General features: G+C 33.2%; 217 protein-coding genes, 3 riboswitches and 2 other annotated features (2 of these 222 only partly in view). Of the genes, 43 read left to right on the forward strand and 174 right to left on the reverse strand.

The features are described from left to right. Together R9X47_RS09100 and R9X47_RS09105 are read right to left on the reverse strand one after the other, a co-directional pair. On the reverse strand, nucleotides 1-466 hold the start of the coding sequence (locus R9X47_RS09100) for an acyltransferase family protein (protein ID WP_432666487.1). The gene continues 548 nt to the left of window position 1, outside the view; the window shows 466 of its 1014 coding nt (coding positions 1-466); the start codon lies at nucleotides 464-466; its stop codon lies off the left edge, out of view. A 316-nt stretch (nucleotides 467-782) separates the two neighbouring features. Next, nucleotides 783-1031 carry a hypothetical protein gene (locus tag R9X47_RS09105; RefSeq protein WP_432666488.1) on the reverse strand — a complete coding sequence of 83 codons (249 nt, stop codon included), beginning with the start codon at nucleotides 1029-1031 and terminating at the stop codon, nucleotides 783-785. Nucleotides 1032-1699: 668 nt separating this feature from the next. Between R9X47_RS09105 and R9X47_RS09110 the strand changes: the two genes are divergently transcribed. Further along, complete coding sequence (locus R9X47_RS09110) at nucleotides 1700-3322, forward strand: vanadium-dependent haloperoxidase (protein WP_432667612.1); 1623 nt, start codon at nucleotides 1700-1702, stop codon at nucleotides 3320-3322. Nucleotides 3323-3518: 196 nt separating this feature from the next. Here R9X47_RS09110 and R9X47_RS09115 read toward each other — a convergent pair whose 3' ends face one another. From R9X47_RS09115 to R9X47_RS09125, 3 genes are all read right to left on the reverse strand, one after another. Continuing rightward, the gene (locus R9X47_RS09115; protein WP_432666489.1) at nucleotides 3519-4550 is read right to left on the reverse strand and encodes a TRM11 family SAM-dependent methyltransferase; all 1032 of its coding nucleotides are present in this window, start codon (nucleotides 4548-4550) and stop codon (nucleotides 3519-3521) included. A gap of 321 nt (nucleotides 4551-4871) precedes the next feature. Further along, on the reverse strand, nucleotides 4872-5537 hold the full coding sequence (locus R9X47_RS09120; RefSeq protein WP_432666490.1) for a CatA-like O-acetyltransferase: 666 nt from the start codon (nucleotides 5535-5537) through the stop codon (nucleotides 4872-4874). Continuing rightward, nucleotides 5534-6118: a helix-turn-helix domain-containing protein gene (locus R9X47_RS09125; protein WP_432666491.1), complete on the reverse strand. Its 585-nt coding sequence runs from the start codon at nucleotides 6116-6118 to the stop codon at nucleotides 5534-5536. Before R9X47_RS09125 ends, R9X47_RS09120 begins: the two co-directional genes overlap by 4 nt. Before the next feature lie 403 nt (nucleotides 6119-6521). On the opposite strand from R9X47_RS09125, the gene R9X47_RS09130 reads away from it, so the two are divergent. Next, nucleotides 6522-7169: a DUF4386 domain-containing protein gene (locus tag R9X47_RS09130; protein ID WP_432667613.1), complete on the forward strand. Its 648-nt coding sequence runs from the start codon at nucleotides 6522-6524 to the stop codon at nucleotides 7167-7169. Nucleotides 7170-7171: 2 nt separating this feature from the next. On the opposite strand, the gene R9X47_RS09135 is transcribed toward R9X47_RS09130, so the two are convergent. From R9X47_RS09135 to R9X47_RS09160, 6 genes are all read right to left on the reverse strand, one after another. Next, complete coding sequence (locus R9X47_RS09135) at nucleotides 7172-7762, reverse strand: Crp/Fnr family transcriptional regulator (protein ID WP_432666492.1); 591 nt, start codon at nucleotides 7760-7762, stop codon at nucleotides 7172-7174. Between the two features lie 246 nt (nucleotides 7763-8008). Next, on the reverse strand, nucleotides 8009-9706 hold the full coding sequence (locus tag R9X47_RS09140; RefSeq protein ID WP_432666493.1) for a M3 family oligoendopeptidase: 1698 nt from the start codon (nucleotides 9704-9706) through the stop codon (nucleotides 8009-8011). A gap of 178 nt (nucleotides 9707-9884) precedes the next feature. Then, entirely contained in the window at nucleotides 9885-10865 is a 981-nt protein-coding gene (locus R9X47_RS09145) for a GNAT family N-acetyltransferase (protein ID WP_432666494.1), read from the reverse strand. Nucleotides 10866-10975: 110 nt separating this feature from the next. Next, on the reverse strand, nucleotides 10976-11506 hold the full coding sequence (locus R9X47_RS09150) for a CDP-alcohol phosphatidyltransferase family protein (protein ID WP_432666495.1): 531 nt from the start codon (nucleotides 11504-11506) through the stop codon (nucleotides 10976-10978). Nucleotides 11507-11828: 322 nt separating this feature from the next. Continuing rightward, on the reverse strand, nucleotides 11829-12995 hold the full coding sequence (locus R9X47_RS09155) for a GGDEF domain-containing protein (protein WP_432666496.1): 1167 nt from the start codon (nucleotides 12993-12995) through the stop codon (nucleotides 11829-11831). A 221-nt stretch (nucleotides 12996-13216) separates the two neighbouring features. Further along, nucleotides 13217-13459, reverse strand: coding sequence for a helix-turn-helix domain-containing protein (locus R9X47_RS09160; protein ID WP_432666497.1), 243 nt, complete (start codon nucleotides 13457-13459; stop codon nucleotides 13217-13219). A 131-nt stretch (nucleotides 13460-13590) separates the two neighbouring features. Here R9X47_RS09160 and R9X47_RS09165 point away from each other — a divergent pair, with 131 nt between their 5' ends. Beyond that, complete coding sequence (locus tag R9X47_RS09165) at nucleotides 13591-13782, forward strand: Spo0E family sporulation regulatory protein-aspartic acid phosphatase (RefSeq protein ID WP_432666498.1); 192 nt, start codon at nucleotides 13591-13593, stop codon at nucleotides 13780-13782. Nucleotides 13783-13925: 143 nt separating this feature from the next. On the opposite strand, the gene R9X47_RS09170 is transcribed toward R9X47_RS09165, so the two are convergent. The 25 genes from R9X47_RS09170 to R9X47_RS09290 all read right to left on the reverse strand — a co-directional run bounded on the left by R9X47_RS09170 (nucleotide 13926) and on the right by R9X47_RS09290 (nucleotide 36484). Beyond that, nucleotides 13926-14594, reverse strand: a complete 669-nt coding sequence (locus R9X47_RS09170) for a copper amine oxidase N-terminal domain-containing protein (protein ID WP_432666499.1) — start codon at nucleotides 14592-14594, stop codon at nucleotides 13926-13928. Between the two features lie 264 nt (nucleotides 14595-14858). Continuing rightward, the gene (locus tag R9X47_RS09175) at nucleotides 14859-16205 is read right to left on the reverse strand and encodes a sensor histidine kinase (protein ID WP_432666500.1); all 1347 of its coding nucleotides are present in this window, start codon (nucleotides 16203-16205) and stop codon (nucleotides 14859-14861) included. Then, nucleotides 16198-16875, reverse strand: a complete 678-nt coding sequence (locus tag R9X47_RS09180; RefSeq protein WP_432666501.1) for a response regulator transcription factor — start codon at nucleotides 16873-16875, stop codon at nucleotides 16198-16200. Before R9X47_RS09180 ends, R9X47_RS09175 begins: the two co-directional genes overlap by 8 nt. Before the next feature lie 169 nt (nucleotides 16876-17044). Further along, nucleotides 17045-17395 carry a RidA family protein gene (locus R9X47_RS09185; RefSeq protein WP_432666502.1) on the reverse strand — a complete coding sequence of 117 codons (351 nt, stop codon included), beginning with the start codon at nucleotides 17393-17395 and terminating at the stop codon, nucleotides 17045-17047. 111 nt (nucleotides 17396-17506) lie between these two features. Further along, on the reverse strand, nucleotides 17507-18598 hold the full coding sequence (locus tag R9X47_RS09190) for a glycerol dehydrogenase (RefSeq protein WP_432666503.1): 1092 nt from the start codon (nucleotides 18596-18598) through the stop codon (nucleotides 17507-17509). 160 nt (nucleotides 18599-18758) lie between these two features. Next, nucleotides 18759-19307, reverse strand: a complete 549-nt coding sequence (locus tag R9X47_RS09195; protein ID WP_432666504.1) for a BMC domain-containing protein — start codon at nucleotides 19305-19307, stop codon at nucleotides 18759-18761. A gap of 30 nt (nucleotides 19308-19337) precedes the next feature. Next, nucleotides 19338-20210 (reverse strand): hypothetical protein, encoded by an 873-nt coding sequence (locus tag R9X47_RS09200; RefSeq protein ID WP_432666505.1) that lies wholly within the window; start codon nucleotides 20208-20210, stop codon nucleotides 19338-19340. Nucleotides 20211-20238: 28 nt separating this feature from the next. Next, complete coding sequence (locus R9X47_RS09205; protein WP_432666506.1) at nucleotides 20239-21573, reverse strand: 4Fe-4S dicluster domain-containing protein; 1335 nt, start codon at nucleotides 21571-21573, stop codon at nucleotides 20239-20241. 16 nt (nucleotides 21574-21589) lie between these two features. Beyond that, nucleotides 21590-22996 (reverse strand): aldehyde dehydrogenase family protein, encoded by a 1407-nt coding sequence (locus R9X47_RS09210; protein ID WP_432666507.1) that lies wholly within the window; start codon nucleotides 22994-22996, stop codon nucleotides 21590-21592. A 1-nt stretch (nucleotide 22997) separates the two neighbouring features. Beyond that, entirely contained in the window at nucleotides 22998-23987 is a 990-nt protein-coding gene (locus R9X47_RS09215; RefSeq protein ID WP_432666508.1) for a cob(I)yrinic acid a,c-diamide adenosyltransferase, read from the reverse strand. A 13-nt stretch (nucleotides 23988-24000) separates the two neighbouring features. Beyond that, on the reverse strand, nucleotides 24001-24270 hold the full coding sequence (locus R9X47_RS09220; RefSeq protein WP_432666509.1) for a EutN/CcmL family microcompartment protein: 270 nt from the start codon (nucleotides 24268-24270) through the stop codon (nucleotides 24001-24003). 15 nt (nucleotides 24271-24285) lie between these two features. Next, nucleotides 24286-25059: a flavoprotein gene (locus R9X47_RS09225; protein ID WP_432666510.1), complete on the reverse strand. Its 774-nt coding sequence runs from the start codon at nucleotides 25057-25059 to the stop codon at nucleotides 24286-24288. A 10-nt stretch (nucleotides 25060-25069) separates the two neighbouring features. Then, nucleotides 25070-25891, reverse strand: coding sequence for an ethanolamine utilization protein EutJ (eutJ, locus tag R9X47_RS09230; protein ID WP_432666511.1), 822 nt, complete (start codon nucleotides 25889-25891; stop codon nucleotides 25070-25072). Between the two features lie 13 nt (nucleotides 25892-25904). Continuing rightward, on the reverse strand, nucleotides 25905-26552 hold the full coding sequence (gene pduL, locus R9X47_RS09235; RefSeq protein ID WP_432666512.1) for a phosphate propanoyltransferase: 648 nt from the start codon (nucleotides 26550-26552) through the stop codon (nucleotides 25905-25907). 24 nt (nucleotides 26553-26576) lie between these two features. After that, on the reverse strand, nucleotides 26577-26858 hold the full coding sequence (gene pduA / locus R9X47_RS09240) for a propanediol utilization microcompartment protein PduA (RefSeq protein ID WP_432403193.1): 282 nt from the start codon (nucleotides 26856-26858) through the stop codon (nucleotides 26577-26579). After that, entirely contained in the window at nucleotides 26855-27529 is a 675-nt protein-coding gene (locus tag R9X47_RS09245; RefSeq protein ID WP_432666513.1) for a BMC domain-containing protein, read from the reverse strand. Before R9X47_RS09245 ends, pduA begins: the two co-directional genes overlap by 4 nt. Nucleotides 27530-27544: 15 nt before the next feature. Then, nucleotides 27545-27997: a glycerol dehydratase reactivase beta/small subunit family protein gene (locus R9X47_RS09250; RefSeq protein WP_432666514.1), complete on the reverse strand. Its 453-nt coding sequence runs from the start codon at nucleotides 27995-27997 to the stop codon at nucleotides 27545-27547. Then, nucleotides 27994-29823, reverse strand: coding sequence for a diol dehydratase reactivase subunit alpha (locus tag R9X47_RS09255; RefSeq protein ID WP_432666515.1), 1830 nt, complete (start codon nucleotides 29821-29823; stop codon nucleotides 27994-27996). Before R9X47_RS09255 ends, R9X47_RS09250 begins: the two co-directional genes overlap by 4 nt. Before the next feature lie 92 nt (nucleotides 29824-29915). Next, nucleotides 29916-30428, reverse strand: a complete 513-nt coding sequence (locus tag R9X47_RS09260; RefSeq protein WP_432666516.1) for a diol dehydratase small subunit — start codon at nucleotides 30426-30428, stop codon at nucleotides 29916-29918. Nucleotides 30429-30443: 15 nt separating this feature from the next. Beyond that, the gene (locus R9X47_RS09265; protein ID WP_432666517.1) at nucleotides 30444-31115 is read right to left on the reverse strand and encodes a propanediol/glycerol family dehydratase medium subunit; all 672 of its coding nucleotides are present in this window, start codon (nucleotides 31113-31115) and stop codon (nucleotides 30444-30446) included. Between the two features lie 28 nt (nucleotides 31116-31143). Continuing rightward, nucleotides 31144-32808, reverse strand: coding sequence for a propanediol/glycerol family dehydratase large subunit (locus R9X47_RS09270; protein WP_432666518.1), 1665 nt, complete (start codon nucleotides 32806-32808; stop codon nucleotides 31144-31146). Nucleotides 32809-32838: 30 nt separating this feature from the next. Next, on the reverse strand, nucleotides 32839-33639 hold the full coding sequence (gene pduB / locus R9X47_RS09275; protein WP_432666519.1) for a propanediol utilization microcompartment protein PduB: 801 nt from the start codon (nucleotides 33637-33639) through the stop codon (nucleotides 32839-32841). A gap of 46 nt (nucleotides 33640-33685) precedes the next feature. After that, nucleotides 33686-33961: a propanediol utilization microcompartment protein PduA gene (gene eutM, locus R9X47_RS09280; protein WP_432403208.1), complete on the reverse strand. Its 276-nt coding sequence runs from the start codon at nucleotides 33959-33961 to the stop codon at nucleotides 33686-33688. A gap of 335 nt (nucleotides 33962-34296) precedes the next feature. Then, a complete protein-coding gene (locus tag R9X47_RS09285; protein WP_432666520.1) occupies nucleotides 34297-35400 on the reverse strand; it encodes a response regulator transcription factor in 1104 nt (367 codons plus the stop codon). A gap of 178 nt (nucleotides 35401-35578) precedes the next feature. After that, nucleotides 35579-36484 (reverse strand): SMR family transporter, encoded by a 906-nt coding sequence (locus R9X47_RS09290; RefSeq protein WP_432666521.1) that lies wholly within the window; start codon nucleotides 36482-36484, stop codon nucleotides 35579-35581. Between the two features lie 273 nt (nucleotides 36485-36757). Here R9X47_RS09290 and R9X47_RS09295 point away from each other — a divergent pair, with 273 nt between their 5' ends. Beyond that, on the forward strand, nucleotides 36758-37000 hold the full coding sequence (locus tag R9X47_RS09295) for an SHOCT domain-containing protein (RefSeq protein WP_432666522.1): 243 nt from the start codon (nucleotides 36758-36760) through the stop codon (nucleotides 36998-37000). Nucleotides 37001-37102: 102 nt separating this feature from the next. On the opposite strand, the gene R9X47_RS09300 is transcribed toward R9X47_RS09295, so the two are convergent. From R9X47_RS09300 to R9X47_RS09320, 5 genes are all read right to left on the reverse strand, one after another. Further along, nucleotides 37103-38176: an anti sigma factor C-terminal domain-containing protein gene (locus tag R9X47_RS09300; RefSeq protein ID WP_432666523.1), complete on the reverse strand. Its 1074-nt coding sequence runs from the start codon at nucleotides 38174-38176 to the stop codon at nucleotides 37103-37105. Between the two features lie 30 nt (nucleotides 38177-38206). Further along, nucleotides 38207-38899: an HD domain-containing protein gene (locus R9X47_RS09305; protein WP_432666524.1), complete on the reverse strand. Its 693-nt coding sequence runs from the start codon at nucleotides 38897-38899 to the stop codon at nucleotides 38207-38209. 250 nt (nucleotides 38900-39149) lie between these two features. Continuing rightward, the gene (locus R9X47_RS09310) at nucleotides 39150-40166 is read right to left on the reverse strand and encodes a C45 family autoproteolytic acyltransferase/hydolase (RefSeq protein ID WP_432666525.1); all 1017 of its coding nucleotides are present in this window, start codon (nucleotides 40164-40166) and stop codon (nucleotides 39150-39152) included. A gap of 65 nt (nucleotides 40167-40231) precedes the next feature. Further along, nucleotides 40232-41110 (reverse strand): AraC family transcriptional regulator, encoded by an 879-nt coding sequence (locus R9X47_RS09315; protein WP_432666526.1) that lies wholly within the window; start codon nucleotides 41108-41110, stop codon nucleotides 40232-40234. Between the two features lie 64 nt (nucleotides 41111-41174). Beyond that, nucleotides 41175-41861 carry a flavin reductase family protein gene (locus R9X47_RS09320; RefSeq protein WP_432666527.1) on the reverse strand — a complete coding sequence of 229 codons (687 nt, stop codon included), beginning with the start codon at nucleotides 41859-41861 and terminating at the stop codon, nucleotides 41175-41177. Between the two features lie 196 nt (nucleotides 41862-42057). Here R9X47_RS09320 and R9X47_RS09325 point away from each other — a divergent pair, with 196 nt between their 5' ends. The 7 genes from R9X47_RS09325 (at nucleotide 42058) to R9X47_RS09355 (ending at nucleotide 48269) form a co-directional block, all read left to right on the forward strand. After that, nucleotides 42058-42579 carry a DUF4178 domain-containing protein gene (locus R9X47_RS09325; RefSeq protein ID WP_432666528.1) on the forward strand — a complete coding sequence of 174 codons (522 nt, stop codon included), beginning with the start codon at nucleotides 42058-42060 and terminating at the stop codon, nucleotides 42577-42579. A 43-nt stretch (nucleotides 42580-42622) separates the two neighbouring features. Then, on the forward strand, nucleotides 42623-43327 hold the full coding sequence (locus tag R9X47_RS09330; RefSeq protein WP_432666529.1) for a hypothetical protein: 705 nt from the start codon (nucleotides 42623-42625) through the stop codon (nucleotides 43325-43327). Nucleotides 43328-43394: 67 nt separating this feature from the next. Continuing rightward, complete coding sequence (locus R9X47_RS09335; protein ID WP_432666530.1) at nucleotides 43395-43601, forward strand: DUF350 domain-containing protein; 207 nt, start codon at nucleotides 43395-43397, stop codon at nucleotides 43599-43601. Nucleotides 43602-43650: 49 nt separating this feature from the next. Then, nucleotides 43651-43845: a DUF350 domain-containing protein gene (locus R9X47_RS09340; RefSeq protein ID WP_432666531.1), complete on the forward strand. Its 195-nt coding sequence runs from the start codon at nucleotides 43651-43653 to the stop codon at nucleotides 43843-43845. Between the two features lie 92 nt (nucleotides 43846-43937). Beyond that, nucleotides 43938-45503: a polyamine aminopropyltransferase gene (locus tag R9X47_RS09345; RefSeq protein ID WP_432666532.1), complete on the forward strand. Its 1566-nt coding sequence runs from the start codon at nucleotides 43938-43940 to the stop codon at nucleotides 45501-45503. Nucleotides 45504-45773: 270 nt separating this feature from the next. Next, complete coding sequence (locus tag R9X47_RS09350; RefSeq protein ID WP_432666533.1) at nucleotides 45774-47087, forward strand: PocR ligand-binding domain-containing protein; 1314 nt, start codon at nucleotides 45774-45776, stop codon at nucleotides 47085-47087. 144 nt (nucleotides 47088-47231) lie between these two features. Continuing rightward, nucleotides 47232-48269, forward strand: a complete 1038-nt coding sequence (locus R9X47_RS09355; RefSeq protein WP_432666534.1) for a uroporphyrinogen decarboxylase family protein — start codon at nucleotides 47232-47234, stop codon at nucleotides 48267-48269. Between the two features lie 128 nt (nucleotides 48270-48397). Here R9X47_RS09355 and R9X47_RS09360 read toward each other — a convergent pair whose 3' ends face one another. From R9X47_RS09360 to msrB (R9X47_RS09400), 9 genes are all read right to left on the reverse strand, one after another. Next, the gene (locus R9X47_RS09360) at nucleotides 48398-49072 is read right to left on the reverse strand and encodes a PspA/IM30 family protein (protein WP_432666535.1); all 675 of its coding nucleotides are present in this window, start codon (nucleotides 49070-49072) and stop codon (nucleotides 48398-48400) included. A gap of 38 nt (nucleotides 49073-49110) precedes the next feature. Next, nucleotides 49111-49494, reverse strand: a complete 384-nt coding sequence (locus tag R9X47_RS09365) for a YbjN domain-containing protein (protein WP_432666536.1) — start codon at nucleotides 49492-49494, stop codon at nucleotides 49111-49113. Between the two features lie 201 nt (nucleotides 49495-49695). Next, nucleotides 49696-50139, reverse strand: a complete 444-nt coding sequence (locus tag R9X47_RS09370) for a hypothetical protein (protein WP_432666537.1) — start codon at nucleotides 50137-50139, stop codon at nucleotides 49696-49698. A 211-nt stretch (nucleotides 50140-50350) separates the two neighbouring features. Beyond that, nucleotides 50351-51430, reverse strand: coding sequence for an ornithine cyclodeaminase family protein (locus tag R9X47_RS09375; protein WP_432666538.1), 1080 nt, complete (start codon nucleotides 51428-51430; stop codon nucleotides 50351-50353). A 516-nt stretch (nucleotides 51431-51946) separates the two neighbouring features. Continuing rightward, nucleotides 51947-53713, reverse strand: coding sequence for a sigma-54 interaction domain-containing protein (locus R9X47_RS09380; RefSeq protein ID WP_432666539.1), 1767 nt, complete (start codon nucleotides 53711-53713; stop codon nucleotides 51947-51949). A 208-nt stretch (nucleotides 53714-53921) separates the two neighbouring features. Then, nucleotides 53922-54935 (reverse strand): formimidoylglutamase, encoded by a 1014-nt coding sequence (gene hutG / locus R9X47_RS09385; protein ID WP_432666540.1) that lies wholly within the window; start codon nucleotides 54933-54935, stop codon nucleotides 53922-53924. 286 nt (nucleotides 54936-55221) lie between these two features. Beyond that, complete coding sequence (mnmA, locus tag R9X47_RS09390; protein ID WP_432666541.1) at nucleotides 55222-56316, reverse strand: tRNA 2-thiouridine(34) synthase MnmA; 1095 nt, start codon at nucleotides 56314-56316, stop codon at nucleotides 55222-55224. A 52-nt stretch (nucleotides 56317-56368) separates the two neighbouring features. Further along, nucleotides 56369-56554 (reverse strand): hypothetical protein, encoded by a 186-nt coding sequence (locus R9X47_RS09395; RefSeq protein WP_432666542.1) that lies wholly within the window; start codon nucleotides 56552-56554, stop codon nucleotides 56369-56371. Nucleotides 56555-56565: 11 nt separating this feature from the next. Beyond that, complete coding sequence (gene msrB / locus R9X47_RS09400; RefSeq protein WP_432666543.1) at nucleotides 56566-57009, reverse strand: peptide-methionine (R)-S-oxide reductase MsrB; 444 nt, start codon at nucleotides 57007-57009, stop codon at nucleotides 56566-56568. Nucleotides 57010-57254: 245 nt separating this feature from the next. Here msrB (R9X47_RS09400) and R9X47_RS09405 point away from each other — a divergent pair, with 245 nt between their 5' ends. Further along, nucleotides 57255-58481, forward strand: a complete 1227-nt coding sequence (locus R9X47_RS09405; protein WP_432666544.1) for an aminopeptidase — start codon at nucleotides 57255-57257, stop codon at nucleotides 58479-58481. A gap of 186 nt (nucleotides 58482-58667) precedes the next feature. On the opposite strand, the gene R9X47_RS09410 is transcribed toward R9X47_RS09405, so the two are convergent. The 6 genes from R9X47_RS09410 to recQ all read right to left on the reverse strand — a co-directional run bounded on the left by R9X47_RS09410 (nucleotide 58668) and on the right by recQ (nucleotide 65459). Next, complete coding sequence (locus tag R9X47_RS09410; protein ID WP_432666545.1) at nucleotides 58668-60089, reverse strand: His/Gly/Thr/Pro-type tRNA ligase C-terminal domain-containing protein; 1422 nt, start codon at nucleotides 60087-60089, stop codon at nucleotides 58668-58670. A 286-nt stretch (nucleotides 60090-60375) separates the two neighbouring features. After that, nucleotides 60376-60613: a binding site (T-box leader), on the reverse strand. A 126-nt stretch (nucleotides 60614-60739) separates the two neighbouring features. Then, nucleotides 60740-61264 (reverse strand): hypothetical protein, encoded by a 525-nt coding sequence (locus R9X47_RS09415; RefSeq protein WP_432666546.1) that lies wholly within the window; start codon nucleotides 61262-61264, stop codon nucleotides 60740-60742. 99 nt (nucleotides 61265-61363) lie between these two features. After that, on the reverse strand, nucleotides 61364-61900 hold the full coding sequence (locus R9X47_RS09420) for a hypothetical protein (protein ID WP_432666547.1): 537 nt from the start codon (nucleotides 61898-61900) through the stop codon (nucleotides 61364-61366). 14 nt (nucleotides 61901-61914) lie between these two features. Further along, the gene (locus tag R9X47_RS09425; RefSeq protein ID WP_432666548.1) at nucleotides 61915-62295 is read right to left on the reverse strand and encodes a hypothetical protein; all 381 of its coding nucleotides are present in this window, start codon (nucleotides 62293-62295) and stop codon (nucleotides 61915-61917) included. Nucleotides 62296-62563: 268 nt separating this feature from the next. After that, nucleotides 62564-63286, reverse strand: a complete 723-nt coding sequence (locus R9X47_RS09430; protein ID WP_432666549.1) for a DUF429 domain-containing protein — start codon at nucleotides 63284-63286, stop codon at nucleotides 62564-62566. Nucleotides 63287-63311: 25 nt separating this feature from the next. After that, nucleotides 63312-65459 (reverse strand): DNA helicase RecQ, encoded by a 2148-nt coding sequence (gene recQ, locus R9X47_RS09435; protein WP_432666550.1) that lies wholly within the window; start codon nucleotides 65457-65459, stop codon nucleotides 63312-63314. 228 nt (nucleotides 65460-65687) lie between these two features. On the opposite strand from recQ, the gene R9X47_RS09440 reads away from it, so the two are divergent. After that, nucleotides 65688-67151, forward strand: a complete 1464-nt coding sequence (locus tag R9X47_RS09440; protein WP_432666551.1) for an FAD-binding oxidoreductase — start codon at nucleotides 65688-65690, stop codon at nucleotides 67149-67151. A 75-nt stretch (nucleotides 67152-67226) separates the two neighbouring features. Here the strand turns inward: R9X47_RS09440 and R9X47_RS09445 are convergent, their stop codons facing one another. Genes R9X47_RS09445 through R9X47_RS09455 form a run of 3 tightly spaced genes read right to left on the reverse strand, consistent with a single transcriptional unit; the run spans nucleotide 67227 to nucleotide 70624 of the window. Continuing rightward, the gene (locus R9X47_RS09445; protein ID WP_432666552.1) at nucleotides 67227-68552 is read right to left on the reverse strand and encodes a DUF4932 domain-containing protein; all 1326 of its coding nucleotides are present in this window, start codon (nucleotides 68550-68552) and stop codon (nucleotides 67227-67229) included. Between the two features lie 51 nt (nucleotides 68553-68603). Further along, complete coding sequence (locus tag R9X47_RS09450) at nucleotides 68604-69368, reverse strand: MerR family transcriptional regulator (protein WP_432667614.1); 765 nt, start codon at nucleotides 69366-69368, stop codon at nucleotides 68604-68606. Between the two features lie 35 nt (nucleotides 69369-69403). Continuing rightward, nucleotides 69404-70624 (reverse strand): M28 family peptidase, encoded by a 1221-nt coding sequence (locus R9X47_RS09455; protein ID WP_432666553.1) that lies wholly within the window; start codon nucleotides 70622-70624, stop codon nucleotides 69404-69406. A 411-nt stretch (nucleotides 70625-71035) separates the two neighbouring features. Between R9X47_RS09455 and R9X47_RS09460 the strand changes: the two genes are divergently transcribed. Next, nucleotides 71036-72673, forward strand: coding sequence for a PucR family transcriptional regulator (locus R9X47_RS09460; RefSeq protein ID WP_432666554.1), 1638 nt, complete (start codon nucleotides 71036-71038; stop codon nucleotides 72671-72673). Between the two features lie 89 nt (nucleotides 72674-72762). Here the strand turns inward: R9X47_RS09460 and allC are convergent, their stop codons facing one another. The 6 genes from allC to allE form a co-directional block, all read right to left on the reverse strand. Further along, complete coding sequence (gene allC / locus R9X47_RS09465) at nucleotides 72763-73995, reverse strand: allantoate deiminase (RefSeq protein WP_432666555.1); 1233 nt, start codon at nucleotides 73993-73995, stop codon at nucleotides 72763-72765. 485 nt (nucleotides 73996-74480) lie between these two features. Then, complete coding sequence (locus R9X47_RS09470; protein ID WP_432666556.1) at nucleotides 74481-75839, reverse strand: NCS1 family transporter; 1359 nt, start codon at nucleotides 75837-75839, stop codon at nucleotides 74481-74483. Nucleotides 75840-75860: 21 nt separating this feature from the next. Beyond that, nucleotides 75861-77219: an allantoinase AllB gene (gene allB, locus R9X47_RS09475; RefSeq protein ID WP_432666557.1), complete on the reverse strand. Its 1359-nt coding sequence runs from the start codon at nucleotides 77217-77219 to the stop codon at nucleotides 75861-75863. Nucleotides 77220-77870: 651 nt separating this feature from the next. Then, on the reverse strand, nucleotides 77871-78857 hold the full coding sequence (gene ilvC, locus R9X47_RS09480) for a ketol-acid reductoisomerase (protein WP_432666558.1): 987 nt from the start codon (nucleotides 78855-78857) through the stop codon (nucleotides 77871-77873). 51 nt (nucleotides 78858-78908) lie between these two features. Next, entirely contained in the window at nucleotides 78909-80147 is a 1239-nt protein-coding gene (locus R9X47_RS09485) for a M20 family metallo-hydrolase (protein WP_432666559.1), read from the reverse strand. A gap of 16 nt (nucleotides 80148-80163) precedes the next feature. Beyond that, nucleotides 80164-80931: a (S)-ureidoglycine aminohydrolase gene (gene allE, locus R9X47_RS09490; protein WP_432666560.1), complete on the reverse strand. Its 768-nt coding sequence runs from the start codon at nucleotides 80929-80931 to the stop codon at nucleotides 80164-80166. Between the two features lie 264 nt (nucleotides 80932-81195). Between allE and R9X47_RS09495 the strand changes: the two genes are divergently transcribed. Continuing rightward, nucleotides 81196-82479, forward strand: coding sequence for an ATP-binding protein (locus R9X47_RS09495; RefSeq protein WP_432666561.1), 1284 nt, complete (start codon nucleotides 81196-81198; stop codon nucleotides 82477-82479). Nucleotides 82480-83148: 669 nt separating this feature from the next. Here the strand turns inward: R9X47_RS09495 and R9X47_RS09500 are convergent. Continuing rightward, nucleotides 83149-83502 carry a winged helix-turn-helix transcriptional regulator gene (locus R9X47_RS09500; RefSeq protein WP_432666562.1) on the reverse strand — a complete coding sequence of 118 codons (354 nt, stop codon included), beginning with the start codon at nucleotides 83500-83502 and terminating at the stop codon, nucleotides 83149-83151. Between the two features lie 430 nt (nucleotides 83503-83932). On the opposite strand from R9X47_RS09500, the gene R9X47_RS09505 reads away from it, so the two are divergent. From R9X47_RS09505 to R9X47_RS09515, 3 genes are all read left to right on the forward strand, one after another. After that, nucleotides 83933-84901 carry a haloalkane dehalogenase gene (locus R9X47_RS09505; protein WP_432666563.1) on the forward strand — a complete coding sequence of 323 codons (969 nt, stop codon included), beginning with the start codon at nucleotides 83933-83935 and terminating at the stop codon, nucleotides 84899-84901. Between the two features lie 44 nt (nucleotides 84902-84945). Next, on the forward strand, nucleotides 84946-85557 hold the full coding sequence (locus tag R9X47_RS09510; protein WP_432666564.1) for a short chain dehydrogenase: 612 nt from the start codon (nucleotides 84946-84948) through the stop codon (nucleotides 85555-85557). A 298-nt stretch (nucleotides 85558-85855) separates the two neighbouring features. Beyond that, a complete protein-coding gene (locus tag R9X47_RS09515) occupies nucleotides 85856-87595 on the forward strand; it encodes an ABC-F family ATP-binding cassette domain-containing protein (protein ID WP_432666565.1) in 1740 nt (579 codons plus the stop codon). Between the two features lie 273 nt (nucleotides 87596-87868). Here the strand turns inward: R9X47_RS09515 and R9X47_RS09520 are convergent, their stop codons facing one another. Together R9X47_RS09520 and R9X47_RS09525 are read right to left on the reverse strand one after the other, a co-directional pair. After that, nucleotides 87869-88711 (reverse strand): hypothetical protein, encoded by an 843-nt coding sequence (locus R9X47_RS09520; RefSeq protein WP_432666566.1) that lies wholly within the window; start codon nucleotides 88709-88711, stop codon nucleotides 87869-87871. A gap of 126 nt (nucleotides 88712-88837) precedes the next feature. Further along, nucleotides 88838-89512 carry a hypothetical protein gene (locus R9X47_RS09525; protein ID WP_432666567.1) on the reverse strand — a complete coding sequence of 225 codons (675 nt, stop codon included), beginning with the start codon at nucleotides 89510-89512 and terminating at the stop codon, nucleotides 88838-88840. A 545-nt stretch (nucleotides 89513-90057) separates the two neighbouring features. Here R9X47_RS09525 and R9X47_RS09530 point away from each other — a divergent pair. Then, entirely contained in the window at nucleotides 90058-90576 is a 519-nt protein-coding gene (locus tag R9X47_RS09530) for a hypothetical protein (protein ID WP_432666568.1), read from the forward strand. Between the two features lie 282 nt (nucleotides 90577-90858). On the opposite strand, the gene R9X47_RS09535 is transcribed toward R9X47_RS09530, so the two are convergent. The 13 genes from R9X47_RS09535 to R9X47_RS09595 form a co-directional block, all read right to left on the reverse strand. Beyond that, nucleotides 90859-92550, reverse strand: coding sequence for a hypothetical protein (locus R9X47_RS09535; RefSeq protein ID WP_432666569.1), 1692 nt, complete (start codon nucleotides 92548-92550; stop codon nucleotides 90859-90861). A gap of 449 nt (nucleotides 92551-92999) precedes the next feature. Next, complete coding sequence (locus R9X47_RS09540; protein WP_432666570.1) at nucleotides 93000-93737, reverse strand: nucleoside phosphorylase; 738 nt, start codon at nucleotides 93735-93737, stop codon at nucleotides 93000-93002. A 2-nt stretch (nucleotides 93738-93739) separates the two neighbouring features. Beyond that, nucleotides 93740-95077 (reverse strand): dihydrolipoyl dehydrogenase family protein, encoded by a 1338-nt coding sequence (locus tag R9X47_RS09545; protein WP_432666571.1) that lies wholly within the window; start codon nucleotides 95075-95077, stop codon nucleotides 93740-93742. A 1-nt stretch (nucleotide 95078) separates the two neighbouring features. Further along, entirely contained in the window at nucleotides 95079-95984 is a 906-nt protein-coding gene (locus R9X47_RS09550) for an ABC transporter permease (protein ID WP_432666572.1), read from the reverse strand. Beyond that, a complete protein-coding gene (locus R9X47_RS09555) occupies nucleotides 95984-97045 on the reverse strand; it encodes an ABC transporter permease (RefSeq protein ID WP_432666573.1) in 1062 nt (353 codons plus the stop codon). The genes R9X47_RS09550 and R9X47_RS09555 overlap by 1 nt, the downstream gene beginning before the upstream one ends. Beyond that, on the reverse strand, nucleotides 97045-98574 hold the full coding sequence (locus R9X47_RS09560) for an ABC transporter ATP-binding protein (RefSeq protein ID WP_432666574.1): 1530 nt from the start codon (nucleotides 98572-98574) through the stop codon (nucleotides 97045-97047). Before R9X47_RS09560 ends, R9X47_RS09555 begins: the two co-directional genes overlap by 1 nt. Nucleotides 98575-98694: 120 nt before the next feature. After that, entirely contained in the window at nucleotides 98695-99765 is a 1071-nt protein-coding gene (locus R9X47_RS09565; protein WP_432666575.1) for a BMP family lipoprotein, read from the reverse strand. 30 nt (nucleotides 99766-99795) lie between these two features. Next, nucleotides 99796-100479 carry a Crp/Fnr family transcriptional regulator gene (locus tag R9X47_RS09570; protein ID WP_432666576.1) on the reverse strand — a complete coding sequence of 228 codons (684 nt, stop codon included), beginning with the start codon at nucleotides 100477-100479 and terminating at the stop codon, nucleotides 99796-99798. 179 nt (nucleotides 100480-100658) lie between these two features. Further along, nucleotides 100659-101354 carry a hypothetical protein gene (locus R9X47_RS09575; protein ID WP_432666577.1) on the reverse strand — a complete coding sequence of 232 codons (696 nt, stop codon included), beginning with the start codon at nucleotides 101352-101354 and terminating at the stop codon, nucleotides 100659-100661. Beyond that, nucleotides 101351-102160 carry a hypothetical protein gene (locus R9X47_RS09580; RefSeq protein ID WP_432666578.1) on the reverse strand — a complete coding sequence of 270 codons (810 nt, stop codon included), beginning with the start codon at nucleotides 102158-102160 and terminating at the stop codon, nucleotides 101351-101353. The genes R9X47_RS09575 and R9X47_RS09580 overlap by 4 nt, the downstream gene beginning before the upstream one ends. Nucleotides 102161-102410: 250 nt before the next feature. Beyond that, the gene (locus tag R9X47_RS09585; protein WP_432666579.1) at nucleotides 102411-102977 is read right to left on the reverse strand and encodes a GDYXXLXY domain-containing protein; all 567 of its coding nucleotides are present in this window, start codon (nucleotides 102975-102977) and stop codon (nucleotides 102411-102413) included. Continuing rightward, a complete protein-coding gene (locus tag R9X47_RS09590; protein WP_432666580.1) occupies nucleotides 102961-104049 on the reverse strand; it encodes a DUF2157 domain-containing protein in 1089 nt (362 codons plus the stop codon). The genes R9X47_RS09585 and R9X47_RS09590 overlap by 17 nt, the downstream gene beginning before the upstream one ends. A gap of 276 nt (nucleotides 104050-104325) precedes the next feature. Then, nucleotides 104326-104460, reverse strand: coding sequence for a hypothetical protein (locus tag R9X47_RS09595; RefSeq protein WP_432666581.1), 135 nt, complete (start codon nucleotides 104458-104460; stop codon nucleotides 104326-104328). Nucleotides 104461-104530: 70 nt separating this feature from the next. Next, nucleotides 104531-104624, reverse strand: a riboswitch (glycine riboswitch). A gap of 321 nt (nucleotides 104625-104945) precedes the next feature. On the opposite strand from R9X47_RS09595, the gene ppk2 reads away from it, so the two are divergent. Then, entirely contained in the window at nucleotides 104946-105740 is a 795-nt protein-coding gene (gene ppk2 / locus R9X47_RS09600) for a polyphosphate kinase 2 (protein ID WP_432666582.1), read from the forward strand. A 160-nt stretch (nucleotides 105741-105900) separates the two neighbouring features. On the opposite strand, the gene R9X47_RS09605 is transcribed toward ppk2, so the two are convergent. The 10 genes from R9X47_RS09605 to R9X47_RS09650 form a co-directional block, all read right to left on the reverse strand. Beyond that, nucleotides 105901-107367: a UDP-N-acetylmuramoyl-L-alanyl-D-glutamate--2,6-diaminopimelate ligase gene (locus R9X47_RS09605; protein WP_432666583.1), complete on the reverse strand. Its 1467-nt coding sequence runs from the start codon at nucleotides 107365-107367 to the stop codon at nucleotides 105901-105903. Between the two features lie 64 nt (nucleotides 107368-107431). Beyond that, nucleotides 107432-110071: an ABC transporter permease gene (locus R9X47_RS09610; protein WP_432666584.1), complete on the reverse strand. Its 2640-nt coding sequence runs from the start codon at nucleotides 110069-110071 to the stop codon at nucleotides 107432-107434. Then, nucleotides 110068-110742, reverse strand: a complete 675-nt coding sequence (locus tag R9X47_RS09615) for an ABC transporter ATP-binding protein (protein ID WP_432666585.1) — start codon at nucleotides 110740-110742, stop codon at nucleotides 110068-110070. The genes R9X47_RS09610 and R9X47_RS09615 overlap by 4 nt, the downstream gene beginning before the upstream one ends. A gap of 69 nt (nucleotides 110743-110811) precedes the next feature. Next, nucleotides 110812-112038 carry a sensor histidine kinase gene (locus R9X47_RS09620; RefSeq protein ID WP_432666586.1) on the reverse strand — a complete coding sequence of 409 codons (1227 nt, stop codon included), beginning with the start codon at nucleotides 112036-112038 and terminating at the stop codon, nucleotides 110812-110814. Between the two features lie 4 nt (nucleotides 112039-112042). Next, nucleotides 112043-112711 carry a response regulator transcription factor gene (locus tag R9X47_RS09625; protein ID WP_432666587.1) on the reverse strand — a complete coding sequence of 223 codons (669 nt, stop codon included), beginning with the start codon at nucleotides 112709-112711 and terminating at the stop codon, nucleotides 112043-112045. A gap of 309 nt (nucleotides 112712-113020) precedes the next feature. Then, nucleotides 113021-113569 carry a gamma carbonic anhydrase family protein gene (locus R9X47_RS09630; RefSeq protein WP_432666588.1) on the reverse strand — a complete coding sequence of 183 codons (549 nt, stop codon included), beginning with the start codon at nucleotides 113567-113569 and terminating at the stop codon, nucleotides 113021-113023. A 125-nt stretch (nucleotides 113570-113694) separates the two neighbouring features. Beyond that, complete coding sequence (locus R9X47_RS09635; RefSeq protein ID WP_432666589.1) at nucleotides 113695-114699, reverse strand: metal ABC transporter substrate-binding protein; 1005 nt, start codon at nucleotides 114697-114699, stop codon at nucleotides 113695-113697. A gap of 44 nt (nucleotides 114700-114743) precedes the next feature. Next, nucleotides 114744-116045 (reverse strand): HAMP domain-containing sensor histidine kinase, encoded by a 1302-nt coding sequence (locus tag R9X47_RS09640; RefSeq protein ID WP_432666590.1) that lies wholly within the window; start codon nucleotides 116043-116045, stop codon nucleotides 114744-114746. Nucleotides 116046-116173: 128 nt separating this feature from the next. Continuing rightward, the gene (locus R9X47_RS09645) at nucleotides 116174-116854 is read right to left on the reverse strand and encodes a response regulator transcription factor (protein ID WP_432666591.1); all 681 of its coding nucleotides are present in this window, start codon (nucleotides 116852-116854) and stop codon (nucleotides 116174-116176) included. 116 nt (nucleotides 116855-116970) lie between these two features. After that, nucleotides 116971-117606: a hypothetical protein gene (locus R9X47_RS09650; protein WP_432666592.1), complete on the reverse strand. Its 636-nt coding sequence runs from the start codon at nucleotides 117604-117606 to the stop codon at nucleotides 116971-116973. A 309-nt stretch (nucleotides 117607-117915) separates the two neighbouring features. Here R9X47_RS09650 and msrB (R9X47_RS09655) point away from each other — a divergent pair, with 309 nt between their 5' ends. Continuing rightward, a complete protein-coding gene (gene msrB, locus R9X47_RS09655; RefSeq protein ID WP_432667615.1) occupies nucleotides 117916-118935 on the forward strand; it encodes a peptide-methionine (R)-S-oxide reductase MsrB in 1020 nt (339 codons plus the stop codon). Nucleotides 118936-119046: 111 nt separating this feature from the next. Here msrB (R9X47_RS09655) and R9X47_RS09660 read toward each other — a convergent pair whose 3' ends face one another. From R9X47_RS09660 to R9X47_RS09670, 3 genes are all read right to left on the reverse strand, one after another. Next, the gene (locus R9X47_RS09660; protein WP_432666593.1) at nucleotides 119047-119568 is read right to left on the reverse strand and encodes a ferritin family protein; all 522 of its coding nucleotides are present in this window, start codon (nucleotides 119566-119568) and stop codon (nucleotides 119047-119049) included. A 215-nt stretch (nucleotides 119569-119783) separates the two neighbouring features. Then, on the reverse strand, nucleotides 119784-120335 hold the full coding sequence (locus R9X47_RS09665) for a DUF421 domain-containing protein (protein ID WP_432666594.1): 552 nt from the start codon (nucleotides 120333-120335) through the stop codon (nucleotides 119784-119786). Between the two features lie 189 nt (nucleotides 120336-120524). Further along, nucleotides 120525-121199, reverse strand: a complete 675-nt coding sequence (locus R9X47_RS09670; protein WP_432666595.1) for a cell wall hydrolase — start codon at nucleotides 121197-121199, stop codon at nucleotides 120525-120527. Nucleotides 121200-121207: 8 nt separating this feature from the next. Beyond that, nucleotides 121208-121342, reverse strand: a riboswitch (cyclic di-AMP (ydaO/yuaA leader). Nucleotides 121343-121809: 467 nt separating this feature from the next. Here R9X47_RS09670 and R9X47_RS09675 point away from each other — a divergent pair. The 3 genes from R9X47_RS09675 to R9X47_RS09685 all read left to right on the forward strand — a co-directional run bounded on the left by R9X47_RS09675 (nucleotide 121810) and on the right by R9X47_RS09685 (nucleotide 124434). Continuing rightward, nucleotides 121810-122628, forward strand: a complete 819-nt coding sequence (locus R9X47_RS09675; RefSeq protein ID WP_432666596.1) for a motility protein A — start codon at nucleotides 121810-121812, stop codon at nucleotides 122626-122628. Continuing rightward, nucleotides 122612-123340, forward strand: a complete 729-nt coding sequence (locus R9X47_RS09680) for an OmpA/MotB family protein (protein WP_432666597.1) — start codon at nucleotides 122612-122614, stop codon at nucleotides 123338-123340. The genes R9X47_RS09675 and R9X47_RS09680 overlap by 17 nt, the downstream gene beginning before the upstream one ends. 170 nt (nucleotides 123341-123510) lie before the next feature. After that, entirely contained in the window at nucleotides 123511-124434 is a 924-nt protein-coding gene (locus R9X47_RS09685) for a hypothetical protein (protein WP_432666598.1), read from the forward strand. Nucleotides 124435-124581: 147 nt separating this feature from the next. On the opposite strand, the gene R9X47_RS09690 is transcribed toward R9X47_RS09685, so the two are convergent. Then, entirely contained in the window at nucleotides 124582-126393 is a 1812-nt protein-coding gene (locus R9X47_RS09690; protein WP_432666599.1) for an HD domain-containing phosphohydrolase, read from the reverse strand. Between the two features lie 225 nt (nucleotides 126394-126618). Here R9X47_RS09690 and R9X47_RS09695 point away from each other — a divergent pair, with 225 nt between their 5' ends. After that, nucleotides 126619-127644, forward strand: a complete 1026-nt coding sequence (locus R9X47_RS09695) for a patatin-like phospholipase family protein (RefSeq protein WP_432666600.1) — start codon at nucleotides 126619-126621, stop codon at nucleotides 127642-127644. A gap of 86 nt (nucleotides 127645-127730) precedes the next feature. Here the strand turns inward: R9X47_RS09695 and R9X47_RS09700 are convergent, their stop codons facing one another. Together R9X47_RS09700 and R9X47_RS09705 are read right to left on the reverse strand one after the other, a co-directional pair. Beyond that, the gene (locus R9X47_RS09700) at nucleotides 127731-128540 is read right to left on the reverse strand and encodes a hypothetical protein (RefSeq protein ID WP_432666601.1); all 810 of its coding nucleotides are present in this window, start codon (nucleotides 128538-128540) and stop codon (nucleotides 127731-127733) included. 9 nt (nucleotides 128541-128549) lie between these two features. Further along, a complete protein-coding gene (locus R9X47_RS09705) occupies nucleotides 128550-129683 on the reverse strand; it encodes a hypothetical protein (RefSeq protein WP_432666602.1) in 1134 nt (377 codons plus the stop codon). A 291-nt stretch (nucleotides 129684-129974) separates the two neighbouring features. Between R9X47_RS09705 and R9X47_RS09710 the strand changes: the two genes are divergently transcribed. Next, nucleotides 129975-131366: a hypothetical protein gene (locus R9X47_RS09710; RefSeq protein ID WP_432666603.1), complete on the forward strand. Its 1392-nt coding sequence runs from the start codon at nucleotides 129975-129977 to the stop codon at nucleotides 131364-131366. Between the two features lie 100 nt (nucleotides 131367-131466). Here R9X47_RS09710 and R9X47_RS09715 read toward each other — a convergent pair whose 3' ends face one another. The 7 genes from R9X47_RS09715 to R9X47_RS09745 form a co-directional block, all read right to left on the reverse strand. Next, on the reverse strand, nucleotides 131467-133266 hold the full coding sequence (locus R9X47_RS09715) for a BlaR1 family beta-lactam sensor/signal transducer (protein ID WP_432666604.1): 1800 nt from the start codon (nucleotides 133264-133266) through the stop codon (nucleotides 131467-131469). A gap of 17 nt (nucleotides 133267-133283) precedes the next feature. Then, on the reverse strand, nucleotides 133284-133667 hold the full coding sequence (locus tag R9X47_RS09720; protein WP_432666605.1) for a BlaI/MecI/CopY family transcriptional regulator: 384 nt from the start codon (nucleotides 133665-133667) through the stop codon (nucleotides 133284-133286). Between the two features lie 130 nt (nucleotides 133668-133797). Continuing rightward, nucleotides 133798-134607, reverse strand: coding sequence for a class D beta-lactamase (gene blaOXA, locus R9X47_RS09725; RefSeq protein WP_432666606.1), 810 nt, complete (start codon nucleotides 134605-134607; stop codon nucleotides 133798-133800). Nucleotides 134608-134877: 270 nt separating this feature from the next. Further along, complete coding sequence (locus tag R9X47_RS09730) at nucleotides 134878-137076, reverse strand: leucine-rich repeat domain-containing protein (protein ID WP_432666607.1); 2199 nt, start codon at nucleotides 137074-137076, stop codon at nucleotides 134878-134880. Between the two features lie 15 nt (nucleotides 137077-137091). After that, on the reverse strand, nucleotides 137092-137655 hold the full coding sequence (locus R9X47_RS09735; RefSeq protein WP_432666608.1) for a hypothetical protein: 564 nt from the start codon (nucleotides 137653-137655) through the stop codon (nucleotides 137092-137094). A 42-nt stretch (nucleotides 137656-137697) separates the two neighbouring features. Next, the gene (locus R9X47_RS09740) at nucleotides 137698-138408 is read right to left on the reverse strand and encodes a GDSL-type esterase/lipase family protein (protein ID WP_432666609.1); all 711 of its coding nucleotides are present in this window, start codon (nucleotides 138406-138408) and stop codon (nucleotides 137698-137700) included. A 298-nt stretch (nucleotides 138409-138706) separates the two neighbouring features. After that, complete coding sequence (locus R9X47_RS09745) at nucleotides 138707-139363, reverse strand: pentapeptide repeat-containing protein (RefSeq protein WP_432666610.1); 657 nt, start codon at nucleotides 139361-139363, stop codon at nucleotides 138707-138709. A gap of 371 nt (nucleotides 139364-139734) precedes the next feature. Here R9X47_RS09745 and R9X47_RS09750 point away from each other — a divergent pair, with 371 nt between their 5' ends. Both R9X47_RS09750 and R9X47_RS09755 read left to right on the forward strand, forming a co-directional pair. Continuing rightward, the gene (locus tag R9X47_RS09750) at nucleotides 139735-139977 is read left to right on the forward strand and encodes a hypothetical protein (protein WP_432666611.1); all 243 of its coding nucleotides are present in this window, start codon (nucleotides 139735-139737) and stop codon (nucleotides 139975-139977) included. A 660-nt stretch (nucleotides 139978-140637) separates the two neighbouring features. Next, nucleotides 140638-141159 carry a MarR family winged helix-turn-helix transcriptional regulator gene (locus R9X47_RS09755; protein WP_432666612.1) on the forward strand — a complete coding sequence of 174 codons (522 nt, stop codon included), beginning with the start codon at nucleotides 140638-140640 and terminating at the stop codon, nucleotides 141157-141159. A gap of 313 nt (nucleotides 141160-141472) precedes the next feature. Here the strand turns inward: R9X47_RS09755 and R9X47_RS09760 are convergent, their stop codons facing one another. The 3 genes from R9X47_RS09760 to R9X47_RS09770 form a co-directional block, all read right to left on the reverse strand. Then, nucleotides 141473-142687 (reverse strand): GGDEF domain-containing protein, encoded by a 1215-nt coding sequence (locus R9X47_RS09760; protein WP_432666613.1) that lies wholly within the window; start codon nucleotides 142685-142687, stop codon nucleotides 141473-141475. 352 nt (nucleotides 142688-143039) lie between these two features. Then, on the reverse strand, nucleotides 143040-144047 hold the full coding sequence (locus tag R9X47_RS09765) for a lysylphosphatidylglycerol synthase transmembrane domain-containing protein (protein WP_432666614.1): 1008 nt from the start codon (nucleotides 144045-144047) through the stop codon (nucleotides 143040-143042). Continuing rightward, the gene (locus R9X47_RS09770) at nucleotides 144034-145257 is read right to left on the reverse strand and encodes a glycosyltransferase (protein ID WP_432666615.1); all 1224 of its coding nucleotides are present in this window, start codon (nucleotides 145255-145257) and stop codon (nucleotides 144034-144036) included. Before R9X47_RS09770 ends, R9X47_RS09765 begins: the two co-directional genes overlap by 14 nt. A 442-nt stretch (nucleotides 145258-145699) precedes the next feature. Between R9X47_RS09770 and R9X47_RS09775 the strand changes: the two genes are divergently transcribed. Both R9X47_RS09775 and R9X47_RS09780 read left to right on the forward strand, forming a co-directional pair. After that, nucleotides 145700-147115 (forward strand): DEAD/DEAH box helicase, encoded by a 1416-nt coding sequence (locus tag R9X47_RS09775; RefSeq protein ID WP_432666616.1) that lies wholly within the window; start codon nucleotides 145700-145702, stop codon nucleotides 147113-147115. A 168-nt stretch (nucleotides 147116-147283) separates the two neighbouring features. Further along, a complete protein-coding gene (locus tag R9X47_RS09780; RefSeq protein ID WP_432666617.1) occupies nucleotides 147284-148537 on the forward strand; it encodes a GNAT family N-acetyltransferase in 1254 nt (417 codons plus the stop codon). Between the two features lie 300 nt (nucleotides 148538-148837). Here the strand turns inward: R9X47_RS09780 and R9X47_RS09785 are convergent, their stop codons facing one another. From R9X47_RS09785 to R9X47_RS09830, 10 genes are all read right to left on the reverse strand, one after another. Next, the gene (locus tag R9X47_RS09785) at nucleotides 148838-153001 is read right to left on the reverse strand and encodes an Ig-like domain-containing protein (protein WP_432666618.1); all 4164 of its coding nucleotides are present in this window, start codon (nucleotides 152999-153001) and stop codon (nucleotides 148838-148840) included. A 366-nt stretch (nucleotides 153002-153367) separates the two neighbouring features. Further along, complete coding sequence (locus R9X47_RS09790) at nucleotides 153368-154165, reverse strand: MerR family DNA-binding transcriptional regulator (RefSeq protein ID WP_432666619.1); 798 nt, start codon at nucleotides 154163-154165, stop codon at nucleotides 153368-153370. 252 nt (nucleotides 154166-154417) lie between these two features. After that, nucleotides 154418-155527 (reverse strand): helix-turn-helix domain-containing protein, encoded by a 1110-nt coding sequence (locus tag R9X47_RS09795; protein WP_432666620.1) that lies wholly within the window; start codon nucleotides 155525-155527, stop codon nucleotides 154418-154420. A gap of 285 nt (nucleotides 155528-155812) precedes the next feature. After that, entirely contained in the window at nucleotides 155813-158527 is a 2715-nt protein-coding gene (locus R9X47_RS09800) for a hypothetical protein (RefSeq protein ID WP_432666621.1), read from the reverse strand. Nucleotides 158528-158885: 358 nt separating this feature from the next. Next, complete coding sequence (locus R9X47_RS09805) at nucleotides 158886-159443, reverse strand: TetR/AcrR family transcriptional regulator (protein ID WP_432666622.1); 558 nt, start codon at nucleotides 159441-159443, stop codon at nucleotides 158886-158888. Nucleotides 159444-159768: 325 nt separating this feature from the next. Beyond that, nucleotides 159769-161082 carry a serpin family protein gene (locus R9X47_RS09810; protein ID WP_432666623.1) on the reverse strand — a complete coding sequence of 438 codons (1314 nt, stop codon included), beginning with the start codon at nucleotides 161080-161082 and terminating at the stop codon, nucleotides 159769-159771. A gap of 273 nt (nucleotides 161083-161355) precedes the next feature. Further along, nucleotides 161356-162045: an HD domain-containing protein gene (locus tag R9X47_RS09815; RefSeq protein WP_432666624.1), complete on the reverse strand. Its 690-nt coding sequence runs from the start codon at nucleotides 162043-162045 to the stop codon at nucleotides 161356-161358. A gap of 24 nt (nucleotides 162046-162069) precedes the next feature. Then, nucleotides 162070-163848 (reverse strand): M3 family oligoendopeptidase, encoded by a 1779-nt coding sequence (locus tag R9X47_RS09820; RefSeq protein WP_432666625.1) that lies wholly within the window; start codon nucleotides 163846-163848, stop codon nucleotides 162070-162072. A gap of 177 nt (nucleotides 163849-164025) precedes the next feature. Beyond that, a complete protein-coding gene (locus R9X47_RS09825) occupies nucleotides 164026-166587 on the reverse strand; it encodes a PEP/pyruvate-binding domain-containing protein (protein ID WP_432666626.1) in 2562 nt (853 codons plus the stop codon). Beyond that, on the reverse strand, nucleotides 166584-167267 hold the full coding sequence (locus R9X47_RS09830) for a TetR/AcrR family transcriptional regulator (protein WP_432666627.1): 684 nt from the start codon (nucleotides 167265-167267) through the stop codon (nucleotides 166584-166586). The genes R9X47_RS09825 and R9X47_RS09830 overlap by 4 nt, the downstream gene beginning before the upstream one ends. 496 nt (nucleotides 167268-167763) lie before the next feature. Between R9X47_RS09830 and R9X47_RS09835 the strand changes: the two genes are divergently transcribed. Beyond that, nucleotides 167764-168933, forward strand: coding sequence for a stalk domain-containing protein (locus R9X47_RS09835; protein WP_432666628.1), 1170 nt, complete (start codon nucleotides 167764-167766; stop codon nucleotides 168931-168933). 185 nt (nucleotides 168934-169118) lie between these two features. On the opposite strand, the gene R9X47_RS09840 is transcribed toward R9X47_RS09835, so the two are convergent. The 23 genes from R9X47_RS09840 to R9X47_RS09950 form a co-directional block, all read right to left on the reverse strand. Further along, a complete protein-coding gene (locus tag R9X47_RS09840) occupies nucleotides 169119-169538 on the reverse strand; it encodes a PAS domain-containing protein (RefSeq protein WP_432666629.1) in 420 nt (139 codons plus the stop codon). Between the two features lie 23 nt (nucleotides 169539-169561). Continuing rightward, complete coding sequence (locus tag R9X47_RS09845; RefSeq protein ID WP_432666630.1) at nucleotides 169562-169915, reverse strand: response regulator; 354 nt, start codon at nucleotides 169913-169915, stop codon at nucleotides 169562-169564. A 23-nt stretch (nucleotides 169916-169938) separates the two neighbouring features. Continuing rightward, a complete protein-coding gene (locus R9X47_RS09850) occupies nucleotides 169939-171249 on the reverse strand; it encodes a SpoIIE family protein phosphatase (RefSeq protein ID WP_432666631.1) in 1311 nt (436 codons plus the stop codon). Next, nucleotides 171249-171602: an STAS domain-containing protein gene (locus tag R9X47_RS09855; RefSeq protein ID WP_432666632.1), complete on the reverse strand. Its 354-nt coding sequence runs from the start codon at nucleotides 171600-171602 to the stop codon at nucleotides 171249-171251. Before R9X47_RS09855 ends, R9X47_RS09850 begins: the two co-directional genes overlap by 1 nt. A gap of 2 nt (nucleotides 171603-171604) precedes the next feature. Beyond that, complete coding sequence (locus R9X47_RS09860) at nucleotides 171605-172045, reverse strand: ATP-binding protein (protein ID WP_432666633.1); 441 nt, start codon at nucleotides 172043-172045, stop codon at nucleotides 171605-171607. Between the two features lie 13 nt (nucleotides 172046-172058). Beyond that, a complete protein-coding gene (locus tag R9X47_RS09865; protein WP_432666634.1) occupies nucleotides 172059-174125 on the reverse strand; it encodes a chemotaxis protein CheW in 2067 nt (688 codons plus the stop codon). 1 nt (nucleotide 174126) lies between these two features. Beyond that, complete coding sequence (locus R9X47_RS09870; RefSeq protein WP_432666635.1) at nucleotides 174127-174576, reverse strand: chemotaxis protein CheW; 450 nt, start codon at nucleotides 174574-174576, stop codon at nucleotides 174127-174129. Between the two features lie 37 nt (nucleotides 174577-174613). Next, nucleotides 174614-176893: a methyl-accepting chemotaxis protein gene (locus tag R9X47_RS09875; protein ID WP_432666636.1), complete on the reverse strand. Its 2280-nt coding sequence runs from the start codon at nucleotides 176891-176893 to the stop codon at nucleotides 174614-174616. A 15-nt stretch (nucleotides 176894-176908) separates the two neighbouring features. Then, nucleotides 176909-177358, reverse strand: a complete 450-nt coding sequence (locus R9X47_RS09880) for a PAS domain S-box protein (protein ID WP_432666637.1) — start codon at nucleotides 177356-177358, stop codon at nucleotides 176909-176911. Nucleotides 177359-177557: 199 nt separating this feature from the next. Beyond that, the gene (locus R9X47_RS09885) at nucleotides 177558-177920 is read right to left on the reverse strand and encodes a Na-translocating system protein MpsC family protein (RefSeq protein ID WP_432666638.1); all 363 of its coding nucleotides are present in this window, start codon (nucleotides 177918-177920) and stop codon (nucleotides 177558-177560) included. 172 nt (nucleotides 177921-178092) lie between these two features. Further along, nucleotides 178093-178178, reverse strand: a riboswitch (cyclic di-GMP riboswitch). A gap of 214 nt (nucleotides 178179-178392) precedes the next feature. Continuing rightward, complete coding sequence (locus R9X47_RS09890; protein WP_432666639.1) at nucleotides 178393-179553, reverse strand: iron-containing alcohol dehydrogenase; 1161 nt, start codon at nucleotides 179551-179553, stop codon at nucleotides 178393-178395. 23 nt (nucleotides 179554-179576) lie between these two features. Beyond that, on the reverse strand, nucleotides 179577-179978 hold the full coding sequence (locus tag R9X47_RS09895; protein ID WP_432666640.1) for a MerR family transcriptional regulator: 402 nt from the start codon (nucleotides 179976-179978) through the stop codon (nucleotides 179577-179579). A 235-nt stretch (nucleotides 179979-180213) separates the two neighbouring features. Next, nucleotides 180214-180435: a NifU family protein gene (locus tag R9X47_RS09900; protein ID WP_432667616.1), complete on the reverse strand. Its 222-nt coding sequence runs from the start codon at nucleotides 180433-180435 to the stop codon at nucleotides 180214-180216. 44 nt (nucleotides 180436-180479) lie between these two features. Next, complete coding sequence (locus R9X47_RS09905) at nucleotides 180480-181043, reverse strand: nitroreductase family protein (RefSeq protein WP_432666641.1); 564 nt, start codon at nucleotides 181041-181043, stop codon at nucleotides 180480-180482. Nucleotides 181044-181196: 153 nt separating this feature from the next. Continuing rightward, complete coding sequence (locus R9X47_RS09910; protein ID WP_432666642.1) at nucleotides 181197-181625, reverse strand: MarR family winged helix-turn-helix transcriptional regulator; 429 nt, start codon at nucleotides 181623-181625, stop codon at nucleotides 181197-181199. Nucleotides 181626-181868: 243 nt separating this feature from the next. Continuing rightward, the gene (locus R9X47_RS09915) at nucleotides 181869-182198 is read right to left on the reverse strand and encodes a tRNA-binding protein (protein WP_432666643.1); all 330 of its coding nucleotides are present in this window, start codon (nucleotides 182196-182198) and stop codon (nucleotides 181869-181871) included. Nucleotides 182199-182315: 117 nt separating this feature from the next. Continuing rightward, nucleotides 182316-183110, reverse strand: a complete 795-nt coding sequence (locus tag R9X47_RS09920) for a hypothetical protein (protein WP_432666644.1) — start codon at nucleotides 183108-183110, stop codon at nucleotides 182316-182318. A gap of 67 nt (nucleotides 183111-183177) precedes the next feature. Then, nucleotides 183178-184296: an NADase-type glycan-binding domain-containing protein gene (locus tag R9X47_RS09925; protein ID WP_432666645.1), complete on the reverse strand. Its 1119-nt coding sequence runs from the start codon at nucleotides 184294-184296 to the stop codon at nucleotides 183178-183180. A gap of 80 nt (nucleotides 184297-184376) precedes the next feature. Then, nucleotides 184377-185255: a hypothetical protein gene (locus tag R9X47_RS09930; RefSeq protein WP_432666646.1), complete on the reverse strand. Its 879-nt coding sequence runs from the start codon at nucleotides 185253-185255 to the stop codon at nucleotides 184377-184379. A 13-nt stretch (nucleotides 185256-185268) separates the two neighbouring features. After that, nucleotides 185269-185487 carry a zinc ribbon domain-containing protein gene (locus tag R9X47_RS09935; protein WP_432666647.1) on the reverse strand — a complete coding sequence of 73 codons (219 nt, stop codon included), beginning with the start codon at nucleotides 185485-185487 and terminating at the stop codon, nucleotides 185269-185271. Nucleotides 185488-185627: 140 nt separating this feature from the next. Beyond that, nucleotides 185628-186158, reverse strand: coding sequence for a permease (locus R9X47_RS09940; RefSeq protein WP_432666648.1), 531 nt, complete (start codon nucleotides 186156-186158; stop codon nucleotides 185628-185630). After that, nucleotides 186155-186640, reverse strand: a complete 486-nt coding sequence (locus R9X47_RS09945; RefSeq protein WP_432666649.1) for a permease — start codon at nucleotides 186638-186640, stop codon at nucleotides 186155-186157. Before R9X47_RS09945 ends, R9X47_RS09940 begins: the two co-directional genes overlap by 4 nt. A 32-nt stretch (nucleotides 186641-186672) precedes the next feature. Further along, complete coding sequence (locus R9X47_RS09950) at nucleotides 186673-187038, reverse strand: ArsR/SmtB family transcription factor (protein ID WP_432666650.1); 366 nt, start codon at nucleotides 187036-187038, stop codon at nucleotides 186673-186675. Nucleotides 187039-187322: 284 nt separating this feature from the next. Between R9X47_RS09950 and R9X47_RS09955 the strand changes: the two genes are divergently transcribed. Next, on the forward strand, nucleotides 187323-187880 hold the full coding sequence (locus R9X47_RS09955) for a DUF3795 domain-containing protein (RefSeq protein ID WP_432666651.1): 558 nt from the start codon (nucleotides 187323-187325) through the stop codon (nucleotides 187878-187880). Between the two features lie 70 nt (nucleotides 187881-187950). Here R9X47_RS09955 and R9X47_RS09960 read toward each other — a convergent pair whose 3' ends face one another. The 6 genes from R9X47_RS09960 to R9X47_RS09985 form a co-directional block, all read right to left on the reverse strand. Beyond that, nucleotides 187951-189897, reverse strand: a complete 1947-nt coding sequence (locus tag R9X47_RS09960) for a GTP-binding protein (protein WP_432666652.1) — start codon at nucleotides 189895-189897, stop codon at nucleotides 187951-187953. A gap of 115 nt (nucleotides 189898-190012) precedes the next feature. After that, nucleotides 190013-190231, reverse strand: a complete 219-nt coding sequence (locus tag R9X47_RS09965; RefSeq protein ID WP_432666653.1) for a hypothetical protein — start codon at nucleotides 190229-190231, stop codon at nucleotides 190013-190015. Further along, on the reverse strand, nucleotides 190224-191399 hold the full coding sequence (locus R9X47_RS09970; protein WP_432666654.1) for an ArsA family ATPase: 1176 nt from the start codon (nucleotides 191397-191399) through the stop codon (nucleotides 190224-190226). Before R9X47_RS09970 ends, R9X47_RS09965 begins: the two co-directional genes overlap by 8 nt. 84 nt (nucleotides 191400-191483) lie before the next feature. Next, entirely contained in the window at nucleotides 191484-191966 is a 483-nt protein-coding gene (locus R9X47_RS09975) for a MarR family winged helix-turn-helix transcriptional regulator (protein ID WP_432666655.1), read from the reverse strand. A 233-nt stretch (nucleotides 191967-192199) separates the two neighbouring features. Then, nucleotides 192200-193114: a DMT family transporter gene (locus R9X47_RS09980; RefSeq protein ID WP_432666656.1), complete on the reverse strand. Its 915-nt coding sequence runs from the start codon at nucleotides 193112-193114 to the stop codon at nucleotides 192200-192202. 265 nt (nucleotides 193115-193379) lie between these two features. Then, entirely contained in the window at nucleotides 193380-194021 is a 642-nt protein-coding gene (locus R9X47_RS09985; protein WP_432666657.1) for an alpha/beta fold hydrolase, read from the reverse strand. Nucleotides 194022-194217: 196 nt separating this feature from the next. On the opposite strand from R9X47_RS09985, the gene R9X47_RS09990 reads away from it, so the two are divergent. Then, on the forward strand, nucleotides 194218-195498 hold the full coding sequence (locus tag R9X47_RS09990; RefSeq protein ID WP_432666658.1) for a DEAD/DEAH box helicase: 1281 nt from the start codon (nucleotides 194218-194220) through the stop codon (nucleotides 195496-195498). An 86-nt stretch (nucleotides 195499-195584) separates the two neighbouring features. Here the strand turns inward: R9X47_RS09990 and R9X47_RS09995 are convergent, their stop codons facing one another. Both R9X47_RS09995 and R9X47_RS10000 read right to left on the reverse strand, forming a co-directional pair. Next, a complete protein-coding gene (locus R9X47_RS09995; RefSeq protein ID WP_432666659.1) occupies nucleotides 195585-196436 on the reverse strand; it encodes a pentapeptide repeat-containing protein in 852 nt (283 codons plus the stop codon). Between the two features lie 325 nt (nucleotides 196437-196761). Continuing rightward, nucleotides 196762-197451, reverse strand: coding sequence for a YjjG family noncanonical pyrimidine nucleotidase (locus R9X47_RS10000; RefSeq protein ID WP_432666660.1), 690 nt, complete (start codon nucleotides 197449-197451; stop codon nucleotides 196762-196764). A 203-nt stretch (nucleotides 197452-197654) separates the two neighbouring features. Here R9X47_RS10000 and R9X47_RS10005 point away from each other — a divergent pair, with 203 nt between their 5' ends. Beyond that, entirely contained in the window at nucleotides 197655-198335 is a 681-nt protein-coding gene (locus R9X47_RS10005; protein WP_432666661.1) for a Crp/Fnr family transcriptional regulator, read from the forward strand. 120 nt (nucleotides 198336-198455) lie between these two features. Here the strand turns inward: R9X47_RS10005 and R9X47_RS10010 are convergent, their stop codons facing one another. From R9X47_RS10010 to R9X47_RS10020, 3 genes are all read right to left on the reverse strand, one after another. Beyond that, nucleotides 198456-199556: an FMN-binding protein gene (locus tag R9X47_RS10010; protein ID WP_432666662.1), complete on the reverse strand. Its 1101-nt coding sequence runs from the start codon at nucleotides 199554-199556 to the stop codon at nucleotides 198456-198458. A 118-nt stretch (nucleotides 199557-199674) separates the two neighbouring features. After that, entirely contained in the window at nucleotides 199675-200901 is a 1227-nt protein-coding gene (locus R9X47_RS10015) for an FMN-binding protein (protein ID WP_432666663.1), read from the reverse strand. A 297-nt stretch (nucleotides 200902-201198) separates the two neighbouring features. Beyond that, nucleotides 201199-202227, reverse strand: a complete 1029-nt coding sequence (locus R9X47_RS10020; RefSeq protein ID WP_432666664.1) for a DUF2785 domain-containing protein — start codon at nucleotides 202225-202227, stop codon at nucleotides 201199-201201. Between the two features lie 295 nt (nucleotides 202228-202522). Here R9X47_RS10020 and R9X47_RS10025 point away from each other — a divergent pair, with 295 nt between their 5' ends. Together R9X47_RS10025 and R9X47_RS10030 are read left to right on the forward strand one after the other, a co-directional pair. Further along, nucleotides 202523-203056, forward strand: a complete 534-nt coding sequence (locus R9X47_RS10025; protein WP_432666665.1) for a GNAT family N-acetyltransferase — start codon at nucleotides 202523-202525, stop codon at nucleotides 203054-203056. A 79-nt stretch (nucleotides 203057-203135) separates the two neighbouring features. Then, the gene (locus R9X47_RS10030; RefSeq protein ID WP_432666666.1) at nucleotides 203136-203798 is read left to right on the forward strand and encodes a DNA alkylation repair protein; all 663 of its coding nucleotides are present in this window, start codon (nucleotides 203136-203138) and stop codon (nucleotides 203796-203798) included. 141 nt (nucleotides 203799-203939) lie between these two features. Here R9X47_RS10030 and R9X47_RS10035 read toward each other — a convergent pair whose 3' ends face one another. The 5 genes from R9X47_RS10035 to R9X47_RS10055 all read right to left on the reverse strand — a co-directional run bounded on the left by R9X47_RS10035 (nucleotide 203940) and on the right by R9X47_RS10055 (nucleotide 206562). Next, nucleotides 203940-204137, reverse strand: a complete 198-nt coding sequence (locus tag R9X47_RS10035; RefSeq protein ID WP_432666667.1) for a hypothetical protein — start codon at nucleotides 204135-204137, stop codon at nucleotides 203940-203942. Between the two features lie 138 nt (nucleotides 204138-204275). Beyond that, complete coding sequence (locus tag R9X47_RS10040) at nucleotides 204276-204524, reverse strand: hypothetical protein (protein WP_432666668.1); 249 nt, start codon at nucleotides 204522-204524, stop codon at nucleotides 204276-204278. 225 nt (nucleotides 204525-204749) lie between these two features. Beyond that, nucleotides 204750-205187: an L-2-amino-thiazoline-4-carboxylic acid hydrolase gene (locus R9X47_RS10045; RefSeq protein ID WP_432666669.1), complete on the reverse strand. Its 438-nt coding sequence runs from the start codon at nucleotides 205185-205187 to the stop codon at nucleotides 204750-204752. Nucleotides 205188-205301: 114 nt separating this feature from the next. Continuing rightward, entirely contained in the window at nucleotides 205302-206024 is a 723-nt protein-coding gene (locus R9X47_RS10050) for an RNA polymerase sigma factor (RefSeq protein ID WP_432666670.1), read from the reverse strand. A 127-nt stretch (nucleotides 206025-206151) separates the two neighbouring features. Continuing rightward, a complete protein-coding gene (locus R9X47_RS10055; RefSeq protein WP_432666671.1) occupies nucleotides 206152-206562 on the reverse strand; it encodes a CGGC domain-containing protein in 411 nt (136 codons plus the stop codon). A gap of 179 nt (nucleotides 206563-206741) precedes the next feature. Here R9X47_RS10055 and R9X47_RS10060 point away from each other — a divergent pair, with 179 nt between their 5' ends. Next, complete coding sequence (locus R9X47_RS10060) at nucleotides 206742-208148, forward strand: PLP-dependent aminotransferase family protein (protein ID WP_432666672.1); 1407 nt, start codon at nucleotides 206742-206744, stop codon at nucleotides 208146-208148. Nucleotides 208149-208172: 24 nt separating this feature from the next. After that, nucleotides 208173-208925, forward strand: coding sequence for an EFR1 family ferrodoxin (locus R9X47_RS10065; protein WP_432666673.1), 753 nt, complete (start codon nucleotides 208173-208175; stop codon nucleotides 208923-208925). 162 nt (nucleotides 208926-209087) lie between these two features. Here R9X47_RS10065 and R9X47_RS10070 read toward each other — a convergent pair whose 3' ends face one another. Beyond that, nucleotides 209088-209519, reverse strand: coding sequence for a winged helix-turn-helix transcriptional regulator (locus tag R9X47_RS10070; RefSeq protein ID WP_432666674.1), 432 nt, complete (start codon nucleotides 209517-209519; stop codon nucleotides 209088-209090). 60 nt (nucleotides 209520-209579) lie between these two features. On the opposite strand from R9X47_RS10070, the gene R9X47_RS10075 reads away from it, so the two are divergent. The 3 genes from R9X47_RS10075 to R9X47_RS10085 all read left to right on the forward strand — a co-directional run bounded on the left by R9X47_RS10075 (nucleotide 209580) and on the right by R9X47_RS10085 (nucleotide 211548). Next, entirely contained in the window at nucleotides 209580-210107 is a 528-nt protein-coding gene (locus tag R9X47_RS10075; RefSeq protein ID WP_432666675.1) for a GNAT family N-acetyltransferase, read from the forward strand. 124 nt (nucleotides 210108-210231) lie between these two features. Then, nucleotides 210232-210789: a hypothetical protein gene (locus R9X47_RS10080; protein ID WP_432666676.1), complete on the forward strand. Its 558-nt coding sequence runs from the start codon at nucleotides 210232-210234 to the stop codon at nucleotides 210787-210789. 237 nt (nucleotides 210790-211026) lie between these two features. Beyond that, nucleotides 211027-211548 (forward strand): NUDIX hydrolase, encoded by a 522-nt coding sequence (locus R9X47_RS10085; protein WP_432666677.1) that lies wholly within the window; start codon nucleotides 211027-211029, stop codon nucleotides 211546-211548. 67 nt (nucleotides 211549-211615) lie between these two features. On the opposite strand, the gene R9X47_RS10090 is transcribed toward R9X47_RS10085, so the two are convergent. From R9X47_RS10090 to R9X47_RS10125, 8 genes are all read right to left on the reverse strand, one after another. Next, nucleotides 211616-212182: a nitroreductase family protein gene (locus R9X47_RS10090; RefSeq protein WP_432666678.1), complete on the reverse strand. Its 567-nt coding sequence runs from the start codon at nucleotides 212180-212182 to the stop codon at nucleotides 211616-211618. Between the two features lie 278 nt (nucleotides 212183-212460). Further along, on the reverse strand, nucleotides 212461-213261 hold the full coding sequence (locus R9X47_RS10095) for a helix-turn-helix domain-containing protein (RefSeq protein WP_432666679.1): 801 nt from the start codon (nucleotides 213259-213261) through the stop codon (nucleotides 212461-212463). A gap of 405 nt (nucleotides 213262-213666) precedes the next feature. Next, nucleotides 213667-214005 carry a hypothetical protein gene (locus R9X47_RS10100; RefSeq protein WP_432666680.1) on the reverse strand — a complete coding sequence of 113 codons (339 nt, stop codon included), beginning with the start codon at nucleotides 214003-214005 and terminating at the stop codon, nucleotides 213667-213669. A 267-nt stretch (nucleotides 214006-214272) separates the two neighbouring features. Continuing rightward, the gene (locus R9X47_RS10105; protein ID WP_432666681.1) at nucleotides 214273-214680 is read right to left on the reverse strand and encodes a DUF2000 domain-containing protein; all 408 of its coding nucleotides are present in this window, start codon (nucleotides 214678-214680) and stop codon (nucleotides 214273-214275) included. Between the two features lie 80 nt (nucleotides 214681-214760). Next, complete coding sequence (locus tag R9X47_RS10110) at nucleotides 214761-215546, reverse strand: AraC family transcriptional regulator (protein WP_432666682.1); 786 nt, start codon at nucleotides 215544-215546, stop codon at nucleotides 214761-214763. 36 nt (nucleotides 215547-215582) lie between these two features. Continuing rightward, the gene (locus R9X47_RS10115; RefSeq protein ID WP_432666683.1) at nucleotides 215583-217349 is read right to left on the reverse strand and encodes a glycerophosphoryl diester phosphodiesterase membrane domain-containing protein; all 1767 of its coding nucleotides are present in this window, start codon (nucleotides 217347-217349) and stop codon (nucleotides 215583-215585) included. 245 nt (nucleotides 217350-217594) lie between these two features. Further along, nucleotides 217595-219196, reverse strand: a complete 1602-nt coding sequence (locus tag R9X47_RS10120) for an amidase family protein (protein ID WP_432666684.1) — start codon at nucleotides 219194-219196, stop codon at nucleotides 217595-217597. A gap of 18 nt (nucleotides 219197-219214) precedes the next feature. Beyond that, nucleotides 219215-220120: a CPBP family intramembrane glutamic endopeptidase gene (locus tag R9X47_RS10125; RefSeq protein ID WP_432666685.1), complete on the reverse strand. Its 906-nt coding sequence runs from the start codon at nucleotides 220118-220120 to the stop codon at nucleotides 219215-219217. 521 nt (nucleotides 220121-220641) lie between these two features. Between R9X47_RS10125 and R9X47_RS10130 the strand changes: the two genes are divergently transcribed. After that, nucleotides 220642-221349 carry a TVP38/TMEM64 family protein gene (locus R9X47_RS10130; protein WP_432666686.1) on the forward strand — a complete coding sequence of 236 codons (708 nt, stop codon included), beginning with the start codon at nucleotides 220642-220644 and terminating at the stop codon, nucleotides 221347-221349. A 159-nt stretch (nucleotides 221350-221508) separates the two neighbouring features. Here the strand turns inward: R9X47_RS10130 and thiD are convergent, their stop codons facing one another. The 9 genes from thiD to R9X47_RS10175 form a co-directional block, all read right to left on the reverse strand. Further along, nucleotides 221509-222303 carry a bifunctional hydroxymethylpyrimidine kinase/phosphomethylpyrimidine kinase gene (gene thiD / locus R9X47_RS10135; RefSeq protein WP_432666687.1) on the reverse strand — a complete coding sequence of 265 codons (795 nt, stop codon included), beginning with the start codon at nucleotides 222301-222303 and terminating at the stop codon, nucleotides 221509-221511. Next, nucleotides 222300-222956, reverse strand: coding sequence for a thiamine phosphate synthase (gene thiE / locus R9X47_RS10140; protein ID WP_432666688.1), 657 nt, complete (start codon nucleotides 222954-222956; stop codon nucleotides 222300-222302). Before thiE ends, thiD begins: the two co-directional genes overlap by 4 nt. Next, entirely contained in the window at nucleotides 222937-223767 is an 831-nt protein-coding gene (gene thiM, locus R9X47_RS10145; RefSeq protein ID WP_432666689.1) for a hydroxyethylthiazole kinase, read from the reverse strand. Before thiM ends, thiE begins: the two co-directional genes overlap by 20 nt. Before the next feature lie 11 nt (nucleotides 223768-223778). Then, nucleotides 223779-224444, reverse strand: coding sequence for a thiaminase II (gene tenA, locus R9X47_RS10150; protein WP_432666690.1), 666 nt, complete (start codon nucleotides 224442-224444; stop codon nucleotides 223779-223781). After that, nucleotides 224445-225053, reverse strand: a complete 609-nt coding sequence (locus tag R9X47_RS10155) for an energy-coupled thiamine transporter ThiT (protein ID WP_432666691.1) — start codon at nucleotides 225051-225053, stop codon at nucleotides 224445-224447. Nucleotides 225054-225404: 351 nt separating this feature from the next. Continuing rightward, nucleotides 225405-227069, reverse strand: a complete 1665-nt coding sequence (locus R9X47_RS10160; RefSeq protein ID WP_432666692.1) for a S8 family peptidase — start codon at nucleotides 227067-227069, stop codon at nucleotides 225405-225407. 229 nt (nucleotides 227070-227298) lie between these two features. Next, on the reverse strand, nucleotides 227299-228648 hold the full coding sequence (locus tag R9X47_RS10165) for a sensor histidine kinase (protein ID WP_432666693.1): 1350 nt from the start codon (nucleotides 228646-228648) through the stop codon (nucleotides 227299-227301). Next, the gene (locus R9X47_RS10170; protein ID WP_432666694.1) at nucleotides 228648-229316 is read right to left on the reverse strand and encodes a response regulator transcription factor; all 669 of its coding nucleotides are present in this window, start codon (nucleotides 229314-229316) and stop codon (nucleotides 228648-228650) included. Before R9X47_RS10170 ends, R9X47_RS10165 begins: the two co-directional genes overlap by 1 nt. Before the next feature lie 87 nt (nucleotides 229317-229403). Then, on the reverse strand, nucleotides 229404-229883 hold the full coding sequence (locus R9X47_RS10175) for a hypothetical protein (RefSeq protein WP_432666695.1): 480 nt from the start codon (nucleotides 229881-229883) through the stop codon (nucleotides 229404-229406). Nucleotides 229884-230210: 327 nt separating this feature from the next. Continuing rightward, nucleotides 230211-230431: a binding site (T-box leader), on the forward strand. A 91-nt stretch (nucleotides 230432-230522) separates the two neighbouring features. Between R9X47_RS10175 and leuS the strand changes: the two genes are divergently transcribed. Next, nucleotides 230523-230686: the 5' end (the start) of a leucine--tRNA ligase gene (gene leuS, locus R9X47_RS10180; protein ID WP_432666696.1), read on the forward strand. Its footprint extends 2248 nt past the window's final position; the window shows 164 of its 2412 coding nt (coding positions 1-164); it begins with the start codon at nucleotides 230523-230525; its stop codon lies beyond the right edge, outside the window.

Genomic DNA, 230686 nt, shown 5'->3' on the forward strand with positions numbered 1-230686 from the left:
ATGGAGAAACCAATAATGTTACAACGATTAATATCGGGAAAACAAATTTATTCTTTGCATATTTTCTTAAAAATGCTGCCATCATAAATGAAAGACCTGCAAGTTGTAAAATATCCACACCGAAAAACATGGAAATAGCCCCAGGTTCTCCTGCTATTAGCATAGGTAGTGAAAAACGCAGTAAATTTAATGCATATCCCAATCCAAAAAGCTTAACCCCTCTTATAAAGACGTCTCTAGAACTTTTTTTCGATTTCATTATGAAAAGCCCCATAATGAACATAAAAACTGGAGCTGCTGGTGCAGTTCCTAAAAGAATAAAAATATTTCCAATAATCGTCTTACCTTCTCCACCGGTTTTTTCATGTACAATCATGGCATGTTGCATGATCATGAAAAATATCGCTAATCCTCGCATAAAGTCTAAGTAATAGATACGACTAGATTCCTTAACATCCTTTTTCATGATAGATCCCTCCTAAAACTTTTTTAGATTTTGAATACCCTAATAAATCTAAATTTCCTATGCTTTGTCCTTCTCACATTGTGTATTTTCTTTTCAAATCTTTATCACTTATGTCTTTTGTAATATATTTCAAACTGATTATACACCTTAGGTCTGACCTAAGGTCAATACTTAAAATGAAAATTATATAAAGAAAATTTCTTCTCCTTATAAATAAAAGAGGCGCAAAAAAATACAATTCGATATATGAACATTATCGAATTGCTTCTTAAGCTTTTTTATTATATTGTAAGTCTTAAATACATTATTAACTTTTTTAAAAAGTATCCATTAGTGCATTAACAATTTCACCAGTATTATATCCAGCATAACTCAGCACATAGTAACTTATCAGATACGCTATAACTTCATCGGATTTATTATAGGCTCTCTTTATGCCTTTCGCCACATCTTCAGCTGTGTGCTCTTCAGCCTTAACTACCTTTGCTACACCCTCGGCAGTTGCTCCAAAGATAGATTTGAGTTCTTCTGCTACTTCTTCTAAAGCTTTTTCTAAATAAACCATTCCTTTTGTTTACCCCCTTTATCGATGTCCCATCATATTATAGTTCTTTTCATACCATTTCTATCCACATGTCAGTTTTATTTACAGGGAATTTTTACTATTATTTTACCATTACAATGTGATGATACTGTGATAAAAGTTTATTATTTTCTATTTAAGATTTTTATATTCCATTTTTGTATATGAGCTTTTGTTACAAAAAAAGAAACATACGTACCCCTGTTTTAGTAACCATTTATAAAAAGATCGACGCTTCTCTCAATTATCTCGTTTATCATAAAATCCTATATCATTTGTAACCTTTCCAACCTACATACATATATAAGTACTGAAAAAAGCATTAAGCAGAAACTTAAGGACATTGAAGCTCTTCGTTTTACTCAGATTTTTCTCTAAGAGATTACCTCAAAAGAACTTTTTTAATGAAATATATAAAAGAAAGGAGGTGGTTAGGAGGTTTATGGGATAACCAAGTATTTTCTTTGACTTGAAAAACCCTTCATAATAGTAATTTTTTACAGGCAAAGAAATAAGATATATTGTATGGTTTCTCAAGAAGGTATTATATAAAATTTAGTGAGGTGAATAAATGTATGGTAGAAAAAAATGATCAAAAGAAGAAACTCGAAAAGAAAGAAATTCTTAAAAAAAAGATAGATACATGTATGATAGAAAAGAGTGAGCAAAAAGAAATAAAGAAAACAAATAGACCTACTAAAAAGAAAGTGTCTGAAAAAGAAGTTACAAACATGAACTCGAATTTAGGAAAATGCTGTGCAATTGGACCATTGACTCCACTACAACGTCGTGAAGAGGCTTATGAAATTCGTGAGGATGCAGCGGAGTTTCAAAGAGATATTCCTCTTCCAGGCCATCCATGTAATGGAGATGAAGATTTATATGCAACTAAAATCGGTAACTTCACTAAGGCTTTGCCACACAATGAACTAGGAGAAGTTAATCTCAATGCATATAACGCCTTTATTAGAGCTTTAACTACCGGTAATCCAGATATGTTCGAAAATATTCCTTTAGGAGGCCCTACAAAACTTGCCAACCCTCAGGCTTCTTATGCATATGATTTGATGGGACCTGATTCTCATCATCTAACAATGATAGTACCTCCGGCCTTTAGCAGCGCTTGGCGTGCTGGAGAAATGGTTGAAGACTATTGGGCGGCCCTAACTCGAGATATAGCCTTTACAGATTATGATACTAATCCACTTACTATTGAGGCTGCTGCTGATCTATCAAAGCTTTCGGACTTTAGAGGACCAAAGCAAGATGGAGTTGTTACTACAAAGACATTATTTAGAGGAGATACTCCTGGTGATTTAGTAGGTCCTTATGTTTCACAATTCTTTTATAAAAATATTCCATTTGGCAATAAAACTGTAGTCCAACGATATGACAGTCCAATAGCCGGTGATGATTTTATGGTCACTTATGATGAATGGTTAAATATTCAAAATGGAGGTTTACCAAATAATTCAATAACCTTTGATCCTCCTAGGCGTTATATTCGAAATGGTCGAGATCTAGGACAGTGGGTTCATATTGATTTCACTTATCAAGGTATGCTAGCTGCTTGCTTGATTCTGTTAGGCTTTGGACCAGAAGCATTAGACCCGCAAAATCCTTATCTAGATTCTAGAACTCAAAATGGTTTTGTAACCTTTGGGGCAGCCCAGTTTTTAGACTTCGTTGCTAAAGCATCACGAGTAGCTCTAGAAGCTGCTTGGTACCAGAAGTTTTTAGTACAGCGTGTGCTTCGTCCTGAAGCCTTTGGAGGATGTGTTCAGAACAACTTAACAGGAGCAACCAATTATCCTATTAATCAAGAGTTATTTGACTCTACAGCTCTTCCTAAGATATTTGCTAAGTATGGTACTTATTTGTTACCTATGGCTTATCCGGAAGGAAGTCCTACGCATCCATCCTATCCAGCTGGCCATGCTACTAGTGCTGGAGCTTGCGCAACTATGTTGAAAGCATTCTTTAACGAATCCTTTGTTATCCCTGATCCAGTTGTAGCCAGTGCGGATGGGCTATCCTTATTGCCTTACTCAGGACCACCTTTGACAGTTGGAGGAGAATTAAACAAACTTGCTAATAATATATCTCTTGGTAGAGATCTAGCAGGTGTCCATTGGCGCTCAGATTCCAGTGAAGGTCTGAAATTAGGCGAAGCAGTAGCTATCCAAATCCTTCTAGACTACAAAAATACCTACAATGAAGACTTTAGTGGATTTACCTTAACAAAATTTGATGGAACAAAAATAATAATTTAATATAAAAACCCCCTTAGTGAAAGTAAAATTCTCTAAGGGGGTTATAATTAATGTGAAAGATAATTAGCCATTAATATTCCTACTTATTAGTCTTATATTAATCACTTTTAGAGATCAATTGTGAAACATCCTATACCTTTTCAACATTAGAAGGGGCTGTCTCATAAAGAAATCTTATGAGCACAACTCCATATCTCTAAGCCTTGACAGCCACTATTAAGTTTCTGTTGATTGATTGATCAACTCTATGTAGGTAATCATTATATGGCGATTCGTCAAGCACTTTGAATCCATTTTCTTCTAATACCGCTGCTACATCCCCATACTTCATTGTAAATTCATTGTATGATAAAACAATGCTTCCCTTTGTCTTTAAAACATTATACCAAGAAGGTATTGCTTCCCTTAAAAGTCCCAGCGGACTTCTTGACATGTTTGAATCCCTATCGTTCTTACTTCCGTGTTGAACCCCATAAGGTAAGTCAGATATTATGATATCACATGATTTTTTCTTGATAAGAGGACTTGCATTCCTAGTATCGGCATTAAACAGTTGAAATGTTTGAACTTTTCCTGCTTTAAAATCAGCTTTTTCTGCTGCCGCTTCTAAATTAAATACATCCGCTATCTTCTTTCGCTTTGAATCAAAATGCTTTGACTTTTCAGCCTTATGTTTATATTTACCTTCTTTTAAGTATCTAATAACATATGTTTGAATCTCTTGATTCCATTTCCCATTAATTTCTATACCCTTAACATCAAACCCTCTAATAAAGCCCTCGTATAAAGTAGTTCCCTTTCCACACATTGGATCGCATAGGGTAATTCTATCACTACCTGTCTTACATGCACTAAGAGCTAAATTTACCATAAGCCTTGTAAATTGTTCATTTGTTTTTCCGTTATACTTTAAAATCTGAACCATACTTTCAGGGAATATATAAAAGTCGGGAATACTAATAGGCCTTAAAAGTCCACCTTCTACTATTTCAAATACAGCATAATAAATCGATGAAAAGCCTAAGGCTCTAAAGTCTTCTTCATTAAGTTCTCTTTTTGTACTGAAACATATTGAAGCAGGAAGACCTATATTACACTGATCAATTTCATCAATCTCCATGTCATAGGCATTCGCAATAGCTTTAAGCTCCGATATACCAATCTTAAGTGCTGTATCAAAATAAATTCGATTATGTCCTGGATTTGCAAGTATTGCATATCTATTCATATTAGAATATCCTCATTTCTAACTAAACTAATTTTTTTCCTTAATATTATATCACCGATAATAATCTTTTCATATACTTAGAACACTATGTAGTATAAAAAAATAGAACTTTTACTTCAGCATAAAATGTACATGCTTATAGTATAGTTCTATCAAAATAATAATATAAATAGTTAGAATAAAAACTAACTTATGAGGCTTCTCACTACTTTATCACTAATCTCTGCCCTGGATTTATATCCTTTTCAGCTTCAACACATATATAGATAGTTAATAAGCATTAAAAAGTTTTTCTAATCGAAAATAAAAACGCTTATAATATTACAGCCATTCTTTAGGATGATTCATAGCATGTTGTAAATCATCTAAAAACTTCTTAACATGCCATCCATCCGTTGTGGCGTGGTTCAAAGTCATAGAGAGCGGAAGCATTAGTCTTTCATTTTTTTCAAAAATACGACCCGCCTCAACTGTTGGAAAATAGTAAGACTTATTTTCAAAGCTTTGTAAGGAAAAATGCTTAAACTCAATCCATGGAATGCATGATATAGTATAGCTGTTTTCGGGAGGCATTCTATCTGACTGTGATAGAACGCCATGTTGATGCCCGTACTTTTGCTGGTTTTCTAAATACCTCTCATAAAACACAGAAAATTTATCATCATATTCTGTCCACATTAATGATATCGTTTGATCATCTTCATGAAAAACAGCATACATAGGTGTTAGTGTATCCCAATATCCAAGCACCTCATCTTTTACAGCTACTTTAAATTCAATTTGTCTGTTGATAATTGTCGTTGCTAACCATAGATATACTGGAAAAAACTTGAGTTTACGCTCCTTCAAAGCTGCTTTTAGCACAGTAATATCCAGTTCAACCGTCAATGAGTATCCTGTAGGTGCCATTTTAGAAAAATAGTAAAACATCTGGCCACGAGGCCAAGCCTGTAAGTCTATAGGATGAAAATTTGCTTCCATCATCATTTTTCTTTCACCCACAATCCATCTTGACTACAATAGCAATATAGCTTGCCGCCATACATTTTAGGGAAACATAATTCTGCTCCTTGCTCTGGATAAAGCTTCACTAGAAGCACTCTGTCATACGCAACATAAGCAACAAATGAAATATAATGTGATTTACTCATTTCATGTTGGACTGTAATATAGTAATCTTCTCCGATTTCATCTATTTTTGTCTTGTGTTCATCATCCTCTGGTTTTGCAATTAACGGCTCTAACTTTCTACCACAGCATGAAATTTCTGCTTCTCCTGTACTGTTTACTACATTTCCACAGTTTGAACATACATAAAATTTAATTTTCTTCATATTTCCTCCATCAGTCTCATTGAGATTCAAATCTCCAAGTAGAATTTTTTCAATGTTTACCCCTAATATATGAGAAAGCCCACTGAGCAAAGATACATCTGGGCAACCTAAGCCACGCTCCCATTTTGAAATCGTTTTGTCACTAATGTTCATAGCCTCTGCAATTTCTTTTTGTGTCATATTCTTCTCTTTTCGCAGGCTTAAAATCAGTTTCCCAATTTTATTGCAATCCATAGCATTCACCTCCACATATCAAGAGTAACTGATGACAGATTATTTTTCAATAAACGCTCCGTAGAGTTATATATAAATCCCCCTACTTCACACTTTTCTACAGTTGTGTATAAAATGGTAACATTAATTTTTTCAGTCATTTCTATTTTTCGAACACCATTTAGGAAAAAAGAAATGCTCCTCTATAATCAGATATCATGAATATTTAACTGGGTAACATTAAAAAATATTAGTAATTAAATTGGTCTCCTAGTTTGAGTTATTGACTTAAGTCAATGCGTCATACTTATTTTTCAGCTACAATAAAATCAAAAGATTAGGAGGGAATAAGATGAGAACATTACAACAAAACAACAATCAGCTTCGTCAGTCAGCAGTGATTGCAGGAATATCCTTGCTAATCATGACAATAGCCGCCTTCTTCTCATACGGCTATGTTCATAGTTCATTAATCATCAGTGGTGACTCGGTTGCAACCTTAAATAAAATCCAAGCATCTACAGGTTTATTCAACGCAGAAGTGCTTGGATGGCTCATAATTTTAATAACGGATATTTTAGTTTCGTGGGCGTTTTATATCTATCTAAGATCCATACATCAAGAGTATTCATTGCTAGCTGCATGGCTTCGACTGATTTATACTGCTATACTGGCTATTGCAGTATCAAATCTTATCCAAGTAAGTAGTCTGGTCAATCATAGCGGCCAACTATTCAATAGTTCCGTCAATAGCCTTGCTTCTCAGGTTATGATGTCTATAATAACCTTTGAATCAGTTTGGTCATTAGGATTAATCGTTTTTGGCCTGCATCTCTTGGTAGTAGGTCTTGTGGTGTTAAAAACCAAAACTGTTCCAAAGGCTATAAGTATTATGCTTTGTATAGCTGGTATAAGTTATATATTGATCCATCTATTACATGGATTTTTCCCAATGCTAGAAAGCGTAACATCGACATTAGAAATGATTCTAAGTATTCCAATGATTGTTGGGGAACTAGGCTTTGGCATCTGGCTCTTGATTAAAGGCGGTAAAGCACCTCTTACAAATTAATACTACACTTTCAGGTTCGAACGCTCTAACCGCCGCTTTATACGACTAAGTGACTCAGGTGTTATACCTAAAAAACTGGCCAACTGATGTTGAGGTACACGGTCAATCAGATCAGGCCGCTTCTCAAGAAGCGACTTGTAACGTTCTTCTGGCCGAGATGCAATAAAAGCTGTAAAGTCATCGTGCATCTCACCCATGTCCGCCTCAATCATCTTACGTGTCATGGTTTCAAGCACTGAGTGCTTATCATACATCTCCTGCCTTATGGATAAGTCTCCTACGACAAGTACACAGTCTTCCAAACAGCTTAAGGAATATTTTGACGCCTTATCTGGAGTATGCTGATTGAATATGGTCACCCCTTGTTCTTCTGTGAAAAAATTAAAAGTAGTTTCTTTCCCATCTACATCGACTGCAAACTGCCTTACACATCCCTGTAATACAAAGTAACACTTCTTTGGAACCTCTCCTTGATGCAGAAGGATGGTTCCCTTTTTAAATTCTTCAATTGGTACATCTACAGCGATGGTCTTTAGTTCTGCTTCGCTAAGGTCAGTGAAGCGTTTCATATATCGAATAAGGATCTCTCTCATTTGAATCAAGCCTCCATATATGTTATATCTTAAATCAATTATAACATGGCAGTGAAGCTGTTTTTTTTTACACCCCAAACTATTTTAATCTAGAAAAATATATGTCTCTATTTTAGATATTATTGACTCAAATCAATATAAAAAACTAGTTAATGTGAGATTCAGTCTAACCGACATTTTCACAATTTATTCAATAAAAAAATGACTGAATTCTTTATTACAAAGTTTCAGTCATTTTTTATTGATTTATAAGTTTTTATCATCTACATTATCTAACCATTCTTCAACCGGTTCAATGACAAACTTGATACATCCGTCTTCAAAAGGACTCGTAAGGCCTGCCAGCTCTACTAATTCTAAGAATGATTTACTTCCGCCTGCTTTACATAGTCTTATATAGTCTTCCCAAGCTTCTTTCTGATTTTCCCTAGATTTTTTCCAAAACTCCAGGGCACAAATCTGTGCTAAAGTATAATCTATATAGTAGAATGGCGTTTCAAAGATATGGCTTTGTTTAAACCAGAAGCCTCCTCTATTTAAGAAATCATTGTCTTCATAGTCTCTATGGGGCAAATATTTTTTCTCCATTTCTCTCCAAGCGCTCTTTCTCTGCTCAGGAGTAGCTTCAGGATTCTCATAAACAAAGTGCTGGAATTCATCAACCAAAACCCCATATGGTATAAATAATAAAGCCCCACTTAAATGAGAGAACTTATATTTCTTTTCATCCTCTTTAAAGAATAAGTTCATCCATGGCCAAGCAAAAAATTCCATACTCATTGAATGTATCTCACTAGCTTCATATGTTGCCCAGTGGTATTCAGGGTTTTCATATTCTCTACTTAAATATACTTGAAAAGCATGACCTGCTTCATGGGTGAGAACGTCGACATCATCAGAGGTTCCATTAAAGTTTGAAAATATAAATGGAGATGTATAGTTACTTATATAATTACAGTACCCTCCCCCAGCTTTTCCTTTTTTACTCACAAGATCTAAAAGCTCATGCTGAGTCATATATGTAAAAAACTCATCTGTCTCAGAAGATAACTCTCTATACATTTTACTAGCATTTTCAATAATCCAGTCAGGTTCTCCCTTCGGAGTTGCATTGCCACTTAGAAATTCTAAGTCTTCATCATAATATTTAAGACTATCTAAACCAAGCCTCTTCAATTGTCTCTCTCTAAGCTTTGTAGCAATTGGAACAAGCTCCTCAAATATTTGTCTTCTATAATTTGAAACCATCGCAGCATCATAATCGGATCTCAGCATACGTATATAGCCTAGCTCGACAAAGCTATTGTATCCTAGTTTTTTTGCTATTCTATCCCTTACCTTAACTAACTCATCATATATTTCATCAAATTTTTCTTCGTTTTCTTCATAAAAGCTTGTCATAGCTTCATATGCATTCTTTCTAGTATCTCTATTTTGTGATTTCATAAAAGGTACTAACTGAGATAGATTTCTTTCTTCACCTTCGAACATTATTTTTGCCGAAGCCTTTAGCTTAACATATTGACTAGCCAGTTTATTCTCTTCCTGTAAATCAGAAATTATTTCTGGAGAAAATGTCTTTAATGTCAATTCTGCCAATACTAACAATTGCCTACCATGTTTTTCTTCAAGCTCTTTTCTAAATTTAGAGTTTACTAATGCATTAGCATACTTTGACAACACTCCATCATATATAGGCATGGCTTCATCTATAAAATCATTTTCCTTTTCATAAAATTCATCGGTTGTATCTATTGTATGCCTTATCTCTACTATACTGGCCATTGTCTCAAAATCATTTCTAAGTAAGTTTATTTCCTGCATTGTCTTATCTTGAGCTTCAAAAGACTCTGTAGCCTCAAATTTTTTAAGTAGCTCATCGATTTTTTCCTCAAACTTCTTCATATCTGGTCTTTCATATTTGTAATCTCTGAATTTCAACATAAATAACGCCCCCCATATTTTACAGATTTCACTTTATGAAATAGCCTATAATAATTATTATATATCAAATAAAATTTTTTCCCAAGTTTTATAAATATTAGCTAATTATGATTTTATATCCTATACTATAAAAATCACGTTCCTTGAAAATTATTTATCAAGGAACGTAATTTCTTTTTTAGACTTTCATTTCATAATAATCCATCGTCGATGTTTCTACGAAGCCACAAGACTTATAAAGACCCAGAGCGTTATTGTTTTCAGCAGCCACTTGAAGCATAATCTCCCTTGCCTTTGCTTCTCTTAACTTTTCTATAGCCATTATTAGAATTGCACGTCCAAATCCTTTTCCTCTGTACTCAGGTAATACACCTAGTCCATAGATGCCGCCAATTCCAGAGGTTAATTGAATATGAACTTTACCAATGATTTGCTCATCCTTTTCCGCAAGATAGATGGTCATACCCCTCTTTTCTTCCTCTTCAGGTAGTATCATGCCTTCAGTTTGTATAGTCGTTTCTTCATCTGCCGAGATACTATCTGACTTATTGTCATTCAGGTCACTTTTAGAATCTTCAACTTCGTGGTTAAAATAGATCCTATTTTGTCTGGCAACCTCACCAGCATCTACATTGGTCGCTTTTTTTAAAGTTATTCCATATAGCGGCCTTTGAAGTAATTCCAAATTATCTTCTTTTAAATACATATCGTATTCCGAGTTTTTGTATTTTGCTCCAGTTCCTTGGATAAATTTCTGTCCTGACTTTGACTTTCTGTCACTTAATAGAAGCATACTACATGAATTCCTTCGCTTCCATTCCTCTATGACCAGTTCACTTAATGTCTTAAAAACACCTTGCCGTCTGTACTCAGGATGAACCATGCCATTTACTTCTATGGGGGCATTAGCGTCTCCGAAACTACCGATTCCAATATACCCAATAATCTCTTGTCCATCAAAATACATAAATTCATTTATCTGCTTGATACTAGAGCCCCTATTATTTTCAGATGAGGCTCCGCGTTTATAGTCAAGCTCAAGTTTTAGTGTCGTTTGATCTACTTCAATACATTTCTGTTGAAGCGTATTGATTAACTCATAGTCTTCATCATCAATCGTTTCCTTGAGTTTTATCCAAGGCTTTTTTATAATTTTCATGGAAATACCTCCTCATATTAATAAATCCCGTATAATTATCTATACATTTTATCTTTAACCTATCCTCTCATTATTGAGAAAATTTCATTATTTATTATATCCATCTTTCCCTATTTTCCAATAATACTTCTCTTGTTTATTTCAAACTCAGTAGAAGTTAAATTAATAAGTAACTCCTCAATTGAAGCTACAGATGCAATCACACAAACTATATATATCAACGCATATAATTGATCAAACACTAGTATCAGTGGGAGTATAAATAGAGCAATTCCAGTTATTTTATTTCCATAAGTATGAAGCACTCCAAATGTTTTGTATTTCATAAATACAATCATTATTGACACCAATCTAATTGCTGAAATAATCACTATCCATATGATTATTCCTAATGACAATGTAATGATGGGATATACTATAATTATTAGTACGCCAAAAAATATTAAATCAGCTATAGAGTCAATTTTTCCTCCTATTTCGCTTACTGTACCTGTTCTTCTAGCTATATATCCATCAACAATATCACTAATTCCACAAGCAAGATAAATTATAATAAATTCTCTACTTAAAGGTTCTATCCAAATCAAAGTCAAGGCAAGGAATATCCTAATTGTTGAAATATAATTCGCAATCTGCTTCACTATCTACCTCCTTAAAATACTGTTTACTATGTCTATGCAGTATGATTTTGTTACCTGTTCCCTCCTCCTTCACTTACTATAATTAATTATACAATTTTTGTAAAATCCCTCTATCTATCTTCAGCAATATTCTATAAATTTTGTAAAACATAATTTCTTTTGCAAGAATTACTTATTTTTTACTATAGATAAACAACATTAAGATTTAAAATAAATTGACAACGTCTGCCCCTCTCGCCTCCTACGTGCATCCTAAGTCAAAAAAATACTTAACCACCTTACAAAAAGCAAAGTGGCTACTATTATTATCTATTTAATTTATTTAAGCAATTATAACACAATTCCTACCATTTTCCTTAGCTTGGTATAGTGCCCCGTCAGCAATTTTTATCATTTCTTCTGCTGATTCATTTTCATAGTTTTTCACTCCGCCACTGACAGTAACCCCAGAAGCTATACCAAAATCCGTTTTCTCAACTTCTTTTCGGAACCTCTCGCTAAATTCTTTTGCGCCATCACTATTAGTATCCGTAAGAACTATGAGAAACTCCTCGCCGCCATAACGGCCAACATAATCGGTTTCTCGGCAAATATCAGTCAACAGCTTTGCAATTTTAATTATCACCTGATCTCCTACTTGGTGACCGTAGGTATCGTTGATTTTCTTAAAATGGTCAATATCCGTCATGAGTATGCTAACTGGCTCTAAGGTTCTCTTTGACCTTGTGATTTCCTTCTTTAGTGAATTGCATATAGTTTTATGATTAAGGAGATTTGTCATTGAATCTTTCAATGCTAGTTCCTCCAAAGCCCTCTTTTCAAGAAACACTTTTAAACGTAACCTATATACAATGATTGCTAAAACACAACAGATCACCGTTATTAAAAACACATCTGCTATATAAAGATTAATATCCATAAACATAGAATTAATCATACTTGCTGAAGGCAAGTTTCTAAGTTGCATCATAATGTGATGCTCAAGCAAGGATTTTATATTAAGAGCGAAGTAAATAAAAAGTCCAAAGTTCGTAATTAAAGTTACTAATGTACGTCTATAAAAAAATGCCGAAGTCCCCATCAGTGTAAGTATAAACATTGTAATTGAAATGTTGTCATCTATATGTCCAAGGCTAGTATCGATAGACCAATATACAAGGACAAAACAATATAAATATATAATACCCTGTGTTATCATTCCATTGATGTGCTTCTTTTTAAATCTTAACCAATAGGAAATTAGAATAAACACAACATGAAAAATTACTATAAATATCGATAACTTATCTTCATGTACTGAATATATCGTGTCGACATCTATAAAAATGATCATTATTTCAAACAATAAATAAATTATGCTTATAATCATGACTCTTACTAAATTTTCTTTTGCGATCCTGCTGTAAAATTCATCTTTTAAGTCTTTAGGAATTGGAATAGTTAAACTCTTAAGCTTTTGAAAAATATTATCGTGACCTGTTCCTTCCATCCTTGCCTCCTCTTATTGCTTCATCTGGAATACTTCTTTTTTATGATACTATAGTCATACTACTAGTTCAATAAAAATTAATTCGTAAGCTATGAGTTGGAAGGAAGCCTAAAAAGACTAAAGGTCAGAAAGCAGCTAATAAAAATCAATAGTTTTTACTAGCTGCTCTCTGACTCTTTTTTCCTTTTCCACACAAAATCAATTTATCGAAAAACTAGTCTTCAAATTTCTTCATCTTCAAACTCTAATAGCTTATGTACCGGAATATGTAAAGTTTCAGCTAATAAAAATAGAGTTTCTACTGAAAAAGACTTCTCACAATTTGGCGCTTCTATCTTACTTAAATAACTTCTGCTTATACTCATTTTATTAGCTAGTTCTTCCTGCGATAGACCTAATTGCTTCCTATACTTTTTTATGTTCTTCCCTAATTTCATATACTTATCAGCATACCTATTTTGCATATCTTCACCTCTAAGTAAATTCTAATGCTAATGACATTGAATTATTGTTCACTTATAGGGAGCAAATTATGTTATAATACTTATATGTACAAGAAATATTTGACTGTCAAAGTTCTAAATGGGGTGGAGAAATGCAAAACAATAGCCTTTCACAACAAGATATTAATAAGAAAATACTTGAACTTCGATTAAAACTAAATAAGGCATATGCCAAGCAGGGCCATACTGATGATGTTATAAAATTAAGTCAAGAATTGGATAAATATATCGTTCTTATCCAAGAACAACTCTTAAAAAATACAAAAAGTCCTGAAAGCATATAATCTTCCAAGACTTTATAATTCTGAAATCATTCAAGTATAAGATTGACTATTTTCTATATTACTTGCACACTTATTAAATATGATTTAGTAAATTACACTTAAAAATGAACAGTCTAAAAAATGTTCTTTTATGCATCCTTTTGCTAATTGATAATTTCGATTGTCTGGTTTTCGCTATCCCACTTAACATTTAACCCCATATTTTCAATAACAAATCGTAGTGGTACGACAGTTCTATCGTTCATTATTTCAGCCGGCACATCAATTTCTGTATTAACATCATTAATATATGCAATATTACTTCCTATTGCAATCATTATTTTAGTCTCACCCTTTATAATTGATACTAGTCTTTCTTCACCGTTCCATTCAACCTTGGCATCAAACCCTTCTGATATAGCTCTAATAGGAATTAATGTTCTTCCTTCTTTTATTACTGGTGGAACATCAAATTTAAATTTCGTATTATTTGTCAATATATTTTCAACTGGAAGAATTTTTATACCTTTATATTTGTCTTCTAACTTACTTTTAACCTGTTCTAAATTCTTCAATTCCTTTTCAGTGTACATACTTTTTATAATTTCTTTTTGTTTTTCAATCTTTGTCTTTTTAGTTTCAACAGCAATCTCTTCCTTTTTCTCTGTCTCTTTCTTTTTCTCTTTACTCTTTGGCTTTGATTTTGATTTTGTAGCTGAAGCTATTACATCAACTTGTTCACTATTATTTAGAAAACTATCATATGTATATGCCAATACATTTTGTGACAAACCTAATGTTACAATTAACACCACTATTAATATTTTTTTCATTACTTGCTCTCCCTTTCCATGCTTTATATTCATTAATAATTTACTTTATAAAATATAGTATAAAAGAGAAAACTGACAAACAGCTGACAGACTACTTATAAAGGTAATAGTTTTGAAAAATTTTTTCTTGCTTATTCCATATCTATAAAACCAAATGACACAAAACACCTATGAGTTCCGATGAGGCATTGAACTTTTCTAACCTCTCATAAATTAGTAAATCCACTAAAAAAAGTACATCCGATACAGATGCACTTTTAATTTCTATTCAACTGCTATGGTAAATGTAAATGTAGACCCTACATTTTCCTCACTATCAACCTTGATTGTTCCACCATGGCTTTTTACAATAGTCTCAGCAATTGATAATCCTAATCCGTACCCTTGAATTCTTTTTGATCTGGATATATCCTGTCTATGAAATCTTTCAAAAATCTTGTCAATATGGGAAGATTTTATTCCAATTCCGTTATCCTTCACAGATACTTCGACGAAGTGTTTTTTTCCTATAGCGACGGATTTTGCTTCAACCTCAACATACCCGTTAGGATTGTTATACTTAATCGCATTGTCGATAAGTATTGAAACAACTGAATCTAATAGCTTCTTATCCCCATATAGCTTCAAATCATCTTGAACCTTACTTTTCAAAGTAATACCCTTGTCCATGCATAGCTGCTCGTATTTCCTTATGTTCCCATCAATGATTGTAGTCATGTCCACAACATTGCTTTTGATCAGAACTGATCCAGAGTCGCTCCTAGCTAGAAACAATAGTTTCTTTACAAGCTCCTTCATGTTGTTTGCTTCTTCAACAACATCATCAACAATCTCATTAAGCTCTTCATTATCCTCTGCGAAGAATCTCTTGATAGTTTCCATGGAAAGTAATATGACACTAATAGGTGTCCTTAGCTCATGGGCGGCATCTCCGACAAATCTCTGCTTTACAAGATAAGCACTTTTTATAGGTCTCATAGTAATTCCAGCTAGTACATAGCCGATCAGCAAGGAAACCACACTTCCAACAATCATTACATTAATCATTACAAGTCTAAGATTTGATAGTGTATCGAATGCTATGGATACATTTTCCACTATAGTGTAGTGCCCTAATGTTTCACCCTCAACCATTATAGGAAACTTGGCAATTATATAATTTCCGTAACCATAATCACCTAAGTCAAAGGCTAAAGGTTCTTCCCCTATTCCAATCTGTTCACTCTTTTGAAACATGTGACTAAGCAGTGAGTCATTGGAGCTTTTAACCCTAAGAATCTCACCATTATTGTCATATATGAAGAAATAGCTGAAGCTGTTTAGAATTTCCGGTATAAACAAGTCGACACCGTTTGGAAAATCCAACTCATAAGAGTCAGACACCACTTTCTTATTCTCATCTTCCTCATGGGTTTCCTCATGGTCTTCATCGTCTTCCTGAATCCATTCAGTACCTTGTATATTCCGTATTATCCGCTCCATGTCATTAGATAATTCCGCATTGTTGTAAGAAAGCAATCCAAAATAGATGAATACATTGGTTGCCAAAAGAATTCCTATCAATATCAAAGTGTAAACTATAGTTAGTTTTAATTGTGCCTTTTTAAACATCTTTAATCTCCATTTTATAACCAACTCCTCTTACATTGACTATATACCTTTCCTGAGAATTTTCAATTTTCTTTCTGAGTCTACGTATATAGGTTTCAAGATTGTTCGGGGTCACATCTACGTCCAATCCCCATACCCTGTCAATCAACACATTTTTAGGGATTACTTGTCCAATATTCTCAAATAATATTATAAACAGTTGATACTCCCTATTTGTAAGATTGATCGTATGCTCGTTCCTACTTACAGTTTTAGAAGTTCTGTTAACCTGTAAATGACCTACCGTAACTACATCCTGATTAAGCACTCTATCTCCTCTTCTCGCCAAGGCCTTGATTCTAGCAGTCAACTCCCTGTACTCGAAAGGTTTGATGAGATAGTCATCTGCTCCTGAATCCAGACCTGTAATCTTGTCATCAAGATCATCCTTGGCGGTCAGCATCAGTATTGGCGATGAATATTTCATTTCTCTCAATCTTTTGATTGTCTCTATCCCATCCATGACAGGCATCATCCAATCTATAATTATTACATCATACCTATTCTGTTGACAATAAATCAAGGCTTCTTCACCATCAAAGGCATGATCCACCTGATATCCGTCCTTTGTCAATAGCTTTATCAATAATTTCGTGATTTTATCATCATCTTCCACTAATAATACCAGCATTTTTTATTCTCCTAATAGTCATTTTATTACATTTCCAAACCTTATGATATCATCATTATAATATAGAAGAAGCGTTCTTTAAATATAAAAAATCCTGAAAGTATATAACCCTCTTCCAGGACTTTATCAATCTACAATCATTCTAATATTAAGTTAACTATGTACAATGTTACTTAACCGCTGCTACAACAGATAATTCAACTAAGATTTCTTCTCTTGCCATCTTAGCTTCTACACAAGCTCTAGCAGGTTCAAATCCATCTTCTACCCATGCGTCCCAAACTTCGTTCATATCTTGGAATAATGATATTTCCTTTAGGTAGATTGTAGTTGAAAGTATATGATTCTTGTCTGAACCATACTTGTTTAGTAAGTCTTCGATTTTCTCAAGAACTACCTTTGTTTGTTCTTTTACGTCCTTATCTCCGTCTCCACAAGTTTGTCCACATAAATAGATTGTTCCATTATGTACTACTGCACGGCTCATTCTTCCTGTGCCTTCGTATCTTTTTATTTCCATAATCAACTGACTCCTTTATCCTTAAGTTTTTTTCTCCCTATTAATTATAATAAATTCCAAGGCTTAATTCAAACCTTGGAATTTGTTATAATTAATATTCTATCTAAACTTCTATTTATATTCTCTACCTAAAGCATCAGTAGTAAGTATTGCAGCGTAAACATCCTTGGCAGTTACTTTGAATGGCATATTATGAATAGTCTCTCCCTCTACACATGCTGCCTCAGCTACCTTCATAATATCTTGATGATTAACTTCCTCGATTCCCAGTTCTTTTAAGGTAACAGGAAGACCTACTTCAATACAAAAGTCTATAACCTCACCTATCTCTTCTAGTGGACTATTTTCGAGGACTAATTGAACTATGGTCCCAAAAGCTACTTTTTCACCATGATATAAATGATGGCACTCCTCTAATACAGTAAATCCATTATGAATTGCATGGGCTGCCGCAAGACCTCCACTTTCAAAGCCTATACCACTGAGATAAGTATTAGCTTCAATTATATTTTCTACGGCCTTTGTTGATACCTTGTTTTCTACAGCCAGTTTAGCCTTTAGACCATCCTCTAAAAGAGTATCATAACAAAGCTTAGCTAGAGCCAATGCCGCCTTTGTTGAGCTTCCCCCAGGCATGTTGTTTGCATTTGCTGACGATGCAGCTCTTGCTTCAAAGTAAGTAGCTAGGGCATCTCCCATACCTGCTACAAGTAGTCTTACAGGAGCCTTTGCTACAATATCGGTGTCAACTAATACGAGATCAGGGTTCTTTGGTAGCACTAAGTATTCACTAAATACACCCTCATCGGTATATATAACAGACAGTGCACTACAAGGTGCATCGGTAGAAGCTATGGTAGAAGCTATAACTACTGGGATTTCTTCGTAGTAAGCTACAGCCTTAGCTGTATCCAATATTTTTCCTCCACCTATTCCAACAACTACACCACATTTATTTGATCTACATAACTCTCTTAATCTATCGATCTCGTTTCTTGAGCATTCTCCATTGAATACTGCAAATTCTAACCTCATATCACTTCCTTCAAAGCTTTTCTGGATTAAGCTTCCAACCCTCTTAAATCCAGATTCACTTATAATAACGAAGAATGACTTTCCCAAAAACTCAACATGGCTAGATATATTTCCTAGTTCTCCATTTCCCTGAATATATTTATTTGGTGAAATAATAATATTTGTCATTTTATCCACCTCTTCCATGATAATTTTTTTTGTACATCTATAAATTAATCCTTATGCAAATTAAGGAGCTAATAGACTCTTAGTCAAACCTAGGAAATATCACAACTCCCCGCACCAGAACTCAATACGATGGGTTTGATTATTTCATCTCTATCGCTTTCTAAATTATCTTTGACACCAACTCTTTATTAGGTGAAGCTATAACAGATGTACATACAATCTCCCCTGTATCCTGTAGCTTATTTAAGCAAGTCTTTACTGCCGACTTAACAGATGAAATCTCTCCTGTAATAAGCACAAAGCCCTTTCCTCCTAGACCCCGCGCTACTCTTATTTCTAATAATTGAATATTGGCAGACTTAACAGCTATGTCTCCTACTACAACAGCCGTAACTGCAGACATAGTTTCAACAACTCCAAGGGAAGTTATTTTATCTATCTCCGTGGTTGCTGTAAGTGCTGGAAACACATCCCTATGTACATTTGGTATTACATAATCATCGATTGTAAATATACCACCTACATTCTTACCAACTTTAACTGCATTCTTTATAGCCCCAACATCTCCACATATTAATGATATATATTTCCCAGGACATAAAGGCGTTGATAGTAAAAGTTCAACATTTGCTGATTTCATCATCTCATCTGTTGCCTCTATTCCCTTTGCTATACTTTTAAATTCTACTAGTCCAATAGCATTCTTCATTTTTATCGCCTCTTTTCATAAAAGACAGATTTAAGTAAACATAAATATTATAAAGGTTACTATGAATATTGCAGTTGCCGGTGGATCAATATGGGTATCATTATAGCTGTTAAAGGTCAATCCAACTATGTCACACAGAACCCCAGATATTATTGCAAATATAGCTCCGACAAAAATATTTCCCGTAGCTATAGTAGCTACCCCTGCAATTAATGTAATATGGTGAGTCGTTGGAATAGAAAAGCCCGTTTGGGCAAAGATTAATGATGCAGCACTAATACAAAAACCCAATGCTCCTATTTGAGTTATATCTACAACATATGAAATTACAAGTCCAAGTCCCAAGGACAATACTATGGTGGTAGATAGGGACTTAGAGTCAGGAATAAATCTTCTCTTTGCCACTACTGATTCGCCATTGGCTCCACCATCTATCTTTTCCGCCTCGTATTTCCCAAAGATTCCTGTCGATCCAAATACAAGTCTTGCAATTAACCCCGATGTAAATACTGTCATAGCAACGGTATCGGTTTGCAGTGCTAATACTCCAGAATAGAGATAGTTAATTACATAGCCTAGCATACCAAATACCCCACCTACGATTAAAATCATAGCATCATTCGTCTTCATTAGTGGTGAAAGTATGTCGGTTCCTGATCCTAGAGCTTTCTTCTTATTTGCCGCATATCCAGCTGCAGCTACTCCGCCAGCAAAGGCTATATGTGGTCCAAGTAATGTTCCAAATGCAACTTGTCCTAATATATCTACCGTTCCTCCACTGCCGATTATTGCAACTCCAATTAATCCTACAAATCCGGTAAAAATAAATGCGGGTAAGGCTCCTAACGCCGCACCAAATAATCCACCACCAAATGCAGCTAATAAAGCTTCTATAGTTAACATTACACTACCCCCTTAATTATTTATCTACTTATTGATAATTACTGATTACGACATAGTCGTCTTGAATTTCTTCAATCCATCCATCGATACTCGAATGTATCTTAGCTCCTAATCTATCACCTGGAACTTCTAGTATCAGTTGACCTCTAGTAACCTTATCTCCTACCTTAACAATAGGTTCAGCACTGGCTCCAATATGCTGTCTTCTATTTACTTTAACTGTTTTAAATTCCTTTGTAATCTCTTCTTGTAGTGGAGCCTCAACATCATACTTTTCAAGTCCTAAACGAGCCACTAGCTTTTTCACTGGAAACTTTCTATATTCTCTAAATGGGTTCGTCTCCACAGGCTTCCTATTATTATCATTCTTTATACCCTGTTGACTCATTTGAGACTTGAGAAGTTTGTTCAGTTTCCAAGGCTGTAATCCCATAATACATGCCTGCTCACAAAGTCCACATTCACAGCATAGAAAGGCTTCGGTTATAGAAGTATTTGGATCGCAGGTACTTCCATAGCTTGCTGTTCTCATTATTTTGTCGGGATGTAGCTTATGTCCTAGAAGATTCCTTGGGCAAACCTCTGCACATAGTGAGCAATGACAGCAGGCAGTCCTGGCCTCCTTTAGCATACGCTTTATACTTTTATACTTTGACTTAATTAGAGGGTGTTCCTCAGGCAATACTATTAAACCCTTTGTTGTTTTTGTAACTGGATTCTCTATGTCATCTATAACCTTGCCCATCATAGGACCACCATCAATAACTTGAAAATCTTCTACCAAAGCTCCACCAGCTAAATCTATGGCCTGAGCTATGGTTATTCCGATTGGAACCCTTACAGTTACAGGCTTTTTTACTGCTCCAGTTACAGTTAGATACTTTTCTGTAACAGGAACACCTTTTAAAGCATTATATACATTTAGTAGAGTTTCAACATTTATGACGATTACATCTACTCCAAGGGGGATTCCTCCCTCGGGTACTATCCTCTTTAGTACTTCGTAAACTGTAACCTGCTCGTCTCCTGCAGGATAAAAATTCCCTAGCTTAAATATATCTAGGCTCTCATACTGATGAATGTATTTATCTAGGCTTTCTAATGCATCCTTGTATTTCCCCTTAAGGGCTACTATTCCTTTCTTAGCCCCTGTTTCCTTAACTATTCTATTTAAAACCTCTAATATTTCCCTTGTTTTAAGGGCCATAAGCTGTTGGTCAACCCTAAGCAAAGGTTCACATTCAGCACCGTTAACAACGATATACTCTGCTTTGGCATTTAATTTTACATGGGTTGGAAACCCAGCTCCTCCAGCCCCTACAATTCCTGCACTTTTCACAGCTTCTAGTAATTTATTTTCCATATTGTCACCCTCAACTCTATTTAATTGAGAATCCTTCCACTAAAACACATCTTCTCTTTCTCGTAAAGGTCTTTGCAGATGTTAAGCCTTCACCAGTAGGCCCTGCAATTGTAAAGGTTGTATATCCCTCTGCTCCATATCCTATACCTGCATAGGACGGTCCATTCTTAACAAATATAGTTGTTTGAATTGCCCTAGCAAGCCTAGTTAGGTTATCTATATTCTTTGAGTGCATGATTGCTGTATGTCTATTTCTGTGTTCTACTTTAACAGCTAATTCTATTGCTTCGTCAATATTCTTAACCCTTACTATTGGAAGCACTGGCATCATTAGTTCTTCTACTACAAATGGATGGTCTCTATTAACCTCAACTATTATTGCCTTTACACTTTCATCAGAGTCTACACCTATACGTTTTAGGATATAATCTGCATTTTTCCCAATAAAATCTCTATCAGGGCCACCCTTTTCATCTAAAACTAATTTTTCAAGCTTTTTAAGCAGCCCATCATCCTTGATTTCATAGGCATTATTCTTTTTCATACAAAATATTAGGTAGTCTGCTATTCTATCCTCTGCAATTACTTCCTTCTCTGCAATACAGGGTAAATTGTTATCAAAGCTACATCCATTAATAATATCCCTAGCAGCCTTTTCAATATCTGCCGTCGAATCTACAACTACCGGTGGATTACCTGCTCCAGCGCCAATTGCTTTCTTACCAGTTGACATGGCAGCTTTTACAACTCCCGGTCCACCAGTGGCACATATCATATTTATTTTTTCATGGTTCATAAGTATCTGTGCCTTTTCTATAGTAGGCTTTCTTATGGTAGTGATTAAGTTTTTAGGACCCTTTGCCTTTTCTATGGCTTCATTAATAATCTCAACGGTTTTAACCGATACATCCTTAGCACCTGGATGTGATCCAAACACTACAGAGTTACCTGCAGCTATCATACCTATTGAATTACAAATAATAGTTTCAGTAGGATTAGTTGACGGTGCTATAGCTCCTATTACGCCAAAGGGAGATAGTTCTATTAGTGTCAATCCTCCGTCACCGGAAAATACCTCGGATTTTAAATCTTCAACCCCTGGAGTTTTCTCAATAACTAGTTTATTTTTTAGCACCTTATGTTCATATCTTCCCATGCCTGTTTCTTCTGCGGCCATTTTAGATATGACTTCTATGTTTTTGTCTATTTCTTGTTTAATACTTTCAATAATCTTAGCTCTATCCTCTAGACTGTATTTTGTAAACTCCTGCTTTGCTATCCACGCTGCTTCAATAGCATCATTCATGTCATCAAAAATTCCTAGCCTATTTTGAGATGCAGGGTTTTTAGTTTTGGATTCTTCACTAATCTCAATCATTACTTTTTTTATTATTTCTTCTATTTGACTCATTCCTATGCTCATCCTAGATTCCCCTTTCCAGCTCAAATACTCTTAAGGAATGTAATGCGATCTCCATATCCTGCTCTACTGTTCCTCCGCTCACACCTATTCCACCTATAATTTTGTCGCTTGCCTTTAATGGATATCCTCCACCAAAGGTCACTATCCTGTTATTATTAGTCCACTGTATTCCATATAGTTCTGAGCCTGGCTGCACTAGGTCAGCCACCTTATCCGTTGGCATTTTCAGTGCTACTGATGTATATGCCTTATTTATTGATATATCTGTACTTGCCAAAAGTGCATCCTCCATTTTATGTAAAAGGATTAGATTACCACCTAAATCGGCAATAGAGTATACAATGGAAACACCAATAGAGTTTGCCTTTTCTTCCGCTGCCCTCGCCATCTTTTTTGCAAGACCAAGTGTTAATATATTCTTGTTTGAAATCATTTTCAATCGCTCCATAACTCTACCCTTTACCTCATCCATAAATGTTTTTTCCTCTTCTACCCTTGCAAGAATAAATAAAACATCAGACAACCTATTGATATACTTTATAAGTGAATTACTAATACTAGCTTCCTTAGCTAATTTAGTAATCTTTCTTTCGGCTCTTCTTACTGTAGTCCTAGCAACATGCAATGTGGCCGACGTCGTTGTCTTACCTGGAATAATAAAGCTTTTTTGAGGTCCCACTTTTTCTAAATACTTATCAATTAAATTTTCTAGATAAGTTACGTCTTCCTCGGCTACTTTATCTTTTAAAAGCCCATACCCCTTTTCATCGCTGGCTAGCTCTGCCCCTATAGAAAATAACTTTTTTTGAATATACCTTAATATCTCTTTGATTTCCATATTATCTATAATCGAATATGCAACACCAATGATCGATATCACCTCATCGACGGTTCCATAGCAATCTACTCTAAGATCATCCTTTGAAATTCTACTTCCTCCAAACAAGCCGGTTTCTCCTTTATCTCCGGTCTTAGTATAAACCTTACCCATATCTTCACTTCCTTTAAGGGCTTACTTGTATGTTGTCTATTATTGCAACAATAGCTCTGTCTATAGGTGATTTTGAATTTTCAAAGACATTTCTAGCAGAACTACCTGTCGTCACAAGTACATATTCTCCAGCACCTGCCCCAACGCAATCAACTGCTACTTCTGTGTTCCCAGATGGTTCATACTTTGTATTTACAGGCTGAACTATCAATATCTTTTTACCTACAAGATTTTCGTCCTTACTTGTAGAAATAACCATCCCTACTATCTTTGCTATATACATACTCTAAATCACCCTCTACGGATTTCTTATTATCTTGACTCCTGTTTCCCCAGCCGCTTCATTGGCAAGTGCAGTAATAACAGCTTTTTTCCCAACAATAATACTTCGATTCTTTTGACTGGCATTGATTACATCTTCTCTAGTAATAACCCTTTTATCTAAAGATAACTGAGACTTAGTAGAAGGACTTCCATAGTCCTTCTTGGCAGTGCTTTCCTTCCCCATTATGAAATCAAATAGCTCCTGGGATCTAACTATTTCTATTCCATATTCTTTCATTATCTTTATATAATCCTTCATTCTGCCAATGTATGGGAGAGGTGCTCTGTTATAGCCTAAACTAAGTCTTATGGGATTTTCCAAGTCGCAGGCATCTTTGACTGCAACAATCCGGATTCCCTTCATTATTGCACTTGATACAATATTTGTGGCTAGAGTGTCTGATATACCAAGTGCTATTTTAACTGCAGAGTTTAAGGTCAAGGTAGGTAATATCAATAAATCTACGTCATTGTAGAGCTTATTTATATCACCTTCCTCAGTTTCTAGATAAACCTCGCCTATTCCTAAACTATCCTTAATTAATCCCTGAGTTAATACTATCTCAGCACTCCTTGATAAGACCACCGTTAGCTTCCAATTATTATCAAGTAGCCTCTTCAACTGTAGGATCGATTCATTAAATCCTATTGATTCCCCTGTAAATACTACTAATGCCTTCTTTGATGGACTTTTTAACCTCTTAAGGACTTCTTCTACTACCAGATTGATCATTTGATCAAAGTTCAATTCTTCCACCTCACTTTGTACAGTTCAGTGCTATACCTAAGGGCGTAACCAAAAGAGGTCTTGCAGGCTTTAGGGTTTCTATCCCAATCTCCTTATAAAATACCTTCTCAAATTCTGAAAAGCTGCAAGCCCCCCCTACAACATATATCTTTTCTACATCATATCCGCTTACATGCCTTTTAACGATAGATGCCATTTTTTCAACAACTGGTCTAACAATGGGGAATATCTCTCTTTCTCTCTTAGAATCTTTCTTTATTTTCTCTGCTTCTTCAAAGGTGGTCTTATAATTACCGGCTAATACCAAACTCATATGGGTTCCTCCCGTTGGCTCATCCGCTGTATATATTACTTCTCCATCTTTTAAGATACTTATTCCTGTGGTACCACCGCCAACATCTACCACTGCACCATCTGTTATCCCTAATACAGATGCCGCTGCTGTTGGCTCATCTATAACCTTTATAACATCCATATCTGCTGATTCTACGACATTTGCTATTGCCTTTACGTTACCGCCTACTGTCCCCGGTGGGATTGCAGTTGCTGCATATCTTAGGGTAATATCTAATGTATCTTCAACCTGCTTTTTAAGGTTTCTCACAATCTGAACAGCCCCTACATAGTCAACAACTAACCCATCCTTAACAACGGAAGCCGGATATGATGCTCCAGCAACAGGATTTCCTTTTTGATCTACAACTGAAAGTACAATATTAGCCGTTCCCAGATCTACTCCAACCTTTAAATCATTTTCATATTTATTAGATTTCTTTTCTGCTATAAGCCTATTAAAGCTTTCGATATATTCATTTACATTTCCAAGATTCATATGAGATTCCCCTTTAATCTCTGATTATTTTTACTTTATCACCGTTTGATAGTCCAGCTGCATTTGCCTCATCTGTATCTATGTGCATCTCTAAGGCATACTTCTCCGATATCCTTATAAGGACATTATAGAAAGCTACTTTTCTAACTCCATCAGCCACAACATTAACCATAGAATTATCTTCAAGCCCATATTTTTCTGCGTATTCCTTAGGCATATGTATATGTCTTAGAGCTGCAATCACGCCTCTATATTTTTGTATTGATCCTTTAGGTCCTTTTATTGTTATACCAGGAGTATCTTCTATCTTCCCCGACTCTCTCACCGGCGGCTTTATTCCTAGCTTAAAGCCATCAGTTAAAGATATTTCTATTTGTGTCTTAGCTCTAGTAGGGCCAAGAATCCTTACATTTTCAAACTTACCTTTTGGCCCAATTACTGTTACCTTTTCCTCAGCAGCAAATTGTCCTGGCTGCTTTAAATCCTTTAACTTTGTAAGCTTATAACCTTGACCAAATAGTATTTCAAGATCCTCTTGGCTGAGATGTATATGTCTATTTGAAACCCCAATGGGTATAGATTCTTCATCATTTCCCTCAGCTAATCTCTTTAAAACCTCAATCGTTATTTTCCTTATTATTTCTTGATTAATTTCACCCATAGGAATATCTCCTTTTTATAGATACTACTCAGCATCTACCTTTGGTAATATTTTCTCTGTATCCATATGTGGTCTAGCTATAACGTGAACAGAAACTAATTCTCCAACCTTATCAGCGGCTGTAGCTCCTGCATCGGTTGCTGCTTTAACGGCTCCAACATCTCCTCTTACCATTACAGTCACTAAACCAGAACCTATCTTCTCATATCCCAATAGTGTTACGTTAGCTGACTTAACCATAGCATCGGCCGCTTCGATTGCACCTACTAACCCTTTAGTTTCTATCATTCCTAATGCATCACTCATTGACTAGTCCTCCTTTTTTCTTGTTCATAATTAATACACAGCTTTCTAGGTTCACCCTTCTTTCTAGGGCATTTTGGATCTCCACATAAATTGCATATCTCTGTAGGCTTTTTATGTTCTTTCTCTATACTCTCGTTTTCCAGCTTTATAACAACGGCTTCAGAAACTGCCTTCTCTTTACTTTGTTCTTCTAGAATAGGCTTCTTTATAGCTTCAGAATCATCTGTGGCTTCTATAGCTTCATCTTTTACTATTTCCTTAGACTCCGATTCTTCTTGTATCTGAGTCTCTTCTATATTTTCAGCTTTCTCTGCTTCCTGCTGCTTTTCTATTGAATTAGCCTCTTTAGATTCTTCTTCCTTTTCTTTTAATAACCCAACGGTTTCCTCAGTTATTATCATCTTCTCTAAATCACTATGTGGTCTTGGTATAACCTGTTTACTCCATACCTTACTAACCTTCTCAGCTGCCATTACCCCTGCTTCAACAGCGGCTTTAACAGCACCTACATATCCCTCAATCTTAACCGTTACCATACCTCCACCCTTACTTAATTCATATCCAATGAGATTAACATTGGCGGATTTTACTGCTGTATCTCCAGCTTCTACGGCAGCGGCAAGACCTATGGTCTCGATAATTCCTAGAGCAAGTTTTGACAAGGAGAGCACCTCCCTTCATGGGTTTTATCTGATTCCCATCTTTCTAATGATCTCTTCTATAATAGTTTTGATTTCTAAATTTTCTTCCCTTCTTGTTATTTCTCCATTGCTAATGTCATGGACATTATCCTCCAGATTTTTAAGGGGCATTCCCTTTACAAGCCTAGCAGTATTTGAACCCAATGCCCTCAGCTTAGTTCCTTCAAGCTTTGTATTTATTTTAAATAAGGGTCTGTCTTTATTAAGCTTTACATAGTGTAATGAGACAAAACCTTCGTAGCTAATTCCAAGTCCTACATCTAATCTTGAATCCTGGGCAGCTTTATAACTTAAATCTATATCCGAATCCCCATCCATCATCTCTAACTCATAGGGAATTCCTTCTTCTTCGATTCCCCATAATAAATTAGAAAAATATCTAATATCCTTGATATTTGAAGAGTAATAAATTTTTATTGTAGGCTTATTTTCCTTCATATCTTATCTACCTCTTCTTTATATCCCAATACTAATCCCGTTGCCACAGCATTTCTAGGACCTTCACTACCTCTGATATTAGCTCTACCTGCCACAACACCATATTGCGATAGTGAATCTGTAACTAGTTGTGGAATCTCAAAATCTAAGGCTGAACCTCCTACTAACACGACATATTCTATATCCCTTATGTTTCCAGTAGGACACACCATAGTTAATGCTCTGATGGCATTAGTTACAAATACCTTTTCCTTAGCAGTTCTTCTAATAAACTTAATTTTCTCAAGGGAATTTTGCCCTGGGATAGGAACCATAGTTTCTTCCTTTAATATGATCACCCTTGCAAATACCTTTGGATCAAGGGGACTTTCAAAGAACTGCACTGAGCCATCTTCATGCCTTATGTGGAAAAGACTCTCAACCTTTGCAAGTGGATACTTCTTTATATCTTCAGCTAGATCAAAGTCTTCAAGTCCTAGCTCCGAATTGATAAGCATAGTAACCATATTTCCAGCTCCTGCTAAATGTATGGAGCTTATTTTTCTATCTCTGCTTATAAAGGACGCATCTGTAGATCCAGCACCCATATCAATTATTGCAAGAGGTGTATTACTACCAGGAGTTGTAAGGGCACCCCTTATGGCCATATCTGCCTCCACTCCCCCTACCTCTACTGCTACTTCCATCTCTTTTTTCAGCTCATCGGCTATCATCTGCATTTGCAGCTTATCTGCCTTAACCATAGCTGCAATACCTACTGCGTTTTCCATAGAAAACTCTCCAGCAAGACCTCCCTTTACTACCTGAGGTACAAATGTGTCTACAGCAAGAAGGTCCTGTATTTTTATAGATGAAGGATTCTGCTTTGTCAGGTCCGACATGACCTGTCTAACTCTTTCAAGCATCCCGCCTGCATTGGTTCCTGCTTCACCCTTTATATCCGCTATGGGTGCGCAGGTGCTTAATACCTTCATTATGGTCTGTGAGCCATCGTCTATATCTACAACTTTTTTTCTTTTTTCTCCCATAATATGAATCTTTCCAGCCGGTATCCTTCTCTCCTTAACATCACCCTTTGGTGTCTTTATAACAACCGCCGATCTGTTTCCGATCAAGGCCCTGGCAATGGGAACTATCATCTTTGTCTCCTCTGGACTTAGTTCAAATACTGTCGCTATACCATATGGGTTCGATAGTATTTCTACAACTCCACCAACGTGAGCTACCTCTATGGCAGCTCTCATACCCAAGGGCACTTTGTCTAGTAAGGTTACTTCATCGACAATTGGTATTGGCTTATCCAGCCTGTTGTTTATTAACACTCCGTCATCCTTTTGGACTATTGCCCCCTGAATATTTACTCCACTTTCTACAGCTTTATTTATTATTGATGCAGCATCACTAAAGTCTATTTCCTTTGATATCAGAACAATTATCGGCTTATCTTTCGGCACATTGCCAAGATGATTTATTGAAGTTGTGTATCCCACACCAAGGCCAATCCCACCAGGAGTCGAAGGATTATGGCCGATCATAGTGGATTCTGTAATGATGGTTTCTGTAATTGTTTCCATGGCTACATCTCCAATAACTGGAGCCGCCTCATTTATTCTTATCAGGTCCAGATCCTTTGTCTGATAACCTGCTTTATCTAAGGCCCTCTTCAACGATGAAAACACTCCATGAATATTTTCCCTTGTTCCCTTTATACCTGATGTTTTAACTATGCCACTGGATAGGAATTCAATTTCATTCTTTTCGTTCAGTCTAGCCAATGCTGTTTCTGTAGTGGCATTACCTATATCTATTCCAGCAATTAATCTCATAGCTTTACCTCCTGGCTAGCCTTATGTTCCAGTCTAAATTACATGTGCCCCCTGACAAACGACATAATATTGAAATTTGCCAGGGGTGTGGATTAATCTCTTTTCAACCTATTTCTTTCATCATAAACCTGAGCAGCTTCTCTAACAAATGCACCGTTTATTCTTGCATCATATTTGCTTTCAAGTTCCTCAGCTATATCTAAAAGTTCTTGCTTAGTAGAACGATATGGTCTTAAGGCATTGTATATTTCAAGAATCCTATCATCGGGCACTGCTATAAGCTCAGCTGCCCTTCTTAGATTTCTTGCAAAGGCGTCCTTTCCAACTGATTCAGATATTTGTGCCTGAAGTTCTAGGGTTTCAGGTGCTATTCTCACATCATTAGCCGTTATGCTTCCACTAAGAACTGCCTCAAGGGTTATATCCTCTAACTTTCTGTTTGTCGGAGTCTTAACTAGCTCCGGTCTTTTTTCAGCTAATGGATAATCCTTCTTTGCATCCATCGTGGAGTTACATTGTACTAACTTCTCACTTTTAACCTCGCTGTTTCCCATTGATATCATAACTTCTCTTATTATTTTTTCTATCATTTCATTTTGATTCATACTTTTCACCTCCGATTAATAAAAGCTTACCTCTAAGGTTACAGGTTTCTTATCTTGAACCACATGCTCAGTTTCCTTTATGTGTAAAAGTGCAGCTAATGCCTGATACTTTGGCCTAGCCATCTGATCATTTTTTGTTGGAACTGGATTTGGTGATTGCCCCTTAGCATATTTAGCAGCATTTTTACCGATTGCTCTGTAATCTTCCAAGGTTATTACCGGTGCCTGTGGGAAAAGCTCTAAATTACTTAACGGGAATAGGTCTTTCTGATGAATTACTGTTGTACCCTTAGATTGAATACCTATACCGATGCCAGAACCACTTATTTTTGCTGCATCATGGGCGATAAAGGAAACATCCGATGTTCTGTATACCTTTACAATTCTAGCCTCTACACCTTCTTCTTCAATACCAGCAATAAGCTCTCTTAGTACCTTTGAATGATCTATATCAGTAATAGTTTTCGTTTGATATTTACCAAAGGCTGGGGCAACTCCTATAACAACTTCATTCGATTTAGTTCCTACATTTGCATTTCCTTGTTCCTTTATATCTAGACCCTCACATTGGGTGTTTACCTTTTTTTCAAATGAATTGTTTTCGAACTTCATTTCATTTTCTTCTAAATCAAAACCCTTAAGGACTTCTTCAATAATTCCACGTAACATTTTTTCATCAAAATTCATTTAGCTAGCCTCCTCTCTACATCACCTTTTATTCAAAATCAGAAACTTTTCTAGCGTTTGGAATATTCTTTATTTCTTCCCATCTCTCGTCACTCATAACGTATCCAGTACCTGGTCCTGCATAGTCATTAGGATAGTTTACTGCACTTATTACATTAAAGTCCTTATCTAGGATTGCTGAAGTGTGAAGGTAATCCCCTGCAACCCTCTGCTTTAATAATGAAAGTACACTATCGGCAACGTCTTCAAAGCCCTTCTTGTAAAGTGCTTTAACTACATCGATTCCAGTTACTCCCCTTGCCATCATATCCTCTGCCGCCTTAAGATCTTCAACTACATTTCTATCTGGCATATCCTTACTTCCATGGGCGTAGGTTGCTGCCTCTACTTCTTCATCTGTAACCTGTGGAAGTCCTAGCTCATCAAATAAGGCTTGAATAACTCTTGCCGCCTTATTTCTTACCTTAATAACCTCATCCTCTGTAACAGGTCTAAGTCCACCATCTATCTTTAAATCCCTTTGAATTATATTCCAATCATCATAATCTTCAGCATCCCAGTTAGAGCCTGCAAACATGTTGTCGTAGTTTGGAACTGAGCTGTAACCGGAGCAAATAAAGTCAGTTCCAGGAGCCATCTGCATTAGGGATCTAGCTACTCTTCTTAAATCAGAGTGAGTAAAGGTCTGGTCATTACTTGATGCACACTCTAAGTCAAGCATCATACCAATTAGATTCTCAGCTAAAACGGCTCTTATACCGCCAGGAACCCCTGCTGGTACCCCAATACAGCTTACTGATCCATTTTGAGTTCCTTGAACACCGGCACCTCTAGTTACGTATAAACATCTTGCCTCTAGATAGAGCATAGATTTACCTTCTGCATAACCCATTTGAACCTCCGAGCCAGTTCCAGAAGTGAATCTCATTTTTAATCCTCTTGATGCATAGGCAGAAGCTAGGAATGATTTAGACCAAGGTGTGTCATCACCATCTACAAATACCGATTCAGTTCCATATACGGAAACTGTTTCCGCATATGCAGTAAGTCCTCTCATTCCAAGAATCAACTCAGTAGCCTCCTCAACAGCACATTGAGTCAGGATTCCTGGTCTACCAACCTGTGATCCTACCATTAAAGATAGAGCATTAAATGGTGCATAACGTACGATACCAACTGTAGTTTCTTGCTCATCAAATCCTCTGATAGATGCTTCAGCAGCATCGGCAGCTATTTGAACGGGGTGATCTTTTAGGTTAGTTACGTGACACTGATTTGAAGGTATCTTTCTAGCCCTCATTTTTTGAAGGGCCATCATCATTTCTACAACGTTCATATATCCTACAACCTCAACTATCTTGGCTGGGGTCATAGCAGTACTAAGTTTAACGATATCTACTCTAGGAACGTTTACATCGCAAAGCATCTTTGCAAGCTCCTGTGAGTTCATCTTCATAACCTTCTCAGCATTTTCTAAATTGATTGCATAATCTGCAACAAATCTATCTATCATATCAAAATCTTGTCGTTTCTTACCATCTAATTCGACAACTTTTCCATTTTCAATTTTTATACTAGGTTTTGGGTCATTAGGACTGTTCATTGCAATCAAACCAACTTCTGACCATTCTTCTACAAAACCATCTTGATTTACCGGACGCTCAGCTAAAACCTGGAAACGTTTAGATTTCATTAAAATTCCCTCCCTTTGTCTATTTATTTCCTATATGTATGGAGTAGTTACTGAAGGTGCTTCTCCAGCCATAGCTTCTAATAGTTGTAGTCCAACTTCTTTTGCAGCTATAAGGGACTGTCTAACAGCACCTGAGTCTCCACTGATTGTTAAGATTGCTTCATTTGAAAAACTAGTTCCTTTGGCAGGAGATGAATATCCTACAACATCTACATTTGCTGCCTTTACTGCTGTATCAGCCATAAGAACACCTATTGCCGCTGGAGCTCCAACTATCAGTCCAAAGGACTTTCCAAGGGGAGTGTTAAATGCTTGATTACATGCATAGCTTGCCCTAGCTGTGTATTGGAACTCTAAATGTCCTGCATCGTTGGCATATACATCGCCAAAGGTTCTATCTAATTCTTTTAATGTAACTTCCACAGCTCTTCTAGCATCGGATACATCTTCAGCTCCAAACAGGATTAGACATCCATGTCCAGCTCCTCCCTTTGTATCCCTAGCCAACTCAATACCTATGATTTCAGTATTAGTTGCCTTTACGGCTTCATCGGCAGCCATGATATGAGGACCTGCACCTGTACGAGCTCCAACTATACCTACTGAACGATATTTTTTATCTAAACCCATAGCATCATGTAGGTTGTAGTCTACATTTGCTATAACCATCCCTATACTATCTCCGATTGCAGTTCCTACAAATTCTGTAAGTCCGCAAGCTTTTGGTTCATTATTCTCTTCTACAGGATCACATTTGTTTTCTTCAACCTTTGACTCTCCAACCTTCTTCATTACCTCTTCCATAATTTTTTCCATTAAATTTTCTTGCATTTATTTACACCTCCATAAATATTTAAATTCTTAAGCCGTATTCTTCCTACTTACTCGGTAATATTTTCTCTACATCCGTATGTGGTCTAGGAATTACATGTACAGATACAACTTCACCAACTTTTTGTGCCGCAGCAGCACCTGCATCGGTAGCGGCCTTTACTGCTCCAACATCGCCTCTTACCATTACAGTTACAAGTCCTGATCCGATTTTCTCGTAACCAATCAACTGTACATTCGCTGCCTTAACCATTGCGTCAGCTGCCTCAATTGAACCTACCAATCCTTTCGTTTCCACCATACCTAATGCTTCATTACCCATACTAAAGCCCTCCTTTTTCTAATTGTTTTAATTTGATAAATGAATGCTTAAATAAAATTGACTATACATAGAAACCTTTTCCTGTGATTCTCTTTTGTTAATTCCTATTCAATTAATTCTTTTATCATGTCGAAAAACCTCGATACTAATTTGACCTCATACCGTAAAAATCCGACAATAGAAAAAGCACTTTATGTCACTTTTTTATCTACTTTTTTTAGTTAGAGATATTTTTTTGTTCTTGATGTGTAATTTTTTGTTCTGACTGTTTACAAAATAAAAAAAGTACACTAAGAATTTGATCTTAGTGTACTTTTTTGTTCAATTTTTATTTTTTAAATTTGCCACTTTCCATTGCTCATGGGTACATGCTTAGTCATTAAATTGCTTTTTAATTCCTTTTGCTTTTCTATTCTTTTTCTATTTCTATAATCAGAAGGAGTCATCCCCACTACCCTCTTAAAAACCTTGCTAAAATAATTGGACTCATTGTAGGATAAATCTACGGCTATATTTAGCACCGGCATATCTGTATTTTCCAATAGTTCCTTTGCTCTTTCAATCCTTCTACCCGTAATATATTTACTGATGTTAATATTTAGCTCCTTTTTGAATAGCTTACTTAGATAACTTGTACTTAGATTAACATAGTCAGCTACCTCCTCCAGAGTAATGCCCTTATGATAATTTTTCTCTATGTAGTTTAACGCAAGGAATAAATAGTTATCGGAATAACATATCTTCTTCTCCATTATCTCTTCAAATATTTCATCGAGTATTTTAAATAACCATTTTTTAATATCATAAATATCGGTCATAGAAGAAACATTAGAATCCAATTCATTATCGGAAATCGATCTCTTTTTTAGACCCATCCTATTCGACACATCTAACATGTTGTCAATTATCTTTCTTATACTTGATCTCAATCCTACATTATCAATAGAATTATTTCCACCTAAACTATAGAGCAATTCCTTTAATTTTTCCTTGGCTCCTTTGAAATCTCCGCATCTTATCTTGTTTGTAAAGTTTTGAATTTCCTGGGCTGAGAGACTTTCTCTTCTTTTGATGCTCTTTATGTGTCTCTTCATTGTTTCTACTATTACTTCTGGTCTAGCTGGCTTTAGTATGTAATCATCTGCTTTGGCTTTTATGGCTCTTTGTGCAAGGATAAATTCATCATAGGCCGTCAGTATTATCACTATTTTATCCTCGTCCCTACCCTTGATTATCTCCGTGGCTTCTATCCCATTCATTCCGGGCATTTTTATATCCATAAATATAATATCGGGATCAGTTTCTTCGCATAATTCTACTGCTTTTCTCCCGGAGCCCGCTTCTCCTACAACCCTTGCGCCTTCAATTCCTTCGTTTATGATAATTTTTAGTGCATGTCTTTCCAAATGTTCATCATCAACCAACAGCACTTTACACATTAGGCGCTCCCCCTTAGCCTATTTTTTTGTATTACAGTTTTTTACTCCCCATGCCGATTCCTTTAGTTCCTGTAATTTTATTAATTATTATTATATCATGATTAAAGATTATGGAATTGTAAATCCCACTATCAACTTGAAAATGTATGATAGTGGGATAATATAGTTTGGGTTTAAATCAAATATTTAAAAATATCAACGAGAGCATAATGACTCCTATGGCTACGTTCTGACTCTTACTCAGTTTCTCTTTAAATAATGTAATATTGATAATGTTTACAAGTAATATAGTTCCCGTACTAAAAATAGGAAATGCAATAGATGCTTTTAGTGAATTTAATGATCTTACTAGAAAGTAAGCCGTCAACTGATTAGGTATACCTACTAGGAGACCTATAATAATATCATTCCTTGTAATTTTCTTATTTTTTATGAATAGGATAATTGTACTTATAATCAGTGCAGTAATAAATAGAGAGAATATATAAAGTTCTTTATATTCAACCTGACCAAAACTTTGGTACATTTTAGAGTTAAAATCTCCCAAACCTCCTAAAATAAACAAGAATAGCAAGTCTATCTTCAGATTTTGTACAATATTCTTTTCTACAGACAAATTTATAATTAATATTCCAGCCACTGCCATCAATATCCCAAGTAATTGAAGCGCCGTCGGTATTTCTTTAAAGAAAAAGATGGAGAGAATTGTTGGGACTAGAACTCCTAGTTTCATGAATGTAGCAGAAAGCGCAGCACCATTCTTATTTACGCTATATTGGTATAACCAAAAACTCGAAAAATATATGCAGCCTGTAATACTTCCTATTATAATGGCCCAAGCTGCTGAGGCTTCATTTGAAAACATACTACCATTTGCAAATACTTCCTTGGCCTCACTTCCAAAAGAATAAAATAGCATTGTGCTGAAAATCTTCTTCTGGGGCAGCAGTAAATAGCTTATCATACAGGCAATAATATAGTTAAATGTTGTAATTGCCACTCTATTAGATTGCTTCTTCTCTGAAAACTTAAATATAACTGCTATCATACTGCTACAAAAAATTGCTGAAAATAGAGATATCATTTTCTTCACCCTTACTGACATTAAGTTTATATCATTTCTTAAATTTTATAACTACTTGTTTCCACAATTACTATAATATATGTATTCCGATAATTATGTCAAATAAACGTATAATAATTCATCTATATCTTTTATCGCTTCTTCATATTTCCTTCATAAGCTTATTTTATAATATACATATCAACTATAGAGATTCCAATCAAAGCTTAGAACTCTATATACATAGTTGTTATAAAACTATTAACATAACTTTATAGATAGGAGGTATGCATTATGTGTGGATTTTGGGGTTATGGCGTAGGCGGAAGCAGTTGGATGTGGATGGTTGGATTTGGTCTGGTCAGATTACTAATCATAGCTGCAGTTATCCTTTGGATCACTAAATTTGTTGTAAAAAACAACAGAAGACATAGTAATTTTTCAAATAATGCATTGAATATTTTACATGAGAGATACATTAATGGAGAGATTGATGAAGAGGAATATCTTCGCAAAAAGAAAGTATTAGATATTTAGCAAATGATTTGGACATAGATATATTTCAAGGTACTACCAAGTTTGAGGTAGTACCTTATTTTAGTATCGTACTAGGTATTCATAAGCCATAAATAACTTCAATTATTCCCAATTCCACAATCTAACTTCTCCAATACTTATTCCTCTAACCCATTCTTCATTTTTCAATTTTAGTATTTTCTTTGATGGTCCTGTAATTACTATACCGTATAGCTTTACACCATTTTCATCAATGTAATCTATTTTTTCTTGCAGATTTCGTACTTTGAAGGTCATCTTCTTAGCTATTAATTCATGCTCATTAACTAATTTTAGCGTCTTTATAAAGTTCTCATTTCGTAAATCAGCACTTCCATATGCCTCTAATACTGGTGAATGCCTACTTTCACTTATAATGCTAGTAAAAAACTTACCTTTCTCTACAGTTCTTTCTCCTAATATCATATCATCATGATGCCATATAGGGGAGTAGGGAAATCCTATTGTATTATGTATATGTCTTTTATACATTCCTGTATCAACAGCAAACCATAATAGGTCTAAATCTCTATCAACAAATTTTTTAAGAACTTCGTCCGTTTCGTAAAGTTTATCAAAGGATATATATGCTTCTGCTACAGTACCCTCAGGAAGCTTTTCGAGTCTCTCCCAATTGGTAAATTCATCAGATAAATATTGTTCTTTAGGATGGCAAAACCTATCCCAATTATCTTCGAATAGTTCTATACCATTGTCGCTTGGGAGTCCAAAAAGAAACTTAACATCTACATCACCTGCTCTCACTTCATCTTTCCCAACTTGCTTTATCAATTTTGCCTTCATTTTCATAGTAAAAAATTGTCCTATTTTAGTACCTCTTGATCTGAATTTTAAATTCGGTTCAGTAATGTAAAGAGTTGATTCTACAACGTCTTCGTATATTTCCATCCTATGTGGCTCACCTTGGGTATAGAAGGCATTGCTTAAAATAGTAGTAATCAGATTAAGCAAAATCATTATTATTATAGCTGTTAATACACCATTAAATCTAGTTTTCCATTTACTAACCTTTTGCTTCCTTTTGTCTTTTTTGTTATTTGGAAGTGGTTCTTTAGTTTTTTTATCCTTATCTATATTCAATTCTTCATCTAAAATTTCTTGGTGATTTTTAAATTCTTTATTAAAGTCATCTGACAAAACTCTCATCCCCCTCTATCTCTTCCCTGATTATCTTAATCCTTTTACTTCTTCCCCTAATCTCTCAAAAAAACTTTCCATATATTTTCTTCTTTCTTCTGCAATCTCTTTAGCTTTTTTGGTGTACAAACTCTCTGGGATTTTCTTGAATTTTATTTCAAATTCTATATTAGGTGGATGTTTTAATCTATTTTTAGGTTCATTTGATTCTGCTAAATTACTCTCCATTCCTTTATATTGAGACATATCATCATATAATTTGCTCCCATACTGAGCCGACATCATAAAAGTTCTCGCAATTCCTATGGCGCCCATACCATCTACCTTATCTGCATCAAACAGTATTTTAGCCTCTATTGTCTTTGGTTTACTATTACTTCTGTACCTATGGGATATAATGCAATGTTTTATTTCTTTAATAGTACTTTCTTCATATCCTAATCCTCTAAGTATGGAACCTGCCATCTCACTCCCTAATACTGCATGATTTGTACTACCGGTAGCATCTCTGTCTTCCTTCACTCTTGCTATATCATGGAGTAATATAGCTGGTACCAATACATCCATATCTACTTGTTTCTCACTCTTAGCAATTGACATTCCTAGATTACAAACCCTAAAAATATGGTCAATGTCATGGGCTGAACATGATAGTTCTTGCTTAACAATTTCTAATATCTTCTCATATTTCTTATCTATACTTAGATTAATATCTTTATTCATAGCCTACTCCTTAAATGATCTATTCTTTCATGGCTCATAATTAACCATTTGTTTCCACAATTACTATAATATATGTACTTTTATAATTCTGTCAAACGAGCAATTTATTTACAAACATCTTTACAACTATTTGTTTATATGAAATATTAGATATATATTATTTTGAGGTGTTGGAGTTTATGAAAACATATAATGATATGATAAAAAAATAGAACTACTTTTGTAGCTCTATTTTCTCCTATTTCATTGTTTAATTTTTTTTACTTAATGCCCATGCAAGCCTTGTATCCTTTTTAAACCTTGCTCTTCTTGGATTGCCTTCTGCTCGGTATATATCTAGGCTTTCTAATTCATAGGATACAGACCAAAGTGTATCAAAACTCATTTTTTTATCATACTGACAGAGGAATCCCTTCTTGCCTGAAGCAATCTCTATGCCCAATGTACGATCAAAATGTTCTGCCTCACTAAGACTCTTTACCACGGTCTCATAACGGTCTTTTGTTCTATACCAATTTTCTTCAGGTCTATTATCATAGTTTATCATCTTATGATCATTAAAATGATTTGTTGCAACGATAAAATTTTGACCCTCGACAGGTCTTCTTATAATCATTTTCTCTGAACACATCTCTACTACAGCCAGCTCACCAGATGGGTCAGCTAGAACGATACACTGGCTAGTAATCGTGGGAATCTTGTTGAGTAGAGCTATTGCTTCTTGGACATCCTTACATTTCTCAAGAATCATACGCACAATCATCAAAAAGTTTAAACCCGGTTTAATTGTCTTGGGAGCGACAAAGGTCATCCCTACAGCAAGCCCATGTTCATTTATTCCATCTTCTTTACCAATTAAGCTATCCCCTTGACCTAAGAAGTAATATCCTTTTTCAGGTCTATATACGGCGCTCTCAGTAGTTTTTTTCAATTGTATGAACATATCATGGTTTCTTACGAAGTAGATTGAACCATTCTCTTTATAACAAAATGTGGAGCAACCCACATCAAATGAGAATGCACCTGCCGTTATCAAAAATGTTCCAAATGCTAAGAATTGCAGTTCAAGCCCATCGGCCATACCTTTGATCTCGTCAATAATCTCTGGATAAATCTCTTTACATATCTTTAAGCATTCTTGTCCTAAATCTAATTTCTTTTTATCAAATTTTAGTAGAGGTGATAGATCAACACCATTCTTTTTTAGCATGTAACCATAATGAAATCCCATATCATAATGCGATCCCTTAAATCTTGGTTTATACATATTATCAGCTCCTTAATAGGTTTATAAGTCAATATTAGCACTCCTACCTATTAATTTCTTGATAATCATTGCTCTTTTTGAATGGGTATCAATATAGACATCTCACCTGTGTTATCCATGATAGAAAAATCTTTACTATATATCTCAATCACATAACCATTACCAAGCTTATACCCTGATTCTTTTAGCCATACAAAGTATATGTAGTTATATGTTTTATAGATATAGCTAAAATCATTTTTCAAGCTAAAAATTGCATATAAGCCTTTATTAATCTCTAGAACTTCAAGATTATTCTTTCTTATGTTCATACACTCTTTCGGAAATCCTATAAATAGATTATAGCTATGTTGATCCTCAAGTGTTTTAGTATCTTGATCCGTCTCTAACCAGATTGTATATGCATATTCTCCACTCACTCGTATATCATTTGCTGTACAGTCAATTAAAAATTCTTTCCAAATCTTATCCAGCTGTATATTTTTTAGGCTTGTAGTAGCTCTTTTCCCCATTAGTGATAATTCTTCGCATATTTTGATAGTTGGCGTAAGCTTCAATCCACTCTGCGCAAATTCTAAAAACCCTCTATCAATTCTATCTATTTTTAAAAGAGGATTCTCTTTGCTACTCGCACGATACCGGCTTGGTGATATAGAAAAATATTTTTTAAAAGCTCTTGTAAATGCTTCGTGACTCTCGTACTGACAGTCATATGCCACTTCAATTATCTTATCATCTGTTTGACGTAATCGTTCAGCGATTATAGTAAACCTTCGTTTTTTTATATAATTTCCTATGGTTTCATGGGTTCCTGCTAAAAAAATCCTATGGAAATGATACTTAGAAATATTAACCTGTCTGAAGACTTTCTCATATAAATCTTCTTCAAAGATATGATCTTCAATATAATTAATTGCTTTAAGTATAACGTCAACATAATTCATACAGTTCTCCCGAAACAATTATTTATGTTCTTTTAATATATAGTCATTCCTCTATTCTACGAGATTATTCTTTCCAAAGCTTAGTAAACCCATCATCTGACGTTATTCTTATAACCTCATTTATCATGCCTAGTGTGTTAGGTCCATATTGAGATCCATCTTGAGGATTTATTGTACTTCTTACGTTGTACATAAGCCCTAGCCTCTTTATTCGTTCTTCTGGTACTGAAACCATTGCTTCCTCTATCATTGCAACATTCACTACTTCGCCACATAGAATTGACCAGTTACTATTAGGGAATAAATCTTTTTCCCAACTGAATTTACACTCAAGATTGATATTACTTTCTTGTATACGAGGAGTTTTTATTACTTGAGATTGCTCTATATGAAAGCCCGCATCTGTAATCTCATCATTATCCAACCCATTATGCTCTATGGTATCAAAGCTTTGTGGATAGTCTTTTTGATTAGGATAATTGATACACCATTCTTTTTCTCTCTTGATGTTCTTATATGTATGACCATGTTTCATTACTGCTAATAAGGACATAAATTTGTTATCTTCACCTACTAACATTCCCCACGAGTGTAAACAAGCATTAGATTTACCATTCTCTTTAAGTGTGGTAATCAGAAAAATTGGATTTGGTATGGTTACAACATACTCTAACCAAGAAAAAAATTTATATTTTCCTGGCCAATCCTCAGTCAAATGTTGTGGCTTAATAATTCCCAGTTCTTTCTTCATAATAAAATATCCTCCTTCTATCAATTAGACATACTTTAATTTTATCGAACATTTGTTCCCAAATCAATAGAAATGGATATTTTTTTCATATAGATAAAACGAAATCTTAAAAAACCCTTAAATCTATTTCACGTAAATTACCTATATGGTAAAATGTAAAAGACTGGATAGTTCAAATTTTAAGGAGGTGACTTACATGGGTATTTTCGACAGAATAAAAAACCTTATCAAAGCAAACCAGAATGCTAATACAGAACCTAAGGAAGAAAAAAACTTATTGAATATGCTTGTTGGCGACATTGTAAGTATTGAAGATGTTGACTATGAGGTTCAGGCCGTTTTGAAGTTTAATGATCACGGCTGGAGATGGACTGAATACAAGTTAAAGGACAGCAGAAAAACTTACTGGTTAAGTGTAGAGCAAGATGATGATATTGAGATAAGTCTATATCAAGAAGTTGTTGCTATCACTACCGAGCCAACTAAAGTATATGAATATAAAGGTATTAAATATTATATGCAAGAAGGCAGCGACGCTATCGTAGAGGATTTTAGCGGTAATGTCAGTGTTGTAAAGGGAGAACAAGTAGATTATTATGAGTACACCGATGAAGACGATGAACATCTTCTATCCATTGAAATATGGGATGGAGAGGTAGAAATGAGTGTAGGTAGATGGATTGAAGATTACAACATAGAGATATATCCTGGCAGATAAAGAGCTTAAACTATACCTGTAATCTAGAAAGGAGGTAAAGCCAATGAATAAGAAGATAGTAACAACTGTTTTTCTTGTTTTCCTAGTCCTATTGGTTATATTCGTGCTTTTACCTAAGCCTTCAGTAGCTAAAAATATCGAAAGCGACAATGTATTTCAATACTCAACTAGTATAACAGGAAACTATAATTCCACAGATAGAGCAAATGTCTATACAACTGATATGAGTGTTCCTGATACAGCTAGATATATAATTTCCAAGAATCGTCCAGAATCCTATACGGATTTAAATAATGAGGAGAGTATACAGCTTGCATATGATGACTATCAAGTTTTAATCTATAAAGGTGAAGGATCAATTACTTATGTACAGATTTCTTCTAGAAAATTTATTCATCGTAATGGCTACTCAAGATTGTATAGACCTTATCGAAGAAATATCATAGTTTTTTATGATAGATCCTATAGATCAGGAGGCTATTATAGGAAGGATAGCAAGCGATATGGTGGTGGATATTCAAGTAATACTTCTGCTCCTCAATCGACTACTTCAAAAGACAGTAATAAAATTCAAACCGATAAAAATTCTTCATCAAAAATTAAGACCGACAGCAATTCATCCAGTAAGATAAAGACAAACAGTAGTCCTTCTACTACTAAAAAGTCAATATTTGGTACAAAATCAATCCGTAATGGAAGTAGTGGTACAAGAACAAGCTTTGGTGGAGGCACAAGTTTTGGAAAGTAGCCCACACACTAAATTGATAAATATAAATTGTGATTTATCGTATTATATATAGAAAGGAGTTTATCTTATGAATCTATTTGCAAATGAGTTCGTATCAACGATAGTTTATGCGGCTTTATCTTTAATATTAATGTTCATAGGTTACAAATTCTTCGATCTAATAACACCTTATAATTTTGCCGAAGAAATCAAAGAAAAGAATCCAGCTATTGGAGCAGTTATCGCTGGGATCTTTATCGCTACTGCTATTATAATAAAAGCAGCTATTTCGTAGTAAATCAATATACTAAGAATAAAATTTTGTATAGGAGGTTAAATATATTATGAATCCTATTATTTCAAGCATAATCTATTTTGCTATAGGTATGATTTTTTGTGCTATAGGCTATAAGTTATTTGATGTTATTACACCCTTTGATTTAGATAAAGAAATTGATGACCATAATGTTGCAGCTGGATTAGCAGTTGCTGGTATATTTGTTGGTGTAGCTATCGTAGTTAGTGCCGCAATTATCTAGTTTTCAAAGATTTTAGTTGAATACTTTTCTCGCCTCTTTTCTAATAATATACTTCTTAAAGAGTGGCGAGATTTTTACTTTTGGAGGTTTTTATGACAAAGGATAATAACGACAAAAATAATCTCAAAGAAAATTTAGGTTCTCAGAGTATAAATGCCACCCCATTACTCTTCGCTGTATTCATTATAGCTATATGCGGGATAATTTATGAGCTGATTATCGGTGCTATTAGTTCATATTTACTGGGTGATAGCGTTAAGCAGTATTCCATAACCATCGGTCTATTTATGAGTGCCATGGGAGTTGGCTCATATGCTACAAAGCATTTTCGACGTAATCTTTTTGATGTGTTTGTTACCATCGAGCTTTTGATTGGAGTTTTTGGAGGCTTGTCTGCTATTTTTCTTTTTGCAGCCTATGGTTTTACAAATGTATATTATCTTGTAATGTATCTTACTATCATTATTATTGGTATTATGGTCGGTTTAGAGATACCAATCATTACTAGAATTATTGAGGAAAATGAAAATAATCTCCGTATAACAATTGCCAATGTACTAAGCTTTGACTATATTGGTGCCTTATTGGGCTCACTAGCCTTTCCCCTTATTTTACTTCCTCATCTAGGGGAAATTAGAACTGCTTTCTTAGTAGGCTTTATAAATATTGCCGTGGCAATACTTATTATTTTTAAATATAAACAGTTCATAAAGAATCTTTATTTAATGAAGGTCCTTGCTTTCTTATTTGCCCTGTTGATAGCTATAGGGTTTATTACAGGAGATTATACGGCTAATTTTATTGAAGATAGCTTTTATAGAGACAAGATCATCTACCGTCAACAGACAAAATATCAGAAGATTGTAGTGACAAAACATCGTGACGATCTACGATTGTTTCTGAATGGAAATATTCAATTCAGTTCACTAGATGAATATAGGTATCATGAAGCATTAGTTCATCCTGCTATGACTCTTTCTAATCAACGTGAGAATGTATTAATATTGGGTGGCGGGGATGGATTAGCTGCAAGGGAAATACTTAAATATGGTGATGATGTAAAGAATGTTGTTCTTGTAGATTTAGACCCCGAAGTTAATTCCTTTTGCAGCACAAATCCTCTTGTAAAGGACCTAAATAATGGTTCCCTTGAGAATAAGAAAGTTAAAATTATCAATACCGACGCCTATAAATACCTTGAGGACACTAATGAAAAATTTGATGTTATAATTGTTGATCTTCCAGATCCCAATAACGAAGCTTTAAATAAACTATATACAAATCTATTTTATAGGTTAGTATACCAGCACCTAAATGCTGGAGGCTTTGTGGCTATTCAATCCACTAGTCCCTATTATGCTAATGAGGCCTATTGGTGTATCAGAAAAACCGTTGAGTCTGAAGGCTTTTTTACAAGTGGATATCATCTTAATGTTCCCTCCTTTGGTGACTGGGGATTTACACTTGCATCAAATAAAGATTTTTCAACAAATAATATGGAGATTACAGTCCCTACACGTTATCTAAATAGTGAAATAGTAGAATCACTATTTTATTTTGCTAAGGATGAGAAGAGGTCAAAGGATATAGTTGAAATTAACAGCTTAACTAATCCGGTCTTACTTAGATACTATCAAAGGGCTTGGAGCAGTTATTAACAATAACTTGGATAGAAGGGATATTATTATTTACATTTCAAGGGATAAATTATAAGACTATGGATGTGAAAACACATCTATGGTCTTATTTTCTATTTTAAAGACCTCAAAATCTTTACGGAGATTGGCAGTGAATATTGGTATATGTAAATTGTCTGTATTCAACGTTATTGAGGGAATTAGTATTCTATGCTACACTAAAATAAATATCTGATTATTTTTAGGAAGTTATGACAATGTTAAGTAATTTTGTATTGAGGATGTGGAAAAATGTCATCTCATAGAAATCAATCTAGTACTAAATTTGATCTTGAAAAAGCCATTGAAACTGCTTTGCATTATAGTAAATCTACTGGAGCAAATTGCAGAATTATCGATATGGAAGGTAGTATTCTTTTTGAAACAAATACAACTAACGCTTGTAAAGTCTGCAAAACAGTCCAGGAAATTTATGCAGATAACTCCTTTTGTAAGAATTCCCGTTTATACGGTGCTCATCAGTCAAAAAGATTTGGTGGAAAGTACATTTTCTTATGTCCAATCGGACTTATCAACTGGGCTTCTCCTATTACAGTAGACGGTATAATGGTAGGAGCATTTTTATGTGGTTCATATGTAATGGTAGAGCCTGATACGAAGTTGATTGAAGGTGCTTTAAGAAAACTCAATATAAATATGAACGAAATAGATCTTTTGATAAATTATCTAAATACGGCTCCCAGTATAAAGCCTGATAAAGTAACCAGCTTGTCTGAATTACTTTTCGTCATTTCTTGTTATATTTCTGATATTGAACATCTGAAATATTTAGAGGAACAGAATAATCAAAATAACCTATCTTCTATTGCGGAGTACATTCAGCATTTAAAAAACTTGGAAGATGATAAAGAAAAAGAGGTACTTTACCCACTTGAAAAGGAGAAAGATTTGCTAAATGCTATTAAACAAGGCGATCGATTAGAAGCTCAAAAAAATCTAAATGAGATAATTGGACATATTTTTTTTAAAGCAGGTGCAAATTTAAAGCTTATTAAAACAAGGATATTAGAACTTTTAGTTATGTTATCAAGGATTGTATTGGATAGTAGTATAGATCATGACCTTATTTTACAACTCAACCATAAATATATCTGGGAAATAAATAGAATTAAAAGTATAGATGAGCTCACGTCCTATGTCAATAAAATTTTCACTCAGTTTTTTGAATATCTTTTTAGCTATAACGATATTAAGCATGTAGATGCTATTTATAAATCAATAGATTATATTAGGAACAATTATATGAAGAAGATTACCTTAGAAGAAGTCGCTAAATATGTTCATTTAAGTCCTACGTATTTTTCAAAAATCTTTAAGGCAGAAATGAAAACCAATTTCAAAGACTATCTTAACAAGATTAGAATTGATAAAAGTAAAAGCCTACTTTTAGATAAAAGCATATCTATAACTGATATTTCTCAGCTTGTTGGTTTTACCGACCAAAGTTACTATTCAAAGGTGTTCAAAAAAGTTTCAGGTGTTACTCCAGGTAAGTATAGAAAGTGTCAAGGAAAGATTATACTGGTTTCAGAGCTCAAAAAATAAGTTCTAAATTATATAACATACTACTGACAATATTGATAAATTAAATAGAAAAATACAAAAAATTGCAATTTTTTTCTATAATAGCCTCCTTAGAAATTATATTATTAGATATGAAATAACAAATTTATCAAGGGGGAAGTTATAGTGAATTCTTTAGAGAGAGTTAACTTAATTTTGCAGCATAAAGAAGCAGATAGAGTTCCAGTATATCCAATCGTAAACAGTGTATCAAGAAAGACGCTAGGTATAACCTACGAGGAGTGGACAAGGGACGTAAATCTTTGTGCAGAATCAATCATAAAAATTACTGATGAATTAGATTTGGATGTTATTTGTACTTTGGTAGATCTTTCAGTCGAAGCAGCAGATTGGGGACAGGAATTAATATATTTTGACGATAAGGCTGCTTGCCCAGATCATAATAACAAAGTAATCAACTCTCCAGAGGACTATTCCAAAATAAAAAGGATCAATCCTAGAGAAACTCCAAGAATGAGTGAGCACATTGAATTATGCAAAAAACTTGTAGAAGCAAGGGGTAAGGAAAAACCTATAGTAGCTTTTGTTTTTGGTCCTTTGGGAATAGCTGGAATGCTAAGAGGTCAGGATAAAATGTTTATGGATCTTATAATGACTCCAGATGAGATACATTCTTGTCTAAGGGAAATTACTGAAACTTTAAAAGAGTTTTGTACTGCTGTTATAGAAACTGGAGTCCATGCTATTATGTTTGATACGCTTTTCGCTTCAAAAACTATTATGAGTAAAACTATGTGGGATGAATTTGAAGGCGTTTATATGGAAGAAATAGCAAAGCATGTTCGTGATCAAGGATGTATGGTTATGATTCATAACTGTGGTGGTGGAGTATATTTCGATATACAAATTGAAAGAATGCAACCCGATGCCATTTCTTTCTTACATATACCTGATGATTGCTCATCATTTGAAGAGGTTAAAGAAAAATATGGCGATAAAACTACGTTAATCGGTCATATAGATCCGGGTTGGTTAATGACGGCTACCATTGAAGATGTTGAAGAAGAGTCTAAGAAACAAATTGATATTTTTAAGAAAGATGGAGGTTTCATCTTATCTACTGGATGTGAGTATCCTGCTCCACTTGATTTTGACAAGGCTAAAACCATGGTTAGAGTAGCAAAAGAATATGGTAAATACTAAATATAGTTTTCATAATTGATAGAACTGATTTATCATATTTAAGAGAATATATAAAGACTATAGATATATAATAGGCACATGGTATATCTATAGTCTTTCATTTTATATTTTTAATAACTTATAATACATTACTTTCCTAGCTTAGCCTTTAAAGCAGCTAATTCATCCATTACAGCACTATCTTCTTGTTCTAGTTCCTTAAACTGCTTTTCTAAATCATCTCCAGACATAAGCTCATTTAGCTCTGCCTCAGCCATTGCTTGATTTTCAATGGCATCTACCTTTTCACTCATACGATCAAAGGTATCAAAAACACTGTTGTCATTTAAACCTGACATTGTTTTTTGAATCGACTTTTGAGCCTCTGCTCTTTTCGTTCTAGCTATTAATAAGCCCTTCTTGCGCTTTGCTTCTTCAATTTTATTATTTAACTCTCTCAAACTACTCTTAAGCTTATCTGTAGCAGCTTTTTGAGCCTCCCACTGAACTCTATATTGATCGGCTAGGCCTTCATATTCCTTTTTTCTGTTTAGAGCAGCAATAGCTAGATTGTCATCAGCATTTGCCACAGCTAATTCCGCTTTTTTTGTCCATTCTAAAACCTTAGCTTCTTCTTCATCTAAAGATCTTTTTAGCTTTTTCTCATCGGCAATTGCTGCTGCAACCTCTACCTTGGCCTTGTTATATTGCTCACTCATATCGATAATCATCTGATTTAACATTTTTTCTGGATCTTCGGCCTTTGAAATCATATCGTTGATATTTGACTTGAAAACAGTACTTATACGATTAAAAATTCCCATAATCTACACCTCCATAAAGTCTCATATGTATTATATTTTTAAATAGTAAATTCAGACAATACATTGTAATGCTCAATAAGTGCTAACCCAATACTCTCGATTGTGGATTGAAACTCATTCATATCTAAATTTTCTGCCTGTAGAGTATCAACAATTACTACATTATCACCTTCAATGGCATAGGCTCCATGTATGAGATCTCTTGCATTTAATTCTAACAGCTTTTTATAAAAACCCTCTTTGTTTTTTAGAGGTATTTGCATTATCTTAACTCTAAATAAAACGATAGGGTCTGATAGTTTAACAATAATATTGTTCATTTGTGAAAGGTCATCTTCGATTCTCCATGTGTTGTCATCAATCTCTTCGAAACTTAGATTCATATCAATCATAAAGCTCTCGATTTTCTGTTTAGTTTCCATAGGACCTCCATCTTTTTTTGATTTTTTTACCATAAATAAATGTATATGGTTAATTTTCCATATACATTATATACGTTATCATATATTAGTTTGAAAGTAAAGCTGTTGCAGTAAAACAATTATATGTTTTACAAAGGTTTACCCAGATTATCCATAGAAAATTTAAAACTACTTGCAGCCTTTTCAAGTTCACTTTGCATACTAATCTTCAAGATGCCAAAACTCCTTCCAAGTATTTGGAATCATAAGGTGATTAGCATATAGATACCTTATTAGTTGTCCCTGGTGTAGGTACTCATGACTAAGCAAATCTAGGATTAATGATGCTTGATTGTCAGACAATTTTTCTGAGCTATTCATAAAGTCAATAATATTTTTCTCATATTCTCTGAGATATGCTTCAACCTCTCCTTTATCATTTGCCTTTTCACCATCTAGAGAACATGTCCATCTAAACCCTTCATCTTCTAAAATACTCTTATAATAGCTCTCCCTCGCACCACCTACACAGTGTAGTTGTTGGCCCATTGTATTTGATCTCAATCCCTTTAATTTATATTCGTAATTTTCTTCTTCTAGGCAAGTTAGTAAATCATTATACATATTAAATATAAATTCTAGTTTTCCTCTTAAAATTCTCAACATATTATAGCGCCTCCCTATCCTTTTGTAACTATTATTATACTAAACTAACTATGACACCTATATGTCGTATTTGAAAATTTTTTAAATAAAAACTTTTGGGCATCAAATCTTTTTATTTTGACCAGATAAATCTCCTCAAAAAAATAACCCTAATACATATGTATCAGAGTTATTAACATTATTGTCATTTAGTTTTTTATATTATTTACATTTATCCTAAAAATGGGTTTTCCCATAATGGAAGCTTTCTACCTATACCCATCTTCGCTGCGTTTTGGAATACCCTATGGGCTTCCGATAAGTCATGGATTCCCATTCCAATCGGGTTAAAGAATATTTTTTCTTTTCTATCCTTTCTTCCCGGTTTATCGCCTACTATTATTTGCCCTAGATTTCCACGTATTTTTTCCTCTGGTATTACTCCATCCCTCACGGCTCTACAGCTAACATCTACTCCATGATGCTTAACCTGATACCAGTCATCTACAACTATAAAATCCATAACCTTTAAAGCTTCCGTTGGAGTATCCCAGAATGAAATTTCACAATGAAGTGCTCCATCCTTATACCAATCTCCGTTTACGTATGGCTTTTTAGCCATAGTTGCTGTACTGATGATATCAGAATCTCTAAAGACTTCTTCAGCACTATCTACTATAACAAATTCTATATCGACTTCTTTTTTCATTTTTGCAACAAATTCCTCACTTGTCTTACGGTTTAAATCAAAAACCTTACATACTTCTAAAGACGGCATACCTGCTTTTATTGCATGGGTCTGAGTTATTCCCTGTACACTTGCTCCTACAAGACCCATTACCTTTGAATCAGGGTTTGCAAGATATTTAGCAGCAACTCCTGATGCTGCTCCTGTTCTCATTGCACTTACCAATGTTCCATCCATTATACAGGCTGGCATCAAAGTTTCTGGATCAAGAATTATTATAACTCCATTAGCTCTAGGTAAATTATACTTTGCTGGATTATGTGGTTTACTTGGAATGAACTTAATTCCGCTAGTATTAACTGGACCGATTAATCCTCTTTCGATTAATTCCTCAGCATAATCATTACCACCAAGGAATGAAGGCATTGACATTGCCCTACCTATAGTTTCTTCAGTCTCAGGCCCACCCCATCTGATAACCGGCTTTCCAGGCTGAATAAAGTCGTTTTTCCCATGAAGGAAAAATGATCTTTCAGTAGCCTGCATAGTTCCCTTCATATCGTATCCACCAGCTTTTACACAATCCTCTTGTTGTAAATATAAAAACTCCACTTTTCTACTCATTTTATAAATTGCCCCCTCATTATTTGTAATTTTGTTTTCATCCTTATATATAGCAATAGGCGTGCCAAAATAATAAAGGGGATAAAATGATTCCATCTTGAAATTGAAAGTGAGTTTATATTTTCTTAAAATGTCAGTTTCTTTACTTGAGTTTGGAAAATATGACATGGGAATAGACACCCAGATACACTGAAAAGAGCGTATGTCAGATGTGTCAGTCCCCATGTCATATTTTCATCCTTTTTAGCAATGCATACGTTTTAGTAATCTTTATTTTTCTTATTCTTCCTCTTTTTATATCTCAATTTGATACATGAACATTTGTAGTTTTGCTTTTTAAACTAACAGTTGAGCAGGTAGCTTTTTAGTATATAGTCATATCTCACTTTGAGATGTCATATCTCATTTTGATAGGTAGAATTCGTGAAGTAGCATTTTATAAGTTACTTTCTTCTATAATTTTAACTTATAGACAAAAAAATCATACTGAGATTCTAAATCTCAATATGATCTTTCCTAAGCTAAATTATACTTCTTTATCTTTCTATATATTGTAGCTCTACTTATACCAAGCTTCTTCGCAGCTTCAATTCTACCATTTTCTGTCCAGCCACATTTATCTAAAGCCATTTTTATATGCTGCTTTTCTAATTCTTCTAGGGTAATGAATTCACTACTCTTTAGTGCAGTTGTAATCTCCTTGAACTGAAAGGGTAAGTTTTCTTTGGTTATATAATTACTTGATTCCATATTAATAGCATATTCAATCGTATTTTGTAGTTCTCTTACATTACCTTTCCAATCATAATTTAAAAATATATCCTTTACTTCCTCCGACAATCCAAGAATATATTTATTAAATTTTGATGCATACTTACTGATAAAATGATTTGCTAAAACCAGTATATCTTCTCCTCTTTCCCTTAAGGACGGTATAAAAAGCGTGACAACATTTAATCTATGGTAAAGATCTTCTCTAAACTCTCCTTTTTCCACCATTTCATTTAATGGCTCGTTAGTGGCTGCTATTATCCTTACGTCTATAGGTATACTCTTTGCTCCTCCTACCCTCTCAATTTCCCTTCTTTCGATGGCCCGGAGTAGTTTAATCTGCAAATATATCGGCATAGTCCCTACTTCATCTAGAAATAGAGTCCCCTTATCTGCTAAATAGAACTTTCCATGTTTACCCATCTTATTTGCCCCGGTAAAAGCACCCTTCTCATATCCAAAAAGCTCACTTTCTATTAAGGCTTCGGGTATGGCTCCACAGTTTATTGCAATAAATGGTTTATTGCTCCTCTTACTTGATTCATGAATTGCTCTAGCAAAAAGTTCCTTTCCAGTTCCTGTCTCTCCTGTAAGAAGTACAGTGGAATCATTTTGAGCCACCTGCTTCACCTTTTCTTTAAAGTCGGAAAAACTTCTATTTTCTCCAATTATTTGATCAAATGATATAGTGCTTTGTTTTTGAGAAATGGTATAGGCTAATTGCTTTGTATCTTTATAGTCTTCAAATAAACAGATAGTACCCTCTGATTGCTCATTAACCACTATAGGCTTAGCTATATACAACAGATCAATATGTTTACCCTTTACTGTTCTACTAATCTCCCTATACTGCATAGGCTTATTTTCGTCATTGTTATTATCTATATTTATTTTAGGCAGTATTTTTTTAATATGCTTATCCTTTATTTCTTCCTTGTTTATTTGCAATTTTTCTTCAATAAATCTATTAACATCCATTATCTTGTCATCTCTATTGAGTATAATGATGCCCTTGTTGATATTATCAATAACGGTGTTCATAAGCTGTGCATAGGTCTTGACCTGCTTTAACATCTCATATTCTTTTACTTTTGCACTTATGAGGTTCCCTATCTTATCTATAAAATCAAGCATGGCATGGGCATTGGAGTCTATTAGCTTCTCTTGCTCCTTGCTTTCTGCTGAAAAGCCTATAACACCAATAGTTTCTTCTTCATTTTTGATTATTGAATATACTGCTTTTTTATATCTACACTTACCATAGTTCGGACAGAACTTACAGCTCTCTTCTTCACCAGGCCTATCTACTATTACATTTTTCCTGCCCTTTAATAATAGTTTGCTAATTATTCCTTGCTCAATAATTTTTGTACCTATTAAATTTTTTATCCTGCCACTCCCCGCTACCCAGCAGAAGTTTTCATCTACCACTTCCACATCCAGTTTCAAAGCAGCACTTGCAGTTTCTGCAAACTGTTGTACTACATCTTTAATCTGTCTCAAACTGCTCATATAAAAAACCTCACTTGACAACTAGTTTTAAAAAATTATCTTTTCTTTTATATTACCTATAATTATAATACTATCTCCTTAACTCTTGTATACTTTTCGACATTATTTTGATTTTTTTATAGTCTTTAAAGAAAATCTATGTCACAAATATGAAAGTGGGGCTATCTCACAAAAATACTTCATGAGTTCAGCCCCACTTACTAAAGCGTTAAAAATCTAAATTATGAATTTGAGCTAGTGTATTGACTACAGAAAAAATCAATACAGCTGCAAGATTTGCTGTAGTCTTATCTTGGTCAAATCTTGGAGATACCTCAGCTATATCAAAGCTTATTACTTTATTAGATTTCAATATATATTTAATAAATTTCAGCACTCTTTCTGGATCTAACCCTAGAGCTTGTGTAGCACTTACCCCTGGAGCAAATGCTGAAGAAAATACATCTGAACATATTGTCACATAGATATGATCATTCAACTTCATAAAATCATATAGCCTTTCAAGTACACTCCAGTTATCACCGTTTGTAATGTCCTTGGCTAGGATATACTCAGCGCCAAGTTTCTCTGCTGTCTTAAATAAATCTCTTGTATTACTATGTTTTTGCACACCAAGGCAAAAATATGAGTATTTTAGATCTTTCTCCTTACAGTTATCAGCAATTTGTCTAAACATAGTTCCTGAGCTACCACCATTTGGATAAGGTCTGATATCAAAATGTGCATCAAAATTTATTATCCCAATATTGGGTTTATCATTATTTTTAGTTAAATGTTCTAATATACCATTATAATGTCCAAAAGCAATCTCATGACCGCCCCCTAAAACAATAGGAAAAAGGTTTAAGCTTAGGATCTTATCTACAGCCTTCGAAAGCAAATTCTGACTCTCTTCTAGTGTAGCATTTTCACAAAATATATTTCCTGCATCAAATAATTTAACATCCTCCGAAAAGCAGCAAGGTAGATTGGCTAGTTCCCTCCTAATACTCCTAGGACCCTTAGCAGCTCCAGCTCTCCCTCTATTACGCTTAACTCCCTCATCACAACAGAAACCTATAAAGGCAAATCCTAATTTACCGTCATACGGAATTAAATCACCTCTTCTCAAATCGATATTTTCAACCCATTGGTGCCATCTAAAGGCATCAAAGTTAGTATCACTATCAATTCTTCCTTGCCAAACTTCTTCATCTATAGTTCTATAGTTTACATCAAACATTTTTTCCTCCTAATTTATAGAGTTCACATAGTAAAACCCAATTTGTCCATAGCCAAATAGCTAATAACTCTGAAAGTTTTGGTATGTATAAATTAATAGGCTTTCTTCAATCTCTATACTTTGTATTCTACAATATTAGTTTAAAGTACTATGGTTGTCAATGATATTTTTTGTTAATTATACCCCATTAATTTCCATGTATTGGTGAAGTTCAAAAAAATTAATCTCTGAGATTTCCTTAGAATTCTCAGAGACTATTACTGGAAAACATCTATATGTTTTATCCTTACTTTATTATCTTGTCAATAACGCCTCCACCTAAGCATACTTCTTCATCATAAAAAACTACAAACTGACCTTCGGTTATTGCTTTCTCAGGTTTATCAAAGACTACTTCACATCTATTGTCTATTCTAATATTCACAGTAACTCCTCTATCCGGCTGTCTATATCTGAACTTAGCTGTGCATTTAAAAGAGCCTGTAGGTTTTTTATTGCTAATCCAATTTACATCCGATGCTATCAGCGACCTTGAGAAAAGATTTGGATTATTTGCTCCTTGTACAACATATAGTATATTGTTTTCTATATCCTTTTCTGCTACAAACCAAGGTTCTCCCGTCCCTACTCCACCTATTCCCAGTCCCTTTCTTTGGCCTTTAGTATAATGCATGAGTCCATTATGTTTACCTAGAACTTTACCATCCATGCTTCTCATCTCTCCAGGTTTCGCCGGTAAATACTTATCTATAAACTCGTCAAAATCTCTTTCTCCTATAAAGCATATTCCTGTACTATCCTTCTTCTTTGCTGTTTCTAGCCCTGCCTCTAATGCAATTTCCCTTACTCTCTTTTTAGGTAGGTGTCCTATAGGAAACATTGCTTTGGAAAGCTGGTACTGGTTTAAAGCGCATAAAAAATAGGTCTGATCCTTATTTGAATCTGCACCTCGGAGCAATCGGTATTCTCCATCCTTGAAATCTACCTTAGCGTAATGGCCCATTGCCAAATAATCCGAATCGGCTTTTTGAGCATGGTCAAGAAATGCTTTGAATTTTATCTCTTTATTGCATAAAACATCTGGATTTGGAGTTCTACCCTTTTTATACTCCTCTAAAAAGTATGTAAATACTCTGTCCCAATATTCCTTTACAAAATTAACCGTATAATATGGGATTCCGATCTGATCACAAACCCTTCTTACATCTTCGTAATCCTCGGTAGCTGTACAAACTCCATCTTCATCCTTCTCATCCCAATTCTTCATGAAGATTCCGATTACATCATATCCTTGTTCCTTTAAAAGCAGTGCTGCCACAGAAGAATCAACACCTCCAGACATACCTATAACAACCTTTGTATCCTTAGGAGACTTGCTCATATATATCAACTCCTTATGAAAAGTTTACTCAATAGTATCTTTATTTTTCTCCTTAAACATCTTTTTTACCCAGTATCGATAGAATTTGATCTAATAAAAATTCAAGAACATCCAGTCTTTCGTTTTGGTCAGATTTTTCTTCGGAAAACCGCATCAAAAAATTAATAACACCTATGCATTTATTATTACAAAAGGTGTTATTTATGATTACTTCTTCATAAGTGAATATCTCTGCCATTTTAAAACATCCTAATCAAATAGCTCCTTATACTCACCATATCCCTCTTTTTCAAGTTCATCCTTTGGGATAAATCTAAGAGCTGCACTATTTATACAATATCTAAGTCCCCCCTCCTCTATCGGACCGTCATTAAACACATGTCCTAAATGGGAATCAGCATCTTTGCTTCGTACCTCTATTCTATGCATATTATGGGAAAAGTCAGCCTTTTCTTTTATTTGTTTTCTCTCAATAGGTTTTGTAAAGCTAGGCCATCCACATCCAGAATCGTATTTATCCTTTGAGCTAAAAAGTGGTTCTCCACTGACTATATCTATATATATTCCTTCTTCCTTATGATCCCAGTACTCCCCTGTAAAAGGTCGTTCTGTACCACTTTCTTGGGTAACATGATACTGTATATCTGATAATTTCTCTCTTAAATCTTTTTTGCTTACTTTCTTTTCACTCATTACAATCACTCCATTCATCATTTTAAATTATACCCAGCTCAAATATAAATATTTAAAAATTGTAAAAATTGTATAATTTGATTTATAGAAGTGTTAAAATAGTATTATCATAAAAATTTTTTAATATATAGAGTTCATATAGTAAAACTTAATTTATACATATCAAAATACTCAATGTTTCTGAGAGTTTTTGATGTGTATAAATTAATAGCTTTACTTGAATCTCTATGGAAAGGCGGTTACATATGTATAAAGAGAATTTATCAAAGTACGCTGATTTAGCAGTTCAAATTGGTGTTGGTGTAAAGAAAGGTCAAACTGTAATTGTTAAAGCTCCTATTAACACAGTTGATTTAGCTAGAGAAATCACAAAAAAATGCTATGAAGCTGGTGCTAAGGACGTTATAGTTGAGTATAGCGACGAGGAAATTGTTCATCAAAGATTATTAAATTCACCGGATGAGGTTATTGAGGACTATCCAAAGTGGAGAATCGATGGTTTAATGAACTACATAAAGGAAGGCGCTGCTATTATAAATATAATATCTTCAAACCCTGATTTATTATCGGATGTTAGTCCTGAAAGATTGGGAGTTAGAAATAAAGTAGCGGCCGAGGCTTCTAAAGAATATAAAGAATACGTATTAAGTGGTAAATCTTGTTGGACAATAGTCGCTTATCCTAATGATTTTTGGGCAAGCAAAGTTTTCCCAGGTTTATCTGTGGATGAAGCTATCGAAAAATTATGGGACAATATTTTTAAGGCAACAAGGGTAGATACAAAAGATCCAGTTAAGGCTTGGGAAGATCATGTAAGCAACTTAACAGAAAAACTAAAGTTCTTGAATGAGAAATCCTTTGAAAAGTTAGTATTTACTGCCCCAGGAACTGATCTAGAGGTAGAGCTTCCTGACGGTCATATATGGATTGGTGGTGGTCAAACTAGTACAGAGGGCGATCATTTCTTACCAAACTTACCTACTGAAGAGGTTTTCACAGTACCTAAAAAGACAGGTGTAAATGGTACCCTAAGAAGTACTAAGCCTTTAAATTACTCAAGTAATCTAATCGATAACTTTGAGTTAACCTTTAAGGATGGTAAAATAGTAGATTTCAAAGCAGAAACTGGCTATGAAACTCTTAAAAATTTGATCGAAACCGACGAGGGTTCCCATTTCTTAGGGGAAGTTGCATTAGTACCACATGATTCACCTATATCTAATACAAATCTTCTATTCTATAATACTCTATATGATGAAAATGCATCATGTCACTTTGCTGTTGGTTCTGCATATCTACTTTGCGTAGAAGATGGACCTACACTAACTAAAGAAGATAAAGAAAGAATAGGAATAAATGATAGCTTAACCCATGTAGATTTCATGGTTGGTTCTCCTGATATGAATATCCTAGGTATCACAAAATCGGGAGAAGAAATTCAGGTATTCAAGGATGGTAACTGGGCATTTTAATAGTCCAAGTAAATATTTATATACATAACATAAATCAAGGGGCTGTCTCGTAAAATTATCTTCCGAGTTCAGCCCCTATGTGTTTCAGAGTAAGGGAAGTTCAAGGTTTTGGAATTCCCCATTGTCCTTATGATTATTGATTTAAAGGTTAAACTTCTCAATCATAAATCTTTCTTCCTACTATGTCTATCCCCTAAACACAGGCTGTCTTGACAGCTTCATGTTTAGATTTATTTTTCTAAAAGGCATACCATTTTGTTCTTTCATAAGAGATTTAATTATACTTCTAAGATTTATATTTTTCATTTCTTCGCCACTCCTTGCCTTAAGAGAATACATATCATTTTGGACTTCATTTTCTCCTATGACCATAACAAATGGCACCCAGCTTTTTTGTGCGTCTCTTATTTTTCGTCCCAGTCTTTCGTCCCTATCATCGATTTCCACCCTTACATTATGGCTTTTCAATTTTGATGCAATATTTTCCGCATGCTCTTGAAACTTATCGTTTATAGGTAACAGCCTAACCTGAACAGGACTAAGCCAATATGGAAGCTCTGGTTTTTCCTTCATAAGGCTAGCTTCTAATATTGCATACATCCATCTTTCAATAGAACCAATAGATGAGTGACATATTATACACCCCTTTTTTATACCTTCAGAATTTACATATCTAATACCATATATATCTGCATCCTTCACATCAAGTTGAACTGTAGAAAGCTGTAGGAAGCCATCGTTACAATCAATAGTTTGAAATTCACTTTTAATGGCCCAGTAATGCTTCATATCTGATAAAAGTTCTATAAAAACTGGTACTCCTCCGTAGGAAACAAGTTCTTGTATTTCCTCTTTATGCTTGTAATAGAAATCCTCAACCGCTCTGAATACTACAACGAAGTTAATATCCATTGCCTTTGCAAGATCATAGTAATTTTTGTAGAGCTCCTTATACTCATGGAAACCTTCTTCAATATCCTTTGCTAGGCTGTGGATATCTGGCATAGAAAAGGCTCTTAACCTTTTTAACCCTGCCAGTTCTCCACTCTTTTCATATCTAAAGCTCTTTGAGTATTCATAAACTCTAAAGGGAAGATTCTTATAGCTAAGTTTAGCGTCCTTGAGCATTCTAAAGAGTCCAAAATCTCCTGCAAATCTTAAGATAAATTCTCTATCCTTCCCTGGTGCATTTACAACATAATGTCTTTCGTGGAATGATTTCACCTGCTCCTTAATGTCAGGCTCATTATAATCGTATATTAAAGGAGTTTCTATCTTTAAAGAGTCTAGCCTGTTTAATGCTATTTCATCTGCCCAATCCTTTATTAGATCAAATATCAGATTTCCCTTTGGATAGAATCTAAAATGGCCTGAATCACTTGCGGATTCATAGTCTACTAGCTCTAATCTTTGCATTGCACTAATTGATTTTGGCATTTCTTCGGATCTCTTTAGCCCCTTTTCATCCATTAAAAATTTATTTAGAACATCATATTTCTTTAAAACATTTTTAGCCTCTATCTTATCAACATCATACTCTTTACCATTAACATCTAATATTATCTGTCTTTTAGCTATTTTTGAATTTATCATTTCTCTATTCATCATCTTTATAACCTCCCAGTATATTAACCTCTGATTTTTTGTAAAACAAAAAGACACCGGTTGCTCCCAGTGCCTTAAAAGAGTAGTCAAAAAATTGTATATAAATAAACACCACGAGCAACTCCAGCTTGCTCGTGCATATATAAACTACTGACAGGTTATATATCCTGAGCAATCTGAAAAATATATTAAGTTATCATCAAATGTTATGGTGGTGGTTATGAACATTAACTTTCTCAAATTACTCACTTCCTTTCTTAAAAATAAATACAAAAAACCCTCTCAATCCTTATGGGACGAGAGGGATACATCACGCGGTTCCACCCAAATTACAGCCTAAATTTCTTTAGACAGTCACTTTAGAACGATTATAACGTAATCACCGGTAATACCTACTTATGCAGGGCATGTTCAGCATACAGCTCAGAGGTGGTTTTCAACTATTCGTGTTTAGAGGTACTTCCAGCCAATAGTACCTCCTCTCTATAAACCGTAATAAGTCTACTCGTCCTCGTCATTGCAATTTATATTATTAGTATTATATGTGACTCATAATATAATGTCAACTATTTTTTGTTATATTTATTATATACAATACTCATTATTTTTATATAAAAAACTTACATAATTAATTTTGAAACTCTTCATATATTCTATGAAATCGCCATAGATAGAAGCTCTAAATTCCATTTCCCATTTTTATAAATAGCTTTATATTTAGGAAAAACTGCACCTAAATTACCAAACCAAGAAGTTGCTTCTATTGTAGCTTTATTCTTACTCATCTTTTCTACCCTCACACTTAATAATGTTCCATTTAAAGACCTTCTCAAGTTCCCATCTTTATCTTTTTCAAATTTAGTACTATCATCTTTCACTTCTTCAAATGGATATACATTCTTAGCAATACTCTTAAGCTTATTAAGTACCTCTTCTTTTCCTTTATCGCTGAGTCCTTCTAATGATTTCATTTCTACGGCTATAAAGCCATTTCCTCCATTCTCCTCATTAAAGGCCGCCGTCATTACCAAAACATATAAGTCAATTTTTTTCATTTCTTCTAAGCTTATGCTTTCTGAAGGCTCCACTTCTTTTTCTACCTCTTTACTCTTTACACCACTGCATCCATTAGCAATCAAAGTAACCATCAATAATATTACTAAGGTTATTTTTTTCATTTATACTCCCTCCTATTTTCATAATTTACTAAGTTAGACGTTGGAATTTCTCAATTTGTTCCAAAGAAAAAACTTAAGTCCATTAGACTTAAGCTTAATTTATATCTTTGTAATCTTATCCAAATCCTCTATAACCTTGTTTAGATTCTCAATTCTTGAATTCTGTATTTCAATGATTTTTTCATAGCTTGCCTTTATCATTTTATAGTTTCTTTTCTCCTTTGCATCACGTAATTTTTTAGTGACCTTTCCTATATCGCCCCTTGAACCTACAATCTTTTTGTTCCAATTCTTTAAGGTTTCCAATGACACCTTAAGTTCCTCTACTTGTTCATCTGTTAATGAGTCCTTCTCTTCAATTAATTTTCTGACATGATTTTTAGCGCCTTTATAGGATTCCTTTGACTGCAGAGTCAACTGACGTAACTTTTCTCTATTTTCACCCACTGCCTTTATTAGTGGAGATATCTGACTTTTTAATTCTTTTCTTTTATCTACTTTACCTTTGTCATTAATTTCTTCCCTGTTCTGTTCAGGTTTTTGCCTCGCTTTATGTGTATTTTTATCTTCGGCAAATGAAGTTGTAATTCCTATAAGTAAACATATAGTTATCAGTATTAACATAAATTTTCTCATACTTTCTCCACCTCCTAATCTTCAATAGTTAAATCTTCATCTTCAAGCTCATCCATTAGATTTATATTATCAAAGACATCATCAAGCATCTGGTCAATTTCATTTAATATTTCTTCTTTTTCTTTACTAGTTACATCATTGTTTGATTTTGCAATTACTTCAGGATTGTCATTTTCTGTTTCTTCATCATCATTTTTCTCTATGTACTCATTATGTTCCGTATCTTTATCTTCATTTTTATCACTAATTTGATTATCCATTGAAGTCCCTTGGCTAGTATTATCTTTAATTGATTCCATAGGATTATTATTTTCCTTTACTTGTGGATTTCCACTACAACCACTTAATAAAAATATCAAAGTTGTTATTATAACAACTGAAACAACACCTCTCATAAGCAACCCCTTTCAAAAAGGTCTGTTGAAAACTCTTAATATATTTATATAATACAATAATTCTGTGGAATAATTGTGTGAAACTTAACAGAAAATTCATATGAAATATATGGAAAAACCATCAAATCTACAAACAAAGAAAGAATATGACATAAGGATTAGATGTCTATTAATCCATATCATACTCTTTATGTTTAACTTAAGCCATTAACTATATTAGTCTCTACTAGGCTTTAGATAGCATTGAAAGTAAAGCTACTTATAAATCCTAAATCTTTTCTCCATAGTTATACTTGTCCTTTAAGTTAGTAATAGGGACTACTATCTGTCCTTCCCTAATATCACCAAGAAATGTCGACTGTCCTTTATAAGTAGTTAATGCCGCATATGCTGCTATAATTGAATCCAATTTATCGGATTTAACTTGTTTTGATCCTATAATACCAGTTAAATCCCTAAATCCTACACTTTTCAGTAGATTTATCCTCTCTTCTAACCCTTCATCGGTTGTTTTCTTAGTTGGGATGTGTCCTATAAGCGTTATAAAGCAACCATGTGGAAAAACTTCTATTGTCCCCCTTTTAAAATCCTTTATATTGGATTCATTTAGATGCTCATAGCCTATAACTCCTAGCTTTCTATATAATTCCATTCCAACCTTCATCCATGATTTCCACCCGGTAACATCGTCCAAGGACTTAGGTGTATTGTAAAGACTAATCCTTCTTCTAGACAGTTCATATTCTCCAACCTTTTTGTTGTAATGTCCCTTTAATTTGGGGTCAAGTTTACTTCTATAGTCAGGATCATCCATATATCCTTTATTTAAGTCATAGGGAGCATCTATTCCGATTACTTTAGGATCAGCTTCCTTTATATATTCAAACAGTCTTGTTTCCGTCATATCTTCTATATTTTTTATGTTTAACTCACTATCAATACATGCAATAGTAAAGGAGTTTAAATGTACATCTATTCCTATAAAGTTCATATTATCATCCTTTTAAAATTTTACTTTAAGAAACACTGCTTTTATATTTACAAATTACTGCTTGAATAGCTAAATAATCTACTTCTTCCGGCAGTTCATCCTTTATTGGCCTTAATCTTTCAGCCCCTATTCTTTCAATAGTCTCAACAATAAGCGATTCATACTCAGAAGGAATAAATTCATCTAAATCTACATCTAATCCTTCCACAGCGCATCTAATAATATGTTTATCTATAGTCATCTGTTTAATATCCCTTTCCTGGGAGATTTCTTTGAGTGACATCCCTTCCTTATACATGTTGAAGGTTACAACATGACTTGCAACCTTTTCTTCTTTAGCTTTCTGCTCTTTAGAATTTTCCTTTGGCATTTCTATATCTAGTTCATCCATCTTAACACCGTTCTCTATTACATAGTTCTTAATAGCAGCTAAGAATTCTTCTCCATATCTTTCAAGCTTCATCTCTCCTACCCCTTTAATGTTTAACATTGAATCGTAATCCTGGGGATAGTATTTACTCATTTCACGTAGGGTACTATCTGAAAATACAATATATGGCGGCACCTTTTCTCTAGTTGAAATATCCTTTCTAAGACTTCTAAGCACTTCGAATAAAGAATTATCTTCAATAACCTTTTCCTTTTTCTTTTGAACCTTCTGAAATACTTCTTCCTTACCCTTCAATACTGGTATAGCCTTTTGTCTAAGCTTTACAACTGGATATTGATCATCGGTAAGTCCAATATAGCCTTCGGCTGCCAATATATTTATTAAGTCCTTTATCTCCTTCTCGGTATATTCCTTCATGATACCATAGGTTGATAAACTATTAAATCCAAGCTCTCTAATTCTTTTATTTTTAGAGCCCCTAAGGACCTGAGCAATCACGGTTGTCCCAAAACGTTCCTTTACACGGTAGATACAGGAGAATATTTTTTGTGCCTCTATCGTAATATCAGTAAGCTCCCTGTCATCCATACAGGTACTGCAATTTCCACATTCTTCTTCGATATCCTCTTCTCCAAAATACTCTAAAATATACTTACGTATACACTTAGATGTATGGCAATAATCCACTACATGTTGCAATCTTTTATACTCATTTTTTTGCCTTTCAGGAGAGAATATGCTTTGCTCAATCATAAACTTTTGAAGTAAGGTATCTTGAGGGGCATATAGTAAAATACACTCACTTGGTTCTCCATCCCTGCCGGCACGACCAGCTTCTTGATAATATGCCTCCATATTTTTAGGAATATTCTGGTGAATTACATACCTCACATTAGATTTATCTATTCCCATACCAAAGGCATTGGTAGCAACAATAATATTTACGTCGTCATATATAAAGCTATCCTGACTTTCTTTTCTTTCCACTACACCCATGCCCGCATGATACTTTCCTACCCTATGTCCTTTCTTCTTGAGGACTTCATACAAACTATCTACTTCTTTTCTAGTAGCAGCATAAACTATACCTACTTCATCACTATTATTTTCAATATATTTCAATATATAGTCTTTTTTGTTTACTCCTCTTTCCACGGCAAAATATAGATTTTCCCGATTAAAGCCCGTAACGTAAACATTGCCATCCCTTAGGCCTAGAAGTTTTACAACATCCTCTTTTACTCCCTCAGTAGCTGTAGCCGTAAATGCAGAAACGATAGGTCTAGTAGGTAATTCCCTTATTAAATGTGCAATACTTCTATAGCTTGGCCTAAAATCATGGCCCCATTGAGATACACAGTGGGCCTCATCCACCGCAACTAGAGATATCTCAAGGTCTCTAATCATTTCTCTGAACCCCTCGGCCTCTAATCTCTCGGGAGCAATATATAAAAGTTTTATTTCTCCATTTCTAGCTTTATTAATTCTATCTTGAACCTCTCTATATCCAATTGAACTATTTATAAAGGTTGCCGGCACTCCGATATTTTGGAGACCATCAACCTGATCCTTCATAAGTGAAATAAGTGGAGAAATTATAAGGGTCAATCCATTAAGTAAAAGCCCTGGTATTTGATAGCATATGGACTTTCCTGCACCGGTAGGCATTATAGCAAAGGTATCTCTCCCTTGTAAAATGCTTTCTATGATTTTCTCCTGTCCCTTTCTGAAGCTATCATAACCATAGTACTTTTTTAATAACATTCTCGCGTTTTTTAGCATTGATTCATACTCCTTCTGTAAATTTCTATTAATCCTAGTATATCATTTGTAGGTAGATTAATGAATGGATGAATTTTCGACAATGGGACTATACCCCTACTCTATGGATAAAATATTTTTCAAAAAAATTTCCAAATTATTTTGACAATAATCAATATATTGAATATAATAAAAATATACACCCCTAGGGTATAGGGTGTAATCATGTAATTAGGAGGAGAGTTTTTTATGGCAAGTTCTTATTATATTAAAACTAATCGGGCCTTTACGGCAATAAGAAAGTATGGATGGATTTTTACTCTATTAGTTGCCTTTGGAGGTCTGTTTTATCCGAAGCTAGGTTTATTAGTTATTCCTGTAATGATTGGCTTAACTACTATTTCTTTCTTTAAAGGCAGATATTGGTGTGGCAATTTTTGTGCCCATGGAAGTTTGTTTGATTCACTTATAATGCCAATAAGTAGAAACAGAAAGATTCCAAAATTATTTAGAACAAAGATAACCGCATTTCTCTTCTTTGGTTTCTTTATGTATAAGTTAACAACAAAATTCATAAGGGTCTCTACTATTTGGGGAACTATATCGTTTTGGGATAAATTGGGCTTCATTTTTGTAGGAAGTTATTTAATGGTAACTATTTTAGGTGGTGGGTTTAGTATCTTTTTTGCTCCAAGAACCTGGTGTAATATTTGTCCTATGGGTGTAATGCAGACTTTTTCTTATAAACTTGGAAAGTTATTAGGTACAACTAAAAAGGCTGATGAGAAAATTTCAATAGCAAGCAAGGAAATGTGTCATAAATGTGGTAAATGCTCACGTGTCTGTCCTATGCAGCTAAATCCTCATTTGGAGTTCTCTGACAATAATCAGTTTGATCACGAAGCTTGTATACGATGTTCAACGTGTGTAGTAAATTGTCCAGCTGGAATCCTTTCCTTAGAGACTAAAGCTGAAGCAATTTCCACTAAGGATGCAACTAATATTGAAGGCTATGATGAAAGACAGGAAATCAAAGCTAAGATTCATAAGATCAATAAACTAGCTGAAGATATAAATGAGTATGTGTTTACCTTCGAAGATCCTAAATATGTAGACTATAAGCCGGGGCAATTCTTCGTTATAAAGATAAAGGATAATCCAAATATGTATAGAGCTTACTCTATAGCCTCCTATAATGAAGATAGTTCTAGCTTAAGTGTTATTATAAAAAGAGTTTCCGATGGATACGGTACAAATATCATCTTTGATCAATTCAAAGAGGGTGATACTGTTACCCTAGAAGGTCCATTGGGTAATGAACTATTGGTTGATAAAAATGCTAAAAAGGTCCTCTTTGTAGCGAACGGTATTGGTATTACCCCTTTTATACCAATGGCTAGGGATGTATTAGAAAACAACTTAAATCAAGATGTAACATTAGTTTGTGGTATGAGATACGAAAATGAGTTCATCTACGATGATTATTTTAAAAACCTAGAATACAAGTATGATAATTTTAAATATATAAAGGTCGTATCTAGACCAACCGATGAAAGGTCTATTAGGGGCTATGTCACAAATATCATTGAGGAAATGGATTTAGATGGGTATAAGGTTTATATCTGCGGCTCTAAAGCAATGATAGACAGTACCTTAAAATCACTAGATAGTAAGGGCGTTGTAGAAGAAAATATTTTCTATGAGAGTGCTTAGACTTAAAAAAATGGGGCTGTACTCATAAGAGATCTTTATGAGCCAGCCCCATTTTTCTTTTCTTACTATGGTAAACTATTTAAATAACTCCTTGATAAGCTTAGGAATAAAATCGTCAATCATGGGATATCTCTCCCTATCTTTCTCATATTCATCAAGCTTATCATATATGGATTTTAAATTCTTAAATCCACCATACTTTATTTGTATATCTATAATTTCATTCATTGCCCGTTCTTCACCTAGCACATTTTTATATATTCTCCCTTGTATAGCTCTAACAAAGTTTTCATCTACAATCCTGTTCCATGGCATCGATTGATACATCTGATGGGCATAATCTTGTTTTTCCTTAAACACAGTAAGCTCTGAAATTAAGCTTTCATTGCTTGCCACTGTGGGATTTATATAGCTATGTAGGGTTTCATGTAATGTATTACTTACAGTATTATTTATATCAAACTTTTCAGGATTTCTCGAAAAATCATTTGGAGATTGGAAACTAATAATCAAAGCTCCTTTATCGGTTCTAATACTATAAAATGATGCCATAGATGGTCTAAAAAGTGTAATAAGAGTTTTATATTCTATGTTATCCCCAGAATAATACTTGCTTTTATTCCCTAGGTATTTCTCAGTTTCCTTAAATAAGTTTATCACTTCAGTGTTTTCAATATTGTCTTTAATATAATTAGAAGCAGCTGCATATAAATCGCTATTTTGCTTAAAGAATTCCTCAGCATTTGTATCTATATAAAAGCTTCTTAACTGGCTTAAAAATTTTTCTATTTCTTTTTCATCTCTAAAAATCCAGTTTCTATATTGAGGTTGAAATTCATGTGTAGGCTTTAAATCTGGAGAATTCGAACAGCTAAGTAGAATTCCTATTGCATCTCCGTTTATGTCATTGTAAAAGACATAATTATTAAAGTTCTTTATAAAGTCATGATCTTTGTAGGGTAAAAAATACTCCTTTGCCCTTCTATATAACTCATGTTGATCAGTACTTGGCATTATAATTTGACTATCAAAATCAAGATATAAAGCACTTGCTATAAGGTACGTATCGATGATTTTGCTAGTATAAATACTATATTTTAGCTCCTTATTGTATTCATAAATAAGATTAGAATCAATAGTATTTAAAGATTCTATATTTTTATCATCCTTTTGTGACTCTATAGAATCTATTCTAATATTACTATCTAAATCCAGCCCAAGACTTCTTGCAATGAATCTTATTGGAATTATCGATCTTCCATGTATTGCAGTTGGTTCGAAAATTAAATCTACTTCATTTCCATCTATCAACACCTTAGTAGGCCCCTCTGCAAAGGCTAAGGAAGAAAATGCTACTAGAAATAGAATAAACCCTAAAATTATATGCTTCGTCTTAAACATTTTTTATTACCCCCTGTTTTCCCCATATCGTTTTGTGCAAATATAATTATTCTACTTATTTTTGTATTTTCCTTCATAATAAGGATATTTTTGTATGATTAATTCAATGATTTTCTTAGCACGATCTCTATGTTCGTCTAAATACTTAAGAAACATATCGGTATCATAATTAATATCTGAGTCATTATCAGGCAATGATAATATCTTAGAGGGCTTTTCTTCTAGCTTTCCCTCCTTACCAAATACCCTTAATAATGATGCTATACTATATCCACAATTTCGTAGCAATCTAATAACCATGATTTTCTCTATATCCCACTCAGAAAATATCAAAATACCTCTACTATCTTTTTCTATACTAAACAAACCGTTTCTTTCCCAGGTCCTTAATGAATCTATAGATACACCTATATAGTTTGCTGCTTTTTTTCTCGTCCTTATTATTATATTATTCCTATCTCCTAAATTATCTTCAAACCAGTTATCAAGGACTCTTAAAGCAGCTTTAGCCCTTTCAGTCTCTACATCTACTTTTTCTAAGTACTCCTTTGCTGACTTCAGTGCTCCTTCAACATCATCGGCTGCAAATTTCTTTACTAACCCATGTACTATTTTCCCATCAATGGGATAGGGCCCGGGTAAAGATACCCTGGCCAGCCTCATCTGATATAGGTGCTTTTCATTAAACATTCTATAGTTATTCTTCATTCTCTCTGTCTTTGAAATATATCCCCATTTTTCATATAGCCTCACGGTATTTGGGTGTACATTTGTAATGTCGGCAATTTGTTTTGTAGTATAGGTTTTTTCCCTCATTATTATCACATCACTTCTATCCCATTTTGTTACTATTATATACTATCATCTAATCCTTTTATAATGTCCTTCATTGCCTGGGCAATTTCTAGTATTTTATTACTATCAACTTTATCTATTTTATCATCAGCAGTATGGGCAATTTCTGTCATAACCTCGATAACGTTCTCGGAGGTTATAGCAACTGCCGATATTCCATTCATCACAAATATCATGTGATCGCTTTGATACCATGGATCGATTTCTATGAACTTCTCATTATCTTCAAAAGCTTTGTGCACTGATTGTTGCATTCCTTCTTTACAGTCAAAGCAACTAAAGGTTGTCTTATAGCCTCTATGCCCTGCTCCATCGCTATTTACTGCCAGTAAAATATCATTGAATCTATCCTTGTTATCTGATAAATAAAGCATTTGCCCTGAAGCAGCGTAATAGTCTTCTCCATTTACCACTAAGATTTCTATGCAGTATCGCCCCTTATAATCCTTTAGTAAATCTGCCAATGCAAGCAAAGATGTAACTCCTGTTCCATTATCTAAAGCACCAGGAGTTCCCTTTTTAGTATCAATATGAGCACAGAAAACTATCCTCTGGTTACTCGACCCCTCTTTAGTTCCAATCACATTATATCCCTTTGATGGTATTCTCTTTGACTCAATCTTCAGATACATTTTATCTTCTACACTGCTTAAAATTTTCCTTCCCTCTTCCTCAGTTAAAAATACAGATGGAATATCAAAATCTCCGTCTTCAAATAAAGGGAAAGGATACCAAGCTCCGGCAAGCTCTGGATTTCGACTTGTTATTGCTACAACAGCAATAGGAGCCTTCTCTTCAATCGTGCTAACAATCTTTTTATGACTTTCTGGATTATAAAACACAAAGTTTTTAGGCATTAACTGCTCTTTACATAGTTCTCCATACAGCACAGCAATCTTATCTGTAAAATCCTTGTTAGATAGCTCCTCAAGGGTACATGCTGTCTCAAAGCTCTTCTCAATGTCACAAAAAAGTGAATAGGGACTAGGAAAGGCTTCAACACTCTCATTTCCAACCTTAAGAGTTACTTCTCCATATTCCCAGTCAATACATTTAAATTCCGGCATTTCAACTTTAAAGCCATTAGACTCAAGCCTCTTAGATACATAATCTGTTGCCTTTTGGTTCCCTAGGCTCCCAACATGTCTATCGCCAATATTAATACATAGCTCTGTTAGATCCCTTTCAATTTGCTCTGGTTTTAGTTTGCACTCCATGTAAAAACACCTCCATATATAGTTGACCCCTATGGGTTTAAACTAATTTTAACTATCTAAGAAGGTGTGGTGTATTAGTGTAGGGTTTAGTTTTTAAATTATCATTTATATTACTATTCATTTATTAAAAGCAGCTTGTCCTAAATTTGCATATTTTATTAGTTTTTAAGGGAAGCTTCTTTGTCAAAAAATCACTTAGCTTCCTATGATATCTCCCCCCCTTATCTATGATATAATACTGATAGACATCTTTTATAATTCTTAACATATTTCTTCAACCAGAAGTAATCAGCTGAAAAAATTTATAGCTAGCATCGTGAAAATATGTAATCACAGCGGATAAGTTTCTACAAATGTTTGGATACAGATCGCCGTGGAATCGATAGCGTTACATTATTTAGGAGGTGTTTTATGGCTTTAAAGTTAACTAAAGCATTGCAGCTTAAATGTTTTGAACGCATTGAAGTTGTCGCTGGCAAAGAAACGGTCAAGAAAAAAAATGTCACAGGTATTACTATAGTCGAAGCGCCTGATATCGCCAATTGGATTAAAGGCGGGGAGCTTTTGCTAACTAGTCTGTATAACTTCCACTCAGATTTCGAAAAACAACGTGAAATGGTAGCTAAACTTGCGGAAAAGGGTGCCAGTGGGCTGATTGTAAAGATTTCCAGAGTAACAAAGGAAATTCCTCAAGTCATTATTGAGGAAGGTAATCGTAATGGCCTACCAATCTTGCAACTTCCTGAAGATGTCAAATATATCGATATCATGTATCCCGTCATGAGCGAACTGTTTAATCGCCAGCTGACTATTTTAGAACATTATAAAAATTGTCATAATCAGTTTATCGATCTGGCTCTGAATGATGGTAATCTTAAGGCCATAGCCCTTAAACTCGCCGGAATTATCAAACATCCGGTCATTATTTTCAATCAAGAATTGAAGATGCTTGCCTCATCAGATGAAAAGTATAATAAGATTATCCGTACTCCTAAGAACCTATCGGAACTGCAAGCAGATACAAATCTTAAGCTCTATCGTCAGCTTATCAGATTTGAACGAGAAGAACTTGAATTTGAAGAGACCTTTGTCACTACACCTGTGACAGTTTTGAATTACATAAAGGCTTACATTGCTGTGGCAGAGATGGATCGGTCACTAAATGAACTGGATTTCGTCGCCTTAGAAACTAGTGTTTCAAACCTTTCTCTAGTCCTCGTCAAAGAACGGGCGATTAAAGAAATCAAATATCGATTCAGAAATGATATTATCGATGACATCATCAACGCCAGATATTCTTCTGAAGATGACATTACCCAGAGGGCCAAAACCGTCGGCTGGGATCTTAACAAACCTCATGTTATGATTCTTGTCCAGTTACAGAACCCTTTGGAAGATAATAATGTCCTCAGGATAAAGGAATCCATCAGTCGTATTTTGATGGTCATAGACAGTACTGCTTACCATTATTCACAGTCAATGATCATTATCAGTAAGGCTGATCGCTTTCTAATCTTATTTCCCTCCCATGGTGTTCTGCCAGAAAGTATAAAGAGATTTGCAGATGAACTTTACCAGAACATCAAAATGCAGATTAAAAATATTGCCGTCACCATTGGCATAGGTACAGAAGCCAACCATATTGCCGATATCAGTAGAAGCTACCGAGAAGCCTGTGATGCAATCTCTTTCGGTCAAATGGTTTATGGTGATGGATCAGTCATTCAGTACAATGATCTTGGTGTTAATAGACTGCTTTGCCAATACAAGGACCTCGAAGATCTTAAGAAGTTTATTCCTCCTACATTGATGAAACTCAGCAAATATGATATTGAAAAGAATAATGATCTTATAAAAACACTTATGGTTTACTTAAATAACAATGCCAACGCTAAAAGAACAGCAGATGAGCTCTATATTCACTACAAAACGGTACAATACAGGATCAACAGAATCAAAGAAATTATGGGTATCAATTTTGAAGATAGGGAATTTAGGTTGGATATTGAAATGGGACTCCGAATTCTAACCTTACTTGAAAAGAAATAATATCACAGAAGAACCCTGCGCTACCAAGTATTTAGCAAGCGTGGGGTTCTCTTTTACTTTTTTTGACAACTTACTATTACTGTACTTATTTAATAGGCCAATTTTTTCAGAATATGTATTAAGGCTTCAACTCCGACAGCGAGGTCTTCTAAAGATGTATACTCTAACGGGTTATGGCTGATCCCATCGACGCTTGGGACAAATAACATAGCTGTAGGTACATATTGTGCCATTAACTGAGAATCATGGCCTGCTCCGCTATGCATCACTTTATACTTTAATTCTCTTTCCTTACAAATATTTTTGATGCTTGAAACAAGTTCCTTACACATTTGAACAGGCTTTTCGTCCATATACATCTCTACATTTAATTGAACTGCATGTTCCTTAGCTAACTTTGCTAGTTCATTTTCAACAAGCTCCGTAAACTTACATAGTGTGTTCTGATCTGTATGCCGAATATCAATTGTGAATTTAACCTTACCTGCTATAACATTGACGATATTAGGAGAAACCTCAATATTTCCAACAGTTGCTACCAGTGGATCGCCATAGGATTTTGCAGCATCTATTATTTTGCTTATCATCTTGCTGGTAACATAGACGGCATCCTTTCGATAACTCATGGGTGTGGAGCCTGCATGATTCGATTGCCCTGTAACCTCTACATTATACCGCCTCTGTCCCACTATAGCCGTTACAACACCAATTGACTTCCCTTCTTTTTCTAGCACACTGCCCTGTTCAATATGTATTTCAATAAATTGCCTAATATCTTTCCGAAGTTTCTTACCTTTTTGTGAAAAGTCAAAGCCGGCAGCTCTCATTGCATCTACAAATTTGGTGCCTTGAGAATCCTCTATATCTTGGACATCCCCTCTTGCTGCTAAACCTAGAATATTCTTTACCCCCCAGAAGGTATAAGGAAATCGGCTACCCTCCTCTTCTGCAATAGACACCACTTCAATGCTTCGTCTCGGGCTACCCTCAGTTTGTTTCAGATACTCAGCAGCAATAATACCTGCAACGATTCCAAACTGACCATCATATTTACCACCGTTCTTAACTGTATCTATATGCGAGCCGATCAGAATTGTTTCCTCCGGCACCATTTCCCCTTCAAAGCGACCAAAGAGATTGCCCACTTCATCGTAATCTGCCTCCATGCCGATACCTTTCATGATTGTTAGCACTTCTTCCTGAGTGGCTTTCCATTCAGGTGTGTATAGCAATCTCGTTATGCCACCCTCGTCGTTGGCTCCAATGCATGACAATGCATCAATGTATGTTGTGATTTTTTCTTTTATATCGTACTGAGTCATAAAAGTCCCTCCTTACTGCTAGATTTAAACTCAATTTCCAAATGCTAAAATCATTTAAAACACAAGTTTATACCCAGATTATTTATGGAACATTTAAAATGGTGCAAGTAGTTTTGAGTTTTCTGTGAATAATCTGTGTTAAATTAATACAAATCAATAGCTCATTGCTCTTTTATTTAATACTAACAATTATCTACGTCTATTTCTTCGATTATGTTGATAATTTTTTTCTTTAGATTTATCTATTTTGTATAACGTCCATTAGCTATTTTTTCTTTCTGAGCTTTTTTCTTATTATCCTTTACTTGTACAGTATTTAGGAAAAACATTTTTATTCTTTAATTTAATTTATACCACACCTCTAAAAATTAGTCTACTTAGCCCAATTGCATCATGTTTCAATGGCAAAATGATAAAAGTGCTGGCATTGTAATCCTGCACTTTTATCTTTGATAATATTAATTTGTGTTGATTTCGAGTAAATCTTATTCTTCGAATATAGTTCCTTTGCGGAAGCCAGATAAGCCCTTCATATTTTTCAAAAGAGCATAGTACAGAAGACCTGTTGGAATCAAGCTTGCATACCATGAAATTTTGATAAAGAACAGTGATACAATAGATCCGCCAATTATTGCTAGAATGCCTGCCCAATTAATTCCCTTGAATGGACCTTCTAAATCATAGTAATGATCAAGGTTCAACTTTTTATTTCTCAATAGGAAATAGTCAACAACTAAAACTGCAAATATTGGACCTAAGAAAGCTGAGTAAGTTTGTACAAATAGTGACAAGCCGACAGCGGACTCAGGTCTTACCAACAACCATGGGCAGGAAAGTATCGACAAAGCTCCAACTAAGACTACACTTTTCTTATATGACATATTGAAAGTATTCATCAATACATATACAGGAGGAACGATATTGTTTAATACATTTGTTGATACCTGTGCAAATGCAACAAAGGACAAAGTAATAAGCATCATTAGCTTATTATCCATCGCAGTAGAGAATACTGCTACAGGATCATTATTACCAGTTCCTCCGCTTACCATTAAGCCTATTAAGCCCATAAATATAGTAGCCGGAAGAATAGATAGCCAATATAGGCTTCCTGTGGTCATTGGCCTAGTTTTACGTTTCAGCTCTCTTGAATAATCTGAACCATTAAGTATCATTGTAGAATATATCCCAAGAAATGCAGTTGTACCACCCCAGAAAGGTAAGCCCCAAGTACCTTTTATGTTCGTGATCTTTTGAGCTACTTCGAGTCCATACTTCGTAGACACTGAATAGAACATATAGGCTAATGCCCCTAATATGAATACTACGGCTATATTTTCAAGCCACTTGATACCATGAAATCCATTTATAGCCAAGCCTATTTGAAGAATTGTAAATGCAACGAATACTATTGGTAAATTATCGAAACCCCATAATGTTTTAAAACAGACATTAAGTGCTCCCGCTCCAACCCAACTTTGGAAACCGAACCATATAATAGCTGGAATTCCTCTTAAAAATCCCGGGATTTTCACACCGCTTATACCAAATGTACTTCTAGCTTGTATAGTAAATGGAATTCCGTATTTATGTCCTGCTGCTCCTGAGAGAACAAGTGCAATAGCTATTACCGTACAGCCTATTGCCATAGCTACGATCGCCTGAGTCAAGTTCAATATTCCAATCAGACTTGCCCCCATTGAAAATGTACCAATTGATACACAACCACCGAGGAAAGCTGCTAGGTACGAAATATTATCCATAATCCTATGTTTTGTAGGCAATAATTCTTTCTTTGTACTTTGACAGAATTTTTCCGATACATCTATTTTTTCTATTTCCAATCTAAGTACCTCCTTATAAAATTACTTTAATTTTTTTACAAGTTCACCGAATCCTTTCTCGCCTATTAATTTACCCTCTTTTGCTATTACCTGACCTCTAACAACTGTACATACCGGTAACCCTGTACCCTTTAATCCTACAAAAGCCGATATCGGGTTAACATAGTATAAAGATTCTGGAGTAATCTCCCATTCTATCTCCGGGTCTAAAATAACAATGTCTGCATCAAATCCAACTTCAATTGCACCCTTCTTGCCGTAGATCCCAAAAGTCTTTGCGGGACCTTCACTTAATGATCTTGCTAGTAAAGTTGGAGAATACCCTCTTTTTACCACACCTTCACTGAATACAACCTGCATTACATTCTGAATACCGCTTATGCCTCCCCATGCACCGAAGATACCATGTTTTTCTACACTTTTTTCACTTAGCTCGCAAGGGGAGTGGTCAGAACATATACAGCTCAATGTACCGTCATTAACATATTCCCACAATTCTTCAACGGCTGAGGCTTCTCTTAATGGTGGTGCACACTTAAACAAGCTCCCATTCTTTATAACATCTTCATCAGTAAATGTAAGATAGTGACCACATGTCTCTCCAGTTACATCAACACCTTCTAATTGTGCCTGTCTGATTACGTCCGCAACACTGGGGTGACTGACATGGCAAATATGTACTTTTGCACCGAGTTCTTTTGCTACAGCTATAATATTTTGAGTTGCCACCAGTTCTGCTATAACCGGCCTAGTGTCAAGAAAATCTCTCCAATCGTTCTTGTCTTTTTTCTTCGCTCTTGATTCTTCCCACTTAATAATAGAATAATCTTCACAATGGAAACCTGCCCTGGCATCACAACTTTTTAATATCTCCATAGCTTCTTTTGCCTGACCGATCGTTAATGATACGTAGTCTGGTGAAACCGGACCGATAAAAGATTTAAATGCTACACACCCCTTATCATCTAATTCCTTTAATGAACCCAAGTTATAATCTACTAAACCACCCCAGCAACAATAATCTACATAAGCATTTTGGGAAACACTTTCTTGTTTCTTGTCAAAAATATTTCCATCTGTTAGTGCCGGTTCATTCTGCATAGGCATATCAATAATAGTTGTGAATCCACCAACGCCTGCAGCTGCAGTACCATGTGTATAATCTTCTCTCCAGTTGTATCCAGGATCATTTAGATGTGCATGAGTATCGATTGCACCTGGGAATATATAGTTTCCCTGAACATCTAGCACTTCTTTTGATTCCACTTCCCTTTGAGATTCTACTATCGCAGCGATTTTTCCGTCCTTTACACAAATATTTGCTTCGTAAATCCTATCCACTGTTACAATTTTGCCATTCATAATAACCAAATCATACACTCTATATCCCTACTTTCAATAGTTTTAAGTAACCTCTAGCTATAGAATTAATGAATCCTTGTTTGATATGAAATGTCAATATTTTGTTAGTCTGACAGGAAATCGTTTTCAATACGGGCCCTCTCATTTACTACTAAAATCATGAGATTATTTTAACAATTTTCCTTCTTGGATTAATTTTATAATAATTTAGTAAAGACTTCTTTGTCCCATAGGGATAAAAATTTATTATTGTTTTTCCAGATGAGTACAAATGCTTGTATTATATGATTAAAAGATCTCTCCATCCGTATAGATGCGTAAACTTTAAGCACTCAATCTTACAACTTTAAGGTATCAAATTATTTTGACTACATCGATTTAGAATTTTATCCATTATTCAACTAGAAGAGTGTAAGGTATAACCTCAACTCTATATTTTTTAATCTTTATAGCTTTTGTGTGGTAACCTGTATCTGCAATTGCTAAAAATAATATTTAACTGATAGGCTATTATCTAAAAAAAGAGTAGTTATGCTTCAAATGCAGAATACTTTCAAAAAAAACTCGTTACACTAGTTAAATATACGTTTAACTGGTGTAACGAGTTAGTCTCTTCATTTCTCCTGTCTTATCTATGTTAATATAACTAAATTCAGAAATTGTTAAAGATTAATCAAATTTTTCTCTCCATTCTCTTCCTACTTCTTCCATATCTGAATCTTTCCAAGTTCTTCTCATTCTATTTAATGTAGGCATTCCATGATTAAACTCAATAAGCCATCGCTTAGCAAATTCTCCTTTTTCCGTCTCTTCAAAGATCCTATCAATTTCCTCATAATTAATTACTCTAGGTCCAGAAGTTCTTACTGCAAATTCACAAGTTCTACTTGCCCTTCTAGTTAAGTACTCTTCTATACCTACTTCATCAATATCATCGATAATTGAACGAATAGATCTTATAGCCTTTGCATATGCAAAGGATTTTGGATATCCATGATCAGTCATTACCTTATATATGGCTCTCATTAAATGAATGGTTCCACCATACAATACTTGTTCTTCAAAGTTATCTCCCTCGGTCTCATGTTGGAATGATAAATATATGGTTCCAACACGTGTACTTCCCACACCTTTTGCAATGGCTAAAGCCGTTTCCTTTGCATGACCTGAACAATCTTGATCTACAGCTACAGCTCCATATATACCAGAACCATCTAGATATTTCTGTCTTACTACAGGACCTGGTCCATTAGGTACAAATAGTACTACATCAATATTTTGGGGTGGCTTAATCGTACCATAAAGAACTGCAAATCCATGAGCAAAGCTCAATGTCTGTCCTTCTCTTAAATGTTCATGGATAGATTCATAATAAGCTCCTGGTTGTGCGGGATCTTGAAGTAAAATATGTACAATATCAGCTTTTTTTACCGCATCTGATATAGCCATTACTTCAAACCCGTCATTTTCAGCCCTCTCCCAATCTGTAAATCTCCACTTTGGACCTGCTCCAATAATTACTTTTACGCCGCTTTCCCTTAAGTTGTTTGCCTGTGCATTCCCTTGGCTTCCATAACCAATAATGGCAATAGTTTTACCTTCTAAAACATCTAAACTCACATCTTCATCTCTATAAATTTTTTCTAAAAAACTCATTGTTACCCCTCCCAAAATTTTTATATTTATTGTCTAGGATTTATATGTAAACTACATTTTATCTAACCTAAGAATAGTTTTTAATAGTACATCACAGCCTTGTTGAATGTCTTCATATGACGTATATTCTTCTGGAACATGACTTCTTCCATCTTTACTTGGGATAAAAATCATCCCTACGTCTACAAGCTTTGCTAATAATGCTGCATCATGTACTGCTCCACTGTTCATCTTACAATAGAAAATATTATTCTCATTTACAACTTCCTCGATTGTGTTTACAATATCTTCTGAAAGTAATATACCATTTGACTCCCCGATACATTCTATATGATAATCAACTTTGCTTTCATCAGCTACATTTCTCACCAAGCTCTTCAATCCATTTAATACATGATCCATCGCGTCATTTTCCACATCTCGAATATCTACTGTAAATCTGACCCTATGAGCTATTATATTGGATACATTCGGCTGACAATCTATTTTTCCTACAGTTGCTACGGTAGTATCTAATCCATTTTCTTTCACTACCTGATTAATACTTGATATAATCTTTCCCGCTACTACCATAGGGTCTTTCCTTAAGTTCATTGGTGTAGCTCCAGCATGATTAGACTCCCCTGTTAACTCAATACTATATGCACGTCTACCTGCTATCCCTTTGACTATGCCTATTGATTTTCTTTTCTTTTCCAGCACTACACTTTGCTCTATGTGTAGCTCTATCATAGCCTTAATATCGCTACTCTTTAATTTTGTGTCATCAATTGTGTCTGGATCCAAACCAAAATCTTTAAGTATCTCATAATAGCTTATACCCTTACTATTCTTTATATTTTTGATATCCCCTAAGCAATATTCTCCTACTAAAGCCTTACTTCCAGCTGTTGTAATCCCAAAATTAGCCCCTTCTTCTTCTGAAAAGATCACCAATTCTATAGGATGATTCAGCTTCAAAGCATTTTCCTTTATGGTACGAATAACTTCTAATCCCCCTACTACACCGACAATACCATCATACTTTCCTCCTTTTAAAACGGTATCAATATGAGATCCTGTCATAATAGCCGGAAAATCTGGATTTTTTCCTTCAAGTTTTCCTCGAATATTCCCAATACCATCAATCGTTATTTTCAGACCTTGACGCTTCATTTCTCTAAGTAAATAATCTCTTGCTTTTCTGTCTTCTTTACTATACGAAGGTCTGGTACAGCCTAACTCTGGGGTCTGATTGTACATACTTAAGTTCTCAATGTCTCTTTTAATTCTTTCAAAAGAAGTGTTCATGAACTCATCCCTTTTGTTATAAAATTACATCTCTATTAAAATCTTTTGAGTATATATAACTTAATCTTTCACGTCCTGTGCAATAGGTACCTTGTTGCGTAAATGCTCCAAACCAAATAAAATCTTCTTTCTTTACTTGCACCCAGTCTTCACCTATTAAATATATTCCTTGACCCGATAACAAGTATGCTCCATGCTCTTGTACATGGGTTTCAATGAAAGGATGAGATCCATCTGGTTCAAAGCTTAAAATATGCATATTCACATCAAACCCTAAGTCTGATGGTAATAAATCCTGTATAAAAACATTTTCCATATCTTCATAAATTCTCTCTTCAATATCATTTATATTGCCACATACAGTCCATGCTTTGAATCCTTCTACTGGGATATACACTTGTTTATATAGTAAGATACGCATAGTACTATTAGAATCATTTCTCATATTCATTCCAACATCGGCTGGGGCATATACATATCCCCCCCTCTTAATTACATGTTCTTCATCACCAACTGTAACAGTTAATTCTCCTTCTCCGTCCATCAAGAATACAAAGGTTTCAATTCCATCTCCTCCAAAAGCTTTTGTTGTTTTTGCGCCTGGAGATACCTCTGCAATATACTGTGCAAAACTTGCTCCTAGTTTAGGAGAAGCTAGGATTGTCATTTTAAAACCTTCAAACCCAGGAATGACATTTATAACTCTTCCTTCAGGTGAAATCAATGCATATTTACCATGCTTAATTATTGAGCGTGTTGTCAAATGGTCTTTTGGATAAGCCATTTTTATTCCTCCTTTATTTCTCAAATTTGATCACTTATAATTTTTATTATCTATGAAGCATGTTTGACATCTCTATCTTATCATTTTTTTTCACTCATTCCATTGTCCACTTTTACTATAAGTCACCCCTTAAATTTAGCCTTATTTGCTAAAATCACTCTAATACTCTGAAATTTGTAGACACGTTCTTTTCATCACTCTATAATAGAACATAATCATCAGATATTTTAAAAATTCAAATAATAATTTGGGGTGAGTGAAAACATGCAGAATACAACTATACCTTACAATAAATTGATCCTATATCATCAAATATTAGAGGACCCTATAGTAAAGAATGTTCAATATTTATTAGATATTTACTATGATGATATAAATAGATCCAAAGGAAGTTTTAAAGACTGTTATTATAGAACTTATTACAAATTACTTGAAAAAGCTCAGCAAGAAAGAGTGTGCGGTTATTTATGGAAAAACTACCTCCTCATGCTTTTACTAGATGATGAAAATGTCTTTAGTTTAGCATGCGAAAAAGAAAGCTTTGAAATAAGTAAAACCTTATATACCACTGCTGTTCATGATATGGATATTCTCAAAGCCCTTTATGAAATAAATTGGAAGGAAATCGAAAACACCATAGGCATTGAAACTATTAGTTTTTGTGATTTCTTTGAAATAAATGAAAAAGAAGATTATTTTTCAATACAATACACCAAAAAAGTAAAAAATCTATATAAAGCTTTTTCAGAACCCCTATCATGTGAGGAGCTAGTGGAATATTTCATTAGGCATTATCATGTTGTAGGTACTGGAAAATTTGGTAAATATGCTGCTTTTCGATGGGATAATGGCCTTAAAGAAATAGAAAACCCAGATCCAATAAAGTTTGAAGATCTAATCGGATATCATTATCAAAAAGAAATATTAATTAAAAACACAGAAGCCTTTGTAAATGGTAAGAAAGCAAACAATGTTTTATTATTTGGAGATAGAGGGACGGGAAAATCTTCTTCAGTTAAGGCATTATTAAACACATATGCCCATCATGGTTTGCGTATGATAGAACTTTCCAAGAATCAATTGGTTCATTTTTATGATATTGTTAAAGCAATAAAAAATAGAGGGCTTCGATTTATTATTTTTATGGATGATTTATCCTTTGAAGATTTTGAAACAGATTCTAAGTATATGAAAGCAATGATCGAAGGGGGACTAGAAATAAAGCCAGACAATGTGTTAATTTATGTTACTTCTAATCGTAGACATTTGATCAAAGAATCTTTAGCAGATGACCTTCATGAAAAAGACTCTAGAGAAGAAAGGCTTTCTCTTTCTGATCGTTTTGGCATAACCATTACCTACTTGTCCCCTAATCAAGAAGAATATTTTAAAATTATCGAAGAAGTTGCTCTAAAAAAGGGTATTAACATGCCTACAGATATTTTAAAAGAAAAGGCCTTTCACTGGGGAATGCGTTATAATGGTCGTTCTGGAAGAACTGCTCACCAGTTTATTGATTATTTAGTAGGAGAAGCATGTAATAACTAATTATATATTAACTTCTAAAAAGGATCGCTAAGTCTATGAATGTAACTAAAACATCAATCAGAGGATGGATTAAGCAGTACAACGATCACGGAGATGATGCATACCTGTAAAGAGGAAGGCTTAGACTAAAAGATGAGGAGCTTAGAAAGCTAAAAAAATTAGCAGATATTATGGGTTTAAGCTATTTTAACTATATAGGAAGGTATGATGTATTCGTATATGGTTTGGTTTTTTAACTATCATTTATATTACAAAATATCACTATTCATTCATCAAAATATTTATCCTAATTTTAAATATTCTTTAAAAAAATACATAATATGGTTAGAATAATAAGCTATATCAATATGCAAAAGGGGATGAAATTGTGAATATCAATAAAACAATACTTTTTAGTATAGTAGCTCTCCTTTTTATATCCACCTATTCGATTATATATAAGTATATCCTAATGAAATGCTTCTAACTATAAGAAGAATATTAAAAATGGATATCTACTCCAAATCATTATTTTGGTTTAAGTAAATATCCATTTTTTATTAGTCTAATATATATTATAGTTCAACGTCGTATATCATGAATTTATTACAACAAAAACCACAATTATGATACGGTTCATCTAACCTATCTTAACTGTGGTTTTTGCATTTCCCATTATTATAAGAAGCATTACTTATCTTCAGCTTCAACTGTCTCTTGTAGCAATTTAATATACTTTTTCCCCCATTCGTCCATGGCTTCTGTCACTGACAAAAACTCACGACCGATTTCAGTAAGTGAATATTCAACTTTAGGAGGAACTTGTTTATATACTTCACGATGTACAATTCCGTCTTTCTCAAGCTCTCGTAATTGCTGTGTTAAATATCCTTGTCGAATATTCGGCAAAGCTCTGTGGATTTCTCCAAATCTCATTGTACCTTTTGAGAGAAAATGAATTATAGCAAATTTCCATTTCCCCTGCATAACCACATTGGCAATGCCTACACTACAACCCATTTTAAGTAAATCCTTATTCATCATTACCAACTCCTTTATTTTCAGCATTTCTACGAAATAGCATAGTATCTTATAAATATTATAGTACTACTTATTAGGCATACATTTAACTATAATATATTTGAAAGTATAACCGCTGTCAATAAAGCCTCCATAACTTAAGTAAAATTTATGATTTTGCAGTCAAATCAGTTGGAGCATTTTTCTTATAGCAACTTAATATATGGCAAATTTGACACTACGATTTGAGATGTATAAAATATTTTAATAATTTAAACCCAGTTATATCAACTTTACTCCTTTTTTACGTAGTATATACGAAAAATTATAGTACTATACATTTTCAATCTATAATATTATACTAAAATCAATAAGAACAATAAGCAAACTTGATTGTGGATAATATTTAGCAGACATAAAATTGCAAGATATTATTGAAAGAAAGGAGTATGAAATGACTAAAAGGATATTAACTACACCGGAAAAATATTTTTCTAACTTAAAGGACTACCCGTTCAAACCAAATTATATGGATCTGGATGGAATAAAGATGCACTATCTCGATGAAGGAGATAAAAATAATAAAGCCATCTTTCTGTTTCACGGCCAACCTTCATGGAGCTACCTTTACCGTCATATGATACCTGAATTAGTAAAAGAGGGGTATCGTGTAATTGCACCTGACTTAATTGGTTTTGGTAAATCTGACAAACCAGTTGATTCAAATGATCACTCATACAGTGCTCATGTTAAATGGATGTCAACATTCGTTGAAAAACTAGGTATCACTCACGCAGCAGCCTTTATGCAAGATTGGGGTGGCATGATTGGATTACGAGTATTAGCTAATAATCCCAAGTGGTTGGACCGTTTAATTGTGGCAAACACGGCCCTTTCAGAATCTAAAGGTCTAGAAAGATTTATTATGCCTAAAATGCTCAAACTGATTAGATTAAAAAGTGGTAAACCTACGCTTCATAATCTTGAGCAAAAGATGGATTATGGTAATTGGGCTGGTTATTTCAGTCACTCAAAGGTACTTGAAATCGGAAAAATAATGCAGTTATTAACTACAAAAAAACTAACTAAAGCAGAGATGGATGCTTACGATGCACCCTTCCCAAATCCAGATTATTATGCAGGTCCACGCAAAATGCCCGAGATTGTTGCTTCAGATTTAGACAAAGCTTATGCGGACTGGCAAAAGCTTAAAAAGTGGACTAATCCGGTTCTCACTCTCTTTAGTGACAAAGATCCATTCCTTGCCGATCAGGGATATGACAAACTATTTCAAACTAATTTCCCTGGTTCTACAGGACAGCCACATATTACAATAACAGATGCTTCACACTTTTTACAAGAAGATCAATCTAAAGCATTAGTAGATAGAATCGTAAAATGGCTTGATCAAACCAAATTTTAGTATAATGTATCAACAAAAAAATTATAAGAAAAGGATGATATAGAATGAAAATTTTAGTAATTGGCGGAACAGGAACACTTGGAAGTGAAGTCGTTTCATTATTAAGAAAAGAGCATGAGGTTATTGCAGTTGGTCGGTCAAGAGGTGATTATCAAGTAGATATAGAAAATAAAGATTCAATAAAAAAAATGTTTGAAGATATTGGTCCAGTTGATGGTATTATTTCAACAGCTGGTGATGGTAAAATGGCACCTTTCCAAATTCAAAGCGATGAAGACCTTGATCTTGCTATCAATAGTAAATTAAGAGGTCAAATTGATCTCATAAGATATGGTGTACATTCTGTTAAAGAAAATGGTTTTATTATTGTTACTACAGGTACTGCAAGTCACACTTATATGCCAGGTGCATCTTCAATCACCATGGCAAACGTTGGCCTTGAAGGCTACATTCACGCAATTAACGTTGAACAGTTCAATGGTGTGAGAGTGAACGCTGTAAGTCCATTCTTTATCAAAGAAACAGTTGAAATGATGGGATTTGATATTCCAAATGCAATTCCAGCAGCTGATACTGCAACTGTTTATAAAGCGGTAATGGAATCAAAAGAATCTGGTATTGTCGCTGATGTAGCTGAGTATTTAAATCGTGAATAGTAAATTTAAAGAATTGTGAATTCTATATGTGCAAATGAAAAGTCCACTTTCAAGTGGTCTTTTCTTATTATTATAATGAATATTAGTCCTATATATGTGGCGGATGATGCTCAATTTCTTAAGAATTCTATATTAAATGATTGAAATTCGTGAAAAAAAGTGTTATGCTATCAACTGAAAACTAAATAATAATATCATTGCTACATAATAATGAATTGCAAAATTTCGATTGGAAATATTATATAATGATGAGCTTATTTTTATAGGCTCTTTTTAAATGATAAAGAGAGGTAATAATATGATAAAAGTTGAAAACTTGTCTTACTCGTTCCCGCAAAAAGATATATATAATAATATTTCATTTTCATTAGAAGATGATCAACATTGCGCTTTTATAGGAACAAATGGCAGTGGAAAAAGTACATTAATAGATATAATTATGGATCCAGAAAGATATATGTTCGATGGTAAGTTGGAGATGGATCCTAATTGTAGAATTGGGTATGTAAGTCAGTTCTCACAATTAGAGAAAATAAAAGATACTACTGTTTACGAATATATAGGAAAAGAATTTATTAAATTACAAAATGAAATAACATCCATTTGCACTGAGATGGAAACCTCTTCGGATATTGATACTCTACTAGAAAAATACCAGCAAGCTTTAGACGCATTTAATGCAATTGGTGGGGACGATTTCGAAAGCATCATAAATAAAAAACTGAATCTAGCGGACCTAGCTAGGCATAAAGATCTAATGGTATCTGAACTTAGTGGTGGAGAATTCAAACTCATACAAGTAATTAAGGAAATGCTCAATAATCCAGACTTAGTAATTATGGATGAACCCGATGTATTCTTAGACTTCGAAAACCTTAATTCTCTTAGAAACCTAATTAATTCACATAAAGGAACACTATTAATTATAACCCATAACAGATATCTATTGAATCATTGTTTTAATAAAATTCTGCACCTTGAAAACATGGAACTTCAAGAGTTTGATGGAAGATATATTGATTATAAATTCTCATTACTTCAAACTAAAATTGAGTTACAAGAACTGGCTATAGCCGATAGTGAAGAAATTGAGAGAAACGCTATGTTGATCAATAAGCTAAGATATATTGCAACTTATAATTCTGAAGCTTCTAAAGGAAGATCTCTAAAGGCTAGAGTCAAAATTCAAGAAAGATTAGAAGCAAGACGTATTAAAGAACCATTTGTAGATATTAAGCAGCCAAATATCAGTTTTGATACGGATAATGAGATCGAAGAAACTATCGCTTTAAAAGTTAATGATTACAGCGTTGCCTATGATGAGATACTTTTAAAAGATGTTAATTTCGAGATTAAATCTACTGATAAAGTTGCTCTTATCGGTTCAAATGGTACTGGAAAAACCACTTTACTCCGAGACATTTTTAAAAATAATAGTGATTCCATTGAGATTAATCCTGATATTAAAGTGGCTTACTTATCTCAACATCAAGGTGAGACACTAAATGAATCTAATACCATACTTGAAGAGTTCTTCGATGCAGGTTTTAAAATCTATTCGGATATTAGATCATATATATATAAGTACGGTTTTGATGAAGAAATAATGACTCAAAAAATTGGATCTTTATCTGGTGGAGAAAAAAATATACTTCAATTAGCAAAAGTTTCTTCTAGTAATGCAAACATGTTGCTCCTCGATGAACCCACAAGTCATTTAGATACATATTCACAAATAGCATTTGAAAAAGCCGTAGATAACTATAACGGTGCGATTCTAATGATATCTCATGATTACTATACTATATCTAATTGTATGGATTATGTTCTACTCATTGAAGATAATACACTCAGAAAAATGAGTATGAAAAAATTCAGAAGGAAGATCTATGCTAATCATTTTGATAGAAACTATTTAGAAATTGAGCAAAAGAAAAAATCGGTTGAAACGAAAATAGAACTGGCTTTAAAAGACACAGATTTTGAGCTTGCAAAAGCTTTATCTGAAGAGTTAGAAGACCTGATTAAGTTGCTTTAAATTGTATTCTCTATAACAGTAATTAATATCCTCTCATAGCATTCAGATTATATAACAAAATCCGAATGCTCAGAGGGGATTTATTTATGTTCAAATGAGTATCATCTGATTTTAAGGCAGTTTATATGGAAATATGTGAATCCATGTTAAATACTCCTCATTTGTATTAAACTACTGTCAGATATAAGATTTATGATGTAGTTCACCGTACATCACAAACTACGATTTTATGTATCACCTTTACCAACGGTGCTGCTAAACAATGTAAGCTTTTCATTGTATAGTTTTAATATATCGCGTTATTTCTGAATGTAGAAATCTTTCTATGTGTAGAATAAAATCTTCGTTTAGCTCAACTTTAAAGTAATCAGCTTTTTGTTTACACAAAGTTATTAATAATACTATGCATAATTCATAACTTTCTGCGATATTCACAATACCAGAAGAGGGAAAGATTTTATTTAATATTTCATTTTCATCATTACTCATTACTTTATTCAGTTTAGATAATTCTTTTACGTCCACTTCCTGTTTTGAAGTTTTTTCTTCCCAGCCAAAATACTTTTCGTACAGTAATATCATAGTATAATTACTTATGTGCTTCCATCGTCTATACATATCATAATCTTTTCTAAAAAGACATTTTGTGAATCGAGGTACAGTAAACAGAAAATTATCAAGTTGATTTTTTACACTATCTTGTTTGATTATATCTAGTTTTGAATTGACTTTAGTAGTAAGTGAATTATCTTTGTAGATGGAGATAAATGGACCAAAACCAGCTGATATTTTGGTCTCAATACTATCAGTAATAGATAAATCTATTTTTTGGTATGGTGAAAAATCTTTTAACATCACCATTTGAGAAAAATCACTTTCTGTACTGTTAAGAAGATATGAACCGATAATTGGTGAAATGTCATTGAGTATTTTCAAATATTTTGCCTGTGTTTTTGCCAAATCATTCGAACATATAATCATATCAATATCGGAGTACTCATCTGTTTTATTATCTATCTCTTTCCCGAAGAAATATATTGAATATATCTCAGATTCTTTTGAAAAGGATTCTATAAGACAATTTCTTAATTCATTACGTGTTTTATATTTTTGCATTTGTTACCGTCCCCCCTAAGCATCCTAACTATGCTCCTCTATTTCATTACATGCACATTTTTACTTATTTATGATACTGATCATTCTACATGTTGCAATACAGTTCATCATTATAAAATTTTGCTATTAGTACAGCTTTTTAACAACCTTTCCATTCTCAAAAACAACATGATACGCTATATCACCTTTTGAATCATAACGAATAAATTCACCGTTTTTTGCATCCGCTTTAAAGTGACCGATCTGCCATAATTGGCCGCCCTTTCTGTTGAATACCCACTTACCCTCCATTTTTTCATTCTTGATCATACCCTGAGCTTTTACTGATCCATCTTCAAAGTAGTTAATAAGCTGATCTCCTTTGATTTCAGATTTTAATTGACCGTTCTTGTATTGTTTACCTACTTCATGAGTAACTTTTTTATTAGATTTTGTTGAACTTTTGGGTTTCTTCTTTGTTGCTTTGGCCTTCAAGGTTTTAGTATATTCAAAGCTTCTTTTTAAATAATCCACCATAACTTCTTTGTCCATCAGTACCTTCTCAGGAACCTCAACATACTCCCTAATCATTGAACCATAGTTTTCGAATTCCCTCGCACCATATTTCTCCATAAACAGCTCTCTGTCTTCCTTGGATAATCGAATACCGAGGACACCATCTTTCCTCATCATTGTGAACATGTTCCCGTTTATGGAAGTATAGGGCGATCCTTTACCCTTACGTTCTACTCCATCAATTTCAGAAACAATCAAATCGTATTGTTCTAGTGATTTCTCTGGTATTCCAGTGCTCTTAGCCATAATCAACATCCTTTCTTCATCAGTACTTGTTATTAATACTCTGTAATCAATTCATCTAGATTTAAGGAAATAGCTCCTAAGTATCGGACTTTATAAATCCTATTAAGCAATTATTATATTTGTAATTTCCTCATTTTGATTTTCAACTTCAACACCATCTCCAAATTCGAAATGCATTTATGCAATTACTGATTTAAATATACTTGATGTTAACATTTTTTTCTGACATAACTTATCTATATTATACAGGTGTTAAATGACATAATGGGCCATGAACTCTATGATTATTATACCAATATAATAATCAAATATTGTATATCTAAATTAGTTTTGTTATTTAAATCAACTTTTCTAGTCTAACAACTTTCTTTTGTTAGTGCAAAATATAATAACATAGTATATAATTCCATAGTCCTAAAGTAATTTTATAATAAAAAAATACTTTACATCACAAAACCATCACATTGTACGAATATAATTGGCTCATGAAATCAAAACTCTTTCCCTTAAGGAAAGTAAAAAAAATTGTGAAGGAGAGAAATGTTATGAAAAACTTAAATCATGAAAGACTAATCGAAAAAAGTAGAAAAAGATCTACAACGCGTAGGATGTATCTATTAATTGCTATTATTATGATAGCGAATTTTGCACTAGTGACAACATCCTTTGCATCAAACGATCAAGGAGTGTTAAATAGCGTAGCAATTGAAATGAAAAATAGTGCTGCAACAGCTAATGAGGTTGCAACAGCATTAAATAATGCCTACAATGCTACTGAAGAAGAAGCAGTAAAAGCATTAAAAGCCGCAGAATATGAAGTAGAAGAGGTGGCTGCTGTAATAAAAGATGCTTATAATGAATCAACAAAAGGAGCAGCAAAATTATTGAAAAAAGCTGGATATGGTGCTAAATCAATTGCGAAAGCTCTTGACTCTGCATATAAAGCCTCAGCAAAAAGTATAGCAAAGGCATTGAAAAGTGCAGGTTATGGATTCAGTAAAGTAATAAGTGCACTTAACAGTATAGGAAAAAGTATAGGCAGTTGGATTAATAAAATATTTTAATAATTGATATCTATTAATATTTTATATTGTTTACCTAAAAATCTCATTTGGACGAATTGCAGGTAACAGCAGTTCAGGTTTTCATAGCAAGAAATACATGAAGAGTCCTCAGATAATGAGGACTCTTCATGTATTTTTAAAATAACTCAAAATTTATCCTTTAGTTATGGTACGGCTCAACTTACATATATCAGTAATTTTTAGATGCATTGAAATAAACCTTAGTCCCATATAATACGTCACTTTAAATACTATTATATTTAGGTACACCTTTTTATATATTTAAGAACTATATTTTTCTAAAAGCATTAATTCCGAAGTTTCAAAAGAACTCAGAGTAATTGAGCTTAAATCGATGGATACAGGTTCAAAGGTAACTTTATCTTTTATATTAAATGAGTTTAAAACAATTTTTTCTTCTGATATTTCATTAATTTTTCCCCTATAGTTTTCATTTAGAGTTTTTATTTCTACAAAATGATTTTTTACCTGATAACTATTAAAAATCGTCTCCCAATTTTTTAGGTCAATATAATGTGCTGTATTTAATTTAAAATAATATTCTTTTTGAAGTAGCTCATTGTAAAAATCAGGACAATAGGATAAGGTTTTGATTTGATTTTTCAAGAAAATACAATAGCCGTCTAATCTCAACCCTTCTACCCTTACTGCTAAACAATACTTGCCTTCTTCCTTTAAAAGAATCATTTGATTAAAGGAGCACTGTGATTTAAATTGAATTTTTACAAGTTTTCGAAGCTCTAAATTACATTCTGGTTCTAGACTTTGTAAATGGTCTGCAGTAGCTTCATTTTCAGATAGAACTTCCTTTTTTTCATCTGTTATATTTATGATAGTATTATCTTTTATTTCTTCTAACTTTGTACTCTGTTTATCTTCTATTTCATTATTTAAATCCTTTTCAGGATAAATAAGCTTATAGCTTTCTTCCCGCTTATTATGCTTTTGAGTATCTTCTTTTTGAATAGTTACTTGACCATATTTATCTATATATCTTTGAAATTCTTCTCTTAAAGCATCTTCTCCTATTGCTGTTTCTGAACATTTCACTTTGAACCTTCCAGTTTTTAATAATTTACCTATATCATAATCTAATACATCATCGATTCTTGAGAAAAAATTAGGATTTTCGTTCATAAAAGATTTAATATCGTTAAACCAAATTATTAACGCACCTGAAGTATCCCTTGTTCCCCTTTGTACTTCTACTAATTTAATCACATTCCAATCAAGCTTAAAATTTGCCTGAGGAAATTCAAATCCTTTTTTTGTTAAAATCAGATATGGAGTATGTTTCATTTTCTTAAAAAAATAGAACATAATAGGTATACTTATAAGACAAGTTACCAAGAAAACAGTGGCATTTTCTGCAAATATATTAATAAAAAACAGACTACCTAACCCAATCCATAATATTTTAGATGTACTTTTATTAATTTCTAATCTATCTTGTGATATTTCGCGGTAATATGTAGAATACTCTTTTAAAAACATCTCAATTTTTGATTTTAAATCATCGGTTGAACTTTCTATAAAATTGTAAGGATATTCTATTATTTTATCCTCTTCAAGGGTTTCATTTAAAATATTTGATTGTTGTAATTTTTCATAAAACAATCTTTTCTCTTCTGTCATCACTATATCTTTTCTTAGTTTTATACAAAGGTAATATCTGAAATAATTAAATTTAATATAATATGTATCAATATCATTCCAAGGGATCTCCTTATCAAAAGAATATACTTTGATTCCCTTTTTCTGAAGATCAAAAACAATTAAAGGCTTTTTAATCCAATCAAACTTAATAGGATTTTTATAAAACAATATGAAATATGCTGCACCCAAAACGAAGACTGTTGTAATAATACCCAAAGATAACCAGCTAATAACTAAAGTACTTAAAATAATACCAAAAACTAATTTCCTATTGTAAACTATTTTAATATCCTCCATAATTTATCTCCCTCTTTTTGTGCTTATTCTATTTTGAAATCATATTCTATATTCTAACGTCTGTATCACACCCTAAACTTTAATAAACTTACTCGCTAATAGCAATCCAACTTCTGTATTTAACTTTTCACTACAGATATTAATTCTATAAATATTGTAATTATTCACAATTTAGTTCTTGGAAAAATTATACACTGTTGTCTAATATATTTCAAATAATATAATTCATGCTATTTATTCCCATTTAAATCTATTACATTTGATATTTAAATTTCATTAAAATAACCGATAAAGCATTATCTGCCCTATCGGTTATATATAACCACATTCTCATATGACACGAGGACAGGTAGCCAGCAACCCTAAAAAGGTAGCGTATCAGATGTGTCTGTCCCCGAGTCATATTTTCAACTTTAATAGTTATATTTGATTTTTTTAGTAATCTTTATTTATAGGTTCCTACTTATCTCATACAAAGTCTCAAGAGCTAAAATTATTTCTCTTCTTTCTCCTTCTTCAGCCATATTATCATTATCTACATAGTTGTTTATCCCGTCCTTTACATCCCCCTTGAACAGTACAACGTTATTTAGTATTGATCCTACCTTTACACCCCTTAGTCTTCCAAGGGTCATCAAGGTGGCTGTCTCCATATCACCGCCAAGTACCCCTTTTGAACTCCAGTACTGTACAACCTCATCTTCGTTATCTATATAGAAAGAATCATGGCTTCTTACTAGACCTAGATGATGGGGATAATTTAACTCCTCAGCCTTTTTCTTAAGTGCTTCGATTATTTCTATATTTGACACGGCTGGATAAATATCTCCTATATACATCTTGGAAGCTCCTTCTTCCCTTACTGCTCCCTCGGCTATAATTAAATCCCCTATGGCAATATTGCTTTGATATGCTCCTAAGCTTCCTATTCTTATGAAGTATTCTCCTCCACAGGCTATTAACTCCTCTAGAGCAATACAGCTAGACGCTCCACCAATTCCAGTTGATACAATGCTGACTTCCATACCTTTATATTTACCCTTAAGGGTCTTAAACTCTCTATTGTTGGCAATCTCCTCATATTCATCCAAGTACTTTGCAACCCGATCTACCCTTGCAGGATCTCCTGGTAGTATTACCATTCTTGCAACATCTTCTTTACTACACTGTATATGTGGCTGTTTCATCTTTAGTCCATGCCCCCTTGAAATTTTAGTGCTGTGTCTAATATTGCTTCTCCTAGTGTAGGATTGATAAATAGTCTATTTTTAATCTCATCTACTCTCAATCCTTCATCTATCCAAATCCCAATATCCCCTATCAAGTCAGAAGCATTTTCGCTGCTTATCCAAAGGCCAATTATTTTGTTATCTCTGTCCGCTAGGATTTTTAAGAATCCCTTATCTATCCCCTTACTAAAACCTCTAAATATATCTCTGAAGTATACCTTTTCTACTCTATACTCTTCTTTTTGAAGCTCGTTTTCCTGGCAACCTGCTCCTGCTATCTCGTAAATTGTATATATTGATCTAGGAAGCGCTTTATAGTTCCTTTTAGGTACTTTATTATTTATAAAATAATCTACCAGCTCTATTCCTTGATTTATCCCTATATGTGCCATTCCAAGCATCCCATTTATATCACCTATAGCATATATGCCATCCATATTTGTCATAAAACGGTCATCAACAGGAATGTTTGAGTCCTTGGTAACTATACCTAGTTCTTTCAAGCCCTTAGGTATATTAGGTTTTCTAATCCCCGTAACCAATACCTTACTTGAGTAGATTTCCCTATCACTAAGGGATATTTTAGCTCTATTGTTTACTATATCTATTTCATTAACTTCTCTTTCCAATATGAATTCTACATTGTTTTCCCTAAGGTAATTTATGCTAAGTTCCTTTAGATCTTCATCATTTCCCCTTAGTATCTCTCTATCCATATCGATAACCGTAACCTTTACTCCTAGGGATGAAAACATAGAAGCAAATTCTATCCCTTCCACATTAGCACCAATAATACATATATCCACTGGAAGTTCTTCCAGATTTATGGCTCCTATATGACTTAAAATTATATCCTCATCTATAGTTATATCTCCAAATCCACTAGGATTCGTTCCTGTAGCTATAACACATTTCTCGAACTCTAAAACTTTATCATTTATTTTAAATTCATTTCTGCTTAAAAAATTGCCATTGCCGAAGTATATATCTACATTTAAGTCCTTTAACTCTTTTTCTATCATGTTTTCAACTTTGTATAGCCCATCTCTTACTGACGTATAAAGATTTTCTAAGGATATCTCACCTTTTAATATTTTGTTCATATTAAGCTTTCTACTTATATTTACATCCCTTATGGTATCTAAGTATTTTTTTACAGGAAGACAGCCTGTCCTAAAGCCCACTCCTCCCAATTTATCCTTTTCAATAACTGCTACACGCTTGTTATGTCTAGCATAGCTTCTAGCGAAATAGTATCCTGCTGGACCACACCCTAATACAATTACATCATATTTCATATTAAATACCCTTTCTCTTTAGTTTTCCTCTAGCCACTAGAAATAGGACAAATACTGTAGCTAGATAAGGTATCATTTGAGTAAATTGTGATGCGATTCCTACTCCTTGAAGTCTGATTCCTAATGCATCAAAGAATCCGAATAAAAGGGCTGCTCCAAAGGTTTTGATTGGATTTGATGCTCCAAATATTATTGCCGCAAGTGCTATAAATCCCTTTCCTGCACTCATGTTTTCTGTAAACAATGTTAAATATCCAAGAGACAAGTGTGCTCCAGCTATACCACAAAATACGCCACATAATAAAGAACTTATATATTTCATTTTCTTCGGGCTTACCCCTACTGTCTCTAATGACTCTGGATGCTCTCCTGCACCTCTAAGCCAATATCCATATGGAGTCTTATACAGGAATATATATACACATATAACTAATATCCAACTGATATATACAAACACAGAATGATTATTAAATATTACATTTAAGAATCCTACTTTATCTATTATCGGGAAATGTATATCGGGCAGTGGAATTATTTTAGGTGATGAGAATGCTCCCTTTACACCGAATATACTTCTTAATAAAAATACAGTAAGTCCTCCTGCAAAAATGTTTATTGCAATTCCTATTATAAACTCATCTGATTCTAGTTCTATTGTAAAAACTCCAAATATAAGCCCTATTACTAATCCCGACAGTACAGCCAATAGAACCCCCGCTAGGGCACTACCGAAGTAGTAGCTTCCTAACACACCAAAGAAGGCTCCTATTAATATCATGCCTTCCATTCCTATATTTAAAATCCCAGCATGCATCGTTAGAAGTCCACCAAGGGCTGCTAGTATTAATGGAGTAGCTGTTCTTATTGTGTTTTGGATGAGTGTTAAATTAAATACGTCCTTTAGCATTATCTCACCAACTTTCCACTTTTTAATCTAAACTTTTTAATTATCTTCTTAAATCCATTCTCTCCCGCAATAAATAGTATAATTATGGATTGGATAACCAAGATAAGCTCTGAAGGTATTCCTGTAGCTAATTCCATAGAATTGGAACCTGTCTTAAGCATGGCAAAGAATATAGACATAAATATAATTCCAATTGGATTATTTCTAACTATAAGTGCTACAAGCATTCCATCAAAGGCATATCCCTTAGAAATGTTTTGTAAAAATCTATAGTGAACTCCATATACCTCAAATGCTCCAGCTATACCTGCAAGTGCTCCCGATATAACCATAGCTAAAATCATATATCTCTTTGTGTTTAATCCTGCATATTTAGCAAATATTCCATTTTCTCCTACAATCCTAAAGTTGTATCCAAAGGATGTCTTCTTTATTAGATAGTACATAATAATAGCTATAATTGCTGTATAGAATATGCTAGTATTCAGCTTTGACAGTCTAACAAGTTTTTGGAACTTAAATGTCTCTGCTATCATCTCTGTTCCACCCATTTTACCTTCTGTTGCTTGGAATGGATAGTTAACTAGATAATTTGTAAAAAGTATCGCTACACTATTGAGCATTATTGTTGTTATAACTTCATCGATTTCATACCTTACTCTTAATACTGCTGGGAAATAGGCATATAGCCCTCCTACTAAAGCCGATGCCATTACTGCAAGAATTACAGCTATAAAAACTGGAAGGTTAGTAAATGTAAACCCTACATAGGCAGCAGCAAATGCTCCTAGGTATAACTGCCCTTCTCCACCAATATTGTATATTCCACTCATAAATGATATGGCTGTAGCAAAACCAGTTAAGATTAAGGGTACTGTCTTTGCAAAGGTTGTAGCAACCTTATACTTTGATCCAAAAGCTCCTAAAACTAGCTCTTTGTATCCGATTAAAGGATTTTGTCCATTTACAAGCATAATCACAGCGCCAATAAGTAATGCCGCGAATATGGATAAGAAAAGAGATATTAAGTACTCCATATTCTCTTTTGTGTTCTTAAACATTAGTCCTGCTCCTTTCTATTGCCTGTCATATAGTATCCTATCTCATTTTTGCTTATTTCACCGTTTTTAAATTCTCCTGTTACTTCTCCTTCATAAAGGGTTATTATTCTATCTGATAATCTAAAAATCTCATCTAACTCCGCAGAGACCAACAATATTGCACAGCCTTCATTTCGCTTTTTCATTATTTGATCGTGTATAAACTCTATGGCCCCAATATCTACTCCCCTTGTCGGTTGAGATATTAGTAGTATTTCTGTATCAAAGGAAAACTCCCTAGCAATAACTACCTTCTGCATATTCCCTCCTGACAGAGAGCCGACCTTTACATCCTCTGAAGCCGTTCTTACATCAAACTTTTCAACTAGTTTCTTGGCATAGTTCCTTATATTATCCCTTTTTAAGTGTATTTTATTTTTACTAAATTCTTCTTTAAATTGATTTCCCATTAATATATTATCGGTTATGCTGGAAACCTTGCTAAGACCAGTTACTAGTCTGTCCTCTGGTATATGGGCTACTCCTAATCCCCTTATCTTTTTGGGGCTAAAGCCTGTGGCATCGACCGTCTTTATAAAGAGTTTTCCCGACTCTATTTTTCTCATTCCAGCCATTGCCTCAACTAGTTCACTTTGTCCATTTCCTTCTATACCTGCTATACCAAGAATCTCTCCAGATTTTATTTTAAAGCTTACTCCATTTAAGGCTTCAAAGCCTCTATTATTCTTCAAACTAAGACCTTCTACACTTATAAATTCTTCTCCCAACATTTCCGGTCTATCTATCTCCTCTAGAAGTACCTCTCTACCTACCATGAGCTCCGCCAGTATTCTTTCATTTACATCCTTTGTATTTACTACGTCTACCAACTTTCCCTGTCTCATTACTGCAACTCTATCGGATATTGCCAATACCTCATTTAATTTATGGGTTATTATTATTACAGTCTTATTCAATTCATTTACGAGCCTTCTAATAACCTTAAAAAGCTCATCAGTTTCTTGTGGAGTAAGAACTGCTGTCGGTTCGTCCAATATTAGTATATCCGCACCTTTATACAGAGTCTTTAATATTTCAACCCTTTGCTGGATCCCAACAGATACGTCTCTGATTTTGGCATTTGGATCTACTTCTAGACCATAGGTTTCGCTTAACTCTTTAACAATATCTACTGCTTTCTTTTTATCTGAAAATATCTTTTTACTTCTTGGTTCACTTCCAAGTACAATATTCTCCGCTATGGTAAAGGATGGAACTAACATGAAATGCTGATGAACCATTCCTATACCCTTCTTAATTGAAGTACTCGGTGAAAATCTTTTTATCTGATCTCCCTTGACATATACTTCACCTGAGGTTGGAGCATGAAGTCCATACATTGTTTTCATAAGGGTAGATTTTCCCGCTCCGTTTTCACCAACTATTGCATATATTTCTCCCTTATTTACATGAAGGCTTATATTGTCATTAGCTAAAACACCTGGAAACTGTTTCGATACATTTTTAAACTCTATAATTTTTTCAGACATATTTCCTTCTTCCTTTCTAAAGCTTTGTTTAGTGCGAAGTGCGATACTGCCTATAAGACTAGCTTTGCACCCAATATGTATTATAAAAAAGAAGAAGCCTGAGCTTCTTCTTTAGTCTAACTATTTCGCTTCTGGTACAGTGATTTCTCCATTTTTAATCTTTTCTTTAAGTTCGTTTACTTTCTTTATCATATCATCAGTTACTATTTGCTTCATATCTTCTGTTCCAAATGCAACATCAACACCATTTTCGTTGATACCATATTGATATACAGAACCAGCTTTAAATTCGCCTTTTTCAATTCTTTCTAAAGATTCATATATAGATAATCCTACTCCCTTAACCATACTAGCTATTATATTGTCAGGGTTTATGTATCTTTGGTCTGAATCTACTCCAATTGCATATTGACCTGAGTCTTTAGCTGCTTCAAATACACCTTCTCCAGTCTTTCCAGCGACTTGGAATACTATGTCTACACCTTTAGCATATAGAGCTAATGCACTTTCCTTACCCTTTGCTGGATCTTCAAAATCTCCTGCAAATATAGTTTCTACCACAACATCAGGATTGATGTGCTTTGCACCTGCTTCATAACCTACTTGGAAGTTTCTGATTACCGGAATATCCATTCCGCCAACCATACCTATCTTAGCTTCTGCATTCATTCCTTCAATGTTTTCATCGGTAGTAGCCATTGCAGCCAATGCACCTGCTAAGAATGAACCTTCATTCTCCATGTAATCTATACACGTAATGTTTGGTACACCTTCAATTACATTATCGATATATATGTAGTTCTTATCTGGGAATTCCTTTGCTACCTCTTGGATAACATCATAGAACTCAAAACCAACAACTACTATTACTTCACTTCTCTCAGACGCTGCTATTAGCTGATCACTGAAAAGAGATGGGTCATTTTTACACTCTAATACAGTAGTCTTAGCACCTAATTTTTCCTTTGCCATTTCAATACCTTCATTACTTGAATCATAGAAGGATCTGTCACCTAAACCACCTGCAACAACTAAGGATACACTAATTCCTTCCTTTGCTTCTTCTGCAGCCTTAGGAGCCTCTTCCTTTTGTCCCTCTTCGGCCTTAGGAGTTTCCTTTGCTCCACATCCCGCAAATACTAGCGATACCATTAGTATCAAGCTTAAAAATAATACTAGCTTTTTCTTCATTAATAATTCCTCCCCATTTTCCTCACACACCTATAGAAATCTTGCTGCTTCCTTTTCTTCTATAAGCCTTTGTAAATTTTTTATTTTAATATAATCATCATCAAGTATGATTATATCATCATCGGCTAATTCTCTTAAGGTCCTATTTATACTTCGTGTAGTTACTACAAACTTCTCACTTAGATACTTTTTATTCAAGAATATCTTGTAATGCTTATGATAATTCTCATTTTTCATGCATTCAACTAGGTATTCACATACCCTAAATTTTAGACAGTATAGGGTATCATAGCTAGCTTTTTGCGATAGTTCGTAGGTACTGCTGGCTAAGGTTTTTGTAAGATAATATAATATACTATTATCTGTCTTTACCCACTTTAAAAATACATCTTTTTTAAGCCTTATTACTTCTGTATCAGTCATAGCCTCTACTCCGCATATAAAGGGCTTATCTGTAAAAAGCTCCAATTCTCCTATGTATGAACCCTTTTCGTATATAGATTGTGAATAGGTTTTCCCCTTTTCCGAGGTATGATATATATTTACAAAACCCTTAACCACTATGTAAAAATATTTACATGGGTCTCCAAACTCACACATGGTCTCATTGGCATTGTAAGTTACATATTCCCATTTACTTTTTATTTCTTCCTTAGACCCTAGTATAATCTTAAATATTTCTAGATCTTTATCTAATATCTTTTCTAAACTCATAGGCTCACCTTAATTATATTAATTTTAGATTAATTATTTAAGGACATATGTCTCGCAACATAATTTTGTATAGCAAGACAATTTCATTTCCTCATGATCTAATATTCAGCATAACATATTTTATCAAATAAATTGCTTATTTAAAAGCCTTTATAATTACTAAGTCTAGTTAGAATTAACTACTTTAATCTCTCTATAAGCCTAAAAATATCCTCAGATTCTTTGTCAATTTCTTCTTCCTGTAAACGCAACACATAAACCTTACTATCCATTTCTAGAACAAAGTCTATTGAATGGAAATCCACATTATTGTTTTTTAATATTTGAATTACTCTATATGATATTTCAGCAAATTCTATATTATTCTTAATAGAATTATCATAATACTCAACATATACAGTCTCAATAATTTTGTTATAATCTACATTTTTATCAGTATCAAGAGCCTCACTTTTCTCTGCGTCGGCACTTATATCCCGAATATATTTAAAGACCTCTTCCTTTTCAAAGTATGAGTTAATTATATTATTCATTTCTTTCCTGTTTTTTATTTCTAGATATTTTTCTGATATGGAGTTGTTATATTTATATTTAAGAATGCCAAATTCAGTGCCGTCATTTTTGCAATATACCTTTGCATAGTATTTATCATATAGAATATCGTATTTAACCCAATGTACCTTAAAAGATTTTTCTGGATATTTTCCTTTTAAATGGCCTTTAAATTCATTATAAATCATATATTTATTAATGTTAAAAGCAATTATAAAGATCATTATCACAATAATAATTGCTAATCCAATTTTCTTTAAAATTTTAAACACCACCCAGTCTATAGATGTATGGCTGAAAAACTTAATATTCTCAATTATCATTCAAGATACTTTTTTGATATATACTCATACCAACCTTTTTCTAATTCATTAGGCGTGATACCTACAACCTTTTCAACGTTTCCATTATTTTTAATAAGATTTCTCACAGTTTCCATATTCCATTCATATTTTATATATTCAATTATTGTATATCCTATTTCATATATTTCTGGCCTTTGAATTGAATCTCTTATCTCTGTAAATTTTTGATACTTGTCTGTTTTTAAATCTTTAATTTCCTTAGGATTTTTAAATTGGTTTGCTTCATATAGTGCTATACTCTCCCAAAGCCAAGTATTCTTATAAGCAAATGATGAGATATTATTGGTCACAACATGAGTAAACTCATGTACTGCGACTTGTAAAATAGCATCATAGCTGTGGGCAGGACCTGGATTGTTTGGAGATACTATTCTAACCTCATCTACTCCGTAGGCTGTTCCCACAGCCCAGTCAGGATAGTTAGACCATCCCATTCCTTTATGGAATGTCTTAAGACCTGGATATATTCTTATTTTAATTTTAGGTAAGTTATCTGGTTTCAGATCATTGACTACTTTCTTATAATTATTTTCAAGAGTTTTATCTATCTCTGTAATGGAATCCTTATCTTGCAATGTAAAATAATAAATAAAATGCTCCTTTTCTTCCATAATAAAATCATTTTGACCATCTGAATTAGTGCTAGAGGTGTCTTCTACTATTCTTTTCTCCTCGTTAGAGGTTATTTTATTATTTGTGCACCCTGAAAAGATCAAAGTACAAATAAGTAAGTTAATGATAACTTTAATAACTAAATTTTTCAACTTAATCCCCCCGTATCATTTCATATAAAATTTCAAGCCAACCTCCTTCAATATTATATATCCATTATATCCCAAAATTCAGGTGTATGCCCTCAAATTACAATTAAGCAAATATGACCTAGATTATAGGGTTGTCACTAACACCTTAATCTGAAAGTAATATAGAACTTCATATAAAGTAGAATTAGGGCCTATCTCATTAAATCATATTATGAGTTCAGCCCCAGTCTCTTTTAATAGCTTCGTTATACTATTTCAAAATAATTTCCTTTAACAATGGATATCCTCTGTATACTTTAATCTTCGCATAGGCCTCTCCCGCTCTTACTTTTTCTTCTAATTCTTTTCCTGTATTTTCAGGAACAAAATACTTATCTAGAGCATAATCTACTCTGATTCCCTTTATTTCTCTCTCTTTACTATAATCCCAAATATTATATTCGTATTTGCCTTCTATATATATTCCTTCCTTTGGTTCTTCCAGGGTTACTCTGTCTACTTCATAATCCCCATCCTTTTCAGTTAAATGTACATAAAGCTTTTTATTCCCTAAGTCAATATATGAAGGCGCTCCATCAATTCTATCTAATATTTCTTTATCTAGCTTGCTAATATCTATTTCATTAATCTCATAGTTTAGTCTTATATAGTCACCTCTGAACAAGTCTCTAGGGTCATATGCCTTTGTTTTAATGAGTATTTCTTCTCCTAGTAGATTTGTTACTAAGGGTTGTATGGACATGGAAATCAGTAGAATAAACATTATTAAAAAGGATAATAGATATTTAAATCCTCTTCCTCTAATTAGTTTTTTCATCTAGGTCACCTCCACGATTTTTTCTAATTCTTTCAAAGTAATGACCAAAGCCTAAAAGAATTAGTCCTCCAATGATAAAGAATAGTGATTTTGGCATAAAATCGTATAGAGTATCAAAATAATATCTTAGTATCAAAATACAAGTAAATAACAACGGTGTTAAAAGACGCTTTCTAACTAAGCTTAGTAGGTATATGATTAATAATATACCAAAGGCAATAGCAACATAATTCCCGTCACCTATACCTATAAAGGATAGTTCTTCCCAAAGACTGTCAAAGGTTAATGCTAACCCACTTATTCCTAGTACAATCATTCCTTGTAGCTTAAATATATCTAGATTCAAGTCATGCTTAATATAGTACATTCCAAGACCAATTAGAAAAAATACTATTGCTATATATATACCTTCTATATCAAAGTAATTTAAAAAGTATAGGATAGAGTTAAGAGCCACCGCTGTATTTAAGAAAGTTATTAGTTTTGAAAAATTGAAGTACTTATTTCCTATATAGAAAATAGAAACTAGCAGTATTGCATAAATCATTATGTTTTGATTAAAGCTTCCATTGATATATATTAAAGCTAGTATATGGGAAAAGATGAATAACATTTTCTCTTTTAGTATAAGACCTACTGATAGTACACCTATTGTCCATAGTAGAAACGATTGTGTAAATTCTCCACCAAAGTTAAATATCTGTCCCATTAGGAATATACCTGCACCGTATATTAAAGCACTTAAATATAATAAGGCCTTTGATGTCTTTGGATAGTTTATCTCTAGTTTAAAGGATGTAAATATAGATGTTCCCAATGTAGCTATTATAATAGCTATCTTTAAGAATTTGCCCATATAGGCCCAATTACTAGCTATAAAGCTTAAAATCCCAAGTCCAATTAGAACTGCACCTATAGTTACAAGTATCTTTATAAAGTTTATACCTGAATCCTCTTCATAAGAAGTCATAATATCATTTAACTGACTCTCTGTAATAACGCCCCTATCTTTATGTCCCCTCAATTCATTTAAAAGAAATTTATAATTTGATTTGCTGAGTCGCTTTTTCATTATCCTTCACCTCACTTATAAGTTTTTTAAAAGGATTTTTATATCCATAGTGTAATTTTACACTATTTTTGTCATTGTTACAAGTTTCATTATCTTCGCTTACTAACTTATATCCATTTCACAAGCACCTTAACCTCTCATCAACAAAGTATGTATTATAACAAAAAAGAGTGCCTCAGAATGGCGAATTTCTATGTTATTTGAAATTTATCATTCTGAGACACCCTTGTTTCTGAACTCATAGGCTGCTTTTATGAGACAGCCCCTTGATCTGGACTATAACTTCCATTCAATTAATCCACCAATTTCAGCAGCTTCTTTATTCTTTGCCTTATCTCTTGATACCTGTAGTGTGAAATCTACAAATAGTACCAATGTCATTACTAAAGCTACGCCCTTTAAAATTTCCATGTTTTATTCCTCCTTAAATTTTTATATACAAAAAGGACAGGGAGTAAAATAGCATTACAAAATAAATGCTACTTTACTCCCTGTCCTTTTATCTGAAAGTTTCCTTATATTCATAAGTTGCTTCGTCGATGCGCTCACTTGAGCGTCTCTCCAGGGGTGTGTCTGATTATTGTATCGAACCTGAAAGTTTCAAAGCAAATCTATAGCTTAGTTTGCTTTTTGCTCCTACGGTTATCCAAATTGGATATCTCCAATAATCTTCATCCACAAATATTCAGTTTCTATCCTCATAATAACTCACAATCTAAAGATAGTCAAACATTTTTTTCTATGATACATTAGGGAATTATTAGTAATCAAAATGCTTGCTTACAGTAAAAGGACAAGAGCTGTTATTTTTCTGAAATTTGTTTAAAAAGCTCTATTTTAGGTAGAATATGTAATATAGAGTCTTGTTAAGTACTAAGGATAGGGGGCGGATTTTATTGGCTAAAATTAAGAAGAAAATCTATGAAGAAGAGCTCGAAAAACTTCATCTCGAATTAGTTAAGCTTCAAGCATGGGTGAAGGAACAGGGAAAAAAGGTCATAGTCGTTTTTGAAGGTCGCGATGCAGCTGGTAAGGGTGGAATAATAAAGAGAATAATCGAACCCTTAAACCCAAGATTTTATAGGATAGTAGCCCTTGGGGTTCCAACGGAAAAGGAAAAATCACAGTGGTATTATCAAAGATATGTTCAGCATTTTCCATCGGCAGGAGAGATAGTGATATTCGATAGAAGCTGGTATAATCGAGCTGGAGTTGAAAGAGTAATGGGTTTTTGCAGTGATGATGAATATTGGTATTTTATGAAGTCATGTGCTGAATTCGAAAAAATGCTTATAAACTCAGGTATTATTTTAATAAAATACTGGTTATCTGTATCCGATGAAGAACAGGAAAAAAGATTTAAAGAAAGAATAAAAAATCCTCTAAAGCAATGGAAGATTAGTCCTATGGATTTAGAATCTAGAACAAGATGGAGTAAATATGCTAGAGCTAAGGATGTAATGTTTCAATATACTGATACTGAAACGTCTCCATGGTACGTAATAAATGCAGATAATAAAAAGCTTGCCCGATTAAATTGTATTCATCATTTTTTAAGTTTGATCCCATATGAGGAAGTAACGCAAGAAAAAATAGAATTACCGCCTAAGCATAAGGACAAAGATTATATAAGGCCACCTATCGATTCTCAACGATGGATTCCTGAAATATATAACAGACTCACTAAATAATTTAAACTCCTGTGTTAGATCCTAAGTCTAGAAGTTATGAGATTTCCTATATATTAGAAAAAATCTGTGTACACTCTACATTCGCTTACTTAAGCCATCCCTAGAGTTTACACAGATTTTTTAGTTTATATTTTTCTTCTATTTATCCGGTTTAGAGTTACTAATTCCTGCTGAGTTCTTCTAAGGCACGGGCTATTATTTCCTTTTCATTAAAATACATAACATGCTCTCCAATTATTTGCTTCCTTTCATGACCTTTTCCTGTAATTAGTATGGTATCATTTTCTTTACTGTTTAGAATTGCATATCGGATAGCCTCTTCTCTATTCAAAATTTCTATATATCTTCCATTAGTTTCTCTAAGTCCTTTTTTGATCTCGTTTATAATTTTTTGAGGATTTTCTGATCGACAGTTATCCGTTGTTAAAACTGCTAAATCGCAATATTGTGCTGCAATATTTCCCATTTTACTCCTTTTTGTCTGATCCCTTTCTCCAACACAGCCAAAGACCATAACTATTCTTCCTTTGGCAGATTTACTAATTGTTTCTAGGATTTTATGAAATCCGTCGGGCGTATGGGCATAGTCTATGATGACATTGAAGTTCTTGTTTGTAGGAACAATTTCAAATCTGCCTGGGATACTTCTAAGGGATTCTAATCCTTTTTTTATACATTCCAACTCCAGGCCTAAAATATAACCAAATGCTGCAGCTGCTAAGCTATTATATATATTGAACATTCCTGGGATATTTATCTTAATATCTATTTTTCCTCGGGGAGTATTAAGAGAAAATTTGCTATGATAATCAAAGAGAGAAATTTCCGTAGCAAAGATGTCTGCTCTATCTTCTATCCCATATGTCAGTAAAGGAGTTCCAATATCTACTACCTCACCAGTCAGTCTTTTGCCAAATCTATCATCTATATTTATAATGTTCAAGCTGTTTGCCTTAAGGAATAATTGTTTTTTAACATTGTAATAGTTCTCCATATCCTTGTGGAAATCTAAGTGTTCATGTGTTAAGTTCGTGAATATTCCTATATCGAAATCGCAATCCCTTATCCGATCTAACTGTATGGAATGAGATGAAACCTCCACAATACAAGTCTCAACATTTTCATCAATCATCAATTTAAATATTCGTTGTAGCTCTAGAGATTCCGGCGTTGTATGGGTAGAGCAAAAACATTTTCCTTTGATTATTGTTCCTAGAGTTCCTATTAACCCAACTTCTCTATCCGGTGTATCCAAAATTGATTTTAGAAAATGGGCCGTTGTTGTTTTTCCATTTGTCCCGGTTACGCCAATTAACTTTATTTTTTCTGATGGGTTTCCATAAAAGTAGGCTGCCAGACAACTCAATGTCTTTCTTGTATCTTTTACTCTAATGATTGTAGCATCTGGTAAGGCCTCGATGTCTTTGCTTACTATAATTACCTTTGCACCTTTTGAAATAGCGTCATCAATATACCGGTGACCGTCTAACTTTAACCCTTCTATTGCTACGAAAATATAATCTTCCTTTACACAATTTGAGTTATAAGCTATACCCTTTACCAATATATCAATACTTCCCTTTACTTCAACATTATTTAGTTGTTTTATTAATTCTTCAAGTTTCACATTAGTTCTTCTCCTTTATTTATCCTTCGTGAAAGTACCTAGTTTCAAATAAATATCGCTTTACTTAATCTGCTTCTCTAAGGGCATCGGCTAAGTTTGATTTTAACATTCTATTTATAGGCAACGTTCCTGCTATTACTGCAATAATAGTTGAAAATACTAATGATAATAATAAGTATATTAGTGGGCTTTGATAATCGATAGCTAAAAATCTATTCATTATATTTATTATTAAATATTGAAAAGCTAGACCTGTTATGCCGCCATATATAGTTCCCTTAATAGCATATATAAGGCATTCAAGAAATAAATTTTTCCACAATTGTTGGATACTCATACCAACAGCCCTTAACATAGCTACTTCACGCTTTCTATTAGAAAGGTTTGTTGCAATAGTGTTAAATATATTCAGGCTGCAAATTATTACAATAACTGTTATAAACCCATATATAAAGATGTTCATAACTAATATTATATCTTTAAGTTTTTTGCTTTTTTCATATGGACTATTTAGCAGAAATCCATTATATGCTCCGAAGGAACTTTTAGTAGCCTTTTCTAGCTTTTTACTTAATCCTTCAGGTGTATTTTTCTTTGCTTTAATTGCAACATTTCCCTTTGTGTATAAACTATTTTCAATATCTTCAGCAGGTGATAAATACATTGAGATATTTTCTTCTGGTACAACAATATATCCCTGGCTACGACGTTTTACATACCAAGGAGGCTCACTTAGCTCCCCAGCAACTCTAACTTTTTTGAGTTCAGTCAATTCATCATTATAAACTCGTCCAATGGAAAGTTCATCACCTGTTTTGAAATCACTAAACTCTATAACACTCATACTACCATTCTTTCGAAATGTTTCAGTCTGACTAAACAATACTTCTTTGCTCTTAATCAAATAATCATAATCAGGTGTAGATCCTTTAAATCTCAAAGTTTCATAATTTTTTCTACTAACAGGAATAATATCAATCTCCTTTAGGTTATTTCCTAATTTCATGTATTTATCATCGTACACATATGGCGTATCTATGGAGTAGTACTTTCTAAATGTTTCTTCGTAGTCATTAGGAACTCTATTTTTAGGTACATTTATCATAAATCTTAATGGATATACCGATTGAGTGTATTCAATTTCATCATATTGATCTAACACCCTTACAATATCCAAATAGTTTTTTTCAGTTTTAGGGAAGTGGTGATTCGAGTTCAAGAAAAACTCAGCACTATTTCCTCCACCATAATTTTGCAGGGAATAGTTTAGACCCATCGATAATCCTACCACCGATATAAATAGTACTACACTTACTATTACTGATATTACTGTTGCTCTATAACGGCTTTTGTGTCTTTTTATGTTTCTAGATGCTAGAGACCAAGAAAATCCAAATATTGGCTCACTTATTTTGCTAATTATACCAATCCTGTTATTATTACCATCAACTATCATATTGCCTCTTACGGCTTCGACAGGAGATATCTTGCTTGCTTTTTTTGCTGGTAACCATGCTGAAATAAGTATTGTTATTAAACTTGAAAACATAGCAGCTCCAATTGGCCAATAGGATGTAACCCATCTAAGGTTATTTAACATATCAAGTTCAATACCGCTTACAACTAAAATAACTAAACGCATTGATAGAAGTGCTACTAATATACCAAGGGGCTGAGCTATAGCCCAAATAACAATTCCTTCTGCCAAAACAATATTTCTAATCTGCTTCTTTGTTGCACCAATACAGCGTAAAATACCTAATTGAGTAATTTTTTCTGAATAGGATAAAGCAAAGGAATTTTTAATTACCATTGTCATTGCAACTAGAATAATTGCACACAAAATAGCAAATACGACTAAAAACATAAATCGTATCTTATCATTTCCCTGACCTATCCATCTTAAAAAGCCATCGTTAGAATCATAATAGGCATAGGTATTGAATTTTAAATCCTTCATAACTTGATCTATACTCTTCTTGTAGTTCAGTACAGACTTTACCTTAACATAGGTACTAAAGGCATGATCCCCTGATGGATTAATCGTAAGAGCTTCCGATATATTAAACATCCTACTAAATCTAAATCGTTCATATATTCCCACGATTTTAAAGGTTCTTGTTCCTGTTTTGTTGAACTCAAAATTAGTGTACTCATCATCTACATATTCTAGCCCTGTTCCTATATCAAAGGTAACTTCACTTCCTAGGGGCTTGCTGCCCTTCCAAAATGATGCGGAACCGTTAGATATAATTAATTCATTTTCATTCTCTGGCATTCTGCCTTCAATAATCCTATTTGCGTATGGAAACATGGAAAGTACTGCACTATCATACTCTTTTAGGTTATAAAAATTATAGTCGTTTGAAGTCGCTTCATTTTCATTCTTTCCTTCTATTAATCCTATCTTTAAGTAATTATCCTCTGCTGCAACTCCAGCTTCTTCTACAAGCATGTTATCTGGAACTTTTAAAGCTGATTCTAAAGAAATCTTCTCATTACTTTCAGCAGGCGTATATATTTTATAATGCCAGTCGCCTCTTGTTTGTATATGTGTTTCCTTAACCATGTTCTGAAAACTTGTTATTAGTATCCCTGTTGAGGCAAATAGGGCTACTGCCATTACTACACTAAAAACCGTTAATAAATTTCGCCTTTTCTGAGATTTTAAATACCTAAGAGCAAGGTTTAGTGAAGTATTCACCTGTCATCACCCCTTACTTTTCCATCCTCCATGAATATGGTTCGGTCCGCTTGAGCTGCAATTGATGGATCATGGGTAATTAAAATCAATGTTTGTCCATATTTTTTGACTGCAAGCTTTAAAAGGGATATGATTTCTCTTGAATTTTTAGTATCAAGACTGCCAGTTGGTTCATCAGCTAGAATTATAGCAGGCCTATTTATAAGTGCTCGTCCAATTGCAATACGCTGCTGCTGACCTCCAGAAAGTTGATTTGGAAAGTGCTTTCTTCTATCACCTAATCCAAGGGTTTCAATTATCTCTTCTAAATATTCTTTCTCTACATCTCTACCATCAAGCTTTATGGGTATAGTTATGTTTTCTTCGGCATTTAGGACAGGTATCAAATTATAAAACTGAAATACGAATCCTATTTTTCGCCTACGAAATATGGCCAACTCCCTTTCCTTGGCGTTAAAAACGTCTATTCCATCTATAATAACTTTTCCACTTGTAGGTTTATCCACAGCACCTAGCATATGCAATAGGGTTGACTTCCCACTTCCAGAAGGTCCAGTTATAGCTACAAATTCGCCTTTATCTATTTTTATACTTACATTCTTTAGTGCATCTACTTCCGTTTCATCTTTACCATAAATTTTGCATAGGTCCTGGGTTTCAATAAAGCTCATCTTTGTTCCTCCTTAGATATTATGTTAATAATTATCTAATACCTATCTGTATTTTCAGTGAATATAATCTTAAGATTTCTTAAGAAAGGTTATAACAAATTCAGTACCTATGCCAACCTCGCTATTTACATATATATCTGCATCATTTTTCACTAAAATTTCCCTAGCTAATTCCAGCCCTATTCCTACACTTCCTGTCTTTTGTCCCTCTACTTGGAAAAAGCGCTTGAAAATATGGGCTAAATCCTTTTTTCTTATTCCCTCGCCATTATCTTGAATTCTAACTTCTACAGTCATTGGAGTTTCATCGGAAATGACTTTTATAATTCCACCTTCTTTAGTATGTTCTATGGCATTTTTTATAATATTCCCAAAGGCTTCTGCTACCCATTGACAGTCATGTACTAAGATTATTTCCCCAGTAGCTTCCACAATAAGTTTTATGCTTTTCTTCTTTGCAATAGCATAAAATGGAGCAATAGCCGTATCAATTGTGTCAGCTAAATAATATGGCTTTTTAATCATTTCAATGGAATTTGCCTCAATCCTTGCCATCTTCAACAGTCCCTGTACTAGCCAGTCAATTCGATCTATCTGCTCTTTACTTTGGTTCAAAAACTCAGTTCTCACTTTGGGCTCTATTTCTGATTTATTAAGCATAATTTCGTTGTACATTCTAATTGCAGAGAGTGGTGTTTTGAGTTGATGGGATATATCTGTAAGCATTTTGTTAAGCAGCTTTTTATCTTTATTTAGAGCTTCGACTTGATATCCAGATCTCTTTGCTAATGAATTTATTGTACTTTTTAAAATTGCGATTTCACCATCATTAATATCAGAGAATACATTCATATCTGTTAAGTCACCCACCTGCATCTTAGAACTGATTTGCCTAATTTCTTTGAAAACCCTATTGAGTGAATTACTCAATATCATAACTGCAGATACAAAAAAAATAGAAATAACAATAATCACAATAGAAGTATTTCTAAAAAAAATCATCTTATAATGGGCAAAGATTGAAGACATATTGGTTCCGTAGCTATACTCTGATAGGATATCTTTCCCTGTTTGATGGTCTTCTTTATTTATCTCTCCAGTTATAATTGATAGCTCACCTATATCCTTATTCTGATGCATTGCGCCTACCAAGGACATATCATATTCTACTAATTCTCGAATTGTAATAACACTGAAAATAAAACTACTGATACTTCCCAGTATTATTAAAAAAACAAAAACTATTACTAAATGTAAAGCACTTTTCTTTACTATTTTATTTGAAAAGATATTCATACTTTTATATCTCCATTCTGTAGCCTATTCCTCGAATCGTCACAATTGAAGCTTCTGAGTTTAAACTGCGCAGTTTTTCACGAATATGCCTTATATGCACTGAAACTGTATTGTCATCAATATACTTCCCTCGATTATCCCAAATTCTATCTAAAATCACACTTCTTGTAAGTGTTTTATTCACATTAGTAATAAAGAAGGTTAGCAATCTCATTTCAGTTGCAGTAAGCTCAAGCTTTACCCCCTCTACATATGCAGTACATAATTCTATATTTACCTGCAAATCTCCAGCCCTAACAATGTTGCCTCTAGCTGGGTTTCTACGACGAATATTCGCCTTTATTCTAGACATTAATACTTTAAGCTGAAATGGCTTAGTTACATAGTCGTCACCACCAATGTCTAAACCCATGACAATATTTACTTCGTCATCATAGGAAGTGAGGAAAATAATTGGAACATCGGATTTATTACGAATCTCTCTACAAAGTTCATACCCGTTACCATCTGGCAATTCTACATCCATAACAACAATGTCAAAACTGCTATCGAAAAGTTCTCGAGCCTCTTTAGCTGTTGGTGCATGCAAACACTCAAACCCCTCATCCTTAAATGTATACATTATACCTATTGCAAGTGATTTATCATCCTCAACCAAAAGAATTTTTGCCATATTTCATACCTCCATACATGATTAGCTTTGTAATCTCATACTTAGTTTAAGTTTTAATTTTTATTAGAAAGTGTATTTCCTCATAAATATCGATATCCCCACCCCAGGGATATTGATATTATATTCTTTCTTTAGGTCAAATACAACCATAATAAAGGAGCCATTAATATCCAAATAGCCAAAGAAGTATTTTATCTTTTAAGTTCTAGTAAAATAGAAAGACTCAAAATCTAGTAATTTACTAAATTTCGAGTCTATTAGTATTATTAAATCGAACCTACTTCACGGTTCTAGTCGTTGTGATATAACTTACACAATTTTTTCTCCATTGTATATTTCTCCACCTGCATCGGGCATTATTTTGTAACGTTTCGTCCATAGGGTTTTATACTTTACAGCTTGAGCATGAATCTTATCTATATTTTCGCTTAGGGTTTTAACAACCTTACCAGGTACACCAACCACAAGGGAATATGGCGGAATAATCTGTTTTTCTTTTACTAAGGCTCCTGCTGCAATAATACTTCCCTTGCCAATAACTGCTCCATTTAGTATAGTAGCACTCATACCAATAAGACAATGATCCTCTATAGTACATCCATGTATAACAGCATTGTGCCCTACTGTAACAAAGTCACCTATGATAGTCGGACAATCATCAGCTACATGTACAACACTATTGTCCTGAATATTAGAATATCGTCCTATCTCAATACGATTCACATCGCCTCTAGCAACTGTGTTAAACCAAAGGCTTCCAAATTCCTTTATAGTAACATCACCAATTACCTTTGCACCATCAGCAATAAATACCTTACCATCAAGTTTAGGGATTATGCCTTCAAATTCTTTAATCATAGCCGTCCTTGTCTCCTCTCGTCCTAATGTATTCTCCTCATACTCCATATTTATTATAACAATTTTAACTAGATATTCATTAGAAAAGCTCAAATTCCTTATTGGAATTTGAGCTTTTAGCGATCTTAATATAGAGCTTTTTTAAGGCTTTCTAAGTTTTCTTCCATTATAGATATATAATCCTTACCAGCCTCAATATCTTCCTTAGGCAATCCTCCAATTGGATTGAGCACCGCAGTCTGTGCTCCTGTCTCCTTAGCTAACACCTGAGAAAGCTTTGGACTAGTTAATGATTCATAAAATATATACTTTACTCCATGCTCTTTAACTAGTTCAGTTATTTCTGCCATCTTGAAGGCGCTAGGCTCTTCCTGTGGTGTTAATCCTGAAATAGCCACCTGCTTTAATCCATATCTATCAGCAAGATATCCAAATGCCGCGTGGGCTACTACAATCTCATCCATCTTTCTATCCTTTAATTCATCCCTAATTCTGTCATCTAATCCTTTAAGTTTATCGCTCAACTGATTAAAATTTGCTTCATAAAATTCTCTGTTCTCTCCATCTGCTTTTACAAGAGCATCTTTTATATTTTTAGCTTGTTCTATTGCTCTAATAGGATCTAGCCATACATGTGGATCATATTCTCCATGCCCATGATCATCTTCGTGCTCTTCTCCCTCATGTTTTTCGTCTTCATGCTCGTCTTTATGTTCTTCGCCATTCTCTTCATGCTCACCTGAGTGCTCTTCAAGCTTTAATAAATCTATTCCCTCAGATGCTTCTACAACAATCAGTTCCTTATTACTTAAAGCTCCAATCACCCTATCAGCCCACATCTCCATCTGTACTCCATTATAAATAAAAATGTCTGCCTTCTCCATTTTAGCCATAAGCTTTGCTGTTGGTTCCCAATCATGGGGTTCTGCTCCTGGTGGAACCATTAGCTCTAGATCAATCTTATCTTTACCAATTTCCTTTGCCAAATAATACATTGGGTAAATACTAGCATATACCTCTACTCTACTAATCTCTTTTGCAGTACTTTCTGATTGAGGCTTAGCATTATTGCTGCAAGCCGATATAAAAATTAGCAAGGATACTAATAATATACTAAGAACTTTTTTCATTTCTAATACTCCTTTCCTTAGTAAATCAGATGTGTCAGTAATATTTATATATCTATTGTATTATACCCATTCAAAATAAAATAAAACTCTATACCTATAGGAGTATTACGAACACCAAATTCACTATCATGGGATTTCAAAATATTACGTACGATTGATAATCCCAATCCCGTACCTCCCGTTTCCTTACTCCTTGACTTGTCTAGTCTATAAAATCTATCCCATATTTTTCCCATTTGCTCTTTACTCATATGTTGACTAGTATTTTCTACAGCTATAAATACCCTATCACTATCTAGTTTTATTTTTACATTTATTCTCCCATTTTCCTCTGTATATCTTACTGCATTGCTCAATAGATTTTCAACAACTACCTCAATCTTCTTTTTATCTGCATCAACCAGTATTTCTTTTTCATCAAACTCTTTTTTAAAGTCAATATTCTTCTTATCAATACTGGTTTCAAACCTTGTAATGATATCTAAGGTTAACTTATGTATATTAAACTTTTCCTTATTGAATGAAAAGCCTTCACTCTCCGTTTTAAATATTTCTAGCATATCCACCACTAACTTATTCATCTTACTTATTTCAATCTGTATTAAATCTAAATATTCGTCCCTTTCTTCACTGTAAATTCCATCCTTAATTCCTTCAATATATCCACCAATAATAGCCAACGGAGTCTTTAATTCATGGGATGCATTTGCCGTAAATTCCTTAAGTCTTTGATTATTTAATCTCAGCTTTTCAAGACTATCCTCAAGATTTGTTGATAATGTATTTAAGCTTCTTGCTAAGCTTCCGATTTCATCATCACTGTCTTCTTTTAGACTTTGTGAAAAATCTAAAGCCGCCATCTTCTTAGCTACCTTATCCATTTCTATTAAAGGTTTTGAAATTATTCTAGAGTAGAGATAGGAGAAAATAAATATGGCAATTATTATTATAAAAAATATAAGTAAGAAAAAATATTGAACAGTATTCCTAATATCTTTAGGAAGCCTTACTTCATCCATAACAAATATGAACTCTCTATTCCCATTATGCTTCAGTATCGGTGCTAAAAATATTACTACCCTTGTACCTAATATATCATCCCAATGATCGTATTTGCTTATTTGGGTGATATCTTTAATATCATAGTTTTCTAAAAAACATTCCTTAGCATCTTCATATATAGATTTGTTCTCCTTAGCTATTGTGTTCTCTAAAACTTCTTTTCCATCTTCATCGAGTATAGCTATAATATAGCTTTCTTCTTGCTCTATATTATCTATGTATGACTTAATCTCCAATTTCTCTTTACTATACACTTCTTGAATATGTTCTATGCTCCTTCTCATTTCATTGTTCCTTCTATAAAAGTAGAATTTATCAAATAATGATGTTTGTAAAACCATAGCTATATTCAGAAAAAGTATGCATAGCAAAATAGTCCCGATGAATAGCTTAAAAACTATGCTATTGGTTTTCATTTCTCCACCTCAAATTTGTATCCTACCCCTGTCATAGTTTTGATATATTGGGCTTTATCCATGAGTTTTTTCCTAAGCTTCTTTATGTATGTATCCACTGCTCTACTATCACCTACATAATCATATCCCCAAACATGGTCTAGTATCTTATCTCTTTCAAGGACTATGCCCTTATTCTTTATTAGATACAACAACAGTGAGTATTCTTTGGGAGATAAGTCGATATATTTATCATAGATTTTCACATTATGGGCTAATTGATCTATTTCAATCCCCCGGACACTTATCACATCTTCACCGCTTGAGTCTTTATTGTCAACTCGACTAAGTAATGCCTTGGCTCTAGCAACTAAAACCTTATAGCTAAAGGGTTTTGTTACATATTCATCGGCTCCAAGGTTGAATCCCATGAGTTGATCTTCCTCATCACTTCTAGCTGTTAGCATAATAATGGGAACATTGGATTTTTCTCTAATTCTATTACAAACCGACCAGCCGTCCATCTTTGGAAGCATAATGTCTAAAACTATTAGATTTATCTCATATAAATCAAAAACATCAACGGCTTCCATTCCATCTCGAGCCTCATAAACTTTAAATTCATTGGCCTTAAAATAATCTCTCATAATCTTTCTGATTTGATTATCATCTTCTACTAATAATATATTTTTGTTCACTAAGCTATCACCTCATGGATTTGACTTTATGAAAAGTAGAAATAGGGTGTTTCAGAATAAATGAAATTTCACCAAACAGAGAAATTTGTCATTCTGAGACACCCTTCTTCTTAAGTTTACGAAGTTAGTCCTAATATATATAATAATAAAATGTTTATCAAGGGTAGACCAATTATAATTTTAGCAATTCGATACTTTTGCTTAAAATATACTACCCAAGACCCTATTAGTGAAGCTCCTATCACTATTGGTAGTGTTTGGGCTGCTAGCTTTATTAACCCTATAGAAGCTGGAGCTCCTTCCATATTCCATGGAGAAAAATATCCCATCATCACAGAAGGATAAAATACAATTCCCCATATAATAGAGAGTACAATCAAGGTCAACTTGCTATTCTCAGTAACACCATATCCTAAGGTTGTTCCTATTAAAAGCGGAATAGTACCAACTACTGATGTGGCAACAATTGGAGGAACTATAAGTCCACTAACAATTGATACCAATAGCGCTATTGGAACAGAGATAAGATATCCAATAATTATTCCCTTTTTACGTTTACCATCTATATCTTTTCTTAAAAGGTATATCAATAAAGCTCCTGATATCAGACCCATTGGAGCAAATATAAGACTTTGTAAGAATAATTCTGCTGGTAAATTGGCAAACCTTATAAAAAATATGATATTTTGTATCATAGGAAATATTAGTGCAATAGGTATTATCCATATATAAGATAATTTTTTATCTTTCATTTTTATTCCTCCTCATAATTATATTATTTATATCACTCTTATCTTATGGCTTCATTATACCTTATGGATGTGTAAATAATGTGTACATCAAATAGAAATTTTATGTATTTAAAATACACACTATTTTGGTAGAGTTTTTTTATTTATATAGTTCTCCTTAGGGTATATATAATGCAAAAGGAGGATTGCCCTATGAGATTAAAAAAAGGTATATGGATTCTAATATCTATATCACTGGTTTTGTTTATATATGGTTCTGTACTTAAGTCCAATCATAACAATACTGGTGAACCAATAGTCTATTCGGAGATGTTAGAAGAAAATCAAAGTAAAAACTATTCCTTAGCTACTTTTTCCGGTGGGTGCTTTTGGTGTATGGAAGAACCCTTTGAAAAACTTGATGGAGTTATTAGTGTAGTGTCTGGATATACCGGTGGACACAAAGAGAATCCCACCTATAAAGAGGTTTCAAAGGGAACTACGGGTCATATAGAGTCTATACAAATAACCTATGATCCAAGTAAGCTCAGCTACCAAAAGCTTCTAGAGGTATTCTTTATGCAAATAAACCCAACAGATTCCGGTGGTCAATTTGTTGATAGAGGACAGCAATATACAACAGCCATATTTTTTCATAATGAAGATCAAAAATCCTTAGCCGAGGATTACATTAAGGATCTTGATGCCTTAGAAATTTTCGAAAAACCTATCGTAACTCCAGTTATTAAAGCCTCTATCTTCTACCCTGCAGAAGAATATCATCAGGATTACTATAAAAAGAGCAAGTTCAAATATAAGTTCTATAGATCAAACTCTGGTAGAGATCAGTATTTAGAAAAAATATGGAACGACGAAGAAAATAGAACTAAACTATCAAAACTATCGACAATAGAATATACTAAGCCATCTCCAGAAGAATTAAAAAAAATTCTAACCAAAATTCAATATAAGATAACACAGGAAAATGGTACTGAACCACCTTTTGATAATGAATACTGGGATAGTAAAGCAGAGGGGATATATGTGGATATAGTGTCAGGTGAGCCTCTATTTAGCTCAACTCATAAATACGATTCCGGAACAGGTTGGCCTAGCTTCTATGAACCTCTTGCATCAGAAAATATTGTTGAGAAGATAGACAAAAGCTTATTCTCTGTAAGAACAGAGGTTAGAAGTAAATATGGTGATTCCCATTTAGGCCATGTATTTGATGATGGTCCAAAGCCTACTGGTCTTAGATATTGTATAAACTCTGCTGCACTGCGATTTATTGCTAAGGATGATTTGGAGAAGGAAGGTTATGAAAAGTATCTATATTTGTTTGAATAATTGTTAGTAAAGTTTATTTTGAGTTTTAATGTAGCATGACTATAATAGACGGTTCCAGGATACAATTCAAAAGTTTCTTGGAACCGTCTAATTACTTCATATTTCTTTTTTCTATCTAGTTAGATATACATTTGTCATCATCAGATGTTCTTCTTCCACTTCAGCTATAGCTCGGAAAATCTCTCTTATACGAGGTTCAGGAGCTCTATTGGCCACATCAGTATAAAACTTAACTGCCCTCACTTCATGTTTGTTGGATTCCTTCATATTAATAAAGTCACTATCAGCACATTCTTCAGTAAATATTTTTGGAAGTTCTATCCCTATAGCTTCGGAGAAAACCTCAGCATGTTCAAATTCTTGTTTCATTAAACGTTTAAAGATAGCTTCCGTCACTTGATTTTCAGCTTTTGCTGCTGCGCATTTATAATAGTAATAATTGTCTAACTCTAATTCTATAGCATATAAACAGTCTAAAAAACTTTGATGGCTCATCTCAACTTCACCATAGTCTATCCATTCAGCTGCAGGTAAAACACGCTTTCCAGCGGAACCGCAGTAAGGACATCGCTCTGGAGGAGTTGACACTAGAGATGTCTCACCACAAATTTGACAACGATACGGATTCATCATCAGTCTTCACCCCCTTTTCTTTGTGCTAACGATTTGCTTCTTCTAGTTTCACCTTGTCCTTTGGTCAATATAAAATATGCAAACAACAAAACAAGTGTTCCTTTATGGATTGATGTACTTTTTCTTTGATTATGGTTTTATATAAGTCAACTATATTTAAAGGGTCTAGAATCAGCTTTAAAATACTGATCCTAGACCCTGTTCTTTTAACAAAATTACTTATCTTTCTTCTTTAACTCTTCTACTAAATTTATGTACTCTCCAAGATTATTCTGTCTATCGATAACTTTATTCAATATAAACTCCATATCTTCTACAGTAATAGGCTGAGCAGCCTTTGTGAGCTCAAAGCCTAGCTCTCCATTAGTCTCAAGGGTGGCTTTCTTTACATCTTCAATCTTACTGATTCCCTTCTGTCTCAGTCTAGAGTACAATTCATCCTTAGTAAGTCTAAGCTTCTTCATATTTTTCTCATCAATGATCCCATCGGTAACGATGATTTTTTCTTGTCCTACTGCAATTTTTTCAAAGCCTTTAGAGTAGAATTCTACGGCTTCAAATAATATTAGAAGGATTGCAAGTATAACGGCTACAGCAATGGTCTTTTTTATATCCTTGTCAGCAAAGGGCTCAACAATTATGTGGCCTAATGAAAGTACTAGGACGGTTTGAGAAATAGTCATCTGGGAAATAGATCGTCTGCCCGTTAATCTAAGCAAGATTACTGCAATAATATAAAGAACGATAGGTTTTAATATAAATGGCATAAAAACAACTCCTAAAAGTAACGTTACTTTATGTAAGTTCAACCTGATTAGTAATATTATTATAAAAATAGCAATTTTTATACGGCCATGATAATGCAACAAAAAGAAGGTGTCTCATAAGATTCCTTTATGAGACACCCCCTTTTCTTAGTCACTATCCTTTAATTTTTCTTAGTCCCTATTTTTATTCTATCTATAGAACACATGGTTTCCAATTCTCATTACATATGTTTTATTATTTACAATCCACTTTCCAGCTGATTTAGCAGGATTAAAGAAATAAGTACTGCTTCCAACTGGTCTTACTCCATTTAAAGCGTCCTTTGCTGCTTGTATACTTTCAGCTGATGGGTTATTATAAATAGTTCCTTCTTCAACAGGGCTGAATTGAGGAATACCTTTATAGTATTCAAATATTACACCCTTTACGGTATTTGGAAAATCACCTGATTTTACTCTATTTAGAATAACATTTCCAACAGCTACCTTACCATTATACGGCTCTCCACTTGCCTCAGCATGGATTATTCTAGAAAGCCAATATAAGTTGGTAGAATAACTACTACTTGATCCAGAATATAAAATAGACAATGTCTGTCTACCGGCTATCCCATCAACAGTAATTTTATTTGCTATTTGAAATTTGATTACAGCATTTTGAGTCTTTGAACCATAAATACCATCAACGGGACCAGCCCAATAACCTTTGTTGTTTAGATTTTGCTGTAATTTAGACACTTCGCTACCTCTACTACCAAATCTTAATGTCGGATAATAATTCGCAGCATAGGCGCTCGTTAGTGGAAGTAAGAATAAAAATAAGATAAGGGTTATAGACACGATACTTTTTTTACGTATTTTCATACACAATACACTCCTTCCTATATTTGCTTCCGAAGTTAGCTGACGGGTGCGGGATAGAAGGTTCCCTACCATGTTCTTCATGGATTAACCCCATATTTGGTTCCTCCGTACCTGGATAGTCCAGGATTCAGCAAGTGTCGTGTGACCATATGAATATTATTATACAAGCTCACCAATATTATGTCAACCACTTTCGCCAAATTACCATTATTTACATAAAACAAATATGATATTATCACTACAAACTTCATATCACTCACATTTCTTTCTTTCCTCCGCAATTCCAATCATCTTACACTTTATATCACCACACCTTTTTACAGCAAAAAAATAGATTTTGGCCTTATTGCCAAAACCCATCTTCTTTACCCAATCAAAAAACAACCTTTTATGGTTTACATAAATCTTTTTCCAACAATAATATGTATACTGTAAATTTCTAATTTATAACACATTCTTTTATAACAATTCAAAGTGTTTATAATTTTCTATGTGTGATAAAATATTCCATATTAATACAAAATCTGCAATATATAAGTTGAGTTAAATACAATATATGATAAAATATAACTTAGATTGAAAATTAAACTTAATTATACGGAGGTGCACTTTGAACAACTCAAAAAACAGAAGCTTAAATATAGGAATAATTGCAGTATTGCTAATTCTCCTTTGTCATTCTATCCTTGGCACCATATCCTTAGAGAGCTTTATAAATATAAAAGCCTTGGAACTAATACTTGCAGGCGTATGTCTAGCTGTCATAATAAGCTACTCCTTTGAAACTATAATATATACTATAAACACTATAAAAAATAGTTTTAATGTTGAAATTGACCATGAGAGCGACATATTTACTCTTTATGAGTTTGCTGTAAAGGTTAAAAAAGATGGTGCACTAAAGATAGAATCTGAAATACTTGATCATGATAATGAATTCGTTACAAGTGCAATGAGCCTTGTATGTGACTATGTGAAACCCGAAAATATAAGAGATATCCTTGAAAAGGACATAGAGTCAAGGAGAGCTAAGCTTTTTAAGGCCTATAATGTACTTAGGATGATATCACAGGTAGCCCCATCCTTTGGCCTTATCGGTACTCTAATAGGTATGGTAGGCTTATTATCTCATATTGACAGCCCTAAATTAATTATGACCAACATGTCATCGGCTCTAGTAAGTACACTTTATGGTGCACTCGTAGCCAACTTCATTGCTGTTCCCTTGATGGGGAGAGTAAAAGAATTGATCGATAGAAAGACTCTACAATATAGAATTATCACTGAAGGTGCTATCTTAATTGCCAAAAATGATTCCGTAAGGAACGTTTTTGATAACATGAACGTTATGCTTCCCGATGATTTAAGATTACAATATCCAAGAAATTTTGGAGAAAGGAATTATAGCGAAAATGAATTCAAATTTTGATGATAATACTGATTATGGAAATGATGTTTCTAGTCATTGGATGATAACATACAGTGACATGATTACAATAATACTATGCTTTTTTATCATATTCTTTACCTTCTCCGCAAAAGAAATCAGTGCCCTTTATACTGTAAAAGACTCATTAATTAATAAAGTAGACAAACTAAGCGATGAAAATATGAAACTAAGTAATGAAAATGTAAAACTTGTTGAAGAAAGAGAGTCCTTATCGGAAGAACTTTTTCAAATTAGAAATGTTGAAACTGATTTAAGCACCTCAAATGAAGAATTTATTTCTTTCTTAAGAAATAATGATTTTCTAGAGGATGTATCTATTAGCCAAAGAGAAAATGAACTAGTTATTAGATTTAAGAATAATATTTTATTTGATAGTGGAAGTGCGGAAGTAACTGAAAATGGCTATAAAATTCTAGACAAAATTGCTGATAAACTTAAGATGATTGACAATAATTTTGTGGTTGAAGGTTTTACAGATAATATGCCAATTAATACGGAGCAATTTCCTTCAAATTGGGAGCTTTCTTCGGCTAGGGCAATAAGTGTAGTAAAGTTTTTCATAAATCAAAAACATATTTCCGACAAAAGAATTTCCTTTAGTGGCTGGGGGGAACGAAAGCCTATAGCCTCAAATGATACCGAGAAAGGTAGGGCCCAAAACAGAAGGATCGAAGTGAGAATAATCAAATAAGTTATATATAACTAACTATAGAGATTCCAGTCAAAACTTTAATTTATACATATCAAAAACTCTCCAGAATCATCGGATATTTTGACATGTATAAATTAAGATTTACTTGGAACTCTCTATACTTAAATATATATAATTACTCTAGCTTTAGTATAGAGGGGGAATTTCCCATGTCAAAAAAGAAAGTCGCACTTTTCACATCTTTAATCGTAGTACTATTGTTCGTAAACATCACTTTAGGTGTCTTGATCTATAAAGCTTTATATGGACATAGTGAGGAAGAATCCATGTACTTATCCTCTGAAGCGATTATTGAAGATGGTGCTAAATTTGTTTTGCAGCATATTGATTATTTTAATGCTGCAAGTTACGACAAGGCATATAATAACTTTTTCAAAGGTTTTAAAGAATCCGTTTCTCTAGATGATTATATCTTTGCACAGTCTCTACGAAAAGAGCTTTATTCTAACTATGAATTTATCGATTACACCTTTGACAATGCAGATGATCATTATAAGGATAATAAGATTACTTATGATAAGAAGATGACATTCACCTTTAAACTAGGATGTACATCCCTTGTGCTAGATGAATACTTTGAAGATGAATATATATTTAATGTACTATATAAGGATAATAGGTTTTATCTGTACGATAAAAGAGCACATTATAACGAAGATCTTGCCCTTTATTACGCCAGCTTAGCCTATGTAGATTTAAGGGCTAAGGACTATAATTCCTCTTTAACAAATGCCCAAGAAGGTCTCCGTTATAATCCTAATATGTTATCTATATATTTTATCAAGGGACAAGCAGAATTTATGCTAAATAAGTATGAGGATAGTATACAATCAATGAATAATGCCCTAATGGATAATATGACTTTAGAGGACAAAGCCTATGCCTACACTACCTTAGCTGCTTCTTATGCATATCTAGGTGACTTTGTTAAGGGAAAAGAATTTATTGATAAAGCTATGGAATTGAACCCAAATGATGAGTTTAGCAAAATTGTAAAGTCTCAGATTGAGGAAAACTTAAGTAGTTCTAAAGGTACTTATAGAACACTTACCTATAGTGACAGCAACACCTAAAGACTCTAGGGAATTTTCACAATAATAGTTGAGTACATTTTATTAATTAGAACTGGATTCTACTAAACATGAGTATGTAAATTAATCGGATCTAAATAAATGTTTAATCGCAAACTAACATTTATTTAGATCCTTTATTATTCTTATCTAGACTTCTTTATATTCCTGATAAATCTTTTCTATTTCTTCCCTTGCATCTAAAAAGGCTTCTACTATGATGGGATCAAAGTGCTTATCCTTTGATTCTTCAATAATTCTATAACTCTTTTCTAGACTGAAGGCTTCTTTATATGGTCTTTTAGATGTTAATGCATCAAAAACATCTCCTACAGCAGTTATTCTAGCAGCTAATGGAATCTCTTCTCTCCTTAATCCATATGGATATCCTGTACCGTCATATTTCTCATGGTGACCGGTTGCAATCTCGGCAGCTATTTGAAAATAATCAATATTGAAGGACTTAAATTTTATATCTAAATTCTTTAATACCTCTCCTCCTCTAAGGGTATGGGTTTTCATTATTTCGAATTCTTCATCAGTCAATTTACCGGGTTTTAGAAGTATATTATCTGGTATTGAGACCTTGCCGATATCGTGCATTGGTGCTGAGATTTTAATATCTTCAATAAACTTTTCATCTATTTCATCCTTGAACTTTCCATTTTTATAGAGATTTCTAGCAATAATCTGAGAATAGTTAGACATTCTAATTAGATGGTTTCCCGTTTCCGGATCTCTTGCTTCCGTAGTTTCTGAAAGACTTTCCGTTACTATCGATAGAAGACTTGTAAACAGAAAGCTCTTATAAAAGGCCAAAGTTATTTTATCACTCAGAATGCTTATAAAGTTAATACGGCTCTCATCTATATCTTTACTTTCCTCAAAGTCAAAAAATACTGTTCCTAAATTCTTATTATCTATAATTATAGGAAGTTTAATTACATTTTCCTCTACAGTGAGCTTTTCATATAGATCTAATTCACCATCAAATAATTTATATGTTGAAACTTTCTCATTTTCAACGCTCCTTGTAGTTAAGCTTCCGTCTGTCTCTTCATAGTTTATAGCAATGCTCCTAAAGGGTAAAAACTTCTTGAAATTCTTATCAATATAAATTAAAATCTTATCCAGTTGATTTTCCATAATAATTCTATCTTCTAACCGGAAAATTTCCTGTAAATTATCTATAAAATAATTGAATTTATTATACAATTCCTTAAACTCATCATCTTTCTTTCTATAAAACCTTTTACCGAAATCACCTCTGCTCATTTTTATAAAAGCCTCTTTAATTTCAGTGAATGGACCATATAGATCCTTCCAAATGATATAAACCAATAGTATAAATATTAGACTAGCAAATACTATACTCATAAGCTGCATTCTTTCACTTAGGTCTTTCTTCTGATCTGCCTCATTTTTGCAAATTTCCGTAATATAATCAGCTGATCTAAGTACTTCCTTATTTAGCTCTTTAAAGTCATTATATTTGTTTCTATACTCTTCATAGTTAGTAATATTTTCTTTATTCATTAAATAACTTACAGAGTCTTTTACATCCTTCCACTGACCTTGACTCTCTTTAATTGCATCTAAAAAAATCTTTTCAAAGTCTTTTCTAAATTTCAGCTCAACAACTTCATCTTTATCAATTGGGTATTGCTTTGTCTCAAAGGCATGTAGCATAAATTCTACGGTATCTATGTACTTATTTACAGTTTCAATATTTTCAGAGGATTTTTCTTCTAGAGATGTAGGTTCTATTAATGCAAATTCTGCGGTATTTCCTGATATATTTATAACTCTCTCAATAAGCAATTTTTGTTTGCTGAGTAACTCAGTTAAAATCATATGTTGTTTTTGAGTATCTATTGCTATATAGCTAGTAAGAACCGTTGATGCCAAGGCAATAAATACAAGTAAAAATATAATTATTATCTTTGATGATAACTTTTTCATATAAGTTAGTCCCCCTTGTTTACAGTATCCGACTTTTTTTCTTCCTATTATCTTTTATATCTAAAAATTCGATTGTTAATCATATTTTTTTTATTTTCTCGGATTTAGTAGATAAATCATATGAATTAGTAGCAATCTCCATAACTTTACAAATTAAACTTCATAGCTAGACTTCTCTCTGAATATCATAGCATTAGGAGAATTAATTGCGTGAGGAGGGGTATCATGTCTAATAATTATAAGAACTTAGTTTTCGAAGGAGGAGGAGTATTAGGCATAGCATATTTAGGTGTTCTAAACTTTTTAAGTGATCAAGATGTATTGCAGAATATAATGAGAGTAGCGGGGACATCGGCGGGGGCAATAACTGCGTGCTTAACTAGTTTCTCTTTGCCTTTTAATGAAATGAAAAGAATGGCTGATACGTTAGATTATTCAGAGATACCTCAAAAAGGTTCTCATCCTGATTTAGATATGGTTCCTGATGCTTTGAAAAAACAGTTTGAAAAAATATTAGGGGATATTGACTGTATATATAGGTTACTAACGGACTATGGATGGTATTCTAGCGAATATATTTATTACTGGATCAGAGAACAAATAGCCTCTCAATTCAATAGCTTAGAAAAGCTTCCACCCTATACCTTTGAAGATTTTAAGAACCCTGATATCCATATAAACCAGAGACCTTTTTTAGATCTATATGTTATTGGTACAGATATATCTACTACTTCATCAAAGATCTTCTCTTATGAGACTACTCCTCATATGGAGGTTGCTGAAGCAATAAGAATCTCAATGTCAATTCCTCTTTTTTTTGAATCAATAAAGGTTGATAAGGAGGATCAATTAGGAAGCCCTATATCTCATATTTTTGCCGATGGTGGTATTATGAGAAACTATCCTATCAGTATATTTGATTATGATTATTTCAATGACATAATGGTTGATGGCTTTAACGTTCAAACATTAGGATCTAGATTTAAGAGTAAGATAGAATATAAGGAAATAAAAAATTTTATCGATTACATTGAAAATTTACTTAAGTCTTTCCAAAGAGTTCAACAGGATATATTTACCCATAGTCCCCAAGATATATTAAGATCTATTGAAATAGATACAAAGGATGTATCCTTTGTTGACTTTGATATAGAACCTGGTGATGAGACTTATGATTTCTTATATCGACAAGGTTATAATGCTGCTAAAAATTATTTTGAAAAAAAAGTGCTTTTATCTAGATTCTTTTAAAAAATATGTTTACTAAAAAAAACTAGGCCGTCAATAAAAAAACTCAAATTCTACATCTTGGCAGAATTTGAGTTTTTCTGATCTTTTTAATCCTCTGTATTCATAATTACGCTCAAAATACAGTTTCTATTTATAGCCTCTTCTATTAGATTAGTATCTATAATACTATCCTTTTCATAAGTCTTATTTGCAACAACTATTTGATTTATCAACTTTTTACCTAATAAATATCTATATCTAGAGTAAATCAGATCTGTTTCAGTATCGTATGTTTCTTCCTTGTATTCTTCATATGGAATGGCAGTATCTTCAGATTCTATATTACTTACTTCTTCCTCATTCGATTCTTTATCCGTCTCGCCAACTGCAATCTCGTCTCTAATCCCTTTCTCTTCATGAGCCACAGTTAGAAATACTTCACTATTCTCCGAAGCAGTATCTACATGCTCTTCCATAATCTTTAAATCTACAATAATTACATTTCCTATTTTAATAATCTTCTTTGCTCCTATATAGCTTCCATCAATATGTATACCTTTTATTGTATAGTCTGTATCCATCTCTATTCCGGTAACTTGACCAACAAATTCACCAGTTCTAGTATATAAACTCATTCCGCTATACACAATTTGACTATGTGAAAAATGTATATTTGCCCCAGTAGACTTCTCAATCATAAACGCATCTGGTCCAATAATTAAATTCTCTATTGGGATTTCTATATATCTATTAATATAATTTCTATATGTACTTAAATGAGGTTCATATTCACCTTCAACCGATGACAATATCGCAACTAGTCGATTATCCTGTATTATGGCTCCTCTCACCATTCCAAGTCTTTTAGCCTCTTTAGAAGCAATGATAGGGTGTTTCTCTAATAATTTGATAAGCATATTTCTCACCTACTCTTCATTTTTTTCAGCGTTATCTTTATACATTCTGTAATACATGCTACCTATTACATTATCAAATTCACCCATATTACTCTTTAAGCAAATGAAGTCATTATTTAAATATTTGTCCAAGTCATTAAATAGTATTGCACTTCCTCCACCGCATAGTATTATGTTGTTACTATTGCTGAAGAATTTTGACTTAGCAAATTCCCTTATATCCTTGTTCAATTCATAGGCAAAATTATCAAACACACTTCTTACAATCTCATTGATATCAATATTAATGCCTTTCTTAGCTTTTATAATTCCTTTACCGTATCTTATAATATTGTCAATTTCATAGGTAAAAGGCTTTCTATCGAGCTTATCCCTATAGTTATTATAAACCATCATTGAAATTTTCTCATAACAGTCCATCATGCCCTTTTCAAAGGTATTGACACCTACAACCTTCATTCCATCAAATGCAGTAACGTTAATTTGTCCTGAGCCTATATCCCAAACGATACTTTTCTTATTGTTTTTATACTCATTTTTTACCCTTCCGTACTCATCAATAGCGTGGGAATAATAGGTAGCTATTGCTTCAGGACAAAATGAGATTCTTCCTATTTCAAAATTTGTTTCTGCTATAACCTGATTTGTATTATATACATTATAGAACAATACTTTAAAATGCCCCTTCAGATTATTATTATATTTGGAGATAGAAGATTTTCTATCAATGGCATATTCTATCAAAGGCTGATTAAGTGTTATATCTAGGCTGAGATTCTCTTTATTGGTCTTGTAAAGGTTATAGGCTATACCCGCAAGAGTTGAGAAAACTATGACTGAATCTCCAGCTTTTCTCACATATCTGTTTCTATCCCTTATAAGTAAACCCTTGTCCTCGGCTGCCTGTCCTACCAGCTTTTTTCCCAGCGATTCTCCATCTTTTATTATCTCAACAAGCATTGTTTCAATGCTGACATTTTCTAGTTCATCTTCCATTCCCCATTGATCAAAGTTTAATCCATAATTTAAATCCACCTCAGCTTGGGATACAATGGTAGGAAAACTGAAGGGTTTTTTAAGCTCCTCCATTACTTTAGTCAGTCTGTTTCCTCCGTCCACATAAATTCTAAGATCCGAACCCATGAATATGCCCTCCTTAAATATATTTTGATAAATACTCATCACTTCCAATAAGAAGTTTTTAAGCTGCATAAATTGACAGTATTATTGAAATTTCTACAATTATATAGTATTATAATAATTTTATGATACAAAATATGTCATAGAAATAAGTCTCAGGTATGACTTAGGCTAGGTCTCAGGTCCCATATTTTTAGATACCTAGTCTCAATTTTTTGTAAAAAATTGCATAACCGCCAAGCTAATGATATTATTAATCATAAAATAGAAATTCGTACAGGGTAGGTGTATGAAATGAATTCAGATTCTAGAGCAATTCTTCAGGTCTTACAAAAGTGTATAATAACTACAAGTATATCATCCTTAACTTTCTATGAGAAGACATTGTCTGGTTCAAGGTTCGATGCACTTTTAATATACAACTGCCTTCAAGAGCAAAATACTGAAACCATACCAGCAGCCCATAAATATGAAATTATTATAGATTTTAAAAACGATGATATCTACAATATTCTTGTTAAAATACTTAATAGACTATTAAAATTTGATTGTGATCTATATGTAAAGATTCTTGATATTCCGATGTCTGATAACTCAGATGTTAAGTTATGTATGGATCTATTAAAAAAGCTAAGAAGTAAAAATCTAATAAGACTCAAGATCAGAGGTGATAAAACTCATAGGAAGATTAAGGCTTTATTAAATTCTCCACTTGACAATGTCACCTGTTTTATTGGCCCTGGCAACACGGGAAAAACTTCTATTATAGCTTCTGTAAGTGAATTGTTTTGTAACGAGAATCAGAATATTGCTCTGTTAGATTTGACAAGTGGACATAAGCTCAAGGAGTATTTTCCATATAGTAAAAATATATCTGATATTGCTCCATGTCATAATAACACCGAGGATGCTTCTTCTGATCTTCAAAATAAACAAGATAATTTTCCATGTTTATATACCTATGAGACCTCAGCAGAATGTAACTCTTCAGAGATCATTTTTCTTTGTAAAGCAATTAAACATCTAAGCAAGTCCTATGATTCTGTGTTAATAAATACAGATGATCATGCAGTATCCAACCTCATAGGTATATTTAAACTTTTTACCAGCATTTTTATTGTACATGATTGTATGATCAATAAAATACATTCAACACATAAAATGCTTTTAAAGTTACAAGGCTCAGGTGTAGTAACCGAGAAATCAGTATCAATAATATATAATAAAGTAGTAAAAAGAGCTTCCGATATGGGAAATATTGAAGAAAGATTAATTTTTACTAGGGATAGTAATGGGCACTTGATACCCCTAATTGATATAAATTGCATGACTCTAGAGATATCCCATAGCAAGAAAACAGCAATAGCATTGAATAATAAGATTACAGCGAAGGAAAATGCTCTTAATAAAGCTTCAATAAGTTATGTAGTAAATATTCAAAGACTCTATAATTCAATTAATAACATTGAGGATTGTGACTACAGCGATTTACAGGTCAGTGAATTTGTTCGTAATCATATATATGATGTTATACATAATTTTCTTTCACTGAAAATATATCAACCCTTGGAAAACAGTGTAAGATTAAACAATCTATATAGATTTGTTAAGGTAGGATTCGAAAGATTGAAAAACTCAATAAAAGAGTTAAGTAATAGATACTTCAAGAGAAAATTTGTATCCTAAAGCAGTTCAATTTTAAAGCACAAAGGTGCTGTACTCATAAGAACCTTTTATGAGACAGCACCTTTTTATTACATGATCTTCTCATAATCATGCGTATTTTCTAATATAACCCTCTGTCCTTTAAGATAGACAATGCTATTCTACGAGCATTAGTTCCATCGGCATTATTGTCACCTTCGATATTTACTGCAAAGAAGTATACCTTCTCTTCCTTTTCTATATAACCTATAAACCAACCATTTACAGCTTTGTTATTTACAGCTCCTGTACCGGTTTTTCCAGATAAAGTAGAACCTTTACCCTTTGATATTCTAAGAACATTTTTTAGGATATCAATATTTTTACTATCAAAAGACATTTCATTATTATATATTTTTCTAAGTATGTTGACCTGTTCGATTGGTGAAATTTTTAATGAAGATTGTGCCCAAAATTCCCTTATGCCCCCAGAAATATCATTATTGCCATAGTCAATTAATTTTAACTTCTCCTTCAGTTCCCTCTCACCTATGGCTTGATTCACTCTTTCAAAATACCAGTTGGCAGAATACCGCATTGCTGATGCCAATGTATGATCCTTATTCCAAGGCTCTATGGGATATTGAGTCCCATTCCATTTTAATTCTGTATTCTCATCTTCTATAATTCCATTCTCTAAACCTATTAATGATGTTATGATCTTAAAGGTAGAACATGGAGACATGGGTTTCTGACTTTTAAGTTCATTATATATATAGTATTTACTATCACTTTCATCAAGTAAAACAAAGCTGCCTTCATATCCTTTAAAATATTCCTCTAAGTTCTCGTACAAAACCTGATCTGGAATAGTGGTAGCATCTATGCCTATACTAGTCTCTGACATACCTTTTCCATTTGTTAATATAATACATGATAATAAAGTAAATATAGCTAGTTTTCTTATCTTTATTGATTTTAACTCTTCCTTAAATGAGGCTATCATGGAAATCCTATTTTTTATATGGGATTTATTGCTACTAAAACCTGCTATCTGAGGAACAGACGAAGAGAGCGCGGTGTTTTCTAACATTTTGATTATGGTAAAACCATATTTTCTATATTCTTCCGGTTTAAGATAGGATAGCACATATGCATCACATGCAACCTCTCTATCCTGTCTTATTCTATAGAAGGAATACCATATTATAGGATTAAACCAATGAATTATCTGTAAAGCAGTAGTAATCCAATTAACAATAATATCCTTCCTTTTATAATGTGCCAATTCATGAAGTATTATATATTCTAGCTCATTATCTCCCAATTCCGCTAAGATCTTCTTAGGAAATAGTAGTGTAGGATTAATAATTCCAAAAATTACAGGGCTTTTAAGTTTATTGGTGCTAGCTATTTTAATTTTTTTATTAACCCCCATTGTCTCTCTGCAATTTTCAACGAGTTTTATAATGTTCCCTTTTGAAATATACTCTTTATCTCTTAATCTATTATAAAAATAACTATTGTAAACAACAACACCCAATGAAATTGCTATTACTCCCATTATCCAAATCCAAAATTTTATTTGAATGGATGAAGAAACTACAGTTTCATTTACAGAAAGAAAATAATCGCCAGGCATTTTAACAAGTTCACCAATCTGACTATTATTACTCATTTGTTGTTGAAAGCCTCTATTTCTATATGTATCATTATTAATCATAATATTTGAAAGATAGTTATAAAGATTAAAGAAACTAAAAGAAGCTTCAGGAGCGAATGGAATTGACATTCGAATCAACAGTAAGGACCATATTAAATAATGCCATCTCGCTCCTAATTTTTTCTTAAATATATACTTAATAAACAGAATAAGTAATGCCACAACGCTGGCTAACAAAGACGAACGAATTAACCATGTTAAAAATATCTCAATCTTCATTTTTATTTACCTCACTATTATTCTTTCCCCTTCTTTTTATCATTGAGAATTTGCTTAAGCTCTTCGATCTCATCTACACTTAATGCCTCATCTTCTAAAAATTTTGTAAACATTAAATTAAGAGCACCGCCATAAACACGTTCTAAAAAAGTCCTATTTTCTTCTCTTATACATTCATCTTCTGTAACTATGGGATAGTAAAGGTACTCTCTACCATCTTTATCAAATGAAATGGCCTCTTTTTTTATAAGCCTATTTAACAAGGTTCTAATCGTTCTATCACTCCAGTCACAAACTCCCTCTAACTCATCAATCACCTTATTGGCTGTGATAGGAGATTTTTCCCAAATAATTTTCATTACCTTCCATTCCGTATCAGATATCTGAGGAACTTTTTTCATTTCATCACCTTTTTATTTCTAGTTTTATCTTAGTATATCATTGATAAGGAAATAATTTAACCCAGATTATTCATAGAGAGTTTAAAGTATATATAGTTTTAACTCTCATATGAATACTCTGATTTTAATTCTATTTTAGAATATCTAATTCCTTTAGAATTTCCTTTGTTATTGACCTGGCTTGCACTCCTCCAATCTTCTCTCCTTCTCCTGAATCTGGTTTTTCTAGTCTAGTTACAAATATATATGGTTTTTTCTTTGATACTGCATATCCTACATACCAGCCTACCGTATTAACTCCATTCTCCTCAAATGTACCAGTTTTTCCTGCAAATATTGTATCCTCTGTTTCCTCATGTATTAACATTTGCTTTACAGTTTGGATATTCTCTCTATCAAATGGCAAGTCTTCATTGTATAGTCTCTTAACAAATTCAAATTGCTCATTTGGCGATATCTTCAGTGAAGCATCTAACCAAAACCTATCTATCTTGTCTCCTATTACTTGATTTCCATATCCTACACTTTTAATATACTTCTCCATTCTTTCTCTACCGACATCCCTAGCCACTGCTTGAAAATACCACACCACTGAGTTTGATACTGCCGAGGCTAAGGTATGATCTTTATTCCATTGTGGTATAGAACGTTCTTTCCCATCCCATTTTTTTAATGCATTTTCATCTTCTACAACTCCAGTTTGCAAGGCTATTAGGGAGTTCAGTATTTTAAACGTAGAAGCAGGAGCAGTCCTTTTTGTTAATTCATCTTCATTGTAGATTATGTATTTATCATTTTCAATGTCATATAGTTTAAATACTCCTTTGTAACCGTTAAAGTGCTTTTTAATATCGATATCACTACTCTTTTCATTTGTAAATGCTACAACACCTCCTAAAGCTAATATCAATACAAACATAATAGATATTTTCTTTATCACTTTGTAGACCTCCTTAGATTTTATCAAATATTACAACCGTAATACTTTCTTTATTAATATTACACTTGTAATATCAAATTGTCAATAGAATTTCTTATAAAAAAGTCTTTAATGAAGATTTCTAATGTCGACTTTTTTGAAACACATATACGGAAATTACATTTATCCACAACTTTAAGAGGCTTATAATTTCCTATGTGTTATAAAAATAACCCCTCTAGAGATTTTATTTTTCTCCTAAGGGGCTATTATCAATACTACTTAATATTTCTAATCGATGGATTTTCTTATTAAATTCCAAGTATCTAAATATATATCTGAGCTATAGTCTGGAATATTTCCAATTCTCCATAATGATATACCGCCGAGACCTAGGTCCTTTGCAAGTTGAATTTTAGCCGATACACTTCTGTCGTCCTCATACCAGATTGAATTGATAATGCCTTCTTCAGCATATCTAATATAAGGACTCTCATATATCTTGCTATACCCTATTATATCATCTATTTTCTTACCGGACTTAATTTCAGATTGTATTCTATCAGCCAAAGCACTGTATTTAGGTGTATATGGCACCTGGCTTAATACTCTTCCCTCACTAACCTTCCATTGATTTATCGAGAAGTTGATTTGGAGCCACATCTTAGAGCTATATTTTTCTCTATCAATCTCGTTTAGTATGTTTATAAGATCGCCCTTTATCTTTTCTAAGGGCGCATTTGGATTGTCTACTATCTCGTTGTCTACTTTTAACCTGTTGCCATTTTTAATATCGTAGTCATGAAGCATAAGAATTACTTTATCGGATATTTCCACTATCCTTCCAAAATCATATGAACTTAATGGAGAAATAGCAACAACTAAGTTCTTATTATGTTTAGTCAGCTCTTTATAGAGTTTTTGTAAAAACTCAACGTAGTTTTCTTTGTATTCTATCGGTAATCTTTCGAAGTCTATTACTACTCCATCAAAGGTTAGATTATTATAGCCACTATTTTCTCCCCTTAACAGAGTTAGGATTTCATTTATCAATACATCAGAATCATTAAATATCTTATCATAATTCTGTGAAGCATATATATTGATATTAGTCTTTATATTCTTCATTTTCATATATTCTACTAACTCTTCATAACCCTCAGGTATATAGAAATCATCATTTGAATCGCTTATACTGATAAATGATTTTTTCTCTTCATCATCATAGTCAACAAAGGCCCAACCAAAGGATATAGAGTCAAAATCAGCAATACTCTCATTTTCTTTAAAACCCTTGTATTGCTCATTTGAGGATATAGCATAAAAACCATTAAGCTTTAGTCCTTCCTTTTCTCTTTGATTCGCTTCTAATATCAGCTCATCGATACTAAGTAAAGGCTTTTCACTAGTATTTGATAGTTTTTCCAACTCTTCATCGCTAAGTTCAAAGTCCTTATTTATTATATTTCTATAGTAGGATACTATAGGGCTATAATCATTTATATGGTTGCCATACTTCATAAAAAGACCTTTGATATTTACAAGGTTTCTAAGGACACTTATATCAGTAATATTATTCTCTGTAAAATATAGATTTTCTAGATTTATAAGTCCACCTAATGGTTCTAATGATTTTATTCTATTCCCATTTAGTGATAGTTCCTTTAGGCTGGTTAAATTCTCTAGTGGAGCAATATCACTTATAGAGTTCCTCTGAAGGTATAAAACCCTTAATTTAGTTAGTGACTTAAGCTCCTCAACGTTCTCAAGATTATTATTGTCTAGGTAAAGCTCTTCTATATTTGATAAGTGCTCTATTCCACTTAGTTTGTTAAGATTTTTATTTGATAAGCTTAAGCTCTTAATTGAGTGCACATCTGCCTTCGTTAGTGGCTCCTCTAGTTTATTCAACTGTTCTCTAACAGCCATTTCAAGTATTTCATTGCCTAGGTTCACTTTAGAGCTTTTATAGTAAGCCTTGGAATTTATACTAAGTCCATTTTCCTCACTCCATATTAGAGTTAGCTGGAAATCTTCGTTCAAATATTTTTCAACGAGAGGAAAATAGGTTATGCCATTATAGACTAATATAGGATGCTTGGAGTTATCATTATCTAGGAGCCTCCCGTTAAGATAAATATCAAAGCTTGGTTTTACAGCATTATAATATTTATCCTTATCATTATTAACGGACCTATCCTGAATGATCTCTTCTGGGCTTCCACCAGTGTTTATTGTAAGTCCTTTTTCCTTTGACCACTTACTTTCAAACAATAATGCTCCATTGTATTCCTGGATTATAGGAAAATATGTTATCCCATCATAAACTAGAACTGGATTTATATTGTGAGTATTATCTAACTGGACACCGTTTATATTTATTTTAAAGCTAGGGAACTCCATAAGATACGCTTCACCTTCCTGAGCGTATATTCCCTGCATCATTCCTAACATAATAATAAACAGAATAATAACTATCTTTCTTTCCATATATCCTTTTCCCCCTTATACTCCCTTATTTAGATAGTCTATCATCAAATTTGTCTTAGAATCTTTTTGTTTTTCTAATATGCCTTCCACTCTCTGTATTTTCTCTAGAAGTTGGCTCTTAATCTTCAATTTTTTTGCCTTCACTAGAAAATCCCTTGAAGTCTCACTTTTCCCAGCAACCCCCGCCAATAATGCCAACTGAAAATAGACAATTCCCTCATCATTTTCAGTCCTTAACCCATAGTCCAGTGCCTTCTCATAACAATTTACTGCTTCAACCAAATCCTCTTCACTGGTTTCAACATAGGCTTTAATAAAATAGTAATAACCTTTATATGTACGACTTAACCAGTCAATCTTTATGGTCTCATTCAAATACTTCTTTGTTTTTTCAAGGTTATTTTTCTTCATATGTCTTAAAGCAACATTAATAGATCCGTATCTAATCCAATTGAAAATATCTAAAAGGATCAATGTAATGGATAAAATACTTACCGGTATCTTATCTATTAGTACAAATATGATAGTAAAAAAAGTAAATAAAACTATTTTTAATATTCTAATCCTCTTTGAAAACAAAATATCCCTTCTTCCAATACCTTTTTATATTCCCTATTTAACTTATATATTTGTTAACAATGGAGAAATGATATCTAGCATCATTTCATTACCCCTAGGTGTTAGATGTAATCCATCAAGGTAGATTTCATATTTATTTTCTTCATCTATTTTTTTATGTAATTCTCCGCAGAAATCTATAATTTTAACATCAAAGTTATTGCTAAACTCTATTATCCATTCTCTTAATTCAAGCAACTCTCTATTTACTCTATTAAAATCCGTTATATTACTCCATTCTGCTCTAGCCATATCTGGCTCACTTAATGGCTGAGTTGCAATAATAGGTATTATTAAATTTCCACGGGCTTGATGAGCCATTGTGGCAATATTGGATTTGATAACATTTAAGGGAACTTTCATAATAAGATCATTTGCTCCCCCCATAATAATAACATTGGAAGGTTTATTTTCTACAACATCCCTATAGAACCTCGCTAGCATTCCTCCAGTGGAATCTCCATTAATCCCCTTATTTGATACCTTAATACCATGTTTATCCTCAATTAATCTCGTCCAAACTTGGGATCGTCTTAATCTATAGCCATAGGTTAAACTATCGCCTATACACACTATTTTCAAATTTATTAGCTCCCTTCCGAAAATCGAATTATATAGAGATTCAAATAGAATCATTAAGTTCTGATATATGAACTCCATAAATCTAGTCCCTTCATTAAATCCATCATTCAAAACTGATACTTTCTTGTTCAAAATTATTTTCTCAGTTCCATTTCATAACCTAACCCTATAATAGCATTTATATGGACAAGCTTTTCAATTCTTTTTCATCCTCATCTACGGTCAACTTAATCCTTCTAACCATCAGTACTTACAATAATTATATCACCAAACAAAATAAAGGGATCATGTTTAAGTTTTTTTTAAGATGGTATTAAGAATTGATTTAGTTTTACTTCCACTTAAAGTATTGATAATATACTCAATATATAAAGTAAATACTTTAATCAATGTTCCACTGACTATGATAACTCACCTCATGTTTTGTTCACTACGACTTAATTACAATCCCTAATAATTTTGCAAAATCCGCTGCCTGTATTGGCGAAACAATTGCACCCCTTACATCCTCAGTTCGAACTCCTATACCTTCTATATCACAATCGCTCAAATCAATATCTGCTAGACTTGTACCTGACATCTGGCTTTGCCTGAAGTTGCACTTCCTAAATATTACTTTTGTGAAATCACTATTTTGAAAGTCACTGCCCTCGAATGTACTCTCTTCCAATATTGCCTGCTTCAATTGTATAAATCTCATAAATCCAAATGCACCGTTACACTGTTTAATACTTACATTTTGTAGTGTAGCATCACTTAGATTTATTCCCATGAGTTTGCAATTAATAAATTCTACTCTATGTATGATAGCTCCACTGAAATTGACATTAGATAAATCGCAGTCTTCAAATCTCACATTCATTAGGTCTAATGAGTTTAGTTCTATATCTCTAAAATCTACATTCTTGAAAATTACCCCATCAAAACTTACATGAGAAGCAACTTCATTTTGAATTGTGCAGTCAAATACATAAATATTTCTAAAGGTATCTTCATCCTCAATATTAATAATCTCAGTTTTCTTACTTTCAATTTTGCTAATCAATTGAGGTTTCTTTATCTTAAACAGTCCTTGCTTATTCTTCATTTAGTAACTCCCTTCAAATTATTCTTTCGTCCTTAGATAACTATTCTTCTTTATCGTGTTTTTTCCTCTTCAAAATCTCTTTTTATTATGAGTAACTTTTTGCACTTTGAATGCTAAAAAAATATACTTTTATGCACAAAAAAGGTAATATGTCACATTTTTTTATTAAGTTGAAACACAGTGATACCAATACTTATAACATTATATTTTCGTATCTATTCCTTGGTAAAATTTGTTACAAAAAAGAAATAGTTTTTTTTACCAAATACGTATTGACATATTTATTTTGGCGCCTTATAATAAGGGTATAAACTAAATTGTTTTGGCGCCAAAATATATGGAGCCATACCAAAAAAAGAGGAGATGTTAATATGTTCAAAAAGAAATTTATTATTCCAGTGGTTGCTTTAATGTTAGTTGCGAATACAGGTGCAGTCTTTGCTGGAGATTTTGCTGGAGATGCTGATGATCTTGATGATAAGGATAGACATACAATAAAATCAACTTCAAGCTACAGCAAACCAGCTAGTTATAGTTATTTACCATATCTTCTAGATCAAGAGGCTCTTACCCCTGAAGAGATAGAGCACATACATGATACCGAAAACCGCTAAAACTATTTACAAAGAAGGTTCTGTTTAATTAAACAGAACCTTCTTTCGTATAGTCAAAAAAATAAATTAATACATTATTTTCTTTAAGTAAATATTACTGGTATAATAGTGTTAAAGACCTGCTAAATAAAGTCTAAGTGTATGCTAAGGATTTGTGTTAAAATATATTATATTAATCACACCTTTATAGCTAAAACTTGTTTAGGTTTCTAACTTTAAAGTATTTTATATATGGAGGTGAAAATAACTAGAAAAGTCACATTAGAATATCTAGTATAATATTCTTTTAAAATGCATAACGAAGAAGTTATCTAAAGCTTATTCAAATTTGTTTTACAAATGAAAGTCATTAAAAAGAAAGGTGGTGAATATTCTGGTTCAAAGCTAAAACACAGGATCTTAATATTATATATCTTAGAGTAATTGGATTATTTAATTTCTTTATTATAGATAAACAACATCAACGTATAAAATAAATTTCGAAGAAAATAATGAAGGCTTATACATTTTCTTTTTGAAATTTATTAAACCTAAAAGTTGCTTATCTTTAGTACCACCTTCAAGTTTTATATCTAAATCCTGTGATGCTGTCACTTTACAATAAGTGAAAAACTGTATGAATGGTATTACATAGTACAGTCCTTGAAACCAGATTAAAGTATGGAGTCTAAAGATAGATATAGGTCATTTAAGAGATATTTAGAGAGTAATTCATGCTCATATAGCGAAGAGGATATTCTATCAATTACGGTATGCTTAGAATTAGCAAAAACTTCGAAGAAAATTATAGATGCATTTAATGATAAACTTAAAAAACGCAATTTATCTAAGGGTAGATTCATTATATTAATGATATTATTTAATGAAAGTCAAAATGGTGGTGAAGGTCTTTCTCCTTCAGAATTAGCGGAAAAAGCCATGGTTACTCCTGGAACGGTTACAGGACTAATAGATGGTTTAGAAAATATGGGCTTAATAATGAGGACAAAAAGTGGTAAAGATAGAAGAAAAATAAAGATTCAACTAACGGATAAAGCTCTTTCAGAATTAGATGAAGCTATTCCTAAAACCTTCGAACACCTTATCAAGGCAATGTCTAATTTTACAACTGATGAAAAACTCATGCTTGCAAAGTTACTAGTAAATTTTGAAAACCAAATTGATTGTTCTGGTGATGAATAGACTAATAGTTTTATTGAGTTCAGTATTTGATATTAAGAAATATTTTTTAATTCATTAATACTTTTTATCCATTAATATGTTATATTTTTATATTAATAAATTGGTTATTGGAATTATATATGTAGTATTCCCCTTATCGGGTCTATTTTGACATTACAAGATTATCACATTAATAAAACTGAAAGCTTATAGCGAAGTCTTTTATAAAAAGAAAAATATAAGCAAAACGTTCTTAAATATAAAATATTAAAAGCTCAGATTCTACGATATTATAGAATTTGAGCTTTTTAAAGCTTAATCTAGTTTAACTACTTTATTTACTTACACAATTTCTACCTTTTTTCTTAGCTCGGTACAGAGCCTTATCAGCTGCCTTTAAAACCTCTTCTGGCGATTTGTATTTATCACTTTTCTCAGCTACTCCAATACTAATGGTAACACTTAGATCCTTAGAAACAATTTTTTCTTTCCCATTTACTTTTCTTTTCTTTTTATAAGAATATTTCTGTTTTGATATATTCTCTCTTAACTCTTCTAAATGAGGAATCACATCTTTTTGAGTTTTACCTGGAAATACTATTGTAAACTCTTCTCCACCATACCTAAAGGCCTTTCCACCACTCTTTACTTTTTGTAAGCCTGATGCCACCATCTTCAAGACTTCATCACCAGTATCATGACCGTATGTATCATTGAATTTCTTAAAAAAGTCAATATCCGTCATAGCGATAACATATTTCCCTCCAAGCTTCATCATTGACTCGTTGAGAGCTCGTCTTGCTGGTATTCCTGTCAATTCATCTGAATAAGCCATAAAGTATGAGGCTTCTACTACTCCTATAATTAGTATCAATCCTGACATAGCAAAGGAAATCTGTAGTGCTAAAAATTGCTCCTTCAAAATAAAACCTGTAAAAACCATTAATATTACGCCTATCAATGAGCTATTCATTAGGTTAGGCTTTAATAACATTCTTATATTTATAAATATGAATGTGCATAAAAAAGCTATCATAGAAACCTGAGGCATCGGGATCATATCAACAAACTTCCAAGTCACCACCCTATGGTAAATTAGCTCATGAACCTGACTCTGTTCTGGTTGAATAACCCACCATATCATCATAATCTGAAATATTATAAATCCAAGACGGATTTTCCCCCAAGAAGTTAGAATTCCCCTCTCCTTTAATATAGGAAATAGAAATATGTTAATAGGGATGACAAAAGAAAGAATGTCAAAAATCCCAATTGTTTCAAGGCTTACACTATATGTAGGTATAATCCCATAGGATAATATCAATTGACTAAGTACCAAGATCAAGCTCAAGAAAAAAACTTTGCTCTTATTAAATCTTGAGCCTAATAACATTCCTACAAAAAAGAAAAAATATGAAATGTATTGTAAAATCATAGTCCAAGATTTAGGAAGCTTTGATACATTAAATATTAATATGTAGGTTGCTATCGTAAGGCCAATAGGTATACTTGTAAGTCCAATTACCTTTTTATTTATGCTATGTTTCATAAAAGTAATCCTTTCTACGTCTCTCCATTGTATACTCCTATAACAATTACAACATATATTTATTTAGTAATATAATTATTAAATTTTACCTATTAATAATGATATCACAAACTTCGATAAAATTCACCATTCTTCTACGTATCTCTAGGTTTACCTTAGAACAGTCCAATATTTCAAAACCTATATCGTCTCAAAAAAGAAAATATGACTTGTGAATTAAACTATCAGCCACATTTTCTTTTCAATGTGCCTTGAGCTTATCACAATGTCATATTTTCTAAATATCTATGATTAACTCTTTCAACTATAGAAATCGTAATAAATCTTTTACATTTAGACTTATAAATACGTTCTATATAGAAAGATATTTTTTATCTAGCCACACTGAAGCGACAAATCCAACAACTAAGCCTAAATAATAGGTAACAAATCTCCATACTAACATGATAGCTATTACCTCTGCTTTGTCCATATAAGCTCCAAAGAACATTAAGAATGCATATTCTGCTCCTCCACTTGCACCGGGTGATGGAATTACCGCTGCAACACTTATTACGCTAACACTACTCATCATGGCTGTAATATAAGATATTCCTGATATACCAGTACTTCGTATAACAAAGTATACAATACTATTAAATGCAACTAGCTTTAAAAAGCTGTATAGAATCGCACATAGGAAGTCCATTTTATTGTTTAGCAAATTCTCTGAGCTAATATGATATTCCTCGATAAAGTTCTCGAGCTTTCTACGCTGCTTTTGGACATCTTTTACTATTCTAATTTTATGGAGAAATTCTAGCATTACATTACTAACGAAATAATTAAATCTAGGCATGTAACTGACTGCATAGAAAGCTAAAAGAATAGCAAGATTGACTCCAAAACCTAACCACATGAACTTCTGATTAGTGGCATTAACAATATATCCAACTGTGCTTTGATAAATAATCACAATAATATTAATACAAACAAGGGCAATTTGGTGTACAATCAAACTCTGAATACATATATTTGTAGCAGTGTGTAGTCCTATATTTTTCCTCTTCATATAGTAAACCTGCATAGGTTGTCCACCGGAAGAAAATGGTGTAATCCCATTGAAAAACTGTGTGGCTAAAGTCATACTGAACGAAAAGAAATACTTGTGGTTTTTATCACCTTTACGGACAAATGTACCTAGTGCCATAGCTTCAAGCATCCAAAAAACTAGTATACAACAAACACTTAATAGTAGAAATCGAATATCAACCTTTTGAAGCTGCTGAAGAATCGAATAGAACTCATTTCTTAAAGAGAAAAACAATATGATAAAAACTATAGCAATAACAATTGTGACATTCTTTTTAACCGACTTCACTATTGATACTCAATTGCCTTTTTCTTCTTATTTTAGGTTTCCTCTTAACAACTGGATATTTAAAATACATCTCCTTGTATAACCTTTCAATTCTTATCGCATAGTTTTCTGCTGAGAGCATCTTAGCAACATCATAGGCTTTATCTACCATTGTATTTTCTTTTTTATTTAGGCTTAGAACTTCACTTATTATACTGGCTAATTCTTCATCATCAGAAAACAATCTCCCTGAGATTCGATCCTCTACAACTCCAAGGATATTCTTGTCATTAAATACTACTACAGGAACACCGCTGGCCATGGCTTCAACAATTGTCAGTCCTTGAGTTTCAACCTTTGAAGCACTAACAAAAACATCGGCTATGCTATAGTAAAGTTCAATCTTTTCCCATGAAATCTCTCCAGTGAATCTTACATATTCATCTATTTTAAGCTCCCGACATAGTTCCTCCATCTTTCCTTTTTCTTGTCCATCTCCAACGATAACTAATTTAGTGTTAGGATTTTTCTTTAACACTCTTGAAAACTGCCTTATGATTACATCTACTCTTTTTTCCTTTGTCACTCTGCTTAGGGACAAAATCACCCTATCATCACCATCTAATTCTAGCTGCTTTCTGAGTAATTTAATATCACTGCTTCTTAGTTTACTATTAAAAAACTTATTTATCTGAATCCCTGATGGTACGACACTGATTTTCTCATTTATCCCAAATGAAGAAATAGCTTCTTTAGTCTTATGACTTGGAACTATCACGGCATCGCATTTTTTACTATGTTTTTTTGCAATATAGGAGAACATCTGGGATACTATGCCTTCTATATGGTAATCAGATAATATAGTATTAACATACACGTCATATATAGTATGACAAGTATGGAGTAAAGGTATATTTTTCTTTTTAGCTATCCTAGCACCTACCATACCAACAAGAAATTCAGTATGGGTGTGAATTACATCAAAATTCATTGCCTCTAATTTTTTCATTATTGATGGATTTATATAGCATCCAACTTGTAAATCCATAAATTTCACTGAGGGTATCCTAATTATATTATCCTGTATGTTATCTACATATCCTGGTGCTTTTACTGTAACTATAGTAACCTCGTGACCTCGTTTTACCAATTCCTCTTTCAAGGTTAATATTGAAGATGTTACTCCACCAAGTAGCGGGTAGTAAAGATCTGTAAATATCCCTATTTTCATATTATCACACCCTCTTTCTTTGACTTTTCCTAAGCTGTTATATTTATTCTTTTTATACAATAGTGTCCTTACAATTAATCTAACAGGCTAAATATGTTAATCGAAAATTAATAAGTTTCTTTGATAGATTTATAATACCAAGTAAAAATTAAAAACTGATGAAAATTTTCTTACAAATTTCTGAACTTTTGCTATCAAATAATATTTTTCTACAAAAAAACTTCAAAATTTGGAAGTACAAAGCCTTTAAACGTGATATACTATTTTTTATGAGTATGGTTAAAATAAATATATCCCGTATTATTCATGAAAAGTTTGAAAGGGTGCAAGTAATTTTGAATTTTTCATGAATAATCCGTGTATATGTATCGTAATAAATATAACTCACAAACTCGGTGCTGTTATTTAAAAAGGAAGGTTTAAGATTATGGAGACAAAAGAAATGAAATTTAAAGATTATCCCCTATCTAACGAGATAAAAAGAGGCCTTAGTGAATTAGGTTTTAAAAAACCTTTAAAGGTTCAAGCGGTAGTTATACCAAAGATCCTAGAGGAAGATAATGATTTGATTGTAAAATCCCAGACCGGAAGTGGTAAAACAGCTACATTCGCTATCCCTATCTGTGAAAAGATAGATGTAGAACTAGAAGCAACCCAAATGTTAGTACTTACACCTACAAGAGAATTAGCTGAGCAGATCAAATATGATATTAATGGTATTGGAAAATACAAGGGAATTAAGTGTTCAGCTGTATATGGTAAACAGCCTATAGAAATGCAAAGAATGGAACTTAAAAAGAGGCCCCATGTAATAGCAGGAACTCCAGGAAGAATGATGGATCATCTTCTGAGAAAAAATATAAAGCTAAACAACTTAAAATATTTAGTTATAGATGAAGCCGATGAGATGCTTATTATGGGATTCGGCGATCAAATAGATGCTATAGTAAGTAAAATTCCTGACGATAGAACTACATTACTATTCTCAGCAACTATGCCTGAAAAAGTACAATATCTAAGTCAAAAATATATGAAGAATCCTGAAAATATAGAGATTGAATCAGAGGTAAGTACCTTAGATAAAATTGAGCAGATCTACTATGCTGTAGAAGCCCTTAAGAAAGTGGACTTTCTTAAAAAAATGCTTAAGCGTGAAAGACCAAGAAAGACAATTATATTCTGTAATACCCAAGAGCAAGTCGAAAGACTCTATGCTATCATGAAAAAGTGGAGCAATTTTATATGCCCTGTTCACGGTGGAATGCCACAGAGAGCTAGAATGGATAAGCTTACTGGCTTTAAGAAGGGTCAATATAACACTTTAATAGCTACTGATGTTGCCGCTAGAGGAATTCATGTTGAAGGTGTTACCCATGTTGTAAATTTCTTTGTCCCCTTCGATAATGAAAATTACATCCATAGAATTGGTAGAACAGGAAGAGTCCACGAAGGCGGTGTAGCTATCACCTTTGTTACAGAACCGGAAAAAAGCAGATTTGCAGAGCTCGAAGATTTTCTTGGATACAAAATTCCTTGTAAGGGTGGACATGTAGAAAGAAGAGTTGGAAAGAAGACATTAAAGAAGGAAGCTAAGCAAACCCGTTATAAGTCTGGTAAGGTAAAGGGCTCAATAGTTCAGCTAAACGCCGGAAGAAGCAATGGTCGTTTTACAAATAAAGATATACTGTCAACCCTAAGAAAGATCGGTGGCGTTAGACAAGAAAATATAGGTAAAATAGAAATTAAAGATAAGATTACCAATATAGAGATATTAGGTGGTAAGGAAAGATTAGTTTTAAAGGGTTTGAGAGATGCTAAAATTAAAGGAAAGCTATATCGAGCAAAAATTAAAAACTAAAATTATATTTAAAGAAGCAGGCACTTACTATATTGTGCCTGCTTCTTTAAATATTACTTCATATTTTTATTTCTCAACTCCAAATATAAAAATTTAGCCCATATTGTAAGGACCTACAATCTGGTTTAAAATATATATTGTAATGATTTATTGTGGGGGGAATGAATAATGCGAGAAATTAGAAAACTTAATGAATCTCATATCCATGAATATGCAGATATCGCTTTTAATGCCTATCCAAGCTTTAAGGACTTTACAAAGGAAGCTATGAACAGATATAAGGACGAGGCATTAGAGATACTTAAGAATGATCCTCAGGTTACATTTTATGGTATGTTTGAGGATGAACAGTTAATTGCTGTTATGCGTCTTTTTGATTTTGATATGAATTGCTTTGGAAAGATCCTACCTGTATCGGGAATTGGATTCTTAGGTGTCCATCTAATGCATAAGAAGAGAAAGGCTGCCCGTGATATGGTGAAATTTTATGAAGATCACTATAGAAAAAAGGAAGTGCCCTTCGGGCTGTTATTACCATTTAGACCTGACTTTTATAAAAAAATGGGCTATGGCTTTGGAACAAAGATGAATCAGTACAGAATCTTAGCATCAAGAATACCAGCGTATTATGAAGAAAGTGATATAAGATATGTTAAAGAGAGTGAGTTAGAGGAATTGTTGAATTGCCATAGTAGAGTTGTCCGTAAAACCCATGGTATGATGATGAAGTTTGGTGATGAGATCAGACCTATATTTGGAGACGCTTTTAATCGTGTTGTAGGAAGCTATGATGAAGATGGTAATATCGAAGGATATATAGTTTATAAGTTTCAGAATGGAAAAGCAGGAAACTATACAATCAATAATATCTATGTGAAAGAATTAATCTATGAAAATCCTAAGGTTCTAAGAAAACTTTTGGGCTTCTTAAGAAAGCAAGAGGATCAAGTTAATTTAGTGATTTTTTCTACAGAGGACGAGCATTTTTACCATATATTCAACGATCCAAGAAATGACTCATTAAATTATATTCCCTACGGCTACTTAGAAACAAATACTCAGGCTGTTGGAGTAATGTACAAAATATTTGATATTAGAGAAGCCTTTCTACAGTGTTCCCATAGAAATTATAATAACGGGAACTTAAGTGTAAGATTTTTAATTAGTGATGATTTTACTAGAGAAACAGAGGAGGAACTCATTGTAAAGTTTGATCAAGGCAAGGCGATTTTAGACGCAGAAGATTATGACATGACTATCAAGATGAATATAGCTGAATTTTCATCCCTATTCTTAGGTGTTACCAATGCCAGGGGATTATTTAATTTAGGTTTATTGGAACTGGATAAGTCTGAATTTATAGATGATATAGATAGACTTTTCTATTCTAATCAAAAGCCTGTGTGCTATACAGATTTCTAAGAAATTGTATATAATTACAATAATTATGTTTTTAGACATAATAGATTTTGAAATGAATAGATACATAAAAAGCCTCATCAATCTGGCACCGTTACAAAGAGCCCACTGAAAAGTCTGTACTTTTTAGTGGGCTCAGTTAGCTATATACTTAACACTTTGATCTTGAAGGATAAATTCCTATCATTAGACCCATCAATAACACTTTTAGGAATATCTCCCTCAGCTTTAAAGTTAGGACAATCTAATGACTTTCTATATGCCTTCTTCGATCCAATATAGTAAATTAATTATTAGTTCTAATTAGTCTTCAATAAAAAACTCTACTCTCAACGGTTTATTTAAGTCAGTTCCATGTATGCTTCTCACCTTTCCCCCAAGAATTATATAATACCTCTTTCCCTGTATATATTCCTTTAAAGGTTTTATCTTTAGCTGCTTTATTCTTTTTTCATATTCCAGCTCTATCTCTATTCTATATCCATCTTCATCTACTATTGTTATGTAATCATCTCCTGCTACGATAGTTTCTTCATCCAAGTCAAAGTTAAATTTGATATTCCATACCTTATCTTTCTGCTGCGGTATCTCTTTGTGTTCATCCCAGTTAGAGTATTTTCCATTAAATATCATTTCTTTTCCATCCAAACGTATTTGATATACTTCTCTTTTTTCATCGTCGGTTATATACTCAATAGTTGACTGTATAAAATCAATTTCTGATAAATCATCCATTAGCTCTAGTGATTTATCCGTCAGACGCTGTAATAATACCTCCCTTTCACTTTCATCATTCAAGCCTAAGATACTACTTCTTATTTCCTTTAATTCATTTATATCATCTGCCTCTTCAATATTTTCTTCCTGTTCATACTTCCTATTAACAGTAACAATGTATGTTTTTTGGTAATATCTATTTTCAGCTGCAATATTAATTGTTATCACATTTACTCCTGTATTTAAAGCAATAGCTTTTGTTGTATAGTCCGGTACATATACACCGTTTATTTTCATTGATGATTTATAATTTTCTACGCTTGCAGACAATTCAATTGTTTTAGTTTCATTTGGCACACTTACTTTATAATCATATGTATATCTATCAAAGCTAGGATTTAACTCTAATCCTTTTATACTTAAGTTTCTTAGGTACGCATTTGTCGATGGCACATAGGGCGGTATATAAACTGAAGTTGTAGCAGATGCTGCTTCATAGCAGCTTTCATTTCCCGCTTTATCCTTTACTACGATATTAAAAAAATACTTAGTACCTTGCGATAAGCCGTCTACAGAAATACGGTTAGTATCAGCAGCTCTACTATATAGTATGCCATATGCTCTTATTCCACTTATAGTATCTAATTGACTATTTTTACTATAATATATTTCATACATCAACTCACTTTGCTCCGTTCCTAAATGATCGTCCGCTTTTTGCCAGCTAAGGGAGACTTTATCTGTCTTGATATTACCTGTTGATATAGACTTATCCGATGGATAGGGAGCATCTTTATCCTCACTTAGTAAAACACTATGCAAGCTATTTTGTGAGTTTGCAGTATCAGATGAATTTGAAGAATAATAACCTACTGAACTTATTTCCAAATCATAGTCTTTACCAAGTTCTATAAAGCACCCTGTCTCGCCATCACTATTTGACAAATAATCGGTACCATCAACATTTACAATAGCACCTTGTAATACATTATGAAATTCATCTTTTACTAGAAATCTGTGATAACTTAGTTCATCTCCACCAATAGTATCTTTATAAATAGTAGCTGTCCCATTTGAATCTTTACCATTACCAATATACATATTTATCTCGTCAGCTGTTGCAAGAATAATTGGATTGTTACTAACTATGATTGAACCACCAGAGCCTCTATATCCTCCACCGATCCCTGCTCCATTATTTCCACCTGTTGATATGAGTGTTCCTCCACTTATTGTTATAGTTCCTGCATCTTCACCATTATTGCCTCCGATACCCGCTGCATTCCACCCACCTAACACAGTAAGCTTTGCTTCGGTATCGGTTAAACCTAATACATTATCTATGATTAGGGCTGCTCCTGAAGAGACTCTTATACCTGCATTGTCACTACTAGCATTAATAATACATTGTCCGCTTATGTATAACTTATTATCATAATTTCCAGCACTTCCAAAATCGATTCCTGGGCTACCATTTGGTGCAGTTATATCTATATTTTCCAATGTTAGTTCAATGGCATCTGTTCTTCCGCTATCAATCACTATACTAGTGTCAGTTAAACTTGCAGATCCAGTAACCTTGACTTCTGTCACATTACTTGCCACTGTTATCGTACCTGAATAGCCATCTTCAATAACATATATTCCATCTAAATTAATTATTGTATCACCGCTGCTAATTAAGTTGTTATCATCAGGTAAACCAATGGTCTCAAAATTCCAAGTTTCTTTATCATCAATTCCTTTAAAGTAGATATTTTGGTCATCATAGATTGCTGATTCATCTATTTCTATATAGTATTTTGTATTAGCTGATAATCTAGATCTAGGATCTATCGTTACTATTTTCTCGTTTGATACCACATTACTATCCGTTATGTTAATTTTTTCGACTTCGCTATCATCTGAGCCCTTGTAAATAGTTATGTATCCCGTCCCTAAATTTATGTTTTTATCAAATGTCATAGTTAAATCAACCTCCGGTATTACACTAGTACTGTTATCTTGAGGACTTAAACCAATAACTTTTGGTCTAACTTCTTTTGTCATAACTACGATAATATCATAATTTTCTTCATTGACATTGTTCATGTCACTGGAAGTCTCATAATCTTGAGCAGAAACTTCGTAGGTGAGATCAGATCCCAAAGCTACAAATAGACCTATCTGACCCTCATTATTAGTCTCATAGTTACTGCCAGCTATTGTTACTATAGCATCTGTAATAGGATTCGACCCGTCAGTTATATTGAAGCTTACATAAGAAAGGATATTCCCCGACGTATCCTTCTTTTGTGTAGGGGAAGTAACATCTTTACCATTACCAATATTGTCAGCATCTTTACCTCCTGTTGCTATAATGACTGGCTGATTTTCTATTGTAATAACTTCGCCACTGCTCGTATATCCGCTACCGATGCCTGCTCCATAGCTACCACCTGTTGCTGTTATGTTTCCACCACTTATTTTGATTTCACCATCATCAGTAACTTTATAACCGCTACCAACACCTGCTCCACGCTTTCCTCCTGTTGCCCTTATATCCCCTCCACTTATTTCGACTTCAGCACCGTAAATAGCTTCACCACCACTACCAATTCCCGCACCGTAGCTACCTCCTATTGCCTCTACTGTACCATCCGTTATGGTTATAGTAGTACTAGCACCTTCACTACCGCTACCGATACCTGCTCCATAGCTACCACCTGTTGCTGTTATATTTCCTCCATTGATTAAGATTTTACCGCCACCCGAATATTCGCCTCCACCAATACCTGCCGAACCATTTATACCTGTTGCAATTACTTCCCCTCCACTGATTGTAATTTCTCCAACAGTGGTAGCACCTGTTCCACTACCAATCCCTGAGCCAGTAAATTGACCTGTGGCTATTACATTACCACCACTTATTTTAATGATACCAGCATCGCCTTCAGAGCCGCCACCAATGCCTGCTCCATATTCAATGCTTGTTGCATTAATATCACCACCAGTGATTGTAATTAAGCCTCCTGAGCCATTTTCTCCTCCACCAATAGCAGCTGCACCGCCATCACCTTCTGCAGTGATTATACCACCGTTAATAAGTATGGTTCCTCCTGCCCCATAATGTCCACCGCCAATACCAGCCCCGCCTGAGCTTCCACTTGATTTCACAAATAGTGTTCCTCCATCTAAGGTTATCTTACCACCGTCTTCTCCACCAGAGCCTCCGATAGCAGCATGTGTGTGACCACTCTCAACTGTGAGTTTTGCCTCATCATTGGTCAATCCCATTGCTTTATCAATAGTAAGAGCCGTACCTGAATTTACACGGATACCAGCTCCGCTTGTTCTATTACCATTGCTAAAGTCAGCAAGATCACCAATGATTCGGCATACTCCTCTTATATAAAGTCTGTGCTCATAAGGCCCTGCTAAGCCGAAGTCAATTCCATGGGCTCCCTCAGGAGCAGTTATGTCTAGATTATCAATTGTTAATTCAACAGGACCTGTCCTACCTCCCTCAAATACAATATTAGTGTCATTTAAAGGCAAATTGGACGTTAACGTCACCATCGTTACTGATTTTCCAATGATAATCGTGCCTGAATAATCATCAGCAAATTCATAAGATCCATCTACGCTAATATTTGTTTCACCATTGTTAATTATATTGTCCATAGCGTATACATCAATGTTAATATTAAGTATACTTAGTACGATTATCAATAGTAAGTATGTCACCTTCCTTGTCAGCCTACTTGTCATCTCTTGTCCTCCTTAAAAACAGCTTATTTTGTATAAGATTCATTATAATAATTACTCTTATAGCTTTTTACTAATTATTCTAAAGTATTGACTAAGTCAAGAGTCAATGATTTGGTCATAAATCAGTCAATTTTTTACATTTACCTGACAAGTTATTTCTCAAAGTTTCATTATTAACTATTCAATTAACTATTTACTTAGATCCAAACTTTACTTCCATAAATAACTTAAATAGAAACTCAGAAATGTCCATTTCCTTCGATAAATTGCCCATAAAAAAACCATCCTAGTAAAATATTTCTTACTAGGATGGTTTTTTACAGTAACTCCTATTCATTTTAACTCTATTTGACTATCGATAAGCGCTTACGCTATTGGTAAGTATATTTCAACAGATAAGCGAAGACTACCGTCTCCATAATAGATAAGATGCTCAACTTCGTATATTCTATCTCTAATTTTATAATTATTAGCAATCATATATTCTTTTAACATTCTATAAGCCATGATTAATTCATTTTCATCACCAATAAATCGATATCTCAAAGCCTTTCCGAATTTAAGTATTTTCGCATTTCCACACCGTGATGGAACTATATTGCATATAGACATATTATTATTAACTGAATCATTGTAGAAATCTTCTTTTGATCTAGATAATAATACCTTACCAGTTCTGAGCCAAAAGGTATCAGTATTGCCTAATAATATCTGCCAATTTTTCTTTAACTCTTCAATAAGATCTTTTGAGCTAATTGAAAGCTTATCGTGTACATATATATAGTCATCAAAGGTCAGTTCAATCTTGTCCACAGACTCTTTGAATACCTCAGCTTTTTTATTAAAAGCCTTTAAATATTCAATCTGCTTGTTAATTAACTCAGCCTTTTTCTCAAGAATCTCTAGATAGTTATTGTTAAACTCCACAAATTGATCAATTATTTCTATGCCTAGCCACTCTTTAATCCTTTCAATAGGTATATCAAGCTCTCTTGACCATACAACATTCCCTAATATCATGAGATCTTGAAGGCTAAAATACCTATAACCATTCTCTTCAATACTAGGCTTGATAAATCCTAATTTACTATAATATCTCACCGTATCTGACGATATATTAAACAGTTTAGCCAAGTCTCCTGTTTTGAAATAGAATTCTTTCAAGCTGCATCCATCCTTTTACTAATGATAATTGGTTAGTATTTTACAACTAAATATGCACTTCCATTGCTTAGACGATTTCTTAGCTTTTTCAATATATTTTTTTATTATATCATAACACTTAGACTTTCTAGCGATTTTAAAAGTATCCATAATCTTGACACTCTCTGTTTTTTTGTTAATATTATCATGCATTCTATACCTAATTATATTCTTATATAAAATATAATTAGGTTTCTTGTTTTTTATTTCTCCCTATATTATATCCCCTTCAACCCTAAGTTTTTTTACAATCTCAATTATATTATTTTGCGCATCAACAATTTGAGGAGTGTTAACACTATCAATAAGTTCAAGAAATTCTAACAATATGACCTTAGACATCTTAGAAAGATTATTAATGATCTTAATTTGGATTTTACCACTTGCACCCTTCATTCCTATTACCAGTAAGCTAATATCAACTTCCCTTAACAGTCTCTGTACCGATCTACCATTCATTTTTTCTAATTCCTTATCTAACAGATAGGTTTCAGAAGAAGCAGGTTTTACGTCTCTTATTAAATCAACAAACTCATCAAGTCTTGTACCATCGTCATCTAAAATATTGAAATACTTATTTATGTTATCAATATAATCTTCTCCAAAATAAGACCCCAATTTTTCTCTTATAATCCATGGATATTCTCCCAACTGTATATCAAGAATTCCCTCTAGAATTAGAATTCTCTCTAAAAGTTCCTTCCCAGTAAAATTACCTATAACTATATAGTTTTCAAGGATTTCTCTCAATAATACAGGTTCAGTTCCATAAAGAAGTAGTTGTAAAGCCTTTTTAAAGAATGTCGACGTAATATCCTGAGTATCATCTTCAAGTGCTAATAAGCCTTTTTTATGGGCATTATGAGATAACTCTACAATTTGCTCTAACAAATTCAAACAATTTTCTTTTTCCTCATTAGTACATTTTATTCTTTCACCTAAATTCCAATCCTTCATTAATTTTGTCTCCCTTCGAGTACACCTTTGTACTTTTTTCTCTCCTATAACTTTTCTATATTCATTAGGAGATATTCCATATATCCTTTTGAAGGCTCTGATAAAGGTATCTAGTGTATTAAAACCATACTCATAGGCTATCCCTGTTACTGAGTTTTCTGTATAAATTAGATTATGGGCCGCCCTTACTAATCTCCTTCTTCGAATATAGCTCATGATAGAATCACCCATCGTTGCCAAGAATACTCTGTGAAAATGGTACTTTGACAAGTGTACATTTTCTGCTAATGATTCTAGAGAAAGCTTTTCATACAAATTTTCTTCGATATAATTAATACTCTTTTGTACTTTATCATGATATTGCATATTTACTTTACCTCCAGAGCCTTATAGTAGAATTATAATAAAGAAGTCCTCAGTATACTCGACGTTTTTTGCTATTTGAAAAAGTTTTTTTATTTTTTTAAGTTAAATCCCCCATTCCCATACACCATACAAAAACAAAATGCGCTGGTAAGATAACTCCAACGCATATATATTAATATTTTTTTGTAAGATATATATTAGTTTTTTTACTTAATATTAAATTCCATTCCTTTTCGTGAGAAGTATTTCTATAACCCTTATCTCCACTCCGCTCAAGATAACACCTTATTTATCATCACCATGGGTGATATCCTTAACTCTAATATTCGCAATATTATCCATTAATTCTTTATCAATGAAAATAAAGTTTCTTTCACCAATGCTTATTGCTAATCCAGCAGTATAATCTTTTAAGTCATCCTTGTTAAATTTTAAAACTATTACATTCTCTCCCTTTTTCGTTGCGTTATCATAAACTTTCTTTAATCCTGGTACATCACCTTGCAAAAACATACTTACATATGATTTAATTGGCGATATGTATTTTATCTTAAGATATACATTTTCACTATCTATTGCGGCACCTACACTGTCCAATTCAAAGTCTTCATTAGCAAAATCTATTCTATATTCTATGTCCCCATATTTAAGTCCGTCGTCCTCAAAAATAGCAAACTTACTCTGCTTCTTATCAATTACCGGTATATTTGATGAGTCAAAATCATTATCATTATCGTTGTCGTTATCTTCATGTCCATCATCATTAGTTTGCTCAAACTTTGTGAATATTAAGTAATAATCATACCAAGTAAGTTTATCCTTAAAATTCTTTACTTCCTTTTTTACCTTCTTTCCTATTTCCTCTCCTGACGATGTCATCCAAAGACTCCAGCTTTCTAAAAATTCATCAATATCTAACCCTGTATCTTGTATCAATGCATCTTTTATATCAATCTCTTTATCATAAACCCCATATACTGCTTTTCTTGCCGCATTTGACCCATATACATAGTTTAAATAGCTATACATAGACCCAAGCGTGTGGTAAGTATTTTGCCATCCATCTGGATCTTTTTTTCTTCCAGCTAGAATCTTCCAATCAATTTTTTCACTATAATTTTCAGCATTATCAATAACTTTTGGTGCTTCCCAATTACAAAGATACTCATTGATCAGATCGTCTACATCTGTAACATATTCGTCTTTTTCATAATAATAATAAACTAAGAAACTCTGACCCTGACACTCTTGATTATGCTTATTCGTTTTACCAATCCCTTTAAAATCTGCTAATAAATGATTAAGTTCATGTGATACTGTTCCTAGATGTGGTTCTAAACACCATATTACCGGTCTATCAAAACTAGCAAATCCTCCTCCAACATGTTCTCCATCTTCATATATATCCTCACGTCCACCAATTCTTGCCGCCTCATTTAAATCAGATAAATATAATAATTTCACCTTTTCTCCAATATAAGGATAGTAGTTAAACTTCGATATTCTTTCATAAATCTCATCAATTTCTTCTAGATGGTTATTATCTAGTCTTTCTTTAAACTCATCATCAAAGTAAACTTTAAAATATTTACTTTCAACAAATTTTATTTTTTTATCTACGTCCTCTTCATAGCTTTTCTTTACATCTTTATAATCATAGTCAAAATCATTGAACTCTTCTTTCTCCTCAATGTAATACTCTATAATATCATCAATTAAATCCTTAGTGTATTTTAAACCTTTATTGTACCCCTTTGTATTTACATTTTCAAATGTATCAGTAAGGGAATTATTTATCCATGTTGATGTATCTCTCATCATCAATAATCTAGGAGTGTAGTCAGTTAAAACACCTGAGAGAGCATTCCCTAAATCGTTGTTGTACTCCATATCGTCATCTAGCTTTTTTGCAAATGATTTAAATTCTTTATCTGTATAGAATATCCTTGGTTTGCCATCTCCTCCCATAGCGTATAAGTCGATTGTCGTAATAATATTATCAAAGTCAATAGTTTTAGCAATTTTTTCTATACCTTCGTTTTCAATCCATTTACTCCCAACTATTGCAATTATAATATTGTATTCAGGTTTATTCTCTTTATAGTAATTTGCTAAGTCTAAAAGCATAGCAGTACTAACAGCACTAGATTTTGTACTTTGAAAATATTCACCATTAGGTAAACTACCAAAGCCATCTAAATTAGTAGTAATCAGAATGGCCTTATCCTCTCTTTTTCCAGGGATTAGACCTACTAAGTTATCTGCCTCTGTGCTTTTTCTTTTTATTTCTAAATTAATCTCAATATTTTTATCAGAAAGTTTTTGCGCATTCCAGTGTGATGGTATCTGTAAAATATCTTCAGCTAAATCTTCACTTATATATAGTACTGGAATATCTACATCTTTTGAGTTTATGGGATGCTCGTAGTTACCTACTTTTAGTTCTCCATTATCTACAATTAAAACACCTTTTGCACCATGTTCCTTTGCTGTTAGTATTCTATCTGTAATCCCCCCACCAAAATTTCCTTTATCATCATTCCATTTAAAAACAACGATTCCCTCAGGTTCAATTGTATAATCTTCTTCTCCCCCGACACCCACATAATAAATTTCATCAAACTCAAAGTTCCCTGAGGTTGTCCTACTATACGGCATATAATCCTTCATTATCTCATAAGTAACATTATCGATTCTAAAGGAGGTATCTTTTAATATTCCGATCTTAGTTTTATACTCTTGTTTATATGTATCCGAGTTTAGTATTGGAACAACGTCTAGTTCTTCTAACTGTTCTTCTAGAAAATCTACTGCTTCTTCGTATCCTTCTGTTCCACTTTGTCTTCCCATATATTTTTCCTTAGTCAGCTCTTCTAGAACGCTGAATGAATCAAACTCTTCTGCTGCACTAACTTCCAAAGTATGCATTGGCATTTGAGAAAAAACTATAGTGATTAAAACAACAATTGATAAAAATAGCTTGATTTTACTTTTTTTCATTGCTTAACTCCCCCTGTATCAATAAATAATCGATATTTGTAAAGCTCTAAAACTGTTGAAGAATAAATATTACTTCCTATAGAGTCTACTTTTAACAACTTAAACATTTCTTCATTTATCAACAAATTCCCTTTGTTGAAATTTCTCTTATTTTGTCGACTCATAGTTTTTACTACCAATCGAAATCTATATCACAATCGGTTATAAAACTCATTCATTTTTCTGCTTACAATTTACTTAGTCTATATTTATAATGAAACTATGACTACTATACTTAACTTAAGAACTTAGTTAGAATTTCAAATAAAAAGACTTCCTTCTAGCCTTAATTATGCTAGAAAGAAGCCCTAATAATTTATTACTTCGTAATTTGATTATATATTTGCTCCAGTACAGTAGTAATTGTATAACCGCTAATAGCTCTAGAATATAGCATAGCTCCCTTATATGACGTCAGTATCATAAGTGCCATACTTCTAGAGTCCCCCTTAAATTCAAAACTGCCCTCTGCTACCCCCTCCTCAAGGATTGCAACTATAAAATTAATCTCCGACTCACTTAAATCGGTCATCATTTTTTTCATTGAATCTGGTATAACATTGTACTCAGCCTGTAATGAAGATAACGGGCAAATCTCTCCCCTCTTGGCACAGTCAATCACATCATCAAATACATACTTAATCTTTTCCTTAGCATTATCTAAACTATCAGTCTTAATTTTTAATTCTTGCCCATCAGCCCTTAAAGCTTCGCAAACGGCTAATCCTAAATCTTCTTTTTTGGGAAAGTGATGATGTAGCGTCGCCTTTGTTATACCTACAGCTTCCGATAAATCCTTATAACTAAAACTGTCAAATCCATACTTTTTAATAAAATTTATAGCAAGATTTATAATCTGTTCTTTTCTATTCTCCATATTAACAAATCCTTTTCTACTATTTGTTTTATATCCTATCATACTAGCAAGTCAGTAACAAGTTCTTTACATGAAAAAAAGAATATATAATATGGATTTTGAGTATAGGGTTTACATAGTAAAACTTATATGGCATCAAAACCAGCCTCAGCAAATATCTCTGCTGCTTTTTTATTCATTTTATCTATCTCCCTTCTCCATACCAGAGGCATATCATACTAGTAGGTAGATTGTAAATGCTTTTCTATAATCTCTAATTTAATAATTTTTATTCCAGACGATTCTCATGGAGTTTCCTTACCTTCTTCAAGAAAACATATAAATCTTACTCTTCGATTGGATTATTAACTATTCCAATAAATAACACCACACCTTTCGATCCCTTAATAGTGAAAATAAATGGTCGATCTAAAATCATTTCCGCCTTATCTTTGGGTTGTGCGCTACCAGCGTAATCGATTTGAGTATAAGCTGAAGCCTCGCAGCCTTTCTCGTCAATGGAAATATGGGTTGACTGTATAATATCAGATATATATACTATATCAGCGTCTGTTAATCCAGAGAAATCTGCGTCTTTTTCAAAGGCTCTATAAATACCTAATCTCTTCAATGCTTCTTTTAAATGTAACGTGGATCCAAAACTGAACTTTGGTACCTTAAATACTACTTCACCAAATTTCTTAATATTAGATGGATCATCTTTATCTAATAAAATCTTTACTTTTTCTGGGGTCGAAATAAGATCATATACATCTACCCCTTCATCTGGAAGATAGAAACTCATGGATGCTCCATTTTTGAGATTGAGGCTAGATGTAAGAAATCCATCTCCATCAACAAAACCATGACTAGAGAATCTCATATTCATAAAATCACATACAACATCTTTTCCATCGTTACAATGGAATGTATCTTCCTTTGTTCTATTCTTATCAAATTTGGTTGTCCATTCATCATAAAAATAAATGGTATTAATTATGGTTAGTATTTGTTCCTCATTCACAGGAACAGACCCTTTTAGGGTTCCATTGCTATTATCTGCTATCCATTTCGATATAAGCTTTTCTGTTTCTTTTTTTGAAAAATCTACAGCATATAATGAAGCATAATAATCTTCTAATACTGTTTTTAGATAGTCTTCCTTAAACGACTCTTTTCTATCTAACCATAGTGAATTAGCTAACTTTAGTTTTCCGATTTCATTATCCTTATAAATTAATCTAAATAGATTCCCCGTTTGTTTTTCAAGCTCTTCAATACCTAAGTCTTTCATATGCATTGTTAATAGTATTTCTTTTTGCGTTTCACTGCTGGCTCCTGATGATGATAAAGCTAATGCCATATGTAAACTTATTGGTGAATACATGGTATTTTCTGATGAATTTGATGTGATAAGTAATTCTGCTATGGTATCTGCTGAGAAATTGCTAAGACCTTGTATAAATGCATCACTAACTTCGTTATTATCCCAAACAGCTCTTTTACCATCATAGTCATCAAATCCAACTGCTGGTGGATAATCTGCTTTTGCTACAAGCTCCTTTACATCTCCTTGCGTCATATCATTGTTAATATTGGAACAACCTATTAAACTTGCCAACAGAATTATTGAAAGCAACAATACTAGCTTCTTTTTCACTCGTCTTGTCTTCCTCTCTTTTTTAATTCCATTATATCCCAGTAAGTCTTTCCATGTCAAAAACCTAATTTAATATAAGCATTGATTTTTTAAGTTTTATAAATACTTTAATAAATCTCAGTTTAAAAAAAAGCCACAACCAATTGTAAATTTGGTTATAGCTCTCTTGTTATAGCCTTTACTATAGAGAAATTATTCTAAGAATGTTTGATTAACACCATTTTTACAATGTCAATTACTTGATAAAATATAAAAAGTTTATATTTCTAATTCCTACGACTTATCTTCTGTATCTATAAAGCTTTGCAATAACTTTATGCCATCATTATGAATATTGCTTACTTCCTTAAACATACCCTCATAGAAATTAATGCACATACTTTTCCTTTCTCTACAAATCTCCTTGGCACGGTCAGTATATAGCTTATTTTCAAGCTTTAGCAATTTATTATTAACAATATTGAAAAAGGAGTTCTCATCCTTTTCAGAGCCATCAAGTACCCTGCCATCGCTATCAACACTATAAAGGGGCTCAGATATTATTCCACCAAACTGTAAAGTTCTAGCAATACCAACGGCACCTGAAATGTCTAGTTTATCAGCATCAAATAATATTTTTGCTTCTATGCTTTCAGGAGGTAAATCTGTGCGATACCTATGGGTAATAATACACTCTTTTACATGGTTTGCTCTAGTTTCTTCCCAGCCTAATTCAATCATAAACTCATAGGCCATATTTGCTCCAACAACAGCATGATCTAGGCTACTATCATTATATTCTGCATCTCTGCCTATATCATGCAATAGCGATGCTGCAATAAGCACACTCCTGTCAATGTTCAGCTTTTTACCAATATCCAAGGCCATATATAAAACTCGGTAAATATGCTGACAGTCATGGACACTGTCACTCATGCAACTTAGCATGTAATTCTCTATTTTTTGATACAGTTCTTTATCCATTTATATACACTCCAGTACCCATATTTAAACTGATTCAGAAAGTTCAATAAACCTTTTTATGTCTTTTTCTATCAGTTTCAGAGAACTTCTCCAAAAATCTATAGAATGTACATCAATATCCATCATCTTAGCTACATTAGCAATTGTATTTTTTCCTGTGACAGCTAAAAGCTTATCATAGTCTTCAATAAAAGATTCACCGACTTCAAGATATCTAGCGTATAATCCCTTAGCAAATAATAGCCCAAAGGCATAGGGAAAATTATAAAAATTTCTATTTGCATAGTAATAGTGGGTTTTATTTGCCCACATATAAGGATGTAAAGTATCGTGATCTAACCCATCCCCATATGCATCTCTTTGGGCTTCAAGCATAAGATTATTTAATTCCTTGGAAGAAAGTGAGTATTCCTTTCTCTGCTCAAATAGTCTTGATTCAAAAAGAAACCTACTATATATATCAACGATTACTTGAGTTGCATTTTGAAGAGATCCTTCTAGAATATTGAAGGCATCTTCATTATTAGCTTCTTTAAGGGCAGAATTCATAACTATAGTTTCACAGAAAATAGAAGCAGTTTCAGCAAGGGGCATAGGATAACCAGTATTTAATATACTCTCTCCTCTTAGACATTTTCCATGATATCCATGTCCAAGTTCATGAGCCAATGTCATTACATTTTTAAAGCTTCCAGTGAAATTGGTTAGTATTCTGCTTTCCTTTATTGGATGGATATTATAGCAAAATGCTCCTCCTCTCTTGCCTTTTTTCGGCTCAACATCTATCCACCTTTTGTTTATGGCGTTATCAGCATAGTCTGCTAGATAGTCACTAAATGATCTAAAATTCTTCACTATGTAATCCCTTGCGTCCTCATAGGTAAAGCTTTTATTGCTCTTCCCTACTGGAGCAAAAACATCATAAAATGGAAGTCCTTCTTTATATCCTAGAATCTCGGCTTTTCTTCTTAGATACTTACGAAAAGCAGGTAGACTTTCCTTCATAGCCTCTAGCATAGCGTCTAAAGTCTCTTTATCCATTCTAGAATTTATTAAGGTCTCTTCAAGTGGAGATTCGAACCCACGCATCTTTGATACAGTTAAAACCTCACCCTTTATACCATTAAGACAAGCGGCTAATGCTACTTCAGTCTTTTCATAGGATTTTATCTCTGCTTCAAAGGCATTTTTTCTTACTATAGGATCCTTATCAAATGCCATATTTCTTACAAAGGAAAGAGGTAATTGTTTCTGCTCTCCATCTATTTCAATATCAACCATTTGAGTCGATGAAAGAGTTCCTCTAAGCTTTTCCCATGCCTTTGATCCCGTATTAGTCATTTTCGCTAACAATATCTCTTCTTTATCACTTAGTAAGTATTTATTTTTATTTGCCAGTTCCAATAAATAAAATCTATGCTCCTTTAAAAGGTCTGATTGAGAAATTATAGATTCTAACTCACCAATATTTCCCATCCATTTTTGAAACTTAACCACAGGTTCAGTCAACTCTGTTCTCTTTTTCTGTAGAAGATCAAAGGTTTTGGATATTTCTTCGTTAGTGCTATCAACACTAAAACTTAGATGGGTGTATGCCATAAGCTTTGCATATAGAGATGTGAAACTCTTAATAAGGTCAATATAGTATTCAATATTCCTAACTGTATTATTGTCAGAATCCAGCTCATTATTAGTCCATTCCTTAATAGACTCAATTTGTTTGTTACAGACTTCTAGGTCATCCTTAAATTCCTTAGAATCAAAAGATGGATAAAGTTCGTTTAAACTCCATTTTAAATCCATTATAACCATCCTTTCAAAATATATATCATTACGTATTCTATGATATATATTTTTTTAATATTTGCAAATATAAATAACAATATATTGTTAATTTCTCTCACATTTTAAAATACGAAATACTAAAAGAAGCTGACTTTAAATCTTCCTCACAAGGCAGCTTCTTTGAAACAGTCTAATTTACTCAAGTATTTCTATAGTTCCTGCTTCCCCATTAACTCTCACAAGTTGACCATCCTTTAATAAGTCAGTAACCGATGGAATACCAACGACAGCCGGGATACCGTATTCTCTTGCTACTATCCCTCCATGGCTCAGTGGACCGCCGTACTCCATAATGAGTCCCTTAGCTGACATAAAAAGTGGAGTCCATGCAGGATTCGTACTTTCAGTTACTAAAATTTCTCCTTCTTTCAGTTCAGAGGTGCTTGGATTAAATACCACCCTAACACGACCTTCATAAATGCCTCCAGACAGAGCTATACCTTGAAGCACTTTACTTTTCGGATCAAATTTTTGAGCTGAATAAAATGTTTCACCTGTGTTAAGAACAATTCTTGGTATACTATTCCTTGCCATTTCTTTAATGTATACTTCTTTATTTCTACGGACGGTCTCCTTAAGAATCTGACCACTTAGGATATCTCTCTTTCTAAGGAAAAAAATGTCTTCTGCTTCATCAAGTAAGCCTCTTTGTTGGTATGATTTTCCTTGCTCAAGTATTACTCTTCTTGATACGTCTAGTGCTTGAACAATATTGAATTTAGGATATTCCCTCATCCCAGCCGCCCTTCTATAATCTACCATCCATTTCTTCATCTTTTTTGCCATCCTTTGACCTTTTTTCACCTTAACAGCCTCATAGATCTCTTCGATTAGATTATTGGCCTCATTAGCCTTTTCGTGAACCTCTGATATATTCCTCGTGTACATCTTATCTACCATATAGGACTTAATTTGATTCAACAGATATTCAGGGTTCTCCCTCCATCTTTTGTATCCAAAGTCAAGCTCAACAGTACTCCTATGGCCAAATTTATCAAGAAAAGCCTTCATTTCTGGATCATCAGTTGTTGCTTCTAGGCCATTCTCATCGAAATATTTAGCAAGTTTATTGAGTTCTAAACCAAGCTCTACCGTAACACACTCAGGTAAAGAATATGATAATATGTCTAGATTAAACCTGTCTCCGAATATCTTCTTTATGGTCTTTTCTATCTTTGAATAATTACTCACTTCTAAACAGTACAATGCTTGTTTTTGAGTCAACTTGAAAACTTTAAGCATTGCATCAGAACAAAATTTCATCTTCTCTTCCACTGTCTTTAGATTCTTAGCTTCTTCTAAAATCCCTTGATAAAATTCCTCTCCCATTGACCTTATGGCATCATATCTCTTGTTTGGTTTAACCCCTCTTGCTATCCTTAAGTCTCCCATGGAATTCAAGCCATATCTAAGTGCACCCCAAGGGATTTTAAATTTTATACCTTGACTCCTAAAGGTAGTGCCATGCTTTTCTAGTACATAGTCCATTGTATCTTTAAGGGGTAGATCACTACCCGAAAAGGCTTTACCAAACTGTTTCGCTACAAGTTTACTGGACATGAGATAGGTAATATCTAAGAAAATTCTTCCCCCAGCATATTTCACGAAATCCTCTGGTATAGGTTTCTTTCTCTTAAGCATAACATTAAGAACTGATGGAAACATACCACCATATAGATCTGCTCCTAATGGTGTGAATGCTTCTTTCATACCAAGAAGTACTGAACTCGCAGCTAAATAAGCCCTTAGCTTCCCATCTTTATCAAAAGCTTCTATCGGAAACAGAGTTGTTATGTTCCTTGATTGTACAATATAAAATTCATCTTTATCATCAATAGCAAATTCTATATCCTGAGGTGTTCCAAAATAGTTCTGAACCTTTTCTGCTTCTTTCACAATGACTTCAATATGATTTGGCTTTAAAGAACTCTTTTCTTGTAAAACTGGATCAACTTCTACGTATTCAATACCGTCCTTGGCGTACCTACATAAAATTTCCTTTTTTGAAATTTCTTCACTTATTAGCCTTCCACTCCCATGGTCAATAGTATACTGATCTGGGTTTACCCTTCCGCTAACAATGGATTCTCCTAAACCATAGGCTGCATTGACAAGTATCTCAGAGCGAATACCCGAAACCGGGTTAGCCGTGAAAATTACTCCCGAGACCTTGGAGTCAATCATTTCTTGAACAACTACCCCGTGGGAAAACTCCTCCCCTACATCATACTTGTTTCTGTAATCAATTGCCCTTTCATTCCAAAGGGATTTCCAACATATGATGACCTTTTCTATTAAATCTTCCTCAGTTACATTCAAATAACTACTATACTGTCCAGCAAAGCTCATACCAGGTAAATCTTCAACAGTAGAACTACTTCGAACAGCTACCCCATGGCTGCTTAGTTTTCTAAATGCCTCTTTTAACTGATCAATTAAGTCATTTGTCATTTTATCTTTTACAAACATATTCTTTATAGCCTTTGATTTATCTAAACTACTTATGTCGCCAGCAAGAATTTCAGTAATTTTAGACTTTAAATTATTTCTATCTATATAGGCATCATAGGCCTTAGATGTGATTACAAAGCCATTTGGAACCTTTAAGCCACAGTTATACATCTTACTAAGGTTATGACCTTTGCCACCTACTAATTGAAAATCTGACTTTTTTATATTCTTAAACCATTTGATCATCTGGCATCCTCCTCTTTGAGAGCAATCTGCTCTTTAGTATGCTCGATATAAGCCAAAACAACCAACTTTACTTTTACACCATTACCTTTTAATCCAAGCTCTCTGTTTATCATATTTTCAACGAATTCTAATTGACCTATGAGAGATTTGAATTTAACTTCATCATGTTTAAAGAACTCCTTTCGAGCTATACGATTGATTTGTATCATCTCTCTCGTCCAGAGTCCTGCAAGTGCCTCGTGATACTTAACAGTAAATTCTCCTTTATCCACGCCTTCTCTAATAACCTTCGTATAAACCTTCGTGGTAAGCTCTTCAAACTCCCTAGCAATTTTCAATATGATAACATGGTTTCCTTTGAAGGAGAAAACCTTCTGTAGCTTAGGCCAGTCCCTTATCTGCTCCATTTTATATTCATAAAACATTGTAAAAATCTTATTAAAAAGTTCCGTATATGAACCTACATGTTCTTCAATAGTTGTATTATAAAGCTTAGAGAATTCATCTAAATATTCCTCCGTTATCGCTTCTAAAATCTCTTCCTTTGAATTAAAGTGATGGTAAAAACCACCTCGTGAACTCCCTGCCTTCTTGATGATATCTGAAACTGTCGTCTCATCATATCCCTTATCTCCAAATAGTTCATAAGACGCATCCAATATTTTCTCTTTTAAACCCATACTCTCCCACCCCTTTACCGACACATTGTCGGTTTTCTATTTTTATCATACACCCAAATCAAAAATTAGTCAAATATTTACTATTGGAAATACTTTCCGATTTTTTCTTTTCCCTAAATATAGTCTCCCTCAAAGTGAGGGTCAAATTCTAAGTTATAAAAAAATTCTCGTTGCACTAAAAAAAAGTAAGTCCTTATGAACTCACTCTGCTTTATGTGTGATTATATTCAGTTACTCCATATGATCTTGAGGTACTAGGTTTTGAAAAGCATGATTATGCTATAATGTTAATGATAAAGTAATTTATTTATCTTGTTAACAAAGTTAGTAAGATAATAGGCTGTTAAGAAAGCCGAAGTTCGAGGCGTACTGAAAGCAAGAGACCGCAGCGTATATAGACATACGTGAGGGTTCTTGATTGAAGCAACAACGAAGAAATTCGGGGTTATTAACAGCCTCGATAAAGTAATTTATTCTTATACATGGAGTGATAATAATGAAAAGATATTTTAAGGGTTATATTGCAGGTCTAGTAACCGCTCTTTGTCTAACAGTAGTTAGTACTGCCTATCCTATTTCTAAATCTATTAATGTGGTTTTTGATAACTATAAAATCTATGTCAATGGTACACTTACTAAAATGACTGATGTAAATGAAAAAACGTTGGAGCCCTTAAATTATAACGGTTCTATTTATCTACCGATCAGAGCAATTTCAAATGCCTTTGATGAAGATGTTACTTGGGAGTCTGATACTAAGTCAGTGTATATCGGTAAGCTACCTAATTCATCCCCTTCTACGAAGGCTGATGATAAAATACCCGATATTGAGGGAATAAAGCTTTTTCCTAAAGATAATATCTGGAATACACCTGTAGATAAGTTACCTATACATCCAAAATCAGACACTTTTATAAGTATAATAGGTAAGGATAAGCGTCTTCATCCTGATTTCGGTACATTCTGGAAGGGGTCTCCAATAGGTATTCCCTACAATATAGTTTCTTCCGATCAGAATACGGTGGATGTTACCTTTGATTATGCTTCCGAAAGTGATAAGGGTCCCTATCCAATACCTAATAGTCCTCTTATTGAAGGAGGTTCAGACAGGCATCTTTTAATATTGCAAAAAGATACAAATACATTATATGAGTTGTTTGCTGCTGAAAGGCTTCCAAATGGAAAGTGGCATGCTGGTAGTGGGGCTATTTGGCATCTTGATAAGAATGAACAGCGTCCCAAAGGATGGACAAGTGCTGATGCGTCTGGGCTTGCTATTTTACCTGGATTAGTTAGATGGGATGAAGTCTATAAAAAGGGTGAAATCAACCATGCCTTTAGGGTTACTTTGAGCAAAATACAAAAAGCTTATGTTCTACCTGCTACCCATTCAGGAGGGAAATATGCTGATCCAAGCTATCCACCCATGGGATTAAGACTCAGACTAAAGTCGGACTTTGATATATCAGAATACAATGAAGATATGCAGATTATACTGCGAGCCATGAAAAAATATGGATTGATTGTAGCTGATGTTGGTAGCGATATGTATGTATCAGGTGCCCATGATACTCGATGGAATGATGAAGCATTATCGGCTTTAAAAAAGCTTAAAGCCAGTGACTTTGAAGCAGTTTATACGGGAGAACCTATACCATATAAATAGTAACCGTCCTTATATTTCAAATTTACATATAAAGATGAAAATATGTCATGTGGATGAATACACTGAAAATAATATATGCCAGATGCGTCAGTCCCCATTTCACATTTTTATCTTTAATATGTCTATATATTCTTTCAATAATCTTCCACCGCTTTCAGCCATCCTATTCTGATCTGGCTTTTGACTTAGTAACATTGTTCACTGGTAATGTCATCAATTAAAATCAAACCGCTAAGACTATTGCTTTCTTCATCTGTCATAGGAAGAAACTTAGTTGAAGCTAAATATACTTCACCATTTTTTCTTCTACTCCATTTTCCATCCTCCCAAGCATTGTCATGTAGTAAATCTTTGAAAATATTGCTCTGGATCCTTCCATCATATTCATTAAGGAAAAATTTCTTAAAGTCTCGCCCAATCAACTCTTCATATTTATACCCAGTAATTTTATTTATGGTAGTGTTAGCCCACTCAATAGTCCCACGATTACTAATAATTATCCCTGTTTTAACAGTTTCAAGCATAACCTTCAATAGACTTGGCCTCATATCCAATAATTCTATTAAATGTTCCTCTTCATTTATTCTACTCTCTCTTGTTCTCATCCATATCCCCTCCAATAATTTAATTAGTAAAATCTTTTAATCTCATCTACTAATCTTGTTTCGTTAATTGGTTTTACCACAAAGCTTTTAGCTCCAGCAGTTATTGCTTCCATAACCTTAGGTTCTTGCCCCATAGCTGAGCAAACTATAATTTTAGCATCGGAATCTATCTTGATTATCTCCCTAATAGCTCTTATGCCATCTAACTCAGGCATAGTTATGTCCATTGTAACAACATCTGGTTCTAGCTGTTTATATTTTACTAATGCGTCTTTTCCACTAACAGCTTCCCCCGAAACTTCTATCTTATTTTTCTCAAGTATATTTTTTATCGTCATCCTCATAAAAGCAGTATCATCAACAATTAAAACACCCATTTTTCATCCTCCTTTAATATACACTAGCCTTTCCTCTTCAAACATAAAAATGCAATATCATCCTTTATGGCACTTCCAGTAGTGAATATGTTAATGCGATTTAGTAATTCTTCAAATTGCACATTACATCCTAAATTCATATTTTTATATAATGCTTCTTTAATTTCTTCCAGTCCCAAAGTTTCATTTTCTTTCCCTTTAACCTCTGTTGCACCATCGGTTAATAATACTAATCTGTCTTTTTTATTTAATGAAATAATCTCATCTTCATAGGGAAACCTCAAATCCTTAAACCAATTATTAATTGGTAATCCCTCAAGCTTATATGAAATAACTTTTTTCTCATTGACCTTCACATGCACTGGCTCTACATTATGACCTCCATTACATATTGTAACTTGATTTTTTTGAGTATCTAAAACTCCCATTAATATTCCAATGTATAATTCCTCTTCTACAATAAAATCATTAAATCTAATATGTAATTTTTCTAATATTTTTGATGGATAAATCGGTAGACCATTGAAGGAGTTGGCTATTCCTCTTACAGCCTGCTTTAAGAACAATGTAAATAAAGCTGAGGATACTCCATTGCCCGATACATCCGCAATATAAAAAATTATCTTATTATCATTAAACTGAAATACGTCATAAAAATCTCCACCTAGGTATTGAGCTTGAATATGATTACAACAGAAATAATAATTATCGAAATGGTGTTCACCACTTGGTAGTAAGTACTCTTGAATTCGTTGCGCATACTGCAAATCTTCATTTATTTTTCTATTCTGTTCCAGGATTACTTTCTTTTCGATTTCAAATTGCGCTGATAATATGCAGTTTTTAATAACAATAGCTGAAATCAAGGAATAAATTTCAAGCAATTTAAGGTTTTGATTTTCTAGCTTTTTATCTTCAAATTCTTCTATAATTATTGCTCCAATGTTTTCACCTTCATATTTTATTGGTATAGCAATAAATGATTCATCTTCATCACTTATATATAACTTAGTACAATACATGAAAAAGCAATCTTTCCCCAACTGATTACGATCCAGAAATACTTTCTCAATATCATTATCTTTCATTGTATAATAGCCGTATGTATCAGTCTTAAGTTCTTTTCGTACAAATTTTACAACCTTACCACCAGTTATTTTTTTTATATGTCTAATAATTATATGGGTTATTTTTTCAAAATCTGTTGTTACAAGCAAGGTACTTAAGAAATCTATCAGCATTAGAAGCTCAGTGTTCTGCAAACTTATCTTTTCTAAATTCTCCTGAAGTTTTTTATTTTCTTTAAGTAGATATCCTCTTTCCCTACTCTCCACTATATATTCACATCCTGTTTGTTAAATAATTCAATAGCTTCTTCCGTACTTTCATAAATACTGATAATCCTTTCTAATTTAGTTATAATAAATAGCTTTTTTATGTTTTCTTGCAAGGAAGAAAGCACAAATTCTTTACCCTGTTTTTTTGATTCTGAGTAAGCTTTTACGATAACTCCAAGACCCATACTGTTGAGATAAGTTAGATTCTCCATGTCAACAATAATAACCGGCTCACTTCCATGAATATTTCGTAGCATGCTCTCTTTAAATTCAGAATGATTTTCAAAGCTCACTTGTCCAAAAATGTTTATCAGTTTTATCTTTCCATGCGTTAAAGCTTCTACTAACATGATTACCACCCCTTTTTGAAGTAGATAATAACTTCGGTACCACTATCTTCATTACGTTTTATAATCAATTTATCGCACATACTATTTACTATAACGAGTCCTCTACCTGATTCTGCCAACAAATCATTAGATAGACCTGGTATTTCTTTAGTGTACTTTACGGGAATCCCTATCCCGAAATCTTTTATGCTTACTTTTAAGTACTCATCATTAAGATAAAACCTTACACTTATCTCTCCACATTTGCCCTCATAGGCATGTGCAATACAGTTGCAAAAAATCTCATCTATACACAGTAGATATTCCTTGAATTTATACTCATCTTTAAGTATAGAACCACATGTTTCTTTACTTATTTCTTTTATACTCATAAATCCTTCTAAATTTGACTCTACCGTCAATTCCTTTAGCAGAGTTTCTCTATTAGATAATTGCAAATTCACATTCGGCCCTCCTTTAACTTCTGGTTAAGGAAGCTATATCAAGAATATGCGCAAACCTTCCGTCTCCCAATACGCTAACCCCAGATATCCCTTTGATATTCCCAAGCAGTTTATCCCTTCCAATGAATGCTCCCATAGATTTTATTACTATCTCTTGTTCTCCTAATAGCTTATTTACTATCAAAGCAAATCTTTTTTCGGAATGTCCTACAACTACAATAAATACTTTCTTATTGGCCCTCTCTTTACTAACCTCAAAATATTCTCCTACTCTAACGATTGGGATAGCTTGGTCTCTCCAGTCAAAAACCTCAAAGCTCCCCACCTCATGAATTTTTTCTTCCATCTCCTCTTCTTTGATGCGAAGAGTTTCTATTATAGAGGTTATTGGTATAGCAAAGGTGTAACATTCTTCTCCTATTAATAGAGCCTGTATAATTGCCAAGGTTAAAGGCAGTTTGATTATGAATTTAGTCCCTATTCCCTCCTCACTTTTAATTTCTATTATTCCGTTTAATTTTCTTATATTTTCCCTAACAACATTTAATCCAACACCTCTGCCAGAGATATCTGTTACCTCTTTTGCAGTGGAAAATCCAGGTTCGAAAATATAATTGATTATCTCACTGTCAGATAAGGTTTGTAATTCTTCTTCTCTAGCAAGATCTTTTTCTATTACCTTTTGCTTTATCCTTTCAACGTTAATTCCTTTACCGTCGTCTTCAATCTCAATTACTACATTGTTCTCCTCATGCTTTGCTATCAGTTTTAAAGTTCCTACTTCATCTTTTGATTTTAGCTTTCTTTCCGCCATGGTCTCAAAGCCATGATCAATTGCATTTCTAAGAATATGTGTGAGTGGATCAATTAATTCTTCAATAATCCCTCTATCTATCTCAGTCTCTTTACCTTCAATTACAAAATTTATATCCTTATTACATTTCTGAGACAGATCTCTAACCATTCTTGGAAACCTATTAAATATATGCTCTAATGAAAGCATTCTAGTTGACATAACGGTTTCTTGAAGTTCTGTACCTATATAATTTATATGGGGAATCATACTTACCAATTTGCTTACTAAAGGATCTCCTTTATATCTCCTCTTAAGTTCATCGCTAATCTGATTTAGTGCCTCTTTATCGATAATAAATTCTCCAACAAGATTAAGTAGTTTGTCTATCTTGTTTACATCAACTCGTATTGTTGAGATTTCTTTCCTTTTGACACTTCCCTGTTTTTCAACTATCTTTACGTTTTGGGGAGTCATAACTTCTTTTTTTGAGTCTCTAACTTTTTTTATAACTATCTTTTCAATCTCAGATATAGAGTTGATGTTTTTATATATTTCCTCATATTCTTTCTGGGTAGCAATAACAATTTTGAATGTATTTTTGAAGTCTTCGTCGGGTAATTGCTCAAAATCAATTGGGTCAGTTGTTATGATATCCCCTATTCCCATCAAATTATTTGCAATTAGAAAGGCTTTAACGGATTTCATCTTAGTATTACTACTCATGATTATAATTATTTTATAAAGCTTTAATTCTAAATCAATTTTTTCACAAAGCGCCTTTTCATAATCGCTTAATTCTAAATCTATATCATCAATCTCTTGAGCATCATTTTTTTTATCTAACTCTTCTTTTCCATCATCTAGTACTACTTGTTTTTTCTCTGATCCTTTTCCATTCTTCACTATATCGTCTATTTCTTCTATAAGTTCATTTAGATCTATCACACATTCTTCACCTTTACTTAGGCTTTGATGAATATATTTAAAACCATCGATTCCTTTGAAGAAGATATTTAAGATATTTACATCTATGTATATTTCCTTATCTCTAATTTTAGAAAGTAGATTCTCCAGACTATGGGAGAGCTTTTCCATTTCTTCAAATCCCATAGTCGCTGAAGCTCCTTTTATCGAATGGGCCATTCTAAAAATATCATTAATAGTTTCCATGCTTCCATTCCCATTCTCAAGCAGTAATAAATCCTGTTCTATTTTCTCAATTTGTTCCTTAGTTTCTTCTAAAAACATAGAATAATAGACATCATTTATATTAAATTTATCCATACTATTTACCCCTTTTTAGGTCGTCACTAGTATTAAGCAGTTTATCTATATCCAGTAAAAATACCATTCTTTTGCCTTTCTTTCCCACTCCTGTGATGTAGTTAGAATCAATAGCAATTTCCTCAGGCGGCGCAGAAAATTCCTCTTCTTCAAATGTTATAACGTGGGATACACTATCAACTAAAAATCCAATATTCTTAGAGTCGATTTTTACAACCACTATTCTTGTTTGCTTATCTAGCTTCTTAAGCTCGATTTTAAACTTCTTTCTTAGATTCACTATTGGAACCACATCACCTCTTAAGTTAATTATTCCTTCTATATGTTCAGGAGTCTTAGGTACCTTTGTAATTTCCAGTTCCTTTAGTCTATTGATTTCACTTACCTTAAGTATATTAAGTCCATATTCTTCACTGCCCAAGGAGAAAACCACATATTGTTTTTCAGTCATTATTTCCCCCCTCTTTAAATGTTTTTTATTCTCGTAGTTATATTTTGAATTGAGATACAACCTCTACTAATTTATTGGAATGATCCGCTAGGCTTTCTGCCGTTGCAGCAGTTTCTTCACTACCAGCAGACACTTCCCCGCTCATATGATTGATATTTTCAGTGGTTGCTAATATTTCTTGACTTGCTGCCGCTTGCTCCTCAGCTGCACTAGCAACTTCTTGTGATATAGAGTTTAAACTTTCTACTGTAACAACTACTGAATCGATTGACTGTATTTGATATTGTACTGCCGTAGAAACTTGAGTAGATAATTCATTAACCTTTTCAATAGCTTCCATAATAGACTTACTTGCAACAGTCTGCTCTTCCGTAGATGAAGCTATTTCTTTAATTAGACTTGTAGTAGTATTTATTGCTTCAAATATTTTATCTAAGGCTATACCAGTATCCTTTACTAGATTAACTCCATTGTCTACCTGCTTTGCTCCTTCGTTTGCCGTACTAACTGCATTATCTACCTGTTCCTGTATTCTTCTGATTAAATCTGTTATATCCTTAGTAGCTTCGCCTGACTTCTCCGCCAATGCTCCTATTGCCCCTGCTACCACAGCAAATCCTTTTCCGTGTTCTCCTGCTCTGGCAGCTTCAATTGACGCATTTAGGGCTAGTAGATTGGTTTGTTCTGCAATGTCATCAATAACCTCAACTATATCTCCTATCTGTACTGCAGCTTTACCTAAACCTTTAATTACTTGGGTTAAATTCTCCATCCCCTTATTTATACTATCCATTTCGGTGATTGTATTGCTCACTGCTTTTTTACCTTCATCTGCAATCTTTACAGTATCCTCTGCTTCTTTACTTGCATTGTTTGAGTTACTAGCAACAGATTCTATTGAAGTATTCATTTGTTTTATTGCACCCATAATATCCACTATATTTTCTACAGTCGCTTGTGTACTTTCTTCTACATCGTTTGAGGTCTTTCTCAGCTCCACTACAGAATTATTTATATCACTTGTGTTATGGGCCATTTCACTTGCACTTTCAGCAACCTCTCCTACTGATCTACTCATTTCATTCATCGTATTTGTTAATTCCCCTATAAGGGTTGATTGATTTTGTGCTGAAGAGGCCATTTCCTCGGAAATACTGCTTGTCTCTTGAGAAGAACTTCCTAGCTGATTTGCGGTTGCTAAAACTTCTTCCATTGCATTTCTTTGTCCATTTATCATGTTATTAAAACTGTTCGCTAAATCCCCTATCTCATCTCTTGTCTTTACATCAGCAGTTACAGTAAGGTCTCCGCTTTCAGCCTCTGACATCAAGTTCATCAATGTTTTAATAGGATTTGTAATTTGTCTAGATACATAGTAGGCTACCAATATTCCTAGTATTATACCGGCTATTGATATAGCTAGTGTCTTATTTCTAATGTCTACTGCAGTCGCCATATATTCCTTTACAGGTATATTTACAGCTACAGACCAGCTTCCAACAGGCTTGTACATATTAAGCTTATATATCCCCTCATATGTATAAAAACCGTAGTGCTCTTCACCATTTATCATTCTTTTAACTTGTTCATTCAACTCCGTACTACTGCTAGATCCTAAATTTTCTTTCAGTATCTTATCTTCCTTTGGATGCTGAAGAAGCACTCCCTTCGAGTCAATCATATATGCATATCCAGTTTCCCCTACATTAACTTCCTTCACAACATTTGATATACTTTCAAATTTGATTACTATCCCTATTACACCTACTATTTCTTTACTGCTTGTTCTCAATGGAATACTATAGATAGTTACAGGCTTATTTGTTAATTTAGACATTACGACTTCATTCCAATAGCTTTTACCTGTTATACTTTCTCTAAAATATTCTCTCTTAGATACATCAATTCCAATATTTGCACCATCACTTGAGTCAAGTATCACTGTCCCACTATTATTTATAATTACTATTTCTTCAGATATATCTTCAATTGCTCCTCTAAATTCCTTCAAGGTTTTTTTGGTAAGTTCCAAGGTTTCATTATCTACTTGACCACTTTTAACTTCATCTGAGTATTTTATAATGGATGGCAATTGACTCAATGTGTTACTAAGTTTTTCAATGCTATTCATCTCAAGTTTTATCTTATCAACTACTCCATTCAGCTCAGTTTTCAGATTGATTTCAGCCTCATGCTTTAAGCTGCTGCTGGTACTTCTGTAGGAGTAAAATCCTACTGCCGATACCGGCACAATAATTAAAATTAGAAAATACACCATTAATTTTGACATTAATCTAAAACCTTTTTTAGTTTGCATGCTATTGCCTCCCTCTTAAAAATTTATTTGTTCAACTTCAGTCAAGTCTTTTACCACCTTAGACATAATATCAACAGCTCTTTCATAGGTTCTTAAAACCTCCTTTTGTTCTGTAAATTCTCTTATGCATTCTACTAAAAAAATCTCATCATTTACTTCCAGTATAGTAGTTTGAATATCAACATCTATTAATTTTTCATCCTTAGTTTTATGTTTGGTTATAACTCTATGATTCTTCTGTTCATTGAAGAAATACTTCATGATTGCATCTACCCTTTGTTTTTCATCTTCCGGAACCTTTAAGTCCCTTATATAAAGATTTTTAAACTCTTCATCACTATACCCATATAAATTGACAGCCGCTTCATTAGAAAAAACCACTTTATATTTTTGATTGAAAATAAGTATTGGTATAGGCAGATAGTTGAAAAAGTTAATATCACTCCACGTCATTTCTTTGGACATGTTTTCTCCTCCTTAGCCACTTTATAAAAATTACTCAGATTAATCGAACCCCTTCGTTTTGGTCGGATTTCTCTTTGAGAAATAACCTCATATAAAAAACCAGCATAATATACGGTATCGGATTTGATACCATCTACTACCCCGGTGTACGTCAAGCCAAGATTTTATCTTTTTTTCTTGTCAATCAGTCCTGCCAGCCTTATTCAATTATTAATGTTAGCTTCGCCACATCTTCAATTGGGCTTCTATAAGCAAAAAGAAATTTAACTTCCTTTTCGACTATCTCAGATATATATTCTTCGATAAAATTTATATTTTTTGCAAAGAATCTCTCTCTTATTTCATTAACAAACCTTATATCCTCAGGATCCTTATTTCCTAATAAGCTTTTTTCTATGTCTACAAGATATCCCTTAAACTCCACCTCAATAATATCCTCTAGTATTTTCACTTTAATATTTTGAGGTCCTCTGCCAAGTTTATTCTTCATAAAGTTAGACATAAAGCTGATTATTTTATTCTGTTGTTTTATTCTTTTAGCCTTAAAGGTCGCAACCGCCATATAATCACAACTTTACTATAAATTTTTGGATAAGTTAATTATACAATCTGCTCAGATTACTAAGCATTTAATCTGGGTTTAAATATATAAAAGGCATCTATGATTTCATAGATGCCTTTTTTGACATAATAACTAATGGGTATCAAAAATAACCCATATACGTTAATGTTCCTTCGGCAACCTGTCAATCATAGGATCTTATCCCTTAGACACATGGCTTTGCGTCCTTACCTTTCAGTAAGTTTGCCATTATCGTTTCAAACTTTATTCTATTGTTTTTTAGTACACTTTTAATCTTTATAGGTCCTTTGTACTATTTACTATAATTCAAATATATATTATTTAATGTTTAATGTCAACAATTTTTGCCAAAGTTAGATTTAATTTTAACAATTTCTCATATAAAATTATTTTTTTATACAAACTACGACATTTAACTACGAATTTCGACTTTTAAAACAAGCTCTATTTGCTATTTTGCAAGTTCGTATATTTCCTTAATAGCATCTTTATCAAGCTTTACATAGCTACCTATTGTATTTGACCCAGCAGCCTTAAGAGCCATTTCTTCAAAACGGTCATCACTTATATCAATTTCACTTAATCTAATAGGCATTTCTATGGATTTAAGGAAGACCTCAAAGCGACGAATTCCCTCTATTGCAATCTCTTTATGGTTTTCAGGATTGTACTCAACATCCCATACTCTCACTGCATACTGGACAAGCTTATCAGGATTCTTTTGTAAGCAATATTTCATCCATGCAGGAAAAATAATTGCTAGCCCAGCTCCGTGGGCAATATCATATATACCACTTAGCTCATGCTCAATATTATGTGACGCCCAATCACTTTCACGGCCTGTATCTAACAGACCATTGTGTGCAATGGTGCTTGCCCACATTATTTCTGCACGTGAATTATAATCTTCTGGTTCTTTTAATGCCTTTGGAGTATTATGAATCATTGTTTTTAATGTTGCCTCGCAAAGACGATCTGTAAAGTCTACATTCTTTGTATTTGTAAAGTATCTCTCCATTACATGGGCCATGATGTCTACAGCTCCACATGAAGTCTGATAAGCTGGTAATGTAAAGGTTAATTCTGGATTCATGATGGCAAACTGAGGGCGCAGTACCAAACTCCCCATAGCTCTCTTCAGCCACCCTTCTTCATTTGTAATGACCGCACCATTACTAGTCTCGCTACCTGCCGCAGGTATAGTTAATACAACACCTATTGGTAATGCTTTACTTACGGCCGTTCCACTAAAGAAGTCCCAAACGTCACCATCATATACAGTTCCTGCAGCAATGGCCTTAGCAGAATCAATAACACTTCCTCCACCAACGGCTAATATAAAATCAACACCTTGTTCTTTACACATTCTAATACCTTCCCTAACCAGTGAGAGCCTTGGATTAGGCTTTACACCTCCAAGTTCTATAAACTCTATATTTTCATCTTGAAGACTCGTAACTATTCTTGAATAGAGGCCAGTTCTTTTAATACTACCGCCACCATAATGCAATAGAATTTTCTTACCATATTTCTTAGATTCAATTCCTACAGTCGATTCTGTCCCTTTTCCAAAGATGATTTCCGTTTTGTTATTATAGTTAAAATCTAACATGTTTTCTTCATCTCCTTATTACCCTATTTATTATCTTCATTAGACCTTGTAGAGCATTGAGAGCATCCACTATGGCCTAAGATTTCTATCTTTTTGTCAATTTTATCAAGATACTTATTTAACTTATCTAGATCCTCTAATACTTTTTGGCGATGCCTCGTTAAAATCTCTTTTTTACGAGAGATCGTCCTGTGAGTATTGTTTTGATCATGCAAATTAATAATATCTCGAATATCGGCTATCGTCATACCCGTTTCCTTTAGACAACGAACAAACTCAATCTTTCCGATATCATTATCGCTGTACACCCTTACACCATTTATATTCTTTTTGATTGGCGGAATAAGACCTTCTTTTTCATAATATCTCAATGTATGTGTGCTTAAGCCTACCTTCTTAGATGTCTGACCTATAGAATAGCTCATTCTATCACCTCAAATTTTTAGAAAAACTCTACTAAGATTATTATATAGGTTAGAGTAAACTTTAAGTCAAGGTCTTGTTATAAATAACATTTGACTTTTACAAACTAAATTCTGACATATATAGTCAATAAGAAGAAAGTCTTTTATAAAGATTCCCAAAGTAGGCTTTGTTTAAACACTTAACAGAAATTATAAAAAAGTAGTCAACATTGTGCAATGTTGACTACTTTTTTATCTATACACCAACTACTTCTTTTACTTCAGGTATTTCTTGTTTCAACACTCTCTCAATTACCATTTTCAATGTCATAGTTGCTCCTGGACAACCTCCACAAGCACCCTGTAATTGAACTTTTACAGTACCATCATCACTAAAACTTACAAACTTAACATCCCCGCCATCTCTTTGAAGCATAGGACGTACTTTTTCTAATGTTTCAATTATTTTATTTTCCATCATAAATCCTCCTCTCTTTCACTTCAAATTTTTTACTAAAGCATTTATCTTATATATTGTATTGTATTTTCTCTTCGCTTTGGTGCGTTTGTAGCTCTCACTTCCTTATACCCTAGCGCTACTGCATAATATGGCTTATATCCTTTAGGAATATTTAATCTCTCTTTGTATTCCTCTCCTTTTTCACTGTTAAATAAAAATCCTACGAATCCATTCCAGCAACCGCCTACATCAAGAGATTCAGCAGCTATTAACATGTTTTCAGTTGCAGCTGCACAATCAACTTCTGGCATCATTGCATCTTCTCTACCAGATACCACTACTATTGTTGGCGCTTTGTAAAAAATATCAAACTTTTCATTGTTGGCCATCTTTTGTATCATCTCATCCTCAAAGCTCTTTGCTATTTCCTTCGATTCTTTATTTAATTCCTTCATCAATTCTTGGTTTTGTATCACAGTAAAGTTCCAAGGTTGGTCATTATGTGCACTTGGTGAATAGATTCCTGCCTCAAGTATAGCTTGTAATTCTTCCTCCTTTATTTGCTCTAGTTTAAACTTCCTTGTGGTTCTTCTACTTCTTATTACTTCTAATGTTTGATTTTTCAAGTGACATTCTCCTTTTATATATAAATATTTTTTAATTTATCATATCTTACTTTTTCATACGACAGATTAAAACAAATATATTTGTTTGTACATACAATAATAATTAGTAGCAATAAATCCTATGTTTTACCAAGTTAACATCCCATAACTACTCTACTTCTCATCTTCTAACTTGTCAGATACATCGTTTATAAGTAGGGTTAATTCTTTTCCTTCCTCATAACCTATTGACTTAGAGTATCTATGATACAAGTTTTCCCAACATTTACTTATTTCCTCTTGAATTTCAATTCCCTTTTCAGTTAAGTAAATATATGATTTCTTGCCCTCATATTTTCTAGTTACTAAGCCTTTGCTTTCTAGTTTGTCAACAAATCTTGTAATGGTTGAAGGGGCAATATGCAGTTTTTGTGAAATTTCTTTTGGTGATATACCTGGGTAATTATATACAGCTACTAACAAAAATGCGTAGTTCGGTGAGAGCCCCGTTTTAGTAAATTCTTCCTCTCCCATCTTTGTTATTATCCTTGCTAATTTATTAGCAGTGAAAAATAAGCAACAACCCAATTTTTCTTCTGGCATAGAATTAACACCTTCTCTAATTATGTTTGTACATACAAATATTAATATATTTCTTTTCTCTTGTCAATAGCAACTATAAAATTGATAATCATTATTGTATCCTTTCTATTTCATTTCTATTCCCATATGTAACCGTAGTTTAGCTGTTGAACCTGTAAAATCAAGGTTGACAATTGTCTTTCAACATTCATAATTTCAAATAAATATTTACTCTAATATCTCTTAAACTCTATAGATATTAAATTACCCTAATCTATCTCCATTTTTAACAGGTTGTTCTGGTTGAATCAATACTACTCCTTGGTCCGCATAGACCCCTAAAACCAACACCTCTGACATAAAGTCACCAATTTGCTTTTTAGGAAAATTAACTACTCCCAAAACTTGTTTACCTATAAGTTCCTCAGCTTTATAACATTTAGTAATTTGTGCGCTCGATTTCCTTATTCCAATTTCCTCCCCAAAATCGACCCATACCTTATATGCTGGTTTTCTTGCCTTTTCAAAGATCTTAGCATCTATAATTTCTCCAACTCTTATGTCTAACTTCATGAAATCATCAAAAGTAATCATCTTAATATCCTCCTCATCAATTTTTCATGCTAAATTAAATAGAGAACCATATTTAAATACAGTTCCCTTAGGTATTATTATATATTTATTTCTTGTGAAATATTTTCCTAAATCAGGTTATTTTTTAGCTGATTTTTTTAAATACTCCATCCATCCATTTTTTATATCTTCAAATGATTTGCCAGTAACGTCTCCTATATCTTCTGAATAATAAATTCTTAGAAGCTTCTCTTTACCATATTCATTCTCTATATACTTTACTAATGATGCAGATAGTATATAGAATCCCCTTGCTTTGCCACCATACGCAAATTCATTCTTAAAGGTCAATAAATCATCAGACACACCATTCTCTAAAATTTCTTTAGCTAATTTATCAATATCAGTACCCATATTAGGTTGTGAGGGATTTTCTCCAAAAATATCTTGTAGATGCACAGCTAAACCCTCAAACAGCCAATATTTTGTGTCTATGTTACGTGATGCTAATACATGTACAGTCTCATGTACATATGGTGATCTTTTTTCTTTAACTTTAATTAATTCTATATCACCACCGAAAGCACTTGACCTACCAGCATCTTTTCTTTTTTTAATATAATATTCTACTTTTTCCTTAGAAACATCTTTTCTAATATATTTATCACCTAGATAATTTTTTACATCATTAATACCCTGTTCGATTTTTTCTGCTAAATCTACCATTTCTAGTTTTGTAAGATAGTCTTTATCTATATGTATTATTGCATGCTCAGTTGTTAGGATTAATTCATAGATCTCGCTTTTTTCGACCTCAATATCAATCTTAGAACTTACAACTTTATTAGCCTGACAACTGCTTAAATAAGTAATACACAAAATTGAAAGAACTATAATCGTGAACTTCTTTATCATTTGTCTATTATATTTCATTAATATCTCCTCCTAATATAGTCCTTATAATAATGGAAATACTACAGTACAGGCTTGAATTGATCGTTTATTTTGCAATTATTTCACTTATGCATGTATCTTGATATTTTTTTCCTTCAAATGTATCTAAGATTGTAAGTTTAATGAAATCTGTATTAATTGGTTTCGCTAATGTTATATTTTCTCTACTAAATAAAGATTCTTTGTCTTTATCTACTGTCTCACAAATCAAATATTCATCGTTACTAAAATCTAATCTGACTTTTTTTAATCTTCCATTGTTTTCATAAGTCTCTATAGTCTTATGATATCCATTTAATATTTTAATTTCATTTACCTCTTTATTTAAACTACTCTCCATCTTTATCCATTCATTTATACCATAGCCTTTTACACCTTCAACCCAAGCTGTTTCATTTCTTTTATCTGATATATTCCCCGCTCCATATCTCTTAAAATTAGAATCTAGAACACTTGACGCTTCAACTTTCTCCCACCTAATGATTTTTTCTGATAAACTGCCATTCATTGCACTTACTAAGGTTCCATCTTCATTAAATGTTGCTAGTTTTATACCATCATTACTATCTTCATACTCAACTACTATTTTACCGTCAATCTCTAGAACCCCTGTTGGCCAATACATATCTTCATTATTATATTGCCATATCTGTTTTCCAGAATGAATATCCACACATGTTAAAAATGGACCATAGTAGCCAGATACATATACTCTATCTTTGTTTATATAAGGTTTTGAAATAGAGCCTATGTCTTTGGCACTCCACAATTCTTCGCCTGTTTCCCCATCGATTGCATATAGTGTTCCATATACACCTATATAAACATTATTATCCTTTACCGCTGGCCTAGAAGCCAAACTTAACTCTGTAAGAGCTAAATCCGTCCATTTTTTATTCCAAAGAAGCTCTCCATCTTTATCATAGGCCTCAAGGACAAAATCGCCCATAGTCCCATTTACAAGTTCATATTGCTTAAAATAATATGTATTATAAGCTTTAATCTTTTGGTTTTCTTGATTTTTCATTGCTTCTTCTATTGCTTTATTTTCTTCTGAAGTTGCTACTTTTTCCTCAGCAAAAGCTTTATTTATCTCATTCTTTTTACTACTGCATCCCATTATTAGTAAGTTAAAAATCAGTAAAATCACTATAATTTTTTTCATAACAGTCTCTCCCTTAAGCCCTTAGATCTATTTTTTTCCATATTATAAAAAACTCACACTCATTCAAATCATTTACTTTATCACTCATAATGTACATTAAATAAATAGTAGTGCTCATCTGCGGAACTATAACTATATTCTCCTGTTTGCTTCATGCCGAAGGTTACAATCCAATAACATTTAACCGGTAATTCTCCTGTGAATGGCACAATCTTATTCTCTTCAACAATAAAGTTCTTTCCATTACTAGCTCCAAAGCTACCCCATTCTCCAGACCTTAAACTGTAATATGAGAAATTCCCTTTAGGCGTTAAATCCTCTATTTCAATCTGGTCTAACATCTCAAATAACTTCTTTGCACTTATTAATCTATCATACTGAAGCCATTCCTCTATCTTTACTGCCCTTATGCTAAACTTCTTCTTTCCTTCATGAAAGCTAATCCTTGCATGGTGCAATTTACCTTCTTTTGTCCATGTTACTTCATAGCTAAGTCTTTTAAGCTCTCCCTTTTCCGTATAGTCAATATCTAGCTCCTCTATCCGTGCTCTACTCATAGCATTCTCATTTAGTTCCAGTTTTTCTGCAACCTCTTGCCAATGACTTTGAAAGTTGAATTCATATACATTGGTAGTCTCAAGCTCTACATATCGTGTACGTTCATAATATGACTCACCAATAGCAGGGATTATCAATGCTACGGCAAAGGCAATCAACCCAAGGCCTGCTGCATATCTTTTCCCTCTTTGATTGTTTTGAGGACTACGTAAAAACAAGAAAAAAATAATAAACCCGAGGGGCATGTGTATTTGATTGAAAGAAAATCTAAAGGCCCCAAGCAAGTAATAGAGTATAATCTTTAAGACATAATAAGGTTCCTCATCGTCCTTCATTTTTGCCATAATAAAAATAACACTTGATATTAAAAACAATGTAATTATCCAGTCAAACCATCTCATTTGTATTTATCTCCTACCAATCATTCCATTCATCAAGACCTTCTCTTATTCCTGTATAGAAAAATTCTGTATGTCTGCATTTAGGACATACATATACATCAAAAATCAAGTGCTCTTCTACATCAAACAATGCACCGAATAATCCCCTATTGTTGTCTTGAGAATCGAAACGATACTCCTTTAAATACTGCATTTGAGCTTTACACCTTAAGCAATCAAATTGCTTTTCCATTTTATTCATTGCCCCTTTCATTACTTCAAGTAATGTTATCTTTTTTCATATTTACATTATAATGCAATTTTCTTAATCCGTAGGGTTTTGTAAAGATAATTCATATTATATTAAGATTTGTGAAACAATGATTAGAAACTTTACATTGATTCAGCATTTTCATATATTCTTTTTACTTCTGCACTATCAACTACTGAAGATAAAATATATGCAATCACTATAATCCCTGGAATATCTACAAGTAACCTAGTAACAGCAAACTTTGCTCCTAGTGAGGAAAGTTCAAATAAGAACATAGGAATTTTTGTAGTAGACCATGCTCCGATAAAAATTAGTACGTTATTAAATTTAACACCTTTTTTCATGAATACCGCTGCAATTGGAAATGCACCATACAACGGTCCCGCAGCTGCGGAGCCTAATAAAATGGCTAAAACTATACCCTTTATTCCCGATTTCTCACCCATATACTTCATCATCGTTTCCTTTGAGACCCATACATCCAATAATCCTAAAAGTATGAATACTTGAGGAATAATCGAAATCATTTCCTTAAAGCTATACCCTGTAATCTGAACTGCCTTTACTCCTATTTCTCTATTAACAAGATATAGAACAATCATAGCAAAGCCAATAATAAAAGCAAATCTATACTTTTTTAAAAAATTCATATCCCACTAGCCACCTTTCCAATTACATATGCAACAACAAAGGAAAATAGAAATGATAATACATTTCTGATAATAGTAAGCCTTTTACCAAAATACTTCATTTCAACTGGTGCTGTTACAACACCTACCATCATCAAGGTAGACACAAATGCACCTATTTGCATATATCCTGCTCCACTCTTTAATAGCATGGCCGCTGTTGGAAATGCCACAAATCCAGGAATCAATGTAATTGCCCCAACAACAGCTGAAAAAATCACGCCTATCCATCCCGATTCACTGCCTACTATTTTTGATATCAATTCAGCATTAAATACAGAGAGTAATATGCCTACGAACATTATCACACCTAGAAATTGTGGCAAAATGTTATTAAATGATTTCCAAGCCTTCTTTAGAGCCATTTTGGTCTTTTTCTTATCTTTGACATAAGAAATAAGTAAAAGCACTACAACTACTATATACATCATGCTACTATTCATCCTTTACTCCTCCTTAATCCTCTTTTTAGAATTTACTTATCCCCTTTTTGACAACACTTATTTTTACTTGACTTACAGGACGCTTTACATTTGTTAGGTATATGCATATCTAACTCAAAACTGTTCATCATATGATCCTTGTTCATTTGCTCAATGAATTCTATAATTTCTAAAAGCTTCGATTCCTGTAGGTCATAATGAACATAATATCCTACCTTTTCTCCAACAACAATTCCAGCTTCCTTAAGAACTCTTATATGTTGAGATACTGCTGCCTCCGAAATGTCTAAGTGCTTTGCAATTCCTTTAGCACATATACTACTCCTAGAGAGTATAATTAATATTTTCAATCTTGTCTCATCTCCAAGGGCCTTAAACATCTGTACTATTTTTTCCATTGTTTGCTCCTTTATTTTAATTAAGTAATCACTTAATTAAAATAATAATCTTTAAAACTGGGGATGTCAAGGTCAAAATGTTCATCAATATAAAGGACTTAAATATAGTACACATGAGTTGTGAGAGAGTTTTGATAGATAGTTAAGTATAAAAAATGTATTATAAAAAAGTAATAGCCTTGAGTTTAGTAAATATATTGCAATAATCTGAAATTTGTGATACTTTAATAGTATCAAGTATTAGTACTTGGTCATAAATGAAGTTTAAAGGAGGATGAGAATCTATGGATAAGAAGTTAGTATGTCCTTGTGGCTTAACGTGCTGTGATTGTTTATTTTATAAGAGTGAAATTTTTGAAGCTGCAAAAAATTTAAGAGACTTAATTAGAGAATATGATTTTGATACTTTTCTCGGTCTGCTTAGTATTAAAAGTGGATGGGAAGCATTGGGAGAACATTTTGATTTGAGCAAAGATCAGGCTTGGTATAAGATAGGTAAACATTTTGATACATTTAATCAAATGCCAGAGTTTATGAACGTCCTTGACAACATAATAAAATTACAATGCAAAACAACTTGCCAAGAGATATCTGGATGTTCGATTGGTGGAAATACACATAAGTGTAGTGCATTAAAGTGTATTATCTCCAAAGGATATGATGGTTGTTGGGAATGTGAAGAATTTAAAAATTGTGAGAAGCTGAATTTACTTAAGCATAATTATGGATATGTAATAGAAGATAACTTAAAAATCATTAAAGAGAAAGGTTTCGAAGCAATTTCCCCACGAGGTAATAAATATTATTCATGGCAAAGAAAAAAATATGGTTGTGACACATAGTGAATGGCTCCATCAAAAAAATTAGCTATAAAAAAACAAATAGCTAATTCTTTTTACTTTCTGTATTATTTTATAAGCAATGCATCTCTTCTTCCGCTCTGTCCCAAGGAACTACATAACCTTTCCCCTTTGAACAAAAGATAGAAGACGAGCTATATTCTATATCTGCATTTTTGTCATAACTAATCTTTTCTATAACTTCCTCTGTATTATGGCATATATCATATCCACCATAAACTAGATTTAACATCCCCTTTCCACCAGTAATATCCATTAGCTCTGTAGGATAATTCATAAAGGTAGCTACAGGAACCCTCCCCTTTATAATAACGTTCTCGCCTTTAGTCTCTGGAGGTTCAAAACTCCCATTTGCCTTTTGTATGTCTGATAAAACTCTACCCATATAATCCAAACTAACTTTTATCTTGAAATCATAATACGGCTCTAGAAGTATATTATCAGCCTTTTCCAGCCCCTGTCTTAAAGCTCTGTAGGTGGCTTGTCTGAAATCTCCACCACTAGTATGTTTATTATGGGCCCTTCCCGTCTTGAGAGATATCTTCAGATCGGTTAAGGAACTCCCTGTAAGTATGCCTCTATGGCTTCTTTCAAATATGTGGTGCTTTACAAGATTTTGATTTCCCTTAGTCAAATGGTCTGCATGGCATAGATTTTCATATTTCATACCACCATTTCGTTCTCCTGACTCTATTTTAAGATGGACTTCGGCATAGTGTCCAAGAGGTTCAAAATGACCATATCCGACTACCTCACCATCTATAGTTTCTTTGTATAAAATCTTTGGTTCACCAAACTCTACAGAAAAGTTAAATCTATCCTTTACCGTCTTCTCCAATATTTCCAACTGTATTGGACCCATCACATGGATGTGTATCTCTCCAAGTTCTTCTTCCCAAGTAACTTTTAAAGAAGGGTCTTCCTCATTTAATATATTAAAGGCTTTAACAACTTCCTTTACATTCAATGAAGTGTCAAATATCACTTTAGACTTTAAAGTAGGTATCATGTTATAGACAGTATCTTCGTTAGTATCTCCTAATCCTAATCCAGCAAAAGTCTTAGATAATCCCATTATTCCAACTAATTGGCCTGCATTAGCACTATCTACAGCCTTATATTTTGCCCCATTATATATTCTTATCTGGGTTATCTTTTCACTTAATTCATCTTCACCATTTCTATAGCTTATCTCATCTCTAACATTTATACTTCCCCTTAGGATTTTCATATAGGTTATTTTGTTTCCGTTTTTTTCATGACCTATTTTATATATTCGCCCTTTAAACCCTTCATTATTGTAACTAGTTTCTGTGAGTCTATGAATGTTATCAAAAAATTCTATTACACCCTTATCCTGTAGTGCAGAACCACCTGAGCAGATATACATATTACTTTCTTTAATCATTTTCTTCATATGGCTTATCCACAGCTCTTTATCGTATTTGCCTTCCATGTATAGTTCTAGAAGATCTTCATCTCTCTCAGCCACAAACTCTACGGTCTCTTCATGTAAGTCATCATCAATAGAATTCTGAATATAACATACATCGTCTGTTAGGTTTCCCTTTATTTCTTCTAGTACTCTTTCTATATCTGCTCCTACTCTGTCGATTTTATTGATAAAGATGAAGGTCGGTACTTTATGCTTTTTGAGGAGTTGCCATACTGTTTCTGTATGTCCCTGCACACCTTCCACTGCACTAATTATTATTACGGCATAATCCATTACCATTATAGACCTCTCCATCTCTGGTGAAAAATCCACATGACCAGGAGTATCTATTAGATAATAGGTGTCTCCTTTATATTCTATAAGGGCTTGATCTGAAAATATTGTTATTCCTCTTTCTTTTTCTATTTCATGATTATCTAGATATGAATTCTTATGGTCTACTCTTCCCCTTTGTCTAATGGTATTTGTATGATATAGAAGCCCTTCTGAAAATGTAGTTTTACCTGCATCCACATGGGCTAGTACTCCAATTGTTTTGTTCATTTCGACACCTCAATTTAAGTTTTATATATAGATTTTTCGTAACTTATATAAATTGATTATATCAAAAAAAGACGTCCTTAATTAAGAACGTCTAGTTATTTCTCTAAAGCTTTCTTTATTCGATATCAATAGTCTTTAACTTTTTTTCGTCCTTATTCTTTTTATACGGCTTTGCTTCTTTAATATACTCCCCGGTAGCTTCATTCACAACACCTACAAAATCCTTATAGTACCTTTTAACTACACTATCTGACACTACTGGAATGGAATCTAATATTTCATCTACTATTTTCAGTTTCAAAGCGATTAGATTTTTTAGTAATTCCTTAGTCATCTTCATCACATCCAAATCTTATTTTTAATGTCTCGTCTTCGAATTTAGCACCCTTAATAGATAGATTCATCAATGCACGTGGAAGTATTATATTTCTTTTAATATCTCCAGCTCTAATAATCACTTCATCACCCTTTTGGTTTAGATCTAAGTCATTTTTGTTTAAGAATGGCATATAAACAGAATATATATATCCATCATCTATTTTCTCAACACTTTGAACTCGATTGCTATACTTAATGTTTACAGCATTCTCTTTCTTGAATATGGTGTCTCCCATCTTTGTAAGCATACCTAGCCCTACAACCTCTTTATCAAATAAAGGAGCTATATAAATTGGTATCGGAGAAAAAATTTCTTCAATAGTCTTCAAATGTTTCTTATGAATTGTTTTCCAAGTATCTAGGTAACTATCATTGATTTCCTCTGTTATCACTCTGTTTACCATAATTGCATCCACATTAAAATCATAAATATTTAGATAGGTAAAGCTTCTCTGAGCTTCCTTTATAACCATCTTTTCTGGGTTCACGACAATACGTATACTCGTTACTTCTTTATTTGTAAATACATTCCTCATTTCATCCAGTTTTCTATAAATACTTTCAATCTCTCCCATAACTGAGTCTTCCGGCATTGGTACTCCTAGTAACGGTTGTGATATTGGTCTAAAAATCTTCAGGGCCTTACGTTTAAGTGGGAATAACTTATCCATCCACCATCTAAGCATATCTGGGAAACTCAAAAGCTTTAAGGTTTCTCCAGTAGGAGCACAGTCTACAATAATTACATCAAAGGTATTATTTTTATAATAGTCCAAGATCCTAAGTAAACTAAGCAGATCTTCCATCCCTGGAAAAATTGTCAGTTCCTCAGTTGTAATATCCTTTACAGCCTTCGATGTAAAAAGCGTTGTAAGATAATCTTGAACCGTCTTCCACCCCTTCTCCATCTCATGGATTGAACTTATTTCTTGAGCCCACATATTTTCCATAATTTCCTTTGGTTCTGAACTTAAAGGTATATCTAAGGCATCTCCTAAGCTGTGGGCTGGATCAGTACTCATAACCAAAGTCTTCTTACCACTTTGTGCGCTTTTTATGGCTGTAGCTGCAGCAACACTCGTTTTACCTACTCCGCCTTTACCAGTATAAAGTATTATTCTCATAGAAAAGCCTCCTTTTATTTCCCTTTATGAATATTACGTAACTCGAAGTATTTCATTTATATGAAGCCCATATGAAATGGGCATTTACTCAATCTCGATTTTCTTTATTTTTGCTTTTTCCTTGTTTTGCTTGTTTTCTGTTTCTTCATCTTCACTAAATGTATTTAGCACTTTAATAAAAATATTACTAAGCACTCTAATTTCCTCATCGGTTAGTACATCATATATTCTATTCAAATATTTGCTCATAGTCTCTTTTAACTCTTCTATAGTCTTTTGTCCCTTTTCTGTTAACTTTATAAGGACAATACGTCTATCAAGATCGCTTCTTTCTCTCTTTAAATACTTCTTTTTAACTAGTCTATCTATTATACCCGTAGCTGTACTCATTGATACATTAATTTCATCGGATATTTTACTCATAATGACCTCACCGTGACGTTCAACAATAAACATTGCAAACAACTCAGTTTTTGACAGCTTCATGTCTATTTGAAGCCAATCTTCAGGAAAAAAGAGTTTTTTCATATTATCAAGAATCATATCCATTATTTTATTATGCTCCACAACAACTTCACCATCCAAATATTTCGAGTTTAGTAATATTTGTTTTTAGTATAATATTTATTTCTTTTAATGTCAAACTATTTTTGTATGGAAAATAATGTTATAGGCAACTTAACCTTATTCTCCTATAACTAAAAAGAATCTAAACCGCCTTTAAGAGCTAGTTTAGATTCTTAATCTTTCTAATACCTTTAATATATTATTCAGACAATCTTACCATATTTCCTTTGTTACTACTTTTCACTAACTTTACTTCCAAAATAATTCGTTCCCCAAACTCCCGACAAAATCATAACCGCTCCAGCAAACTGGTACCAGAAAAATGGTTCTTGTCTTATTAAGACACCTGCAATGATCGATGTCACACTTGATAGGTTTGCAAAAACAGCTGATCGAGAAGCTTCAATCTTAGATAAAGTATAGTTTACTAAAAAGAATGCTATAACCGAAGATAATATTCCTAAATAAATTACTGCTGAAAACACTTTCATGTTTAATAGCGGTACAAAATAATTTGATATTTCTCCCTTAAGAAGGTGCTGGATTACAGCAATTACATTAAAGGTTATTGCACCAATCCACATCATTGCAAAGGTAATTTCTACAGGCTTAAAATCCGTTGAATACTTTCTTGATAATATATTAAATATAGATGCACATAATACCGCTAATAAAAGTACAATCGTTCCAACAACATTCGAGCCTATTTCACTACTCTTCATAATAATAATAAAAATCGCACCTACAACTGATAATCCTACAAAGAATACTTGTATCTTGCTAGGAAACTCCTTTAAAAATATTGCTGCCAATATCGTTACTACTACAGGGATTAAAGCTATCATCATCCCAGCTTCTGAGGAATTAGTCAGCTTTATTCCAAAGACTTCAAAAATGAAATATGTTACTGGTTGGGCCAACGAAATTGCTACAAGCTTATGGAGCTCTTTTCCTTTATAGTCAACCTTGATAACCTTAGCCATCTTCAAAATTAATAATACCATTGCTGCCATACCAAACCTAAAGCCTAATAAATGAAACGTGCCAACTTCAGATAAAGCTTCCTTCGTAAACAAAAATGAAAATCCAAATATCAAAGCCATTCCAGTACCCGCTAGGTATGGTAAATATCTTTCTTTTTCTGTCATAGTTCTACCTTCCTTTGGTTGTATAGTGTCACTAAATAATTCTACAACAAAAGGTTCTAACAAGCAATTAATAAATCTTAACATATTAATCTGTATATAATACGATAAAGATCTCACATTCTGGAGATTTAACAGCCAGCGTTTCTGAGGATGGTAAATCTCCAGAATGTAATAGATTTTTCGTAAATTATATATTACATTAATTAATATAACTTGTCATATAGTAAATTATTCATATCTGACTCTAAAGGTTTTCTTTCTCAAGCTATTTGCCTAGTCTATGCTTTAAAAACCACTTATACAGCTCCGGATTATCATATGTCACCGTCCAAGAATCATGAGTTAAATCTGGGTATATTGTGAATTGTACATCGCCACCATATTCTCTTAGCCTATCTACAAGAACCTGCGAAGATTCAAGTGGAACTATTGGATCCTTAGCACCATGAAAAACCCAAACAGGAGTATTCTTAAGCTTTTTAGCTTCTTCTGTATTCTCTAACCCTCCACAAATTGGTGCAATTGCAGCAAACTCATTAGGATACTTTGCCCCCAAAGACCATGTTCCAAATCCTCCCATACTTAAACCTGTAAGATAAACTCTACTATCATCAACAGCATACTCTTTTTTTATAGCTTCCACCAACTCGTATAAATCGTCAACATGTTTAGTCCAATAGGATTCATCCGGGCATTGAGGTGAGATAACAATAAAGGGAAATTCTTTATTAGTTTCAAGCAATTTAGGTAAACCCAGTTTTTTCACTAACTCCAAGTTCTCTCCTCGTTCTCCCATACCATGTAAAAATAAAATTAATGGCCATTTTTTATTATCACTATAATCCTCAGGTAAATATAGTAGATATTTTAAATTATTATCTACACATACTTTTTCATATTGGCTCATAATATTCTCCTTTATATAATCTGTTAAGAAAAACTATCTTCATATTATATCACTTTATGTTAATAATAAGGTAAATTGGTCCATAGATATTTCAGTGAAAACTAGTAAAATATTAATTACACTTCTTAATGAATTCTGATATAATCTGGGTAGTGTATTTAACCTAAACCAACTTGGAACGTGAGGAATATAAATTATGTCATTTTATAAACTAGGAATTAAGGGAGATCTTGTATATGCTCTCGAATGTCAATCCATAACTGAACCAACACCAATTCAATCCTTAAGCATCCCTCTAGCTTTAGCTGGTGAGGATTTAATTGCTGAAGCTCAAACTGGGACAGGCAAAACATTTGCCTTCCTTCTTCCAATATTTCAAAATGTGGATCTTGAAAACCCTAATATTCAGGGTCTAGTTATCACCCCAACTCGTGAGCTTGCTATTCAAATAACTGAAGTTGCAAGACAGCTCGCTGAAATAAAACCTATGAATATACTTGCAGCATATGGTGGACAAGACGTCAATGCACAACTTATAAAGCTAAAAGGCGATATTCAATTAGTTATAGGTACACCTGGACGAATTTTGGATCATTTACGACGGGGAACGATTGATTTTAGCCAACTAAAAACATTAGTAGTGGATGAAGCTGATCAAATGTTCCATATCGGCTTTAAGAAAGAAATTGACGCTATCCTCAGTCAGTTGCCAAAGAATAGACAGACACTATGCTTTTCAGCAACTATTAGCCATACAGTTGATAAATTTTCAAAAAAGTATCTAATTAATCCAAAGTATGTACAGGCACCAAAAAAACAAGTAACACTTGAAAATATTGCACAATTTGTTGTGGAAACATCTAACAGAAAAAAATTTAATGACTTCATTAAAATCCTAAAAGAAAACCATCCGAACAAAGCTATTATTTTCTGTAGATCTAGAAGGGGAACCCACTCTCTTTATGAAGAAATGCTTGCTACAGGATTTAATGTAGAAGCAATCCATGGAGGACTTACACAATCCAAACGAGAATTTGTTATGACTGCTTTCAAAAATAATGAGATAAAATTCTTGGTTGCAACGGATGTTGCCTCACGGGGGCTTGATGTAGAAGGTGTAACCCATGTTTTCAACTATAATTTACCTGACGAACCTGAAAACTACGTCCATAGAATAGGTAGAACAGGACGTGCTGGAAATAGCGGTGTAACCTACACCATTTTTACTCAAAAGGATTCAAAACGCCTCGAGGCTATTGAAGCTTTTATCAGCATGAAAATTGATCGTATACGTGTATCAGAAGAACAGGATACATCAACTCAGAAATCTAAATCTGTAAATTCACAGAAAAAGCATTACTCAACACAGCGATCTAAGAACAGTAAAACCTCACAAAATCACCATTCTAAGAAACATAATAAAAAAGGAAAATCATTTAGTAAGAATAATGCAAAAAAGAATTTTCGCAAGAAATAATCATTTACATATAATACGGTAAACATCTCACATTCTGGAGATTTAACAGCCAACGTTTTTGAGGATGTTGAATCTTCGGAATGTATTTAAAACTCCAGTGGACTTATCAATATTTGAAGCATAAATTCAATTCGTCGTAGTAGACTGGCACTACTTACCTGATAGGTTTCATCCAATACCGCTTGTAGTCTAGGGATATATCCACAAATATTCTCTACCTGACAATGCTCAACAAAGGAAGTTCCCCATACTTCGGAATAAGGTCTCCAACGTGGATTGCTTCCCATCAATATATCTAAGATATCGCGTTTACGTAGCTTTGTAATAATAGGATGATCAATTGGTGCATCAAATACTGACCTAATATAGGTACCAGAAAAATCTATATAACTCATGGAGCATTGTTTATCAAACTCACAATCTATCAGTTCGCCACGGCAAAACCTTACATGATCTAAGTTACACCCACTAAAACATACATTAGTCATAGATGTGCTATCTAAAGATACATATGCCATATCCACATTTTTAATAGTTACGTTTTTTATATCATTATTTATAATGCCAATTCCTCTCAAGTCAATCTTTTTTGAAGCATTCTTTCTATTACAGGGATATAAATTCGAAAAATCCTCTAAGCTATATAATCTATTCCCATATTTAAGCTGGATATTTTTAAAATCTAGCACAGCTCCAGCTGTTGATTTCCTAAACATTTTTCGAATCTCAAATCTCATCAATACACCTATAGGAGATCCCCATCGCACCTTTATCTCAAATTCCTCTAAATGATTACCCTTTTGAAGAATCTCTGGTCTCTTTTCATTTAGATACTCTATGATATCTTTTTTGTTCTCCGTCCAATATTCATAGATGTTTTCACTGCCATCATAACCATATTCATACAGCACATAAGTAATAGGATTTGTCATTAACATATCTATATCCCCCTAAAATATTTAACACTTCTATCATATAATCTTTGTAAGTTCAATTTTCCCAAGGTCGACCTTACAGATTTCAGCTACTAGACTTTATGCTTATAAGCTATTTAATATCGAATTATTTCAATTTTTTCTTGTATATCCATTATAATCCACAAACTTTATTTTCTCTATACCTTTTTCATTTACAATACGGTCATTAAAAATCTTTGAGACTGTTGAAAAAGCATTGGGTTATAACTCTTCCGCGACATCTCAATGTGATAAAAAGAGACCTAGATTCTCCTTTAGCAAATCCAAGCCTTCCTATAGTTTATATCTATTTTTCAAGTATACCTTTCAGCTCCATTAAATTGGAAATCTCATAGGTAGGTTTTATTCCTGTTCTATTTTCAAGCTTATTAGGATTAAACCAGCAGGTATCTATACCAAAGTTTATACCACCTTGTATATCAGAGGTTAAGCTGTCTCCTACTATCAATACCTTGCTCCTATCAGCATGCTTTATATTATCTAGAGCGATCTCAAATATTTTAGGATCTGGCTTTGATACCTGAACTTCTTCGGATACTACTATATCCTCAAAGTATTTTGCTATCGTAGATTTTCTTATTCTATTATCCTGAACAATCTTAAGACCATTAGTAATTATAGTAAGTCTATAATTCTTATGTAAACTCTCTACAAGCTCTATACTATCATCATATAAAAAGGATGCTTGGGATAGATGATTCATATATGATTTAGCAAATTCTCCTTCATCAAATCTTGCCTCTAATCTATCTGACAATCTCTTAAATCTTTCAATCTTTAGTTTCTTCTGAGTAATAAGCCCATCCTCCAGCTCTTTCCATATAGCCGTATTTATTTCCTTATAGATTTTCAGATGATGGTTTTCATCATATTCTATATCAAATTCAAGCATAGTATTTTTGAATGCATCTTTTTCAGACTTCTTAAAATCGAATAAAGTCTCATCTGCATCAAATATTATAATATCGTACTTCATAATATCCCTCCTCATATATAGTCATAACACCTTAAAATTTATTAATCTTCAAAGTGTCATTACTTTAGTTACTTTTTCTACCTGTAACATAGTAACGGTTTTACTAAATTTGGGACGTTAAAACCTTTACAGCTCTTTACAAATAAATTATCATATTTATATGAATATACATATGACATATGTCCTGTTAACGAGGTGAATTAATGAAAAAAATTTTGAATGATAAGCTTTTGAACCATTATATTGTTAAGTATAATATAGAAAATATATTTGATAAAGATATTTTAAAATATGCACAACTTCATTTTTATAAGAAAGACGAATACGTTTTAAAAGCAGAATTTGATCTTGAATACTACTATCTGTTTGTAGAAGGAAAAATTAAAATTTCCTATCTTTTTGAGAACGGTAAATCGATTCTTTTAAAGTTTTATAAAGAATTCAATACATTAGGAAATTCAGAGCTTTTAAATAATATTCCTATACGCTGTAATGTTGAAGCAATAGAAGACAGCTTTTTAATTGCAATACCCTCAGATATACTTAGAAAAACCTATTTAGATAATCCAAAGTTCTTGCGCCATATGATAAATTCCTTAAGTGATAAACTCTATGCAACTATGTATAATAGTTCATACAACCTTGTTTATCCAGTTATAAATAGATTATCTAGCTATTTAGTTGAACATATAACAGATAAGAACTATATAATTTTGAATTCACCCTTTAATGAAATTGCTCAATTCTTAGGAACAACCTATAGGCATCTAAATAGAACCTTTAATGAACTTGAATCAAGATCGATTATAAAATGTGACAATAAAACAATATACATATTAGACGAAGATAGGCTTAGGGAATTATCTAAGAATCTGTATATTTAATTCCTATAATGCTATTTACAGCTAGGAGGTTTCACTAAAGTAAAAGGACACTAAACTAGAGATATTTTCTCATTGTTCAGTGTCCTTTTATTGTCTAGTTTCGATCGAAACATCCCATTTTTATTTATCAATTCCTGCTTCAACAAGTGCTTTTTTTACTGCTTCTATTATACCCGTTGATGTAAAAGTAGCACCACTTACAATATCAACATCAGCAGATTGTTTCTCTATTATTGCATCTATTATGGGACCTTTCGCTGCTGTAAACCAATCCCAATCTTCATCGTGGTCTACTATAGATACCTTGGTGATAACCCCACCTTCTATACCTACTTTAACTTTAATTAAACCGTTATATCCTTCTGCCTCTCCAGTATAATAAGTAGCATTATCAATTTCTGGCTCTTTAGTTTTTTTCTCTACAACTGTATTTGCTGAGGAGTCATTCACATTTTTATCTACTATTGACGTTTGGAAAAAATAACTTGAATAAGATACACCAGCCCAGATGACTCCTATTAATATAGCAAAAGCGACTTTTTTCTTTAAAACATTTTGCTGCACTACACTAAAGGTCAAAGCACCCTTTTTAGGACATTTTTTTATACACTCAAAACAGTTTATACAGTTCATAGAATTGACAGAATCACAGGTCGAAACGGCTATATCCATCTCACAAGCTCTATCGCAGAGCTTACAGTTCACACACTTATTGACATCTCTTTTTATGCTCAAAATCCTAAAGATACTAAGCAATCCATACTGAGCACCTTTTATACAAAAGTACTTACAGAAAAGTTTTTTATAGAAAAGTGACAGAAAGCAAAATACTATAATACTAATAATCATTCCATAGCTAATCTGTTTACCAATCAAAACTAAATACAGATTACTTCTAGCATCATATCTTAACAGACTCAAAACAACTCCTATGCTTAGCACAGCAACTAATATATACAATATATATCTAATTAGCTTTAAGACAGAATCCAATTTAGGTGATACAGTTTTCTTTTTAATCTTGAGTTTATCACCTATAATAGACGCTATCTCCTGTAAAAAACCAAAAGGACATAGATACCCACAATAAAAAGCTCCCCCTATTGCTGTAAGTATAAGTATAGATACAGAAAAATAGGTTAGGTTATTAAGTGCTATTACGGTTATCGGTAAAAAAGCAATAGCTTGAATTATTTTTCTAATAAGACCGATTTTTTTCATATTCACCTCATTGCAAAAGAGGGTGTTTTAAATATAATATTCTCTGCACCCTCTTAGCCTATGTAAATTTAGTAATAATTTTTTTATTTTATGCAATAATTATCCCGGATTATATATATTACTTCTTAGCCTTTAATAGAGCCTGTGCTACACCCATTTTAATAGATTCACTAGAGATTGTTGCTGATGAAATACTATCTATCTCTAAGGATTGTGCCTCAACAATTCTTGGCGGCAATGACTCAAGGCCCGTTCCTGGTCTATCATCTTTAGGATCTTCTTGAGTAGCCTTTATATCCGTAACCTTTCCATCTTTTACTGTTACAGTTACTTCAATAGGTGTTAACATATAGCCTGTATTACTACTAGTATACACTCCATCCTTTAAATCTGTAAAGCTTGGAACTTCACCATTCTTTGCTCTTGTTGCTAATTTTCTAAAACCTTCAGCTAACTTATAGCTTGATTTCCAATGACGATTAAAGTACTTTGCTTTACGACCTTCTTTAATGTCATTGTCAAGAAAGTATGCCTTACTAGTTGAGTCAATTCCTTCTGAAATTAATCTCTCAGTAAAATCAAGAACCTTATCATAGTCACCTTTTGCATATGCATATGAAGCGGCATCAAGTACATTCGAACTAGCTTGCCAAGGATACAGATCTCCAAAGTTTTCTGGAGTAACACTATACTCAAAAAGTTTATAAGCTTCTTCCTCTTCACCTATAATGCCCATTGCCCAAGCTGCAGAAGTCAGCTGCCAAGAGAATACTTCTCCATTTGCTTGATAGTCAAATTCTCCATATCTAGACATTACTTCATCAGCATATCCAGCTTTTGCAATTGCCTTTAACATCCTACCATGTGCGATTTTTCTAGCTTTATCTCCTATAGGCTTCGGTACCTTTTTTTCATCTACTTTCTCTGTTCCATAGTTTGCTTCTGGAGAAAGATTTACTATCTCGTTTAAATAATGATATGCAAGATGATTTTCCCCTAATTTTAATAAACCACTACCAAGGTTACTCTTCCAGATATTATGATATGGATATTCATCTGTATCTTCACTATTTTCTACTAAATAACGCATTTTAGCTATATTCTCTCTAGCCGTTTCTAAATCAAAGGTTTTTCTTACAGAGGTTGGTCCATACATAGTTTCTTCATTTATTTCTACTTCGATAGGCTCAGCCCATTCTGGCCATACAGGCTCCTGGCTTGCCCATTCCTCAAAGGTTAACTCTGATGGCTCCTGTGATACATCTTGACTTTTAGTACAACCCGCAAGCACCCCAAATACGAGTAAACCTATTAATGTTACTAAAATAAGTTTTTTGTTAAGCATTTTAATCATTTCCCCTTTTTATTCGTATTGAATTATTAAACCAATAAATTGAAAATAATTCTCAATTGGTATTTTATCTCATTGAGAAATTTTTGTCAACATTAATTCCCATATAAAATTGTATCAAAAAATACAAAAACTATTTCTTGACAATCTATCAACTTCATTTTGACTAGATTTTTCTCCTAAAAACAAACTCAAAAATAGGATAGCTTTCTCAAAGAAAACTACCCTTAATTGCACTATCAAAAAATATCTCTATGATTTTGCAGATATCAACATCTTTTTAGCTAACCTCTATTTATTTTCTTGCAAAAACTCTTCAATCATAGGCCCTACTACCTTGCCCTCTTCCATATACTTAGTTGCATAATACAAACTCTTTAAAAAGTCCTTAACGTTAGACTGAATAATAGTATTTCCATTTGCTGTCTTTTCATAATCAATTATACTTCCAACCCATTCCTTTAAGCTTTCATCATCTATAAGCTGTCTTGACAAAATACTCTTTATAGCATCTATCAGTCTTCCTTCTTCTCCATCAGTGTATTCATAACTATCAATCACTGCTTTACTTTTTATAGCTTCTAACATTTCTTTCAACTCTTCTTTACCAATCACTTCATATTTGGCCAAGGTACGAAGGGCATCTCCTGAATGGGCAACTGCATGGGCCCATCCCTTTTTACCAACACGCCCTCTATGGTCCTTTTCTTTACTCATATAGTCCATTATCTCATTATGTACATTAATTATGTCATCGTCTGTCAAATACTTTCCATTGACATTGTAGCGTAAAATTGAATCTATAACTAAGACAGAAAAACTTCTAGTAAATACACTATCGGTTCCCTCTTCCCCAACCTTATATTTTAATTTGTCTTCGGCTAACAATGACGCCAGTACATTTTTAACCTGGTTTGACTCTAGTTTAAACAACCAATTGTCAAATGTTAAATATATTAAGTCATCTCTTAATGTGCTATCAGTAGTTCCAATATACTTTATCATTTCTTCTATGATATAGTCTACATCGGTACTCTCATCTATAGCATACTTCTTCGTTCTTATATCAATCAATATTTCCTTGAGTTTTTCTTCTTCTTCGCTAAGACTTTTAGGCATAGAAGCCTCATTGTCCTCAGCTACTTCTTTTGTATCAATCGTCCCATCATCATTAACTACTTCTTCTGTTTTAGTAGTCTCATTATTCTTAACCACTTCTTCCCCTTTTTGAGATCCATTTGACGCATCACAATTTGTTAGAAAAAGTACACATGCTGTAAGTAAAACCATTATCAAGATCTGCTTTTTAGTACATTTCATGCAATTACCCCCATTTTCTATATTTCTTAAATACCCCATGCCTTCGAGTTATTTAAGAAATCAAAATATAAACAATTTGTTACTATTTCTATAACTTATAATTCTATTGATATCCATAAAATTCCTTTGTCTTATTTTGTCGATTCACCCTCTTCCGTAAAGAATACTAGAAAATATATTATTAGCAAGGACCAATAGTTGATAGAAACCATCGCATTGTAGTTGTTTATTTAGTATAATAATACCAACAGTAATACCCATGAGCAAATTCTTACTAAAGATAGGAGGTATTTAAGTGAGCAATAAATTGTTTTATTCTTTAGAGGGGAAAAAGGTTAGGTTTAAGCAAATGACAATTGAAGACAGTGAAGCGATTCATAGCTTTGCTTCTGATTCTGAAGTATCTCGTTTTATTGGATGGCCTTTGACCCATAACCTAGAAGAAACAACAGCCTATGTGGAGGAAATGATAAAGAGAGACTCGGTAGGTAGCCATATATATGCAAACGTAATTGATAAATCTACAAATAAAGTAGTTGGTACCGCCATGATATTTAATTTTAATCACACAGCAAAGCACGCTGAAATTGGATATGTTTTTCATCAAAATGTTTGGGGAAAGGGCTTTTCTACAGAAACAACTAAACTCGTTTGTGACTTTGCCTTTAATATACTAGGTCTTCACAAACTACACGCCCAGGTAGCTGCCCCTAATATTGGATCATGTCGTGTTCTTGAGAAAAATGGATTTGAATTAGAAGGACGTCTAAGGGATTATCACTATATTGAAAATCAATATTATGATAGTTTCTTGTATGGAAAACTCTAGATGATACAAGAGATATCTCCTCCATAAAGTGATTACAAGCCGAAAGCCTTTATCTTTAAAATAGAAAGCGGGGATTTAAATGATTGACATTGTATCTGAAGCAATGAATCGTCTTGAAAATTCATCAAAAGAAAATGGTCTAAAGACTGGAAAAGTTAGGTCAATTTCTTCAACGTTATATAGAACTCTAGAAGATAAAAGTATCGATAATGTACTTACAATTTGTGAAGATTTACTTGCTCAACGAGAATGGGCATTAGGTGTCATTGCATACGATTGGGCTTACAGGGTTAGAAAACAATATAATCATGAGACTTTTTCCATATTTGAAAGTTGGTTGAAAAAGTATGTTACTGGTTGGGGAGATTGTGATGACTTTTGTACTCATGCTTTTGGCGAATTATTAAGCCAGAATAATGATTTATTCACCCATGTCCTTAAATGGACTGATCATCCTGATTTTTTTGTAAGGCGTGCATCTGCCGTTATCTTAATCTATCCTATTAAACATAATAAGTATCAAAACATTGATCCTTTTTTAATTTCAGATGCTTTAATGAATGATGACCACCATCTTGTATTAAAAGGTTATGGTTGGATGTTAAAGGTTTTATCCCAGATCGAACCTGATAATGTTTATCAATACTTAATAATGAATAAAACTAATATGCCAAGAGTGTCTTTTAGATATGCATTAGAAAAGTTTGATAAAAAGTTGAAATCTTCCTTAATGGAGAAATAAGTATATATTAAGTTTAGAACCTACATAATCTTATAGATAAAATATTGAAAATTAATTTTGTTCTATAAAAATTAAAGTGAATCCATAGTTTTTTAAGGTGTCAATAAAATCATATAGTGACACCTTTTTCTAATCTAAAATCTAAAGTTCAAAGTTATGAATATTTCTTTCTGAATTTTTCACTTCTATACTAAATTCTTTTATTAAGCCTTCTTCTTTACTCATATCTTTAGTTATAGAATTTAGAACTATTACACCTATTACTATCCCTATTAATAATATAGTTGATATTATTCCAACTGCAGCTTTCATTGGTATTTCTTTTTCGTTGGTATACAAGTTTCTTCCCTCCTTAATTCATAAGCCTATTCAGAATAAATTTTTGTGATTTCCAAAACTAGTTCAATGATAGAAACGGCATAAAAATAATGTATATCAATTAATGTATTTGTAATTTTCTTATATACATTAATTAATTTAGTAAGTTCGAGTACCTTGATCCTTTATTAGTGAATTCTCTATTTCCTTAGCACTATATCCAGCATAATCTAACGCATCAGCTACAACTCCGTCAGGGGCATTATAAACTTTCCTTATGGCCCTTTCTACATCTTCCGCTGTGTATTGTGCATCCTTCATCACCCTTGCTGCATTCTTAGCAGTTATATTAAATATATATTTTAGATCTTGTACTAGTTTCTCTAGAGTATCGCCTACACAGTTCATTATTTTTCATCCTCCATCTATCTGATATCTATATGCTTTGAAAATCTTTTCTTACTCATATAGTACAAATGAATTGTGATAGGAATGTGAAAAATTAGAATTTTTTTTAATATCCCCTAGGAAATTTTTAAATCAATTACCTTTCAAACTTATATCATCCTCCTAAAAGGTACCTAATACAATATCTGTAGATTTCATTATTTCATTTTTCTATTTATTTTAGATTTATTTCCTACTCACATTAACTCTACACTTTTTTCCACTCCATAAAGTTTCACTAACTTCAAATTTTAGCTTTGGATTGATTCCCTGGATCATTCCTTCCATTGGATTTAAACAGTAGATATTACACGGACTCTCACTTTCTAGTTTTTTAGCATAAGCACATAGTCTACAGGTCTTTGCTTTTGCCTCAAAACCTTTATCAGTCTGTTCTATTTCCCATGATGCACAGTTAAAGACCTCACTCAGTACAATAAATACATCCTCTGCTTTAGTCATTCTAAATTGCTCTACCTGTTTTTTCCCCATGAGTATCTGCATCCTTCTCTTATCCTCTGTCACTTTGTCTAATACTCCCTGCCTACTAAAATGATAAATTGAATCTACCAACACAGAGACATAAACATTTTCTAAAATTTTTAATCTCATTTCTGAGTTCATAAAAAAACCTCCAATAATATTTATTTTTTCTTTCAATAATATTAGTGGAGTTTTTTATGGTTTTGTGACAGCTTTTATATGAACTAAATCCAAATTATTCATGAAAATTTTGGATTAAATATATTTTTCCCAAAAATTTTTACCCGGTAGTACTTCTTCTGATGCTAGGAAGAAATTAACCTTTACTGCCATTCTTCTTATCTTAGCATATTCATCCTCAAGCTCTATATTCTTTACTAATTCTTTCATTCTACAATTACATTTTCCATAGGGATTGAACAGAATACATTCATCTTCTAGAAAATTCTTTAATTTTTTTCTCGCCCTAGATATTAGCTTTCTTATTGTTGCTTCCTTTTTATTAATTATAATTGCTATATCTTCATATTCTAACTGTGCTACATCTCTAAGCAAATATATCAATCTACTTTCATTGTCCAAGCAGTGTAAAATTCCTGTAAGGCATTTATCACACATCTCTTTGACCCATATAGAATGATCATAATCTATATTTTCAGGAACTTCCAATCTTCCATATCTGAAATGATATGATAAAAATTCTGTTGTATAAATTCTTTCCTTTTCACAGTGCTTCTTTATCACTCTATAGCATATTGTATATATCCATGTAGATAGCTTAGATTTCCCTTTAAAGGAATCTATACTTTTAATTATCTGAATCCACGCTTCTTGAGCTACATCTTCAGCTAAATTTTGGTCTTGAATCATCCTCCTACATATAGCCGAAACCATATTACCATATTCTTCAGCTATTTTGTCAGTTAATGTTTGTAAACTATCCACTCTTCTTTCCCTATTCTTAATATCCTCAAACATGTCATCACCACAGAATTTTTTTCTTTATCTTACCTCATTTTTACAGTGATGTCTATCTATGATAGAGTCCAGCCTTTGTCAAGGTTGCTCCTATTAACGTAATACCTTCCAAATGTACAATACTATATTAATAAGAATTATATATACCTTCTTCTCTTTTTTGTGTTGCCCTTTTACTTAAATAGGACCCCTCAACTACAGTTTTATATCCCTTCTTAAGAATAATACTCTTAATATAGTCAACATGAGGACATCTATCATAATGATGATTGTCAGTTACCATACAGGAAGATAAATGAATGACAACATCATCCTTATTTAGATTGTCGGCTTTCCTAGACTTTTTAGCAAAGTGTTCCAATTTTGCTGCTACACTTTTTCCACAGCATCCACCACAGGTAAAAGAAATGTATTTTGTTTCATTATCATAATTTTCAAACATCCCTTCCTTGTTATAAAAAACATTTGTACAGGCAAAACCACTACATCTCCTATGTGCAATGTCACACTGAATAATTACAACATACTTACCATTCATATCCTTTCTGCCCCCTCATATTTATTCTCCATTTCATTTTAGGATCTACCTTCAAACCATGGTTAACGACTTAACTTACCATCCCCTTGAACTTAGTTTAATAATAATGTATCATAAAGCTGTATATACTTATAGATACAAATATCAATTAATCAATAGGTACAGTTTGGAGATTAGTTATGAATGATATAGTTCTTAAACTAGATAAAAATTCTGAAAAACCATTATACATACAGCTTTATACATATATTCGAGAAGAAATAAAAACCAATAGAATAGAAAAAGGCACTAAGCTACCATCTATTCGATATCTAGCAGACCATCTAGGTGTTAGTAAAATCACTGTTGATAATGCTTACCAACAACTGTTGCTTGAAGGTTATATAGAAAGTAGACAAAGAAGCGGTATGTATGTTTTAGAGATTGAAGAAAGCTTGCTCCCTCCATCGAATTATAGTAAAGCAAATATTTGTAACCTTCCAACTCACACCGATATTGCATATGACTTTAAGTATGGAGCTATCGACATTGACAGCTTTAATTTTAATTTATGGAGAAAATTGACTTCTCAAACCTTACAATCCTCTAATGGAGAACTCCTTCAATATGGAGATCCACAGGGAGAGCTAAAATTAAGAGAAGAAATAGCAAAGTACCTCAGAACATCAAGGGGTGTATTATGTACAGCTGATCAAATAATAATCACCTCTGGTACTCAGCATTCCCTACAATTAATATGTGAATTAACAGATCCCAATAATAAATCTATGGCAATTGAAAATCCTGGATGGTTACGTGCTAAGCTCATCTTTCAAAAAAACGACTTTAGAATAACATCAATTCCCCTTGATAAAGATGGAATCTGCTTAGAATCATTAAAAAAGAGTTCCTCAAAGCTTGTATATATTACCCCTTCTCATCAGTTTCCATCTGGAATAGTAATGCCTATTATTAGGAGACAAAATCTTCTAAAATGGGCTAAAAACACCGGAAGCTTCATCATTGAAGATGATTATGATAGTGAATTTAGATATAGCGGTAGGCCCATCCCTTCTTTACAGGGACTTGATGATTCTGAATCTGTTATTTACCTTGGCTCATTTTCGAAATTCCTTGCACCTTCTTTACGTATGAGTTATATGGTTTTGCCTAAGTCATTTTTAAAAACATATAAAGATGACATCTACAAGTATGAACAAACAACATCAAGAATAGATCAATATATCCTTCAATTATTTATGACTAATGAATATTGGGATCGACATGTACGAAGGATGCGCATAATTTACAGCAAGAAGCATACTGTATTAATGAATGCCATAAAAAAGCATCTACATAAAAATATTAAGCTAATTGGAGGAAATGCTGGCCTTCATATACTTTTAGAAATCATTAATGGCATGGACGAAGATACTATTATTCAAAGTTCAAAAATGGCTGGTGTGAAGATATATCCGGCTTCAAAATACTGGGTAAACCATGATGTTCTAGAGTATCCTGTGGTTTTATTAGGCTTTGGTGGACTAAACCATGATCAAATCAACAACGGTATAGAACTACTTGGGCATGTTTTAAACAATAACTAATTTCAATCGAAGGGATGGGATAATTTGAAAATATTTTATTTTACGTCAACAGGTAATAGTTTATATGTAGCAAAAAAGCTTGGTGGAGAGCTTTACTCTATTCCAAAGGTGCTAAAAGAAAAGAATCTAAGCTTTGAAGATGAGAAAATAGGAATAGTTTTTCCATGTTACTTTGCAGGAACACCTAGGATTGTAAAGGAATTTCTAAAAAAAGTCGAACTTAATAGTGATTACATTTTCGCTATTATGACCTATGGAAGTTCAGGCGCAGCCGGAATTAGCCACTTTCAGAAAACGGCTGAAAAAGAGGGCATTGAAATATCCTATGGTAGCGAACTTTTAATGATAGATAACTACCTTCCCTTTTTTGATATAGCAAAACAACTTGAAAAAGAAGAAAGTAAAAACATTGATGAGCATTTAGAATCACTCATAAAGGATATTAACATGTCAAAAAAATTTATCCTCAAAAAAAATGTACTGGAAAAAACACTCACCACTACAGCACAATTCATTTACAGTAAAAAAACCGGAAAAAATGATAAAAAATTTCTAGTAGAAGACAGTTGTACTTCATGTAAAATATGCGAGAAGGTCTGTCCAGTTAATAATATAAGTGTTAACACGAAACCAGAGTTTAATCATAATTGTGATGAATGTCTAGCCTGTGTAAATCTCTGTCCTACAAAAGCTATTAAAATCAAAAGAGAGAGAGGAACCGCAAGATTTAAAAATATACATGTTGATCTAAAAGAAATAATTGAAGCCAATAATTAAGTTACAATATAAGAGTCAGCATCCACAGCGTTATGCTATTGATGCTGGCTCTATTACTTCGTCTATTGAGTTTTCCATATATAAAGCTCCTATATCTTGGATACAATAGGCCAACTCTAATATATCTTTTATTTGCAATACACTAGAATCCTCCTATTTTGTTTATTTCAAATTATCACTATCTTTCATTTTATTGCCCCAACTAGCTAGTGACTTCAGGGCTGGAATGAGATTTTCTCCATTATCAGTCAGTGAATACTCAACCCTGGGTGGTACCTCCATGAATTGCTTCCGATTCACAATACCATTCATTTCTAATTCCTTTAGTGATTGTGTTAGCATCATATTGGTAATTCCATCAATACTTCTTTTTAATTCGTTATATCTCATAGTCCCATTTTTACTTAATGCCCAAATTATAGGTAGTCTCCACTTTCCGCCAATTAGATTCAAAGCAAAGGTTAACGGGCAATTGTCTAGACCGCTTTTATATAATTCCTTCTCACTCATGAAATCACTCCAATACTCAGTTTTTTCTTCCTTAAACAGAAAATACTGCATACTTGTTATTATAATTGTAACTGATATAATCATATCAAACCTGATTGATCAATCAAATATGTTTTTCAACTTTTTTTAGAAAGGGAGATTAATATGAGTATACATTATGAGGTTATTTCCGATGATAATATTATTTGCATTAAGGATTTATGTAATGAATTAATGACTTATCAAAAATCTTTATCCTATATACGTACTGAGTTGTTTGATGGCATGTGCTTTGAAACTAGAATGATTCCATCTGTTAAAAGTGCTAATGCTAACTATATAGTTGTGGCTAAAGATGGGGATGAAGTTGTTGGATATGTCTATAGCAATGTTTCATCAAAGAAGTCATATTCTAACGATTTTGCTACCTTTTTCGACCTTGATTCTGTAAAAAATGATGAAGTAGGATGTCTTTCTCAGTTCTATATAAAAGAAGGATATCGTAATATCGGAATCGGCTCTGCTTTGTTTGAAAAGTCTATGGATTGGTTAAACTCATTTGAGTCGATAAGCGACTTATTTATCTTTGTATCGAACGGTAACGATAATGCATTAAAATTCTATCAAGGTAAAGGTTTCAAAATCAGTCACCAGATACTCGATGGTTTTATTACCGTATTAAGGAATACTTAAATTGAAAATCATTAACCTTAAATTACCTTGTATTGATAAATCATAACTGTAAAAAATATTGGATAGAAGTAATTTCTCTCACCTTTGTTCAATTTTAAAGATATAAATAGAGAAGGTTACCTTTATGAAGAAAAACAATGGATTAAGTCCTGAAGCAGTTTTCTTAACAATAACTTTGTTTTTAGCTGCAATGGGATTTTTAGTTAGAAGAGAATATAACTTTATCTATAATTCAATTGTCATATACTTTGGCTATTTACTTCTAAATTATTTAGAATCAAGAAATAAATTTAAGGTGAAAAGATATATAAGGGTATTAGTTATTATAACAGTCCTATTGCATAACATATTTGGACAGTATTTTAATATGTATAAAACAATAATATGGTTTGACAAGATGTTGCATTTGTTTGGTACTTTCTCATTTGCATTGTTCTTTTCCTCAATACTAGAATTGACTATAGGAATTTCACATGAGTCTAAGATATATACTTTTATAATGGTAACATCTATAGGCGTTACTGTTGGTGTATTTCTTGAAAATATAGAATTTATTTTAGATGTTTTTATGAAAACTAAGACTCAACATGGTGTAAAGGATATTAATTTGGATTTAATTTTCAATGTAGTTGGGTCGGCTATTGCAGGTGTTTTTTTGTCACTTAGAAAAAATAATGTATAATCTAAAACCTTCAGATATTTATGTTTTACCTACTCGTTGCAACAATTAATTTTAAATCACCTCTTGTTACTCCGTTACTATAGAGATTCCAGTCAAAACTTTAATTTATTCACGTCAAAACTCCCCAGAAACATCGTATATTTTGATATGTATAAATTAAGATTTACCTGTAACTATATATATCTGGTATAATGTTGTAGGTAAAAAAAATAGAGTATCTAGATTGGAGATTAATACATGAGGTTGATTAATAAATATATCCACGAAAGTTTTAAGACAGCAGTGGATCCTATAATTTTTGAAAGAACAGCTGCTCGAGGGATTATATTAGATAATGAGGACATCCTAATGATATATACAAAAAGATATAACGACTACAGTTTCCCTGGTGGTGGCGTTGATGATGGTGAAAATATAAGAGAAGGTCTAATTCGAGAACTTCATGAAGAAACTGGAGCCCAAAACATAGAGGTATTAAATGACTTTGGTGTTTATGAGGAGTTTAGACCTACTTATTATGAGGGATACGATATAGTTCATATGCTCTCCCATTTCTTTGTATGTAGTGCTGAAAAACAACTTGGAGAAGCAAGTCCCGAAGAATATGAAATTAATAATGGATCTGAACCGGTTTGGGTTAATATTCATGATGCCATAAAACATAATAAAGAAGTTATTGCAGCAAAGGAAGATTCTATGGGACTCTCCATTGAAAGAGAAACCCTTGTTCTTGAACTTATAGCAAAAGAGCTTTTATAATACATTGGACGGTTTTAGTAATCCTTATCGTTAGGCTACTTCAAACCGTCCTTATCTATTGCATTTATTAGATTACCTTCAAAATCTCTGGTTCTTTCCTTATTGGCATATCTGGTATTTTAGCGGGATATCCTACAATAATAGGAGCTACGATTTCAAAGTCATCGGTAATTCCCAATTCGCTTAGCATTTCTGATGATTTAATATCAGTTGCAAAATTAATCCAGCATGTTCCAAGATTACGAGAAGCTGCCGACATCATAAAGTAGCTGGCAGCAAGAGAGCAGTTAATCTTCATGTTTTTTAAATTTTTTTCTCCAATAATAAATACCATGGACGGAGCATTATAAAAAATATTGTAGTTCTCATCCCTCAACATCTTCTCATATTTTTTAGCATAGTCATTAGGATTTAATTCTATCCTTTTAAGAATGTTTCTTTTAGCTTCGTCAGATATTCTTTTCATCAATAGTTTATCATTTACAATTATGAACTTCCACGGTTGCTCATTACCTGAACTCGGTGCATATATGCTCTCCTTAATTACTTTCATTATAATTTCATTTGATACTGCCTTGTCAATAAAATTTCGAATAGAACGTCTTTTTAAAAGTAATTCTTCATAATTCATCATATTTAAAGCCTCCCATAAACAGTATTTTTAATAAATACTCAGATTGTTGACAAAGTCAACAAGATGGCAGGCTGTTGAAAAATCTGAAGTTCGAGGCGTGCTGAAATCAAGAGACCGAAGCGTATACGGACATACGTAAGGGTTCTTGCTTGAAGCAACAACGAAGAAATTCGGGTTTGTCAACAGCCTGAGTATTTTTAATAAATAATATATACTAACAAGAATAATATTACTTGAATAAACCTGCTATTTTCATGTTTTTATGGGGCTATGATAAATTATTCAAATGAAGATATAAGTTCAATAGATTGATATGACTTCAGTAGATCCGATGGACAAATTCCGAACATTTCTTTGTAAGTTCGGCTTAAATGAGCCGAATCAGAAAAACCACTTTCATGGGCAGCAGTTGTAAATGATTCACCCTTTAATATTATTTTTATTGCTTCTCTGAGTCTTAACCATAGAAGGTACCTACGTATTGGAGTTCCCGTTTCTTTTTTAAAGAGATGTGCAAGGCGGCTCTCGGATAGACCTGCTAACCGAGCTAGCTCCCGAGAAGATATTTTCTTTTCAGGAATATCATTAAGTATACTCAATAATCTCTTTATTCTAGAGTCAATTTTCTTATTGCCAGAATTAATATTAAAAAGCGAATATACAAGTTCATCTGTAAGATCTTTAGCATCACTACATGTACAGAGACGAGTCCTGAATCTGTTTATTTTCTCTACCGATGAGAAAATAAGCTTAGTGTCAGGTTTAAAATATTCTCTATCATTAAAAATTCCATTTTGAATTTTATTAAGATTATAAAGATTGGGGTCCAAAAGAAATAAAGCAATACATCCCCTACCTCCAACTATCTGATGTGACTGATTAGAATCAATTACCACGGCTCTACATTCATTCCATCCATCACCAAAGTTGATTTCAAATTCCTCATCCAATCCAATGTATATTTCAACAGGATAGTGCCTATGCATTTCTGATCTTAGGGATTTCAATAAGAGCATTGATGCTCCGTACCAGTAATATATAAACCCCTTTTTATCATTATACGATTTATTAAGAAACAAATATTTCACCTCTCAAACAAGGAACAAAGATGTTCCGTCCACACTGTAGTTTTGTGATAAAACCTGGGATGGAGTTGCTATTCCGTCAAGATTGCAGTCGAAACAGCGCCACTCTAGCAACAATAGATAAGTCAATGTCATCATTTAAATGCTTTTCTATATAATCTAACGCCTTCTCCAGTGCATTAATATATGACATCCTAACCCCACCTATTCTAAAAAGTTTATAACTTTATTTAAATCTTCTGGTACCTTTATTTTATCATGCTTATCTATAGCAGTTATTATAATTAAAGTTCTAAGTACATATCATACGACTAAGAACTCAGCCTACATTTCATTTAGCTATCTTGAAAACTAATTTTAATAGTTATACCTTCTCTAGTTTCTATTAACCTACTCAAATTAAGGACCTAAGATTATCATCAATGCAAGAGTAGAAACCATAGGTGCTAAAAATAATACAGACGATAACCATTGTTTCTCTTTTATCGATAGTCCAGCTAGTATTAATCCAGCTAACCCAATTAACCCGTAAATAGCTACCGAAAGTAATGATGTAGGTCCAAAGATGATCATATCCAATATAAATGGCGTGATAAAAATATATGAACTTATCTTTAAATATTTAGCACGCTTTTCGGCATCTACTTTCTTAGTTAAAAACCAAAAAGCTACAATTCCAATAATCAAACCTGGCAATCCGAAATTTAGTGCATAATCAATAAATGAATAAAAACCCATAATAACCTCCTCTATAAGGTATGCTTTGTACAACCATTTAATTTCATTCCTACAACTATTAGACACATTTTCCGTTCAAAAGGTTTCAAAATTTTTTTTCCATTTCTTTATCAAATTCAATTGCAGTTTACTGGATTTTACAAAATTAATTGCTATTACACTCTTTTATAATAAGCTTTAACAGAAATAACAAAAATAAAAACTAGAAAAAGCTATAAATATAAAAAACCTCATAGTATATTGACACTATGAGATTTAGAAGTATGTTTATCTTAACATTTTTAGACTACCAGTCAACTTATTAACCTTTTTCTTTGGTCCGTAAATACATAACCCTAGATAATTTATCTGGTTCTTGTCACTTGATGCGAGCTTCATTTCATAGTCATCATAACTCAGAGATTTTTGCGCCACATCATTAAATCCTATTATTTTAAAATCTTGATCCTTCTTTTCTAGTATTTCATCGTATTTATTTTTTAATTCTTCCTTAGATAGGGTCAATATTGGTATAGGAATATTTGTGATCCCCTCGTGTGATCTACCATCCTTGTCTTTTAATTGCTTTCCCTTTAAACCTTTTGTTTCGCTAGCAAGGCTAATGCCTAAGGCAGCCGCAGTATTTGCTATAAGTCCTATAGGCAAATCCTTGTCAATTATCATTACACATTTCATTCTAATACCTCCTATTTTGCTTTTCTAACAAAATTATAAAGGTATTATTATGGCTTTTATTGTACAATATTGATACTTAACTAGTGAATATCTTTATAATACTGAAGTGGCGTTACACCATAGGACTTTTTAAACTCCTTTGTGAAATGGGCTTGATCGTAAAAACCTGCCTTTAGAGCAATATCAACTATATTGTTACTGTTTTTAAGTAGTTTTTTTCCATAGTCAACTTTGAGCTGCAATTGATAAGCATTTGGTGTCGTATTAAACTTACTTTTGAAATTTCTGATTAGGGAAAATTTATTAATCTCAAATTCTTCTTCCATATCCTTTAGCTTAAGAGTATTAAGAAAGTTCTCTTCAATATAATGTTTTATTAGGCTTATTTTTTTACTGCTTTGAAATTGTATGTCTATATCACATTTACTGAATAATTCATTGAGTGTATTTGTTAATTCCACTTCCTTGTCGAATCGACTAATATTAGTCTTTAGAAAGTTCGAAAGGTCCTTAATTTTATTGAATTCATCATCGCCTAATCTTTTTATTCCAATCGAATTCTTCACTGCTGAATTATCAAAAATTCCTTTGCAAAACTCATTATCTATATAAATCATTGTAAACTCCCAATTATTGATATCTACAGGCTGGCATATATGGCTTATATATGGATATATAATCACAGCCTCACCAGCTTCCATATAATAGTCTTTTCCATTAACATTTAGTATAGTTGAACCTTTTTTTATATATCCAATGGACAACTCATGGTGAAGATGGCTTTTGTATGCATGTAAGTCATCACAACAGGTTTTAACTTCAATCATATCAAATGACTCTTCTCTATAATACTCTATCCCTTTCATAAGCACCACCCTGTAAAAATATATAGATTCACGATATTATTGATTCTTATCCCTTATTAAATCACTTAACATCTTATCATTATCGGTAATAATATTGTCTACACCTAACTTCAAAACATTTTCCATGCTTTCACGTGTGTTGATTGTCCAGACATGAACTTCGCGACCAATGGAATGTGCCTTTTCAACGAATTTATCGTTCACATTAGACTCTTCTACACTATAAAAATCCACATTCAGTTTCTCTAAATCGCCAATGGCTATAAACATAATATAACCCGTTTTGATTCTCGGCTCTAATTTTTCAACCATTTCTAAAGCCTCATAGTTAAGAGAAGTGACAACACAGGCGTCAATCAACTCTTTTTCCTTAATAATTCTTACAACCTCACCAACTAGATTACTTTCATGACCATTTGTCTTTATTTCTATATTAAGCTTAATTCTCCCATTAGAGTGTTCAATAACTTCTTCAAGAGTGGGGATTCTCTCGCCTTTAAAACTCTCATCGAATATGGATCCAGCATCCATATCTTTAACTTCCTCTAGAGTCACTTCCCAAACCGATTTATTAACACCGGTTGTTCTCAAAAAGCTTTTATCATGAAGGAGGATGATCTTACCATCCTTTGTTTCTTGTACATCTATCTCAGCATAACTAGCACCATTACTAATAGCCGCATCAATAGCCGCTAGAGTATTCTCAGGAGCATCCTTTGAGCTTCCTCTATGGGCTGTGATGTCTACGTTATATTTTGTATTTTCAAGGACCTCATAAAAAACATAAACAAAGAAAGACGTAACTACAATACTCATAACACAAATTATTATCAAAAATGTTTTATTCACAATTATTTTATCAATAAAATTCCTTTTTTTATTACCCTCTAATTTAATATCTGGTATTGGTTCATCTTGAATGTTAATGTAAAGCTTCGTTAAAAGTAATATTTGAAACGGGGTAATTATAAAAGATGCTGCAAATAAAATCAGTAGCCCTATACTAAATAAAACAGTAACGACAACCTCAACATATTCTCCCTTTGTGAATGACAGTAAAGCAATAGAAACTAATAAAGATAACAAGATCAATATCACTAATATGATTAAATTAATAAGGTTTATACCTAATGAACGCTTGAAAATATATTTAATATTTCTTTCAACTAGTTTACCACTCTTTCTAAAAGCATGTTTTTCCTTATTATCACTGAGCATAATAACGTGTATGGAAAACATCCACCTAATAGATAATACCACGAAAATAATGATCGCAAGAGATAAGTAAACTGTATAGGACGTTTTAGACAAGATAACATCCATAATAAATCCGGGTATCTTCAATTGCTTTAATATACTGGTTTTCAAGTTACTATCAATCATCGGTGCAATTAACATTAGATAAAAAACAATAAAAAGTCCATCTAAACCTGCTAGATACTTTATCTTTTGAATGCTATATTTTGCAATTTGATAAAAACTGCTCTCTTCCTTTTTATTAAGAGCTTGATAACTTAGGACAATTAGTCCTCCAAGGTCGATGAGTACAACCACCAAAGCAAAGGCTATTCCCAAAATCACCAATAGTAACCCCTGAGGGGAAATTAAGAATTTCTTTACAAGTCCATTGGTAATATAAGAATATCCTTTGCTTCTCATAAGACTGTTGAAACACCAGTTAAAAAACGGAACTAGAATTATCCCTAATAATAACTTTGTAGCAATCTGATATTTTATAAATCTGCTAAGATTCATCCTCAAAACCTGTATAATTTCTTTATATTCACGCCAAAACACTTTCATTAATATACCTCCAAAAAACCAAAACTTCTATTCTAAATTTGCATCAAAGACTTTCCTAATAATAACGGAATATTCCCCTCAATATACTTTAACATATATAGCTAGTTACACAACCAATATTTTTCTAAGATTAAAATTAGATAAGCTTGTAATCGCAGTCAATCACAAGCTTATCTTAAAACTACTTCCCCCATAATTGTTATTTTCTTTATTATCCTATCTATCGTCTATGCTTCCCCACACTTTTACTTAATCTTAGGATTTTTTCTATGGAGCGTTGTTTGCTCATAAGAAAACGCAATATTTAAAAGTTTATAATCCTCATTCAAAGAGGCAACAAAAGTTACTCCATACGGCTCTCCATCCTCTTTATATCCCGCTGGCACTGTTACCGCAGGATACATAGCCGGTGCGTATATCCCTGAAAGTTCATTACTGAAGGATGCTATTACCTCTATATTCTTCTCTCTCATAACATTATCAATAATCGAACCTGCAACTTTTCTATTTTCAGCTACAATTTTTTCGTACTCTTCTTTACTCAAGTCTGTCTCTAGTGCCTGTTGGTGCAGTTCATCACCATAGGGCTTACGATCTTTTGAATCAGTTTTGTTGAAATCTACTATATCCTTTAGTGATTTATACTCACTGATAACATCCTTGTGGCTTAAGAGTGCTTTCACATCCTCTTTCATTCCATAGAGTAGTACTGACATCATATCAATACCGTCTCCCATGGTATCCATACTAACTTCAACAACTTCTGCTCCAGCCTCTTGTAGTTCCTTCTTCAATTCACTTGCTCTCTCGGAATCTTCCTTGAGTATTCCTATTCTCTTACCAGCTAAGAAGTTCTTGTCTAAGCCCTTTTGCATATCCTCTATATTAAATTCCTTAACATGCTTTCCTAGAGGATCATTCTCATCATAGGCTATTGAGCTCTTAAATACCTTATATACATCTTCTACGCTTCTTCCAATAACACCAGCAGTATCCTGTGCCTCAGAAATAGGAACAATTAAATCCCTACTTAGAAGCCCCAAGGTTGGTTTTATTGCAACCACTGAGTTTTGTCCTGCTGGATAGATCAGTGAACCTGAGGTCTCTGATCCAAGGGTTATCGATGCAAATCCTAAACTTGCAGAAACTGCTGATCCCGAACTTGATCCCCCTACATCATACTTACCATATGCATTCTTAGTTTGCCCTCCTAAAACAGAGAAACCATTACTCGATGGCATAGACATAAAATTAGACCACTCACTTAAATTTACTTTGCCGAGAATTATTCCATCTGACTCCTTTAGTTTTTTCACTAAAAATGAGTCTCTCTTCGTTTTAACATCCTTAAGTACATAGGCACCTGCACTAGTATTAGTATTTACTTCTGCAATATTATCTTTAATCAGGATTATCGTTCCAAAGAGTTCGCCAAGCTCGTCACCATTTTGAATTTTTCCGTCTATTTCTTTAGCTCGTTCCAATGCTTTAGGATTAAGTTGGATAACTGAATTGTAATTTCCATCATATATTTTTATCCTATTCACATAAAATAGTACAAGCTCCTCACAGGAAAATGTGCCTTTTAATATCTCTTCTTGTATATACTCTATATTTTCATTTATGACTACAGATTCTATTTTTTCAATCTTCTCTTTTGAAATATTTTTTAACCCTTCATTAAAATCCGAGAAATTTAATTCCCTTTTATACTTTGAAATAACCTCATTTTCATATTGCATAGCAATTTGCATACCATCACCTTGTATACTTTTCAAGAATAAATATCCTCCAATTCCTAATAAAATGATGAAGATAAAAATCCCAATCAATATTTTTTTAATCATAAAATGTATCTCCTTTTTCTATGCTTCAGTATTCTTAATTTTCATAAAAAGGTATACCGATGCTAACATAAATACCACAGTGCATATTATACTTCCTTCAACACCAAAGCTTCCTCCTGAAATATACGGATTGCCAGCTGCTTGGAGTTTTATCAATGAGCCACCGGGTGAAATTGAACCACTCACTTCAACTCCCAAAATATTTCCTTGCATCCAGTTCCATGAAGTGTGAAGTCCGCATACTCCCCATAGGCTTTTTTCTTTAACCACATATAAAGCCGCAAAGATTCCGAATGCAATCAGACTAAGTATGGGCACAAGACTCATTGCATTATTGCTACTATGAAGAAGCATAAAGAATAAAGATGTTACAATTACTGCAAAGGGGACATTATACTTCCTTCCCATCAATGGCAACATCCAACCTCTACATAGAACCTCTTCTGTTCCACCTTGAATTATCCATCCTATAAGTGTAAACAAAATTGTAGGTAAAAACTTAATCCCTACGCCCTCGGTATTAGGTACTATTTTAAACCCGCCTAATACAAATATTATCAGCGTGCTAACTCCCATCAAAAGAAGCCCTACTCCAAATCCTCTTAAGTAACTTTTCAAGGCTCCATATTTTTGAAATCCAATATCTCTAAAACTTCTTTTTTCTCTTTTAGTAACTATTAATGCAATAACTAAGGTTAACGCTCCAAAGCTTAATGTCAAACCGAAAATGACATGATCCACCAACGGGCCTATTAATTCAGCTTGAAGAAAAAACTCTCCCGCAATCGTTGGAATAATTGCACTTGCAATTACAAGTAAGTACGCAAGTATGCAAAACCAAATAAAATTCCTATTAACCTTTGACTTTTCAGCTTTTTTAAAAAGTCCTATTTCCTTTGAAAAACCACCATTATAATCTCTCATATTCTCACCTCTCAAGACAGTTTACCATGTGTAGTTAACTGCACAGCAATAGAGAAAATAGAATTAATTTTATCTATTTGAGTACTCGACAGCATACTTTTTGAAAACAAAGTATAAAGTCAAGTACAAACAATATGTGGTATGATAAAGTAATCATTTAACTATTATAACCTTTGAAATATCCTAATAGTCCAATTGTATCTTTTAGCAATCTACTACTCTTTCTTTTTTTCTAATTATATTACCATTTTCATAATATCTTCATAATTTAATTGTATAATTTAAACCATAAAATTTAAAAAGATATTTTTAAAAAATATCCCCGATTGTAGACGAAGTCTACAAAATGATAGACTGCCTGGAAATCTGAAGTTCGAGGCGTGATGAAAGCAAGAGCCCGCAGCGTATATAAACATACGTAAGGGTTCTTGCTTGAGGCAACAACGAAGAAATTCGGGTTTGTCAACAATCTCAGATGTTTGTGAAAAATATCCTATTAAATCATTGAGGAGTAGTGGTAGATGATGATGATAATAAAAAATCGTAAAAAATTATTTAGCCTGATAGTAATACTTTCCATAGGATTTATTCTCTATCGATATACCAACATTAGTACTTGGTTAAGCTTTGAAAATCTTCAACTTAATAAAGATTTATGGAAGGAATATGTTAACAATAACTATATATTCGCCATGGTACTTTATAGTTTGCTTTACATAGTTGTAGTCACCTTTGCAATTCCTGGTGCAACGGTCTTGACAATTTCAGGGGGTTTTCTGTTTGGAACTTTGCCTGCAATGATATATGCTAATATATCTGCTACAATAGGTGCAACTCTATGCTTTTTGTTTTCAAGATATCTGATTGGATCGTGGATTCAGAATAAATATAGCGATAAGATTATAAAGTTTAATGAGGAGATAGAAGAAAATGGATCAAATTATCTTTTGACTGTCCATCTAATGCCTATATTTCCATTTTTTCTAATTAACTTAATTTCAGGAATTACAAAGGTTTCATTAAAGACTTTTATTTGGACAACTACCATAGGTATTCTTCCAGCTTCCTTCGTTTATTCACTTGCAGGGACTAACTTAGGGAATATACAATCAGTAAAGGATATTTTGTCCTTAAATATACTATTGGCTTTAATAGCTCTCGGTTTATTTGCTCTTTTGCCTACTATACTAAGAAAATTGAATAAACATAAAAACTTGAAATTTACTTAAAATCATTTTTCTGTAAAAATATTGAGCAAAACAAAAGAGCGACAATACAATGGGGCGGTTCTAATGTATCTATTTTCGAGATACTTTTGAACCGCCCCATTGTATTATATTGCTCTAATTTTAATGTTTGATAATTGAGTTGTTAAAAGGGTCATCCTCTTAAACCTTTGATTTCTCCATCTGATAGCAATGGTTCAATGGCCCACGCCCTTTTCCTAAGTCCATCTGATCTTCAATAGCACCTGTAATAAATGCCTTACTGCATCTAACACTCTCTTCTACGCTGTATCCTAAAGCAAGGTTACTTGCAATAGCAGAAGAAAGAGTACAGCCCGTTCCATGGGTATTGGGATTTTCTACACGATGACCTTCAATCCAATGGTATTGACCATCTACATAGAGCAAATCGTTGGCATGTCCTTCTAAATGGCCACCTTTGATTAAAACATACCCATTCACCATCTGACTTATTTTTTCAGCTGCAACCATCATATCCTCTGCCGTTTCAATGTCCATATCGCTTAACAGTGCTGCTTCATATAAGTTAGGTGTTATGACCGTTGCCAGTGGCAACAGCTTTGTACAAAGAGCTGTCACTGCCGTCTTCTCCAGCAATAAGCTTCCAGAAGTCGCCACCATCACTGGATCAATTACCACATGTTTTGGTTTATACTTTTCCAGCCCACTGACAATAGTTTCGATAATTTCTGCTGAAGCCACCATACCAATCTTAACACTATCAGGAGGTATATCTGTGAATACGCAATCTATTTGTGCCTTTATAAAGTCTGTTGTACAACCTTCTATCCCATAAACACCTGTTGTGTTTTGAGCCGTTAATGCCGTTATAACACTCATGCCATAACAACCATGGGCCATAAATGTCTTTAAATCTGCTTGAATACCTGCACCACCACTACAGTCTGATCCTGCAATCGTTAAAACTGTCTTCATAGCTCTTCCTCCACTTTACCAAATAATACGTCGCACTTCTTACGTAGATCCTCCGCTGCATGTCCACAATCCGGTTTCGATAAAATAGCGGACACAACTGCAACACCAGAAACACCGCTGTCTTGAAGGAATCCTATATTATCGGTACTAATACCTCCAATAGCCACAACAGGTACATCAACAGCGTTGCAAATTTCACGAAGAGTTTCGATGGCAACGGCTGTAGCGTCACCCTTTGTAGTCGTTGGAAACATAGCTCCAACCCCTAAGTAATCTGCACCTTCTTGGGTGGCTTTAAGAGCTTCTTCTACGGTACCAACAGAGACTCCAAGTATTTTCTCGGTACCAAGACGTCTACGTGTCTCAGCAACACCTTCATCATCCTGTCCAATGTGTACACCATCGGCATCACAAGCAATGGCAATATCAACGTCATCATTTATTACAAATGGTACTTTATAACGACCTGCTATGGCTTTCATCTCCTCGGCCAACGCCAAAAATGCATCCTTCTCTAAATGCTTTTCACGTAGTTGTAAAAAGGTAACACCCTTTTTAAGGCTGGTTTCAACCTGCTCACAAAGACCTATCTTATCGGACCAAGAACGATCAGTTACCAAATATAATCGCAGTTTATCCTTCAATGTATTCAACACGTGCACCTTCCTTCAGCTCTTCTTCTGTCATCAATCCAACTGAATCTAATAGATACAGGCGAAAATGACCTGTTCCTTCTTCTCTTTCCAACACTTTCTCAGCAGCATTTTCACCGGCAACCCCCATGTGAACAATAGCATGTACTGCATCTTCAAAGGCTTTATCTGGTTGCCCACCGCAATAAGTTGCAATCATGCTTCCAAGCATACAGCCTGTTCCTGTAATTTGTGACATTAATGAGTGCCCGTTACGACACAATGCCACTCTTTTACCGTCAGTAATAATATCAATAGTCCCAGTCATTGCAACAACACTATTAAATTTTAAAGCTGCCTTCTTTGCAAAGTCAATGGCTGAATCCAAGGTATCATCAGTGATGATATCCTCTTCCTGAACATCTACCCCTCCTGTAGTTTTTGCATTGTTATAGAGAGCACGGATTTCTGAGCTATTGCCTTTAATAACTGCAAATTTTATAGTCTCTAGTAGCTCTCGTGCTGTGTCATTACGTAGTGCAGAGGCACCAACTCCAACAGGATCTAGAATCACCGGTTTTTCAAGATCATTAGCCTTCTTTCCTGCTAAAAACATGGAAGCTATCGTTCTCGTATTAAGCGTCCCTATGTTTAGATAAAGAGCACTACTAATGGCTACAATCTCCTCTACTTCCTTTGCATCGTCTGCCATCAAAGGTGCACCTCCTGTTGCTAAAATAATATTAGCACAATCATTTACCGTCACATAGTTTGTAATATTATGGACTAGTGGAGTTTTTTCTCTAATCTTTGTCATCATTCCTTCTAACATAATGCTCCTCCTTAATCGATTTTATAGCTCATTTCCCAAAAAGCCATTTCATGCTCACAAGCCTTTAAAAATATTTGAATGAGATGCTCTTCTTCCTCCGCTGAAATCCCCTCACAAAGTCTATCCAATAATCGGCAGGATTCCACGCTAAATACTTCAAAGTCTTTTCCTGCATAGGCTTCTATCCACGCTTTATAATAGTTATCTTCCAATCTATCTTTATATCTCTTTTTAAGTTCTTTTCCAATATATTCATAGGTAAGAGTACAAGGCAATGCTGACATAAAAATTTCTTTAACATTACCTGATGGTACAAATCCCAGCATATAGTCGAGATAAGCTCTATTCTCTGGCAAAACAGGATCATTATCTACTTTGTAAACATCTAAACCATAATCCATCAAATACTGGGTATGCATATTGGTCTCATCTGAAACCACTACTCCAATACAACTATGTAAGAACTGTAAGTCTTCAATACGATCCACCAATAGAAATGCACTTGCATAGACTTTTCCATAGTCCTTTAAGTAAAGAGAGTCTTGAATTAAATACTTTTTAAACCTATCACGTGACAGTGTACCTTCTCCAATACCCTTTACAAAAGGATGGTCTAAATAGCTTTCATAATAGGCCTGTACACGTGGATCTCTTACCAATCGCTCTGAAAATGTCATCTAAGCACCTGCTTTCTTAACACGTAATCGTGAAAAATTGTTAGTTGATAATAGCATAAGAACTAGTACACTTAAGGATGCCTCTACACCATAACCAGTTACGTTATAAATCGTCGCATATAGCCATGGATTCATTCCCTCTGGTGCAAATTGTCCAAAGAAAATCGTCCCCGAAAGAATACTGAAAAATGTTGATAGCATCACTGCAAGACTGGCACCTAAAGCAAGCTTTGCTTTATTCTCCGTTCCAAACATAGGTGTATATGCTACTGCCATCATGGCACCAAAATAGTCAAGAGGCAATTGCATGACAAAATACGGTGGTTGTACAACAATCTTCAATAAAGCAACAACAATGGCTGATAATAAAGCCTCTTTTTTGCCATATAACACCGATAACAGCATAATGGGTAAAATTGAAAGTAAGCTACAGCCACCTCCCTGTGGAAACGGTACGAGTTTGATGGTGTAAAGCACCATGGTCATTGCAGAAACAAGACCTACACGGGCAAGTAATTTCACATTTAGTTTAATACCTATTAACTGACGCACACTTACAAATAATATCGCTACAGTCAGTAAGATCGCAATTATAATTGCACTATTCATGATTAAATCTACCTTTCTCTATGTAATTTTTAATTTTATAAAATCAAGGAACAGAACGCTAATCAAGTTAAGGATATCCAACAAAAAAACGTGCTACAGAAAGGTAGCACGTTCAAAACACGTTTTAAAATCATTTCCTTACGCTGGCATTACCCATGTCAAGTTAAAGGGTCTACATCATAATAGATGTACTCTCAGCCTGATTACACAAGCTCCCCGTCTCTATAAAATTATAGTTCATTATACCTCTTTTTACGTTATACATCAAGACTTTCTGGGTAAAAGATGGTATTCCCTGAAATTGTAAAATCTAGACTTCGAATCTTTTACACAACTAGGAGCCTCCATAATTTATTCGATTTCAAATATCATCTTTATTCCTTTTTTCAGCTCTTTACCATCATTAGATTTTATTCCCTTATTTATATAAAGACTATAGGCTGTGTGACTTTCAAATGATTTTTCATGTTTAACTATTATATCTTTTCTATTGTCTGAAAGCTCAGGCTGTATAGATGCAAATTTATTTGTATTGGTATTTAATATAAAGATATTATCTAATAATGTTGATTCATCTAACTCAGCGTTGAGCTTAATTGTCCACTCTTTCTTTGCTGAGACAGTACAGCCGTCTTCCCATAGAACATATTCACTATCATCAATAATTGTTATAGGGATGTTATTCTTGTAACTTTCAAGTTCAATAGTAAGCGTATAATCTCCTTGCGAAATATTAGAGATATCTATTATTTTCTCTCCAACTCCATCCTTATCTATTTTCTCATTTAACATTAAATCATTGTCTAAATAAATCTTTAAATCATCACCTTTATGATTGTTAGAATCATATTTAACAGTAATACTATCTGTCTGGGCGGTGTTATTAGAGGGACTTATCACTTCAAAGCTTTCTGTACCATCATTGAAATCACCTACATTTACCAATCCTTGACCAAATAATTCATCCCATCCACTTGTTCCAAGATCCTCGATATTGGATAACAGTAACTCTTCTATTTCATCAGATTCTCTATTTAATTCATCTAGTTTAATCATTGCAACTACTGCTGATACATAGGGAGTAGCCATTGATATTCCGCTTAAATTTGAGTAATTATTACCAGGTGTACTACTATAAATATCGTCTCCCGGTGCTGAAATATCAACAGTTGAACCATAGTTTGAAAAATAGGCTCTTTCGTCTCTTCTAGTTGTTGCTGCTACTACAATTACTTCTTCCTTTTGTGCAGGATAATAATATCGAACATCATTTGAATCATTACCTGCTGCCACTACAACCATTACATCCTTACTTAAGGCATAATCTATTGCCTCATCCATATAGGGTGAAAAACCTACCCCTCCTAGGCTCATATTAATAACGTTTGCTCCATTATCTACTGCATATCTAATGCCTTTAGCAATATTGGAGTCATAGCCAGTTCCAGTAGCATCTAGAACCCTAATAGCCATTATTCCAACACTATCGGGAGTAGCATCAGTTATAATTCCTGCAACATGTGTGCCGTGTTCATTTTCATCCATAGGGTCGTTATCATTATCTACAAAATCATACCCCCCTACATATCTACTACTAAGAAATTCATGATTGTAATCAATCCCTGTATCTACTACAGCTACTGTGACAAATCCATCGGCACTTTCTAGTTTCTTAGATAGTTTATCAGCACCAATTCTCTTAGTACCCCAAGATATGGGAGTTCCTCCATATGCCTGCCTTTTATAATCTGGTTGAATATATTCATAGCCTGGGCTTAATAAGGATGCTTCCAGTGCTTCTAAATCTACTATAGCCATTTCTGTGTCTAATTGAATACTTTCACATACTTCTTCTCCAGTTTTTTCATCTATGTATTTTGCTATTATTCTGTCGGTCTTTTGTGGTTCAGGAGTAAATTGATTTACATCTAATGCTTCAACTTCATTGATATATCCTATAAAGCAAAGAGTCAAAATATTTATAAGCAATATTAATGAGTATACTTTTCTTTTCATTTAACTTCTCCCCTTCATCATAATTTTAATCTAGTTAATTGTATAAAAAGATTGTAATATAATTGTGTTAGAAATGTGTCAAATTATGAAATATGAAAAATAACAAAAAAAGGAGGGGGATATCAGCTAATAAAAGTCATAGTTTTATTAACTGATATCCCCCCATTTCCCATATAGGTAAATACTGTGAGTTTAATATATATATATATATCCATATTCTTTATTTCATTTACTCTTTTATATTTTTATTTAGTGGAATAGAAATATAAAACGAAACACCCTCATCTTCATTTTCAAACCAAACTTCTCCACCATACAAATCTATAGTTCGTTTGACAATATTGAGTCCCAAACCACTTTCACCATCATTTCCTTTCTGAAAGGCGTTAAATAGTTTGTCTTTTTTCTTATCTTCAATAGTAGAGCCATTATTATATATTCTAATAACTGCTTGGTCATCTTCTTTCTTTAATGAAATCCTGATCTCATCTTTGCTATATCTAAGTCCATTCTGTAATATATTTTCAAAGACTACCTTCCATTGCTCCTTATCTCCTTTGATTAGAGTTTCCTCAAGCTCTAAGTCCCAATCCACATCTGTTCGTCTGTACTTTAATCTATCATATACTCTTTCTATGATCTCTTTCAAGTTTATATCCACTTGTTTTACTTCTTTATGGTGGGTAGTTAAATAGTCTAAGTTAGTAATGTAAACTAAATCAAATACCTTTTTTTGGAGCCGAATTGCTTCTTGATCTATAGAATCTAGGGTGCTATTTAGACCTCCCTTAGGATAAAACCCATCCTTTGTTGCTTGTATATAGCTTCTAATAACCATTATGGGCGTTTTTAATTCGTGGGAAATACTCTGTAGCATATTTTGTTGTTTATTATCGTAGGCAACCAACTGTTGACGCATACTTTCACATGATTCTGCTAAATCTCTAAACTCTTCTGACCCCTTTAAAGAGATCGGTTCGTTCCATTGACGTTTTGCAATACTCTCCATTTCCCTTCCCAACTTTATAAATGGCTTAGTTAGTCTTTTTGCTATTATACGGGCTGGTACAAACATAATTAATATAACAATAAGAATGGCCAAGAAGACATACCAAAATCTACTCAAAACTTCCTTTCTCATATTTTGAACTGCATAGGAATATATATATACATCCTTATCTTCTATTGCTTGTTTAGTAATAACATAGTAAGTGTTTTCATCTTCATACCTTCCTTCACTACTAAACTGCTCTTCGCCTATATTAGTCAACGAACCTTCCTTCGCTGGTGACGTAATTTGGGCTTTTATTTGAAAATCGTTATCATCTTTTACAATATGTTTAACCTCGACACTAGATATAGCTTGGGTAGTTGGTGCTATTAATTGTTCATTATCTCTATTCTCTGCACTTTGTAATGTTATCATCTGTTGCTCTTTTTCTATATTACTAAATAACTGGTCCTTTAAATAGACTTCTAAAGAACCATAAATAATTAAAGCTATTATTACTCCACTTATACCAATACACCCAATAAACCATAACCAAATTTGAATAGACAATGATTTTGCTCTAATCATTATACCCTCCTGTAGCCATATCCATAGATTGTTTCAATTCTTAAATTTGGCATCTTCTTCCTCAATCTTTTGATTAAATTGTCAACTACTCTTTCCGTATAAAAGGAATCACTACCCCATACGTTTTCTAAAATCTGTTCTCTAGAAAGGGCCTGACCTTTTGCTTCAATAAATAAAAGAAGCAAATCAAACTCTTTTGATGTTAAACCAATCTCCTTATCATCTAATGTCATTATTCTTTTATGTTTATCTATCTGATAGGTGTCCATTGTTACTTTATCGTCATTTAAGTTGCTCCTATTACCATATACTCTTTGCATTATCTTTTTAATACGTATGATTAATTCTCTAGGCAAAAAAGGTTTAGCTAAATAATCATCACTACCTAGTTCCAAGCCCATAATTCTGTCCATGTCACTATTTCTTGCAGACATAAATATAACTGGAACATTCGGTGTTTTTTCTTTAATTTCCATTAATAGTTGAATACCATCTATATCTGGGAGCATAATATCTAAAGCCCATAGATCAGGCGGTTGATCAATCATTCTTTGAGCTTCTATCCCTGTCGTAAAGGAAGTTAATTCCCACCCTTCCTGTTTTATATAATAGGATAAGATTTCATTTAAACTTTCCTCATCTTCAACTAAATTAATTCTATACTTCATGCTATTCTCTCCTCCCATATTTCAATCTATTATAGAGTAAAAGAGAACCGAAATAAAGGGTCCTCTTTTATTTTGTCATATTCTATTTTACTTTTTTACAGGTGCACTTTCTATAACTGGCACTAGTTTTGGATTATGCTTTTTAATATACTCTAGTAGTTCCTCTTGACTCATTTTTTTCATTTTTTCTAACGCTTCTTTGTCTTCTTTCGTTAGTTTAGATTCCTGGGGATTCTCTGATTCACTTGCAGGCATAGTTGAACCTGTTGTTGTATTAGATGACTTAAAATTCTTTGATTCACTTGCAGCTGTAGTTTTTAAAGGTGGCATTACTCTTGGATTATGCTCTTCAATGTACTCTAATAGTTCCTCTTGACTCATTATTTTCATTTTCTCTAGCTCTTTTTCTTCTTCTTCTGTTAGTTTAAATTCCTTACCATTCTCTACTTTATAGGCAGATTGTGTATTCCCTACTTGTTTTGCACTGTTTGAATTTGCATATACCCCTATACTTCCTATAATCATTACTCCTGCTAATGTTGATACTACTAATTTTTTCATATTCATTTTGTACTCCTCCTAATATTTATTATTTTATTTGCTTTACAAGTTAATTATAAAAAATGATTGTAATGTAATTATGCTAGAAATGTGTCAAATTAAGAAATATAAAAACCTACTATTATTTATCATATGTTTCATCTCTATTTATACTAAGCCAATAAAGTGAAATTACTAAAGCTCTGTTTAAGGATTTCAACATTGAAGAAGTAAAAAAAAATTTAGTACTTGCTCAATAATATATAAAGGACAATAAAAATTTAAGCACAAAAAATTTCTGCCACTTGAATTTCTAAAAGTGTTATGATATTATTTTTGCATTAGCTTAATATTAAAAATGCAGTGAAGAGGAGTAGTAAATAGCTGATCGATTGTAGAGAGCTGTTGGGTGGTGTGAAACAGTATCGTAAGCGTTGAACTCGCCTCAGAGTATCCTATATGAAATAATGTAAGATAGGACGGCAGCTTACCGTTATAAGTTTGAGGGTATTGTTATATCAGACTTCTGATATGATAATAAATTAGAGTGGTACCGCGAATTTCTCGTCTCTATACATTTAGTATAGAGATTTTTTATTTGGAAAAATGGAATACTCTTTTAACTCACAATATAAAAGTAAAGACTTGTTATAAGGAGGAATAAAAATGAGCTTAGCTTACAATCATAAAACGATTGAAAAGAAGTGGAGAGCTAATTGGGAAAATAACCCAATTAACAAAGATGAACAAAATAAACCAAAGTATTACTGCCTAGATATGTTTCCTTATCCTTCTGGAAGTGGACTTCATGTTGGTCACTGGAGAGGTTA

Source organism: Wukongibacter baidiensis, assembly GCF_050888315.1.
Lineage (GTDB): Bacteria > Bacillota > Clostridia > Peptostreptococcales > Caminicellaceae > Wukongibacter > Wukongibacter baidiensis.

Coding starts and splice junctions, on each gene's coding strand:
- R9X47_RS09160 (WP_432666497.1), bottom strand. CDS start 13,459: ATGCAAAATAGGTATGCTGATAAGTATATGAAATTAGGGAAGAACATA.
- R9X47_RS09830 (WP_432666627.1), bottom strand. CDS start 167,267: ATGGGTTTAAAAGAGAAAATATTGGATGCGTCTTATGAACTATTTGGA.
- R9X47_RS09685 (WP_432666598.1), top strand. CDS start 123,511: ATGTCAAAAAAGAAAGTCGCACTTTTCACATCTTTAATCGTAGTACTA.
- R9X47_RS09190 (WP_432666503.1), bottom strand. CDS start 18,598: ATGACAAATATTATTATTTCACCAAATAAATATATTCAGGGAAATGGA.
- R9X47_RS09285 (WP_432666520.1), bottom strand. CDS start 35,400: ATGTGTAAAGTGCTGTTGGTTGATGATGAACATTTGGAAAGACATGCA.
- R9X47_RS09730 (WP_432666607.1), bottom strand. CDS start 137,076: ATGGAAAGAAAGATAGTTATTATTCTGTTTATTATTATGTTAGGAATG.
- R9X47_RS09680 (WP_432666597.1), top strand. CDS start 122,612: ATGAATTCAAATTTTGATGATAATACTGATTATGGAAATGATGTTTCT.
- R9X47_RS09845 (WP_432666630.1), bottom strand. CDS start 169,915: ATGGGTGTTTTAATTGTTGATGATACTGCTTTTATGAGGATGACGATA.
- R9X47_RS09755 (WP_432666612.1), top strand. CDS start 140,638: ATGGAGTCTAAAGATAGATATAGGTCATTTAAGAGATATTTAGAGAGT.
- R9X47_RS10075 (WP_432666675.1), top strand. CDS start 209,580: ATGAGTATACATTATGAGGTTATTTCCGATGATAATATTATTTGCATT.
- R9X47_RS10085 (WP_432666677.1), top strand. CDS start 211,027: ATGAGGTTGATTAATAAATATATCCACGAAAGTTTTAAGACAGCAGTG.
- R9X47_RS09630 (WP_432666588.1), bottom strand. CDS start 113,569: ATGATTAAAGAATTTGAAGGCATAATCCCTAAACTTGATGGTAAGGTA.
- R9X47_RS09325 (WP_432666528.1), top strand. CDS start 42,058: ATGGGTATTTTCGACAGAATAAAAAACCTTATCAAAGCAAACCAGAAT.
- R9X47_RS09555 (WP_432666573.1), bottom strand. CDS start 97,045: ATGTTTAAGAACACAAAAGAGAATATGGAGTACTTAATATCTCTTTTC.
- R9X47_RS09775 (WP_432666616.1), top strand. CDS start 145,700: ATGAAATTTAAAGATTATCCCCTATCTAACGAGATAAAAAGAGGCCTT.
- R9X47_RS09715 (WP_432666604.1), bottom strand. CDS start 133,266: ATGAAGATTGAGATATTTTTAACATGGTTAATTCGTTCGTCTTTGTTA.
- R9X47_RS09315 (WP_432666526.1), bottom strand. CDS start 41,110: ATGAATTATGTTGACGTTATACTTAAAGCAATTAATTATATTGAAGAT.
- R9X47_RS09880 (WP_432666637.1), bottom strand. CDS start 177,358: ATGTCCAAAGAAATGACGTGGAGTGATATTAACTTTTTCAACTATCTG.
- R9X47_RS09890 (WP_432666639.1), bottom strand. CDS start 179,553: ATGTTAGATTTTAACTATAATAACAAAACGGAAATCATCTTTGGAAAA.
- R9X47_RS09575 (WP_432666577.1), bottom strand. CDS start 101,354: ATGATAATTGAGAATATTAAGTTTTTCAGCCATACATCTATAGACTGG.
- R9X47_RS09665 (WP_432666594.1), bottom strand. CDS start 120,335: ATGCCATTTATATTAAAACCTATCGTTCTTTATATTATTGCAGTAATC.
- R9X47_RS10155 (WP_432666691.1), bottom strand. CDS start 225,053: ATGAATAGTGCAATTATAATTGCGATCTTACTGACTGTAGCGATATTA.
- R9X47_RS09895 (WP_432666640.1), bottom strand. CDS start 179,978: ATGAGCTATTCTATAGGTCAGACATCTAAGAAGGTAGGCTTAAGCACA.
- R9X47_RS09635 (WP_432666589.1), bottom strand. CDS start 114,699: ATGAAAAAAGTTCTTAGTATATTATTAGTATCCTTGCTAATTTTTATA.
- R9X47_RS09215 (WP_432666508.1), bottom strand. CDS start 23,987: ATGGGTAAGGTTTATACTAAGACCGGAGATAAAGGAGAAACCGGCTTG.
- R9X47_RS10020 (WP_432666664.1), bottom strand. CDS start 202,227: ATGAAATGTACTAAAAAGCAGATCTTGATAATGGTTTTACTTACAGCA.
- R9X47_RS09380 (WP_432666539.1), bottom strand. CDS start 53,713: ATGAGCAGTTTGAGACAGATTAAAGATGTAGTACAACAGTTTGCAGAA.
- R9X47_RS09130 (WP_432667613.1), top strand. CDS start 6,522: ATGACAATAGCCGCCTTCTTCTCATACGGCTATGTTCATAGTTCATTA.
- R9X47_RS10160 (WP_432666692.1), bottom strand. CDS start 227,069: ATGAAAAGAAAAGTATACTCATTAATATTGCTTATAAATATTTTGACT.
- R9X47_RS09620 (WP_432666586.1), bottom strand. CDS start 112,038: ATGAATATCTTTTCAAATAAAATAGTAAAGAAAAGTGCTTTACATTTA.
- R9X47_RS10005 (WP_432666661.1), top strand. CDS start 197,655: ATGAAAAAAATTTTGAATGATAAGCTTTTGAACCATTATATTGTTAAG.
- R9X47_RS09545 (WP_432666571.1), bottom strand. CDS start 95,077: ATGAAATATGATGTAATTGTATTAGGGTGTGGTCCAGCAGGATACTAT.
- R9X47_RS09585 (WP_432666579.1), bottom strand. CDS start 102,977: ATGAAAAAACTAATTAGAGGAAGAGGATTTAAATATCTATTATCCTTT.
- R9X47_RS10040 (WP_432666668.1), bottom strand. CDS start 204,524: ATGAACTGTGTAGGCGATACTCTAGAGAAACTAGTACAAGATCTAAAA.
- R9X47_RS09930 (WP_432666646.1), bottom strand. CDS start 185,255: ATGAGATGGTTTGACTGGATAATTACATTGTTTTTAATATCAAGTGTT.
- R9X47_RS09940 (WP_432666648.1), bottom strand. CDS start 186,158: ATGAATTTTTTAAAAAAGTATAGATTTGCTTTTATTATTGGCTTTGCT.
- R9X47_RS09395 (WP_432666542.1), bottom strand. CDS start 56,554: ATGGCAGAGATATTCACTTATGAAGAAGTAATCATAAATAACACCTTT.
- hutG (WP_432666540.1), bottom strand. CDS start 54,935: ATGTTTGATGTAAACTATAGAACTATAGATGAAGAAGTTTGGCAAGGA.
- R9X47_RS09155 (WP_432666496.1), bottom strand. CDS start 12,995: ATGGAAGGAACAGGTCACGATAATATTTTTCAAAAGCTTAAGAGTTTA.
- R9X47_RS09835 (WP_432666628.1), top strand. CDS start 167,764: ATGAAAAGATATTTTAAGGGTTATATTGCAGGTCTAGTAACCGCTCTT.
- pduL (WP_432666512.1), bottom strand. CDS start 26,552: ATGGGTGAAATTAATCAAGAAATAATAAGGAAAATAACGATTGAGGTT.
- R9X47_RS09125 (WP_432666491.1), bottom strand. CDS start 6,118: ATGGATTGCAATAAAATTGGGAAACTGATTTTAAGCCTGCGAAAAGAG.
- recQ (WP_432666550.1), bottom strand. CDS start 65,459: ATGCTAAAAAACGCGAGAATGTTATTAAAAAAGTACTATGGTTATGAT.
- R9X47_RS09865 (WP_432666634.1), bottom strand. CDS start 174,125: ATGGATAAATTTAATATAAATGATGTCTATTATTCTATGTTTTTAGAA.
- R9X47_RS09985 (WP_432666657.1), bottom strand. CDS start 194,021: ATGAGCCAATATGAAAAAGTATGTGTAGATAATAATTTAAAATATCTA.
- msrB (WP_432666543.1), bottom strand. CDS start 57,009: ATGAGTGAAAAGAAAGTAAGCAAAAAAGATTTAAGAGAGAAATTATCA.
- R9X47_RS09310 (WP_432666525.1), bottom strand. CDS start 40,166: ATGTATAAACCAAGATTTAAGGGATCGCATTATGATATGGGATTTCAT.
- R9X47_RS09105 (WP_432666488.1), bottom strand. CDS start 1,031: ATGGTTTATTTAGAAAAAGCTTTAGAAGAAGTAGCAGAAGAACTCAAA.
- R9X47_RS10055 (WP_432666671.1), bottom strand. CDS start 206,562: ATGAATGGTAAGTATGTTGTAATTATTCAGTGTGACATTGCACATAGG.
- R9X47_RS09340 (WP_432666531.1), top strand. CDS start 43,651: ATGAATCCTATTATTTCAAGCATAATCTATTTTGCTATAGGTATGATT.
- R9X47_RS09460 (WP_432666554.1), top strand. CDS start 71,036: ATGGCTTTAAAGTTAACTAAAGCATTGCAGCTTAAATGTTTTGAACGC.
- R9X47_RS09720 (WP_432666605.1), bottom strand. CDS start 133,667: ATGAAAAAAGTTCCTCAGATATCTGATACGGAATGGAAGGTAATGAAA.
- R9X47_RS09260 (WP_432666516.1), bottom strand. CDS start 30,428: ATGAATCAAAATGAAATGATAGAAAAAATAATAAGAGAAGTTATGATA.
- R9X47_RS09440 (WP_432666551.1), top strand. CDS start 65,688: ATGGCAAGTTCTTATTATATTAAAACTAATCGGGCCTTTACGGCAATA.
- R9X47_RS09415 (WP_432666546.1), bottom strand. CDS start 61,264: ATGAAAAAAATAACCTTAGTAATATTATTGATGGTTACTTTGATTGCT.
- R9X47_RS09405 (WP_432666544.1), top strand. CDS start 57,255: ATGTATAAAGAGAATTTATCAAAGTACGCTGATTTAGCAGTTCAAATT.
- R9X47_RS09375 (WP_432666538.1), bottom strand. CDS start 51,430: ATGAGTAGAAAAGTGGAGTTTTTATATTTACAACAAGAGGATTGTGTA.
- R9X47_RS09530 (WP_432666568.1), top strand. CDS start 90,058: ATGAAAAACTTAAATCATGAAAGACTAATCGAAAAAAGTAGAAAAAGA.
- R9X47_RS09960 (WP_432666652.1), bottom strand. CDS start 189,897: ATGAACAAAACAATTGGAGTACTAGCCCATGTGGATGCAGGTAAAACT.
- R9X47_RS10130 (WP_432666686.1), top strand. CDS start 220,642: ATGATGATGATAATAAAAAATCGTAAAAAATTATTTAGCCTGATAGTA.
- R9X47_RS09560 (WP_432666574.1), bottom strand. CDS start 98,574: ATGTCTGAAAAAATTATAGAGTTTAAAAATGTATCGAAACAGTTTCCA.
- R9X47_RS09445 (WP_432666552.1), bottom strand. CDS start 68,552: ATGTTTAAGACGAAGCATATAATTTTAGGGTTTATTCTATTTCTAGTA.
- R9X47_RS09690 (WP_432666599.1), bottom strand. CDS start 126,393: ATGAAAAAGTTATCATCAAAGATAATAATTATATTTTTACTTGTATTT.
- R9X47_RS09915 (WP_432666643.1), bottom strand. CDS start 182,198: ATGATTACTTTTGATGATTTCATGAAGTTAGACATAAGAGTTGGAGAA.
- R9X47_RS09550 (WP_432666572.1), bottom strand. CDS start 95,984: ATGCTAAAGGACGTATTTAATTTAACACTCATCCAAAACACAATAAGA.
- pduB (WP_432666519.1), bottom strand. CDS start 33,639: ATGCAAGAAAATTTAATGGAAAAAATTATGGAAGAGGTAATGAAGAAG.
- R9X47_RS09945 (WP_432666649.1), bottom strand. CDS start 186,640: ATGAATAGTAGCATGATGTATATAGTAGTTGTAGTGCTTTTACTTATT.
- R9X47_RS09360 (WP_432666535.1), bottom strand. CDS start 49,072: ATGGGAATTTTTAATCGTATAAGTACTGTTTTCAAGTCAAATATCAAC.
- R9X47_RS09565 (WP_432666575.1), bottom strand. CDS start 99,765: ATGAAGAAAAAGCTAGTATTATTTTTAAGCTTGATACTAATGGTATCG.
- R9X47_RS09250 (WP_432666514.1), bottom strand. CDS start 27,997: ATGAAGGAAAATAAGCCTACAATAAAAATTTATTACTCTTCAAATATC.
- R9X47_RS09345 (WP_432666532.1), top strand. CDS start 43,938: ATGACAAAGGATAATAACGACAAAAATAATCTCAAAGAAAATTTAGGT.
- R9X47_RS09115 (WP_432666489.1), bottom strand. CDS start 4,550: ATGAATAGATATGCAATACTTGCAAATCCAGGACATAATCGAATTTAT.
- R9X47_RS09255 (WP_432666515.1), bottom strand. CDS start 29,823: ATGAGATTAATTGCTGGAATAGATATAGGTAATGCCACTACAGAAACA.
- R9X47_RS10080 (WP_432666676.1), top strand. CDS start 210,232: ATGAAGAAAAACAATGGATTAAGTCCTGAAGCAGTTTTCTTAACAATA.
- R9X47_RS09795 (WP_432666620.1), bottom strand. CDS start 155,527: ATGCAATATCATGATAAAGTACAAAAGAGTATTAATTATATCGAAGAA.
- R9X47_RS10070 (WP_432666674.1), bottom strand. CDS start 209,519: ATGATTATATCAGTTACAATTATAATAACAAGTATGCAGTATTTTCTG.
- R9X47_RS09335 (WP_432666530.1), top strand. CDS start 43,395: ATGAATCTATTTGCAAATGAGTTCGTATCAACGATAGTTTATGCGGCT.
- R9X47_RS09660 (WP_432666593.1), bottom strand. CDS start 119,568: ATGATGAATCCGTATCGTTGTCAAATTTGTGGTGAGACATCTCTAGTG.
- R9X47_RS10045 (WP_432666669.1), bottom strand. CDS start 205,187: ATGAACTCAGAAATGAGATTAAAAATTTTAGAAAATGTTTATGTCTCT.
- R9X47_RS09320 (WP_432666527.1), bottom strand. CDS start 41,861: ATGAAGAAAGAACTGGGAATTATTAAGCCACAACATTTGACTGAGGAT.
- R9X47_RS10050 (WP_432666670.1), bottom strand. CDS start 206,024: ATGTTTGAGGATATTAAGAATAGGGAAAGAAGAGTGGATAGTTTACAA.
- R9X47_RS09365 (WP_432666536.1), bottom strand. CDS start 49,494: ATGGAAACTAAACAGAAAATCGAGAGCTTTATGATTGATATGAATCTA.
- R9X47_RS09885 (WP_432666638.1), bottom strand. CDS start 177,920: ATGGCGGTTGCGACCTTTAAGGCTAAAAGAATAAAACAACAGAATAAA.
- R9X47_RS09760 (WP_432666613.1), bottom strand. CDS start 142,687: ATGAAACATAGCATAAATAAAAAGGTAATTGGACTTACAAGTATACCT.
- R9X47_RS09350 (WP_432666533.1), top strand. CDS start 45,774: ATGTCATCTCATAGAAATCAATCTAGTACTAAATTTGATCTTGAAAAA.
- R9X47_RS09990 (WP_432666658.1), top strand. CDS start 194,218: ATGTCATTTTATAAACTAGGAATTAAGGGAGATCTTGTATATGCTCTC.
- R9X47_RS09370 (WP_432666537.1), bottom strand. CDS start 50,139: ATGTTGAGAATTTTAAGAGGAAAACTAGAATTTATATTTAATATGTAT.
- R9X47_RS09570 (WP_432666576.1), bottom strand. CDS start 100,479: ATGAGTTTAGAAAAGATATTAGATAAAGATCTAGAAATATTTAAGATT.
- eutM (WP_432403208.1), bottom strand. CDS start 33,961: ATGGGTAATGAAGCATTAGGTATGGTGGAAACGAAAGGATTGGTAGGT.
- R9X47_RS09205 (WP_432666506.1), bottom strand. CDS start 21,573: ATGGAAAATAAATTACTAGAAGCTGTGAAAAGTGCAGGAATTGTAGGG.
- R9X47_RS09525 (WP_432666567.1), bottom strand. CDS start 89,512: ATGGCTAAGAGCACTGGAATACCAGAGAAATCACTAGAACAATACGAT.
- R9X47_RS09140 (WP_432666493.1), bottom strand. CDS start 9,706: ATGTTGAAATTCAGAGATTACAAATATGAAAGACCAGATATGAAGAAG.
- R9X47_RS10010 (WP_432666662.1), bottom strand. CDS start 199,556: ATGAAAAAAATCGGTCTTATTAGAAAAATAATTCAAGCTATTGCTTTT.
- R9X47_RS09515 (WP_432666565.1), top strand. CDS start 85,856: ATGATAAAAGTTGAAAACTTGTCTTACTCGTTCCCGCAAAAAGATATA.
- R9X47_RS09330 (WP_432666529.1), top strand. CDS start 42,623: ATGAATAAGAAGATAGTAACAACTGTTTTTCTTGTTTTCCTAGTCCTA.
- allE (WP_432666560.1), bottom strand. CDS start 80,931: ATGGCTTATCCAAAAGACCATTTGACAACACGCTCAATAATTAAGCAT.
- R9X47_RS10090 (WP_432666678.1), bottom strand. CDS start 212,182: ATGATGAATTATGAAGAATTACTTTTAAAAAGACGTTCTATTCGAAAT.
- R9X47_RS09965 (WP_432666653.1), bottom strand. CDS start 190,231: ATGACTAAGGAATTACTAAAAAATCTAATCGCTTTGAAACTGAAAATA.
- R9X47_RS09875 (WP_432666636.1), bottom strand. CDS start 176,893: ATGCAAACTAAAAAAGGTTTTAGATTAATGTCAAAATTAATGGTGTAT.
- R9X47_RS09670 (WP_432666595.1), bottom strand. CDS start 121,199: ATGAAAATACGTAAAAAAAGTATCGTGTCTATAACCCTTATCTTATTT.
- R9X47_RS10170 (WP_432666694.1), bottom strand. CDS start 229,316: ATGAAGTATAGAATTAATTTAGTTGAAGATGAGGAAAGTTTAAATGAA.
- R9X47_RS09265 (WP_432666517.1), bottom strand. CDS start 31,115: ATGAATTTTGATGAAAAAATGTTACGTGGAATTATTGAAGAAGTCCTT.
- R9X47_RS09805 (WP_432666622.1), bottom strand. CDS start 159,443: ATGGAGAATAGAAAAGAACAGATTATAAATCTTGCTATAAATTTTATT.
- R9X47_RS09120 (WP_432666490.1), bottom strand. CDS start 5,537: ATGATGATGGAAGCAAATTTTCATCCTATAGACTTACAGGCTTGGCCT.
- R9X47_RS10120 (WP_432666684.1), bottom strand. CDS start 219,196: ATGATTAAAAAAATATTGATTGGGATTTTTATCTTCATCATTTTATTA.
- pduA (WP_432403193.1), bottom strand. CDS start 26,858: ATGAGTGATGCATTAGGAATGATAGAAACTAAAGGGTTAGTAGGTGCA.
- R9X47_RS09970 (WP_432666654.1), bottom strand. CDS start 191,399: ATGAGAATAATACTTTATACTGGTAAAGGCGGAGTAGGTAAAACGAGT.
- R9X47_RS10110 (WP_432666682.1), bottom strand. CDS start 215,546: ATGAAAGGGATAGAGTATTATAGAGAAGAGTCATTTGATATGATTGAA.
- R9X47_RS09815 (WP_432666624.1), bottom strand. CDS start 162,045: ATGGATAAAGAACTGTATCAAAAAATAGAGAATTACATGCTAAGTTGC.
- R9X47_RS09270 (WP_432666518.1), bottom strand. CDS start 32,808: ATGAAATCTAAACGTTTCCAGGTTTTAGCTGAGCGTCCGGTAAATCAA.
- R9X47_RS10115 (WP_432666683.1), bottom strand. CDS start 217,349: ATGAAAGTGTTTTGGCGTGAATATAAAGAAATTATACAGGTTTTGAGG.
- R9X47_RS09180 (WP_432666501.1), bottom strand. CDS start 16,875: ATGCTGGTATTATTAGTGGAAGATGATGATAAAATCACGAAATTATTG.
- R9X47_RS10105 (WP_432666681.1), bottom strand. CDS start 214,680: ATGAAATGTGTAATGATAATTGACAAGGATTTGCCTATAGGACTTATA.
- R9X47_RS10000 (WP_432666660.1), bottom strand. CDS start 197,451: ATGAAGTACGATATTATAATATTTGATGCAGATGAGACTTTATTCGAT.
- R9X47_RS09800 (WP_432666621.1), bottom strand. CDS start 158,527: ATGAAAAAAAGTAAAATCAAGCTATTTTTATCAATTGTTGTTTTAATC.
- R9X47_RS09955 (WP_432666651.1), top strand. CDS start 187,323: ATGGATAAGAAGTTAGTATGTCCTTGTGGCTTAACGTGCTGTGATTGT.
- R9X47_RS09170 (WP_432666499.1), bottom strand. CDS start 14,594: ATGAAAAAAATATTAATAGTGGTGTTAATTGTAACATTAGGTTTGTCA.
- R9X47_RS09825 (WP_432666626.1), bottom strand. CDS start 166,587: ATGATCAAATGGTTTAAGAATATAAAAAAGTCAGATTTTCAATTAGTA.
- R9X47_RS09410 (WP_432666545.1), bottom strand. CDS start 60,089: ATGATGAATAGAGAAATGATAAATTCAAAAATAGCTAAAAGACAGATA.
- R9X47_RS09820 (WP_432666625.1), bottom strand. CDS start 163,848: ATGGATTTAAAATGGAGTTTAAACGAACTTTATCCATCTTTTGATTCT.
- R9X47_RS09500 (WP_432666562.1), bottom strand. CDS start 83,502: ATGATGAATAAGGATTTACTTAAAATGGGTTGTAGTGTAGGCATTGCC.
- R9X47_RS09510 (WP_432666564.1), top strand. CDS start 84,946: ATGAAAATTTTAGTAATTGGCGGAACAGGAACACTTGGAAGTGAAGTC.
- R9X47_RS10015 (WP_432666663.1), bottom strand. CDS start 200,901: ATGCTTAACAAAAAACTTATTTTAGTAACATTAATAGGTTTACTCGTA.
- R9X47_RS09780 (WP_432666617.1), top strand. CDS start 147,284: ATGCGAGAAATTAGAAAACTTAATGAATCTCATATCCATGAATATGCA.
- R9X47_RS09935 (WP_432666647.1), bottom strand. CDS start 185,487: ATGGAAAAGCAATTTGATTGCTTAAGGTGTAAAGCTCAAATGCAGTAT.
- R9X47_RS09540 (WP_432666570.1), bottom strand. CDS start 93,737: ATGAAACAGCCACATATACAGTGTAGTAAAGAAGATGTTGCAAGAATG.
- R9X47_RS09485 (WP_432666559.1), bottom strand. CDS start 80,147: ATGAACACTTCTTTTGAAAGAATTAAAAGAGACATTGAGAACTTAAGT.
- msrB (WP_432667615.1), top strand. CDS start 117,916: ATGTTAGAAGAAAATCAAAGTAAAAACTATTCCTTAGCTACTTTTTCC.
- R9X47_RS09220 (WP_432666509.1), bottom strand. CDS start 24,270: ATGTATATAGCAAAGATAGTAGGGATGGTTATTTCTACAAGTAAGGAC.
- R9X47_RS09165 (WP_432666498.1), top strand. CDS start 13,591: ATGCAAAACAATAGCCTTTCACAACAAGATATTAATAAGAAAATACTT.
- R9X47_RS09305 (WP_432666524.1), bottom strand. CDS start 38,899: ATGAATAAAGATATTAATCTAAGTATAGATAAGAAATATGAGAAGATA.
- R9X47_RS09590 (WP_432666580.1), bottom strand. CDS start 104,049: ATGAAAAAGCGACTCAGCAAATCAAATTATAAATTTCTTTTAAATGAA.
- R9X47_RS09455 (WP_432666553.1), bottom strand. CDS start 70,624: ATGGAGTGCAAACTAAAACCAGAGCAAATTGAAAGGGATCTAACAGAG.
- R9X47_RS09430 (WP_432666549.1), bottom strand. CDS start 63,286: ATGAACTTTATAGGAATAGATGTACATTTAAACTCCTTTACTATTGCA.
- R9X47_RS09135 (WP_432666492.1), bottom strand. CDS start 7,762: ATGAGAGAGATCCTTATTCGATATATGAAACGCTTCACTGACCTTAGC.
- R9X47_RS09210 (WP_432666507.1), bottom strand. CDS start 22,996: ATGAGCATAGGAATGAGTCAAATAGAAGAAATAATAAAAAAAGTAATG.
- R9X47_RS09185 (WP_432666502.1), bottom strand. CDS start 17,395: ATGGAAATAAAAAGATACGAAGGCACAGGAAGAATGAGCCGTGCAGTA.
- R9X47_RS09705 (WP_432666602.1), bottom strand. CDS start 129,683: ATGGGTTCGGATCTTAGAATTTATGTGGACGGAGGAAACAGACTGACT.
- R9X47_RS09700 (WP_432666601.1), bottom strand. CDS start 128,540: ATGCTTATCAAATTATTAGAGAAACACCCTATCATTGCTTCTAAAGAG.
- R9X47_RS10165 (WP_432666693.1), bottom strand. CDS start 228,648: ATGATTAGAGCAAAATCATTGTCTATTCAAATTTGGTTATGGTTTATT.
- R9X47_RS09980 (WP_432666656.1), bottom strand. CDS start 193,114: ATGACAGAAAAAGAAAGATATTTACCATACCTAGCGGGTACTGGAATG.
- R9X47_RS09840 (WP_432666629.1), bottom strand. CDS start 169,538: ATGAGAACAAGAGAGAGTAGAATAAATGAAGAGGAACATTTAATAGAA.
- R9X47_RS10100 (WP_432666680.1), bottom strand. CDS start 214,005: ATGGGTTTTTATTCATTTATTGATTATGCACTAAATTTCGGATTGCCA.
- R9X47_RS09425 (WP_432666548.1), bottom strand. CDS start 62,295: ATGAGAGGTGTTGTTTCAGTTGTTATAATAACAACTTTGATATTTTTA.
- thiD (WP_432666687.1), bottom strand. CDS start 222,303: ATGAAGACAGTTTTAACGATTGCAGGATCAGACTGTAGTGGTGGTGCA.
- R9X47_RS09175 (WP_432666500.1), bottom strand. CDS start 16,205: ATGTTTAAAAAGGCACAATTAAAACTAACTATAGTTTACACTTTGATA.
- R9X47_RS09495 (WP_432666561.1), top strand. CDS start 81,196: ATGCAGAATACAACTATACCTTACAATAAATTGATCCTATATCATCAA.
- R9X47_RS09640 (WP_432666590.1), bottom strand. CDS start 116,045: ATGAGAAGGAGCATAGAACATATTCAAGAAGTGTATAGTAAAGAGAAA.
- R9X47_RS10030 (WP_432666666.1), top strand. CDS start 203,136: ATGATTGACATTGTATCTGAAGCAATGAATCGTCTTGAAAATTCATCA.
- R9X47_RS09450 (WP_432667614.1), bottom strand. CDS start 69,368: ATGAGGGAAAAAACCTATACTACAAAACAAATTGCCGACATTACAAAT.
- eutJ (WP_432666511.1), bottom strand. CDS start 25,891: ATGAATCTTGGAAATGTAAATGAATATATCGAAAGCTTTAATAGGCTT.
- R9X47_RS09420 (WP_432666547.1), bottom strand. CDS start 61,900: ATGAGAAAATTTATGTTAATACTGATAACTATATGTTTACTTATAGGA.
- R9X47_RS09200 (WP_432666505.1), bottom strand. CDS start 20,210: ATGTTAACTATAGAAGCTTTATTAGCTGCATTTGGTGGTGGATTATTT.
- ilvC (WP_432666558.1), bottom strand. CDS start 78,857: ATGAGTTTTTTAGAAAAAATTTATAGAGATGAAGATGTGAGTTTAGAT.
- R9X47_RS09750 (WP_432666611.1), top strand. CDS start 139,735: ATGTTCAAAAAGAAATTTATTATTCCAGTGGTTGCTTTAATGTTAGTT.
- R9X47_RS09535 (WP_432666569.1), bottom strand. CDS start 92,550: ATGGAGGATATTAAAATAGTTTACAATAGGAAATTAGTTTTTGGTATT.
- R9X47_RS09505 (WP_432666563.1), top strand. CDS start 83,933: ATGACTAAAAGGATATTAACTACACCGGAAAAATATTTTTCTAACTTA.
- tenA (WP_432666690.1), bottom strand. CDS start 224,444: ATGACATTTTCAGAGCGATTGGTAAGAGATCCACGTGTACAGGCCTAT.
- R9X47_RS09925 (WP_432666645.1), bottom strand. CDS start 184,296: ATGAAAAAAATTATAGTGATTTTACTGATTTTTAACTTACTAATAATG.
- R9X47_RS09870 (WP_432666635.1), bottom strand. CDS start 174,576: ATGACTGAAAAACAATATGTGGTTTTCTCCTTGGGCAGTGAAGAATAT.
- R9X47_RS10175 (WP_432666695.1), bottom strand. CDS start 229,883: ATGAATATGAAAAAATTAGTAGTATCAACATTAGCAGGAGTAATGATT.
- R9X47_RS10060 (WP_432666672.1), top strand. CDS start 206,742: ATGAATGATATAGTTCTTAAACTAGATAAAAATTCTGAAAAACCATTA.
- allC (WP_432666555.1), bottom strand. CDS start 73,995: ATGACTCAGTACGATATAAAAGAAAAAATCACAACATACATTGATGCA.
- R9X47_RS09770 (WP_432666615.1), bottom strand. CDS start 145,257: ATGAAAATAGGGATATTTACAGATCTTTACTACCCGCTACTTGGTGGA.
- mnmA (WP_432666541.1), bottom strand. CDS start 56,316: ATGAGCAAGTCTCCTAAGGATACAAAGGTTGTTATAGGTATGTCTGGA.
- R9X47_RS09195 (WP_432666504.1), bottom strand. CDS start 19,307: ATGAAGAATGCTATTGGACTAGTAGAATTTAAAAGTATAGCAAAGGGA.
- R9X47_RS09910 (WP_432666642.1), bottom strand. CDS start 181,625: ATGCCAGAAGAAAAATTGGGTTGTTGCTTATTTTTCACTGCTAATAAA.
- R9X47_RS09745 (WP_432666610.1), bottom strand. CDS start 139,363: ATGAAGAATAAGCAAGGACTGTTTAAGATAAAGAAACCTCAATTGATT.
- R9X47_RS09855 (WP_432666632.1), bottom strand. CDS start 171,602: ATGTTAGTAGAAGCTTTAACGCATGGAAAGATAAAACTGATAAACATT.
- thiM (WP_432666689.1), bottom strand. CDS start 223,767: ATGTTAGAAGGAATGATGACAAAGATTAGAGAAAAAACTCCACTAGTC.
- R9X47_RS09950 (WP_432666650.1), bottom strand. CDS start 187,038: ATGGAAAAAATAGTACAGATGTTTAAGGCCCTTGGAGATGAGACAAGA.
- R9X47_RS09595 (WP_432666581.1), bottom strand. CDS start 104,460: ATGGAAATTTTAAAGGGCGTAGCTTTAGTAATGACATTGGTACTATTT.
- R9X47_RS09650 (WP_432666592.1), bottom strand. CDS start 117,606: ATGAAAGATAAAAAATTATCTTATATATGGATAATACCTATTGCACTA.
- R9X47_RS09290 (WP_432666521.1), bottom strand. CDS start 36,484: ATGATATCTCTATTTTCAGCAATTTTTTGTAGCAGTATGATAGCAGTT.
- R9X47_RS09920 (WP_432666644.1), bottom strand. CDS start 183,110: ATGAAATATAATAGACAAATGATAAAGAAGTTCACGATTATAGTTCTT.
- R9X47_RS09785 (WP_432666618.1), bottom strand. CDS start 153,001: ATGACAAGTAGGCTGACAAGGAAGGTGACATACTTACTATTGATAATC.
- R9X47_RS09145 (WP_432666494.1), bottom strand. CDS start 10,865: ATGAAAATTATAAAAAAGCCTTGGATAAAACTCAAGGAAACGATTGAT.
- R9X47_RS09520 (WP_432666566.1), bottom strand. CDS start 88,711: ATGCAAAAATATAAAACACGTAATGAATTAAGAAATTGTCTTATAGAA.
- R9X47_RS09995 (WP_432666659.1), bottom strand. CDS start 196,436: ATGTTAATGACAAATCCTATTACTTATGTGCTGTATGAATATGGTTAT.
- R9X47_RS10125 (WP_432666685.1), bottom strand. CDS start 220,120: ATGAGAGATTATAATGGTGGTTTTTCAAAGGAAATAGGACTTTTTAAA.
- R9X47_RS09695 (WP_432666600.1), top strand. CDS start 126,619: ATGTCTAATAATTATAAGAACTTAGTTTTCGAAGGAGGAGGAGTATTA.
- R9X47_RS09295 (WP_432666522.1), top strand. CDS start 36,758: ATGTGTGGATTTTGGGGTTATGGCGTAGGCGGAAGCAGTTGGATGTGG.
- R9X47_RS09900 (WP_432667616.1), bottom strand. CDS start 180,435: ATGGAAAATAAAATAATTGAAACATTAGAAAAAGTACGTCCTATGCTT.
- R9X47_RS09615 (WP_432666585.1), bottom strand. CDS start 110,742: ATGAGCTTTATTGAAACCCAGGACCTATGCAAAATTTATGGTAAAGAT.
- R9X47_RS09625 (WP_432666587.1), bottom strand. CDS start 112,711: ATGGCAAAAATTCTTTTGGTTGAGGATGATAAATCACTTGCAATAGGT.
- R9X47_RS09710 (WP_432666603.1), top strand. CDS start 129,975: ATGAATTCAGATTCTAGAGCAATTCTTCAGGTCTTACAAAAGTGTATA.